The sequence below is a fragment of the Marinobacter sp. W-8 genome, assembly GCF_044342215.1.
Classification (GTDB): domain Bacteria; phylum Pseudomonadota; class Gammaproteobacteria; order Pseudomonadales; family Oleiphilaceae; genus Marinobacter; species Marinobacter nauticus.
This window is the reverse complement of record NZ_CP172297.1, coordinates 3,656,256-3,886,941: the sequence shown is the minus strand read 5'-3', so window position 1 is coordinate 3,886,941 and position 230,686 is coordinate 3,656,256. Positions and strand designations below refer to the sequence as shown.

Annotated in this window: 201 protein-coding genes, 1 pseudogene and 1 riboswitch (2 of these 203 only partly in view); of the genes and pseudogenes, 120 read left to right on the top strand and 82 right to left on the bottom strand. The window is 58.9% G+C overall.

Translation table 11 applies throughout. The annotated features are described in order from the left end of the window. Window positions 1-1,208: the 5' portion of an acyl-CoA dehydrogenase C-terminal domain-containing protein gene (locus ACF8YQ_RS18025; RefSeq protein WP_396622213.1), read on the bottom strand. 613 nt of this gene lie to the left of the window's left edge; only the first 1,208 of its 1,821 coding nucleotides appear in the window; it begins with the start codon at window positions 1,206-1,208; the stop codon falls past the left edge of the window. Window positions 1,209-1,509: 301 nt separating this feature from the next. Between ACF8YQ_RS18025 and ACF8YQ_RS18020 the strand changes: the two genes are divergently transcribed. Genes ACF8YQ_RS18020 through ACF8YQ_RS18010 form a run of 3 tightly spaced genes read left to right on the top strand, consistent with a single transcriptional unit; the run spans window position 1,510 to window position 6,299 of the window. Further along, window positions 1,510-2,031 (top strand): DUF3833 domain-containing protein, encoded by a 522-nt coding sequence (locus ACF8YQ_RS18020; protein ID WP_396623331.1) that lies wholly within the window; start codon window positions 1,510-1,512, stop codon window positions 2,029-2,031. A gap of 23 nt (window positions 2,032-2,054) precedes the next feature. Then, window positions 2,055-3,149: an efflux RND transporter periplasmic adaptor subunit gene (locus tag ACF8YQ_RS18015; protein ID WP_396622212.1), complete on the top strand. Its 1,095-nt coding sequence runs from the start codon at window positions 2,055-2,057 to the stop codon at window positions 3,147-3,149. Window positions 3,150-3,152: 3 nt separating this feature from the next. Further along, window positions 3,153-6,299 carry an efflux RND transporter permease subunit gene (locus ACF8YQ_RS18010; RefSeq protein ID WP_396622211.1) on the top strand — a complete coding sequence of 1,049 codons (3,147 nt, stop codon included), beginning with the start codon at window positions 3,153-3,155 and terminating at the stop codon, window positions 6,297-6,299. Window positions 6,300-6,322: 23 nt separating this feature from the next. On the opposite strand, the gene ACF8YQ_RS18005 is transcribed toward ACF8YQ_RS18010, so the two are convergent. Next, window positions 6,323-6,487 (bottom strand): hypothetical protein, encoded by a 165-nt coding sequence (locus ACF8YQ_RS18005; protein ID WP_226596985.1) that lies wholly within the window; start codon window positions 6,485-6,487, stop codon window positions 6,323-6,325. Window positions 6,488-6,873: 386 nt separating this feature from the next. Between ACF8YQ_RS18005 and mnmG the strand changes: the two genes are divergently transcribed. From mnmG to ACF8YQ_RS17905, 20 genes are all read left to right on the top strand, one after another. Beyond that, a complete protein-coding gene (gene mnmG, locus ACF8YQ_RS18000) occupies window positions 6,874-8,760 on the top strand; it encodes a tRNA uridine-5-carboxymethylaminomethyl(34) synthesis enzyme MnmG (protein ID WP_396622210.1) in 1,887 nt (628 codons plus the stop codon). Between the two features lies 1 nt (window position 8,761). Further along, complete coding sequence (gene rsmG, locus ACF8YQ_RS17995) at window positions 8,762-9,406, top strand: 16S rRNA (guanine(527)-N(7))-methyltransferase RsmG (RefSeq protein ID WP_153739689.1); 645 nt, start codon at window positions 8,762-8,764, stop codon at window positions 9,404-9,406. 23 nt (window positions 9,407-9,429) lie between these two features. Beyond that, the gene (locus ACF8YQ_RS17990) at window positions 9,430-10,224 is read left to right on the top strand and encodes a ParA family protein (RefSeq protein WP_396622209.1); all 795 of its coding nucleotides are present in this window, start codon (window positions 9,430-9,432) and stop codon (window positions 10,222-10,224) included. 60 nt (window positions 10,225-10,284) lie between these two features. Next, window positions 10,285-11,160, top strand: coding sequence for a ParB/RepB/Spo0J family partition protein (locus ACF8YQ_RS17985; RefSeq protein ID WP_228224553.1), 876 nt, complete (start codon window positions 10,285-10,287; stop codon window positions 11,158-11,160). Between the two features lie 217 nt (window positions 11,161-11,377). After that, entirely contained in the window at window positions 11,378-11,770 is a 393-nt protein-coding gene (locus ACF8YQ_RS17980) for an ATP synthase subunit I (RefSeq protein WP_036149719.1), read from the top strand. A 15-nt stretch (window positions 11,771-11,785) separates the two neighbouring features. Next, on the top strand, window positions 11,786-12,640 hold the full coding sequence (gene atpB / locus ACF8YQ_RS17975; protein WP_011787282.1) for a F0F1 ATP synthase subunit A: 855 nt from the start codon (window positions 11,786-11,788) through the stop codon (window positions 12,638-12,640). 54 nt (window positions 12,641-12,694) lie between these two features. Then, complete coding sequence (gene atpE / locus ACF8YQ_RS17970; RefSeq protein WP_014423137.1) at window positions 12,695-12,922, top strand: F0F1 ATP synthase subunit C; 228 nt, start codon at window positions 12,695-12,697, stop codon at window positions 12,920-12,922. 86 nt (window positions 12,923-13,008) lie between these two features. Beyond that, complete coding sequence (locus tag ACF8YQ_RS17965) at window positions 13,009-13,479, top strand: F0F1 ATP synthase subunit B (protein ID WP_011787280.1); 471 nt, start codon at window positions 13,009-13,011, stop codon at window positions 13,477-13,479. Window positions 13,480-13,491: 12 nt separating this feature from the next. Next, window positions 13,492-14,028: a F0F1 ATP synthase subunit delta gene (locus ACF8YQ_RS17960; RefSeq protein WP_011787279.1), complete on the top strand. Its 537-nt coding sequence runs from the start codon at window positions 13,492-13,494 to the stop codon at window positions 14,026-14,028. Window positions 14,029-14,056: 28 nt separating this feature from the next. Then, window positions 14,057-15,601, top strand: coding sequence for a F0F1 ATP synthase subunit alpha (atpA, locus tag ACF8YQ_RS17955; protein ID WP_011787278.1), 1,545 nt, complete (start codon window positions 14,057-14,059; stop codon window positions 15,599-15,601). A 70-nt stretch (window positions 15,602-15,671) separates the two neighbouring features. Continuing rightward, window positions 15,672-16,535 (top strand): F0F1 ATP synthase subunit gamma, encoded by an 864-nt coding sequence (atpG, locus tag ACF8YQ_RS17950; RefSeq protein ID WP_396622208.1) that lies wholly within the window; start codon window positions 15,672-15,674, stop codon window positions 16,533-16,535. 52 nt (window positions 16,536-16,587) lie between these two features. Further along, on the top strand, window positions 16,588-17,982 hold the full coding sequence (gene atpD, locus ACF8YQ_RS17945; RefSeq protein ID WP_199451954.1) for a F0F1 ATP synthase subunit beta: 1,395 nt from the start codon (window positions 16,588-16,590) through the stop codon (window positions 17,980-17,982). Window positions 17,983-18,020: 38 nt separating this feature from the next. Next, the gene (locus tag ACF8YQ_RS17940) at window positions 18,021-18,443 is read left to right on the top strand and encodes a F0F1 ATP synthase subunit epsilon (protein WP_014423136.1); all 423 of its coding nucleotides are present in this window, start codon (window positions 18,021-18,023) and stop codon (window positions 18,441-18,443) included. A 151-nt stretch (window positions 18,444-18,594) separates the two neighbouring features. Then, complete coding sequence (gene glmU, locus ACF8YQ_RS17935) at window positions 18,595-19,959, top strand: bifunctional UDP-N-acetylglucosamine diphosphorylase/glucosamine-1-phosphate N-acetyltransferase GlmU (RefSeq protein ID WP_396622207.1); 1,365 nt, start codon at window positions 18,595-18,597, stop codon at window positions 19,957-19,959. A gap of 29 nt (window positions 19,960-19,988) precedes the next feature. After that, a complete protein-coding gene (gene glmS / locus ACF8YQ_RS17930) occupies window positions 19,989-21,821 on the top strand; it encodes a glutamine--fructose-6-phosphate transaminase (isomerizing) (RefSeq protein WP_396622206.1) in 1,833 nt (610 codons plus the stop codon). A 328-nt stretch (window positions 21,822-22,149) separates the two neighbouring features. Further along, entirely contained in the window at window positions 22,150-23,655 is a 1,506-nt protein-coding gene (gene nhaB / locus ACF8YQ_RS17925; protein ID WP_396622205.1) for a sodium/proton antiporter NhaB, read from the top strand. Window positions 23,656-23,768: 113 nt separating this feature from the next. After that, window positions 23,769-24,563 carry a substrate-binding periplasmic protein gene (locus ACF8YQ_RS17920; protein ID WP_396622204.1) on the top strand — a complete coding sequence of 265 codons (795 nt, stop codon included), beginning with the start codon at window positions 23,769-23,771 and terminating at the stop codon, window positions 24,561-24,563. 265 nt (window positions 24,564-24,828) lie between these two features. Then, window positions 24,829-25,026, top strand: a riboswitch (cobalamin riboswitch). 130 nt (window positions 25,027-25,156) lie between these two features. Then, entirely contained in the window at window positions 25,157-27,919 is a 2,763-nt protein-coding gene (locus ACF8YQ_RS17915; RefSeq protein WP_396622203.1) for a ribonucleoside-diphosphate reductase subunit alpha, read from the top strand. Window positions 27,920-27,946: 27 nt separating this feature from the next. After that, window positions 27,947-29,005 carry a ribonucleotide-diphosphate reductase subunit beta gene (locus ACF8YQ_RS17910; RefSeq protein WP_022990159.1) on the top strand — a complete coding sequence of 353 codons (1,059 nt, stop codon included), beginning with the start codon at window positions 27,947-27,949 and terminating at the stop codon, window positions 29,003-29,005. A 60-nt stretch (window positions 29,006-29,065) separates the two neighbouring features. Then, a complete protein-coding gene (locus tag ACF8YQ_RS17905; protein ID WP_396622202.1) occupies window positions 29,066-29,923 on the top strand; it encodes an AraC family transcriptional regulator in 858 nt (285 codons plus the stop codon). Here the strand turns inward: ACF8YQ_RS17905 and ACF8YQ_RS17900 are convergent. Beyond that, a complete protein-coding gene (locus ACF8YQ_RS17900; protein ID WP_396622201.1) occupies window positions 29,885-30,478 on the bottom strand; it encodes a LysE family translocator in 594 nt (197 codons plus the stop codon). The two genes, ACF8YQ_RS17905 and ACF8YQ_RS17900, sit on opposite strands and share 39 nt — an antisense overlap. Window positions 30,479-30,627: 149 nt before the next feature. On the opposite strand from ACF8YQ_RS17900, the gene ACF8YQ_RS17895 reads away from it, so the two are divergent. The 8 genes from ACF8YQ_RS17895 to ACF8YQ_RS17860 all read left to right on the top strand — a co-directional run bounded on the left by ACF8YQ_RS17895 (window position 30,628) and on the right by ACF8YQ_RS17860 (window position 35,067). Next, the gene (locus ACF8YQ_RS17895) at window positions 30,628-31,638 is read left to right on the top strand and encodes a 2-hydroxyacid dehydrogenase (RefSeq protein WP_396622200.1); all 1,011 of its coding nucleotides are present in this window, start codon (window positions 30,628-30,630) and stop codon (window positions 31,636-31,638) included. A 38-nt stretch (window positions 31,639-31,676) separates the two neighbouring features. Then, the gene (locus ACF8YQ_RS17890) at window positions 31,677-32,450 is read left to right on the top strand and encodes a CLCA_X family protein (RefSeq protein WP_396622199.1); all 774 of its coding nucleotides are present in this window, start codon (window positions 31,677-31,679) and stop codon (window positions 32,448-32,450) included. Between the two features lie 50 nt (window positions 32,451-32,500). After that, window positions 32,501-32,812 (top strand): type II toxin-antitoxin system RelE/ParE family toxin, encoded by a 312-nt coding sequence (locus tag ACF8YQ_RS17885; protein ID WP_012137896.1) that lies wholly within the window; start codon window positions 32,501-32,503, stop codon window positions 32,810-32,812. Next, window positions 32,805-33,092 (top strand): DNA-binding transcriptional regulator, encoded by a 288-nt coding sequence (locus ACF8YQ_RS17880; protein WP_222198148.1) that lies wholly within the window; start codon window positions 32,805-32,807, stop codon window positions 33,090-33,092. The genes ACF8YQ_RS17885 and ACF8YQ_RS17880 overlap by 8 nt, the downstream gene beginning before the upstream one ends. 98 nt (window positions 33,093-33,190) lie before the next feature. Then, window positions 33,191-33,574: a hypothetical protein gene (locus ACF8YQ_RS17875; RefSeq protein ID WP_396622198.1), complete on the top strand. Its 384-nt coding sequence runs from the start codon at window positions 33,191-33,193 to the stop codon at window positions 33,572-33,574. Between the two features lie 172 nt (window positions 33,575-33,746). After that, entirely contained in the window at window positions 33,747-34,157 is a 411-nt protein-coding gene (locus ACF8YQ_RS17870) for a VOC family protein (RefSeq protein WP_396622197.1), read from the top strand. 93 nt (window positions 34,158-34,250) lie between these two features. Next, window positions 34,251-34,583, top strand: a complete 333-nt coding sequence (locus ACF8YQ_RS17865; protein WP_396622196.1) for a hypothetical protein — start codon at window positions 34,251-34,253, stop codon at window positions 34,581-34,583. A 112-nt stretch (window positions 34,584-34,695) separates the two neighbouring features. Beyond that, window positions 34,696-35,067 carry a hypothetical protein gene (locus tag ACF8YQ_RS17860; RefSeq protein WP_396622195.1) on the top strand — a complete coding sequence of 124 codons (372 nt, stop codon included), beginning with the start codon at window positions 34,696-34,698 and terminating at the stop codon, window positions 35,065-35,067. 121 nt (window positions 35,068-35,188) lie between these two features. Here the strand turns inward: ACF8YQ_RS17860 and ACF8YQ_RS17855 are convergent. The 4 genes and pseudogenes from ACF8YQ_RS17855 to ACF8YQ_RS17840 all read right to left on the bottom strand — a co-directional run. Then, a pseudogene (locus ACF8YQ_RS17855) lies at window positions 35,189-35,356 on the bottom strand (glyoxalase); the annotation flags it as partial. 39 nt (window positions 35,357-35,395) lie between these two features. Then, entirely contained in the window at window positions 35,396-35,845 is a 450-nt protein-coding gene (locus ACF8YQ_RS17850; protein WP_396622194.1) for a hypothetical protein, read from the bottom strand. Further along, a complete protein-coding gene (locus ACF8YQ_RS17845; RefSeq protein WP_396622193.1) occupies window positions 35,838-36,395 on the bottom strand; it encodes a hypothetical protein in 558 nt (185 codons plus the stop codon). The genes ACF8YQ_RS17850 and ACF8YQ_RS17845 overlap by 8 nt, the downstream gene beginning before the upstream one ends. A gap of 69 nt (window positions 36,396-36,464) precedes the next feature. Then, window positions 36,465-37,637, bottom strand: a complete 1,173-nt coding sequence (locus tag ACF8YQ_RS17840; RefSeq protein WP_396622192.1) for an MFS transporter — start codon at window positions 37,635-37,637, stop codon at window positions 36,465-36,467. Between the two features lie 127 nt (window positions 37,638-37,764). Here ACF8YQ_RS17840 and ACF8YQ_RS17835 point away from each other — a divergent pair, with 127 nt between their 5' ends. Next, the gene (locus tag ACF8YQ_RS17835) at window positions 37,765-38,799 is read left to right on the top strand and encodes a LysR family transcriptional regulator (RefSeq protein WP_396622191.1); all 1,035 of its coding nucleotides are present in this window, start codon (window positions 37,765-37,767) and stop codon (window positions 38,797-38,799) included. Further along, complete coding sequence (locus ACF8YQ_RS17830; RefSeq protein WP_396622190.1) at window positions 38,796-39,170, top strand: nuclear transport factor 2 family protein; 375 nt, start codon at window positions 38,796-38,798, stop codon at window positions 39,168-39,170. Before ACF8YQ_RS17835 ends, ACF8YQ_RS17830 begins: the two co-directional genes overlap by 4 nt. A 39-nt stretch (window positions 39,171-39,209) precedes the next feature. On the opposite strand, the gene ACF8YQ_RS17825 is transcribed toward ACF8YQ_RS17830, so the two are convergent. After that, on the bottom strand, window positions 39,210-40,427 hold the full coding sequence (locus ACF8YQ_RS17825) for a GGDEF domain-containing protein (protein ID WP_396622189.1): 1,218 nt from the start codon (window positions 40,425-40,427) through the stop codon (window positions 39,210-39,212). Window positions 40,428-40,587: 160 nt separating this feature from the next. On the opposite strand from ACF8YQ_RS17825, the gene ACF8YQ_RS17820 reads away from it, so the two are divergent. Then, window positions 40,588-40,995, top strand: a complete 408-nt coding sequence (locus ACF8YQ_RS17820; RefSeq protein WP_206854437.1) for a GFA family protein — start codon at window positions 40,588-40,590, stop codon at window positions 40,993-40,995. Between the two features lie 211 nt (window positions 40,996-41,206). Here ACF8YQ_RS17820 and ACF8YQ_RS17815 read toward each other — a convergent pair whose 3' ends face one another. After that, window positions 41,207-43,810: an EAL domain-containing protein gene (locus tag ACF8YQ_RS17815; RefSeq protein ID WP_396622188.1), complete on the bottom strand. Its 2,604-nt coding sequence runs from the start codon at window positions 43,808-43,810 to the stop codon at window positions 41,207-41,209. 153 nt (window positions 43,811-43,963) lie between these two features. Further along, window positions 43,964-44,773 carry an enoyl-CoA hydratase-related protein gene (locus ACF8YQ_RS17810; RefSeq protein WP_396622187.1) on the bottom strand — a complete coding sequence of 270 codons (810 nt, stop codon included), beginning with the start codon at window positions 44,771-44,773 and terminating at the stop codon, window positions 43,964-43,966. Window positions 44,774-44,969: 196 nt separating this feature from the next. On the opposite strand from ACF8YQ_RS17810, the gene betI reads away from it, so the two are divergent. From betI to ACF8YQ_RS17775, 7 genes are all read left to right on the top strand, one after another. Beyond that, on the top strand, window positions 44,970-45,563 hold the full coding sequence (gene betI, locus ACF8YQ_RS17805; protein WP_023008748.1) for a transcriptional regulator BetI: 594 nt from the start codon (window positions 44,970-44,972) through the stop codon (window positions 45,561-45,563). Between the two features lie 62 nt (window positions 45,564-45,625). Then, on the top strand, window positions 45,626-47,095 hold the full coding sequence (betB, locus tag ACF8YQ_RS17800) for a betaine-aldehyde dehydrogenase (protein WP_396622186.1): 1,470 nt from the start codon (window positions 45,626-45,628) through the stop codon (window positions 47,093-47,095). A 27-nt stretch (window positions 47,096-47,122) separates the two neighbouring features. Next, window positions 47,123-48,808: a choline dehydrogenase gene (gene betA / locus ACF8YQ_RS17795; RefSeq protein WP_396622185.1), complete on the top strand. Its 1,686-nt coding sequence runs from the start codon at window positions 47,123-47,125 to the stop codon at window positions 48,806-48,808. Window positions 48,809-48,979: 171 nt separating this feature from the next. After that, on the top strand, window positions 48,980-50,236 hold the full coding sequence (locus ACF8YQ_RS17790; RefSeq protein WP_369612520.1) for a BCCT family transporter: 1,257 nt from the start codon (window positions 48,980-48,982) through the stop codon (window positions 50,234-50,236). Between the two features lie 196 nt (window positions 50,237-50,432). Next, complete coding sequence (ahpC, locus tag ACF8YQ_RS17785) at window positions 50,433-50,996, top strand: alkyl hydroperoxide reductase subunit C (RefSeq protein WP_011787240.1); 564 nt, start codon at window positions 50,433-50,435, stop codon at window positions 50,994-50,996. Between the two features lie 222 nt (window positions 50,997-51,218). Further along, window positions 51,219-52,784 (top strand): alkyl hydroperoxide reductase subunit F, encoded by a 1,566-nt coding sequence (gene ahpF / locus ACF8YQ_RS17780; RefSeq protein ID WP_396622184.1) that lies wholly within the window; start codon window positions 51,219-51,221, stop codon window positions 52,782-52,784. A gap of 170 nt (window positions 52,785-52,954) precedes the next feature. Then, on the top strand, window positions 52,955-53,770 hold the full coding sequence (locus tag ACF8YQ_RS17775) for an alpha/beta fold hydrolase (RefSeq protein WP_396622183.1): 816 nt from the start codon (window positions 52,955-52,957) through the stop codon (window positions 53,768-53,770). Here ACF8YQ_RS17775 and ACF8YQ_RS17770 read toward each other — a convergent pair. Next, window positions 53,757-54,425: a transglutaminase family protein gene (locus ACF8YQ_RS17770; RefSeq protein ID WP_396623330.1), complete on the bottom strand. Its 669-nt coding sequence runs from the start codon at window positions 54,423-54,425 to the stop codon at window positions 53,757-53,759. The two genes, ACF8YQ_RS17775 and ACF8YQ_RS17770, sit on opposite strands and share 14 nt — an antisense overlap. A gap of 187 nt (window positions 54,426-54,612) precedes the next feature. On the opposite strand from ACF8YQ_RS17770, the gene ACF8YQ_RS17765 reads away from it, so the two are divergent. After that, on the top strand, window positions 54,613-55,779 hold the full coding sequence (locus ACF8YQ_RS17765) for an ABC transporter substrate-binding protein (protein ID WP_396622182.1): 1,167 nt from the start codon (window positions 54,613-54,615) through the stop codon (window positions 55,777-55,779). Between the two features lie 41 nt (window positions 55,780-55,820). Here ACF8YQ_RS17765 and ACF8YQ_RS17760 read toward each other — a convergent pair whose 3' ends face one another. Then, window positions 55,821-56,852, bottom strand: a complete 1,032-nt coding sequence (locus tag ACF8YQ_RS17760; protein WP_396622181.1) for a histone deacetylase family protein — start codon at window positions 56,850-56,852, stop codon at window positions 55,821-55,823. Window positions 56,853-56,966: 114 nt separating this feature from the next. Between ACF8YQ_RS17760 and ACF8YQ_RS17755 the strand changes: the two genes are divergently transcribed. Continuing rightward, on the top strand, window positions 56,967-57,515 hold the full coding sequence (locus tag ACF8YQ_RS17755) for a YgjV family protein (protein ID WP_396623329.1): 549 nt from the start codon (window positions 56,967-56,969) through the stop codon (window positions 57,513-57,515). Between the two features lie 12 nt (window positions 57,516-57,527). Here the strand turns inward: ACF8YQ_RS17755 and ACF8YQ_RS17750 are convergent, their stop codons facing one another. Next, window positions 57,528-58,397, bottom strand: coding sequence for a carbohydrate kinase family protein (locus ACF8YQ_RS17750; protein WP_396622180.1), 870 nt, complete (start codon window positions 58,395-58,397; stop codon window positions 57,528-57,530). A gap of 235 nt (window positions 58,398-58,632) precedes the next feature. Between ACF8YQ_RS17750 and ACF8YQ_RS17745 the strand changes: the two genes are divergently transcribed. Beyond that, window positions 58,633-60,159 carry a flavin-containing monooxygenase gene (locus ACF8YQ_RS17745; RefSeq protein ID WP_396622179.1) on the top strand — a complete coding sequence of 509 codons (1,527 nt, stop codon included), beginning with the start codon at window positions 58,633-58,635 and terminating at the stop codon, window positions 60,157-60,159. A gap of 1 nt (window position 60,160) precedes the next feature. On the opposite strand, the gene ACF8YQ_RS17740 is transcribed toward ACF8YQ_RS17745, so the two are convergent. Next, window positions 60,161-61,231, bottom strand: coding sequence for an SDR family oxidoreductase (locus ACF8YQ_RS17740; protein WP_396622178.1), 1,071 nt, complete (start codon window positions 61,229-61,231; stop codon window positions 60,161-60,163). Between the two features lie 79 nt (window positions 61,232-61,310). Between ACF8YQ_RS17740 and ACF8YQ_RS17735 the strand changes: the two genes are divergently transcribed. Together ACF8YQ_RS17735 and ACF8YQ_RS17730 are read left to right on the top strand one after the other, a co-directional pair. Then, window positions 61,311-61,679: a MerR family transcriptional regulator gene (locus ACF8YQ_RS17735; protein ID WP_396622177.1), complete on the top strand. Its 369-nt coding sequence runs from the start codon at window positions 61,311-61,313 to the stop codon at window positions 61,677-61,679. 95 nt (window positions 61,680-61,774) lie between these two features. Next, a complete protein-coding gene (locus ACF8YQ_RS17730; RefSeq protein ID WP_396622176.1) occupies window positions 61,775-63,079 on the top strand; it encodes a hypothetical protein in 1,305 nt (434 codons plus the stop codon). Here the strand turns inward: ACF8YQ_RS17730 and ACF8YQ_RS17725 are convergent. Further along, the gene (locus tag ACF8YQ_RS17725) at window positions 63,054-63,893 is read right to left on the bottom strand and encodes a prolipoprotein diacylglyceryl transferase family protein (protein ID WP_396622175.1); all 840 of its coding nucleotides are present in this window, start codon (window positions 63,891-63,893) and stop codon (window positions 63,054-63,056) included. The genes ACF8YQ_RS17730 and ACF8YQ_RS17725 overlap by 26 nt on opposite strands. A gap of 346 nt (window positions 63,894-64,239) precedes the next feature. Between ACF8YQ_RS17725 and ACF8YQ_RS17720 the strand changes: the two genes are divergently transcribed. Beyond that, complete coding sequence (locus ACF8YQ_RS17720) at window positions 64,240-65,571, top strand: DEAD/DEAH box helicase (protein WP_396622174.1); 1,332 nt, start codon at window positions 64,240-64,242, stop codon at window positions 65,569-65,571. 101 nt (window positions 65,572-65,672) lie between these two features. Here the strand turns inward: ACF8YQ_RS17720 and ACF8YQ_RS17715 are convergent, their stop codons facing one another. Next, complete coding sequence (locus tag ACF8YQ_RS17715; protein ID WP_396622173.1) at window positions 65,673-66,437, bottom strand: OmpW family protein; 765 nt, start codon at window positions 66,435-66,437, stop codon at window positions 65,673-65,675. A gap of 157 nt (window positions 66,438-66,594) precedes the next feature. Then, window positions 66,595-67,065: a winged helix-turn-helix transcriptional regulator gene (locus ACF8YQ_RS17710; protein ID WP_396622172.1), complete on the bottom strand. Its 471-nt coding sequence runs from the start codon at window positions 67,063-67,065 to the stop codon at window positions 66,595-66,597. Window positions 67,066-67,154: 89 nt separating this feature from the next. On the opposite strand from ACF8YQ_RS17710, the gene ACF8YQ_RS17705 reads away from it, so the two are divergent. Together ACF8YQ_RS17705 and bamE are read left to right on the top strand one after the other, a co-directional pair. Beyond that, complete coding sequence (locus ACF8YQ_RS17705) at window positions 67,155-68,267, top strand: NADH:flavin oxidoreductase (protein ID WP_396622171.1); 1,113 nt, start codon at window positions 67,155-67,157, stop codon at window positions 68,265-68,267. A 152-nt stretch (window positions 68,268-68,419) separates the two neighbouring features. Further along, window positions 68,420-68,731 carry an outer membrane protein assembly factor BamE gene (gene bamE, locus ACF8YQ_RS17700; RefSeq protein WP_396622170.1) on the top strand — a complete coding sequence of 104 codons (312 nt, stop codon included), beginning with the start codon at window positions 68,420-68,422 and terminating at the stop codon, window positions 68,729-68,731. Window positions 68,732-68,748: 17 nt separating this feature from the next. On the opposite strand, the gene ACF8YQ_RS17695 is transcribed toward bamE, so the two are convergent. Beyond that, on the bottom strand, window positions 68,749-69,387 hold the full coding sequence (locus tag ACF8YQ_RS17695; protein ID WP_396622169.1) for a TetR family transcriptional regulator: 639 nt from the start codon (window positions 69,385-69,387) through the stop codon (window positions 68,749-68,751). A gap of 169 nt (window positions 69,388-69,556) precedes the next feature. On the opposite strand from ACF8YQ_RS17695, the gene ACF8YQ_RS17690 reads away from it, so the two are divergent. The 5 genes from ACF8YQ_RS17690 to ACF8YQ_RS17670 all read left to right on the top strand — a co-directional run bounded on the left by ACF8YQ_RS17690 (window position 69,557) and on the right by ACF8YQ_RS17670 (window position 74,909). Then, window positions 69,557-71,140 (top strand): flavin-containing monooxygenase, encoded by a 1,584-nt coding sequence (locus ACF8YQ_RS17690; protein WP_396622168.1) that lies wholly within the window; start codon window positions 69,557-69,559, stop codon window positions 71,138-71,140. A gap of 203 nt (window positions 71,141-71,343) precedes the next feature. Further along, window positions 71,344-72,486, top strand: a complete 1,143-nt coding sequence (locus ACF8YQ_RS17685) for a sterol desaturase family protein (RefSeq protein ID WP_396622167.1) — start codon at window positions 71,344-71,346, stop codon at window positions 72,484-72,486. A 95-nt stretch (window positions 72,487-72,581) separates the two neighbouring features. After that, window positions 72,582-73,580 carry a 23S rRNA pseudouridine(2604) synthase RluF gene (rluF, locus tag ACF8YQ_RS17680; protein WP_396622166.1) on the top strand — a complete coding sequence of 333 codons (999 nt, stop codon included), beginning with the start codon at window positions 72,582-72,584 and terminating at the stop codon, window positions 73,578-73,580. Window positions 73,581-73,665: 85 nt separating this feature from the next. Next, window positions 73,666-74,298 carry a MarC family protein gene (locus ACF8YQ_RS17675; RefSeq protein WP_022991362.1) on the top strand — a complete coding sequence of 211 codons (633 nt, stop codon included), beginning with the start codon at window positions 73,666-73,668 and terminating at the stop codon, window positions 74,296-74,298. 35 nt (window positions 74,299-74,333) lie between these two features. Beyond that, window positions 74,334-74,909, top strand: a complete 576-nt coding sequence (locus ACF8YQ_RS17670; protein ID WP_396622165.1) for a gamma-glutamylcyclotransferase — start codon at window positions 74,334-74,336, stop codon at window positions 74,907-74,909. On the opposite strand, the gene ACF8YQ_RS17665 is transcribed toward ACF8YQ_RS17670, so the two are convergent. Further along, window positions 74,834-75,805, bottom strand: coding sequence for a DMT family transporter (locus ACF8YQ_RS17665; protein ID WP_396622164.1), 972 nt, complete (start codon window positions 75,803-75,805; stop codon window positions 74,834-74,836). The genes ACF8YQ_RS17670 and ACF8YQ_RS17665 overlap by 76 nt on opposite strands. 244 nt (window positions 75,806-76,049) lie before the next feature. Between ACF8YQ_RS17665 and ACF8YQ_RS17660 the strand changes: the two genes are divergently transcribed. Continuing rightward, complete coding sequence (locus ACF8YQ_RS17660; RefSeq protein WP_011787214.1) at window positions 76,050-76,997, top strand: LysR family transcriptional regulator; 948 nt, start codon at window positions 76,050-76,052, stop codon at window positions 76,995-76,997. Window positions 76,998-77,025: 28 nt separating this feature from the next. Here ACF8YQ_RS17660 and ACF8YQ_RS17655 read toward each other — a convergent pair whose 3' ends face one another. From ACF8YQ_RS17655 to ACF8YQ_RS17645, 3 genes are all read right to left on the bottom strand, one after another. Beyond that, the gene (locus tag ACF8YQ_RS17655; RefSeq protein ID WP_396622163.1) at window positions 77,026-79,527 is read right to left on the bottom strand and encodes an acyl-CoA dehydrogenase; all 2,502 of its coding nucleotides are present in this window, start codon (window positions 79,525-79,527) and stop codon (window positions 77,026-77,028) included. Window positions 79,528-79,681: 154 nt separating this feature from the next. Next, window positions 79,682-80,572: a prenyltransferase gene (locus tag ACF8YQ_RS17650; protein ID WP_396622162.1), complete on the bottom strand. Its 891-nt coding sequence runs from the start codon at window positions 80,570-80,572 to the stop codon at window positions 79,682-79,684. Between the two features lie 28 nt (window positions 80,573-80,600). Continuing rightward, window positions 80,601-81,488 (bottom strand): AEC family transporter, encoded by an 888-nt coding sequence (locus ACF8YQ_RS17645; protein WP_226596158.1) that lies wholly within the window; start codon window positions 81,486-81,488, stop codon window positions 80,601-80,603. 186 nt (window positions 81,489-81,674) lie between these two features. Between ACF8YQ_RS17645 and ACF8YQ_RS17640 the strand changes: the two genes are divergently transcribed. Then, complete coding sequence (locus ACF8YQ_RS17640; protein ID WP_396622161.1) at window positions 81,675-82,868, top strand: MalY/PatB family protein; 1,194 nt, start codon at window positions 81,675-81,677, stop codon at window positions 82,866-82,868. Here ACF8YQ_RS17640 and ACF8YQ_RS17635 read toward each other — a convergent pair. The 3 genes from ACF8YQ_RS17635 to ACF8YQ_RS17625 are packed head-to-tail and all read right to left on the bottom strand — an operon-like array spanning window position 82,856 to window position 85,864. Next, the gene (locus tag ACF8YQ_RS17635) at window positions 82,856-83,413 is read right to left on the bottom strand and encodes a carbohydrate-binding protein (protein ID WP_396622160.1); all 558 of its coding nucleotides are present in this window, start codon (window positions 83,411-83,413) and stop codon (window positions 82,856-82,858) included. The two genes, ACF8YQ_RS17640 and ACF8YQ_RS17635, sit on opposite strands and share 13 nt — an antisense overlap. Beyond that, a complete protein-coding gene (locus ACF8YQ_RS17630) occupies window positions 83,406-84,374 on the bottom strand; it encodes a DMT family transporter (RefSeq protein ID WP_396622159.1) in 969 nt (322 codons plus the stop codon). The genes ACF8YQ_RS17635 and ACF8YQ_RS17630 overlap by 8 nt, the downstream gene beginning before the upstream one ends. Window positions 84,375-84,418: 44 nt before the next feature. Continuing rightward, window positions 84,419-85,864, bottom strand: coding sequence for a succinylglutamate desuccinylase/aspartoacylase family protein (locus ACF8YQ_RS17625; RefSeq protein ID WP_396622158.1), 1,446 nt, complete (start codon window positions 85,862-85,864; stop codon window positions 84,419-84,421). A gap of 192 nt (window positions 85,865-86,056) precedes the next feature. Between ACF8YQ_RS17625 and ACF8YQ_RS17620 the strand changes: the two genes are divergently transcribed. Then, window positions 86,057-86,215: a YqaE/Pmp3 family membrane protein gene (locus ACF8YQ_RS17620; RefSeq protein WP_014423048.1), complete on the top strand. Its 159-nt coding sequence runs from the start codon at window positions 86,057-86,059 to the stop codon at window positions 86,213-86,215. A 2-nt stretch (window positions 86,216-86,217) separates the two neighbouring features. Here the strand turns inward: ACF8YQ_RS17620 and ACF8YQ_RS17615 are convergent, their stop codons facing one another. Continuing rightward, window positions 86,218-87,855, bottom strand: coding sequence for an MBL fold metallo-hydrolase (locus tag ACF8YQ_RS17615; protein ID WP_396622157.1), 1,638 nt, complete (start codon window positions 87,853-87,855; stop codon window positions 86,218-86,220). Window positions 87,856-88,151: 296 nt separating this feature from the next. Here ACF8YQ_RS17615 and ACF8YQ_RS17610 point away from each other — a divergent pair, with 296 nt between their 5' ends. After that, entirely contained in the window at window positions 88,152-88,577 is a 426-nt protein-coding gene (locus ACF8YQ_RS17610; protein WP_014423046.1) for a thioesterase family protein, read from the top strand. A gap of 3 nt (window positions 88,578-88,580) precedes the next feature. On the opposite strand, the gene ACF8YQ_RS17605 is transcribed toward ACF8YQ_RS17610, so the two are convergent. From ACF8YQ_RS17605 to ACF8YQ_RS17585, 5 genes are all read right to left on the bottom strand, one after another. Next, on the bottom strand, window positions 88,581-89,903 hold the full coding sequence (locus ACF8YQ_RS17605) for an MATE family efflux transporter (protein ID WP_396622156.1): 1,323 nt from the start codon (window positions 89,901-89,903) through the stop codon (window positions 88,581-88,583). A 261-nt stretch (window positions 89,904-90,164) separates the two neighbouring features. Continuing rightward, on the bottom strand, window positions 90,165-90,662 hold the full coding sequence (tpx, locus tag ACF8YQ_RS17600) for a thiol peroxidase (protein WP_011787201.1): 498 nt from the start codon (window positions 90,660-90,662) through the stop codon (window positions 90,165-90,167). Between the two features lie 120 nt (window positions 90,663-90,782). Further along, the gene (locus ACF8YQ_RS17595; protein WP_396622155.1) at window positions 90,783-92,000 is read right to left on the bottom strand and encodes a Bcr/CflA family multidrug efflux MFS transporter; all 1,218 of its coding nucleotides are present in this window, start codon (window positions 91,998-92,000) and stop codon (window positions 90,783-90,785) included. Window positions 92,001-92,116: 116 nt separating this feature from the next. Continuing rightward, window positions 92,117-93,028: a LysR family transcriptional regulator gene (locus ACF8YQ_RS17590; RefSeq protein WP_031210070.1), complete on the bottom strand. Its 912-nt coding sequence runs from the start codon at window positions 93,026-93,028 to the stop codon at window positions 92,117-92,119. 172 nt (window positions 93,029-93,200) lie between these two features. After that, window positions 93,201-94,352 (bottom strand): alpha/beta fold hydrolase, encoded by a 1,152-nt coding sequence (locus ACF8YQ_RS17585; RefSeq protein ID WP_396622154.1) that lies wholly within the window; start codon window positions 94,350-94,352, stop codon window positions 93,201-93,203. Window positions 94,353-94,531: 179 nt separating this feature from the next. Between ACF8YQ_RS17585 and ACF8YQ_RS17580 the strand changes: the two genes are divergently transcribed. Next, window positions 94,532-95,443, top strand: a complete 912-nt coding sequence (locus ACF8YQ_RS17580) for an acyltransferase (protein WP_222198124.1) — start codon at window positions 94,532-94,534, stop codon at window positions 95,441-95,443. 12 nt (window positions 95,444-95,455) lie between these two features. Here the strand turns inward: ACF8YQ_RS17580 and ACF8YQ_RS17575 are convergent, their stop codons facing one another. The 12 genes from ACF8YQ_RS17575 to folE all read right to left on the bottom strand — a co-directional run bounded on the left by ACF8YQ_RS17575 (window position 95,456) and on the right by folE (window position 109,053). After that, window positions 95,456-95,653: a hypothetical protein gene (locus ACF8YQ_RS17575; RefSeq protein ID WP_011787196.1), complete on the bottom strand. Its 198-nt coding sequence runs from the start codon at window positions 95,651-95,653 to the stop codon at window positions 95,456-95,458. A 61-nt stretch (window positions 95,654-95,714) separates the two neighbouring features. Beyond that, a complete protein-coding gene (locus ACF8YQ_RS17570) occupies window positions 95,715-97,697 on the bottom strand; it encodes a ribonuclease R family protein (RefSeq protein WP_396622153.1) in 1,983 nt (660 codons plus the stop codon). A gap of 71 nt (window positions 97,698-97,768) precedes the next feature. After that, entirely contained in the window at window positions 97,769-99,487 is a 1,719-nt protein-coding gene (locus tag ACF8YQ_RS17565) for a GGDEF domain-containing protein (RefSeq protein WP_396622152.1), read from the bottom strand. Window positions 99,488-99,623: 136 nt separating this feature from the next. Next, complete coding sequence (locus tag ACF8YQ_RS17560) at window positions 99,624-100,073, bottom strand: DUF411 domain-containing protein (RefSeq protein ID WP_014423038.1); 450 nt, start codon at window positions 100,071-100,073, stop codon at window positions 99,624-99,626. Window positions 100,074-100,190: 117 nt separating this feature from the next. After that, a complete protein-coding gene (locus tag ACF8YQ_RS17555; protein ID WP_396622151.1) occupies window positions 100,191-102,773 on the bottom strand; it encodes a heavy metal translocating P-type ATPase in 2,583 nt (860 codons plus the stop codon). 3 nt (window positions 102,774-102,776) lie between these two features. Further along, window positions 102,777-103,211: a MerR family transcriptional regulator gene (locus ACF8YQ_RS17550; RefSeq protein ID WP_011787191.1), complete on the bottom strand. Its 435-nt coding sequence runs from the start codon at window positions 103,209-103,211 to the stop codon at window positions 102,777-102,779. Window positions 103,212-103,454: 243 nt separating this feature from the next. Beyond that, window positions 103,455-103,775 carry a hypothetical protein gene (locus ACF8YQ_RS17545; protein ID WP_396622150.1) on the bottom strand — a complete coding sequence of 107 codons (321 nt, stop codon included), beginning with the start codon at window positions 103,773-103,775 and terminating at the stop codon, window positions 103,455-103,457. A 53-nt stretch (window positions 103,776-103,828) separates the two neighbouring features. Continuing rightward, window positions 103,829-106,096 (bottom strand): putative bifunctional diguanylate cyclase/phosphodiesterase, encoded by a 2,268-nt coding sequence (locus tag ACF8YQ_RS17540; RefSeq protein WP_396622149.1) that lies wholly within the window; start codon window positions 106,094-106,096, stop codon window positions 103,829-103,831. A 58-nt stretch (window positions 106,097-106,154) separates the two neighbouring features. Continuing rightward, window positions 106,155-107,465 carry an HD-GYP domain-containing protein gene (locus tag ACF8YQ_RS17535; RefSeq protein WP_396622148.1) on the bottom strand — a complete coding sequence of 437 codons (1,311 nt, stop codon included), beginning with the start codon at window positions 107,463-107,465 and terminating at the stop codon, window positions 106,155-106,157. A gap of 169 nt (window positions 107,466-107,634) precedes the next feature. Then, the gene (locus ACF8YQ_RS17530; protein ID WP_011787187.1) at window positions 107,635-108,069 is read right to left on the bottom strand and encodes a CoA-binding protein; all 435 of its coding nucleotides are present in this window, start codon (window positions 108,067-108,069) and stop codon (window positions 107,635-107,637) included. Further along, window positions 108,050-108,457, bottom strand: coding sequence for a dihydroneopterin triphosphate 2'-epimerase (gene folX, locus ACF8YQ_RS17525; protein ID WP_011787186.1), 408 nt, complete (start codon window positions 108,455-108,457; stop codon window positions 108,050-108,052). The genes ACF8YQ_RS17530 and folX overlap by 20 nt, the downstream gene beginning before the upstream one ends. Before the next feature lie 26 nt (window positions 108,458-108,483). Beyond that, complete coding sequence (gene folE, locus ACF8YQ_RS17520) at window positions 108,484-109,053, bottom strand: GTP cyclohydrolase I FolE (protein ID WP_011787185.1); 570 nt, start codon at window positions 109,051-109,053, stop codon at window positions 108,484-108,486. Window positions 109,054-109,235: 182 nt separating this feature from the next. Between folE and ACF8YQ_RS17515 the strand changes: the two genes are divergently transcribed. After that, complete coding sequence (locus ACF8YQ_RS17515; RefSeq protein WP_396622147.1) at window positions 109,236-110,150, top strand: alpha/beta fold hydrolase; 915 nt, start codon at window positions 109,236-109,238, stop codon at window positions 110,148-110,150. A gap of 5 nt (window positions 110,151-110,155) precedes the next feature. On the opposite strand, the gene ACF8YQ_RS17510 is transcribed toward ACF8YQ_RS17515, so the two are convergent. Beyond that, on the bottom strand, window positions 110,156-111,241 hold the full coding sequence (locus ACF8YQ_RS17510) for a GGDEF domain-containing protein (protein WP_153739626.1): 1,086 nt from the start codon (window positions 111,239-111,241) through the stop codon (window positions 110,156-110,158). A 227-nt stretch (window positions 111,242-111,468) separates the two neighbouring features. On the opposite strand from ACF8YQ_RS17510, the gene ACF8YQ_RS17505 reads away from it, so the two are divergent. Next, on the top strand, window positions 111,469-112,551 hold the full coding sequence (locus tag ACF8YQ_RS17505; protein WP_396622146.1) for a patatin-like phospholipase family protein: 1,083 nt from the start codon (window positions 111,469-111,471) through the stop codon (window positions 112,549-112,551). Between the two features lie 36 nt (window positions 112,552-112,587). Here the strand turns inward: ACF8YQ_RS17505 and ACF8YQ_RS17500 are convergent, their stop codons facing one another. The 12 genes from ACF8YQ_RS17500 to pilG form a co-directional block, all read right to left on the bottom strand. Continuing rightward, a complete protein-coding gene (locus ACF8YQ_RS17500) occupies window positions 112,588-113,574 on the bottom strand; it encodes a PAS domain-containing protein (protein ID WP_396622145.1) in 987 nt (328 codons plus the stop codon). Window positions 113,575-113,685: 111 nt separating this feature from the next. Next, on the bottom strand, window positions 113,686-114,498 hold the full coding sequence (gene znuB, locus ACF8YQ_RS17495; protein WP_041655189.1) for a zinc ABC transporter permease subunit ZnuB: 813 nt from the start codon (window positions 114,496-114,498) through the stop codon (window positions 113,686-113,688). Continuing rightward, window positions 114,485-115,258 (bottom strand): zinc ABC transporter ATP-binding protein ZnuC, encoded by a 774-nt coding sequence (gene znuC / locus ACF8YQ_RS17490; protein ID WP_396622144.1) that lies wholly within the window; start codon window positions 115,256-115,258, stop codon window positions 114,485-114,487. Before znuC ends, znuB begins: the two co-directional genes overlap by 14 nt. Beyond that, entirely contained in the window at window positions 115,251-115,742 is a 492-nt protein-coding gene (locus tag ACF8YQ_RS17485) for a Fur family transcriptional regulator (RefSeq protein WP_396622143.1), read from the bottom strand. The genes znuC and ACF8YQ_RS17485 overlap by 8 nt, the downstream gene beginning before the upstream one ends. Before the next feature lie 68 nt (window positions 115,743-115,810). Further along, on the bottom strand, window positions 115,811-116,272 hold the full coding sequence (locus ACF8YQ_RS17480) for a chemotaxis protein CheW (RefSeq protein WP_396622142.1): 462 nt from the start codon (window positions 116,270-116,272) through the stop codon (window positions 115,811-115,813). Window positions 116,273-116,283: 11 nt separating this feature from the next. Beyond that, entirely contained in the window at window positions 116,284-117,336 is a 1,053-nt protein-coding gene (locus ACF8YQ_RS17475; protein WP_396622141.1) for a chemotaxis protein CheB, read from the bottom strand. Further along, a complete protein-coding gene (locus tag ACF8YQ_RS17470; RefSeq protein WP_396622140.1) occupies window positions 117,336-124,955 on the bottom strand; it encodes an Hpt domain-containing protein in 7,620 nt (2,539 codons plus the stop codon). The genes ACF8YQ_RS17475 and ACF8YQ_RS17470 overlap by 1 nt, the downstream gene beginning before the upstream one ends. Before the next feature lie 11 nt (window positions 124,956-124,966). Continuing rightward, window positions 124,967-125,866 carry a protein-glutamate O-methyltransferase CheR gene (locus tag ACF8YQ_RS17465; protein WP_011787174.1) on the bottom strand — a complete coding sequence of 300 codons (900 nt, stop codon included), beginning with the start codon at window positions 125,864-125,866 and terminating at the stop codon, window positions 124,967-124,969. A gap of 27 nt (window positions 125,867-125,893) precedes the next feature. Further along, window positions 125,894-127,969, bottom strand: coding sequence for a methyl-accepting chemotaxis protein (locus ACF8YQ_RS17460; protein ID WP_011787173.1), 2,076 nt, complete (start codon window positions 127,967-127,969; stop codon window positions 125,894-125,896). Window positions 127,970-128,062: 93 nt separating this feature from the next. Next, window positions 128,063-128,608: a chemotaxis protein CheW gene (locus ACF8YQ_RS17455; RefSeq protein ID WP_224850813.1), complete on the bottom strand. Its 546-nt coding sequence runs from the start codon at window positions 128,606-128,608 to the stop codon at window positions 128,063-128,065. 20 nt (window positions 128,609-128,628) lie between these two features. Further along, the gene (gene pilH, locus ACF8YQ_RS17450) at window positions 128,629-128,991 is read right to left on the bottom strand and encodes a twitching motility response regulator PilH (RefSeq protein WP_011787171.1); all 363 of its coding nucleotides are present in this window, start codon (window positions 128,989-128,991) and stop codon (window positions 128,629-128,631) included. A gap of 33 nt (window positions 128,992-129,024) precedes the next feature. Then, window positions 129,025-129,417 carry a twitching motility response regulator PilG gene (gene pilG, locus ACF8YQ_RS17445; RefSeq protein ID WP_011787170.1) on the bottom strand — a complete coding sequence of 131 codons (393 nt, stop codon included), beginning with the start codon at window positions 129,415-129,417 and terminating at the stop codon, window positions 129,025-129,027. Between the two features lie 297 nt (window positions 129,418-129,714). On the opposite strand from pilG, the gene gshB reads away from it, so the two are divergent. The 8 genes from gshB (at window position 129,715) to ACF8YQ_RS17405 (ending at window position 136,657) form a co-directional block, all read left to right on the top strand. After that, window positions 129,715-130,668, top strand: coding sequence for a glutathione synthase (gshB, locus tag ACF8YQ_RS17440; RefSeq protein ID WP_011787169.1), 954 nt, complete (start codon window positions 129,715-129,717; stop codon window positions 130,666-130,668). Between the two features lie 46 nt (window positions 130,669-130,714). Then, window positions 130,715-131,581 carry a TonB family protein gene (locus tag ACF8YQ_RS17435; RefSeq protein WP_396622139.1) on the top strand — a complete coding sequence of 289 codons (867 nt, stop codon included), beginning with the start codon at window positions 130,715-130,717 and terminating at the stop codon, window positions 131,579-131,581. After that, window positions 131,578-132,144: a YqgE/AlgH family protein gene (locus ACF8YQ_RS17430; RefSeq protein WP_011787167.1), complete on the top strand. Its 567-nt coding sequence runs from the start codon at window positions 131,578-131,580 to the stop codon at window positions 132,142-132,144. The genes ACF8YQ_RS17435 and ACF8YQ_RS17430 overlap by 4 nt, the downstream gene beginning before the upstream one ends. Beyond that, window positions 132,137-132,568 carry a Holliday junction resolvase RuvX gene (gene ruvX / locus ACF8YQ_RS17425; protein ID WP_031210066.1) on the top strand — a complete coding sequence of 144 codons (432 nt, stop codon included), beginning with the start codon at window positions 132,137-132,139 and terminating at the stop codon, window positions 132,566-132,568. The genes ACF8YQ_RS17430 and ruvX overlap by 8 nt, the downstream gene beginning before the upstream one ends. 19 nt (window positions 132,569-132,587) lie before the next feature. After that, window positions 132,588-133,097, top strand: coding sequence for a bifunctional pyr operon transcriptional regulator/uracil phosphoribosyltransferase PyrR (gene pyrR, locus ACF8YQ_RS17420; RefSeq protein ID WP_011787165.1), 510 nt, complete (start codon window positions 132,588-132,590; stop codon window positions 133,095-133,097). A gap of 27 nt (window positions 133,098-133,124) precedes the next feature. Then, the gene (locus ACF8YQ_RS17415) at window positions 133,125-134,135 is read left to right on the top strand and encodes an aspartate carbamoyltransferase catalytic subunit (RefSeq protein WP_396622138.1); all 1,011 of its coding nucleotides are present in this window, start codon (window positions 133,125-133,127) and stop codon (window positions 134,133-134,135) included. Further along, window positions 134,132-135,445, top strand: coding sequence for a dihydroorotase family protein (locus tag ACF8YQ_RS17410; RefSeq protein ID WP_396622137.1), 1,314 nt, complete (start codon window positions 134,132-134,134; stop codon window positions 135,443-135,445). The genes ACF8YQ_RS17415 and ACF8YQ_RS17410 overlap by 4 nt, the downstream gene beginning before the upstream one ends. A gap of 192 nt (window positions 135,446-135,637) precedes the next feature. Continuing rightward, a complete protein-coding gene (locus ACF8YQ_RS17405) occupies window positions 135,638-136,657 on the top strand; it encodes a putative solute-binding protein (protein ID WP_014422989.1) in 1,020 nt (339 codons plus the stop codon). 37 nt (window positions 136,658-136,694) lie between these two features. Here ACF8YQ_RS17405 and ACF8YQ_RS17400 read toward each other — a convergent pair whose 3' ends face one another. After that, on the bottom strand, window positions 136,695-136,967 hold the full coding sequence (locus tag ACF8YQ_RS17400) for an HU family DNA-binding protein (RefSeq protein WP_014422988.1): 273 nt from the start codon (window positions 136,965-136,967) through the stop codon (window positions 136,695-136,697). Window positions 136,968-137,276: 309 nt separating this feature from the next. On the opposite strand from ACF8YQ_RS17400, the gene ACF8YQ_RS17395 reads away from it, so the two are divergent. Further along, complete coding sequence (locus tag ACF8YQ_RS17395) at window positions 137,277-138,281, top strand: hypothetical protein (protein WP_396622136.1); 1,005 nt, start codon at window positions 137,277-137,279, stop codon at window positions 138,279-138,281. A gap of 25 nt (window positions 138,282-138,306) precedes the next feature. Then, on the top strand, window positions 138,307-140,373 hold the full coding sequence (locus tag ACF8YQ_RS17390) for a TRAP transporter large permease subunit (RefSeq protein WP_396622135.1): 2,067 nt from the start codon (window positions 138,307-138,309) through the stop codon (window positions 140,371-140,373). A 116-nt stretch (window positions 140,374-140,489) separates the two neighbouring features. Here ACF8YQ_RS17390 and ACF8YQ_RS17385 read toward each other — a convergent pair whose 3' ends face one another. The 6 genes from ACF8YQ_RS17385 to mutM form a co-directional block, all read right to left on the bottom strand. After that, window positions 140,490-142,025 (bottom strand): phosphoenolpyruvate carboxykinase, encoded by a 1,536-nt coding sequence (locus ACF8YQ_RS17385; protein WP_153741724.1) that lies wholly within the window; start codon window positions 142,023-142,025, stop codon window positions 140,490-140,492. Between the two features lie 174 nt (window positions 142,026-142,199). Next, complete coding sequence (gene hslO, locus ACF8YQ_RS17380; protein WP_396622134.1) at window positions 142,200-143,054, bottom strand: Hsp33 family molecular chaperone HslO; 855 nt, start codon at window positions 143,052-143,054, stop codon at window positions 142,200-142,202. Between the two features lie 87 nt (window positions 143,055-143,141). Beyond that, window positions 143,142-143,549, bottom strand: coding sequence for a ribosome-associated heat shock protein Hsp15 (gene hslR / locus ACF8YQ_RS17375; protein ID WP_011787156.1), 408 nt, complete (start codon window positions 143,547-143,549; stop codon window positions 143,142-143,144). Between the two features lie 48 nt (window positions 143,550-143,597). Further along, entirely contained in the window at window positions 143,598-144,287 is a 690-nt protein-coding gene (gene yrfG / locus ACF8YQ_RS17370) for a GMP/IMP nucleotidase (protein ID WP_011787155.1), read from the bottom strand. Between the two features lie 86 nt (window positions 144,288-144,373). After that, window positions 144,374-144,706, bottom strand: coding sequence for a hypothetical protein (locus tag ACF8YQ_RS17365; RefSeq protein WP_011787154.1), 333 nt, complete (start codon window positions 144,704-144,706; stop codon window positions 144,374-144,376). A gap of 176 nt (window positions 144,707-144,882) precedes the next feature. Continuing rightward, the gene (mutM, locus tag ACF8YQ_RS17360) at window positions 144,883-145,695 is read right to left on the bottom strand and encodes a bifunctional DNA-formamidopyrimidine glycosylase/DNA-(apurinic or apyrimidinic site) lyase (protein ID WP_396622133.1); all 813 of its coding nucleotides are present in this window, start codon (window positions 145,693-145,695) and stop codon (window positions 144,883-144,885) included. A 187-nt stretch (window positions 145,696-145,882) separates the two neighbouring features. On the opposite strand from mutM, the gene ACF8YQ_RS17355 reads away from it, so the two are divergent. Next, entirely contained in the window at window positions 145,883-147,061 is a 1,179-nt protein-coding gene (locus ACF8YQ_RS17355) for an acyl-CoA desaturase (RefSeq protein ID WP_011787152.1), read from the top strand. 38 nt (window positions 147,062-147,099) lie between these two features. Here ACF8YQ_RS17355 and rsmD read toward each other — a convergent pair whose 3' ends face one another. Further along, window positions 147,100-147,735: a 16S rRNA (guanine(966)-N(2))-methyltransferase RsmD gene (gene rsmD / locus ACF8YQ_RS17350; protein ID WP_396622132.1), complete on the bottom strand. Its 636-nt coding sequence runs from the start codon at window positions 147,733-147,735 to the stop codon at window positions 147,100-147,102. Between the two features lie 204 nt (window positions 147,736-147,939). On the opposite strand from rsmD, the gene ftsY reads away from it, so the two are divergent. The 8 genes from ftsY to ACF8YQ_RS17310 all read left to right on the top strand — a co-directional run bounded on the left by ftsY (window position 147,940) and on the right by ACF8YQ_RS17310 (window position 156,108). Beyond that, window positions 147,940-149,157 (top strand): signal recognition particle-docking protein FtsY, encoded by a 1,218-nt coding sequence (gene ftsY / locus ACF8YQ_RS17345; protein WP_153741727.1) that lies wholly within the window; start codon window positions 147,940-147,942, stop codon window positions 149,155-149,157. 27 nt (window positions 149,158-149,184) lie between these two features. Then, complete coding sequence (gene ftsE / locus ACF8YQ_RS17340) at window positions 149,185-149,859, top strand: cell division ATP-binding protein FtsE (protein WP_014422980.1); 675 nt, start codon at window positions 149,185-149,187, stop codon at window positions 149,857-149,859. Beyond that, window positions 149,849-150,853, top strand: coding sequence for a permease-like cell division protein FtsX (gene ftsX, locus ACF8YQ_RS17335; RefSeq protein WP_396622131.1), 1,005 nt, complete (start codon window positions 149,849-149,851; stop codon window positions 150,851-150,853). Before ftsE ends, ftsX begins: the two co-directional genes overlap by 11 nt. 192 nt (window positions 150,854-151,045) lie before the next feature. Continuing rightward, window positions 151,046-151,906, top strand: coding sequence for an RNA polymerase sigma factor RpoH (gene rpoH / locus ACF8YQ_RS17330; RefSeq protein ID WP_379944809.1), 861 nt, complete (start codon window positions 151,046-151,048; stop codon window positions 151,904-151,906). A gap of 241 nt (window positions 151,907-152,147) precedes the next feature. After that, window positions 152,148-153,059 carry an NAD(P)-dependent oxidoreductase gene (locus ACF8YQ_RS17325; protein ID WP_396622130.1) on the top strand — a complete coding sequence of 304 codons (912 nt, stop codon included), beginning with the start codon at window positions 152,148-152,150 and terminating at the stop codon, window positions 153,057-153,059. Window positions 153,060-153,079: 20 nt separating this feature from the next. Further along, a complete protein-coding gene (hyi, locus tag ACF8YQ_RS17320; protein WP_396622129.1) occupies window positions 153,080-153,859 on the top strand; it encodes a hydroxypyruvate isomerase in 780 nt (259 codons plus the stop codon). A gap of 103 nt (window positions 153,860-153,962) precedes the next feature. Then, a complete protein-coding gene (locus ACF8YQ_RS17315) occupies window positions 153,963-154,643 on the top strand; it encodes a response regulator transcription factor (RefSeq protein WP_011787144.1) in 681 nt (226 codons plus the stop codon). Next, window positions 154,630-156,108 carry an ATP-binding protein gene (locus tag ACF8YQ_RS17310; protein ID WP_396622128.1) on the top strand — a complete coding sequence of 493 codons (1,479 nt, stop codon included), beginning with the start codon at window positions 154,630-154,632 and terminating at the stop codon, window positions 156,106-156,108. The genes ACF8YQ_RS17315 and ACF8YQ_RS17310 overlap by 14 nt, the downstream gene beginning before the upstream one ends. 2 nt (window positions 156,109-156,110) lie before the next feature. Here the strand turns inward: ACF8YQ_RS17310 and ACF8YQ_RS17305 are convergent, their stop codons facing one another. Continuing rightward, window positions 156,111-156,392, bottom strand: coding sequence for a hypothetical protein (locus ACF8YQ_RS17305; protein ID WP_396622127.1), 282 nt, complete (start codon window positions 156,390-156,392; stop codon window positions 156,111-156,113). 281 nt (window positions 156,393-156,673) lie between these two features. Here ACF8YQ_RS17305 and greB point away from each other — a divergent pair, with 281 nt between their 5' ends. Both greB and ACF8YQ_RS17295 read left to right on the top strand, forming a co-directional pair. Continuing rightward, window positions 156,674-157,189 carry a transcription elongation factor GreB gene (greB, locus tag ACF8YQ_RS17300; RefSeq protein WP_014422972.1) on the top strand — a complete coding sequence of 172 codons (516 nt, stop codon included), beginning with the start codon at window positions 156,674-156,676 and terminating at the stop codon, window positions 157,187-157,189. Window positions 157,190-157,305: 116 nt separating this feature from the next. Then, the gene (locus ACF8YQ_RS17295) at window positions 157,306-157,752 is read left to right on the top strand and encodes a hypothetical protein (protein ID WP_396622126.1); all 447 of its coding nucleotides are present in this window, start codon (window positions 157,306-157,308) and stop codon (window positions 157,750-157,752) included. Between the two features lie 22 nt (window positions 157,753-157,774). Here ACF8YQ_RS17295 and ACF8YQ_RS17290 read toward each other — a convergent pair whose 3' ends face one another. Further along, on the bottom strand, window positions 157,775-158,089 hold the full coding sequence (locus ACF8YQ_RS17290; protein WP_011787139.1) for a site-specific integrase: 315 nt from the start codon (window positions 158,087-158,089) through the stop codon (window positions 157,775-157,777). A 124-nt stretch (window positions 158,090-158,213) separates the two neighbouring features. Beyond that, window positions 158,214-158,474: an acyl-CoA-binding protein gene (locus ACF8YQ_RS17285; RefSeq protein ID WP_023010919.1), complete on the bottom strand. Its 261-nt coding sequence runs from the start codon at window positions 158,472-158,474 to the stop codon at window positions 158,214-158,216. Between the two features lie 268 nt (window positions 158,475-158,742). Here ACF8YQ_RS17285 and tssB point away from each other — a divergent pair, with 268 nt between their 5' ends. From tssB to ACF8YQ_RS17180, 21 genes are all read left to right on the top strand, one after another. After that, entirely contained in the window at window positions 158,743-159,240 is a 498-nt protein-coding gene (gene tssB / locus ACF8YQ_RS17280; RefSeq protein WP_011787137.1) for a type VI secretion system contractile sheath small subunit, read from the top strand. A gap of 61 nt (window positions 159,241-159,301) precedes the next feature. Then, entirely contained in the window at window positions 159,302-160,783 is a 1,482-nt protein-coding gene (tssC, locus tag ACF8YQ_RS17275; protein ID WP_011787136.1) for a type VI secretion system contractile sheath large subunit, read from the top strand. A 3-nt stretch (window positions 160,784-160,786) separates the two neighbouring features. Continuing rightward, window positions 160,787-161,224, top strand: a complete 438-nt coding sequence (gene tssE / locus ACF8YQ_RS17270; protein WP_011787135.1) for a type VI secretion system baseplate subunit TssE — start codon at window positions 160,787-160,789, stop codon at window positions 161,222-161,224. A gap of 171 nt (window positions 161,225-161,395) precedes the next feature. Then, complete coding sequence (tssF, locus tag ACF8YQ_RS17265) at window positions 161,396-163,168, top strand: type VI secretion system baseplate subunit TssF (protein WP_396622125.1); 1,773 nt, start codon at window positions 161,396-161,398, stop codon at window positions 163,166-163,168. Continuing rightward, window positions 163,132-164,148, top strand: coding sequence for a type VI secretion system baseplate subunit TssG (tssG, locus tag ACF8YQ_RS17260; protein ID WP_396622124.1), 1,017 nt, complete (start codon window positions 163,132-163,134; stop codon window positions 164,146-164,148). Before tssF ends, tssG begins: the two co-directional genes overlap by 37 nt. Before the next feature lie 17 nt (window positions 164,149-164,165). Further along, a complete protein-coding gene (gene tagH / locus ACF8YQ_RS17255) occupies window positions 164,166-165,476 on the top strand; it encodes a type VI secretion system-associated FHA domain protein TagH (RefSeq protein ID WP_396622123.1) in 1,311 nt (436 codons plus the stop codon). Continuing rightward, complete coding sequence (gene tssJ / locus ACF8YQ_RS17250) at window positions 165,473-166,006, top strand: type VI secretion system lipoprotein TssJ (RefSeq protein ID WP_222447331.1); 534 nt, start codon at window positions 165,473-165,475, stop codon at window positions 166,004-166,006. The genes tagH and tssJ overlap by 4 nt, the downstream gene beginning before the upstream one ends. Further along, the gene (tssK, locus tag ACF8YQ_RS17245) at window positions 166,006-167,340 is read left to right on the top strand and encodes a type VI secretion system baseplate subunit TssK (protein ID WP_396622122.1); all 1,335 of its coding nucleotides are present in this window, start codon (window positions 166,006-166,008) and stop codon (window positions 167,338-167,340) included. Before tssJ ends, tssK begins: the two co-directional genes overlap by 1 nt. Window positions 167,341-167,343: 3 nt before the next feature. Then, window positions 167,344-168,165, top strand: coding sequence for a type IVB secretion system protein IcmH/DotU (icmH, locus tag ACF8YQ_RS17240; protein WP_396622121.1), 822 nt, complete (start codon window positions 167,344-167,346; stop codon window positions 168,163-168,165). Then, window positions 168,131-170,818: a type VI secretion system ATPase TssH gene (gene tssH / locus ACF8YQ_RS17235; RefSeq protein ID WP_396622120.1), complete on the top strand. Its 2,688-nt coding sequence runs from the start codon at window positions 168,131-168,133 to the stop codon at window positions 170,816-170,818. The genes icmH and tssH overlap by 35 nt, the downstream gene beginning before the upstream one ends. 256 nt (window positions 170,819-171,074) lie before the next feature. Further along, window positions 171,075-172,640, top strand: coding sequence for a sigma-54 interaction domain-containing protein (locus tag ACF8YQ_RS17230; protein WP_396623328.1), 1,566 nt, complete (start codon window positions 171,075-171,077; stop codon window positions 172,638-172,640). After that, entirely contained in the window at window positions 172,637-173,272 is a 636-nt protein-coding gene (gene vasI / locus ACF8YQ_RS17225) for a type VI secretion system-associated protein VasI (protein ID WP_023010927.1), read from the top strand. Before ACF8YQ_RS17230 ends, vasI begins: the two co-directional genes overlap by 4 nt. An 11-nt stretch (window positions 173,273-173,283) precedes the next feature. Next, the gene (tssA, locus tag ACF8YQ_RS17220; RefSeq protein WP_396622119.1) at window positions 173,284-174,732 is read left to right on the top strand and encodes a type VI secretion system protein TssA; all 1,449 of its coding nucleotides are present in this window, start codon (window positions 173,284-173,286) and stop codon (window positions 174,730-174,732) included. Between the two features lie 27 nt (window positions 174,733-174,759). Further along, window positions 174,760-178,353 (top strand): type VI secretion system membrane subunit TssM, encoded by a 3,594-nt coding sequence (gene tssM / locus ACF8YQ_RS17215; RefSeq protein WP_396622118.1) that lies wholly within the window; start codon window positions 174,760-174,762, stop codon window positions 178,351-178,353. Window positions 178,354-178,456: 103 nt separating this feature from the next. Next, the gene (locus tag ACF8YQ_RS17210) at window positions 178,457-180,538 is read left to right on the top strand and encodes a type VI secretion system Vgr family protein (RefSeq protein WP_396622117.1); all 2,082 of its coding nucleotides are present in this window, start codon (window positions 178,457-178,459) and stop codon (window positions 180,536-180,538) included. Beyond that, window positions 180,538-181,404, top strand: a complete 867-nt coding sequence (locus ACF8YQ_RS17205) for a DUF4123 domain-containing protein (RefSeq protein ID WP_396623327.1) — start codon at window positions 180,538-180,540, stop codon at window positions 181,402-181,404. Before ACF8YQ_RS17210 ends, ACF8YQ_RS17205 begins: the two co-directional genes overlap by 1 nt. After that, window positions 181,397-184,264, top strand: coding sequence for a toxin VasX (locus ACF8YQ_RS17200; protein WP_396622116.1), 2,868 nt, complete (start codon window positions 181,397-181,399; stop codon window positions 184,262-184,264). Before ACF8YQ_RS17205 ends, ACF8YQ_RS17200 begins: the two co-directional genes overlap by 8 nt. Next, window positions 184,239-185,114: a hypothetical protein gene (locus tag ACF8YQ_RS17195; RefSeq protein ID WP_396622115.1), complete on the top strand. Its 876-nt coding sequence runs from the start codon at window positions 184,239-184,241 to the stop codon at window positions 185,112-185,114. Before ACF8YQ_RS17200 ends, ACF8YQ_RS17195 begins: the two co-directional genes overlap by 26 nt. Before the next feature lie 206 nt (window positions 185,115-185,320). Further along, window positions 185,321-186,601 (top strand): hypothetical protein, encoded by a 1,281-nt coding sequence (locus ACF8YQ_RS17190; RefSeq protein WP_396622114.1) that lies wholly within the window; start codon window positions 185,321-185,323, stop codon window positions 186,599-186,601. An 8-nt stretch (window positions 186,602-186,609) separates the two neighbouring features. Continuing rightward, the gene (locus tag ACF8YQ_RS17185) at window positions 186,610-187,743 is read left to right on the top strand and encodes a hypothetical protein (RefSeq protein WP_396622113.1); all 1,134 of its coding nucleotides are present in this window, start codon (window positions 186,610-186,612) and stop codon (window positions 187,741-187,743) included. Window positions 187,744-187,880: 137 nt separating this feature from the next. Continuing rightward, the gene (locus tag ACF8YQ_RS17180; RefSeq protein WP_011787113.1) at window positions 187,881-188,330 is read left to right on the top strand and encodes a DUF4124 domain-containing protein; all 450 of its coding nucleotides are present in this window, start codon (window positions 187,881-187,883) and stop codon (window positions 188,328-188,330) included. 26 nt (window positions 188,331-188,356) lie between these two features. Here the strand turns inward: ACF8YQ_RS17180 and ACF8YQ_RS17175 are convergent, their stop codons facing one another. The 4 genes from ACF8YQ_RS17175 to ACF8YQ_RS17160 all read right to left on the bottom strand — a co-directional run bounded on the left by ACF8YQ_RS17175 (window position 188,357) and on the right by ACF8YQ_RS17160 (window position 191,024). Then, complete coding sequence (locus tag ACF8YQ_RS17175) at window positions 188,357-189,451, bottom strand: rhomboid family intramembrane serine protease (RefSeq protein ID WP_396622112.1); 1,095 nt, start codon at window positions 189,449-189,451, stop codon at window positions 188,357-188,359. A 56-nt stretch (window positions 189,452-189,507) separates the two neighbouring features. Then, window positions 189,508-189,840 (bottom strand): hypothetical protein, encoded by a 333-nt coding sequence (locus ACF8YQ_RS17170; RefSeq protein WP_011787111.1) that lies wholly within the window; start codon window positions 189,838-189,840, stop codon window positions 189,508-189,510. A 66-nt stretch (window positions 189,841-189,906) separates the two neighbouring features. Further along, window positions 189,907-190,605, bottom strand: coding sequence for a PspA/IM30 family protein (locus ACF8YQ_RS17165; protein ID WP_396622111.1), 699 nt, complete (start codon window positions 190,603-190,605; stop codon window positions 189,907-189,909). A 14-nt stretch (window positions 190,606-190,619) separates the two neighbouring features. Next, window positions 190,620-191,024, bottom strand: a complete 405-nt coding sequence (locus ACF8YQ_RS17160) for a YjfI family protein (protein ID WP_396622110.1) — start codon at window positions 191,022-191,024, stop codon at window positions 190,620-190,622. Between the two features lie 205 nt (window positions 191,025-191,229). Here ACF8YQ_RS17160 and ACF8YQ_RS17155 point away from each other — a divergent pair, with 205 nt between their 5' ends. The 4 genes from ACF8YQ_RS17155 (at window position 191,230) to ACF8YQ_RS17140 (ending at window position 200,910) form a co-directional block, all read left to right on the top strand. Then, entirely contained in the window at window positions 191,230-191,856 is a 627-nt protein-coding gene (locus ACF8YQ_RS17155) for a hypothetical protein (RefSeq protein ID WP_396622109.1), read from the top strand. A gap of 43 nt (window positions 191,857-191,899) precedes the next feature. Next, window positions 191,900-193,903, top strand: coding sequence for a hypothetical protein (locus tag ACF8YQ_RS17150; RefSeq protein WP_224850408.1), 2,004 nt, complete (start codon window positions 191,900-191,902; stop codon window positions 193,901-193,903). An 87-nt stretch (window positions 193,904-193,990) separates the two neighbouring features. Continuing rightward, window positions 193,991-199,255 (top strand): DNA repair ATPase, encoded by a 5,265-nt coding sequence (locus ACF8YQ_RS17145; protein ID WP_396622108.1) that lies wholly within the window; start codon window positions 193,991-193,993, stop codon window positions 199,253-199,255. Between the two features lie 35 nt (window positions 199,256-199,290). Next, window positions 199,291-200,910, top strand: coding sequence for a hypothetical protein (locus tag ACF8YQ_RS17140; protein ID WP_396622107.1), 1,620 nt, complete (start codon window positions 199,291-199,293; stop codon window positions 200,908-200,910). A 152-nt stretch (window positions 200,911-201,062) separates the two neighbouring features. Here the strand turns inward: ACF8YQ_RS17140 and ACF8YQ_RS17135 are convergent, their stop codons facing one another. Next, on the bottom strand, window positions 201,063-202,469 hold the full coding sequence (locus tag ACF8YQ_RS17135; protein ID WP_224850411.1) for an SPFH domain-containing protein: 1,407 nt from the start codon (window positions 202,467-202,469) through the stop codon (window positions 201,063-201,065). Window positions 202,470-202,670: 201 nt separating this feature from the next. On the opposite strand from ACF8YQ_RS17135, the gene ACF8YQ_RS17130 reads away from it, so the two are divergent. The 3 genes from ACF8YQ_RS17130 (at window position 202,671) to ACF8YQ_RS17120 (ending at window position 205,455) form a co-directional block, all read left to right on the top strand. Continuing rightward, window positions 202,671-203,990: a glycerophosphodiester phosphodiesterase family protein gene (locus ACF8YQ_RS17130; protein WP_396622106.1), complete on the top strand. Its 1,320-nt coding sequence runs from the start codon at window positions 202,671-202,673 to the stop codon at window positions 203,988-203,990. Between the two features lie 88 nt (window positions 203,991-204,078). Then, window positions 204,079-204,516, top strand: a complete 438-nt coding sequence (locus tag ACF8YQ_RS17125; RefSeq protein ID WP_199452808.1) for a YtoQ family protein — start codon at window positions 204,079-204,081, stop codon at window positions 204,514-204,516. A gap of 51 nt (window positions 204,517-204,567) precedes the next feature. Then, complete coding sequence (locus tag ACF8YQ_RS17120; protein WP_224850413.1) at window positions 204,568-205,455, top strand: DNA ligase; 888 nt, start codon at window positions 204,568-204,570, stop codon at window positions 205,453-205,455. A gap of 1 nt (window position 205,456) precedes the next feature. Here ACF8YQ_RS17120 and ACF8YQ_RS17115 read toward each other — a convergent pair whose 3' ends face one another. Next, window positions 205,457-206,056 carry an ATP-dependent zinc protease gene (locus ACF8YQ_RS17115; RefSeq protein WP_226596103.1) on the bottom strand — a complete coding sequence of 200 codons (600 nt, stop codon included), beginning with the start codon at window positions 206,054-206,056 and terminating at the stop codon, window positions 205,457-205,459. A 210-nt stretch (window positions 206,057-206,266) separates the two neighbouring features. Between ACF8YQ_RS17115 and ACF8YQ_RS17110 the strand changes: the two genes are divergently transcribed. Then, window positions 206,267-206,875, top strand: a complete 609-nt coding sequence (locus tag ACF8YQ_RS17110; protein WP_226596102.1) for a hypothetical protein — start codon at window positions 206,267-206,269, stop codon at window positions 206,873-206,875. A 120-nt stretch (window positions 206,876-206,995) separates the two neighbouring features. Continuing rightward, window positions 206,996-207,574 (top strand): outer membrane beta-barrel protein, encoded by a 579-nt coding sequence (locus ACF8YQ_RS17105; RefSeq protein WP_011787098.1) that lies wholly within the window; start codon window positions 206,996-206,998, stop codon window positions 207,572-207,574. 72 nt (window positions 207,575-207,646) lie between these two features. On the opposite strand, the gene cysK is transcribed toward ACF8YQ_RS17105, so the two are convergent. Then, complete coding sequence (cysK, locus tag ACF8YQ_RS17100) at window positions 207,647-208,618, bottom strand: cysteine synthase A (protein ID WP_022993261.1); 972 nt, start codon at window positions 208,616-208,618, stop codon at window positions 207,647-207,649. Window positions 208,619-208,634: 16 nt separating this feature from the next. Continuing rightward, window positions 208,635-211,511 carry a transporter substrate-binding domain-containing protein gene (locus ACF8YQ_RS17095; protein ID WP_396622105.1) on the bottom strand — a complete coding sequence of 959 codons (2,877 nt, stop codon included), beginning with the start codon at window positions 211,509-211,511 and terminating at the stop codon, window positions 208,635-208,637. 181 nt (window positions 211,512-211,692) lie between these two features. Here ACF8YQ_RS17095 and ACF8YQ_RS17090 point away from each other — a divergent pair, with 181 nt between their 5' ends. After that, entirely contained in the window at window positions 211,693-212,472 is a 780-nt protein-coding gene (locus ACF8YQ_RS17090; RefSeq protein WP_370230197.1) for an ATP-binding protein, read from the top strand. A 4-nt stretch (window positions 212,473-212,476) separates the two neighbouring features. Here the strand turns inward: ACF8YQ_RS17090 and ACF8YQ_RS17085 are convergent, their stop codons facing one another. Genes ACF8YQ_RS17085 through pdsR form a run of 3 tightly spaced genes read right to left on the bottom strand, consistent with a single transcriptional unit; the run spans window position 212,477 to window position 216,522 of the window. Continuing rightward, on the bottom strand, window positions 212,477-213,784 hold the full coding sequence (locus ACF8YQ_RS17085) for a DUF3422 family protein (protein ID WP_396622104.1): 1,308 nt from the start codon (window positions 213,782-213,784) through the stop codon (window positions 212,477-212,479). Beyond that, on the bottom strand, window positions 213,781-215,817 hold the full coding sequence (gene pdsS / locus ACF8YQ_RS17080) for a proteobacterial dedicated sortase system histidine kinase (RefSeq protein ID WP_396622103.1): 2,037 nt from the start codon (window positions 215,815-215,817) through the stop codon (window positions 213,781-213,783). The genes ACF8YQ_RS17085 and pdsS overlap by 4 nt, the downstream gene beginning before the upstream one ends. A 3-nt stretch (window positions 215,818-215,820) precedes the next feature. Continuing rightward, window positions 215,821-216,522 carry a proteobacterial dedicated sortase system response regulator gene (gene pdsR / locus ACF8YQ_RS17075; protein ID WP_396622102.1) on the bottom strand — a complete coding sequence of 234 codons (702 nt, stop codon included), beginning with the start codon at window positions 216,520-216,522 and terminating at the stop codon, window positions 215,821-215,823. Between the two features lie 189 nt (window positions 216,523-216,711). Here pdsR and ACF8YQ_RS17070 point away from each other — a divergent pair, with 189 nt between their 5' ends. From ACF8YQ_RS17070 to ACF8YQ_RS17050, 5 genes are all read left to right on the top strand, one after another. Continuing rightward, window positions 216,712-218,850 carry a marine proteobacterial sortase target protein gene (locus ACF8YQ_RS17070; protein WP_396622101.1) on the top strand — a complete coding sequence of 713 codons (2,139 nt, stop codon included), beginning with the start codon at window positions 216,712-216,714 and terminating at the stop codon, window positions 218,848-218,850. Beyond that, on the top strand, window positions 218,847-219,434 hold the full coding sequence (locus ACF8YQ_RS17065) for a class GN sortase (protein WP_396622100.1): 588 nt from the start codon (window positions 218,847-218,849) through the stop codon (window positions 219,432-219,434). The genes ACF8YQ_RS17070 and ACF8YQ_RS17065 overlap by 4 nt, the downstream gene beginning before the upstream one ends. Before the next feature lie 49 nt (window positions 219,435-219,483). Next, on the top strand, window positions 219,484-220,203 hold the full coding sequence (locus ACF8YQ_RS17060) for a 1-acyl-sn-glycerol-3-phosphate acyltransferase (protein WP_206853807.1): 720 nt from the start codon (window positions 219,484-219,486) through the stop codon (window positions 220,201-220,203). Window positions 220,204-220,274: 71 nt separating this feature from the next. Then, complete coding sequence (locus ACF8YQ_RS17055) at window positions 220,275-220,517, top strand: GlsB/YeaQ/YmgE family stress response membrane protein (protein WP_011787088.1); 243 nt, start codon at window positions 220,275-220,277, stop codon at window positions 220,515-220,517. A 1-nt stretch (window position 220,518) separates the two neighbouring features. Next, a complete protein-coding gene (locus tag ACF8YQ_RS17050; RefSeq protein WP_199452826.1) occupies window positions 220,519-220,920 on the top strand; it encodes an MAPEG family protein in 402 nt (133 codons plus the stop codon). A 57-nt stretch (window positions 220,921-220,977) separates the two neighbouring features. Here the strand turns inward: ACF8YQ_RS17050 and ACF8YQ_RS17045 are convergent, their stop codons facing one another. Next, window positions 220,978-221,418, bottom strand: coding sequence for an OmpA family protein (locus ACF8YQ_RS17045; protein WP_199452828.1), 441 nt, complete (start codon window positions 221,416-221,418; stop codon window positions 220,978-220,980). A 225-nt stretch (window positions 221,419-221,643) separates the two neighbouring features. Between ACF8YQ_RS17045 and ACF8YQ_RS17040 the strand changes: the two genes are divergently transcribed. After that, the gene (locus ACF8YQ_RS17040; RefSeq protein WP_396622099.1) at window positions 221,644-223,095 is read left to right on the top strand and encodes a rhomboid family intramembrane serine protease; all 1,452 of its coding nucleotides are present in this window, start codon (window positions 221,644-221,646) and stop codon (window positions 223,093-223,095) included. Between the two features lie 18 nt (window positions 223,096-223,113). Here the strand turns inward: ACF8YQ_RS17040 and ACF8YQ_RS17035 are convergent, their stop codons facing one another. The 3 genes from ACF8YQ_RS17035 to ACF8YQ_RS17025 all read right to left on the bottom strand — a co-directional run bounded on the left by ACF8YQ_RS17035 (window position 223,114) and on the right by ACF8YQ_RS17025 (window position 228,568). After that, window positions 223,114-224,568, bottom strand: a complete 1,455-nt coding sequence (locus ACF8YQ_RS17035) for a hypothetical protein (protein WP_396622098.1) — start codon at window positions 224,566-224,568, stop codon at window positions 223,114-223,116. A 119-nt stretch (window positions 224,569-224,687) separates the two neighbouring features. Beyond that, entirely contained in the window at window positions 224,688-225,674 is a 987-nt protein-coding gene (locus ACF8YQ_RS17030; RefSeq protein ID WP_396622097.1) for a two-component system response regulator, read from the bottom strand. Further along, window positions 225,668-228,568 carry an MHYT domain-containing protein gene (locus ACF8YQ_RS17025; protein WP_396622096.1) on the bottom strand — a complete coding sequence of 967 codons (2,901 nt, stop codon included), beginning with the start codon at window positions 228,566-228,568 and terminating at the stop codon, window positions 225,668-225,670. The genes ACF8YQ_RS17030 and ACF8YQ_RS17025 overlap by 7 nt, the downstream gene beginning before the upstream one ends. Window positions 228,569-228,783: 215 nt before the next feature. Here ACF8YQ_RS17025 and acnA point away from each other — a divergent pair, with 215 nt between their 5' ends. Continuing rightward, on the top strand, window positions 228,784-230,686 hold the 5' portion of the coding sequence (gene acnA / locus ACF8YQ_RS17020; protein WP_396622095.1) for an aconitate hydratase AcnA. Its footprint extends 857 nt past the window's final position; 1,903 of the gene's 2,760 nt are visible here — the first part of the coding sequence; it begins with the start codon at window positions 228,784-228,786; the stop codon falls past the right edge of the window.

Here is a 230,686-nt window from a genome sequence, read left to right as displayed (position 1 = left end):
AATCCCTTAAGGATTGGCGTCAGGAAGCCGAGTTTGTCGTCATATTTCTCAACCTTGGCGGTATCGCCCGCGGTATGGGCTTCTACCATATGGTCCGCAATCTTGGCGGCGTAATAGAGCATGGAGCGGCCGCCTTCCGCGATGGCTTTCTGGGTCAGCAGCATACGCCGGACATCGGCATGGTGAATCAGGCTGTCTGCTACCTCATCAGGCTCTTTCTTGCCGGACAGCGCCCGCATGGAGCGGCGCTCCCTGGCGTAATCCAGAGCCCACTGATAGGACAGCTCGGCTGGGCCAACCCCCTGAATTGCCGTACCGATGCGGGCTGTGTTCATAAAGGTGAACATGCACTCCAGGCCCTGATTCTCCGGGCCGATCAGATAGCCGGTGGCGCCATCGAAATTCATTACACAGGTGGCTGAAGCCTTGATGCCCATTTTCTTCTCCAGCGCGCCGCAACTGACGGCGTTGCGCTCACCGACACCGCCCTGGGCATCGGGCAGGAACTTGGGCACGATAAACAGGCTGATGCCTTTGGTGCCTTTCGGGGCATCCGGCAGACGGGCCAGCACGATGTGAACGATGTTTTCGGTCAGATCGTGCTCACCTGAGGAGATGAAGATCTTGGTGCCTGTGAGTTTGTAGCTGCCGTCGGCCAGGGGTTCGGCCCGGGTTTTGACCTGGCCCAGGTCGGTGCCGCACTGGGGCTCGGTCAGGCACATGGTGCCGCCCCAGCGGCCTTCGGTCAGGGGCGTGAGATAGGTCTGTTGCTGCTGTTCATCGCCATGCAGAAAGATGGTATTCATGGCACCCAGGGACAGGCCCGGGTACATGGAAAAGGACCAGTTGGCGGTGCCCATCATTTCCTGCTTCAGCAGGCCCATGGAGGCCGGCAGGCCCTGGCCCCCGAATTCCTCCGGTGCCGACAGGCCCTGCCAGCCGCCCATCACATATTGCTCGTAGGCTTCTTTATAGCCCTTTGGCGTGGTCACTTCACCGTTTTCCAGGTGGCAACCTTCTTCGTCGCCGGACTGATACAGCGGGCTCAGAACCTCTTCGCAGAAGCGGCCGCATTCGCTCAGGATGGCGTCGACAATGTCGGGAGTGGCGTTCTCACCGGAGGCCAGTGTCTGGTAGTGCCGCGGGTAATCGAACACGTCGTTAAGCAGGAATTTCATGTCCCTCAGGGGCGCTTTATACACAGGCATAGCCAGTCCTCACATGCATTGATCATCCGGAATTGGTTGGGCCAGGAAGGCCACTGTGTGTGCAGTTGTACGGTATTCCCGGCGGGCTGCCATTGACGGAAAGCGCTGGTGCCGGTGTCAGAATGGACAATTGGCTGAAATGACGATTGTGCCCGGGGACTGATCGGGCAGGGCCATGTGACCGTAATCCAGTTAACGTTCTGTTGCCATCCGGTAGCCGCCAAGGAGTGTAAAAGTCATGCAAACGCAGCCTTTCCCCGGTCTTTTCCATGGTCTTCTAAGCGGTGGTCTTATACTGTTAATGACCCTGATGCTGGCAGGGTGTGCCGGGCCGAATCTGGAGGATTATCAGGGCCAGGCACCGGAGCTGGTGCCCTCGGAGTTTTTCCGGGGCGAACTTTCGGCCCGGGGGGTGGTCAAGGACTACGCCGGCCAGATTATCCGTACCTTCGACGCAGACATTGTGGCCAGTTGGGATGAAAACGGTGTCGGTACGCTGGATGAGGTGTTCCGTTTCAACGACGGCGAGGTCCAGACCCGGATCTGGACGCTGACACCGGACAACGGCAGCTATCACGCCAGCGCCGGCGACGTGGTGGAAGCCGGCACCATGCGCTGGCAGGGCAACGCCATACACATGAATTATGTCCTGCGGGTGGCATACGGCGATGGCACGATCGATGTCCGGATGGACGACTGGATGTACCTGGTTACTCCCGACACCCTGATCAACCAGACCACCATGAGCAAGTGGGGTGTCGATGTGGGTGAAGTGGTGTTGGTGATTCAGAAACATGAAAGCGGGGCTGTCCCGCAGAACTGAACTCGGAAAGGTTTGCGATACCCATGTGGAAGCAATGGCTGATTGCGGTGGTACTGGTTGCAGCGGGTGCCGGAAGTGCGGTGTTCTTTTTGGCGATGGATTCCTCGTCCACAGAACAGGCCGGTGAGGAGCCGAGGGCCAGCAAAGTCAGTGTAGTGGCGCCCAGATTGCAGCAGGTCAGGGATGAGATTCGTTCGGTGGCCAACCTCAAGGCACTGAATGCCGTGGAACTGACCACCGAAGTCACCGGTCGGGTGGTGCAGATCAACCTCGAACCCGGACAGAAAGTATCTCAGGGCGATGTCCTGTTACGTCTCGACGATCGTCAGGCCCGTGCCGATCTCCAGGTGATTGAAGCCCAGCTGGCCGATGCCAGGCGGCAACTGGAGCGGGCCCAGCGTTTGCGCTCCAACAATAGCGTGTCCCAGTCCCAGGTGGATGAACTGGTCACCGCCGTGAGTGTGGCTGAAGCCCAGCGACAGGCTGCCCGGGTGCGGCTGGAAAACCATCGCATTGAAGCGCCGTTCTCCGGTGTGGTGGGCCTGAGCGACATCAGCGTGGGGGCATATCTGCAAGCGGGCACCACCATTACCACGCTGGACACCACCGATCGAATGGAAATGGGTTTTGCGGTTCCGGAACGTTTTGTCGGCCAGGTTCGGGTAGGCCAATCGGTGATTGCCTCCTCGCCGGCATTCCCAGACGAGGTCTTCCGGGGAGAGCTGGTGGAACTCGCCACCCGCATCAGCGAATTGAGCCGAACCCTGTCGGTGCGAGCCATTATCGATAATCCGGACGGTCGTCTGCGGCCGGGCCAGTTCATGTCGGCGTCACTGACCCTGCAGGAACGGGAAGGGCTGGTGATTCCGGAGCAGGCAGTGATGATTCGTGGCGACGACAAGTATGTGTTTGTTGCCGAAGACGGCGTGGCACGCCGGGTATCGGTGGCGACCGGTTCGCGCATGCCCGGTCTGGTGGAAATTACCTCCGGCCTGACCCTGGACGACGCCGTAGTGGTAACCGGGCAGGATCGCCTGAGCACCGGCGACCGCATTGAAGTACAGAGTAACGACCAGGCGATTCCGGAAAACCGGTTTGCCCGGACCGTGGAGTCCTGATCCATGGTGCTGTCCGATGTCTCCATCAAACGCCCGGTGTTTGCCACCGTTCTGAGCCTGCTGATTGTCGTATTCGGCGTGGCTGCCTTGCTGGGCTTGCCGGTTCGGGAATATCCGGATATTGATCCGCCGGTGGTTTCGGTGTCCACCGATTACACCGGCGCTGCGGCAGAAGTGGTCGACACCCAGATTACCCAGGTGATTGAAGGGGCCATCAGTGGCATTGAAGGCATTCGCTCCATCGAATCCTCAACCGAACAGGGTGAATCCCGAACCTCCATAGAATTTGATACCTCCCGGGATGTAGACATTGCCGCCAACGACGTACGCGATGCGGTGTCCCGGGTTCTGAACCAGTTGCCGGATGAGGCCGATCCCCCGGTGGTTCAAAAAGCCGATTCCGATGCCCGGCCAATGATGTGGATAACTCTGATCAGTGACGTCTGGGACAGTGCCGAACTCAGTGACTTTGCCGATCGGGTTCTGGCCGACCGGTTATCGGTTCTGGACGGTGTTGCCGATGTCCGGATTGGCGGTGAACGCCGTTACGCCATCCGGGTCTGGCTCGACCGCACCCGCCTGGCGGCCCGCAACATAACCGTTGCTGAGGTGGAGCAGGCACTGCGGCAGAACAACGTGGAGTTACCGGCCGGTTCAGTGGACTCCTCCACCCGCAACTTTACCGTGCGCGCGGAAGGGCGGTTGTCCAATGTCGAGGATTTCCGCAATCTGGTGATCCGCCGGGATGGCAACGACCTGTTGCGCCTGGGCGAGGTTGCCAATGTTCAGGTCGGGGTGGAATCGGATGTTGGTCGTTTGCGGGCCAATGGCGAAACCGCTATCGGGATGGGGGTAATCCGCCAGTCCAAGGCCAACACGGTAGCGGTGTCGGATGCGGTGAAGGCGGAGCTGGTGAAGATTCGCGAGACCTTGCCGCCGGAAGTGCGTATTGCCGAGAGCTATGACGAATCGGTGTTTATCCGGGCTTCGATCAAAGAGGTTCTGACCACGCTGGCGATTGCGGTATCGCTGGTGATACTGGTTATCTTCCTGTTCCTGCGCTCCTGGCGCGCAACCCTGATTCCGGCGGTCACTATTCCGGTGGCAGTGATCGGTGCGTTTATCGGCCTGGGTTTCCTAGGCTTTTCCATCAACGTGCTGACCCTGCTGGCCATCATTCTGGCCATCGGCCTGGTGGTGGACGATGCCATTGTCATGCTGGAGAACATCCAGCGTCGCATTGATGAAGGCGAACCACCGTTGCTGGCGGCCTACCGGGGCGCCAAGCAGGTGGCTTTCGCGGTGATCGCCACCACGCTGACACTGGTGGCGGTGTTTGTGCCCATCTCGTTCATGGGCGGCAACGTGGGCCGGTTGTTTGCGGAATTCGGCTTCACTCTCGCGGCTGCCGTGGTGGTCTCCAGCCTGGTTGCCCTGACCCTGGCGCCGATGCTCTGTTCCAAGTGGCTCAGGCACAGTCCCGAAAGTGCCGAGGGGCATCGGCTCTGGGCCTTCAGTGAACGCATCCTGAATGGCCTGACGAATGGCTACCAGAGAATGCTTCGCTTCTCCCTTAACCAGCCGGGGTTGTTGCTCGGGCTCGGTATCGTCGGGCTGATCGTGGCGGTGGTGATTTTTCCCCGGTTGCCCCAGGAACTGGCCCCGACTGAAGACCGCGGCGTAATCATCATGCCCGTCAGCGCACCCCGGGGTTCGACGGTTGAATTCACCGATCACTTTGTCAAACAGGCCGAAGAGCGACTGTTGCCCTACCTGGATGACGGTATCGCCGAGCGTTTCCTGTCCATCGTCGGATTCCGGGATGAAGAAGACAATGCCTTCATGATCATGGGGTTGGTGCCCTGGGAACAGCGGGAGATCAAGCAGCAGCAGGTCACCACCGAGATTCGCGACAAGCTGTCTGACATTTCCGGGGTGCGGATCAGTGTCATTAACCCGCCGGGGCTGGGCCAGCGCGGCTTCAATCAGCCAGTGGAGTTTGTCATTGCCGGCCCCGACTACGAGTCGGTGCAGGCCTGGAGTGAGGAGATCGTTGAACGGGCAAAGGAAAACCCGAATCTGCTGAATGTCGACACAGATTTTGAGCTGACCCGGCCGGAACTGAAGGTCAACATTGACCGCGACCGGGCAGCGGATCTGGATATCACCATCGAAGACGTAGGCCTCACCCTGCAGACCATGCTCGCTTCCCGGCAGGTAACCACCTATCTGGATCGGGGCCGGGAATACGACGTCATTATCCAGGCGGACGATGCCGACCGGGCCACGCCCGGTGATATGGAGCAGATCTTCCTGCGGCCTCGGGCAGGTGGGGAACTGATTCCGCTCAAGGCTCTGGTATCTGTGGAAGAGATCGGGGCCAATCCGGATCTGCGCCGGATTGACCGGCTGCCGGCGGTGGTGGTGAGTGCGTCCCTGGCCGAGGGCTATGACCTGGGTTCAGCGCTGACCTACCTGAATAACCTGGCTGTGGATAACCTGCCGCCGGAGGCCCGGCTCAGTTACAAGGGCCTGTCCCAGGAATTCCAGGATTCCTCGGCGGCCATCTACCTGACCTTCGGGCTGGCGTTTATTATCGTGTTCCTGGTGCTGGCGGCCCAGTTCGAGAGCTGGATCCACCCGCTGATTATCATGCTGTCGGTGCCGCTGGCGGTGACCGGTGCGCTGATCGCGCTGGCCTGGTCGGGCATCAGTCTGAACATCTACAGCCAGATTGGCATCATCATGCTGCTGGGACTGATGGCCAAGAACGGAATTTTGATCGTGGAATTTGCCAACCAGCTTCGGGACAAGGGCTACGAGGTGAAAGAAGCCATTCTGGAAGGCGCTAGCCTGCGCTTCCGGCCGGTACTGATGACCACCATATCTACGGTGTTCGGGGCGGTTCCGCTGGTGATTGCCACTGGTGCCGGGGCCGAGAGCCGGGCGGCTATCGGCATGGTGATCCTGGGTGGCCTGATTTTCGCCACCACCCTGACTCTGTTCATTATCCCGGTCTTGTACAACCTTCTGGCCCGCTTTGCGAAATCCTCGAACGCGGTGGAGCAGGAGCTGGAACGCCTGGCAGCGGGCCCATCCGGCGGTAGCAGTTCGGCGGCGGTGCCACAGCGCAAGGCGGACGATTTCTGAACCCTACCGGCTGAATCCCGGCATCAAAGGGTGTCCGGGAACAGAACCTGACCGTCCAGGACCTCATTCGGGTGGATATCCACGCAGAAGATCCGGTGGCCCTGGGCCTGACGACAGCGCTGGCGAGCCTGCGTGGAAACTGGCCCTTTGTTGGTGCACTTGCGTTCAGGGGTACCGGTTTTTTGCACCGTATATAGGCATTCGGTAAAAACGCTGTGGATAATTACTGGGATAATTTGCGAATAATGCCAGAGTAATTTAATTAAATTTATATTTAACAAACAGTTACCGATGTTTTCGGCTGTAATTGAAGGCATCAATTGTGTGGATAACTTTTTGAAAACTTTTTTGAACAATGTATGACAAGGCTATGAAATCCTGAAACTTTCGGAATTTCCTTATCCTGTACGAACCCTGTCAGAGAGCCGCGTCGCACTGATATTCGGCCAAGGCCAGCCGACAGGGTTTTTATTCACCTCGTTGCTGGTTAAAATTTGCACATTCTGACTGCAATTTCCCGGGCGAGGCGTTATACTCGCCGCCCTGTTTTTTTCCCCGATTTCCGAGGTGTAGTGTGGAGTTTCCGACCCGTTTCGATGTCATTGTCATTGGTGGTGGCCATGCCGGTACTGAAGCCGCCCTGGCGGCTGCGCGCATGGGTTCGCAAACCCTGCTGCTGACTCACAACATTGAGACTCTGGGGCAGATGTCCTGTAACCCGGCCATCGGTGGCATTGGCAAGAGCCACCTGGTGAAGGAAATCGACGCCCTGGGCGGCGCCATGGCCCGGGCCACCGACCAGGCTGGCATCCAGTTCCGGGTGCTGAACAGCCGTAAAGGCCCGGCGGTGCGCGCTACCCGCGCTCAGGCGGACCGGATTCTGTACAAAGCCGCCATTCGCCATATGCTGGAAAACCAGCCTAATCTGACCCTGTTCCAGCAGGCGGCCGATGACCTGATTGTGGAAAACGACCAGGTGGTCGGCGTGGTGACCCAGACCGGCATCCGCTTTAACGCCAAGACCGTGGTCCTGACCACCGGTACCTTCCTGGGTGGGGTTATCCACATCGGTATGCAGAATCACGCCGGTGGTCGCGCCGGTGATGCGCCGGCCAATGCCCTGGCCAAGCGCCTGCGGGAACTGCCGTTCAACGTCGGCCGCCTGAAAACCGGAACACCGCCGCGCATTGATGCCCGCACCGTGGATTTCTCCGCGATGCAGCAGCAGTGGGGAGACGACCCGACCCCGGTGATGTCGTTTATCGGCAGCCGCGATGAGCACCCGGAGCAGATCTGCTGCTACGTGACCCGCACCACCGAAGAAACCCACGACATTATCCGCAGTGGTTTTGACCGCTCGCCCATGTTCGCCGGTAACATCGAAGGCGTGGGTCCGCGCTATTGCCCGTCCATCGAGGACAAGGTCAACCGTTTTGCCGATAAAGACTCGCACCAGATTTTTGTGGAGCCCGAAGGCCTGACCACCAACGAGCTGTACCCGAATGGTATTTCCACCAGCCTGCCTTTTGATATCCAGCTCAAGGCCGTGCGTTCCATTCCCGGTTTCGAGAACGCCCACATCCTGCGCCCGGGCTATGCCATCGAGTATGACTACCTGAACCCGCAGGACCTGCGCCACACCCTGGAAACCAAGTTTATCCAGGGCCTGTACTTTGCCGGCCAGATCAACGGCACCACCGGTTACGAAGAAGCCGGTGCCCAGGGCTTGCTGGCGGGCATCAACGCCTCGCTGCGGGCCCAGGACAAGGAAGAGTGGTACCCGCGCCGGGATGAGGCCTATCTGGGCGTACTGGTGGACGACCTGATCACCATGGGCACCCAGGAGCCCTACCGCATGTTCACCAGCCGTGCCGAATACCGGCTGATCCTGCGGGAAGACAACGCCGACCTGCGCCTGACCGAAACCGGCCGTAAGCTGGGCCTGGTGGACGACGAGCGCTGGCAGAAGTTCAGCGACAAGTGCGAAGGCATTGCCAAAGAGCGTAGCCGCCTGGAAAGCACCCGCATCCACCCGAACACCGAGGCCGGCGAGCGTGCCAACAGCTACCTGAAGCAGCCGATGACCCGGGACCAGTCCCTGGCTGAGCTGCTGCGTCGGCCCGAAATTGTCTACGACCACATCGCCGAGATCGGGGCCGAGCGGGCGGAGGACCCGAACGTGGCCGACCAGGTGGAAATCGAGATCAAGTACGAAGGCTACATTTCCCGCCAGGCGGATGAGATCGAGCGCCTGCGCAAGAACGAGAACACCGCATTGCCGCTGGATCTGGATTACGACGTCATCGGTGGCCTGTCCAACGAGATCAAGCAGAAGCTCAAGGACGTGCGCCCGGAAACGGTGGCTCAGGCGTCCCGTATCCAGGGTGTGACCCCGGCGGCGGTCAGCCAGATTCTGGTGCATCTGAAAAAGCGCGACCTGTTGAAAAAGCAGAGCGCCTGAGATGAGTTATCCACAGTGGCCCGGCCAGCTTCGGGACGGCCTCGCGGCCATGAACCTGTCTTTGTCCGACAGCCAGCAGCAACAGTTGCTGGCTTTTCTGGCTCTGCTGAACAAGTGGAACAAGGCCTACAACCTGACCGCCGTGCGGGATGAGCGGGTCATGGTCTCCCGCCAGTTGCTGGACAGTCTGAGCATCCTGCCCTGGGTGACCACAGACCATTTGCTGGATGTGGGCGCCGGCGGCGGCCTGCCTGGTATTCCGCTGGCCATTGTGTTCCCGGAAAAACGCTTTACCCTGCTGGACAGCAACGGCAAGAAAACCCGATTCCTGAATCAGTGTGTGCTTGAGCTCGGGCTGGACAACGTTGAAGTTATCCACGGCCGGGCGGAAGACTGCCAGCCCGATCAGCCCTTCTCCCAGATCAGCAGCCGGGCCTTTACCGCGCTGGAAAACCTGGTGACCTGGTGTGGCGGTCTGCTCGCGAATGACGGCGAGTTCCTTGCCATGAAAGGCCAGTATCCGGATGATGAAGTAGCTGCCCTTCCGGCGGACTGGCAGGTAGAATCCAGCCATTCCCTGACCGTCCCCGGAGCCGACGGTGAACGGCATTTACTGATCGTCGCCCGGGCTGAACGACACCGGTAACCCTCAACAGCAGGAGGCAAAGCATGGCGCGCGTGATTGCAGTGACCAATCAGAAAGGCGGTGTGGGCAAAACCACCACCTGCGTCAATCTTGCCGCGTCTCTGGCGGCCACCAAGCGCCGGGTGCTGCTGGTGGATATGGATCCCCAGGGCAATGCCACCATGGGCAGCGGTGTGGATAAAAATTCCCTGGAGCTGTCCGGATACGATGTGCTGACCAAACGGGCTACTCCGGCGGACGTGATCGCCCACGCCGAAGCCTCCGGTTTTGATCTGCTGCCCGCCAACGGTGACCTGACCGCCGCCGAAGTGGAGCTGATGAACGAGATTGGCCGGGAACACCGGTTACGGCTGACCCTCAACACCGTTCGGGAAAACTACGACTACATCCTGATTGATTGCCCGCCTTCGCTCAGTCTGCTGACCGTGAATGCCCTGTCCGCTGCGGATTCGGTACTGATCCCGATGCAGTGTGAGTATTATGCCCTGGAAGGGCTGGCGGCACTGATGAACACCGTCCAGCAGATTCAGGAAACGGTCAATCCCAATCTGGAGATTGAGGGTATCCTGCGCACCATGTACGACCCCCGCAACAGTCTGACTCTGGATGTCTCCGGTCAGCTCAGTGAATATTTCGGTGACAAGGTTTACCGGGCGGTGATTCCCCGTAACGTCCGGCTGGCAGAAGCGCCCAGCTACGGCATGCCGGCACTCAAGTATGATCGGGTGTCCAAAGGTGCGGTGGCTTATCTGGCGCTGGCTGGCGAGATGGTACGCCGGCACGGATCGAAAAAGACATCGCCCGCGGTTGCGGTGTAACATAGACCGCCGTCAGGCAACCATGCACCCACTATTTCAACAGGAAGAATGACAACTACCATGGCGGCGAAGAAGCGAGGCTTGGGCGAACGGGGACTGGGGGCACTGCTCCAGGGCTCGAAGGTGAATCTCAATCAGGAGACCAGTGATCACGATGGTGAACTGCGTGAGATCCCGGTCGACCTGATCCAGCGTGGTCGTTATCAGCCGCGCCGGGATATGGACCCCGCCGCTCTGCAGGAACTGGCAGACTCCATTCGTCAGCAGGGCGTGATGCAGCCGGTCGTGGTGCGTCCGGTTTCGGAAGGCCGTTATGAACTGATTGCCGGTGAGCGCCGCTGGCGTGCCACCCAGATGGCAGAACTGGACCGTATTCCTGCCATTATCCGCGATGTCCCGGATGAAGCCGCCATTGCGATGGCGCTGATCGAGAACATCCAGCGCGAAAACCTGAACCCCATTGAAGAAGCCTTCGCCCTGCAGCGCCTGCAGGACGAGTTCGGCCTGACCCAGGCCCAGGTGGCCGAGGCGGTGGGCAAGTCCCGAACGACGATCACCAACCTGTTACGGTTGATCGGCCTGACCGAAGACGTAAGGGTAATGCTGGAGCATGGTGATCTGGAAATGGGTCACGGTCGTGCCATGCTCACCCTGCCACCGGAGCAGCAGATGCAGGTGGCCCGTCAGGTGGTCGCCAAATCGCTTTCGGTACGCCAGACTGAAGCCCTGGTGCGCCGGGTTCAGCAGGAAAAACCGGAAGACAAAGACAACACCAAGCCGGCTCTTGATCCGAACATCCGGGCCTTGCAGGACGATCTGTCTGACCGGCTCGGTGCCCGGGTGGCGATCAATCATGGTAAACGCGGCAAAGGCAAGCTGGTGATTGAGTACAGTTCACTGGACGAGCTTGACGGCATTCTGGGCCACATCCGTTAGTCGGCCCGATAAAACCTGAAAATCATCCTAAAGTCCCGTCTGGTGCCGGAAACACCACATGTGGTTGTGGCGATCGATGAGCAACACAACCTGTGTAAAACTTCAGATTTCGGCGGCAAAATCTGCTCACTTTTTCGCCAATTTTTCCGTGCGGTTATGTTGAACACCTATCGGTTAACACATATAATTCCGCGCGCTTGGAATGACAGCTGGTGATATGAACCGTTCTTCGAGAGCCATCACGTACGTACCACTTGGCAAGTGGTTGATTATAGAGATGGCGGTTCTGCTGATTCTGAGCCTGTTGTGGTTGTTGGAAAGTCGTTTGGCCGGGTATTCCGCCCTCATTGGCGGTCTTATTTTTGTCATACCAAACGCGTACTTTGCTCACCGCGCTTATCGTTATCAGGGTGCCCGACAGATGCACCTGGCAGTGAGCAACATATTCAGGGCAGAGAGCATCAAGCTGGCCCTTACCGCAGTGTTTTTTGCGGCCGTTTTCACTTTAATGGAGCCAGTCCACGTACCGGCTCTGTTATTCACTTTTGCTGTGATGGTTGTGTTGGGTACGGCATTGCGCTGGCTCATCCGGCCGCGACCACAGCGATGACTGGACGAGAGCAGTATGGCAGCTGATACCCCAGTAGAGTATATAAAACACCACCTCACCAACCTTACCTATGGCAAGCTCCCGGAAGGCTATGAGCGCGCGGATGGCAGTGTCGTGCAGGAGGCCACCTGGACCTTCGCACGAACTGGTCAGGAGGCCACAGATATGGGCTTCATGGCAATCCACGTCGATACCCTCGGCTGGTCAATCGCCATGGGTATTCTGTTCCTGGGCCTGTTCCGCTTTGTGGCCAACCGGGTCACCGAAGGCACGCCGAGCGGCTTGCAGAACCTGATCGAGATGACCTTTGAATTTGTTCAGGGCATCGTGCGCGACGTCTTCCACGGCAAGAATCCGTTGATTGCGCCCCTGGCGTTGACGATTTTCGTCTGGATTCTGCTGATGAACATCCTGAAGCTGATCCCCATCGACTATATTCCGTCGATCGCTCACGCGCTGGGGCTTGAGTACTTCAAGATTGTTCCGACCACCGATCCGAATGCTACCTTCGGCATGTCGATTGGTGTGTTCCTGCTGATTCTGTTCTACAGCTTCAAGGTGAAAGGCGTCAGTGGTTTCAGTAAAGAACTGGCCTTCAACCCGTTCAATCATTGGATCATGATCCCGTTCAACCTGCTGCTGGAAATCCTGGCGCTGATCATCAAGCCAATCAGTCTGGCGCTGCGTCTGTTCGGTAACATGTACGCTGGTGAAGTTGTGTTTATCCTGATTGCGCTGTTGCCACTGTGGATTCAGTGGACGTTGAACGTTCCCTGGGCGATCTTCCACATTCTGGTTATTCCGCTTCAGGCCTTTATTTTTACGGTGCTTACTGTGGTTTACCTCAGCGCGGCACACGAAGATCACTGATTAACCCTTAAATAAACAAACCCTTAACTATCTGAAAAAACTGAGGAGTCTTCAATGGAAATGGTATTTATCGCAGCTGCGTTGATCATCGGTCTGGGCGCTCTGGGCGCTGGTATCGGTTTCGGTCTGCTGGGCGGCAAACTGCTTGAGTCCACTGCCCGTCAGCCGGAAATGGCCAACCAACTGCAAACCAAAGCCTTCATCATGGCTGGTCTGCTTGACGCGGTTCCCATGATCGGTGTTGGTATCGCGATGTACCTGATCTTCGTTGTTGCTGGTTAATTAAACCGAGAGCTGTGGGCGCCGGCTAAGGCCGCGCCCCTCCTTCCGGAAACCAGGACGCAACGAATAGCAAGAGGTATATCGCCGTGAATATAAACCTTACGTTGATAGGGCAATCGATTGCCTTCGCTATTTTCGTCTGGTTCTGCGTCAAATATGTATGGCCGCCGATTACGGCTGCCATGGAAGCGCGCCAGAAGAAAATTGCAGATGGCCTATCCGCGGCCGATCGGGCATCACTCGATCTCGAACTGGCCCAGGAAAAAGCCACCAAAGAACTGCAAAAGGCGAAAGAAGAAGCTGCAGCCCTGATTGACCAGGCCAACAAGCGTGCCGCCCAGATTGTGGAAGCCTCCAAAGAGGATGCCCGCAAAGAAGGCGAAAAGCTTATTGAGCAGGCCAGGGCGGAAATTCAACAGGAGCGTGTTCAGGCTCGCGACGCACTCAGAGCAGAAGTGGCCACCCTGGCCGTTGCCGGTGCCGAGAAGATTCTGGAAACCTCTGTAGACGCCAAAGCTCACAGCGAGATGCTGGAAAAGCTGGCCGCAGAACTCTAAACGAGGGTCATCATGGCAGAACTTACAACGTTAGCCCGACCCTACGCGAAGGCCGTTTTTGATGCCGCGCAGGACCAGAACGCCGTTGATCAATGGGATCAGGCTCTGGCTTTTGCCGCTCAGGTTGCGGCTGACCAAGAGGTAAAGAACATCCTGGCCAACCCCGGCCTGTCTGAGCAACGCAAGGCGGAACTCTTCGCAGAGTGTTTTGAAGAGCCGCTGCCTGAAGCACTCAGAAACTTCCTGTTGATTCTTGCTGAAAACAAGCGTCTGGCCCTGCTGCCGGAGATTTCTGCTTTGTTCCGTTTGTACCGTGCAGACCTTGAGAAGTCTGTGCACCTGACAATCGATACCGCATTCGACTTGTCTGCAGACGAGCAGCAGAAACTGATCGACGCACTGTCCAAAAAGCTGGAGCGCAAGGTCGAACTCGAGACCACCGTGGATCAGTCCCTGATCGGTGGCGTGATCGTACGAACAGGCGACCTGGTTATCGACGCTTCAGTCCGTGGCAAACTGGCCAGAATGGCCAGGGCTCTGGGCTCCTGATTTCAGCACAAGGTTTGAGGACAAAGGCATGCAGCAACTGAATCCATCCGAGATCAGTGACATCATCAAGAAGAGAATCGAGAAACTCGACATCTCTTCCGAAGCAAAAAACGAAGGTACGATCCTGTCTGTATCTGACGGTATCGTGCTGATCCACGGTCTGGCCGACGTTATGTACGGCGAGATGATTGAATTTGCCAACGGCACATACGGCATGGCGCTGAACCTGGAGCGTGATTCTGTTGGTGCGGTTGTTCTGGGTGACTACGAAGGTCTGGCCGAAGGCCAGAAGGTACGTTGTACTGGTCGTATCCTGGAAGTACCCGTTGGTAACGAACTGCTGGGCCGTGTGGTTGACTCCCTGGGTAACCCCATCGACGGTAAGGGCGAGCTGGGCAACAGCCTGACCTCCCCGGTCGAGAAGGTTGCACCGGGCGTTATCGCCCGTCAGTCCGTTGACGAGCCGGTACAGACTGGTCTGAAAGCCATCGATACCATGGTTCCCATCGGCCGCGGCCAGCGTGAGCTGATCATCGGCGACCGTCAGATCGGTAAGACCGCGGTTGCCATCGACGCGATCATCAACCAGAAGCACACCGGCATCAAGTGTATCTACGTTGCCGTTGGCCAGAAGCAGTCTTCCATTGCCGCCGTTGTGCGCAAGCTGGAAGAGCACGGTGCCATGGACCACACCATCGTGGTTGCTGCTGGTGCCGCCGATCCGGCCGCCATGCAGTTCCTGGCTCCGTACGCCGGTACTTCCATGGGTGAGTTCTTCCGCGACCGCGGTGAAGACGCCCTGATCGTATACGATGACCTGTCCAAACAGGCCGTTGCCTACCGTCAGATCTCCCTGCTGCTGCGTCGTCCGCCGGGACGTGAAGCATTCCCGGGTGACGTTTTCTACCTGCACTCCCGTCTGCTGGAGCGTGCGTCCCGTGTAAATGCTGACTACGTTGAGCAGTTCACCAACGGCGAAGTGAAAGGCAAGACCGGTTCCCTGACCGCGCTGCCGATCATCGAGACTCAGGCTGGTGACGTGTCTGCATTCGTACCGACCAACGTAATCTCCATTACCGATGGTCAGATCTTCCTGGAAACCAACCTGTTCAACTCCGGTATCCGTCCGGCCATGAACGCCGGTATCTCCGTATCCCGGGTAGGTGGTGCAGCCCAGACCAAGATCATGAAGAAGCTCGGCGGTAACATCCGTCTGGCTCTGGCCCAGTACCGGGAACTGGCGGCGTTTGCCCAGTTCGCTTCTGACCTCGACGAAGCAACCCGTAAGCAGCTGGAGCATGGTCAGCGCGTCACCGAGCTGATGAAGCAGAACCAGTACAGCCCGATGACCGTTGCGGAAATGGGTACCGTACTGTTCGCAGCGAACGAAGGCTTCCTGGACGATGTGGATGTCAACAAGGTTGTGAAGTTCGAAGCCCAACTGCTGGACTGGATGCGGTCCGAGCAGAAGGAACTTCTGGACAAGATCGGCCCTGAAGGTAACTTCAACGACGACATCACTGCCGGCCTCAAAGCTGCTCTGGAGAAATTCAAGACCACTCAGAGCTGGTAAATCCAAAAGGCCCGCCGTTGTGCGGGCCTGCTGGTCCATTTGAGTGTCTAACTTGAAAAGGCAGTGACATATGGCCGTCGGAAAAGAAATACGTAACCAGATCGGAAGCATCAAGAGCACGCAGAAGATCACGTCTGCCATGGAAATGGTAGCCGCGAGCAAGATGCGTAAGGCTCAGGAGCGTATGCAGGCAACCCGCCCGTACGCTGAAAAGATGCGCCAGGTAATCGGACACATTGCGAAGTCCAACAAGGATTACCGCCATCCGTTCATGCAGGAGCGCGAGGTCAAGCGGGTAGGCTACATTGTGGTCTCCTCTGATCGCGGTCTTTGCGGTGGTCTGAACACCAACGCGTTCAAGCTGCTCGTCAGAGAAATGCGTGAATGGAAACAACAAGGTATTGAGACCGATATCTGCGCTATTGGCCAGAAGGGTGCCTCCTTCTTCCGCAACTACGGCGGGAACGTGGTGGCAGCCGTGACGCACCTGGGCGATAGCCCGAGTGCAGATCAGCTGATCGGTAGCGTCAAGGTGATGCTGGATTCGTTCGTGGAAGGCAAGATCGACCGCCTGTTCCTGATCAGCAACGAATTCGTCAACACCATGACCCAGAGCCCCCAGGCGCTGCAATTGCTGCCGCTGCCGGAAGGCGATGATGAAGAAATCGGTCACCAGTGGGATTACATCTACGAGCCGGATTCCCGTCCGATCCTTGACGGGCTGATGCCACGTTATATCGAATCCCAGGTGTATCAGGGTGTGGTAGAAAATCTGGCCTGTGAGCAGGCTGCCCGGATGATTGCCATGAAGAGCGCGACAGACAACGCTGGCAGCATCATTGACGAGCTTCAACTGGCCTATAACAAGGCCCGTCAGGCAGCGATCACACAAGAGATTTCGGAGATTGTGAGCGGCGCGGCATCTGTTGGTTAACGCTCACAGACCTACTGGTTTTATTGACTATCAAGATAACGAGGAACCGAGCATGAGTAGCGGACACATCGTTCAGATCATTGGCGCGGTTATCGACGTGGAATTTCCACGTGACTCCGTTCCAAGCGTTTACGACGCACTGCTGCTTGAAGGTGGCGAAACAACTCTGGAAGTCCAGCAGCAGCTGGGTGACGGCATTGTTCGTACCATCGCCATGGGCAGCACCGAGGGCCTGAAGCGTGGCCTGAAAGCAGAAAATACCGGCAAGCCGATCTCTGTACCCGTTGGTACACAGACTCTGGGCCGGATCATGGACGTTCTGGGTCGTCCCATCGACGAGCAGGGCGACATCGGCGAAGAAGAGCGCTGGGCTATCCACCGCAAGGCACCGGGCTATGCCGATCAGGCAGCGTCTGCCGACCTGCTGGAAACCGGCATCAAGGTTATCGACCTGATCTGCCCGTTCGCCAAGGGTGGTAAGGTGGGTCTGTTCGGTGGTGCCGGCGTAGGCAAGACCGTAAACATGATGGAACTGATCAACAACATCGCGAAAGAGCACTCCGGTCTCTCCGTATTCGCAGGTGTTGGTGAGCGGACCCGGGAAGGTAACGACTTCTACTACGAAATGAAGGAGTCCAACGTTCTCGATAAGGTTGCCATGGTTTACGGCCAGATGAACGAGCCCCCTGGAAACCGTCTGCGTGTGGCCCTGACCGGTCTCACCATGGCTGAGAAGTTCCGTGACGAAGGCCGTGACGTACTGCTGTTCGTTGACAACATCTACCGTTACACCCTGGCCGGTACCGAGGTATCTGCACTGCTGGGTCGTATGCCTTCTGCGGTAGGTTACCAGCCGACCCTGGCGGAAGAGATGGGTCAGCTGCAGGAGCGGATCACCTCTACCAAGACCGGTTCCATCACTTCTATCCAGGCGGTCTACGTACCGGCGGATGACTTGACTGACCCGTCTCCGGCCACCACCTTCTCGCACCTTGACGCGACCGTGGTACTGAGCCGTGACATCGCTTCCAAGGGTATCTACCCGGCGATCGATCCGCTCGACTCCACCTCCCGTCAGCTGGATCCGCTGGTGATTGGTGAGCAGCACTACAACGTTGCCCGTGGTGTTCAGAACGTTCTGCAGCGCTACAAGGAACTGAAAGACATCATCGCGATCCTGGGTATGGACGAGCTGTCTGAAGAAGACAAGCTGATCGTATCCCGCGCCCGTAAGATCGAGCGTTTCCTGTCGCAGCCGTTCCACGTTGCTGAAGTATTTACCGGTTCTCCGGGTAAGTACGTGTCTCTGAAAGAGACCATCGCGAGCTTCGAAGGCATTCTCAACGGTGACTACGACGACATGCCGGAGCAGGCGTTCTACATGTGCGGCGGCATCGAAGAAGCGATTGAGAAAGCTAAGGCAATGAAAGAGAAGGAAGGTAAGTAAGACACCTTTTTTCCTTTCAGACCCAAGAGGCGTAAGAAATGGCTATGACCGTACATTGTGACGTCGTAAGTGCCGAGGAAAAAATCTATTCGGGCCTGGTGGAGATGCTGATCGCCACCGGTACCGAAGGTGAGCTTGGCATCCAGTATGGCCATGCTCCGCTGCTGACCGAGCTGAAGCCCGGCGCAGTGCGGATCATCAAGCAGGGTGGCAGTGAGGAAATTCTGTACGTATCCGGTGGTTACCTGGAAGTACAGCCCAATCTGGTTACTCTGATGGCCGACACCGCCGTTCGTGCAAAGGATGTGGACGAAGCAGCGGCCCTGGAAGCCCAGAAGCAAGCCGAGAAGGCACTGGCGAACAAGACAGGCGAGTTCGAGTACTCGCGTGCTGCTGCCGAGCTGGCCGAAGCGGCCGCTCAGCTGCGCACCATCCAGAAGCTGCGCAAGCACCTGCGTTAAAGCAGAGCCTGTGTCAGCGCCCGGATTGGCCTGACAGTGAACCGCATCCTCAGGTGGAGGGCCCGGTATTCCGTAAACGGAGTGTCGGAGATTCCACCGGGACGCGGTTTTTTCATTTATGGACGTTTTGAATACCGGAGCTGATTGCCCCATGAGCCCGTTACACGTTGTGATCCTGGCCGCCGGCCAGGGCTCCCGCATGAAATCCTCCCTGCCCAAGGTGCTGCATCCGGTGGCGGGTAAAGCCATGCTGCACCATGTGGTTGATACCGCAAAACAACTGGGCGCGGAGAAAATTCACACGGTGATTGGTCACGGAGCCGATCAGGTTCGGGCGTCTCTGGAAGACGACTCGGTGAACTGGGTGTTGCAGACCGAGCAACTGGGTACCGGCCATGCCGTGGCCCAGGCTCTGCCGGCACTGCCGGATGATGCCCGGGTGCTGGTGTTGTACGGTGACGTCCCTCTGACTCGCAAAGACACCCTGGAAACCATGGTCGCCGACCTGGACGAACGGAATCTGGCTTTGCTGACGGTGGATATGGTCAACCCCCACGGTTATGGCCGGATCGTTCGCAACGAACAAGGCCTGGTTCAGGCCATCGTCGAGCAGAAAGACGCGACCGCTGAACAGCAGCAGATTCAGGAAGTGAACACGGGCATTCTGGCGGTCTCAGCCAGTCACCTGAAGCAATGGCTGCCCGCTCTGTCCAACAGCAATGCCCAGGGCGAGTATTATCTGACTGACATTATCGCGATGGCGGTCGACCATGGCTTGTCAGTGACGGTTTCCCAGCCGCTGAACCCATTCGAGGTTCAGGGCGTGAACAACCGCCTGCAACTGGCGGAACTGGAGCGCTGGTACCAGCGTCAGCAAGCCGAGCGTTTGATGACCGAGGGCGCATCCCTGGCTGACCCGGCCCGCATTGATGTGCGTGGTGAGCTCACCATTGGCAACGACCTGTGGATAGACGTGAACGCCGTCTTTGAAGGCCGGGTAAGCCTGGGCAGCAACGTCGTGATCGGACCTAACTGCGTGATCAAAGACGCCACCATCGCTGACGGTGCCGAGATCAAGGCCAACAGCGTGATTGAAGGGGCCGTGGTAGGGGCCAACGCGCAGATCGGGCCGTTCGCGCGCCTGCGTCCGGGCACGGAACTGGCCGCCAACACCAAGGTTGGCAATTTTGTCGAAACCAAGAAGGCCGTGGTGGGGGAGGGCAGCAAGATCAATCACCTCAGTTACGTTGGTGATGCCTCACTGGGCCGTAATGTGAATGTGGGTGCAGGTACCATCACCTGCAATTATGATGGTGTGAACAAACACCAGACGGTATTGGGTGACGGGGTATTTGTCGGCTCCAATACCTCACTGGTCGCTCCGGTGAACGTAGCGGAACAGGCCACCATTGGTGCCGGCTCGACCATTACCCGCGATATCAGCGAAGGGGAACTGGCGGTGGCCCGTGGCAAGCAGCGCAACATCGCCGGCTGGGAACGGCCGAAAAAAGCGTAACCAACGATTAACGAACAGGTGATAACAGCATGTGTGGGATTGTAGGAGCGGTATCTGAACGGGATGTCCAGGGTATTCTGCTGGAGGGCCTGCGCCGCCTGGAATACCGGGGGTACGACTCCGCCGGCATGGCCGTCATCAATGGCCAGCACCTGGTGCAGCGAGCCCGGGAAGTCGGCAAGGTGGCGGCCCTGGCTGATGCCATTGAAGCAAACCCCCTGGCTGGTCACCTGGGTATTGCCCACACTCGCTGGGCCACCCACGGGGAGCCCTCGCAGGTGAATGCCCATCCCCATATGTCCGGCGAGCGGCTGGCCATCGTCCATAACGGCATCATCGAGAACTACCAGGAACTCCGGGATGAACTCAGGGCCGAGGGTTTTGAGTTCACCTCCCAGACCGATACCGAGGTGGTCGCGCACCTGATCGAGAAATACTTTCGTGAACAGGGCAAACTCTATGAAGCGGTAAAGGCGGCCATTCAGCGTCTGCGCGGTGCCTACGCCCTGGCCGTTGTTCATGCCGATGAGCCGGATCACCTGGTGGTCTGTCGCGAGGGCAGCCCTCTGGTAGTTGGCGTCGGTATTGGCGAGAACTTTATCGCGTCTGACCAGCTGGCCCTGTTGCCGGTGACCGACCGCTTCATGTTCCTGGAAGAGGGCGATATCGCCGATATCCGCAAGGACAGCATCCGCATCCACGATCGCAGTGGTCAGCCGGTGGAGCGGACCATTACCCGATTCGAACACGGTGCTGACTCTGCAGACAAAGGCGAATATCGCCACTACATGCTCAAGGAAATCTACGAGCAGCCGAAAGTGATCAAGGCTACCATGGAAGGCCGGATCACTGACAGCCGGGTACTGGAACAGGCCCTGGGCACCGATGCCGCCAACCTGCTGGAAAACGTGCGCCACGTTCAGATCATCGCCTGTGGTACTTCCTACCACGCCGGCATGGTGGCCCGTTACTGGATTGAAGACCTGGCCGGCATCCCTTGCTCCGTGGAAGTCGCGTCCGAGTTCCGCTATCGCAAACACGTGATCCAGCCGGATACCCTGTTCCTGTGCATTTCCCAGTCCGGCGAAACCGCCGACACTCTGGCGGCATTGCGTCAAGCCAAACAGGCGGGCTTCCGAGCGGCTCTGGCCATCTGCAACGTGCCGGGCAGTTCCCTGGTGCGGGAATCCGATCTGGTCATCATGACCCAGGCCGGTCCGGAAATTGGTGTGGCGTCGACCAAGGCGTTCACCACCCAGCTTACCGCCTTGCTGATCTTCACCCTGGCGCTGGCGCGCCACAATGGCCTGAGCGAAGACAAAGAGGCAGACATCGTCGCCGCCATTCATCAGTTGCCCAAGCAGGTGAGTGACGTCCTCGCTCTGGATGCCGACATTGAAGAGATGTCCAAGGCGTTTATGGACAAGAACCACAGCCTGTTCCTGGGCCGCGGCTCTCAGTTCCCGGTGGCGATGGAAGGGGCCCTGAAGCTCAAGGAAATTTCTTACATCCACGCCGAGGCCTATCCGGCCGGCGAGCTCAAGCATGGCCCCTTGGCACTGGTCGATAGTGAGATGCCGGTGGTTACCGTGGCTCCTAACAACGACCTGGTGGAAAAGCTGAAATCCAACCTGGAAGAGGTACGCGCCCGTGGCGGTGAGCTGTTCGTGTTTGCCGACAAGGCGGCGGATGTAAAGCCGGAAGATGGCATCCACGTGATGCAACTGCCACCCGTGCATGAGATTACCGCGCCCATCGTGTATACCGTACCGCTGCAGTTGCTGTCTTATCATGTGGCGGTATTGAAGGGCACGGACGTAGACCAGCCGCGGAACCTGGCCAAGAGTGTGACGGTGGAATAGGCCACCATTTAAAACGGGCCGGAGCCTGCCTGGATCCGGTCCTGAAAATATCAGTCCCGATATCAGGCCGTGACCGTCATTTGTTCAGAAAGTTACCTTATTAATCGAGAAATCGGTTAAAATACCGTCGCCGTTTCGGCAGTAATTAAGTAGTATTACTTAAATCTCTTGTGGTGCCCGGCTCTATCTCGCCTTCTTTTTGTTATTAAGACCAAAAGCGGACTGAAATTCGTACCTTCGGACCATACTCCGGTACGTAAATATCAAGGAAGATGCGGGTCTTCTGGCGCACAATACCAACAAACCGATTTCTCAGAAGATGTCTGTAATGCCCACGACTGTTATCTCCGGCTTCACCCATAATTTTCTTGGCAAGGCGCCCGTCTGGTACAAGCAGGTCATTCTGCTGTTTCTGGTCATCAATCCGATTGTCATGTATCTGCTTGGGCCCGGCGTGGCGGGTTGGCTGTTGATCGGTGAGTTTATTTTTACCCTGGCAATGGCGCTGAAATGCTACCCACTGCTCCCGGGGGGCTTGCTGGCGGTGGAGGCCCTGCTGATCGGGCTGACGTCCGCGGATGCGGTGTACCATGAGGTTCTGACCAACTTCCCTGTCATCCTGCTGCTGATGTTCATGGTGGCGGGTATTTACTTCATGAAAGAGCTGCTGCTGGTGACCTTCACCCAGATTCTTGTGGGGGTACGGTCCAAGTCGGCGTTGTCGCTGCTGTTCTGTAGCGCTGCGGCAGTGCTGTCCGCGTTCCTCGACGCCCTGACCGTCACCGCGGTCATTATCAGCGTCGCGGTAGGGTTCTTCTCGGTCTATCACAAGGTGGCATCCGGCAAGGGCTACCAGCAGAAAGACCACAACACCAACAGCGACGACGAAGTGATTGAGCTGCACCGGGAAGATCTGGAAAACTTCCGGGCCTTTCTGCGCAGTCTGCTGATGCATGGGGCGATCGGTACCGCCCTGGGTGGCGTGGCCACCATGGTGGGTGAGCCCCAGAACCTGTTGATTGCCAAGGTGGTGGGCTGGGATTTCGCCGGCTTTTTCCTGCACATGGCGCCGGTCAGCGTCCCGGTATTGTTTGCGGGCCTGGCCACGTGCTGGGCGCTGGAGAAACTGCGCTGGTTTGGATATGGCGGTCGACTGCCCAAGCCGGTGCGCCGGGTTCTGGAAGAGTTTGCCGACAACGAAAAAGCGCGGCGAACCAAGTCCGATCAGGCGGCGCTCTGGATTCAGGCGGTGGCCGCGGTCATTCTGGTGTTTGGCCTGGCGTTCCACATTGCCGAGGTCGGGCTGATTGGTCTGCTGGTGATTATCCTGATTACCTCCTTTACCGGCGTGACGGATGAACACCAGATTGGCAAGGCGTTCCAGGAATCCCTACCTTTTACCTCGTTGCTGGTGGTGTTCTTCGCCGTGGTAGCCGTGATTCACGAACAGCACTTGTTCAAACCGATCATTGATTACGTACTGGCGCTGCCCGAAGGCCAGCAGCCGGGCATGTTCTTCATTGCCAACGGGCTGTTGTCGATGATCAGCGACAACGTGTTTGTCGCTACCGTCTACATCAGCGAAGTGAAACAGGCGCTGGATGCCGGCAGCATCAGCTATGATCATTTCCAGACTCTGGCCGTAGCCATCAATACCGGTACCAACCTGCCGAGCGTAGCTACACCCAATGGCCAGGCGGCGTTCCTGTTCCTGCTCACGTCAGCCATTGCACCTCTGGTGCGTTTGTCCTATGGGCGCATGGTGATCATGGCTCTGCCTTACACCATCGTGATGGGAGGTGTGGGTCTGTACATGGTCACCCACGCGTTCTGAGTCAAGGTTTTGCACATTTCACCGCACAGTTTTCATAGGATCTGTTAACCTTCAGGTAAACAGATAAAAGAAAAGCGGTATACATGCGCAGTTGCCAACAATCTATTTTGTGTTTGTCCCGACTGCCCCTGGCGTTTGTGGCCCTGGTCTTCATCGGGATGAGCCTGTTCCATTCACCGTTGAGCGCCTCAGAGACGTCGGCTGAAGCATCCTCAACCGTTCGTGTTGCCTATGTTGAATTCCCGCCCATCAGCTATCGAAACGAGCAGGGAGAGCCCGCCGGCGAGTTTGTGCATATCACCCGCAAGGTGGCGGCAGAGGCGGGTTACCAACTGGAATTCATCTATCTGCCCGTCGCACGTACCTACCTCTATCTGACCAATGGCACTATCGATTTATGGATGGGGCTAACCGACATTCCTGCACTGAAAGACGATGTACTGGAGAGCTGGATCAGCCCGATTCCGGTGGAACTCAGTGCCTGGTATCTGGAGGGCGCGCCACCGGTGGATCACATGGATCGCCTGCGCAACAAAACCGTGATTCTGATCGGCGGCTATACCTATGCCGGCCTCAGAGACTGGCTGACGGCCCAACCCGATATCCGGATCACCGAAGCACCGAATCACCGCTCCGGTCTCAACATGCTCAAGCGCAAGCGCGGTGATTACCTGCTGGACTACCGGCAACCGGTGAAGGAAACCCTGAGCCGCAACTCAGATGCAGAGATTCGCGGGTCGGAAATGCGTAGCCGCAACGCAGCCTGGCTGTTTTCCCTGGCCAATCCGCGCGCGACCATTCTGCGTGAGGCCTTTGATGATGCCTATCTGCGCCTGGCCGAGCGTGGCGAGGTACCGCCGGTGCGCCGGTTCCAGAAAACCTATGTGGTGCCCGGGTTTCCGGAGTAGTACCGGTAAATCCAGTGGTTGGATTACTCCCGTAGTCAGTCCTGCAAGCGGACTATTTCACAAGGGTCAGATCACCATACCAGGCCGTGGCCTGCACCGGGCTGGCGGCGAGACCGAGCGTCAGGGTACTGGCCAAAAGCAGCGAAATTCTCACATCTATTCCTAAAATCCAGTGGTCTGGAGATGGACAGGCTCCGTTGCAAAAAGTGCCTTGTCTTGGCGTATTCGGCCCTATATAGTGACCGGGTCCTTGGTTGACTACCATATATTGTGATCAATCTCTGATCATCTTGATCACAGGGTAGTCGGGAATCCGGTGAGAACCCGGAACTGACGCGCAGCGGTATTGGGGAACGAGCGTGGCAAGATGACACTGGCGCAAGCCGGGAAGTCGCCACGTTAGGCAGAGCTGAAAGGTTCACGCCCCTGAGTCCGAAGACCTGCCAGGGATCAGAAGCCCCCCATGGGTTTCTGGACTGCACCTTCGCGATTCAAGGGTGAGCAGATTGGTCAGGCCTGCCCGTATTCGGGGCAAGGTGTGCCACTGCGTTCGCGAGGGTGAAACGGAACCAACGCGAATTCAGGAGAGCACCATGACAGCCACTGCCATTGCCGAACCCCCGGCCCCCGCGACCGATACCCAATCCCTGCAAGTTATCAAACGAAACGGCACCCTGGTGAGTTTCAACCCGGCCAAGATCAGTGTCGCGGTGACCAAAGCCTTCCTGGCGGTGGAAGGGGACCAGGCAGCCGGTTCCGCCCGCATCAACGACGCCGTGCACCGGGTTACCGAACAGGTAGTGCAGGCCATCAGCCGCCGCCTCAAGGCCGGTGGCAAGGTACACATCGAAGACATCCAGGACCAGGTGGAACTGGCCCTGATGCGGGCCGAAGAGCAGAAAGTGGCCCGGGCCTACGTGCTGTACCGTGAAGAACACGCCCGCCAGCGCGCCGTGGACGAGCCGGTGGAAGCGCACCCGCACCTGACCGTGAAAAAGAGCGACGGTAGCATCGCGCCGCTGGATCTGGGACTGATGAAACAGCAGGTGGAGCAAGCCGCCACCGGGCTGGACGGCATCAACGGCGATTCGCTGGTGGAAGACGCCCTGCGCAACCTCTACGACGGTATTGAGGGCACCGAAGTGCTGACCGCGCTGATCATGACCGCCCGGGGCCGCATTGAACGGGAACCCGACTACAGCGCCGTAACCGCCCGCCTGCTGCTGGAACAGCTCCGGCTGGAAACAGCGGAAGCCCTGGACCTGCCCCGCAGTCTTCCGCTGGCAGAGATTTATCCACAGGCTCTGACAGCGTTTATCCACGCCGGTATCCGCTACGAACTGCTGGACGAAGCCCTGGCGGCCTTTGACCTGGAACGCCTTGGCAACGCCCTGAAACCGGAACGCGATCTCCAGTTCGGCTTCCTGGGCCTGCAAACTCTGTACGACCGTTACTTCCTGCACTGGAACAAGGCCCGCCTGGAACTGCCCCAGGTGTTCTTCATGCGGGTGGCCATGGGCCTGGCACTGCGTGAGGACGACCCCAATGCCCGCGCCATCGAATTCTATGAGCTGCTGTCCAGTTTCGATTACATGGCCAGCACGCCCACCCTGTTCAACAGCGGCACCCGGCATTCCCAGCTGTCGTCCTGCTACCTGACCACGGTGGGCGACGACCTGGAGGGCATTTACGGGGCCATTCGCGATAACGCCCTGCTGTCCAAATGGGCCGGTGGTCTGGGCAACGACTGGACCCCGGTCCGTGCACTGGGTTCCCACATCAAGGGTACCAACGGCCAGAGCCAGGGTGTGGTGCCGTTCCTGAAAGTGGTCAACGACACCGCCGTGGCGGTGAACCAGGGCGGCAAGCGCAAGGGCGCGGTCTGTGCCTATCTGGAAAGCTGGCACCTGGACATCGAAGAGTTCCTGGAACTGCGCAAGAACACCGGCGATGAGCGCCGCCGTACCCACGACATGAACACCGCCAACTGGGTGCCGGATCTGCTGATCGAACGCATGCGCGAAGACCGCGACTGGACCCTGTTCTCCCCCAGCGATGTGCCAGATCTGCACGACCTGTACGGCAACGCCTTCCGCGAGCGCTACCAGCACTACGAAGCCCTGGCCGAGCAAGGCAAGATCAAGCTGTTCAAGAAAATTCCGGCCAAACAGCTGTGGCGCAAGATGCTCACCGTGCTGTTCGAGACCGGCCACCCCTGGATCACCTTCAAGGACCCGTGCAACCTGCGCTCGCCGCAGCAGCATCAGGGCGTGGTGCACAGCTCCAACCTGTGTACTGAAATCACCTTGAACACCAGTGCCGACGAGATTGCCGTGTGCAACCTGGGTTCGGTGAACCTGGCTGCCCATATCAAGGACGGCGAACTGGACGTGGCGCGCCTGGAGCGTACCGTCACCACGGCGGTGCGCATGCTGGACAACGTGATCGACATAAATTTCTATGCCGTGCCCCAGGCTCGCAACTCTAACCTGAAGCACCGCCCGGTGGGTCTTGGCCTGATGGGCTTCCAGGATGCCCTGTACCAGCTGGGCCTGCCGTACACCAGCGCCGAAGCGGTGGAGTTCGCCGATGTCGCCATGGAGCAACTCAGCTACTTCGCGTTGCGTGCCTCCGCCACGCTGGCCGGTGAGCGGGGCGCCTACGAAACCTACGAAGGCTCGCTGTGGAGCCAGGGCATCCTGCCGATCGACTCCATCCAGAAGCTGAAAGAAGCCCGCCGTGACGGCGACCTGTCGATAAACACCGAGAGCCGCCTGGACTGGACCCCGGTGCGCGAGCTGATTGCCAAAAACGGCATGCGCAACAGCAACGTAATGGCCATTGCGCCCACCGCCACCATCTCCAACATCGTAGGCGTGTCGCAATCCATCGAGCCTGCGTACCAGAACCTGTTTGTGAAATCGAACCTGTCCGGTGAGTTCACCGTGGTGAACCCCTCGCTGGTCCGCGACCTCAAGGCCGAAGGCCTCTGGGACAACGTGATGGTGAACGACCTGAAATACTTCGACGGCAGCGTGCAGCAGATCGACCGCATCCCCGCCGAACTCAAGGCCCGCTACGCCACCGCCTTTGAGATCGACGCCCGCTGGCTGGTGGAAGCCGCCTCACGCCGTCAGAAATGGCTCGACCAGGCCCAGAGCCTGAATCTGTACATGGCCGAGCCCAGCGGCAAGAAGCTGGATGCCCTGTATCAGCTGGCCTGGGAGCGTGGCCTCAAAACCACCTACTACCTGCGCTCCCTGGGCGCCACTGGCGCCGAGAAGACCGCGCCGGTGTCGGCGCCACAGCCGCAGGTGTGCAGCATAGACAATCCCGACTGCGAAGCTTGTCAGTAACCATTTACTTATTTGGGAGGCACCCACATGCTGGACTGGGACGACGAACCAAAAGCGCAAACCGCTGCCGCCGCCACCGGCGGCCCGGCGCCCGTGAATGTCGACGACAAGCGGGTGATTAACGGCGAGACCGACATCAACCAGTTGGCACCGTTCAAGTACCCCTGGGCCTGGGAGTACTTCATGAACGCCAACAAGAACCACTGGACGCCGCTGGACGTGAACATGGCGCAGGACGTTCACGACTACCACCACCGGCTGACGCCGGCGGAAAAACACGTGTACGAGAATGTGCTGGCGTACCTGACCACCTCCGACATCCTCGCCATGCGCAACATCGGCCTGGCGGTGATGGAGAAGATGAGCGCGCCGGAGCTGCAGATCTACCAGGCCCGCCAGGTATACGAGGAAGCGCTGCACACCTGGACCTATCAGCACTGCATCGAAACCCTGAACCTGGACCAGAGCGAGATCTACAACCGCTACCGCGTGGTGCCGGAGATCAACGGCAAAATCCAGCTGGCCAACCGCCGGCTGGACGCCGCCATGCGCTCCGACATGAACCTGCGCAACCCGGACGAACTGCAGGACTTCGTGATGTCCTACCTGTTCTTCGCCGCCGTGTTCGAAGGCTGCTGGTTCTACAACGGCTTCAGCCCCATCTTCGCCCTGCAGCGCCGGGGCCTGATGCGGGGCACGGGTGAACAGTTGCAGTACATCCTGCGGGACGAAGCCATGCACTTCTCCTTCGGCCTGAAAGTGGTGAACCAGATTCTCGAGGAAGAGAAAATCACCCTGGACCCGAAAGCGGTGCGCGAGATGTGGGACGAATCCGAAGCCGCGGAAATGGCTTACGCCAACTACGTGCTGCGGGACCCGATCCTGGGTTACTCGGCGGAATACCACAGCGAACAGTTCCGCTTTGTGGCCAACCGCCGGGCCCGCACCGTGGGCCTGGAAGAACCGTTCCCGGGAGCGAAGAACGTATCGCCCTGGCTGGACGAGCAGGCCACCCTGCGCAAAGAGAAAAACTTCTTTGAAACACGGGTGATCGAATATCAGACCGGTGCGCAGCTGGAGTGGTAAGTTTCTGCTAGGCTAGTGCCATACGCACTGGCCTGGCCGATTTGCTTTGAGGCAACCACCATGACCGATCCTCGCACACCCATCTTCTGGCGCGACGCCCGCATGCCCCATGTGGAACTGCGCAAAGTCGAGGATGGGCGCGAGGTCTGTTATGCCCTGCACACCCACCGGCACTGGTCGATCGGCGCCATCACTGGCGGTGAAAGCACGTTCCTGTACCGCACCGACCAGTACCACGTGAGCGCCGGCATGCTGGTGTTGATGAACCCGGAATGGCCCCACGCCTGTAATCCCATTGATAACCAGCCCTGGGCGTATCTGATGCTGTATCTGGATACCGCCTGGCTGACCCGGCTCAGATTTGAAGCGGGCCTGCTGCCCAGCGAAGACTGGCAGGACCTGGACACGGCAGTGATCACCGACCCCCGCCAGTACCAGGATTACTGCACCATGGCCGATTGCCTGCTGGACCCGGGCCGGGATTTGCTGGAAAAGCAGAGCCGGGTTGCCGAGTATCTGCTGGACCTGATGCAGAGCCTGGCGGAAGCGCCGGCCCGGGGCATTCCGCGCCCCTCTGGCACCCTGGCCGCGGTGGCTGAGTACCTGGACAGCCACTGTACCGACGAGGTATCGCTGGACGACCTGTGCCGGCTCAGTGGCTACAGCCCGGGGCATCTGGTGCGGGCGTTTCGGCAAAGCTACGGGTTAACGCCCCACGCCTACCTCATCAACCGCCGCATACAGCACGGGCAGAGCGAACTGAAACGTGGCGTGAGTATTGCCGACGCGGCCCTCAACGCCGGCTTTGCCGACCAGGCGCATTTCCAGAGAACCTTCAAACGCGTGGTGGCGGCCACCCCGAACCAGTATCGCCAGCCGTCAGTCCAGCAGCAGGAACACGCAACTTCCGGTAAGTAACAGCGCCAGAACCCGGTTGAACCCGCGCAGGATTCGCGGCTGCTGCACCAGCCGGCGAAGCCCGACCCCGACATACACCCAACTCGCCAGCGACAGCCAACAAATGGGCAGATACAGCCCTGCAAACAGCCAGAGCAGGGTGCTATCGCCGCCCTCGGTAAACGCACTGATACCCGCCACCGAAGCAAGCCAGGCCTTGGGGTTCAACCATTGCATCAGGGCGCCGGTGACAAAGCCGGGGGCCGGGCGTGCCTCATCGTCACTGAGATGGCCATCGGCGGTGGCCAGCTGGTAGCTCAAGTACAGCAGGAAGGCGACGCCAGCCCAGCTCAACCAGCGCTCGAACCCGGGCGCGTGTTCCAACAGCGAATTCAGGCCCAGGCCCACCGCCATAAACAGCGCGATAAACCCCAGAGTGGCCCCGGTGACAAACACCAGCCCTTGAGACACCGGATAGCGCGTGCCACTGCTCAGGCACACCAGATTGACCGGCCCCGGCGATACCGAAGCCACCAGGGCGAAGGCCGACATCGGCAGGATAATAGACAGACTCATAGCATCAGCACTCTGTAAACCAACGGAGGCGCCCAGTGTGCACGGCGCCTTGTAACCGGTATTGAACAAAATTGCGGTGGCTCGCCGCCGGGCATTTGATTTATGTTTGAAAGACCCCGTACCCACCCAGACCGGATGAGGCCAATCCCATGAAAGTGGCGGTTTTCAGCACCAAACCCTACGACGAACAGTTCCTGGCACAGGCGAACCAGGCCAGCCACCAGCATGAACTGGTGTTCCTGGAACCACGCCTGAATGCGGCCACTGCGGCACTGGCCAAAGGCTTCGACGCCGTATGCGTGTTCGTGAACGACCAGGTGGATGCCAACGTACTGGAACAGCTGGCCGCCGGCGGTACCCGGGCCGTGGCCCTGCGTTGCGCCGGGTTCAACAACGTCGACCTGAAAGCCGCCGAACGCCTGGGCATCGCCGTGGTGCGGGTACCGGCGTATTCTCCCTATGCGGTGGCTGAACACACCGCCGCCTTGATCCTGACCCTGAACCGGCAGATCCACCGGGCCTACCACCGCATTCGTGATGGCAACTTTGCCCTTGACGGCCTGCTGGGGTTCGATCTGCGGGGCCGCACCGTGGGTGTGGTGGGCACCGGCCAGATTGGCGTGGAAGTGGTGCGAATCATGCGTGGGTTTGGCTGCCGCGCGCTGTGTTACGACCTGCACGCCGACCCGGAGGCACAAACGCTGGGCGCGGAATATGTGAGCCTGGACGAACTGTTCCGGGAAGCCGACATTGTGACCCTGCATTGCCCGCTCACCCCGGACACCCATCACCTGATTGATGCCGCAGCCGTGGCCAAAATGAAAAAAGGCGTGATGCTGATCAACACCAGCCGGGGCGCCATGGTGGACACCGCCGCCATCATCGAAGGCCTGAAATCCGGCCAGGTGGGCTACCTGGGGCTGGATGTGTATGAGGAAGAAAGCGACCTGTTCTTCGAAGATCTCTCCAATATCGTGCTGAGAGACGACGTGTTCGCCCGTTTGCTCACATTCCCGAATGTGGTCATCACCGGCCACCAGGCGTTTTTCACCCGCAACGCCCTGGAAAGCATTGCACACACAACACTCAGCAACCTGACGGACCTGGAAACCGGCGGCGAATGCGCCAACCGGGTGCTGGCCGCCAACGGAAGCACCTGAACTGAGACAAGCCGCCCGCGCCTTCGTACAATGCCGCCATGCCCAGACCCTTCTACAGAACCGGCCCCGACCACCGCGCCGGGGCGCCGGTCAGCTTTCTAGACGTGCGCCGGCGGTTCCAGTTTCGATCCGTCGAGATTGGCCGTTGGGTGACCGAGCCTGAAAAACAGCGCAGTGCCGCCCTGTTCTACGATGCCCTGTGCGACCTGATGACCATCCTCGGCGGCACCGAAAGCCTGATTTCCCTGCGTGGCACTTTGGCTTTGCAATACGGCATTGGCGGCCGCCCGGGGGTGTCTGCCCATTACACCCCCGCCACCCGCAGCTTCGCCCTGGCCAAAAACGCCGGCCCTGGCAGCATCGCCCACGAATGGTTTCATGCCTTCGACCACTACATCGGCGACAAACTGTTCTCCAACATACCCCGGGGCCAGTTCGCCTCCCGCCAATGGCTCACCCGCCAGGACGCCATCCAGCACCCCCTGAACCAGCGCCTGCAAGCCTGCTACCAGGCCATCCTGCTGGACGACAGCGGCCAAAACCCCAGCCCCCTGTTCCGGAACTCCGCAAAAGCCGACAAAGCCGCCGGCGTGCACTACTACAGCCAGCCAGAAGAACTCTGTGCCCGAGCCTTTGAAGCCTTTATTCAGGATGCCGCAGTGAAGAACGCCTTTCTGGTGAAGGGGACCAAAGAGAGCGAAGAAGCCCGCCTGGGGCTATACCCACAGGGCGAACAGCGCGACCGGATAAACGCCGCCTTCCGAACCTACTTCCATTCCCTGGGCCGCGCACTGCAGCAAAAAACGGCATAAAACACTGATCTTGCCTTGACGACAGTACGGCATTGCCGTATATTCCGGCAATGCTATTCATCGAAACCTCAACGTTCACCAAGCTATTGCCGAACTACCTCACGGACGAGGAATACCGTGGGCTTCAAACCTACCTTCTGCAGAAGCCAGATGCTGGAGATCTGATTAAAGGCTCGGGTGGCGTTCGTAAAGTTCGATGGGCACCAGCGGGTTCGGGAAAGAGCGGTGGTATCAGAGCCATTTATTACTGGAAGAAGTCTGATCACGAGATATGGATGCTCACGCTGTACAGTAAATCAGAGCGCGCCAGTATTCCTGGCCATACGCTCAAGCAGATAGCGGAGGCAATCAAAAATGGGTGACAGGAACCTTGGGGCAGAGATTCTTGATGGCATCAATGAAATCAAGCAGTTCAAAAAGGGCAAATTGGCTCTACGAACCCAGGAGTTATCAGAGCCCTCACCGCCTAAAGTGATCAGGCTGAAGTTAAACATGTCACAATCTGCGTTTGCTGGTCTTATGGGCGTGAGTGTGAGAACCCTCCAGGATTGGGAGCAAGGTAGGCGAGAGCCGCAGGGGCCTGCGGTTGCGCTTCTGCGGATTGCTGAGCAACATCCGGAAGTTTTCAATGAGCTTCACTGACCAGAGTGAGGTGTAACCAAGCCATGCACGGGATGCCAAAACCTCCGCTTCGCTACGGTTTTGCCGCCGGTGATGGCGGGCGTTATGAGTGATTTTCTATGAATGTGACAAGGAAGCCTGTTCATATATTTTTTATCGAGCACTTGCTGTATTCGGTGTATCTGTTCATTTGGCTGATGTTGGCGGTTTTTGTCATACCAAAGTTGTTGGTCCGTTACGCCAGTGTCGTGCCGCCAGAGGTCGCAATTTGGATTTTGCCAGCGTTCACGATGATCCCAATAGTTGCAGTTCTGTATTTTTGGTTTCCTTACAGTGCGGTTCGGCTTTGGGTCGCTGCTGGTAATCACAATGATGGGATCGGGCAGTATGCGTGGCGTGTGTATGCTGCTGCTATCTTCGTAGTGTTCGGTTTTCTCGGGGTGATGACGCTGTTTTCTGCCGGCGATTTTTTTGAGCTCTTCCAGGCGCCCCACACGGGCTAAGCAGTGGGCATTCAATCATACAAGACGCTCAATGGTGACGCCGCAGGCGGCGAACATTAGCGGAGCGTTATGTGCGCAAGATGGAACTGGCAAGGCCCCACTTCAGTAGACACCTTCTGTAAATAGGGTAGCCCCTGACACGAGGGTGCTCGATGAACCACGGAGGGATTGTATGGAAATCAAGTGCATTTCAGGTTTTGCGTCCATAACCAAAGACCCTGCGGCAAGTGCGTCTCTGTATGAGGATGCGCTGGGCCTGCCGCTGGAGAAGATGGACGACTATCGTTTCATGGATAAATTCCCCGGAGCGAACCATTTCGGAGTATGGCCCCTTTCTATGGCAGCGAACTCCTGTTTTGGCCAGGAGGAATGGCCCGACCATATTCCTGAGCCTACGGCTACCATTGAATTTGAGTTGGGGGATGCAGCGGCTGTAGAGGCGGCAGTGCAAGAGATGAAGGGAAGGGGGCAGGAATTCGTTCATGAAACCCGCACTGAACCCTGGGGGCAGACAGTGGCAAGGTTTATGAGTCCCGAGGGTGTGCTGGTTGGCCTGAGTTATGCGCCATGGCTTCATGAATAAGCGCCCAACTGTAGCGTCCATGTGGAGGGATTTTCCGCTGATGCTCCAACGCCAGCCGGTTACGCCTTGCATTTAAACATTATGGAAACCCGCATGATTAATAAGGCAGTTTTAGTTCTTTTGTTTCTACTATCAGGACTAGCTCTCGCTGAGGAAAAACCGCCTGAGCTTTGGTCATGGTTTAAAGATCTGAACAAATCCAAAGAGGCTTGCGAGATACAGAGCTCGTACGCCCTGCAAGTCTTGGGGCTGGAGAATCAGGTTGAGAATGAGTACGGAATTTACGGGAACGTAAAGACGAACCGTGTTGTGGTTAAATGTATAGAAATATCGCCTAATCAAAGCAAGCTCATGGTTGCGGTTGCCGGCTACAACAGGGATTCGGTTGAGCTTGTGAGAAATAAAATTATTGATTCAATACAGTAGTATAGAGCCTTTGGCACGGCGACGCCGGCGGCATTGAGGCTTCGCCTTCATTCCTTGGGCGTGCATGCTTTCGGCGGGTTATGACCTGTGTTGCCCATGAGGATGGTGAGCTGTGAAAGAGCAATATCTCTGTGTCTCCTGTGAACGTTCCTTCCCTACAGGAGATGCTGTTGATGGCGGTGATCAGGGTTTTCAGAATGGTTTTCTCTGTCCTTTTTGCAGCGCCAATTTGAGTGAGGCAGGTGAGTCGGACGACATCCTTCATCTACGGTTCGGCCCCGTCTATTATCTGACCATGATTTTGGTGTTTTTGGTGGTCATTGGCGAGGTTGTTCAGATTTCGGTCAGTTCAAACTCCTACATCAACGATTTTTGCACTTTCATAATCCTGTCTGCGATCCCAACGGTCCCGTTTCTAATCGTGAATCGGAAATCCGTTTTTGGAACCAGGACGATCTACACTCGTACAATTGATGGCCAGTAGCGTAAAGGCGGCGCCACTGTCGCTGGCGACCCACTACGCCGTCCCCAAGCAGGCTAGGGCGGCATCCACGAAACGTCCTTAACGCCCCGCCGTATGCCGCCTCGAATGGTCTCAGCCTCTATCAGTAGGCGCCTTCACTGTATATCAGCTCGTAGCTGTGGCTGTAGATCTCTACGATGTTCCCAAACGGGTCTTCGATGTAGATCATGCGGTAGGGCTTCTCGGCCGGGTAATAGTAGCGCGGTTTTTCCATGCGCTTTTTACCACCCGCAGCCACAATCCGCTCTGCCTACGCATGCCGTAGAGGCCTTTCGGGCCCTCTCCCAATCTATTGAATCAGGGTATTGTGATGCTGGCTAGCGGGCCGGCGACAAAGGGTGTCACACCGTCTCACTCGATAGTGACCATACACCAGGCCCAGACATGCCAGCGCAGGGAAAGTCACCCCGGCAAAGTCCACAAGCAGGTATTCAGGGCCGCACATGCCCACAGCGACTTCCACGACATGGAAAACCGCATGGCCGACCAGCCAAGTGGTGGGTAGCCACCAGAGCAGCAGCCGCTGTTGGCTGTTAATGGCGCCATAGACGAAGGCCACCCCCATCAACAGGTATTGAATGCCAATGTCCCGCACAAAGTGCTGATTGAATGATCCCCGCACTGGTACGCCAGGTACGGTCCAATACCAGGATTCGGGCGCCACAAGCATGAACACGCCGTTGGCGAAGAGAGCCAGCCCGATGGCAAACGCTATCACGGTGATCAGTTGCTTAGCCATGCTGCGCCTCCGCTGATCGGGTGGGGACCAGGGTGTGGTCATTGACCTGGACACCGCTGCAGGCGTGTCCGTAGCCCAGGGTGTATTTCAGTGCCGGGTAGACCCGGGACGAACTGATGCTATAGGCGATGGCGATCAGGCCTTTGCTGCCCCACAGGGCGCGGATCTGCTCCCGCAACTCGTCAGCGTCCGGGTTATGGGACAGCACCAGCTCGGTAAAGCGAGCCACCAGGGCGGTGCTTTCCGGCAGGTTGTCCAGATCCATATCCACCAAGGCACGAACCCGATCCGGGTTCACCTTGGCTTCCAGCGCCATGTTGACCACCAGTTGCGTGCAGGGGCCGCAATCGTCCCAGATGATCGCCCTGACCCTGGCGGCAAACAGGGGTTCCGCAGGGACTTTCGCTGAATGGGCCGCCATCATCTGGAAGCCCAGGTATTTCAGGAACGCTGGTAGGTCGGTCTGCAGGATCTCCTGCAGGTAGCGAACGTCATAGTCGTATCGCCGGTGCATGGCCATCAGCATCTTGTTCAAGAGATATCGAATCATGTTGCTACCTTCTGTGACGTAGGGTGTTGATATAAGGAATGACGAATCAGGGTGTCGGGTTGTGTCCGACTATTGAGACAGCGATACGGTGCTTACCGGAGCGTCCTGGGCCTGAACGGGTCGTAACAGCAGCACAAAGCTCATGAAGAAAATGCCTGCACAGCTGTAGAGCATGACCGAAAAGCTGCCGCGCTCGAGCAGGCTGGCTGCGAGTAGGGGACCGGACGCCAGTCCGACGTAGGCGGTGAGGCCGGCCATGGTCGAGAGTCGCCCGGTGCGGTCCATGTCTGCGGTAACCGCGAGCAGGAACGATTGCACCGCGGGCCAGGCGAAGAACAACAGCGCCATCGCCGCCACAAAGAGGGTGGTGTGTTGGGCGTAGTCCAGCAGAACAGCGGCAACCATCGACATGGCTAGACCGGTGGCTACCCAGAACAGGCGGCCAAAGCGCTTGCCACTGATCACCGGTAGCATGGCACCCAACAATCCCAGCAAGCCGGTCGCGGCGATGTACTGGCTGACCGGTTCGGCCGCCATGCCCGCATCACGGCCGATCAGTCCCACGTAGGCCCAGATCCCGCTGGCCGCCACCTGATAGCCGAGGATGGCCAGCAGCAGGAGCGTCGTGTTGGCAGGCAAGGGGGGGGATGGTTCGACTGGACGGTTACCAAGTTGCAGGGTGGGCAGGAACGGCAGGAAAATCAGGCTCAGGGCAGCCAGGGTAGCCATCACGTAGAACACGGCGTGGGGGCCAAGGACGGTTTCCAGTCCCGGCAGCAGATAGATAACCACGGAGCCCAGGCTGAACTGGACGAACATCAACAGGCCGAATGCCCGGTCGGGGTCGTTCAATCGTGCCAGCACCGCAAGCCCAATGCCGACACAGAGCCCACCCAGCACGCCGGCGCTAAAGCGCCAGCCGAGCAGCAGCGGGTAGGGCTCCACCCAGGCGGTGGCCAGATCAACCATGGCCAGTAGCGCAAGGAAGGTCAGCATGGCGTATTGCCATCGCACTCGGGGTATCAGGACGATTGCAATGGCAAGGCCCAGTAAGCCGCCGTACCCGTTGATCGCGACGATCTGCCCGGCCTGGGCGTCCCTGAATCCGATGTTTTCCGCGAGCGCGTTAACGACTCCGGGAAGGAAGTTGATATAGGCAAGGCCTGCCATGGCAACAAATGCCAGCAGGCAATAGGCCAGGGTGCCGGTGGTGGCTATGGGATTTGGATCATGGTGTTTCAACGGTTTTCCCCAGACAGGTGCGTGGTTGGTTAACGAATTCTAGGCACCTGAAAAGTCGGGAAAATCCGCTTGTTATCCCAAACAGTCGTGAATATTGTTCATGATTCTTTGTTGCTATACTGGGTTGATGGACAAGTTTCGGTCACTGGAGATCTTTATTGCCACTTGTGATGGTGGCAGTTTCGCGGCGGCGGCCAGGCTGTGTGGCAGCGATCCGTCCACCGTCAGCAAGGCCATTGGCCGCCTGGAGGCCCAGTTGGGGCTGACGCTCTTCCAGCGTTCAACCCGGCAACTGCGAATTACCACCGCCGGTGAGCGTTACGCCAACACCGTACGCAAGATGATGCAGGAACTCTCCGGTTGTGAAGCGGAGCTCAAGCAGATCAACCGCTCACCCAGCGGCACCCTGCGCATCAGTTCCGCCGTCTGCTACGGCCACCTCTATCTTCGCCCCTTGTTGCGGGCGTTTTGCCTACAGTATCCGGACATCCGTCTGGAGCTCGAAATCAATGACCTGCATGTGGATATCATCGACAACGACATCGATGTGGCACTGCGAACCGGCTATGTAAAGGACAGCCGTCTGGTGGCCCGTCGCCTCAGCCCGATGGATTTTCTGGTCTGCGCGGCGCCCATGTATCTGGAGGAGTACGGTACACCCCGTTGCCGCGAAGACTTTCACTCGCACCCCTGGATTGGTTTTCGCATCAAGGAAACGCGGCAGCTCCAGCCAATCTACCTGCCCGATGAGTCAGGGGAGTACCAGCCCTATGAACTGGAACGCCGCTATCTCACGGATGATGGTGAAGCCATGGCCTACATGTGTGCCGACGGTATGGGCTTTGCCCAGTTGCCTCACTTCCTCGCCAAGGAAGGGCTGGAAAGTGGTGCTCTGGTGTCGCTTTACCCATACTTCCGCCCCCCGGATCCGGGCAGCGGTGTCTTCGCCATTTACCCCAAACGTGATTACCTGCCCGCCAAGGTTCGGGTGTTCATCGATTTTCTGAACGACGCACTGGCTGCCCGGGGCGAAAATGCCAACCATACCTGGGCGGAGAACTGGCCGCCGGTTGTGCCAGAGGGGCTTTCCAGGGCTAGGCATAGCGACGCCTGTGGCATTGAGGCTTCGCCTTCATTTCTAAAGACAAGGATCAGTCCATGAACCAGGAAGCTTTGATAAAAGTACGAGAAAACTGGTACTCAGCGTTTTTCTCGGGTGACGTTGAGCACCTTGCTCGGGTCCAGGCAGACGGTTTCACCGTCATGACCGAGCGTGGTGTCCAATCCAAGAAATCCCAGATCGACGCGATCTCCTCAGCCAAGCGTAATGGAACCTGGTTTCCCCACGGCGGACAAAAACACGATACGGAGTTAACCATCCAGGGCTCTGATGGCGGCGCCTTAGTCACTGGTCAGGGGTACACAATCTCTGGTCAATCCCAAGGGCCGGTAGTCGCGTTCTCCGAAACCTGGGAGTGGGATGGTGCTGTTTGGCGGGTTGTCAGTCTGAGCTACAGCGCAGTCAGGAACTAAAATAAACAAGGCAGGCGCAGCGGCCCATACTCTTCGGGCCTATGGCTGCGCACTCAGCATCTGCCCCGGTTGAACGTTCTGGCCTTCCGTTACCAGATAGACAACGCGGTTACGCCCCTGTTTTTTGGCGGCGTACAGCGCGTTGTCCGCACGGTGCAGCACGGCACTCCACTCGCGGTCACTGGAATCGTAGTGAGCCACTCCGAAACTGGCCGAGAGCGTCAAACAGACATCATCACCAATCGTGATCTGGGTGTCTGCCGTTTTGGCTCTGAGTTTCTCCGCCACCTCCAATCCCTGCTCGGTGTCTTTACCAGGCAACAGCAGAACAAATTCTTCGCCCCCGAAACGCGCCACCACGTCGTGCTTTCGTATGTGCTCTTTGAGCGTATTGGCAAAGCGCCTCAATACCTCATCGCCTACATGATGGCCGTACTCGTCATTCACGTTTTTGAAGTGGTCCAGGTCGCACATGATAATGGCGAAGGGCGCACCTGAACGCTGCGCTCGGCTGAACTCAATGTCACAACATTCGTCGAATGCCCGCCTGTTGTAGAGCCCCGTTAATGGATCAATCCTGGCGATTTCGGAGAGTTCATCCTGCAACTCATCGGACGCCATCCATATCGTGCAGAAGGATGACAGAATAACCAGTAGTTCTCCGGCAATGATCGTCAGGGCGCTGAGCAACCCAGCCCTCATGAAATCTTGAGGCGGTATGGCGTAGAACGACCAGAAAAAGCGGAAAATAAACAAGCTACTCATCAGCAAAAACATGGCGATGAGCATTTTGGCGACCATGCGGTTGCGGATGTCTCGGTGTTTCAGCAGTCCGCTGGCACCGATCAGGCAGATCGCTGCACAGACCATAGAGAAGGTCTGTATACGAATATTTATATCTGGAATATGAAAGGTATAGAAATACAGTAAAGCAGCAAGCAGGACCACCAGTGTGGTGCTCAGCCAGCGCTCATGGCGCAGCGTGATACCCAGGAAATGAAACAGTCCCCGGTATATCAGCACTAAGCCCATAATGATTGCGATATTGGCAATCACGATGGACAGGAAATCGTAGATTACATGGCGCAGGCCGAGCAGCACACAGCCACCGCCGATCAGAAAATAGCCTGCGCCCATGGTTCGGATTCCGGAGAACTTGGTATGTTCTCTGGAATAAGCAAACATACCAAGACCGAACACCAGGCTGAACAGCATTAATGTCAGGCTCAGGGTGCGAAAATCAAGCTGAATAGCCATGGGCTTTCCTGTAAAAAAATGGCAGCAGCGCCTGCGCTCCACTGAGGTCCATTGTAGCTGTTAAGCCTGCGCCATGCAGCCAGTTGGTGGTGCCTTTGCCGAAGCTTTGCATGCATGCGAACACCGGTTGATACCTTGAATAATGAAGGGAGGAAATGCGATGACGGATTATGTTGGCTCTTGCCTGTGTGGCGCCGTGAAGTTCGAGGTGCACGGAGACTTCGACAGCTTTTACCTGTGTCATTGCCGGTATTGCCAGAAGGACACCGGGTCTGCCCACGCGGCAAACCTGTTCTCCCAGTCGGCCCGGCTGGTCTGGCTGGCGGGCGAGGAGGCGGTGGCCTCCTTTACGCTCCCGGGCACCCGGCACCAGAAGTGTTTTTGCCGGACCTGCGGTTCGGCAGTGCCCAACACCCATATTCCGGGTTTGCTGGTAGTGCCCGCCGGGTGTCTGGACTCGGAGCTCTCCCGGGTGCCTACCGCGCATCTTTTCACGTCGAGCCGGGCAGCCTGGGATCGCGCGCTGGGCGATGTGCCGGAGTTCCCGGGTTTACCGAAGGCGACTTGACGCAGGCTATAGTGCTGAAGGACGGCGGATGATGATCACGGTTTTGCTGAAGGGCCTGGTGGTCTGGGGCGGTATTCTGGTGCTGGCCTGGCTGGTGCTCATTTCATCGAAGATCCGGACCAGTTCAGGATAAGCCGGAATACGTGCAGTCCAATTTTGTGCGCGGCTATACCCGTATGAACGTCCGGCTGGGCAAGCGGGATGCGGCTGGTTAATCCGACCAGCTCGCGTTGCGACTTTCTTCAGGCTGCCGTTGTTTTTCCAGCCAGTCGACGGTGTCTGTCAGCGATTGCGGGCGGCACAGGCAGAAGCCCTGCAACAGGTCCGCGCCCATGGCTTTCAGGCGGGCGGCGTCCTGGCCGCTCTCCACGCCTTCGGCCACTACCTGATAGCCCAGGGTGTGGCCCATGGTGATGGCGGTCTCGACAATCACCCGGGCGCTGTCACTGGCCTGGATGTCGTGTACCAGGGTGCGGTCGAGCTTGAGTTCCGAGGCGGGGATCTGCTTCAGGTACGACAATGACGAATAGCCGGCCCCGAAATCGTCGATGGAGATACGCAGGCCCAGGGCGGACAGTCTGCCCAGTGCCTCCAGCCCCTTCTCAGGGTCGTCCATGGCGGCCGTCTCGGTGAGTTCCACGGTGACATGGCCGGCCTCCAGTTGATGCCGCGCCAGGCTCTGGGCGAACTGTTCTTCCAGTCCCGCCGAGAGCAGATCCCGCGCCGAGACATTGATGGCCATCCCCAGGCCTGGCTGTATCTTCTGCAGGGTACGGAGATCGCTCAGGGCCTGGTCGATGACCCAGTGAGTGAGCTGCGTGATCACCCCGGTTTTCTCTGCCAGCGGAATGAAATCAATCGGAGGTACCCAGCCACGCTCCGGGTGCTGCCAGCGGATAAGGGCTTCAAAGCCGATGATCTGCCCGCTGCGGAGATCCATTTTGGGTTGATAGTGAAGTTCGGTGGTGCCGCTGGTAAGGGCTTCCTTGAGGTCCGACATCAGGGTAAGCCGGCGCTCATCGTAGATATCGTTGCTGCGTGAGTAAAAGCCGGTTTCAAAGGGGCCGTGGGGCGCCATTTCCATACCGACATGGGCGTTGCGGATCAGTTCACTGGCTTTGCGGCCGTGCTCGGGATAACTGGCGGCCCCAAATCGTGGGTGCGGTTCAATGGCCAGGTGGTCCAGCAGTACCGGCTCGGCCAGTTGTTTGAGGGCCTGATCCAGGGGCTGAAAATTGTCGCCCGCCCGTTCCACGTCGACCAACAGGCCAAAGCTGTCGCCGGAGAGCTGGTATACGCGTTCCACACGGCCCTGTTGGTCGACACTGGTATGCAGCAGGGTGAGCTGTTCGGCCAGTGCGGACATATGCTCGGCGATGGACCGTAACAACCGCTCACTGCGCTCCAGGCCCAGGGTGCGGTTGATGTCTTTCAGGCGGGTAATACGGGCGACGCCGACCATGTAGCGGCGCTCCGGGTGGGCCCGAAGCTCTTCATCGATCATCCATTCAAACCGGTTCCGGTTGGGCAGGCCGGTAACCGGGTCGTGGCTCATGACGTCGTTCAGGCGGTCCTGGGCTTCGCTGTGGGCTTTTTCCTGTCGCAGGCTGTCGGCCTGGGCCCGTATTTTCTGTTCCCGCTCCCGGTACAGTCGGTCGGCGAGGGCCAGCGTGAGAATGAACGCTTCCAGCCCGGAGCCAATCTGCATGGCGTATTCGGTAAAAAAGGTTTCCGGAAACAGGCCCAGCGCGCGCCCGGAGGTGGCGAGCACACCGATGGTTAATGGGGTCCAGGCGAGGGTAAAGAATATGCCGGCACGCACGCCGGCGGCCCAGGCAATCGGGCCGGCGACCAGCAGCAGGGAAAAGAACACCAGCGCAGACACCGAGGCGAGCTGGATCCCGGTGTTGTAACTCATGAAAGGAACCGACACAAAATAGCTGATTTCAAACACCAGCATGGCAATGAGCGCCTTCCGTAACCGGGGGCTGTGCTGTCGCACCTTCAGGAATTCCATGCAGAACAGAATGGAAAACATGGCCAGGAATGGCATGGACAACATCAGTACATGGGCATGCAGGTCGGGCGCGTTGGGATAGAGGTGCTGGAATGAAAACCCGCGGATGGACGCAAAAAACGCCAGGTAGCCGAAAATGGCGAGCGCATAGAACAGGTAGAGCTTTTCCCGGAGCGTCAGGAAGACCGCCAGGTTGATCAGAATGATGACGGACAGGCAGCCGTAGTAGAAAAAATGCAGCTTCTGTTCATCAGCGACCGACTCGAAAAACTCGTGTTCGCGCCAGATGGTCAGGGGCAGCACCATGGTCCCCTGGGTGGCCACCCGAATCATCAGCGTGGTGGTCTCTCCGGGTTCCAGTGCAAACCGCAACAGGTTGTTGGGGTGGTTTACATCCCTGGGGTAAAAGGGCCGGGTATCCCCGGTTTCCAGTGTCCGTGTAACGCTGCCGCCATCCAGCAGATAAAACCGGACATTGTCCAGCTGGGAGTAGCCGAGTTCTGCCACCAGGTTGAGCCGGGTGTCGGCCGCATTTTCGACAGGGATTCGGAGCCAGTATGCGGAGGAGGTAATGCCCAGGGTGGCTTTGCCATCCGGCTGGCGGCTCCAGCGGGCGTCTGGCAGTGCCAGCACGTCCTGGAGGGAGGCAGACGCATCTGGATCTTCCCAGTACTGGAACTGGCTGGCAATGGGTTGTTCGGCGCTGATGACAACGGTTGGCGAATTGGCATAGGCGGCTTGGCTGCACAGAACGAGCAGTACAACCAGGACCGTGCGACATGCGTGTTGCAGGTTCACCAAAAGCCGACCTCGCTAGCCAACTCTGACATTGTTTATTGTTATGTCTACCCCGTCAGTCTAGCAATGCTGGGCCGCGAGGGAAGCGCCACGTGCGGTTTTTAATGTAGCAAAATGTGTCATATTGCTAAGTAATTGATGCTTCTTACGGTTTTACTGCTTCTTCCGGCTGAGCGCCTCCATCATGCGGTTGACGGCTTCCAGGTGTTCCGGTTCGTTGTGGCTCATGCCCTGGAAGCAGGCGCAGATATCCAGGAAATCCCGCAGTTCCGTGCGCTGGGCCATTTTCATCAGGCGCTTGGTCAGCCGGGTGGCCTTGGCGGGCTGCTGGGCAATGCTCCGGGCAAGTGTCATGGCCGCGTCCATTAGCTGATCGGCAGGCACCACGTCCATCACGATACCAAGCTGTCTGGCTTCGTTGGCGTCGATCACGCGGCCGGTCAGGGTCAGCTCAAACGCTTTCTGGTAGCCGATCAGGCGTTGAAGGAACCAGGCCCCACCGTCACCGGGAATGATGCCCAGATTCAGGAAGGTTTCGCCAAACTTCGCGTTGTCTGCGGCCAGGCGAAGATCCGCCATGTTGGCCAGATCAAATCCTGCGCCGATGGCGGGGCCGTTCACCGCCGCAATCACTGGCACTTCCACGGCGTCCAGTGCCAGGGGAATGCGCTGGATGCCCTTTCGGTAGCGCTCGGCGCATTCCGCCGGGTCGCCTGCGAAGTCCCCGCCCCGTTCGGCCATATCGCGAATATTACCCCCGGCACTGAAGGCCGAGCCTGCACCGGTGATCACCAGCACGGATACCTCCTCGCAGCGGTTCACCCACTCGGCGGTGGCAACAATATCGTCGATCAGATGGGAGCCGGTGAGCGCGTTGCGCAGGTCGTGGCGGTTCATGGTGAGCGTGGCCACTCGGTTTTCCAGAGTCAGCAGGGCATCGGTGAGTTGGGGCAGGGTACTCATAGTGGCTCCTTGTTGTTCGCGGTTGCCCCGATTGTGTCCTGACTGGCCGGCGGTTGCCAGCAACCTTTGGTGGAAGGCGCATCCAGTGTAATGAGGGGATGTGGTGGTTTTCTGATCAAATTTGAAATCCCTGTCACGTTTCTGTAGCCTTTAATTTAATTGAACGTTCAATTAATAAAGATTGGATGGAAAGCCCATGCCGAAAGTCGGAATGAAAGACACCCGCCGCCAGCAACTGATCGACGCCACCATGGAGTCCATCGCTGAACTGGGGATGCAGAACACCACGATCGTGAGCATCAGCAAGCGGGCGGGAATGTCGTCCGGCATCATCAGCCACTATTTCGGGGGCAAGCAGGGGCTGATTGAGGCCGCCTTGCGCTACCTGCTGGACCAGTTAGGCAAGGAGCTGCGGGAGCGCATGGCGAAAACCGATCGCTCACCGGCCCAGCGGCTGGACTGCATTATCGAGTCCAACTTTTCCGAGTTCCAGCGGTCGGCGCTGGCGGCGAAAACCTGGCTCAGCTTCTGGGCCCGCTCGATGCACGAGCCGGGGCTGAAGCGTTTGCAGCAGATCAACAACGCCCGGCTGTACAGCAACCTGCGTTATTCCTTCGCGCAAGTGCTGCCGCAGGCCGAGGCGACAGCGGCGGCCCGGCAAACGGCGGCGATGATCGACGGGTTCTGGTTGCGCAGCGCCCTGAGCCTGGACCCGGCCGAGAGCTTTGAAGCCGGCGAGCGGCTGTGCAAGCAGTTTGTCCACGAGACACTGGCCCGGGCTGGCGCCTGAGCCAATTTGAATTCCACGGCCCACAAGGCCTGAAGACACCGAACAGAGGTTACCAACGCGCTATGTCTGCATCTCTTCCTGTGGTTCAGAACTTTGTCCACGGCCGGTTTCTGGCCAACAGCACCGGCGAGACCTTCCCGGTGGTGAATCCGGCCACGGGCCAGGTGATCTATGAAGTGGAAGTGGCGGATGAGTCTGTGCAACAGGCCGCCATCGAGAGCGCCCGCGCCGGTTTTGCCCAGTGGGCCGCCACACCCGCCATTGAGCGCAGCCGCATTCTGCTGAACGCGGTGGCCTTGCTCCGCGAGCGCAACGACGAGCTGGCGGCAGTGGAAGTGCGTGATACCGGTAAACCCTGGCAGGAAGCGGAAGCTGTGGATGTGGTGACCGGTGCCGATGCCATTGAGTTCTTTGCCGGCCTGGCGCCGTCCATCGAAGGTAACCAGCAGGATCTGGGGGGCGATTTCTACTACACCCGCCGGGAACCGCTGGGCATCTGCGCGGGCATTGGAGCCTGGAACTATCCGATCCAGATCGCCTGCTGGAAGTCGGCCCCGGCCCTGGCCTGCGGCAACGCCATGATCTTCAAACCATCCGAAGAAACGCCCATGGGCGCGGTGAAGCTGGCGGAAATCTTTATCGAAGCCGGTGTGCCGGCGGGCGTGTTCAACGTGGTGCAGGGCGCTGCCGAAGTGGGCCAGTGGCTGACCCATCACCCGGAGATTGCCAAGGTGTCGTTCACCGGCGAGGTGGGCACCGGCAAGAAGGTGATGGCCGCCGCCGCGTCGTCGCTGAAAGACGTGACCATGGAACTGGGTGGCAAGTCGCCGTTGATCATTTTTGACGACGCGGACCTGGAGAACGCCATCTCCGCCGCCATGGTGGGTAACTTCTACACCCAGGGCGAGATTTGCACCAACGGTACCCGGGTGTTTGTGCACGAGGATCTCTATCCGCGCTTTATCGAGCGCCTGCTGGAGCGCACCCGCAAGAACATCAAGGCCGGTGACCCGATGAACCCGGACACCAACTTCGGCGCGCTGATCTCCAAAAAGCATCAGGAACTGGTGTTGGGTTACATCAGCAAAGGGCTGGCCGAAGGCGCCACGCTCAGCCACGGCGGTCGGGCCTTTGAGCCGGAGGATTCTCAGGGCGGCTATTTCGTGGAACCGACCATTTTCACCGACTGCACCGACGACATGACCATCGTGAAGGAAGAGATCTTCGGGCCGGTGATGTCTGTGCTCACCTTCCGCGACGAAGACGAGGTGATTGCCCGTGCCAACAATACCGATACCGGACTTGCCGCGGGTGTGTTCACCAATGATATCCGCCGGGCACACCGGGTGATTCACCAGATCCAGGCCGGCATCTGCTGGATCAACAGCTACGGTGCCTCCCCGGCGGAAATGCCGGTGGGTGGCTACAAACTCTCCGGTATCGGTCGTGAGAACGGGCGCGAGACCATTGCGCACTACACCCGGATCAAGTCGGTGTATGTGGGCATGGAAGACATCGACGCCCCGTTTTAACCCCGCAGGCCACAGAGGAGAACGCGTATGAAAGAAAACCAATACGACTACATCATTGTGGGTGCGGGCTCAGCCGGTTGTGTGCTGGCTAACCGTCTGACCGAGGACAGTGAAAACCGGGTGCTGCTGCTGGAAACCGGTGGCAGTGACAAGAGCATCTTCATCCAGATGCCCACCGCGCTGTCCATTCCCATGAACACCAAAAAGTACGCCTGGCAGTTCGAGACCGAGCCGGAGCCGTATCTGGACAATCGCCGCATGCATTGCCCCCGGGGCAAGGTGCTGGGTGGTTCGTCATCCATCAATGGCATGGTGTATGTCCGTGGCCATGCCCGGGATTTCGACGAGTGGCAGTCTGAAGGTGCCGACGGCTGGAGCTACCGTAACGTGCTGCCCTATTTCAAGAAGGCAGAAACCTGGGCCTTCGGCGGCGATGCCTACCGGGGGAGTTCCGGCCCCCTGGGTGTGAACAACGGCAACAACATGCGCAACCCGCTGTATACGGCGTTCATCCGGGCCGGCGTCGATGCCGGTTATCTGGAGACCGATGATTACAACGGTGCCCGCCAGGAAGGTTTTGGTGCCATGCACATGACCGTGAAGAACGGTCGCCGCTGGTCCACCGCCAACGCCTACCTACGCCCGGCCATGGCGCGGCCGAATCTGACGGTGGTCACCCATGCCCTGGTGCATAAGGTACTTCTGGAAGGGAAAACCGCCACCGGCGTGCGTTATGAGCAGGGTGGTCAGGTGCATGAGGCCAAAGCCGCCAAGGAAGTGATTCTGTCGGCCGGATCTATTGGCTCGCCACATTTGTTGCAGCTTTCGGGTATTGGCAAACGCGAAGTGCTGGAGCAGGCCGGTATTGAGGTGAAGCATGAGCTGGCGGGCGTGGGTGAGAACCTGCAGGATCACCTGGAGTTCTACTTCCAGTTCCGCTGCCAGAAGCCGGTCTCCCTGAATGGTAAACTGGACTGGTGGAACAAGCTCAAGATCGGGGTGCGCTGGATTCTGCGCAAGGATGGCCTGGGGGCCACCAACCATTTTGAGTCCTGTGGTTTTATCCGCTCCAAGGCCGGCGTTGAATGGCCGGACCTGCAATACCATTTCCTGCCGGCGGCCATGCGCTACGACGGCCGTGAAGCCTTTGATGGCGACGGTTTCCAGCTCCACATCGGTCACAACAAGCCGAAGAGCCGGGGTTTTGTGCATGTGCAGTCTGCCGACCCCAAACAGGCCCCGCGCATCCGTTTCAACTACCTGGAACACGAGGCCGACCGCGAAGGCTTCCGCGACTGCGTGCGCCTGACCCGGGAGATCATCAACCAGCCGGCCATGGACGAGTACCGCGGTGCAGAAATCCAGCCCGGTGTGGATGTGCAGAGCGATGAGCAGATCGATGCCTTCGTGCGCCAGGCGGTGGAGAGCGCTTATCACCCGTCCTGTTCCTGCAAGATGGGCACTGATGCGCTGGCGGTGGTAGACCCGGAAACCCGCGTGCGCGGTATCCAGAATCTGCGGGTGGTGGATTCGTCCATCTTCCCGACCATACCCAATGGCAACCTGAACGCGCCCACCATCATGGTGGCCGAGCGGGCAGCCGACCTTATCCGGGGCAGGGAGCCCCTGAAACCTTCGGACGCGCCGGTCTTCATGGATGACCAATGGCAGGCGCGCCAACGTCCGGGACAAGCGAAACGGTCGCTGGCCTAGCGACCGCAGTCCCGGCCCGGGTACGCAAGGTGCCCGGGTAGCAAGCCCTCAGGATTTCCCTATCAGCGCGACGGCATCCCGCCGTTTTCGGGCGACTGATAGGCAAGTCCTGGGTTTGTGTCCGATTCGAAAGAAGCAGCGCTTACAAAGTAGAGGAGGAACACCCATGCTGTGCACTACAATGACAAGGAACAACCAGAGGGGGATCGCATGACACTCTGGTTATCCACAGGCCTGATCTTTACCTTCGCCGCCATCGCCCTGATTCTGTATCGGTGGTGGGACATGCAGTGCATCGGCGTTACGCCGGTTCGCACGCTGACCTTCATTGCCATCCTGTTCACCTCCGGTCTGGATGTGGGGCTGATCATGTTCCCGCTCACCGAGTTCGGTGGTTACGGCAATGTCTCCGAAAACCCGGAATACGCCTTTGCCAACCCGCTGGCCATTGAGTTCGGGTTCTGGGCCTTTCTGATCTGGGGCTTCTATTTCCTGACCTGCTTCTACTTTGCCATCATTGAGCCGCGGGTTAAGTTCTTCGAGATTCCGATGGTGAAGCTGGTCAACAACGTGGTGATTATCGGCACCTGCGCGTTCACCGCTTACCTGCTGCTGGTGAATCTGCCCTGGTATCTGCCGCAACTGGGCGATGGTGAAACGGTGGTGCCGGCGTTCTACCTCATCGTGTTCCTGTCCATTGCGCTGGCGGTGTATTCCAGCTCCAAGGTCAAATACATCCGCATTCTGAGTGTTGGTTCCAGTGTGCTTTTCATTACCCTGATTGCGGGTATGTGGTTCCGGGCATTTGTTCTGGGTAAAGGCTCGCCGGCAGATTTCTTTGGCACCGCCGGCATGCTCGGTGAGTACTTTGCCAACATCCATCACTTTGTCCTGCCCATCAACGACTACCACGAGTTCTACCTGTTCTGGTGGTTTGCCTGGAGCATCATGATTGGTCAGTTCACCGCGCGTTTCGTGAGTGGGATCAAAACCTGGCAGTTGCTGATTGCCATGCTGGTTGTGCCGTCCGTTGCCATTGGCGTGTGGTTCAGCGTGCTCTATTACTATCACGCGGAGGGGCTGAAGATTGCCGCCTTCACCAACATCGCCATGATCTCGGTGGGCGTGTTGATGGTCATCAACTCCCTGGATTCCCTGATCCGGCTCTACACCGATAACCTGAACCTCACGGCGCAACGCCTGGGGCGGGTGAATTATGTGCTCTTCAACCTGGTGGCCATGGTCGGGCTGACCATGTTGTTCAAGCTGGATTTCCTGCGGATTCAGTGGGTGGGTGCGCTGGTGATTGCACTCTACTTTGGTTGCTTTGGTTATATACTGCTCAGGAAACGTTCAGAGGTGGCTGCCATCCAAACGTCACCAAAAGAAAATATTCTGGACTTCCGCAAGATTGAACTTGCAGGTTAAGGCCCCATATCAATGGCAGGTGGCTGAAGGCCCGGAAGGCTTTTGGCCGCCATGTTTAGCCGAAGTTGATGGCTGTATATAGGCTATGCCTATGCTGAGATTGGAAATAATCAATTTTCACTCAGATGGTCAAACCCGTATCTTGTGCATCGTTTCCAAACCATCAGTTAAATGAACCGACAGGAGTTATTCTGAGATGGGTATCGTTAACAGCGAAATCAAACCGTTCAACGCCACCGCATTCAAGCAGGGCGAGTTCGTAGAAATTTCTGAAGCCGACGTTAAAGGCAAGTGGGCCATCTTCTTCTTCTACCCGGCCGACTTCACCTTCGTGTGCCCGACCGAGCTGGGCGACGTGGCTGACAAGTACGAAGAGCTGCAGAAGCTGGGTGTAGAAGTGTTCTCTGTATCTACTGATACTCACTTCACCCACAAAGCATGGCACGACACTTCCGAGACCATCGGCAAGATCAACTACTACATGGTTGGCGACCAGACTGGCACCATCACCAACAACTTCGGTGTTATGCGTGAAGGCCAGGGCCTGGCAGACCGCGCCACCTTCCTGATCGATCCGGACGGTATCATCCAGGCTGTTGAAATCACTGCCGAAGGCATCGGCCGTGACGCAGACGACCTGCTGCGCAAGGTTAAAGCTGCCCAGTACGTTCGCAACCATCCTGGCGAAGTTTGCCCGGCCAAGTGGAAAGAAGGCGAAGAAACTCTGGCTCCGTCTCTGGACCTGGTTGGCAAGATCTAAGTTTCCCCGATTCGGTGAAACTTATAGAAAGGCCCGCACTGCGGGCCTTTTTTGTATCTATCAATCGTTCCGACTGAGTTTTATAGGTATGGCCTATCATAAGGTTTGGGTCAATCAATTTGAGCAACGAACCGTCTGGCCGTATCTTATTCATAACTTCAGATAACGATTCATTATTGAATTCAGAAACTTAGTTTCACGACATAAAGGGGAATACCAAACATGTTGGATGCCAATATCAAAGGACAGTTGAAGGCCTATATGGAAAAGCTGCAGCAGCCGATTGAGCTGGTGGCAGCCTATGACGACAGCAAGAAGTCCGAGGAGCTCAAGCAGCTGCTGGAAGAAATCGAGCCGATGTCCGAGAAGATCAGCCTGCGGACCGAGGAATCGACGGAGGTGCGTCGTCCGTCCTTCGCCATCAACCGTGTTGGTACCGACATTGGCGTTCGCTTTGCCGGTATTCCCATGGGTCACGAGTTCACCTCGCTGGTGCTGGCCCTGCTGCAGGTGGGTGGCCACCCATCCAAGGCGTCTCAGGACGTGATTCAGCAGGTCCAGGAGCTGGAAGGCGAGTTTGAGTTTGAAACCTACTTCTCGCTGTCCTGCCAGAACTGCCCGGACGTGGTTCAGGCGTTGAACCTGATGAGCGTGCTGAACCCGAATATCAAACACACCTCCATTGACGGCGCCCTGTTCCAGGACGAAGTTGAGCAGCGTGAAGTGATGGCGGTACCCAGTGTGTACCTGAATGGCCAGCCCTGGGGCCAGGGCCGGATGACAATGGAAGAGATTGCCGCCAAGCTGGATACCAATTCGGCGGAAAAAGAAGCCCGCAAGATCAACCAGAAAGATGCGTTTGAGGTTCTGGTGATCGGTGGTGGCCCGGCAGGTTCCGCCGCTGCTATCTATGCCGCACGAAAGGGCATTTCGACCGGTATCGCGGCTGAGCGTTTTGGTGGCCAGGTGGCTGACACCATGGGCATCGAAAACCTGATTTCCGTGCCTTACACCGAAGGCCCGAAACTGGTGGCGGCCATGGAGCAGCACGTCAACGAATACGACGTCGACATCATGAACATGCAGCGTGCCGAGAAACTGATTCCGGCCGCGCAGACCGGAGGCCTGCACGAGGTGCGTCTGGCCAATGGCGGCTCTCTGAAAGCTCGCACGGTGATTCTGTCCACCGGTGCCCGCTGGCGCCAGATGGGTGTGCCGGGAGAGGAAGAGTACCGCAACAAGGGCGTGGCCTACTGCCCGCACTGCGACGGCCCGCTGTTCAAAGGCAAGCGCGTAGCGGTGATTGGCGGTGGTAACTCCGGCGTGGAAGCGGCCATCGACCTGGCAGGTATTGTCGGCCACGTGACGCTGATCGAGTTTGGCGAGCAGATGCGTGCCGATGAAGTGCTGCAGAAGAAACTGCGTAGCCTGAACAACGTGAAGATCATTACGTCTGGCCAGACCACGGAAGTGGTGGGTACCGATGGCAAGGTCAGCGGCCTGAACTACACCGACCGTACCACCGGTGAGTCGCATCACGTTGAGCTGGAAGGCGTGTTTGTTCAGATCGGCCTGGTGCCGAACACCGAGTGGCTGAAAGGCGACATCGAACTGAGCCAGCACGGCGAGATCATCGTAAATGACCGTAACGAGACTTCGATCCCGGGTGTGTTCGCGGCAGGCGATGCCACCACCGTGCCCTACAAGCAGATCGTGATCTCGATGGGTGAAGGTTCCAAGGCTGCCCTGAGCGCCTTCGACTTCCTGATCCGTAACTCTGCTGAGTAAGTTGTTCACACAGGCCTGAATTCAGGCTGACCCCTGAAACCGGCGCCCACGGGAAGTGGGCTGCCGGTTTTTTTATGTCGTCTAAGCCGGTGGATAAGCCGGGCTGAATCCGCCACACTTGAAAACATTCATCATTGATCTTTTTTCCGACCTGCATAGAAGGGCTGTGTGTGAGCGTTTTGATCAGAAACCGGGTGACCATTCGCGGGCGTGGCGACCATACTCTGGTCTTCGCCCATGGTTTTGGTTGCGACCAGATGGTCTGGGAAGATGTGCTGCCGGCGTTTGAAAACACCTATCGAGTGGTTGCGTTTGATCACCTTGGCTGTGGCCGATCCGATCGTCGAGCCTACCGCACGGATCGCCATGGCAGTTTGCGGGGCTATGCCCTGGATTTGCTGGATGTGATAGATGCTGTGTCAGATCAGCCGGTCACCCTGGTGGGCCATTCGGTCAGCGGCATGATCGGGTTCCTCGCGGCCATTCTGTTGCCCGACCGTTTCAGGCACATCATTGCCGTTGGCCCTTCGCCTCGTTACACCAACGACGGCGAACATTACGTGGGCGGTCTGGACAAAGACGCGGTGCTGGCCATGCTGGACTGGATTGAAACCGACACCGAAGCCTGGGCCAGTGATCTGGCGCCCCTGGTGATGGAAAACAGTCACCGCCCGGAGCTGACGGAACGGCTGATCCGCAGTTTTCTGGCCACAGACCCGGTGTTATTGCGCCGGTTTGCTGAAGCCACTTTCCTTTGTGACTATCGCAGTGAGCTGAGCAAGGTCTCGGTACCAGTCGATATTCTGTATACCATTTCCGATGCGGTGGTGCCTGTGTCGGTGGTCAGTTATATGGCCAAACGCCTGCCTGATGTGCATTGCACGGCGTTGCAGGCGCATGGCCATTACCCTCAGCTCAGCGCGCCGGGTGAACTGATACAAGCCATCGAGCAGTCGCTCACCAGACGGGACACTAGCGCCCGGTGATGTCCTGTTCCAGGCTGCCGTTCATGCCCGCGGGCTGTCCGTCGGCCTCAAACAGATGGCCATAGGCCCGGCGAACGCAGTCAACGATGAAATCGAAGGGCACATCGTCGAACACGCCGTGATCGTTGATGTATTCCATATGCGCCTGGCCGTCCTCCGTGAATTCCTGGAAGACCGAGTCGTTCACCCCATCAAACGGCAGGGGCTCCACCTTCATCAGCTCGCATAACTGTCGGTTGAAGGCCGGTGTGGCTTTCACCCAGCGACCATTGAGATACAGCTCGATAAAGCCGTGCATGCGGAAAATGTCGGAACGCAGCCACTCAATCAGCTTCGGGCTGGACAGATGGTTACGTACATCCGCCAGGCCCAGCCGGCTGGGAATGCCGATGGAGCGGGCTGCGGCACCCAGCAGCACGGCTTTGGGAATGCAGTAGGTTTCGCCCGATTCCAGCGCGTAACTGGCCGAGAGCGTGCGTGGCTCGGTTCTGAACACGTAGGGGTTGTACTGGATGCTGTCGCGCACCGCCAGATACAGCGCCTTGATTTGTGCCACCGGGTCGTCCGCTACGCCGGCCAGGTGCTGCTGACCCCAGGCCTCGACGGCGGGATGGTCGTAGTCGAAGAAGGGGGTGGCTCTCAGGTAGTTTTCCATTCCGGGCATCCAGAGTTTGCGCATGGTTGGCTGATGATCTCCCGATTAGCAAGCTACAGGCAATGACATTTTCCACCAATCCGGGTGACCAGAGGCACCGGGTTCGATCATCTGGGCAGAGGTCGATGCGGATACCGTATTATTCGTTATACTGACCGGCAAGATTTGCCGACGGCTAAGGAACTGCATGGTTTTACGTGTTGTACTGATGATCAGCCTGTTTCTGGGCACCGTTAGTCGGGTGGCGGATGCGGATACGCTCCCAAATCCGAGTGCGTCGGACAGGCTCCCGAATGTGGTGTTCCTGTCACCGGATACCTCCCGTTTCTGGCACATGGTTGCAGGATTCATGGAGCAGGTGGCTGCGGACCTAGAGGTTGAGTTTGACGTCCTGTTCGATGAGGGGCGGCATCGGCTCAGTTATCTGAAGCTGGTCCAGCAAGTTCTCAGTCGGGAGGATAAACCTGATTACCTGATTATCATGTGGAAGGATCAGGTAACCACTCAGATACTGGAGTACGCGCGCCAGCACAAGGTTAAGGTGTTCTCGTTCAACACCGCGGTCCCAGAGGCTGCGCGCGAGAAAGTGGGGTCCGCGCCCAGGGAAAAAGTGGAGAACTGGATTGGTCATCTGGGGGTAGATAATGTCTCCGGTGGTCAAAAACTGGCCAGGCTGCTCGAACAACGGGCACTGGAACTCACTCTGATCCAGCCCGGGCAGCCGGTGCCCATCGTTGCGCTGACAGGAACCCTGGATTCTTCTGCGGCTCGTGATCGCAGTCTCGGGCTGCTTGAGGCGACGGATGGGGCAGGCTCGGAACTGTTGCAGTCTGTTCGTGCCGACTGGAGCGAGCTGGAGGCGAGAGACAAGACATCGGTGCTGTTGCGGCGGTATCCGAATACGGCTGCAATCTGGAGCGCCAGCGATGGCATGGCGCTTGGCGCCATGGATGCTGCCAGGCGCGCGGGCTTACGTCCCGGCAATGACTTGGTAGTGGGTGGCATTGACTGGGAGCCGGAAGCGCTTGCGGCGATTCGCGCGGGCGATCTGTATGTCAGTCTTGGCCGGCATTTCATGGGTGGAGGGCTGGCGTTGTTGCTGGTGCACGACTATCACCGGGGATACGATTTTGCAGATAGCGGACAATCGGCCTCGATGCACTACCAGTTTCAGGCTGCGACTGCCGACAACGTGGACGACATCGCTCACATGCTTGCGCCGGAAAACTGGAAAGCTGTCGATTTCCGGGCTTTCAGTCGGGTGTTCAATTCACAGCTCCGCGAGGTGCCTGTGAGTGCCGAGCGATTAATGGACGGCTTTTCGGCGGCGTTGATGAAACAGGGCGGCAGATAGCGCACCGGAGGAAGGGGCTCCCTCCGGTCGGCCAGTATTACTCAGGGTTTTCCCTCAAAGCCCTGCATGACATTGACCGCATTTACGCCAATGGCGTCCACATCGTAGCCGCCTTCCATGGTAAACACGGTGGGCAAACCCAGCTGCGCCAGGCGCTGCCCCAGGCTGAGGTAGTCTTCCGACGCCAGCTTGAAGAACGAGATGGGGTCGTGCTCGAAGGTGTCCACGCCCAGCGCCACCACCAGGGCATCGGGCTTGAACACTTCAATGCGCTCGCAAGCGGTTTCCAGGCGCTGGCTCCAGGTGCTGTAGGGTGTGCCAGGCGGATAGACGATGTTCAGGTTGTAGCCTTCGCCGGTACCTTCTCCGAGCTCGTCTTCAAACCCGAGAAAGTGCGGGAACACCAGATCCGGGTCGCCGTGCAGGCTGATGGTGAGCACATCGGCCCGGTCGTAGAAAATGGCCTGGGTGCCATTGCCGTGGTGGAAGTCCACATCCAGGACAGCAACCTTGCCATAGCCCTGGTCCCGGAACGCCTGGGCCACGATGGCGGCGTTGTTGAAGAAGCAGTAGCCGCCGAACAGGTCGGCGTGGGCGTGGTGCCCTGGTGGCCGGCACAGTGCGAAAGCGGCGCGCTCCCCGTCGGCCACCAGTTTCTGGGCGGTCAGGGCCACGTTGGCGGAAGCCCGGGCGGCTTCCCAGGTGCCCTCCGAGATCGAGGTTTCGGCGGCAAAGCTGTAATAGCCCAGACGGCCATCGATGTCCTTGGGAATCCGGTGGCGCATGCCCCGGCCAGCCCACACCGCGGGAATGGCTTCGCCGGGTTTGCCCGCCGCCAGCCAGTCCTGCCAGCAGGTCTCCAGAAACGCCACGTAATCCGGTGTGTGCACGCGCTGGATCTGCGCCAGCCCGAACTCTTCCGGCTCCAGAATCTCGCCCAGGGCCTGGTCTTTCACCCTGGCCAGGATGGTCTCGGCCCTCGAAGGCTTTTCATGGGGTTCGATCAGCAGGCCGCCGTCCAGTTCGGTGCGCACGTGGCGCCTGCTGTGCAACGGGGAGAAGACGGTTTTCATAGGGCGCGAGTCCTTGATGTGAACGTGAAAGCACTCTGGCACAGCTTTGTGCGTGGCTCAAACCCGGTAAGTGTGGCAGGCTGGGGCGCAGCATCGGGAGAGGGGATTACCGCTATGACAGAGCTGTTTGCCGGGCTTACGCTCAGCCAAGGGCTGGGTCAGCTGAGTGGGTTGGTGGCCCTGGGGTTCTGTATTGCCGGTTTTGCCAACAAGAACGACGACCGGCTGATGGTGTTGCTGATCTCCGCCAACGTGGCCTTCGCCCTGATGTTCGCGTTCTTTCAGAGCTGGACGGCGGCGGCCCTGACGGTACTGGTGATCCTGCGCATCGCCCTGGCGCGCCGGTACCAGGGCAACTGGTTGATCATGGTAGCTATGCTGGTGGTCAATCTGCTGGTGGCCTGGGCAACCTGGACATCTGCTACCGATGTGTTCCCCCTCACCGCCGCCGTTCTCGGCACCGTCGGCATGTTCATGCTCCGGGGTATTCCCCTGCGTATTGTTCTGGGCCTGGCAGCGCTCGCCTGGATGCTCAATAACCTGGTGATCGGATCCGTCGGCGGCACTCTGGCGGAAGGCATGGTGCTGGTTACCAACATTATTACCATCATCCGGCTGTACCGGCTGCAGCAGAAATACCCGGATTTCAGGCCCGGAGACTGAGCATGGTCTGATTCAGCTCAGTGCCTCCGGGGTCAGCCTGTCGCTCACAAGCTCCTGGCTGGTGACGCACAAGGCGCCGGCCGTGGCTCCGGCCCGAAGGCAGTCGGTCAGTGTTCCCCCTTGCAGGTAGCAATGCAGAAATCCGCTGAAAAAGGCATCGCCGGCGCCATTGGTATCAATTACTTCAGGCACCTGGATGGCTACTTGTTCCAGCCATTGTCCGTCGTTGCTCAGCAGGGTGGCGCCGGCAGAACCGTGAGTGCAGACCACAAACGCTTTGCCGCCGCGAATCAGCTGCTCCATGGTGCGCCGGTAATCCGGGAGGTTGTCACTGGACAGAAAGATGACCTTGGCGGCGTCGATGAATGGTTGATGGTAGGGATCTGAACCATCGTAGTCATGAAGGTCTGTCCAGACCGGTCGTCCGGACGCTTTCAGCCAGCCCAGGGCAGGTTTGACGTAGGCAAGGATATTGGCCACCACCAGGTCGGCTCCGGGCAACTGTGCCTTTACCGATTGCCAATCCACGGTTTCCGGCTCTGCCGGTGGCTGAACGAACAGGGAGATGCGTTCGCCGGCGGCTGTCATCAGGTTGACGTGTTGCTCCGTTGCGATGTCGGTGGCTTCAACCAGCAAGCGGATACCGGGTTTCGCCAGTTGCTGGCGGATGATCTCGGCTTCTGCGTCCCGGCCCAACAACGTATGCAATGTTATCCGATGCCCCAGAGCCGCCAGGTTCAGGCTTTTGCCGGCGCCGGTGCTGCCCAGGCTCCGGTAGGCCTGCCGAGGCCAGATGGTCTGGGGCACCGGGGCGGGAAGCTGGTCCAGGTGAATGATGGTGTCGAGCGATGTTCCGCCAAGGATCAGAATGGAGGATGGCATGAGTGGTGCCCTGGTGAGTGAGTTCCATCCAGTTTAAGCGGCTACTTGCGGGCGTACCTCATTCCGGCCCCTCAGCCCCGGAGTCGAAGCCGAGGGGTGATTTCCTGTTTGCGACTGACTCAAACAACCATGATTCCGGACCTCGATGGCCAATTTCCGGTCGCCCCGCGCTGGGCTATCTTGATGAGACTGACGTGACCAACAATAAACGGATCCGAATCCGAGGGAGCAGGTTATGGGTAAGCAGCACTACGACGTCCTGATCATTGGCGCCGGAGTATCCGGCATCGGCATGGCCTGCCACCTGAAACGGGAATGCCCTGGCAAGCGTTTCGCCATTCTGGAGCGCCGCCAGTCCCTCGGCGGCACCTGGGACCTGTTCCGTTACCCGGGTATTCGCTCGGATTCCGATATGTTCACCTTTGGTTATAACTTCCGGCCCTGGACCGGGGGCAAGGTGCTGGCCGACGGTGCTTCGATCAAGAACTACGTGGCGGAAACCGCGAAAGAGAACGATGTCGAGCGCCACATTCGTTATGGCGTGGCCGTGAAAACTGCGGACTGGTCCAGTGCCGACAAATGCTGGACCCTGACGGCCGAGAACGAGCAGACCGGTGATCGGGAAACCTTCACCGCCAGCTTTTTGGTGGGCTGTACCGGTTACTACAATTATGATCAGGGCTACAAACCGGATTTCCTGGGCGAAGCTGACTTCAAAGGGCAGATTGTCCATCCCCAGCACTGGCCGGAGAATCTGGATTACTCGGGCAAGAAGGTGGTGGTGATTGGCAGCGGTGCCACGGCAATTACCCTGGTGCCCACCATGGCAGAGAAGGCCGCACACGTTACCATGCTGCAGCGTTCGCCCACCTATCTGATGCCGTTGCCGTCAACCGATAAAGTCACCCTGGCGCTGCAGAAAGTCCTGCCGGAAAAGACGGCCTACCGGTTAACCCGCGCCCGCAACATTTCGATTTCCCGGCTGCTCTATGAGCGTTCGCGCAAGAGCCCGAAAGCCATGCGCCGGCTCTTTCTGTCGGTGATCAAACGGCAGCTCAAGGGCAAGGCCGACATGCGCCACTTCAGCCCGGACTATAACCCCTGGGACCAGCGCCTGTGCGTGGTGAAAGATGGTGACCTGTTCGAGGCAATCAAGGCCGGTACCGCCTCCATCAAGACCGATCATATCGAGCGCTTCACCAAAACCGGTATTCGCCTGAAGTCGGGTGAGGAGCTGGAAGCCGACATCATCATTCCGGCTACCGGCCTGGACATCCAGATGCTGGGCGGCATCACGCCCCGTGTGGATGGCCAGGAGGTGGCGCTCAAGGACAAGGTGATCTACAAGAATGTGATGGTGGAAGGCGTACCCAACGCGGGCATGATCTTTGGCTACACCAACATTTCCTGGACCCTGAAAGCCGATATTGCCAGTGAGTACCTGTGCCGGCTGATCAACCACATGGATCGTAACGGCCATCAGGTGGCCGTGGCACGAGACACCGAGAACAGTAAGGGAGACGATACCATTCTCGGTTCCCTCGACGCGGGTTATATCAAGCGGGCAGAAGACCGGTTGCCGCGTCAGGGCACCCACGGCCCGTGGAAAGCCTCCCAGAACTATCTGCAGGATGTGAAGATCCTGCGCTTCGATCCCATCGAAGACGGCTATCTTGAGTTTGATGGCCAACCCAGTCGCGCGAGCGAAGGCCGTTCATCCGGTTTCCTTCGCCCGCTTCGCTCGGCGCTGTTCGGGGCCTGAGTCAGGCCCCGATCGTTACTGCTCCTCCGCCGACACCGAGACGTTGGCAGTAGTGTCGGCAGCTTGCCTCCAGGTACTGAGCGAATGGCGGTAATTGCACGTTCTGCTGCGCCAGAAACTGCTCTGTGCGGGAGGTGTCGAAACGGCAGGTCTGAATAAACGCCAGGGACTCCGGGGCCACCTTCAGCAGCCCGGGCAAGCCAGGTATGGCCAGCAGAGCTTTCATCACGCCGATAGGAAGATGCCTGCGGGGACCAGGCTTGCCCAGGAGTTGCGCCGCGGCCTGTAACAGTCCCGCCAGATTGGGCGTGTTCTGGTCAAGCGCCAACAGCGTATCGGGTACGTGAGTGGCCGTGCAGGCAGCTGCAATTAGTTGGGCCAGGCTATCCACCGGAATCAATGGCAACCAGTGCTCTGGCGACCCCGGAATCATGGCCAGTCGCCCATGGTAGAGGTTGTCGAGCAAGCTGTGCAGCGGTTGGGCCGGGTCCAGGTCCCCCGTTGATCCGTGGCCCGCCACCGTCGCCGGCTGTACTTCGACCGCATTCAGCCCGTGCCTTGCCACGAATTCCCGCAAGCGGAATGCGGATTCCAGTTTGCTCGCCTCATAGCCACCGGCCCGCCGGTACACCTGGCTCCAGTCGGTCTGCTCCGGGTGACTCAGTTGAATGCCCTGGCGTGACAGGTGTGCCTCGTTGGCGAGCATGAACCCTGTGATCAACACCAGCCGGCAGTCCAGGTGGCGGGCCAGTTCCGCCACCCGAAGACTGCCGGTAACGTTGGTGTGACGGGCCTCATGCTCGGACAGGTTCCAGGCGAACCGGGCGGCCAGATGCACGATGCATTCGATGCGGTCCGGTAAGGTGACCAGCCCCAGATCCGGCTTTTCCAGATCGCCTTCCAGGGCGGAAAACCGCTCCATGGCGACGCCCTGCTGTTCGAGAAAGCCGGTGAGCTGTGTCAGGCTGGACTTGGAGCGGGTCAGTGCCTTCACATCATGCCCCTGCTGCAACAGGGTGAGGCAAAGATATTTACCAATAAAACCGGTGGCGCCGGTGATCAGGATGGTCATGGTGCGTTCCTTGTTCATTGAGTCGAACGCAGCCTAAAGTATGGAGTATGCTCGAAGGTCAACAGGGAGAGTGCTTGGCATGAGGATATCGGAACTGGAAAGGCGCACCGGGGTGACCCGGGATACCCTGCGCTACTACGAAAAACAGGGGCTGATCCGGGAGGTGGGCCGCAGCGGAAACAACTATCGGGACTACCCGGAGCAGGCCGTCGCGCGTGTGGCGATGGTGCGGCAACTCAAGAGCCTGGGCTTTGCGCTGAACGAAATCCGTGAGTTGCTGGATGCGGTTCGCTCGGACCGGATTGATTGCCTGCAGGGTGCGGCGGTGATGGCCCGCAAGAGGGCTCTGGTGGATGCCCGGATTCGCGAACTGAAGGCCGTCAGCGCGTTATTGAAACAGGAGCAGGCCCGCCTGGAGGCCAGTGCCAGGGAGCATGGGCTGGTTTGATGGCCATCCCCATAATTGCTGATAGCGCGGTAAAGGTAGCTTCCTTAATATAGATCGTCTTTTCACGTTCCTTTGATCTGTCCGGGAAAACGGTCTTGCTGCCACTTCGCTCCGCGTTAGCCTACGTTGCCTTACTCTCTGCCATTCTGGCGATCCTGCCGGGTATGACCTATCTGGGTGCTGCCGCCGCGGGTGCGACGGTCTTGCTGGGCTGGCAGGACATGCGCAACGTGCCCCGGGCGGTGTTTGTCGTGGCCCTGGCCATGCTGGTGTTCGCCCTGGGCTATGACCCGGAGCTGATTGAGACCGCTTCTGGCAACGTGACCCGGCTGGCCGGCCTGATGCTGGCGGTGATGCTGCTGTCGAATGTGCTGGCCCGTACGGAGGATCTGCAACAGATCTCCACAAGTCTGTTTGGTGGTAAGCCACTGATCCGATATCTCAGCCTCGCCTTCGGCACCGCACTGGTGTCTGTTCCTTTGAACTTCGGTTCGGTCGCTGTGGTGGGCAGTCTGGTGGGTGAGCGTATCCTTCGCAATGGCGATTCCGAATCTACCCGCAATGCCACCCGGGCTGTTTTGCGAGGGTTCGGCGTTGCCCCCATGTTTTCGCCCCTGTCCATTTCCGTGGTGCTGACTCTGACCCTGCTGCCCCAGGTGAGTCTGCTGTCGTTACTGTCACTGGCGGTACCGTTTTCTGTGCTGATGGTGCTGGCCGGGCTACGCTGGCGAGAACCGGAGCCGTTGCAAAGCACAGAGCGGAGCGTTAACCGTGCTGGCGCGGGTAATTGGTTGCGGTTTGGCGGACTGATTCTGGCGATCTGTGTGGGTGTACTCTGGCTTAGCCACCGGTTCGGGTTGAGTTATGCCCATGCGGTGGCCCTGAGCTGTCTGGCAGCGGTGCTGTTATACAGGATTCTGGGCTGGCTGAACCGGGAAAATCCGCCTATGACCAGCATGGCCAACGTCAGCAACGAACTGGCTATTGTTGGTGGCTCGGCGTTTATCGGGGCGGTACTCAGTGGTGTGGTACTGGGCCAGATCAGCGGTCAGCCGGAATTACCGGTGTGGCTATGGGGCATACTGGCAGCCGGTGTGCCCTGGGTGTTCTTTGCCGCCGGGCTGGCGGGTATGAACCCGATTATTATTGCTACCCTCATTGGCGGTATTATGGGCTCGTTGTGGCCAACCGCAGCTCAGCTCGGCCTGGCCATCGCCATGGTAACGGGTTGGGGTATTACCGCCTTCGGCACGCCCTTTGCGGCCAATGCTTTAATTATGGAACGGCTGACCGGATACCGGACAAGGGATGCCTCGTTTCGCTGGAGCCTGGCGTTGTCGCTGTCGGGTCTTTGCGCAGCCAGTCTTCTGGGCTTCAGTCTGACCCTGTGGCTGGCCTGAAGTAAGCCGGGTCGAAGCGCTCGAGGCTTCGGGCCAGGCTGGCGCGGGACAGTTCGCCCATATGGGTATCCACCAGGTGGCCCTCGGCGTTGTAGAACAGGGTGGTGGGCAAGCCGTGGCTGCCAACTACCCGGCCAAACCGGTTCTGTCGGTCGCTGAGCACGTGGTTCAGGTTCAGGTTCTGCTCCATCAGGAACTTGCGGATGGTTGCCGGATGTTCGCCCTGATTGGCGAACACAAAGTTCACGTTCGGATAGCGTTGCTGGGCGTCTTCCAGCACCGGCATCTCGCGGATACACGGCGGGCACCAGGTGGCCCAGAGATTGACCACCGTGGGCTTGTCACCGGCCAGGCTGGCCAGGTCTACCGGGCGTTCGTTCAGATCAGTCAGGGCCACTTCCGGCAGGCCCCGGGTTTGCTGGTTGATCAGCGCAATAATGCCAGACATACCGCCCCAGATGATGAAGCCAGCCGCGACCGCCGAGCCCAGCGCCCGGCGTATGGCCGCCCGTTTCCACATCAGGTAACCGGTGAAGGCCAACGCAGCAATCAGGCCGGTCACCAGGTCGAACCCGCCGTCGCGGATGTCGATCATGCCCAGCCAGTCGCCCTGATACTCGCTGAAGTAGCGCACCACAAAACCGATGCGGGCACTGACCATGGCCACCAGAAAGATATCGGCCAGGGTACCGGCCACCGGCGTTTTCTCTTTCCGGCCGATCAGGGCGCCAACCACCAGGGCAACCACGAAGGCCAGAACGAGAAGCAGGTGTCCGATGGACAGGCTGAGGGGGCCGATGCCTACGCTGAGCATGGAATCTCCGGAAATCGGTGAGTTTTTAGTAGCATACGGCGGCTAATGACCGCCGGGCCCTGTCAGAGTTCCATTTATCACCCTGAAAATGAAGGCCGGCCAATAAAACCACCTATAGCTATTTGCCGGGTGCTCTGTTACCGTGCCTGCATCCTGCCTCTAGGGATTCCGCAGTTTCCGGCTTAAAGCCGCCTTGCGAACCATTTCATACGACCTGTCAGAGGACGTCACCCCGAACCCGGCGAGTGACCGTAGTCGTCTTTTATTCCATGACTTTCATGGCATCTGCCCGCATTCGCCGACGACGGTGTTCGTGGAGGCAGAATCAATCAAGAGTACATCGTATATGAGTTTTTCTTCTCTCGGTTTGTCCGAGCAGCTGGTCCGTGCCACCGCCGATCAGGGTTATGAAACCCCGTCTCCCATCCAGCAGCAGGCGATTCCTGCGGTGCTGTCTGGCAAAGATGTAATGGCCGCGGCCCAGACCGGCACCGGTAAAACCGCTGGTTTTACCCTGCCTTTGTTGCAGCGCCTGGCGGAAAATCCCCGCACTGGCAAAGGCCCCCGCGCCCTGATTCTCACACCCACCCGTGAGCTGGCCGCCCAGGTACACGATAGCGTGAACCTTTACAGCAAATACGTACCCACCAAGGCCGCTGTGGTTTTTGGTGGTGTAAAGATCAACCCGCAGATGATGAAGCTGCGCAAGGGCCTGGACGTACTGGTGGCCACACCGGGCCGTTTGATGGACCTGTACCAGCAGAACGCGGTGCGCTTCAACGAAGTGGAAATCCTGGTGCTGGACGAAGCCGACCGCATGCTCGACATGGGCTTTATCCGCGATATTCGCAAGATCCTGGCGTTGCTGCCGGCCAAGCGCCAGAACCTGCTGTTCTCCGCCACCTTCTCCAACGAAATCCGTACCCTGGCCCAGGGCCTGCTGGATAACCCGGTGCAGGTGGAAGTGGCGGCCCGTAACACCACCGCCGAGAAAGTGAAGCAGTCCGTATACCCGGTCGACCAGAGCCAGAAAACTGCCTTGCTGAGCAAGCTGGTGCGTGACAATGCCTGGGATCAGGTGCTGGTCTTCACCCGTACCAAGCATGGCGCCAACCGCCTGACCCAGAAGCTGGAAAAAGACGGTATTACCGCAGCTGCGATTCACGGCAACAAATCCCAGGGTGCCCGTACCCGTGCCCTGGCGGATTTCAAAGCCGGTGAAGTGCGCGTACTGGTCGCCACCGACATTGCTGCCCGTGGCCTGGATATCAAACAGCTGCCACAGGTGGTGAACTTTGAACTGCCGAACGTGCCGGAAGACTACGTGCACCGCATTGGTCGTACCGGCCGTGCCGGCGAGAGCGGGCATGCGTTGTCACTGGTGAGCGCGGATGAAGGCAAACTGCTGGCGGGTATCGAGAAGCTGATCAAGAAGCAGCTGCCGCGCAAGGAAGTGGAAGGCTTCGAGCCGAAGAACAACCTGCCGCTGAAGCCCAAGGCCAAAGCAGACCCGAGCAAGGCGCGGAATCGTCGCCCTCAGGGAGGCAATGGTAAGAGCTTTGGTCCGAAGCCGGCTGGTCGTAGCGGCGGTCGTGGCCGTGGTGGTCAGGGCGAAGGACAAGGCCGTGGCCAGGGGCAGGGTAGAAGTGGTCGCCCGGCTCAGCGCCAGAGCGCCTGAAAACCATTTCTCCTGACATAAAAAAGGCGGGGCCGAAGCCCCGCGCAGGAGAACGCACCATCCGGTAGCCGACAGACCGTGGGAGCTACCGGGAGTGCGGATCAGAACTTGTAGGTGAAACCTACCATGTAGACCATGGGGTCGATTTCGACATCGGTTTTTACTTCAGCTGCTTTCACATCACCGGCATAGGCGGTAATGGTGGCTTCAGTATCAATATCTGCCCACCAGATAGCGGCGTTCAGACCGAAGTTCTCGCTCAGCATGTAGTCCATACCTAGCTCAACTGCTACTCCAATGCTGTCGTCAAGCTCAAGCTCCGAGCTGGAGACGGCGCCTGCCAGTGCACCATTAGACAGACTTCCTGCTACGGTGTTCAGAACGCCGTTCAGGTTGTCGCTGGTTTTCTCTTCAAAGAAAGTGGTGTAGTTAACACCCACACCTGCATAAGGCTGGAATTTGGAACTGCTGTGCAGTGGGAAGTACTGCAGGGTCAGAGTCGGCGGCAGATGCTTGGTTTCACCCAGTTTGCCTACGCCGGACAGGTCGCCCTTACCTTCGATGTTGTGCTTGAACGGCGTTGCGCCCAGTACACCAATACCCAGATTGCTAGTGACCATATAAGTCGCACGCAGGCCCAGCTGAGAATTACCATCTACGCCTACTTTGGCGCCGTCCAGCGTTACATTCGCACCGTCAATCGGGCCAACAAAACCGGTCACATTCAGTGAATCACTAGAATCATCCGGCGCGACATGCACAGCACCCGCGCGTACAACAAAATCACCCGCTTCAAAAGCCTGAGCTGCAGGAGCCACTGCCATTACGGCCGCAGCCAGAACACTGAGTTTAAAACCACGAGACATAGCCATCTCCTTATCCATGAAAGATCGATGGCTTCAATTTAATGACATCGGGATAGGCAATCTTGATTTAGCGCAAGAAATGGCGGAAGCCAGGGAGACTGGCCAATAAGTCTTGATTCAACTCAAGAAAACGTGGAAATGCGGCTATTGCGGATGGTCAGGCCTGGGCTTCGTCGAGGGTGTTGTCTTCATCGCTGGGCACAAACACATCCCGAATAGACAAGGGCCGCCCCTGGGAATTCTGCACGGTGACTGGCTGTATTGGCTGGCCGCTATCGCGGTCCCGAAGATCCAGGGGCTGACCGTCTGGCGCGGGATTCCACTTGTCGCCCCACTGGCGCAGAGCCACCACCACCGGAAACAGGTCGCGGCCTTTCTCCGTGAGCCGGTACTCAAAGCGTGAGCCGTGCTCGCCCACGTCCACTTTGCGCAAGACCTCGTTGTCGACCAGTTTGGCCAGTCGGTCGCACAGAATGTTCTTGGCAATCCCCAATTGCTGCTGAAAATCCACAAACCGGCGGGTGCCGTACATGGCGTGCAGCACAATCAGCAGCGACCACCAGTCCCCCACTTCATTCAGGGCGCGGGCGACGGAGCAGTTGGAGTCATCAAAACGTTTTCTGGCCATGTAGGGGAGTGTACCGAATAGGGTTGCATTTTGAAACCGGATTTAATAGGGTTGCTTTACGAAACCAAATTGATGAGGTTGCACATCACATGAGTATGAATCTTGGTCCTTTGTTTGAGCCGTTTGAACTTCACAACCTCAAGCTGCGCAACCGCGTAGCCATGGCGCCGATGACCCGCAATTTCTCGCCCAAGGGTGTACCCGGTCAGGATGTGGTGGACTACTATCGCCGCCGCGCCGAGGCCGGTGTTGGCCTGATCATTACCGAAGGCACGATAGTGAATCACGCGGCTGCCAACGGTTACCCGAACGTACCGGCCTTCTACGGCGACGAAGCCCTGGCGGGCTGGAAGAAAGTGGTGGATGCCGTGCACGAAGCCGGCGGCGCCATTTTCCCGCAACTGTGGCACGTGGGCGCGGTACGCAAGGAAGGTATTGAACCGGATCCCTCTGTTCCCGGTTACAGCCCTTCAGGCCTGTTTGCGCCTGGCAAGCCCAACGGCAAGGCCATGACCAGAGAAGACATTCAGGACGTGATCAAGGCCTTCGGTGATGCCGCCCAGGACGCCAAGGCTCTGGGCTTCGACGGTGTGGAAATCCACGGCGCACACGGCTACCTGCTGGATCAATTCCTGTGGGAAGGCACCAACCAGCGCGACGATGAATACGGCGGCAGCCTGGAAAACCGCCTGCGCTTTGTGGTGGAAATTGTCGAGGAAGTGCGCCACCGCGTGGGCCCGGATTACCCGATCATGCTGCGCTTCTCTCAGTGGAAGCAGCAGGACTACGAAGCGAAACTGGTTAACAGCCCCGAAGAACTGGAGCGCTTCCTGAAGCCTCTGGTGGAGGCTGGTGTCGACATCTTCCACGCTTCCACTCGCCGTTTCTGGGAACCGGAGTTCGAAGGTTCCAATCTGAACCTGGCTGGCTGGACCCAGAAGATCACCGGCAAACCGACCATGTCGGTTGGCAGTGTGGGTCTGACCGAAGACTTCATCAGCGGTACCTTCGCCAGTAAGAAAGAGTCGGTGGAGCAGTCTGGCATCGATGAGCTGGTTGAGCGCATGAACAACGGTGAATTCGATCTGATCGCCGTTGGCCGCGCCCTGCTGCAAGACCCAGAGTGGCTGGTGAAAGTGAAAGAAGGCCGCCTGAACGAAGTGGAAGCCTTCGCCAGGAAGTCCCTGGCAAAACTCTACTGATCGAACCTACCCCTTCGATCGTGCCTGCCGCGCGCCCTCGGGCCCGCGGCTTTTTTTTGTGTCTGAAATCTGTCCGGTTCGTAATCGCAGCAATCGCCAGAAACGCTATGCTGTAGGCAGATTGTTGCTATTCATCAGACAAGGAGTTGGGTATGGCTTTCATGCGTCATTTCAAACTGGCTGGGCTGGCTGCGGTGTTGATCACCCTGGTGGGTTGCGCCAGCGTAGGCCGGGATTTTGCGACTCATAATGTCGACCAGATAACGATCGGTGAGACGACCCGCGCCGAGATACAGGAGATGTTCGGTGAGCCCTGGCGCACCGGTATTGAAGACGGCAAGCGCACCTGGACCTACGGCAAGTATCGCTGGTCTGCCTTCGGCGACGATGAAACCACGGATCTGGTGGTCCGTTTCAATAACGACGGCACGGTATCGTCTTACGTGTACAACACCACCGAATAACGGCGTGGGCGCCGGCTTCAATCAGTGGCCGGCGCCTGTTTCAGCGCCAGAATCTGCCCGGAATCCAGTTCCTCGATTAATGCCCCCCGGAACTGCCGGTTGATGAACCGCTCCGTTTCCACCTGAATCCGCTCCCGCTGCTCGGGCTTCTCGATATAGTCCATGGCCCGGAACAGGATGTAGCGGATGGTCATGTTGGAAATCTCCTGTACCACCACCTCATCGACACCGGGCACCAGCCCGCGTTCCAGAATATCCTCGGCCATTTCCCGGGCGCTGGCGTCCAGCTGTGCTTCGAGAGCCCGGCGTAACACGGGCGACGGGCCGTGCAGTTCCCTGACAGCCACCGTGGTTGCCGCGGGGTTGGCCAGAAAGTAGTGGTACACAAAAGTGACGGTGTCGTGGGAGGCCTGTTCCGAGGAATCCGCCATCTGCCGCAACTGCCGCACGCCGGCCTTCATGTCCTCAGCGATATACCCCAGCACCTGCAAACCGAATTCGTCCAGATTGCGGAAGTGCCGGTAAAAGGTGTTCGGGTTTAACCCCGCCTCCCGGGCCAGTTCCCGCAGGCCCAGGGAGGTCAGGCTGCGGCTTTGGGTAATCAGCCTTAGAGCGGCCTGGACCAGTTTCAGTTTTCCGCCGGCAAGTCGTTGCATCGAGTCGTGTTTCCTTTGGGCGTTGGGCCAACAACCTGTCACTCAGGGCCATTCCTGTGCGAGTGGGTATACAGGTGTCTACCTTGACCGGTATACATGTGTCTACTGGTCATGATGACCACACCGACAACAACAGGCAAGGCCCTTTAGGCCACACAGGAGTGCAGCAATGAAACAAACCGCCAAGATCGCCATTATCGGCACCGGATTTTCCGGCCTGGGCATGGCCATCAAGTTGAAAGAGGCCGGCTTTGACGACTTCGTGATTCTGGAGCAGAGCGACAATGTCGGGGGCACCTGGCACGATAACCACTACCCGGGTTGCGCCTGCGATGTTCAATCTGCGCTGTATTCCTTCTCTTTTGAGCAGAATCCGAACTGGACCCGCATGTTTGCTCCCCAGCCGGAGATTCAGGCGTACCTGCGGCATTGCGCCGAGAAATACGGCCTGATGGATCACATTCGTTTCAATACCCACGTGGTGGGTGCCCGTTGGGATGAGGCCACCTCGGGCTGGGTTGTGGAAACCTGCAACAGTGCAAAACTCTGGGACTACATGGAAAAGAAAGGTTTGAAGCCCGGGGATGAACTGGATCGCAGCGACAAGGCCCGGCCGCCAATCCGCAAGCTGCGAGGTGGGATTCTGGTGTCCGGCATGGGCGGCCTGAGCACCCCCGCGTATCCGGAGATCAAGGGCATAGACACGTTCACAGGGGCCAGTTTCCATTCCCAGAACTGGGACCATGACTACGATTTTCGTGGCAAGCGGGTGGCGGTTATCGGCACCGGTGCCTCGGCCATCCAGTTCGTGCCGGAAATTGCCAAAGACGCCGCCCATCTGGACCTTTACCAGCGTACGCCGCCCTGGATCATGCCCAAGCCTGACCGGGAAATCCGGCCATTGGAGCGGGCCATGTTCCGCCGGTTCCCGCAAACCCTGAATGCGTTCCGCCAGAGTATTTACTGGATGCTGGAAGCCCGGGTGCTTGGCTTCGTGGGTAACCCGCGCATTCTGAAAGTCGGTGAGTTGCAGGCCCGTCGCCATATCCGTAACCAGATTAAGGACAAGGAGCTGCGCAAGAAAGTAACGCCGGATTTCCACTTTGGCTGCAAGCGGGTGCTGATCTCCAACAACTACTACCCGGCCCTGGACCAGGAACACGTGGATGTGCTCACCGATGGCATCCGTGAAGTGAAAGGTAACACCATTGTGGATAACAACGGCACTGAACGTGAGGTTGACTGCATCGTGTACGGCACCGGCTTCAAGGCCCAGGAACCCATCCCCCGGGGCATGATCTTCGGCCGTGGTGGCCAGGATCTGCTCGACGCCTGGCGCGAGGGCGCGGAAGCCTACAAAGGCACCACCGTGGCCGGTTTTCCCAACTTCTTCATGCTGATGGGGCCCAACACCGGGCTGGGCCACAGCTCCATGGTGTACATGATCGAGTCCCAGGTGCAGTACGTGCTGGACGCCATCAAGAAGATGGACCACCGAGGCTGGAAGAGCGTGGAAGTAAAAGAGGATGCCTACAGCCATTACAACGCCTCTATACACGCCAAACTCGGCGACTCCGTGTGGCAGACCGGCTGCAAGAGCTGGTATGTGAACGAGAATGGCAAGAACACCACCTTGTGGCCGGGCTTCACCTGGCAGTTCCGGCAGCAGACCCGGCGGTTTGATGCCGAGCAGTATGTGTGTGAATCGGCGGAGGTGATGGAGCAGGGTGCGGAGCCGGCGTTGGCTGGTTAAAACGGTAGATAATGATGCGCCCGAGGCAGGATGCTTCGGGCGCTATGAATATGATGTAAGCCACACCACCCCAACGAGTGGTTGGTAGTTTTCGCGTTCCTGAAATACCATAAGCACCCCGATCCACTGGAACACGGATCATGAACTGGCGCCCTTGGTTATTCGGCGCTTGTTGCTAAGCCTGAAATTTCAGCAGGGAACGCATGAATACGGAACAGGATACCGATTACCAGTACCGCGAGCGGGTGGTAGTGCCCCGCCCGGAAAAAGAACTTCGCTTTCGGAATGGACGAATCCCCGGGTATTTTTCGATATTTCTCGGTGGCTTGAGCCTGGCGGCGGTGCTCGCCTACCTGTTCCCTTCCTATCTGACCACCACTGATCTTCGTGCCGCGTATGATGCCGAGGCGCTTCAGGATGTCCTGAAGTACGGTATGTGGTTCTCCCTGTTTTTCGGCATTACCACCTTCATTCTTGATCGGCGCAAACGGCTTGGCGCTGCAGGTATTGCAATGACGCTGATCGCGTTTGCCCTGGGTGGCTACAACGTGCCGGTCGGGCCGGTGGAGCCGAAACCTCTGTCTCTTGGCGTGGACTGGTTGATTCTGGCCTTTCTGGGTTCCACCATTGTCTTTACCAGCCTGGAGAAGCTCTTTCCGAAGTATCGGGAGCAGGTCATCTTGCGGGATCAGTGGGGGCTGGATTTCTTTTACTTCTGCCTCAATCACCTGCTGATCTCGGCGGTTCTGTTGTTTGGCAACTTCCTGGTAACACACTTTGAATGGGTGGCCAGCGACAGTCTTCAGGCGGCTATCCAGAGCACGCCGCTATGGCTGCAGGTGGTTCTGCTGATTCTGGTGGCCGACTTCGTGCTGTATTGGGAGCATCGGGTATTCCATGAAGTCCGGCGGCTGTGGCTGTTTCATGCGGTTCACCATTCGGTGGAAACCATGGACTGGCTGGCCGGTTCCCGCGCGCATGTGGTTCAGATTTTTATTGAGCGTGGGTTGGTTATGCTGGCCCTGTATCTGCTCGGCGCCAGCAAGGAAGCGCTGGATATCTACGTCACGTTTGCCGCGTTGCAGGCCATCATCATTCACAGCAATCTCAATGTGCCCTGGGGGCCGCTCAAGTACCTGTTGGTAACGCCGCAGTTCCACCACTGGCACCACAGCTCAGAGAAGCCGGCCATCGATACCAATTATTCAGCACACACGGTGCTCTTTGACCGACTGTTCGGCACCTATCATTTCCCGAAAGCACACTGGCCAGCGGAGTATGGCACAACCCAGAAACTGCCGGGTTCCTATCTGGGGCAGCTGTTCTACCCGTTCCGCAGGCGGTGACCGGCAGTTGCTGTCACGGTGATGCAATGGGATGATGCGCGGGTTGCGTGCTGCCCGGCACGCATTCAACCATCATCTGAAACCGGCAGGATGTCATGGCCAACCGAACCTCAACCCGACTGAACAAATACATCAGCGAGAGCGGCATGTGCTCCCGTCGGGATGCCGACCGGTATATCGAGCAGGGCAACGTGCACATCAACGGCCGCCGGGCCCAGGTGGGCGATCAGGTATTGCCCGGAGATGTGGTGAAGGTCAACGGTCAGGTAGTGGAGCCGAGAGACGAAGAAGATCTGGTGTTCATTGCTCTGAATAAACCGGTGGGTATTGTCAGCACCACCGACAGCGCGGAGAAAGACAACATCCAGCGTTTTGTCGGCCACAGTGAACGGATTTTTCCCATTGGCCGGCTCGACAAGGATTCCCAGGGGCTGATTTTCCTGACCAGCAATGGCGACCTGGTGAACAAGATCTTGCGCGCCGGCAATAATCACGAGAAGGAATATCTGGTCACGGTCGACAAGCCGGTCACCCGGGAATTCGTAGATGGAATGAGTAACGGTGTGCCGATTCTGGGTACCATGACCAAGCGCTGCAAGGTCGAAAAGGTGTCCCGGTTTGTGTTCCGCATTACCCTGGTTCAGGGTCTGAATCGCCAGATTCGCCGTATGGCGGAGTACTTTGGCTACGAGGTGAACAGGCTGGAGCGGGTGCGCATCATGAATGTCAGTCTGCAGGGATTGCCCGTGGGCGCTTGGCGGGATCTGACCGAGAAGGAGCTGGCGGTACTGTTCGATGCCATCCGGGATTCCTCGTCTGAGGCGGCGGAGCCTGCTGGCAGCAAACCCCGGAAGAAGCCTGCGGGTGCGAGGGGCGCTCGCCCGGGGCCCGGAGGCAAACCGGCGCGGGGTGGTGCAAAAGCTGGCGGGAAGTCACCGGCTGGTAAAGGGCGAAAAGGCCCCGGTTCCGGGCCCGGTAAACGGCCCTCTGGTAAACCCGGTGGCGGCCCAAAGCCGGGTGGTCGTGGTCCGGGATCCAAGGGTAAGCCATCGAAACCGGGCAAGCCCCGCAAGCCGTCCATCAAGAAACGTTGAGTACCCATAGGTTCTCTTCCTTACGGCAAAAAAGCCTTTCGGACGCTATGCTTACCGGCTTTAACCCTGTGCCGGATTTGCCCGAATGTTTGAAACGTTTTTCTCTACCTATCTCAGCAGCACCATCCGATTCCTGTTCCTGCTGGCGCCATTTTTTGTGGTCACCATGTTCCTGGCCCTCACCCGGGGGCTCTCGATGGCGGAGAAAACCTCCATCATTCGTCGGGCCTGTGTCTCGGCCTTTATTCTGGGTGTGATCCTGTTCTTCGCCGGCCCGCTGTTGTTCAACGCCATTGGCATCACCCTGAACTCCTTCCGCATCGGTGCCGGCAGCCTGCTGTTCCTCACCGCCATCAGTCTGGTGAACAGTGGCACCCGTAACCACGCCACCGGGTTGCCCGAAGAGGATCGGGATGACATCGCGGTGGTGCCACTGGCCATTCCTGTCATGATTGGCCCGGCGACCATTGGTGCCATCATGGTTTACGGCGCCGAGCTTAAAGCGGTGCCGGAAGTGGCCGGTGGTCTGCTGGGCCTGGTGTCGGGTTTGCTGATTCTGGCGGGATTGCTGCGCTTGTCCGGTTATCTGGAAAAAGCGTTGGGCAAGACCGGCCTGAACATTATGTCGAAGATCAGTGGCCTGATTCTTTCCGCCATGGCGGCGGAAATCGTGCTGACCGGCATTGCCGGCTTTATTGCCAGTACCTCGGGCGCCTGAGACAATCCGGTCGTTATTTCTGGATGGGATGAGTCATGCCCGCAAACTCCATTGAGGATAATCGCAGCCGGTTCAATTTTGATGGCATCGAGGCCATCTGGCTCGTTGGCTATGGTTCGCTGATCTACAAAGTGGATTTCCCGTTCCTGGAGCAACGCCCGGCAGCCATTCGCGGTTGGGCTCGGCGGTTCTGGCAGGGTTCCCATGATCACCGTGGCACCCCCGAAGCGCCCGGGCGGGTGGTCACGCTGATTGAGCAGCCCGATGCCGTATGCAAGGGCGTAGCCTATCGCGTGTCACCCAACGTCTTCGAGTATCTGGATGTGCGGGAAAAGAACGGCTATCTGCGCTTCAGTACCACCATGACCTTTGACGACGGCAGCCATGCCGAGGGGCTGGTGTACATCGCTACGGAAGACAATGAGGCCTTTCTGGGCGAGGCACCGGAAGCGGACATTGCGCGGCAGATTGCCCTCGCCACGGGGCCTAGCGGCCCCAATTCGGAGTATTTGCTCAGGCTGGCGGATTCGCTGCGTCAGCTGGGTGATGATTGTTCACACACCTTTGCCATCGAGGCCTGTCTTCGGGCGGAAGAACGGCTACCCTGTTGATCTGTCTCCCCGGCGGTCTCCCGCTCCGCCGGGTTGAATCCCCGGGCGGGTGACCGCTTCCTGTGCCGCAGGCCAATCAGTACCAGCGGCACCACAATCATCAGGCTGCCCGCCAGGAACCACAGGTCAGGTACCTCACCAAACCAGATCCAGCCAATGGCGACCGCCCAGATCAGCCCGGTGTATTCGGCGCTGGTGACCTGGTTGGCATCTACCTGCCGGTAGGCCAGCAACACGGTGATGTTGTAGCCCAGAATGAACAGGGCGGAACCGGCGGCGCTGATCAGGATTTGCGGGTTCCAGGGCGCGCCTTCCCAGAGTGCCAGGGCGGCGGCTGCCGGGACGATCAGCAGGTAGTTCAGAAACAGTTTGTGGACGGTGGTTTGTTCCTTGGGCAACTGGCGCACCATGACGGCGTTGATGGCCAGGGCGAAGGCAGAGCCGAGGGCGGCGATGACGGCCCAGTTGAAGTCCACCGGTCGCAGGATGACGATGATGCCGGCAAAGCCGCTGAACACAGCAGTCACACTGAGCGGAGTCAGTTTTTCGCTGAAGAATACGGCGGACAGTACCATCACCAGGATGGGCGCGGCGTAGAACAGGGCGTTGGCGGTGGCCAGTGGCAGGTTGGTCAGTGCCACCACCATGCAGACGATACCGACCAGATGGATGTGGGCGCGGATGGCGTGGATTTTCAGGCCGCCGAAGAGGTTGTTGCGGTCGAGTTTGCGGGCGAGCGGGAGCAGGAACGCCAGGGTGAGGACGCAGCGCAGGAAGGCGAACTGGAAGACGGGGGCGCCGGGGTCCAGGAGTTTGATGAAGACGTCTGAGAGTATGGCCATGGCGTTGCCGATGACCAGCAGCAGAATGGCGCTGTTGACGGTTTTGCCTGACACTGTGGTGCTCCTTTTCCTGAAATCCGCTAACTTGAGTGCACGGGTATGTCGGCGGACTTGCTTCCGAAAACCGCTGCTAGTACATCCGTGTACGCTTGTCTCCGCCATCCATGGCTACGAACATTTTCGGAAGCAAGTCCGCCGACACACCCCCTGACCTTGGATGTGGATTCTAGGCGTGCTTAATTATCCGATAAAATGATCAATATTTCCCATTCATTAGAAAATTAGATAACAAGCAACGATGAGACTCCCACCTCTAAAAGCTCTGCCAGTATTTGAAGCTGCCGCCCGGCTGAACAGTTTTTCAGCGGCCTCGGAAGAACTGGCCATCACCCAGAGCGCGGTCAGCCACCAGATCAAACAGCTGGAAACCTATCTGGGCGAGCGGTTGTTCTGGCGCTCCGGTCGTCGCGTGACGTTGACCGATGAGGGGCGGCAGTATTTCGATGCCATTGGTTCGGCTCTGCTTCAGATTGAGCGGGCCAGTGAGCAGTTGCTGGGGCATGAGGAGAGTCGGTTGCGGTTGTCGGTGTTCAGTTCGTTCGCCGTGCGCTGGCTGGTGCCCCGGTTGCCGGATTTGCAGCGGCTGCATCCGCAGATTGATCTGGCGCTGGAGATGAGTAGCGAGAACCCGGTGCTTTCGGATCGGGTAGCGGATTGTTTCATCACCATTCACCGGGATTCCCGGGCCTACAGTTACGATTTGCTGTATGAGGAGCGGCTGTTTCCGGTCTGTAGTCAGGACTACTGGCAACGTATGCGCCGGGAGCTGGGCCGGGATGTGGAGCCGGAGCGGCGGGATGAGCAACCGGTGTCGCCGGGTGAGATGGCGGGGTTTCCGCTGTTATCCACTCACAGCATTTTCGACCGGCCGGCCGGAGACTGGGAAGCCTGGTACAGCGCGGCAGGAGAATTGATGCCCACGGGCACTCGCGTGCAGCACTTCAGCCATATGCTGTTGGCGCTTGAGGCGGCGCGGTTTCATCAGGGCATTGCCCTGACCAATGACTACATGCTGAGTACCCGGAAGGATTCCGAAGATTTCGTGCGGTTGCCCACGCATTCGGTGGTAACCGGCGACAAATTCTACTTTGCCTGGAAGACCAGTCGCCGGCGGGAACGCGGGATTCAGACGCTGCGCCGGTGGTTGGTGGATGAGGCAATTCGGGGTGGCTTGAGGGGCGAGTGACCGCCCCTCAATGAGAGGGTGGCGAAGCTCAGCCTTTGGACGGCCGCTCCACCACTTTGCGCTTGCCTTTGGCGCTTTTGGCGAGGGATTTCAGTCCATCGGCATCAAAGGCATCCACCCGGATGACGTCGTACAGTGCCGTCAGGGCTTCTTCCAGTTTCGGGCACTCCTCCGCTTTGACAATGCCCTGGGCACAGGCCCAGTCCACCAGTTCCTTGCGTTGGTGGCCCATCAGCAGGGCGATGCCATCCACTTCGTCTTCGTCCCGGCTGCGGATCGCTTCGTGCAGTTTGTGGCGGGATTCCTCGGTTTCGTTTGCCAGTCGATAGGCGTTGAGTACACGTCCGAGCGAATCGCTGGGATCGGCATTGATGTAGGTGCCCCGGCTGATGCGCTGGCGCACAGGCGTGTCGTTCACGATGGTAGCGGCCACTTTGGCACCGAGCTTGTCATCCGGGCCGTTCAGGCCGGTGGCGCCGAGCGGGAAGACCATCAGCCGCAGCGGCCAGCGCAGGGCGGGTACCGGGAAGTTTATGATGGCTTCACGCATGGAGTCCTGCAGGTCGTGCAGGCAGGTTTGCAGGCACCATTCCACCAGGTCCCGTTGGTCGTCCGGATAGCCTTCCTCATGCCATTGCTTGATCACAGCGGTGGCGTAGTAAAGCTGTACCAGGCAGTCGGCCATGCGGCCAGACAGCCGCTGGCGGGCTTTCAGGCCGCCGCCGACGGTGAGCAGGGTCACGTCGGTCATCAGTGCAAAGGCCGCCGAGAAACGGCCCAGCTGGCGGTAGTATTTCTGGATGTCACCCTGGCGGGGTGCGCTTTCCAGCCAGCCTTTACTCAGGCCCAGAACGAATGCACGCAGGGCATTGCGGGTGGTGTGGGCCAGGTGGCGGTAGAAGATGCCGTCGAACTTCTTCGCGGCTTGATCCTGGTCCTCCATGCCCGCCGCTTCGATTTCCTCAACAATAAAGGGGTGGCAGCGGATGGCGCCCTGGCCGAAGACCATCAGGCTGCGGGTCAGGATGTTGGCGCCTTCCACGGTAATGCCGATAGGCACGGCCTGGTAAGCCCGTGCCAGGAAGTTGCGGGGGCCGGTGATCACACCCCGGCCGGCGACCACGTCCATGGCGTGGTTGATCACTTCCCGCATCAGGTCTGTGTTGCGGTATTTCAGCACCGCGGAAGGTACCGACGGGCGAACGCCCCGGTCCAGCATACCGGCGGTCAGCAGGCGCGCTGCGTCCATCATGTAGGTGTAGCCGGCAATGGGTTCCAGGGCTTCCTGTACGCCTTCAAACTGGCTGATGGAGCGGCCGAACTGCTCCCGGGTGTAGGCGTAGGAACCGGTCGCCAGGCTGGCCAGCTTGCCGGCGCCGGTGCCCAGAGCGGGCAGGGAGATGGAGCGGCCGATGGACAGGCATTCCAACAACATTTTCCAGCCCTTGCCGAGCATGTCCTGGCCGCCAATTACCTGTTCCATGGGGATGAAAACTTCGGTGCCCCAGGTTGGGCCGTTCATGAAGACCGTGTTCATGGGCAGGTGGCGGGCACCGGCATTTACGCCGTCGGTATCCCGCGGCACCATCACACAGGTGACACCGATTTCGTCCTGCTCGCCAATCAGGTGCTCGGGGTCGTAGACCTTGATGGCCAGGCCAATCAGGGTCGCTACCGGGGCAAGTGTGATGTAGCGCTTGTTCCAGGTCACTTTCAGGCCCAGCACTTCCTTGCCGTTCCATTCGCCCTTGCAGACGATGCCTTTGTCCGGAATGGCGCCGGCATCGGAGCCTGCGACCGGGGAGGTCAGGGCAAAGCAGGGGATTTCGTCACCCCCGGCCAGGCGAGGCAGGTAGTGCTGTTTCTGCTCGTCGGTACCATAGTGCATCAGCAGCTCGCCGGGGCCGAGGGAGTTGGGCACCATCACGGTCACCGCCGCAGACACGCTGCGGGTGGAGATCTTCATGACGATTTCGGAATGGGCGGTGTTGGAAAAACCCAGGCCGCCGTCTTCTTTGGGAATCACCAGTCCAAAGAAGCCCTTGCTACGAATGAACTTCCACACTTTGTCCGGCAGATCGTAGTGTTCGTGGGTGATCTGCCAGTCGTCCAGCATCTTGCACAGCTCTTCCACCGGGCCATCCAGAAACGCCTGTTCTTCACTGGTCAGGTGAGCGGGCGCGGCATCCAGCAGCTTGTTCCACTCAGGTTGGCCGGAAAACAGTTCGCCGTCCCAGTCAACGGAGCCGGAATTGAGGGCTTCCTGTTCGGTGGGAGACAGTTTTGGTAAGCGACTGCGAACCCAGCCCAGCAGTGGCCGGCTGAGTTTATCCAGGCGCAGGTCGCCAGGGAGGGTTACGATCAGTGCCAAAGCCAGCAGGATGCCGCCGATCAGAAAACTCAGAATGTGCCAGTCGTCCTGAGCGACACCAATCAGGGTAGCGACGGACATGATGAGGGCGGCAGTTTTACCACCGATACTGAAGTAAATCAGTACCAGGGCACTGAGAACGAGGAGCAGAACGCTCATGGGCAGACCTCCATATCATGAATGAAATCAGACAGATTTGATTCTTACCATCGGTCAAAGTTCAGTCAGTTGCAAGCGGTTAGCGAGGTAAAAGCCCGTGGGAGAATCGAATTCTTGATTTACAGATTCTTTACGGAGCCCCAGCGGTTCCGGCTCAGAGGCTGAGCCCGGTTACCAGCAGCGCCAGGGTGGACAGCAGTACCGCCACGTTGGCGCCCAGCACCCGGTTGAGCTGATCTGGCGTCGCCAGTACCCGAGGCAGTCGAAGGCTGATCCAGACGGCTGCCGGTAAGGTCGCCAGAGCGATGAGGGCGGTCATCGCCAGATGGCCACTGACCACACCGGCAACGATGACGCCATAGCTGGCAAGCAACAGGCCAGCCACCAGATGGGCGGCTTTTTCGGGGCCAAGGGTAATCACCAGATGGCGCCGGCCAATCGCTCGATCGGCCTCGGCATCCGGTATCTGGTTGATCAGCAACAGCTCACTGACCATCAAGAGCGCCACCAGAGACGCCAGCAGGGCGGTGGTATCGATGCTTGCCCCAAGCGCGATAACGGTGCCCAGCACCATGATGGGACCAAACCCCATGCCCGGTGCCAGCAGGCACAGCAGCGGCGAGCGGGTAATCCAGCGGGTATAGGTGAGCACCAGCACCACACCGGCCGCTCCGAGCACCAGCAGCGGCAGGCCCCGCAGCCAGAGAAAATACAGACCGATGGTCACCACCATCGCGAGTGTGCCCAGACCTGCCCAGAGCACGCGCCGGGCAGCAGTCGGCACCTCGGGCAGGGCGCCGCTGCCACCGGAGAACGGGGTGCGCTCGGTGATCATGTCCAGACCGGAGCGAAAATCGTCGTATTCGTTCAGCAGATTCACCGCCGCATGGGCAAGTACGGCGCCAAGGAAAACCAGAAAGGTGTGTAAAAGTTCGGGCGCCTGGCCCTGTTGCCAGGCGACGGCCAGGCCCAGGCCGGCACACAACGGGGCAAGCAGTAAAAAGTTCGGGCGGGCCGCGCGGACCACCGCAAGGGTTTCTGACATTGATCAACTCTCCGGATTGCGGAGAAGCTTACACGTAGCCCGCCGCGAATACCAAGCCCAGCACAATGGGCATTACCACCAGACTGCCCAGGTTGCTCAGCAGCACCAGGGAGGCCACCGCGTGGGGTTCCTGCTGATACTGTTCGGCCACCATGTAATTCAGTACGGCCGGTGGCAGGGCGGCAAAGACCCAAAGGCTGGCAACCTGCAGCCCCGGCAGATCCAGCAGGGCGATCATCGGCCAGGCCAGGATCAGCCCCGAGAGCGGGCAGGCGATGGCGCCGATCAGCCCCAGCTTCCAGTCGCTGAAGTCCACATCCAGCATGCGGACGCCCAGGGCAAACAGCATCAGTGGAATGCACACACCGCCAAGCATGTTCAGGGTTTCCAGCAGCCAACCGGGCAGGGAAACACCGCTGAGATTCACCGCCAGGCCGGCGATGCTGGCGAACACAATGGGCAGCCGCAGCCTACGGATGATGGAGGTGTGGGGGTCCAGCATGTACAGACCGACCGAGAAGTGCAGCAGCATTTCGACAATGAACAGCACGATGGCTGCAGGCAGCGCTGCATCCCCGAATGCCAGTACCAGAATCGGAATGCCCATGTTGCCGGAGTTGTTGAACATCATCGGTGGCAGGAAGGTTTTAAGGTTCAGCTTGAGCAGCTTTGCCACCGGATACAGAATTACGCCGGAACCCAGAACCACCACCGTGGCGGCCAGTGCCAGCCAGCCGTAATCCTGCAAGGGTGCCTGCTGGTCGGCCAGTACCGCAAACACCAGCATGGGCACGAACAGCTCCATGTTGAGCAAGTTCAGGCCCTGAATATCCGGTGTCCGGTAGCGCCCGTACAAGGCGCCGCAGCCGGCAATCAGGAATACCGGCAGCATGGTGGAAAGAATCTGGCCAATCATGGAAGGGCTCCGATTATTGTTTTTGGTCAACGTAGGTGACGAATCCGTTAGGTTCGCAAGCATCGGGTGGATTGGGCAAGCGAAATTCATGGCTCTTCGACCAAAGCCGGAGCCAAAGCGTCGGTTGCGACGGCGGCACCGGGCCACCACAATAGCGTTTTCACGGAGACAGCAAGCGGAGCCCCCATGAATGGCAGCGTTTTCGATCAGCCCATCGCCAGAGAGCACACCTGTTCGGTCAAGTTCGACGCCCGCAAGGCAGTATTCGGCCGTGACGATGTGATACCTGCGTGGGTCGCCGATATGGACTTCCCGGCCCCGGAAGCGGTCACCCGTGCTCTGACCGAGCGGGCGCAGCATCCGGTATATGGCTATACCCTTTTCCCGGAAAGCCTTTATGAGGCCATGATCCAGTGGTTTGAAAGCCGTCATGGCTGGGGCATCCAGCGAGACTGGATTGTCATGGCACCCGGGGTGGTGCCGTCCCTCAACGCGGCCTGCCTGGCCTTTGCCCAACCCGGAGAGGGCGTGATTATACAGCCGCCGGTGTACCCGCCGTTTTTCAGCTCGGTCAGGGATACCGGCCGGACCGTGATTGAAAATCCGCTGGTGGCAGACGAAACCGGTGACTACCGCATGGATCTGGAGCATTTGGAGCAATGCGCCGCCCGGCCGGAGGCTAAAGTGTTGCTGCTGTGTTCACCCCATAATCCGGTGGGACGGGTCTGGCGCGAGGCGGAGCTGGTTCAGGTACTGGCCATCGCGCGTCGCCATGGCCTGGTGGTGCTGTCGGACGAGATTCACTGCGATCTTACCTATCCCGACAAGCCCGCTCATCGGGTGTTGGCGACCCTGGCCGAAGGGGATGATGCGCTGATAACGGCGGTTGCGCCGAGCAAAACCTTCAATATGCCGGGTCTGGGCCTGTCCGCCCTGGTGATTCCGGATCCGGAGCGCCGCAAAGCTATGAAATCGGTGTTCGAAAGGCTGCACCTGCCCCAGTGCAACCCGTTCAGCATCGCCGGGTTCGAGGCAGGCTATCGCTATGGCGGTCCCTGGCGGGATGATCTGATGGCCTATCTGCAGGGCAATCGCGATTTCGTGGTGCAGGAAATTAACCGCCGGCTGCCGGGCATCCGCACCTCGGCGCCGGAGGGCACCTACCTGATCTGGCTAGACTGCCGGGGCCTGAAGCTGGACGATACCGCCCTGAAACGCTTTTTCGTGCAACAGGCGGGCGTCGGCCTCAACCCGGGGCTCAGCTTTGGTAGCCAGGGCAGTGGCTTCATGCGGCTGAACATTGGTTGCCCGAGGGCGGTACTGGCGCAGATTCTCGACCGTATTGAGGCGGCCCTTCAGCCGCCCGATCAGGGCAGCTGAGATTCCAGGGCGCAGTGATCTTCAACCAGCTGCCAGCGCGGCGGCGTATTCATCCCGGGCATATCGCCGCTGGTCGGACGGATCGCCTTCCAGATCTTGCCACCATGGCTGGCTTCGCTGCCCACGGTGTAGCTCTCTGAAAACAGCCACTGGTCGGGCTGCTCACACAGTTCGTTGTCACTGGACGATTCCGGGGCTGATGAATCCGGGCTTTCAGTGACAGTACCTGCCTGAGCAGATTGCCCGGTTTTTGCGTCGGACTTGTCGATCGGAGCCGGGGGCGCTGCTTCGCCGGAGCATTCCGGTGCGGAATCCAGCTGTTTCCAGTCAAAAGTAATGCCTGGCTCCAGGCCCTGGTGTAGCTCCCGGGACTGGTACCACTCGCCGTCATGGTGAACCACGGCTCCGGCCGGGTAATAGCGGGAGGGCACCCATTTGGATTCGTCCGGGTCGCAGGGGGCTGCCGCAACGTTCAGGGAAAGAGCGGCCAGCATCAGGGCAATGATGGCCGGCCAGGAATGCGCAGAAGTGGTCTGCCTAGTCATTCGGCTCTCCTTTATCCAGTTTAGTGACAGGCGGGCGGTGCAGGCGCCTGCCGGTTCGGGTCGCCAGTATCAGGCCTCCGAGTATCAGCAGTCCACCCGCCAGATGAAACAGGCTGAGGCTTTCCCCGAGGAAAACCACCGCAAGCACAGAGGCATAGACCGGCGTAAGGTACATGAAAATGGCAGCCCGGGCAGGGCCAATGCTGTGTACGCCATGATTCCAGAAGGCGTAGGCGAGAATGCCCGGAAAAATCGCGAAATAGATCAGAGGCAGGGCGGTGCCTTTTGACAGGGCAAAGCCGCCGCTGAAAAACAGAAAGTCCAGCAGGTAAACCGGCGCGAGAATCAGGGTGCCCAGCAGGATCTGCGTGGTGAGGAAGGTCAGTGCCGGCAGTGGCACCGCCTGCCGGCGCAGCAGTACCGAGAACAGGCCCCAGCTGAACACCGCCGCCACCATTACCAGGTCTCCGGGCTGGGCCTGCAGACCAGTCAGCACCGACACATCTCCCCGGGCAATCACGCACAGAATGCCGGCCAGGGCCATGGCAATGCCCAGTATCTGAATCGGGCGGGTCCGGTCACCCAACAACAGCCAGGCCAGCAGCGCGACAAAAATCGGGATAGTGGCGTTGATCAGCGCGATGTTGGTGGCTGTCGTGGTCATGGCCGCGACATAGAGCAGGGAATTGAAGGCGGCAACGCTGAAGGTGGCCAGTGCAATCATGGACCCGAGGCGCTGACGAATCACCTGCCGGTGGCGCCAGATACCGGGTAAACCGAACGGCAGGATAATGGCCAGGGCCAGTACCCAGCGCCAGAACGACATGGACAAAGGCGGAATATGCTCGACTGTGCCCCGGGCTACCACGGCGTTGCCAGCCCAGAACAGCGGTGTCAGCACCAGACCGACGTAAGCCAGGGTTTGGCGGGAGGGTTGAGTTGTGGCGTTTGCGTCAGACACTCCGTCTCCTGCGGGTTCCGGGTCTATGGAAAACGCCTAGCATACTACTCTCCGGGTACTTGTGCCTCCGTACCTATGTGGTAGGCGGCAAACCCTGCCATCACCACCTGATCCACCGCCATGCCGATCACCCGGCCGTCTGAGGTGGCGCGAATCGGATGCTGTTCGTTGGTGATTGGATCGGCGACATAACCCAGTACCTCGCCCTCGGACACCGTGGCCCCCAGCTTGATCTCGCTGAACAGAATGCCGCCGTGCTGGGCCCGGATCCAGGTGGAGTCGTAATACACCGGCTCCGGATCGCCCCAGACAAACATGCGGGAAATCATGCCGTGTTTTTCCATCAGGCTGTTGAGACTGTTCACGCCCGCTTCGATCTGGTGCTCCTGGATGCGCAGGGATTCCCCGGCCTCCAGTGTAACGGTGCGGATTCCAGCCTCGGTGGCAGCAGTGCGCAGCATGCCGGGTGAGCCGGAGCTATGAACCACGGCCATCCGGTCAAAGCCCCGGGTGAATTCGGCGACAGCCGGATTGTTCATGTCAGCCCGGAGTTGAGGCAGGTTGGTGCGCTTGAGTGACCCGGTGTGGATATCCACCAGCATGTCGCAGTGCCGGATAACGTTGTTAAACAGGGAATGGGCAACGCGGTCGGCCAGTGTGCCGTCCGGGCTGCCGGGGAAATGCCGGTTCAGGTCGCGACGATCCGGCAGATAGCGGCTGCCCTGCTGAAAGCCGGTGAGGTTCACGATGGGCACACCGATAACCCTGCCACTGAGTTTTTCCGGGTTCAGGTCGTACATGCTGCGACGGACAATCTCGATGCCATTGAGCTCGTCACCATGAACCGCGCCGGTCAGGCACAGGGTCGGGCCCCGGTTAACGCCATTGACCACCAGCACCGGGGTAATCTGGGACAACCCGGCAATCTGTATACCGGGCGACCAGGCTAACCGGGTGGCGGTACCGGGTAGAATTTCCTTACCCAGCAGTGTGAAACTCTCCGCCGGCACAGGTGCTGCCGGTTCCGGCTCCTTCTCAGCAATATCGTCCGGGGAAGCCGGGGTGTTGCTACCGGTCGCATCGACCGTCTCAGGTTGTGTTTCTGCCTGAGGTTCCGGTTGCGCGGCAGAACCCCCGGTATCACTCACTTCGGGCTCTGGTTCGGGTAGCGGAGCCACTTCTTTCAGGTCGATATTGGGTGCGATTTCACGGGGCTTGTTGGCTGCCTCCGGTGTCTCTACCGGGGGTTCCTGCGGGCTGCCCTGTTCGCTGGTTGCCTCAGCCTGGGCGCGGGCCTGGGCAGAGCCCCGGCGTGGTTCCGAGTGCTCAACATCCTCAACGTTTTCATCCTCCGCCAGATCGGCCACCAACAGGGCGGTGGCGTCTGCCTTGGAACTGACTGCCTCGGCCAGCACGGCGGGCGTCGCCAAAACCAGGAGTGATGATGTGAGTGCGCTAGTGATGGAATATCTGAGCCTTGCTCTCAGCATAAGTCCTCAATTACCTGACGATGTGGCCCCAAGGATAGGGGCGTGTCTCAATCATGAATACGGCTGTGACAGAGGTTTAATGCCTCTTTCATGAAACCGGGCCGAATTTACACGGTTCGATATGGTGAAATGTCATATCACTGCTATCTTGCAGTGATATGACTGTTTTACGCCCGTCAAGGAGAGAACTGAATGGATCTTTTGCGAATTCTGGTTGCAATTCTGTTACCGCCGTTAGGCGTCTTTTTACAGGTTGGTATCGGCAAGCATTTCTGGATCAACATCCTGCTGACCATCCTGGGTTACATTCCGGGCATCGTGCACGCGGTGTGGGTGATCGCCAAGAAGTAGACTCAGTCTGGCGCGACCACGTGCCAGAGCCCGTCGTCGGCAAACGCCCGGTGCTCGGCTTCCAGCTTCAGCAGGTGCGCCAGCGCTGAGCGGGCGGCCAGGCCGTGAATGGCGGCCGGGACATCGTCATAGGCCCGGGCGGTCAGGTCTTTCAGGCTGACCGGTGCCAGCGCCTCCAGAGCCCGCCACACTTTGTGTTCCCGGGACAGCCGGTGGGTGATCAGGTAATCCATCACCGCCGCAGGCTGGCCCATCAGAAAACCATGGGCCGGTGCGATAAAGCGCACAGGCTCGGCCAGCAGATCGTACATGGAATCAATGTAGGCCTTCATATCACCGTCCGGTGGGTTAATCACCACGGTCGATCCCTGCATGATGTGATCCCCGGAAAACAGTAATTCCTGATCCAGCAACAGATAACACAGGTGGTTCGAAGCGTGGCCCGGGGTATGCAAAACCTTCAGGATGCCCGCTTCGGTCACAATCAGGTCTTCATGCCCGGGTTGATCATCCGGTGTGAAGCTCGAATCCTGCCCCGCGCCCTCAGGCGCTGGCCAGCCAAATACCCGGCAACCGGTGCGGGCCTTGAGTTGGGCCACGGCTGGCGAGTGGTCCATATGGGTGTGGGTAACCACCACCTGATCCACCACACCACCGGTGAGCTCCAGAATCCGCTCGATATGCGCATCGTTCGCCGGGCCGGGGTCCAGCACCGTAAAACGTTCATGGCCAAGGATATAGGTGTTGGTGCCCGGGCCGGTCATCATCCCGGGGTTCGGCGCGGTCAGCCGTATAACCCCGGCGGCCACCTCCACCGGTTCCCCGGGAACAATCTCCGCACGGGTTGACCCTTCACCTTCCGGGTCCAGCTTGACGGCCTCGTCATAGGCCGGAGCGTTGGGTTCCAGCATCACCGGCTTGCCCTTGCGCACCGCCGGCCAGGGCTGATCCGGAAACGCCTCCGGGGGATTGGCGTGGGCATAACGCATCAGCTCGCCGGTCGTGCCAAACTCACTCAACACCCGCAACGTCCGGATCGTCGGTAATCCCAGCAGCCGGACACCGGCCCGATGTTCCTCAAGCGCCTGAGCCGGCGCAATCCAGATGTGATCAATGGTTTCGGTACCATCATGGCTCGCCACCTGGCCCTCCGGCGCCACGGCCACAAAAAACCGGGTATCAAACCGGCGCGGCGGCCCCGGTGGCGTCACCCAGTGGCTCAGATACGCCAACCGGTCCAGCGGCACCGTCAAACCATGCTTCGCACACAACTGCGCCAGCGAAATCTCCTCCTGAAACAACGCCATTCGCTCACTGTGAACCCCGTGGTCGGCGCCAATCAACTGACCGGACGCATCCTGAGCCAGCAGAATCCCCGCCTCTTCAAAACACTCCCGAACCGCCGCCAGCATGTAATCCGCCCCGCCTTCATCCAGACTCATGGTCTGACTGATGTCGGCATCCTCCACACCCACCACATGAGCCCGCCCCTCCGGCTCCTGCGCATTCACCGCACCCCCCGGGAACACGTAATAACCGGGCAGAAACACCGCATCCCAGGTGCGTTGCAGAAGCAGGACTTCAATACCGTTATCGGTATCACGGGTCAGAACCAGGGTGGCGGCGGGGCGGATGTTCATAAGGCTCTCTGTCTTTTTGCTGTTTTTATGGTGCGCGTACAAGGCCAGGATGAGGGCGTAGGGATAAGCTTTCCAAAACCTTGCGGAGCCATGGATGGCGGAGCAGAGCGTACAGGGATGTATACACAGCGTGTTTTGGAAAGCTTATCCCTACGGCCGACCGAACCAGCATTCGCGGCGCTACGACGTTTACAGCAAGATACCCGAACAACCCACAGGATGAGAAGCGACAAAGGTCGGAGTATGATGCACCCCCATTACTCAATCGCACCAAGCGCACCCCAGGGGACCCCCAAGTGGCCAGAATCAAACTCGACTTTCCCGATACCGCCTTCACCTTCGAGACCCGCCTGCCGGTCCGCATTACCGACATCAACGGCGCCAACCACCTGGGCAACGACGCGCTGATCTCCATGCTGTCTGAAGCGCGCGCCCAATTCCTGGTGGAGCACGGCATTGAAGAGGCGGGCCACGATGGTGTGGGCATCATCGTCACGGATCTTGCGACCATGTACCAGGGCGAGTCCTTCTACCCGGACCTGCTGCGCTTTGAAGTGGGGCTGATGGATTTCAACAAATACGGCGGCGACTTTGTATTCCGGGTCACCAAGGCCGACAGCGGGCAGCCAGTGGCGCTGGCCAAGTACGGTTTTGTGTTCTTTAACTACCAGAGCCGGGAAGTAACCCCCATGCCCGAGAGCTTCCGCGCCCGATTTGCCTGAGTGCTAAACCTGCTGGCGTAACCGGCTCATACCCTGGCGATACAGGCTATAGGCCATGGTCCCGGCCAGCAGGTTGCCCACCAGGGCGCCGGACATCAGCCCGGTCAGCCCGGCCAGTTGCCCGCCAACCCAGAGCAGGGGCAGATAGCAGGCGAATAACCGCAGAGTCGAAATCAGCAACGCGCGTATGGGCATGCCCAGCGCGTTGTTGACCGACACCATCAGAATACACACGCCAAGCCCGCTGTAGCTCAGCGGCACTCGCAGCAGATAGCTCACCAGAATATCTTGTACCCCGGCATCGCGGCTGAACAGGCCAGAGACGAAACCGGATGCGGCGAGCCAGATCAGCCCGATGGCCAGTTGCCAGATCACGATAAAGCGCACCGCAATGCGAACCAGCTTGCGGATCTTCTCGACTTCTCCTGCCCCCAGCATTCGGCCGATCATCGGCGGCATGGACATGGTCAGGGCCAGCACTACCACAATGGAGAAGAACTCCAGGCGGGTGCCCAGGCCCCAGGCGGCCACCGCAGCAGAGCCGAACCCTGCCACCAGTGCCGTGGCCAGCATGGCTGAGATAGGTGGCATCAGTTGGCTAACCATGGCCGGCGCCATGATGCCGCCGAGCTGGCGTACAGCCTGAGCCAGTTGCAATTGGAGCAGGTCGAATCTTAGCCACTGGCGTTTGAGCAGGGTCGGGTAGACGATCAGCGCGCCAATGCCGAAGGCGGTGATGGTGGCCCAGGCGGCGCCGGGCAGACCCCAGCCGAACACGAAGATGTACAGCGGGTCCAGGGCGATGTTGAGCAGGCTGGTGATGATCATCATGTAGCCCGGCAGGCGGGTGTCGCCATTGGCGCGGCACACAGCGTAGCTGAAGTAGACCATGGCGCCGGTCCAGGCGGAGAGTAGCCAGGGTGCCCAGTATTCCCTGATGACTGGCCGCAGGGCCTGTTCGGCGCCGAGCAGGTCCAGGATCAGGTTTTGCAGGAGCCAGACCGACAGGCATAGAAGGAAAGCCAGGCCGGCCCCAATGGCGACCACCAGGCCGCCCAGGCGTTGGGCGCGCATGTCGTCGCCCTGGCCCAGTGTGCGGGAGATGATGGCGGTGGTGGCGATGCCCAGCCCTACGTACATGCCGCTGACCAGTTGTTGCATGGGCACGGTAAAGCCCAGCGCTGCCAGCGGGTCGCGGCCGAGTTGGCCGACGAAGGCGCTGTCGGTGAGCTGGAAGGTCATCAGCGAGAGCACGCCGAAGAGCATGGGCCAGGTCATGTGGTAGAGCTGGCGGCCCAGGGAGGCGTTTTGCAGGTGGTTTTGCACGTTAGCTTGAGGGCCTTGGTATTGAGTGTGGCGAGGATTCTAGCAGTTCTTGTGTCGGGTGCATGCACTCGGCTCAGATGCAAGCGACCGAGCGGGGTGGGCTTTCCAAAAAACGCTCCTTCGGCACATCCATGTGGCGCTTCTGCTCCGCCATCCCTGGCTCCGCAAATTTTTGGAAAGCCCACCCCACCCGGTCACCCGGACCGTGGTGCAATACCCTGTAGTCTATCGATCAACAGGGGTTTGGAGGTTCAATGAGTATCAGAGCACACTCAAAGCCGCATCGTAATCCGGCTCGTTCTTGATCTCGTTGACCAGTTCGCTGTGGATTACTTTGTTGTTCTCGTCCAGCACCACCACCGCGCGGGCGCAGAGGCCGGCGAGGGGGCCGTTCTGGATGGCGACGCCATAGTCCTGCTGGAAGCTGTAGTTACGGAAGGTGGACAGGGTTTCCACGTTTTTCAGGCCTTCGGCGCCACAGAAACGGGAAGCGGCGAAGGGCAGGTCCGCGGAGATAACCAATACTACGGTGTTGTCGAGGCTGCCGGCCTTTTCGTTGAACTTGCGGGTGCTGGCGGCGCATACACCGGTGTCGATGCTGGGGATGATGTTGAGGATTTTGCGTTTACCGGCCCAGTTGTCGAGTTTGACTTCTTCCAGTCCGCTGCTGGTCAGAGTGAAGGGCGGTACGTTGTCGCCCGGCTGGGGGAATTTTCCGCTCAGTTCAATGGGGTTGCCGTCGAGGGTGACGTTGCTCATATGCTGCTCCTGAGTTTGTTGAGAGTTCCTTGGCTTTATGTTCTGCAACTTACTCTGTGTAGCTTACTTTGGATGACTTTTCATCCCCGGCTTTAGCTAAGTCATGTCCATGCAAAGCTCTCAGGCGCTGGCTTTTCCGGTTTCAAAGGCTTTCGCCGGGTGGCGCTGTACCAGCAGCAAGTAGCCGATCATGGCCAGGCCGGCGCAGGCGGCGATGACGGTGGCCATCACCATGGGGGTGCCGTTGTGCAGGGCTCCGACGATGGCACCGGCAATGGCGGCGGCGCTCATCTGGATAAAGCCAAAAAGCGCGGAGGCGGAGCCGGCCATGGTGGGGAAGTTGGCCAGGGCGCCGGCCATGCACTGGGGCAGTACCAGGCCGGTACCGGCCATGAAGATGGCCTGGGGAATCATCACCGCCCACGGGCTGTAAACCTGTTGGTAGGCCAGGAGCGCCATGATGGCGCCGCCGGCCAGAGCGGTGATCAGACCGTAGAACAGGATCTGATCCGGCCCCAGGTAACGCGCCAGTCGGATGGAGCCCAGATTACCAGCGATGTAGCCCACGACGATGGCGGCGAAGTAGAAGCCGAAGTGCTCCGGCTGAACCCCCAGTACGTCAATCAGCACGAAGGACGCGCCAGATAGGAAGGCAAACAGCCCGCCGTAGATGGCGGCGTTGGTCAGGGTGTAGCCAATGAAGCTGGCGTCGGTGCTGATGCGCCGGTAGTTGGCGAACAGGTGGCACAGGCGCAGGGGCTGGCGATACTCCGGTTTCAGTGGCTCAGGGATGCCAAAAGCGGTGACCGCCGCCATGACCAGGGCGTAGCCGCCCATGGCGATGAAGATCCAGTGCCAGCTGAGACCGCCGACCATCAAGCCGCCCAGGGTAGGGGCCACCGCCGGTGCCAGGGCCATGATGCTGGCCAGCAGGGCGAGGATTTTGGCGGCTTCCCGGGGGGTATAGATGTCGCGGATGATGGCGCGACCCAACACAGGGCCAGCGGAGCCGCCCAGGGCTTGCAGGAACCGGAACAGCTGCAGGGTTTCGATATTGTTGGCCAGGGCGCAGCCGATGCTCGCAACAGTAAATAGCAGGAAGCCACCGATCATGATGGGTTTGCGGCCGAAGCGGTCGGCCAGCGGCCCGCAGATGAGTTGTGCGATGGCGAAGCCGGCCAGGTAGACGCTCAGGGTCAGCTGGACCTGATCGGTGCCGGCATGGAAGTCGGCGCCGATCTGGGGCAACGCTGGCAGGTACATGTCTACGGCCAGTGGCCCGAGGGCGACGGCGGCGGCCAGCAGTATGGTTGTCCAGATGCTTGTGAGTGCTAACACTATTAGTCCTGACTTTAGAGTTGCGCTAGGTCGACGATTGACGTGAAGTCTAGGGTTTATGGTGCGTTTAGATAACGGCTGGTAGCCTCATGCAATACATGAACAAAACTGATTGATTAATCGTTCAGCCCGTTCATGGTCGCTGCAACCGAATTGACCTGGTTGCGCACCCAGCGGTGGGCCGGGTCATTCTGGTGTCGCCGGTGCCATAGCATCAGCAGGGTAAAGGGCTTGTAGTCGAAGGGAAGCGGAACCCAGGCGAAGTCCCGCATCAGTTGTGCGCTCATGCGTTCCGGGGCGGTGGCCAGCATGTCGGTGCCGCGGAGGAATTCGGGCAGGCCGGAGAAGTTGGAGACGGTGACCACGTTGCGGCGGTCCAGGCCCTTGGCGTGCAGGGTGTTTTCAAAGCCGGGTCGTTCGCCGGTGGCGAACATCAGGGCGATGTGATCGGCTTTCAGGTATTCGGCCAGATCTGTCGGCGCGTTGCGTTGGTTTGGGTCATAGAACACTACCATGCGGTCCGCCATCAGGCCCCGTTGCATGATGTCCGTGGTTTCCGGTGCGTGCGGGCTGATGATCAGGTCGCAGGCTTCTTTGCGCAGCATGTCGGCGTTGGGGATGCCGGAGGGAATCACCTGTAGCCGGATGCCCGGGGCCTGCTGCCGCAGGATTCGCAGCAGCCCGGGCAGAAGCAGATCCCGCTGGTAATCGTTGGCGGCAATGGTGAAGGTGAATTCCGCCGACGCCGGTTCGAAGGGTGGCCCGGACGGCAGGGTACGCAGATCGTCCAGCAGCTGGCGGATGTGGGGGCCGGTACGCAGGGCGTAGTCGGTGGGCACAATGCCGCGCCCGGATTTCACAAACAGGGGGTCGCCGAAGGCCTGTCTGAGGCGCTCGAGGGTGTGGCTCACTGCCGATTGGGTAACGCCCAGGCGAACCGCCGCCCGGGACACGCTGCCCTCATCCAGAACCGCCACAAACGTTGCCAGGGATCGCAGATCCAGGCTCAACATATCAACAGGTTTCATGGGTGGCAGTTTAAAGCAGGGAAGACGGAAAGTCAGCGGTGGGCAGGTGGCAGGGAGGGCTTTCCAAAAACCGCTCCTTCGGCACATCCATGTGGCGCTTCTGCTCCGCCATCCCTGGCTCCGCAAATTTTTGGAAAGCCCTCCCTGCCACCTGCCGCCTGTGAAAGCAGTATCAGTCAGACCTTGCAGCCAACCAGTCCGCCAGCTCAAGCCAGGACGCCCGGGGCGCTTTGCTTCCGGCCAGTATCCCCATGTGCCCGCCGGGGGCCACCCGGAAGGTCTTATCCGTGGAGCTGACGTGGTCCATCACTCGCTTGGCGGCGCCGGGTGTAGCCAGGGTGTCCTCCTGGCCGGCGATGGCCAGTAAGTTGGCGTTTACGTTCTCCAGTCGCGCGAAGTCGTCGCCAATCTGGATCTGGCCTTTGGCCAACTGGTTATCAATCCAGACCCGGACCACGGTGTCCTGGATGACGCCACCGGGGTAGGCCACCATCCGGTCCAGAAAGGCCGAGGTGGTGGCATGGTTGGTGACGAATTCGCGGTCGCCCAGGCGCACGATCAACTCCCAGTAGCCCATCACACTGCCAACCGGGTTGGTTAACTTGAAGCCGATGGTGTTGGCCCAGCCCGGCGTGTGGAACCAGTGCGGTTTCATGTCGTGGAGCCGGAAGCCGGTGCGCTTGCGCACCAGTTCGGCAACGTCTGCAATTCGTTGATACATCCAGCCAATCAGGCCGGAAGCATGGCTGTCGATGGGCAGGCCCAGGACGATGGCGTTGCGGATGTGCTGGTCCTTGCTGAGGGCAGAGTAGAACAGCGTGAACATGCCGCCCATGCTCCAGCCATGCAGTGACAGTTCCTGTTCCCCACTTTGTTCCCGGACTCGATTCAGATACTCCGGCAGGAATTCGGCAACATAGGTATGCATGTTGTAGTGGGTGTGTTCCCGGCCCGGCATACCCCAGTCGATCAGATAGACCTCAAATCCTCTGGCTCGAAGGAAACGTACCAGACTTCGCTGGGGAAACAGATCATAGATCAGCATATTCACGGCCAGAGGAGGAATGATGACGATCGGCGTGCGGTGGGTCTTGCGTTCTACCGGGATCACCATGCCATCCAGTTCGATGAAATCCTCCTCCAGCGGCGGATAGTATCGCAGGCTCACCAGCCCATTGCTGTGTAGGGTTTCGAACGGGGTCTGGCCTGCCTGTACCAGGCTGGCCGCCCGGAAAATCCGGTCGAAGGCATTACCAGCGTAAAGTGCGCTCTGGCGAGCGAGGCCGGAGGAGGTCTTGATGGCGGACTTCAGGGGGTTGCGCATAGGGTATCCGGTGTGGCTGCGGTGCGTGTGGAGTCAGATAATAGAGTGGATTCATTCCCCCAGCCATGGCAAGACTGTCACATATGGTCGGCGTTTTGGTCACTTCGGGCCACTGCCCAAGCGGCTGCCAGGTTGCTATGATTGCGGGCTTCGGAAACAACAACCACAACAGGATGCCCATGCTCAGTTTCCTGCCTGCCCCCGTTATTGGCGTGCTTAATTCCCTGCTACTAGGCCTGAACACCGTGTTCTGGTGCCTGCTGCTCTATATTCCCGCGGTGCTCAAGCTGGTGATTCCGCATAAGGGTTTCCGGGTGTTGTGCACCCGCGTGATCATCTGGATTTCGGAGTCGTGGGTGGCCTGCAATACAGGCTGGATGAAGCTCACCCACAATACCCGCTGGCACGTGGAAGGCGCCGACAAGCTCAAGCGCGAGAGCTGGTATCTGGTGCTCAGTAATCATCAGAGCTGGGTGGATATCCTCGCCATGCAGCGGGTGTTCAATCGCCAGGCGCCGTTTCTGAAGTTCTTCCTGAAACAACAGCTGATCTGGGTGCCGGTGATCGGCCTGGCCTGGTGGGGGCTGGATTTCCCGTTTATGAAACGCTACACCCGGGAGTATCTGATCAAGCACCCGGAAAAACGGGGCGATGACCTGAAGGCGACCCGCAAGGCCTGTGAGAAATTCCGCTACACGCCGGTGAGCGTGATGAACTTTGTGGAAGGCACCCGTTTTACCCCGGCCAAGCACGACCGGCAGAAGTCACCGTACCAGCATTTGCTGGTGCCCAAGGCCGGTGGAGTGGCTTTTGTGCTGGATGCCATGGGGGATTCCATTGATACCCTGGTGGATGTCACGATTGCCTATCCCGATGGCGCGCCCACGTTCTGGGATTTTATCTGTGGGCGGGTGCCGGAGATCCGGATGACCATTGATACCCAGGCCATTCCGGAACACCTCAAGGGCAGGGATTACTCTGAGGACGCCGAGCACCGCCGCAACGTCAAGGACTGGTTGGGCGATCTGTGGCGTGCCAAAGACGAGCGGCTGGGACGAATGCTGGCCCGGCAGGACCAGAACCCTAGCTGATGCCGTCCCGGGTCAGTCGTCGTCTTCGACCTGATCTGGGTGTTCCTTCTTGAACCTTTCCCACTCTTCCCAGTCATGGGGAGTGCCGGCATGGGGGCGTTTCAAATGCCTGGCATGCTCCATGGCATTGTGGCGCAGGCTGTGGTCGGGCTCTTCCTCTTCCTTGTCGAAGCCGTACTTTCGCAGAAATTCCTGAGGACTGATGGGCATAACACACCTCCTGAAAACAGAAGACCTCTGAACAGATACGGTGTGTCTGCCCGGCTGGTTTTCAACCCTTGTCGTCGGTTCCGGGATTAATGTCCTTGGCCTCGAGCAGTTTGAAGTTGATCTGCCGACGCTCTTCGTCCACACCGGAAAAACTCACGGTTACCCGCTGGTCCAGCTGGAAGATCCGGCCGTTCTTGTTGTGAACCAGGCGCAGCGTAACCGGATCAAAGCTGAACTTGCCCTCCAGATCCTTGCAACTGACAAAGCCTTCCAGGCCGTTGCAATCCAGGCGCACGAAAAACCCCGACGGCATGGTGCGGGTAATGGTGCCTTCCATCGGATCTGCCGGCAGGCCTTTGGCGTAATCGCTCTTGAGCCAGGCCTCCAGGGTGTTGGCAGCCATGCGGGCGCGGAACTGGGTGGTTTGAAGACTCTCCAGCTGCTGCGGGTTCAGGGCCTTGATGGGTTGATCCCAGAGTGCGGCCTTGATCAGGCGGTGCACGTAGAAATCCGAGAATTTGCGCAGCGGTGAAGTAAAGGTGGTGTAGGCCGCCAGTCCCATACCCTGATGCGGAGCAGGCTCGAAGCCCAGTTCGGCCCGGGCCAGTTGGCGCGAGAGAATGGACTTGACCGGCACATCGGCCTGCAGGCCATCGGTGTGTTTCATCAACGCCTTGAAGCCTTCGGCACTGGTGGCATCCAGTTCGGCCAGATGTGGGGCGTAGCCCTCCAGCAGTTTACGGATATTGTCGGCGCGGTCGTCCCGCAGCCCCGGATGCTGAATGAACAGGCCTTGCCCCTGCTTTTCCAGGAAATCGGCCGCACAGCGATTGGCCGCGACCATGCATTCTTCCACCAGGCGGTGGGCCTCGTTCTGCACCGCCGGTTCTATCACCCGGATGCGTTTGTTCTCGTCCAGGCGCAGCCGGAATTCGGGGCGATCATTGCTCAGTAACGCGTGCTCCGAGCGCCATTTGCGCAGGGCAGTGGCGGCCTGATGCAGCTGGTCCAGGCTGTTGGCGACTGCTTCGGGCAAGGCCTTGATGTCATCGTCTTCCCGACCTTCAATCAGGTGTGACACCAGCTCATAGCTCAGCTTGCCCTGGGAGCGGATGACGGCCTGGCGAAAGCTGTAGTCGCCCAGGCTGCCATCGTTGTTCACCTGCAGGTCGCACACCAGGGCCAACCGGGGTACCTCTGGCATCAGCGAGCACAGGCGGGTGCTGATGGCGTCCGGTAACATCGGCAGTGGCTCACCCGGGAAATAGATGGCGGTGGCGCGGTTAAAGGCTTCTTCTTCGGCCGGGCTGCCCGGCTCGATCATCGCGGTCGGGTCGGCGATGGCGATGGACAGGGTCCAGCCAGTGGCATTCGGGGTTGCCATCAGGGCATCGTCCATATCCTGGGTGCCCGGACTGTCGATGGTCACATAGGGCTGCTCGGTGCGGTCTTCCCGGCCCTCGCGGTGGGAGGCAACGGACTCTTCAGTAAGGGTGTCGGCCTGCTTCTGCACTTCTTCCGGCCAGGCATCGGCCAAGTCGAAGTTGGCCAGGGTGAAGGCCCGTTCGATGCCCGGCTCACCGGCCTTGCCGATCACCCGAAGTACCTTCGCCTGGCCTTTGCCGTCCTTGATTGGATGGCGGTGAATCTGGCAGTAGATGAAGTCATCCGGCTGGGCGTCCTTGCGTTCTTTCGGCGGAATAAAAATCCAGCGGTTGATGCCCGGGGTTTCCGGTGCCACAAAGTGGCCTTTGCCCTTGATCAGGTAGCGGCCCACGAAGGTGGTCAGGTGCGATTCCAGCAGCTCGTCGACGACGCCCTGGGTTTTGCCTTTTTCCACTTCGTGTTCGGTGACATTGACCCGATCACCGGGCAGGACTTTCTGCATTTCCTCGGGAGGCAGAAACACATCCCGCCCTTCATCCAGGGCCACAAAGCCGAAACGACCGTTGGTGGACTTGACGGTACCGGGGAAGACCACCTTGTTCTGTTTGATGTCGGTTTTCAGCTGGCGCAACTGATTGAGAGCGTCGGCGTTGAGCATGAAGAGATAACCTGAATAAAAAAGTGTGTTGCAGCGGAGTATAACGGTTCTGCCAGTGCGAGTCAGATCTGTCAGGCCGGATGAATGGCCTCGCCGGTACCCGTGCGGATGCAGACCCGATTCCGGCCGTTTCGCTTGGCCTCGTACAGAGCCTGGTCTGCGTTGCGCAGCAGGACATCGGGATCTTCACCGGGCTGGCAAAAATAGCCGCCAACACTGATGGTTACTGGTGTTCCGGTGCGCTGGCTTTCCTGCTCGACACTGGCGCGAATACGACAGGCAATCTGCTCCAGCGTGGCGGCATCGCAGGGTGAGAGCAGGACTACAAACTCGTCGCCACCCCAGCGACCGGGGTGGTCGTAGGGCCGAACCGCCGCTTTCAGCCAGAGCGCAACCCGGCACAGAATCTCGTCTCCGGCCTGATGGCCCTGGCTGTCGTTGATGGCTTTGAAGTGGTCTATGTCCAGCCACAGAAGCCCGAAGCCCTTCTGCTCCCTTTCCGCGCGCTGAATTTCCTCATTCATCACCTCGTCCAGGCCCCTCCGGTTCTTCAGGCCGGTCAGGGCATCGACCCGGGCCATACGCTGCAGTTCTTCGGTGCGGTGGGCCACCTTCTGTTCCAGCTCGCGGGTGGTATCTTGCAGGGAGTGGGACATTTTTTCGAAATGATCCACCAGGCGGCCGATCTCGTTGTCCGGTTTGGGCAGGTAGGGAAGATCAAAGCGACCGTCCCGTAACCGGTGCACGGCTTCCTCGAGGCTGATGACCGGGCGCAGAATGCGGGACTGTATGATCTGGTGGAACAGCACCAGGGTGACCAGCAGGCTGACCAGAAACACCGCTACCAGAGGCCAGAGATAGCTCCGGGGGATCAGTGTGTTCAGGTCCAGCAGGGTAATCTCAAACCAGCCAATGGCGGGCAGAAAGGCCACGCCGGCCAGATGCTTGCGGCCATCCACCGACACAAACCCGCTTTCCACCGCGCCATCTTCGCCATTACGCTGTTTGAGCATCTGCAGCATGCCCAGAATCTGCTGTTTGTCCTGGGGATCGTCGAACAGTAGATCTACGGTGTTTTTCTGGCCTTCGGGTTTGATGATGGTGGCAAAATCGATGTAGTTGCGATCGCGATACAGCTGGATGGCGCCGTTATAGTCCACGAACAGGGTGGTAATGCCGTCCTGGCCGATGTCGACAATGTCCTGCAGAAAGTCGTCCAGATTCAGGCCGGTACCCACCATGCCGACGATGTTGTTGTCGGCATCGCGCATGAGCACGTCTATCCACAGCTTGGTAACGCCAAGTTCGGTATCGGGATTGACGTTCAGGTGAAAATCGCGGCCTTCCTCAATGAGTTGAAAGAACCAGGCATCGTCGGGTTTGTCCGGGCTCAGCACATAGCGGAACTGGTCGCCGGCGTAATCGTTGGAGGCGTTGTTGTAGTAGTAATGACCATTGGAGCGGAGGGCCACAAAATAGCTGTTATCCCGGAAGTTGCTGCGGAAACTCTCCATCTGGCGGATGGCCTGGTTTTCCAGCGCGGGGTCTTCCGGTGACTGGGCCCACTGAATCAGTGTGGAGGAGCGGGCCATTTGCCGGGCCAGCCCGATTTCCCGCTCCAGGGACTGCAACAGTCGGGCGCTGTCATAGCGTACCTGGATCTCGGCGACCTGCTGGCCCCAGCGTTCAATAATATCTTCCGATAATGCCCGATAGGCCAGCCAGGAAGCGGTTCCTGCCGCTATGATCAACAGCGCGGCCAGCCCGAGAATGCGGGTTTTGAGGCTCAAAATGTGTCCTTGCCAATCGTGTTCTGAATCTATACTCCATCATAGAACAGAGCGGGGCTATCGTGTAGAAAAAATAGGCAGACTTTGGGCGCAGACTTGCAATCTGCGCCCCAGCCCAGCCTCGCAGGCACAACCATCAGTTGTGTTGGTTGAACACCCGCGTCTGGCCCTGGTCGTTGAACAGAATAACCTTGTAGTGATCTTTCCGGTCGCCCATCTCCATACCCGGAGAGCCCGCCGGCATACCCGGTACGCTCAGGCCGGTGGCCTTGGGGGCTTCCGCCAGCAGGCGCTTGATGTCGTCTGCCGGCACATGGCCTTCAATCACATAACCGTCGACAAAGGCGGTATGGCAACTGCCCAGACCCGGAATCAGCCCGGCTTCGGCTTTGATCCTGCCCATGTCGTCGCTGTTGGTGGCGGTGACATCAAAACCATTTTCTTCCAGATGGTCGATCCAGTCGCCGCAGCAGCCGCACGTGGGGGATTTGTACACATGAATGCTTTGGGCCGCACCGCCGGCAAGGGCGGTGGTGCTGAATCCCAGGGCCGCCATCAGGCCGAGGGCAAGGGTGTGTTTTCTCATGGTGATTACCTCAGTGATGTTGATCGGAGTTGTCCGAGTTAGAGCCGGAGAGCCAGAACCACCAGACAATGGCAGCCATCAGGGCGAGACCACCGGCATTGACCAGAAATGTTGTCATCAGTTCCGCTCCTCTGCTGATACTTTGGTATGGCTGGTCTTGAACAGCCGTAGCCGGTTGGCGTTCGAAACCACCGTCACTGAAGACAGCGACATGGCGGCGCCGGCCAGGATCGGACTCATCAGGATGCCCCACACAGGGTAGAGCAGGCCGGCGGCCACCGGAATACCCAGGGAGTTATAGATAAAGGCTCCGAACAGGTTCTGGTGAATGTTCTTCACCGTTGCCCGGGAGATCTCGATGGCGTCCGGCACCCCGTGCAGGGAACCTCGCATCAGGGTGATGGACGCACTTTCAATGGCCACGTCGGTGCCGGTACCGATGGCAAAGCCCACGTCCGCCGCCGCCAGCGCCGGGGCATCGTTGATGCCATCCCCCACCATGGCCACCGTGTGGCCTTTACCTCGCATTTCGCTGACCACTTCGGCTTTGTCCTCCGGCAACACCTCGGCCCGGTAGTCATCGATGCCGGCCTTGGCCGCAATGGCCTTGGCGGTGGCATCGACATCGCCGGTGACCATCATCACCTTGATGCCAGCGTCGTGCAGGCGCCGGATGGCAGCCTCGGAATCCGGTTTGATCGCATCGGCCACGCCGATGACACCCAGCACTTGCTGGCCCACCGCCAGGAACAGCGGCGTGCCGGCCTCCCGGGTGATGGTTGCGGCGGCATCATCCAGAGCCTCGACAGACAGCCCTTCGGCTTCCAGCCAGCGCCGGTTGCCCAGCCGTACCGGTTCGCCACCCAGCGTGCCTTGCACGCCCTTGCCATTGAGCGCTTCGAAGCCGGAGACCGGTTCTGGCTCAATATCGTTCTCGCGGGCCCTGTCCAGAATGGCTTCTGCCAGCGGATGCTCGGAATGCTGCTCCAGCCCGGCGGCTAATGCCAGCAGGCGCGTCTCATCGCCGTTTGTCGCGTGCACCCGGGTTACCGCGGGATGGCCCTCGGTAATGGTGCCGGTTTTATCCAGAATCACCAGATCGATTTTTCCGGCAGTCTGCAAGGCATCGCCCTGGCGAATCAGCGCACCGTACTCTGCTGCCTTGCCGACACCCACCATCACCGACATGGGCGTGGCCAGCCCCAACGCGCAGGGGCAGGCAATGATCAGTACCGTGGTGGCGGCCACCATCATGTGCACCACCGCCGGCTCCGGCCCGACGTTGTACCACACCAGCGCCGACACCACGGCAATCAGCATCACCGTGGGCACGAACACCGAAGAAATCTTGTCTGCCAGCCGGCCAATGGCGGGTTTCGAGCCCTGGGCCTTCTTCACCAGCCTGATGATCTGGGCCAGCGCGGTCTCGCTGCCCACCCGGGTAGCTTCATAAATAATCGAGCCGTGGGTGTTCAGAGTACCGGCCGAGACCTCATCGCCTTCGCTCTTGCCCACCGGCATGGGCTCACCGGTCAGCATGCTTTCATCAATGCGGGTGGAGCCTTCGGTAATCACCCCGTCCACCGGCAGCTTCTCGCCCGGGCGCACCCGGATGCGGTCGCCTTTCTGAACCTCTTCAACGGGAATATCATGTTCCTGGCCATCGCGGATCACCCGGGCCGTTTTCGCCCGCAAATCCAGCAGCCGGCGCACCGCTTCCGAGGTCTTGCCCTTGGCCCGCAACTCCAGGGCCTGGCCCAGATTGATCAGGCCAATGATCATCGCCGAAGCCTCGAAATACACATGGCGCGCCATCTCTGGCAGCGCCTCCGGCGCACTGGCTACCACGATCGAATACAGCCAGGCGGTGCCGGTACCCAGAGCAATCAGCGTGTCCATATTGGCGTTATGATGTTTGAACGCCTTCCAGGCCCCGGTGTAGAAATGCCCGCCGGTGGCAATCATCACCCCCAGAGTGAGAATGCCCAGATTGATCCAGGTAAGCTGATTGGCCTCGGTCACCATCATCGACCCGAAGCCCATGCCCCAGATCATCAACCCAAGGCCCAGCCCCAGACTGATGGCCATCTTCACCAGCAGCACCTTGTACTGCTTCTTGTCCTCTTCCTGCTTGCGGTCGTCGGCGGCATCCGCGTCTTCAATCACCCGGGCACCATAACCCGCACTCTCCACCGCCTGCACCAGCGCCTGCGGATCGGCATCACCGCTGGCGGTCGCGGTGCTGTCCGCCAGATTCATATGAGCGTGAGTGACACCGGGGACCGACATCAACGCCTTCTCAATAGTATTCACACAGGATGCACAGGTGGCCCCGCTGACCGCCAGCGCGATCTGCCCGTCGCCGGCATCCGGTGGCTCGACGTCGGTCGAGGCGGCCGGTGTATCCGGGTCCGGCGCCTTAGCAGCGGCGGACTTGCCTTTTTTGGATGCGCAGCAACTGCCGGAGGGTTCGCTATGAACCAAAGGCTCCGCCGGGTAGCCAGCCTCTGTCACAATCCGTGCCGCCTCGGCGCTATCCACGTCCTCTGGAAGGGCCACGGTCTGTTCTTCAAGATTCACCTCCACCCGCTCGGTGCTCCCGGTCAGCGGTTCCAGAGCATGACGAATCTTCTTCGCACAACCCTGACAAGAGGCGCCGGAAATACTCAGCGCTGTTTTCAGAACCGATGCTTCACTCATCACTCAAGACTCCTCACAGCAGGATGATGACGAAGGATCATCCCAATGTTCGATTAACCGACAAATCGTATGTCCATCCGGCGTTCCATCGGGCATCTCCTGCCAGGTGGACAAGGCCGACACCATCCGCGCCCGCAACTTCTGCAACTCCGAAATTTCCCGCTCAACCTCCGCCAGCCGCTGCTGGAACACATCCCGAACCATCGGACAGGGCGAATGATGATCGTCCGCCTGCTCCAGAATCTGCCGTATCTCCGGCAGAGAAAACCCCAGCTGTCGTGCCTTGCGGGCAAACCGCAACCGACGCAGATCTTCGGCATCGTATTGCTGATAGTTGTTGTCCGGATTCCGGGTAGGGCGCAACAATCCCTCCCGGGTGTAAAACCGGACGGTATCCGGGTTAACCCCGGCGGCGGTGGCGATTTCTTTGACTTTCATGGTGTCGAATCCCCCAACGAGCATGTGGGTGGATGGGAGGCTTGTTCAGATGTTTCGGAGTGTTGGTGTGGGTGGCGCTTCCGAAAATGTTCGTAGCCATGGATGGCGGAGACAAGCGTACATGGAAGTACTTGCAGCGGTTTTCGGAAGCGCCACCCACACCGACACGGCATTCTCCCAAATCCACAGAACAAGACTAAAACCTGTGACCAACTCACAGGTCAAAGGTTTTCGGAGAGAAACTCAGGAAGAAGAGTTTTTCGAACGCAGAAACACACCGCATGATTTGCACTGATCCGGCGCCATCAGCTTCGCCTGCCAGCCAATTTTCACGCCACAGGCAGGGCACCTCAGCCGCAACTGCAGAACCACAATCGGCGCCACCAGCAACGCCAGCAACAGCCCCAGCGACCCCCAGTCATCGCCGGACGACAGCCCCAACTGACTGCTGAACACCAGCACCACAATCAACGCCACAAACGCAAACACAAAATAATTCCGGTTCCACCGCTCCCAGCGGCGAAGCTGTGCATCCTGCTCCGAAGTCAGATATCTGGCCGACATAATGCTCTCGTGACAAACCGTTGAAAGTGAAGTGTGGAGTTCTGGCCCGGTAATTACAAACCGGAATCCACGGGCAGGCCCGGGATCAGAATACCCTCGGCCAGTGCGCGCTCAAGATCGGCCGCCGGAATCGGCCGGCTGATCAGGTAGCCCTGGGCCAGATTGCATCGGTGCGCTTTCAGGAAGTTCAGTTGCTCCTCCGTCTCGACGCCTTCAGCCACTACCTGAATGCCCAGGTTGTGGGCCAGATTGATCACCGCCCGGGTAATCACTGCATCATCGTGGCGCTCAGTGACATCGGTAATGAACGACCGGTCAATCTTCAACAGGTCGACCGGGAAATCCCTCAGATAACCCAGCGACGAGTAACCAACCCCGAAGTCATCAATCGCCAGATGCACACCCAACTGGTGCAGCTGGGATAACTGATTGAGGTTGTGCTCGATGTTCTGGATAAAGATTTCCTCAGTCAGTTCCACCTCCAGCCGGGACGGATCCACCGCCTCCGATGCCAGGGTTGAACGGATATGGTCAATCAGGGAATCATCATCCAGTTCGCGGCCGGACAGATTCACCGCGACTCTCAGGTGCTCACAGGGCGTGCCTTTCCAGCGCGCCAGTTGACGGCAGGCGGCCAGTACCACCCAGCGGCCAATCTCGGTAATCCGGCCGCTTTCCTCAGCCAGCGGAATAAACTCCACCGGAGGCAGGAGCCCGCGAACTGGGTGTTGCCAGCGAATCAGCGCCTCGACACTGTTGATCTCGCCGGTGTCGAGATTGAGCTGGGGCTGGAAGTAGAGCACGAATTCATCATTGGCAAGCGCCTGGCTCAGGTCACGGTCCAGCTCAAGACGCAGCACTTCGCGGTCCTGCATGCCCTCGGTATAGAACTGGTAGGTATTACGGCCCTGCTCCTTGGCCCGGTACAGGGCAATATCGGCATTGCGTAACAGCGTATCCGCGTCCAGACCACTTTGGGGGTAAACCGCCACACCCATGGTCGCGGTAATACTGTGAGCCTCGCCCTGCACCTCGAACGGCGCGGCGAAACACTGCTTGATCTGGCCCAGCAGGTGAATCACATCGTCAATGTCATCGACCTGCTGCTGACACACCATAAACTCGTCACCACCGGAGTAGGCGACCAGTACCCGCTCATTGCTCAGCCCGTTCAGTCGCTCAGACACCTTGATCAGAAGCTCATCCCCGAACTGATGCCCGAGGGAATCGTTAAGCATCTGGAAGCGGTCAAGATCCAGCATCACCAGGGCGATCTGGCGCAGCTGTCGATCGGCAATGTTGATGGTATGCGCGAGGTCTTCCATGAAGAAGCGGCGATTGGCCAGACCCGTGAGGGTGTCGGTCGACTCCAGCCGTTCCAGGTCCACCTGCATGGCTACTCGCTGATCGATTTCCTGTTCCAGCTCTTTACGGGTTTTGAGCAGAGCCTGGTTGCGCTTCAGGATGAGTTGCACCAGCAGGGTAGTAAGGCTGGTGAGCAGGCCCATCAGCAGCAGGCTGGTAAAGGTCATGGTAGGCCAGCTGCTGCGCTGGCCTTCGACCCATTGTCTCGAAGGTGTGAGTGTCAGTGACCAGTCCAGCGAAGGCAGGTTGATCGGTACGGTGTGGTTCAGCGAGTTATCAAGGTCGGACGAGGTGTTCAGCAGATAACTGGTCTGGTCACTCTGGGTGATGGTGACCTGGAACTGTTCAAGGACCCGCTGGGTCAACATTTGCTCTGCCAGCGTATTCATTCTGAAAACGCCAGCCATGAAACCGTTATTGGCATCACCCCGCCCGACAGGATGATAGATCACCAGACCCTCTCCGCCCTGTCGAAGGTCAATGATGCCGGAAATATCGTACTGTCCGGAGGCTGCAGCCCGCGATAGCGCCGCTCGCCGCTGTTCATTGAAGGCGACATTGAAACCGATGACATCGTTGTTGCCGCTCAGGGGTTCCAGCCAGCGGATGATGTAGTTGCGGTCAATCCATTCAATGGCCTGGTAAACCCCGAAGTCTCTCAGATAATTGCGTGCATCCTCACGCCAGAGCGCCTCGGTCTGGGATGGATTGGCCTGCATGCGCATGGCCATACGCCCGATGGCATCGAGGTGCACCATGAATTCGCGCTCAAGGTTGTTGGCGAGCGCTCTGGCTTCATTGCTGAGATTGGTCTGGATCTGGTGGGTATTCTGTTGGATCAGGCCAACCCGGAGCCCGGAGGCAATACCCAGAAACACCAGGAAGATCAGAACCGGGAAAACCGGGCTCATCAGCGCACGAACGACCAGTCTGATGGATGTCTCGGGTTTCTCCACATCTTGCTCCGGAGTGAGTGGGTTCGGGATACCTGGGTTAACGGCAGGCTCGCGCTGATTATGAATGATTTGCAACGCTCTTTGCCATTAGCTGTTCGATCCGACCCCTAAGGGATATCCCGAAAGCGCCGTCAGGTAAAGCCCTGGCGATTTCCCGAGTGGTGTGCTCAAGCCCCATCTGCTCACCGAGATCCACGACTCGCGGCGTGACCGGCTTTTTCGAGGGATCCAGCAGTATCTCAACCCTCGGTTTGAGTTTGCGTCCGGGGTGCGTACTTACTACCAACGCGACTTCTCCTGTGCTCAGTTCGACCAGGCTGCCCGGGGGATAGATACCCATCATTTTGATAAAGGCTTCGACCATATCGGCGTCGAATTGCTGCCCCCGGTTCTTGAACAGAATCCTTACGGCGTCGGCCGGTGACATGCCGTCGCGGTAACACCGGTCGCTGGTCATGGCATCGTAGGCGTCGACGATGGCAATCAGGCGGGCAAACCGGCTGATCTGCCACTCGGGCAATTGTTGTGGGTAACCCCGGCCGTCGATACGTTCATGGTGATGCAGGGTCACATCGCTGATGATCGGGTCCAGGCTCGGATCCTGTTTCAGGAGTTCATGGCCCAGGGTGGTGTGTTTCCGCATCACCTCATATTCCCGGGGGGATAATGGCCCGGGTTTGTTGAGGATCTCGTCCGGTACCCTTAACTTGCCGATATCGTGTAAGAGCCCGCACATGCCGGCCACTTCCAGGTCATCCTCGGGCAGGCCCAGGAAACGGGCAAAGGCCACGGTAAGAATGGCGACGCGTAAACAGTGTTCGGCGGTGTAGGCGTCCCGGTGCTTGATCCGTGCCATCCAGAACATGGCACTGGCGTTGGCTTTGACACTGTCCACGCAGGACCGGATCAGTGGTCGGGCAGAGGTCAGCTCCAGATCGTTGTTCTGCTCGATGTCCCGGATCACCTTCTCCACGAATTGCTGGGTTCGGCTCCAGGTGTCAGCAGCCCGGGGCAGTTCCTGTTCGAGCGTGCGGGTTTCCTGCAGGGGTTCGGTGGTGCGTTGCTTCAGGTTGGGAATCTGATCCAGAACCGGGGCCAGCCTTTCAGCCTCATCTTCGACCACCACCCAGGCGCAATACTGGCGCAGTACCCGGGCTTCGGCCTCGGTCTGCAGAGTGAAGCCCTGGAACAGGACCGGCACTTCGGTCCAGGGCCGGTCAAGCTTGACCACTTTCATGCCGGGCTGAAGCAGGTCCACGGGCAGACGCACCCGTTCCAGTACAACGTCTGTAGACGTCTTGGGAGTGCTCTGAACATCGCGGCCTTTAGCGGCGGCTCTGGACTTGCCTGGTTTACTTCGGAACCACATGGTCCTGCCAGTCTTCGAATTATTGTTCAGAGAGTATGTCAGACTGTCGCAATTGGTAACAGTTACGATCTGAAACTGTGATCTGGCTCTTGATCCAGCTCAGCTCCGGTAGCCGGTTCTCAGGCCAGCTACCGCAATGCAGGCAATCGGCAGGGGCGGGAAAGGGCGTTCAGCGATTGGCCGGGGTGCGCAGGCCGTGCCGAGGGATTTCCTGCTTGGGGCAGCGATCCATCACCACCTGCAGGCCGGCGGTTTCGGCGCGCCGGGCGCCTGTTTCATTGATCACTCCGATCTGCAGCCAGAGCACCGGAACCTTCTGCTCAATGGCTTGGTCGATCACCGCATCGGTACGCTCGGGGGCCAGGAACAATTCCACCATATCCACTGGCTCCGGCAGCGAGGCGAGATCCGCGTAGACAGTTTCGCCCAGAACCTGCTGGCCGGCCAGGCGGGGGTTGACCGGAATCACCCGGTAGCCCTGGTGTTGGAGATATTCCATCACTTCATGGGACGGCCGGTTGGTCTTTTCGCTGGCACCCACCAGGGCAATGGTATTTACCGATTCCAGAATGTCCCGGATCTGTTCAGGGCTGTTGCTGGGCATATTGCAGATTCTCCTGGTCGCGGCTGGCTTCCAGGGTCACGGAAACCGATTCTGCATAACGTAGCGCATGGGGCTTGTCGATTTCTACCTCGGCCCAACGCACGGCGCCATGTTCCATGACGATGGTCAATACTTCGTGGGTCAGGCGCTCCAGCAAGGCGAACCGCTGGCCGTCTACATGGGCGATAATCTGCTTGGTAATGGTGCGGTAGTTGAGCGCAGCAGAGATTTCATTGCGCTCGATAGCCTCCGAGGCATCGTAGGTCAGGCAAACGTTAATCACCACGTCCTGCTGGTTGTTGATCTCTTCTTCCTTGATGCCGATATAGGCACGCAGCAGAAGATTCTTGATCTGGACACGGGCCAGTGGTTTCTGGGCGTTTGCCATAACAACTCCCTGGAGTCAGTCGGATATCAGCGGTTACTGGAAATCAGGTTCAGGAATTCGGTCCGGGTTGCCTGGGATTTGCGGAACTGCCCGAGCATCATGGAGGTTTTCATACGCGAGTTCTGCTTCTCCACGCCGCGCATCATCATGCACATGTGCTGGGCTTCAATGACCACCGCGACGCCCTTGGCCTGGGTAACGCTCTCGATGGCTTCGGCGATCTGACGGGTGAGGTTTTCCTGGATCTGTAACCGGCGAGCATACATGTCGACGATGCGGGCAAACTTGGACAAGCCCAGCACCTTGCCCTGGGGCAAATAGGCGATGTGGCACTTGCCAATGAAGGGCAGCATATGGTGTTCGCACATGCTGTACAGTTCGATGTCCTGAATCACCACCATTTCGTCCATGGCGGATTCAAACACGGCGTTATTGACCAGCTCTTCAAGGTCCTGCTGGTAGCCGCGAGTGAGGAACTGCATGGCCTTGGCTGCACGCATGGGCGTATTCTGGAGGCCTTCTCGATCCGGGTCTTCGCCCAGGCCCTGGATAATGGTGCGGTAGTGATCGGCCAGATCATCAAGGGGTAGAGACATAATCGATTCCGGTTTGGGGTGTCTGAAAAAGGCCAAAGCTTAAGGCAATTCGCCGGGTATCTCCATGGTTTACGTCTGTGGCGTAGAAAAGGACCACCGCACAGGCCGCCAAAGGCGATATGGCCCCGGCCGCAGCTTTGCACTAAAGTGTGGGGAGTTTCGGGTACGGTCATGGATTGCACATGGAACAGGTGATACCGGGTTCAGAAGTGGCGGCATCTGGTCGCCAGGACACATTTACGCTGGAAGCCTGGCAACAGGCTGGCAAATGGTTCAGTTACGAGGGGCATGCCATCTTCAGCCGCATGGGTGGGCAGGGTGAGCCGCTCGTTCTGCTGCACGGTTTCCCGACCGCGAGCTGGGACTGGAGCCGAATCTGGCCCATGCTGGTGCGCGAGCATAACCTGCTGACTCTGGACATGCTCGGTTTCGGCTTTTCCGACAAGCCGCTGCATTATTCCTACAGCATCGAAGATCAGGCTGATCTGATTCAGGGCTGGATTGAGGGGCTGGGTCTGGAGCGGGTGCACCTGTTCGGACATGACTACGGCACCACGGTCGTACAGGAATTGCTGGCCCGGGAGCAGGAGGGCGAGCTGTCGTTTGCCATCAGCAGTGTCTGCCTGCTAAACGGTAGTCTGTTTCCGGAAGTTCACCATCCCCTGTTTATACAGAAGATTCTGCGCAGCCCCCTGGGTAGCCTCATTGGCCGGGGGCTCAGCCGATCGCTCTTCGAACGCAACTTCCGCCGGCTGTTCGGGTCACGTAATCCGCCGGGCAGGCAGGACATGGACGACTTCTGGCATTTGCTGAACTACAACAACGGCCGGGGCGTGTTGCACCGCCTGATCCAGTTCATGGAGGAGCGTCGTTGTCACCGCAACCGCTGGGTCGGAGCGTTGCAAAAGGCGGAGCAGCCCATGCGACTGATTTCCGGCGGTGCCGACCCGGTGTCCGGCGCCGCCATGGTCCGGCGTTATCGGGAGCTGATCCCTCAGGCCGATGTGGTGATGTTGCGCAATGTCGGGCATTACCCCCACTTTGAGCAACCCTGGGATGTCTACAGCGCCTACAGGGAGTTTCGCAAGGCGCGCTAGCCAGTTCAGGCCGGTGTGGTGCCGCCGGTGGCCGGGTCTGCCAGTGGTGCCGGATCCAGGATGTCCTCCTGGCTCGCGAGCCTGGGAGCGTTCACCACCTGATTCCGGCCACGGGATTTCGCTTCGTACAGAGCCTGGTCTGCCCGGTTGAGCCATACTGACCAGGTCTCGCCCTGGGTGACTTCCGCCACGCTGGCACTCGCGGTAACCCGGATGTCATCCAGAAACGGCCGGGCGCTGATGCTGGTCAGCAACTGGTGCGCCAGGGTGTCGGCGTCTTTCTGCCTGGTTTCCGGGAGTACGACCATGAATTCTTCGCCGCCGATACGGAACAGCTGATCGCTTTCCCGCAACCGCTTGCGTACCCGCAGCGCCATTTCCTTGAGCACCTTGTCACCGGCCAGGTGGCCCCAGCGGTCATTGATGGTCTTGAAATAATCCAGATCAATCAGTACCAGGCTGGACACCCGTTCATAGCGTTCCCGCATCTGAATCTGGCTGTTCAGGATATCCGCCAGTTGGGAGCGATTCAGGCAGCCGGTCAGTGGATCGGTTGTCGCCAGGCGGGTAAGCTCGGCCTGCAGGCGCCCCACCAGCCAGGCAAAGATCATGGCAAAAAGGCAGCTGAGACCGAGGGAAAAAGTGATACGCCAGAAGTCGGCTTCGGGAAATTTGAAGAAGGACACTACCGCCATGACCGACACAAACACGATATTGCAGAAAATGGCTTCACGCAGGGGCAGCAGGAAAAACAGGGCAATGGCGGCGGGATAGGCCCAGTAGAGCCCGGCATGACCATTGATGAGGGTGGAATAGGCTGCGCATACCACGGCCAGTATGGGGAACAGCCGGCCCTTGAAAAAATAGGTACTGCGAAAACGCAGGAACGCGATCACCAGGGCAGCGTTCACGCAGAACAGAATCAGCAGGGATGACAGCAGAACGTTGCCATGCTGCCACTGCACCATGACCAGGGGAGCGACCGCAATAAACGCCCAGATGTGCAGATGATAGACCAGTTGCCGCTTGAACCCGAGAACAGCCAGGGTCGGGTTGGTTGCCAGGGTATTTGGCGAGGCAATTAGATTCACAGCCTACTCCCGCTGTTCATAACCGGCATGTTTCCGTTTGTAATCGATGGCTCAAGTCTAGCACGGAGTCCCGCGAGCGAAAGCAAAAACCACGGATTGACGGTATTCGCAAAAACTATTCTGGAGACATCTGTTATTCAGAATATACATGGCCGTCATGAATTCTGTTCAGTTGGCCACCTCCGGTCGGTCGGATACACTCGCCGGACATTTCAGGGGAGAAAGGAATGACTGCCATTCACAGTCGGAAGCCGGCACTGACCATCCGAGCAGGTCGCCGGGCTTTGCAGCGCTTGCAACAGAAACCGCTGGGGCCGGAAGATGTCCACGTGATTCCGGGGGCAGCCGGTGGCCCGAAGGCGCTGGGAATCAGTGGCCTGGACAAGGCCATTTTTGGTGACTGGTTGCCGCAGGCTCCCCAGGAAAGGGCTCTGATCGGATCTTCCATCGGCAGCTGGCGGTTTGCCGCCATTGCCTCTTCAGATGATCCCAAGGCCCAGTTGGCCCGCCTGGCCGAGCTGTACACCAGTCAGCGATTTGCCAAAGGCGTCAGCGCTGCGGAAATCTCCCGCAAAAGCATACTGTTTCTGGAGGAGCTGCTGGGGGGCCGGGAAGACTTTCTGCTCAGCCATCCCTGGTACCGGTTGAGCATTGTAGTAGTGCGCAGTCTTGGCCTGTTGCAGCACGATACCCGCGGCCGGCTAAGCCTCGGGTTGATGCGGGCCATCAGCGCCAACATGGTCAGCCGCCGGTATCTGGGCCGTTTTATGGAGCGTGGCCTTGTGCACGATGCCCGGGGCCGCGCGCCGGTCTCCAGCTTGGTGGATTTTCCCAGTCATGAAGTGCCCCTGAGCCGGGACAACCTGTTGCCGGCCTTGCTCGCGTCCGCCTCCATTCCCCTGGTGATGTCTGGAGTCCGCAATATTCCGGGCGCGCCAGAGGGTGTATACCGGGATGGCGGACTGCTCGATTATCACCTTGACCTGCCTTACCAGCAGCCTGGCATTATCCTCCATCCGCATTTTACGGATCGTGTGGTTCCCGGCTGGTTCGATAAAACCTTGCCCTGGCGTCGGGGCGATGCCAGTCGACTGCAGGATGTCGTGCTGGTATCGCCGTCACCGGATTACCTGGCAACCCTGCCGGATCGCAAATTGCCGGACCGCAAGGATTTCGAGAAATACGCCGGCGATGATGCCGGTCGCGAACGAGCCTGGCGTCGAGCGATTGCAGAGAGTGACCGTTTGGGTGACGAGTTTCTGGAACTGGTTGAGAGCGGGCGTCTGCTGGACCGGATTCAGCCCTTGTGAGTCTCTGGTAGATCGCACAGGCCGTCTATTCTGATCCTAGTCCGGGGTAGCACTGAGTCGAAAGCCGGTAATGCCGTGGACCGGATCCTTGATGGTTTTCAGGCGCAGGCATACTTGCACTGGCAGGGAGTCGTCGGCTCCGATCAGTGCCAGATCGGTTCGGGTCAGGTCTTCCTCGCTGCGGGCGCTGTCCAGGCTTTCCCGGAACCGGCTGCGGTCTTGTTCGGCTACCAGTTGTTCAAACGGCTGATCGGTCAGGTCGGAGGGCGCGCGACCGAGCACGTCGGCAATCTGGGCGGACACAAATCCGATGCGCCCCTGGTGATCCAGTTCGGCGATTACCGCTCCGCCCAGCCGGACCAGATCCCGGCTTCTTGCTTCGCTGTCGTTCAGCGCATGCCGGAGCACAGACTTCTCCACCTGCAGATTGGTAATCTGTTGTTGATCGCGATCGAGTTGTGCCTGTTGCTGCCGGATTCTGGCATTGCGGATGGCCAGTAGACGGCAGGCGACCAGCATCAGTAAGGCTGCGAGTACCGAGATACCGGCGCCTGCAGTAAGAATCTGCCAGCGCGCCTGGTTCGAGGCCCGGTCTATCCACCCTGTGCTGGGCGTGGTGGTGACCATCCAGTGCCTGCCGGGCAGTGTCAGCTCGGTACGCAGGGCCTCGGAATCCCGGGGCTCATCCACGTTGCCGAGCTCCAGCACAGCCTGTTTGGTGTGTCTGGCGAGCGTATCGATTCGAAGCTGCAGGCCCTCGGGCAGATCTGTCGCCAAAGCTGAGGTCAGCGATGCGGGCAGATGGTGCCCCGGCGTTTGTTGTAGTCGGGCTGCGATCGTCGCAACCAGAGCCTGATGCCTGGCATGGTAGGCCTCAAGACCAAGATCAGCGATGGTGCGCGCCAGGGTGTTGGCCAGTACCACTGACACCAGTATGCCGGTACCCAGGATAACCCCGGGCATCCAGAGGCCCGGCCAGAGCCGGAATCGGGTGCCGGGTGTGTTACGAAGGTCGCTGTCCATGCTGGTGTGCTCCCGCGAGGCCTTTGCTGCTCGGATACCGCCTAACTTTAGACCAGCAATACCGGCCCGGCAATTCGGGCGCCGCCCTGTGCTGACTGGTGGCGCGGACGGTCAGTGCCGGCTCTGGCGGGCACCTGCATACACCATCAGGAACACCAGAAATGCAGTGACCACCACCGATGGTCCGGCCGGCGTGTCCAGGTACCAGGACAGGGTCAGTCCGCCGGACACCGCCACCACCCCGAAGACCACTGCCAGGGCGGTCATGTGTTCGGGATTGTGGGCCAGTCGGCGTGCGGTTGCGGCCGGAATAATCAGCAGGGCGGTAATCAGCAGGACGCCGACAATCTTCATGGCCACCGCAATCACCAGCGAAAACATCAGCATCAACGCCAGCCGCAGGCGTTCCACCGGAATCCCTTCTACCCGTGCCAGTTCCTCATGAATGGTGCTCATCAGCAGGCCGCGCCAGAGCAGCGCCAGCAAAGACAGGACAAAGGCGGCGCCACCGTAGATCCAGACCAGATCCTGTCGGGTCATGGCCAGCAGATCGCCAAACAGCAGGCCGGTCAGGTCCACCCTGACATCCGGCATGAAGCTCAGGGTGACCAGGCCAATGGCCAGCGCGCTGTGCGCCAGGATGCCGAGCAGGGTATCGGTAGCCAGGGTGCGGGTCCGGGATAGCAGCACCAGGGCCAGCGCAATGAGCACACAGGTGATCACTACACCCAGATTCAAAGGCACGCTGATCAGAAAACTAAGCGCGATGCCCAGCAGGGCCGAATGGGCCAGCGTATCTCCAAAATAGGCCATGCGACGCCAGACTACGAAGCAGCCAAGGGGACCGGCCACCAAAGCCACGCCCAGGCCGCCGAGCAGCGCCCGCCAGAAGAAGTCGCCCAGCACCGCATCAATGATGGTCATGGCTGCAACCTTCGTGGGCGTCCGTGGAAGAGACCACATCGCCATGGAGGTTATGGCGATGGTTGTGATGGTGGTGATAGACCGCCAGAGACTCGGCAACCTGATGACCGAAGGTTTCCACAAAAGCCGGGTCCTGGGAAATATCCTCCGGATATCCGCTGCAACATACGTGCTGATTAAGGCAGATAACCCGGTCTGTGGCCGCCATCACCAGATGCAGATCATGGGAGATCATGATGATACCGCAGTGCAGCTCATCCCGAAGCTGGCGAATCAGATCGTAGAGTGTGGCCTGGCCATTGATATCGACCCCCTGGGCGGGTTCGTCCAGCACCAGAAGATCGGGTTTCCGGGCCAGTGCCCGGGCCAGCAGCAGCCGTTGTTTTTCGCCGCCGGACAGGTGGTGGACGGACGCATCCAGCAGGTGCGCGACCCCGGTCCTTTCCAGCGCTGCCTTGCAGTCTGCCAGTGCACGCCTGCTGAGCAGCATGAAGCGCCGGACACTCAGTGGCAGAGTAGGCTCCAGAGTCAGGTGTTGGGGTACGTAACCGATCACCATGCCGGGCGCCACCGATAATTGACCGCTGGTCGCCCGCTGAATCCCCAGTACGGTTTTGATCAGCGTGGTTTTGCCGGCACCGTTCGGGCCGATGATAGTGACGATGTCGCCCCGGCTCACGGTCAGGTTGACCCGATCAACCACCGGCCGGTCGTCAAATGCCACCGTGACCTGTTCTAGCCGGACCAGGGGCTCAGTCATTCGTTTGCTCCCCCTGACAGCGGGGGCAGAGGCCAGCCACTTCCAGGGTAACGTCGTCAGGAAGGAAGGCTTCCGCGCGCGCCGCGGATTCGATGGCCTGATTGAGTTCCGGCATGGCCAGTTCCAGGACCGTGCCGCACTGTCGGCAGATCAGAAAAGTACCGCGATGATGTTCACCGGCATGGGCACAGCCGACGAAGGCGTTGAGCGAGGCAATCCGGTGAACCAGTCCATGTTGAAGCAGAAAGTCCAGGGCCCGGTAGACCGTGGGGGGGGCGGCGTTGTGTCCATCCGAGGACAGTTTGGCCAGAATATCGTAGGCGCCCAGCGGCTTGTGGGATTGCCAGATAAGCTCCAGTACCCGTTCCCGGATCGGCGTCAGACGGGCGTTTTCATCGCGGCAAATCGTGCGGGCATCGGACAGTGCCTGGGCGACACAGGCCTGATGGTTATGGGGACGGTAGGGAAGTGCGCGTTCCGGCATGGCGTGGATCCTGCAAAGTTTGCAACATTATAACATTTGCTGGCGGCCACGCCATGCCGACCGGAGGCTCAGTGATGTGCGTCGACGGCCAGGGATTCCAGGTATTCCAGATTCGGGATCCAGGCTGGCTCGCCGTCTACTTCCACCTGCATCAGATCCGCAGGGCCGGGGTCGCCGTCCAGTTGTCGGATCTGTTCTTCCATCAGGCGCGCCTGGCTGGGAATGCCCTGGGTGACCAGGGCCATGAACGGGGTGCTCTGGTGATTCGGGCCGATGGTATTGAGGATAATGATGCGGCCACGGTTGTCACCAGGGATGGTGAGCTTGTTGCCGTTGGCGGCATCGTAGGAAATGACCGGCAGTGTGAGCCCGCGCCAGTCCAGGAACCCGGCCAGCCAGTCCGGTGTATTGGCGCCGGCATCGTTGCTGTTGAAATCCACCACCTCAGCAATGGAGACGTTGGGCAGCAGGAGCTGGCGGTCCAAGACCGGTATCATGACGCAGGACAGGGATTGGCTGTTTTCACTCATTGCTTGTTACCTCAGGCGGAATCCCGTTTTTGCCGGCCCTTGAGCAGGCAGTTGTTCTCAATGACTTTTACCAGTTCCCTGGCCAGTTGCTCCGGAGTGCCACAGAAACTGGTGCAGCCGGTGGCGGCCACCGAATCGGGCATGGAGCTATTACCACAACTGGTGCTTTCCTGAACCCAGATGCGGCTGCCATAGGCCTTGAGCATGGGTGCAGCGATAGCGCCGTCGTTGCCCATGCCGGAAAACAGGATGGCATGACAGTGTTTGCCATAGTGATCCGCCACGTTCAGCAACACCTGATCTATCGATGGGCCATAAGGGCCCGGCCAGGGATTATTCAGTTCCGTCAGCTGGCCCTGGCGATCAAAGGACCACTCTCTTTCAACCGGCATCAGCACCACATCGCCGTTGCGTACCCGATAGCCCTCCTCGGCCCGTTTCAGCGAATAATGGGCGTGCCGGCCCAGAACCCGGGTGAGGACTTCGGTAAAATTGCCATCAATATGTTGGGCATAGATAAACCCGACCGGTAGCCTTGGCGGCAGGTGATCGAGAAAGGTCTTCACCGCTGCAGGACCGCCCAGCGAGGCTCCGAGAATCCAGATTTCCTCAGCCACCGAACCCGGCGCCGCCGGAGTTATCCAGTGTGGCAGCGTAGGCGCGTCCACCGCATCTGGCGTGGTCTCGGCCAGCTCTTCAATGTCGTTGGCGGTATCCAGCTGCTCCAGATGCCCGAGCTGCTTTTCCAGCTTGTCGAGCAGTCGGCGTTCCCAACGGAAGTATTCCGTGGTGCCGGGCTTGGGAGCCTGGTCCAGGCCGAACAGCACCGGCGCTTCTGTGTTCTCCAGCAGATGCTCGAACAGTGCCGGGTGATCCGCTTCGTCTTCCAGGGTCACCAGCCAGAGGGCTGCGTCCGGAAACGCCGGGTAGTCCATCAGCCGCTCCGGGTCTCCGGAGAACCTGACGTCCAGGCCAAATTTTCCGGTCGCCGCCTGCAGCCGATGCCGTTGCAGCACCACATCGGACACAATCCCGACGCCAGGCCGGCCGTTAGGGCCGGCCATCACCGGTTCCCGGTCAGCCGCTTGATAGTGTCAAGCAGCTCGGTTTCCTGGAACGGCTTGCCAAGGTACTCGTTGACCCCGATGGCCAGCGCACGTTCCCGGTGCTTCTCGCCTGTCCGCGAGGTGATCATGCAGATCGGCGTATCTTTCAGGTTGTCGTCGTGGCGCACAAAGCTGGCCACTTCAAAACCATCCATGCGGGGCATTTCGATATCGAGCAGGATGATGTCCGGCCGATGATCCTGAAGCTGGGCAACGGCGTCGAGACCATCTTTGGCGGTCACCACTTCCATGCCATTGCGCTCCAGCAGACGGGACGTCACCTTGCGCACCGTAACGGAGTCGTCCACCACCATAACCGTCGTGGCTTTTTCCTCGTAGCGGGCGCTGTCCCGAGCCTTTTCCAGGTTCGCCAGACGCTGACGTTCGGACAGGATGTCGGAGCGGATCATCGCCGGCAAGTCGAGAATCACGACCACGTTGCCGTCACCGAGAATGGTGGCACCGGAAACGCCCCGGACGGAACTGAACTGCGGCCCGAGGGATTTAACCACGATTTCACGGCTACCCATCAACTGGTCCACCTGCAGAGCCATGGGCTGCTCGGCGCCGCGCACCAGAATGACCGGCAGCGGCAGGGCCTGGCCCTGAAGCTTGGGCTGGTGGTCACTGTTGAGCAGGCTGCCCAGGTACTGCAGGCGATACTGCTGGCCGGCATACTCGTACATGGGGGCATCTGGCTTGTAGTACTCTTCCAGCTCGTAGGTGCTGACCCGGACAATACCTTCGATGGTGTTGAGCGGGATGGCGTAGAAGTCTTCCCCGGTGGACACCATCAATGCACGGTTGACCGACACGGTGAACGGCAGGCGTACGGTGAAGGTGGTGCCACGGCCCAGGGCGGAATCGATGTCTAGGCTGCCGCCGAGCTGTTTGATTTCGCTGGCAACCACGTCCATGCCCACACCACGACCGGAAATCTGGGTAACCTGCTGGGCGGTGGAGAAGCCCGGCTGCAGAATGAACTGCAGGATTTCCCTTTCCGAGAGGTCTTCGTCGGCGCGCATCAGGCCCTGGCGAACGGCCTTGTCGCGGATAACGTCGGACGGAATGCCTTTACCGTCGTCCATCATCCTCAACACCACATCACCGCCTTCCCGGGTCAGGGACAGAACCACTTCACCTGTGGCCGGTTTTCCTGCCTTGGTGCGGTCTTCCGGCGTTTCGATGCCGTGGTCCAGTGCGTTGCGGAGCATGTGCTCCAGCGGCGCGACCATCCGCTCCAGAATGTTCCGGTCCATTTCCCCTTCAGCATTGCGCACGTCGAAATCGACTTTCTTGCCGAGTTCGCCACTGATCTGGCGCACGATGCGGCGCAGACGGGGCACCATGGAGGAGAACGGAATCATCCGGGTCTTCATCAGACCTTCCTGGAGTTCCGTATTGATCCGTGATTGCTGAACCAGCAGGGTTTCGGTGTCCCGAACCCGCTCGGACAGGGTTTCACGCAAATCAGCAAGGTCCGAAGTGGATTCGCTCAGGGCCCGTGACAGCTGCTGGATGGAGGAGTAGCGGTCCATTTCCAGCGGATCGAAATCGTCGCCGTAATCCGGCCCATGCTCCTGCTCGGCCCGGAACAGGATCTGCGCTTCGGTTTCGATATCCATGCGCCGCAGCTGCTCACGCAGACGTTCGATGGTGGCGGCCATTTCGTCCAGGGTGTAACTGAAATCACTGCTCTGCTGTTCCAGGCGACCCCGGGTAATACTGGTTTCACCGGCCAGGTTAACCAGCTCATCCAGCAGCGGTGCCGATACCCGAATGGTTTCCTGGGCGGCTCTTTGTGCATCGGCCGCTTTTTTGCGTGCCTGGGCCGCGGATTTCTCCGGTTTCGCAGGTGCCGGAACCGGTTTGGTCGGGGCTGGCTCCGCAGTGGTGGCCTTTGGCACCGGCGCGGGTTCTTCGCGAACCGGTTCGGGTGCTTTTTCCGGCTGCGCGGCAGGTGCCGGTGCGCCGGATTCAAAGCGTTTGCGGATATCCGCCACCAGCGCGATGATGGCATCGTGATCGCCGGTGATGGCCTGCCATTGCTCCTCGGTTGGCGCGTTACCGCCCAGATCAATCAGGCGGGTCTCGAAAGCATGAGCTTTGTCGCCAAGCTCGGAGAGCTGGGACAGACGGGCGCCGCCTTTGAGGGTATGCAATGCCCGTTGTGCTTCCCGGTTGAAGTGCTCATTGGCAGGCTCACGACGCCAGTCATCCAGTAGCTGCTCCAGCTGGTCCATGATTTCGCCAGCTTCTTCCAGGAAGATTTCGAGCACTTCCGGATCCACGGAGTCCGCTTCAGCCGTTTCTGGCTGTGGCGATTCTGTTCCGGATGTGTCCTCCGCTGGTGCGGTAGTGCGCAACGCGTCGATCAGGGCCGCATCGGCATCGGGCTTGCGACTGTCTTCCAGCGCATCAAGCATGGATTTCAGGCTGGCCGCGGCGCGGTCACTCAGGCCAAGCATGGCCGACTGGTCCCGGTCGCCGGCAATCAGCTGGTCCAGGGCGTCGGCCCAGGCTTCGGCCAGATCCGCAATCGGGTCGACATCCGACAGTCGCGCGCCGCCCTTCAGGGTGTGCAGTTCCTGTTGCAGGCGGGTAATGCCCGCCAGCTCCTCCGGCTCCTCGCGCCACTGGTCGAGGCATTCGGTAATGGCCTCGTGGATTTCCAGGCCTTCGTCCAGGAAGATGCCAACCAGATCGTCGTCGGTGGCGTCCTCCAGGCTCTCGTTGAGGCTGGACGCGGATTCTTCGGATTCCGCCGCCGGCTGTTCACTGATTTCCAGTTCTTCCAGTTCGCTAACGTCGGGCTCACCCGGCTCTGACTGCGGCGGTTCCTCCGAAGGCAGGGATTCGCCGCGCAGAATGGCCTGAACCTGATGCACCAGTTCTTCGGCTGGCGGGCACGGCTTCTGGGTCGCCACCTGCTCTACCATCTGGGCCAGGCGGTCGTGGCAGGCAAACAGCAAGTCGGTCATCTGACCGCTGGCTTCAAGCTGGCCTTCGGCCACTTTTTCGAACAGATCCTCAAGCACGTGAGTGAGATCGCCGATGGCCTCGACTCCGGCCATGCGGGCGCCACCCTTGAGGGTATGCACATCACGCTGCAGTTCGGCAGCAACCTCCCGGTTCGAGGGGTCTTCGCTCCAGGTATGCAGGGCACTGCCGGTTGAGTTGATCAGGTCGTAGGCTTCTTCCAGGAAAATGCCCACCAGTTCCGGGTCCAGATGGGACAGATCGGTGGCCTGGAGCTCTTCCTCCTCTGCACCTGCAGTTTCTTCGGTGCTTTCCTCGAGCTCCGGCTCCGGCAGGGTCAGCTCTTCGTCTTCCGGTTCTGCCGAGTCGTCGGTGTGTACATCGGTTACCGGGCGAGTGCCACGGGCGCCATCGATGTAGGCATGAATCTCGGTGATCAGATCCGGCGCGTGCCTCGGCGGCTCACTGGCTTCAAGTGCCTCGACCATGCCGGCAAGCCGGTCATGGCAGCGGAACAACAGGTCAGACAGAGTGTCATTGATCGAGAATTTCTGCTCGGTCAGTCCTTCAAACAGGTTTTCCAGTTCGTGGGACAGATCACCCACGGCCGGAATGTCGGCCAGTCGGGCGCCACCCTTGAGGGTGTGCAGGTCACGCTGGAGCAACCGCAGGAGGTCCAGGTTTGATGTGTCCTCGCTCCAGCTGTGCAGGGCTTCCGCGGTGCTGTCAATCAGGTCGCGGGCTTCCTCCAGGAAGATTGCTGCCAGCTCGTCGTCCATGGCCTGATCGTCTTCAGACGTTTCAGGCAGTGGCGGCGTTTCTGTCAGCTCAGGTTCTTCTGTTGCCTGCTCCAGTTCATCCATTTCCAGGCTGAGGTCGATCTCTTCCAGGTCGTCGGTGAACTGCTGCTCGAACTCATCCGGTTCTGCGGGCTCGGCTGCGGTTGCCTGTGCCAGCGCCTCGAGTTCCTGAATCAGTTCCTGGCTGGGTTCAGTAGCCAGCCCGGCCGCCACCTGATCCATCATGTTAATCAACTGCTCATGGCCGGCGCGCAGGGTCTGGAATACATCATCGCCCGGCGGCAGGCCCTGCTCTGAAATGGCGGTGTAGGTGCGGGTCAAAGCGGCGGCCAGTTCGGCAACATCGGGCAGATTGGCGTCCGTCGCACCCTGGGTCAGTTGCTCCAGTTCGGCACGGAGGGTTGCCAGTGCCTCGTCCTGCTGCGGGTTTTCAGACCAGCGATCGAGAATGCTTTCGGCATCCAGAACGATATCCAGGCCTTCACCCAGGAACAGCTGTACCAGCTGTGACGATGACTTCCTGGCGGGTTGTTCGTCGTCTGTCTGGGCATGGCTGGTGAGTGTCTGCTCACACACCTGGTGCAGGCGCTCAAGGTACTCGTCGGTGCCTGCCAGCGGTGCCTGGGGATTCTCCCGAATCTGGGCAAGCCCTTGAGTCAGGAAGCCCGCCGCATCACTGATCAGCGCCAGTACGTCGCGGTCTGCCCGTTTGTTCTGGGCCCGGGATTCTTTGATAAAGCGCTCAAGCGGCGTAATGACTTCCGCAATTGGCGCGATACCGGCGGTGTTGGCACTGCCCTTCAGGGTATGCAACGCCCGAGAGAGATCGTCCGTGTAGGCGGCGGTAGCTTTGTCGCCCGCAGACTCCAGGTACTCCTTGATGGTCTGCAGATGGGTTTCGGTTTCGTTCTCGAAGATATCCAGCAGCACCGGATCCACTTCGTCTTCTCCGGGCAGGGCATCATACTCAATGCTGTCTTCCGGAGTGACGGTACCCGCCGTTGTTTCCTCTGCAGACTCTGTGTCGGTGTCCACCAGCGGCATGGCTGTGGCATCGGGAATTTCGCCATTGGCCAGGGCATTGGCCCGCGCCTCCATGGCAGAGGTGTTCAGGCTCGGCGCCTGGCGTTTCTCAAAATCGGTGACCAGCGCCGGCACCGAATCGGTGACATCCTGAAGCAGCTGGGCAATATCATCATTCATGAACACGCTGCCGTCGATCACCCGGTTCAGCATGTTCTCGACCGACCACGCCAGCTCCCCGATCACGGTAGCGCCAACCATCCGGCCACTGCCTTTCAGGGTATGGAAGGCCCGCCGAACTTCTGCCAGGGCACTGCGGTCATCGTGCTGACGTAGCAGCATAGGCAGGTATTCGCGAATGGTGTCGAGTACCTCGCCAGCTTCCTCAATAAAGATCTCGAGGATTTCGTCATCAATGAGATCGTCACTGTCGTCCGCTTCCTCAACTTCGCTCGTTGGCGCGGTAGCGGGTGTTTCGGGAATTTCGATTTCGTGCTCGGCGGCGGCCTCGTCTGCAGTTTCTGCTTCGCCTGTGGTCTCTTCGGCAGCCGGTCCGGTTTCTGCGCGTCGGGTAGTTGCCAGCGCTTCAGCCTGTTCAATCAGCTCGTTGACGTCGCCACTGGTCTCGCCGTTCCGGAAGTCCTCAATCAGGGAAGGAATACGGGCGTTGACCTGGTCCACCAGGGTGAACATGTCATCGGTCGGTTTGATGGTCTGATCGATGACCCGATTGAGCAGATTTTCCACCGACCACGCCAGTTCGCCAATGCTGGTGGCGCCGACCAGGCGGCCACTGCCTTTAAGGGTATGGAAAGCCCGGCGAACTTCAGTCAGAGCTTCGCGATCGTCGTGATCCTGGCGCAACCTCGGATAGAACTCGTGGATGGTCTGCAGAACTTCTTCCGCTTCCTCAACAAAAATGCCGAGGATTTCATCATCCAGCAGTTCGGCATCAGAGGTTTTGGCCTCTGGTGCACTGGTCTCTTCGGCGCTGGTCTCAGGTTCTTCAGCCACGGTTACTTCAGCCGGGGCCTCTTCGGTTTCTTCCGTCAGGCTCCAGGTGGGCTCCTGTCCGACCGGGAAGCCGAGACTGGCGAGGCTGTCTTCGGCCACGCGCAGGATAGCGTCGTTATCGCTGATGCCATCTGCCAGTCTCTCCAGGTAATACTCGATACTGGTAACGGCATCGGCCAGGGTGTCGAGCTGTTTCCAGTCCGGAACCTGTTTGTTGCTGAGCAATACGTCGGTGACGTAACGCTCGGCTGAGGCGAGCATATCGGCAACGCGATCCAGTGGCACCAGGCTCAGACCGCCACGGATACTGTGCAGGAGTCCGGGTACGTGTTCGATTTCACGGGCATCCCACTGGGAGGCAATGAAATTAACGATGGCGGATTTAACCTGCTCCAGGGTATTCCGGGATTCGCGGATCAGTGCTTCGCTGGCCTCTCCGAGTTCACGGGAGCCCATGTTGATGGCGGAGGCTTCCTCGGCCGAGCCGGACGACTGTTCCGGGCGTCGCTCGCTGTCGAGACCAGCCAGACTGGCCTCTACGTAAAGCAGGGCACCGGCAATGTCCATCAGGGTGCCGTCGTCGACCACTTCGGCCTGTTGGCAGAGTTTTTCTACCAGTTCAATCTGTTCGGTGACGACCTTCCGGGGAATGCCAAGACCAAGAACGGCCAGGGTGTTGGCAACCTGACGCAGGCCGGGCAGTAACTCGTCCAGTTCGCTGTTCTGACGAAATTCGGCCCGCACAAACAGGTCAAGCTGATCTTTCAGTCGAGCCAGTTCTTCGTTGAGGGCACTGACCACGGAGTGGATGGCGTCCCGGCCTGGACCGGATACCCGGTTGCGGGCGGCATCCACGTCGTCTTCCGAGGGCAGGGCGCTATCCAGCTGATAGGCCTGACGCAGCGCCTGAACCTGAGGGCGATCGAGATCCCGGGCGCGGGCGACGTAATACAACAGGTGTTTGAACAGCGCTTCCGGAACCGGCTGCTGAAGGATATCCGCATGTTCGTCGGTGAGCCGGCGGATCTCGGAATCCAGTTCCCTGAGCAGGGATTTGACGGCGGTGTTCACCGGGTTGACCCGGGCTTGCAGAGTGTCGACAAAGGCGCTGGCCGCTTTCCAGAGTTCGCCCCGGGGCGTTTTCTGGCACAGGCGCACCAACCGCTGGATTACCTTCTGCATGTAATCGAAATGGGCGTCGAGGTCCGCCTCGCGAACCACGCCGGCCAGGGCAAACTGGTACATCTGGCGCAGCTTGCGCAGGTGGCCCAGGACTTTGGGATCGTGCAGGCGTTCAGACACCTTGCCGCTGACCTTCATCTGTGAGGCAGAGAGATCCGGCTTGAACAGGGAGGTGTCGGACAACAGGGATTCGCCCCGTGCGGCCCGGAGATCGTTGAGCAGCGGCAGCAGAACCATGGGAAAGTCATCACTGCTGCTGCCAATGTGTTCCAGATACTGTGGCAGCTGCAGGATGGCCTGCATCAGCACGTTGACGGCATCGTCAACACTGGTCACGGTTTCGTTGAGAATGGCCTGGGTCAGTTTTTCCATCTCTTCGGTGAGCAGTGCCGCACCGTAGAGTTCCACCATTTGCAGGGTACCGTGTACCTGGTGGAGGTAATTCAGGCAGAAGCGCAGGCGCGCAGTGTCGTCGCGATTCTCGACATACGCCTCAAGTGCATGCTGGCCCTGGGTCAGCGTGTCCTGTATCTCTCCCCGAACCCAGTCGAGGGCGATGCTGTCATGGTGATTGCCCATAACCACTCCGGTTATTCTTCGTCGGACTGGCGCTTGATCCACGCCAGTACATGTTCCGAGGGAACCCTCTGCAGGCCCGGTGGCTGCCAGTCGGTCAGTTCACCCTGGCCAAGCACCAGTAACCCCCCCGGTGCCAGACGCTCTGCGAGCCGTTTGACGATCTCCCGTCGGCGCCAGCGACGGAAGTAGATCAGCAGGTTCTGGCAGAAGATAATGTTCATCCCGTGCATGGGGGCTTTATCCAGATCCAGAACATTGAGCCTGGTAAAGCACACCCGGTCACGGATGCTGTTCACAATTTCTACGGTATTCCGCTCCGAGGGCCGGAAATACCTGGCTTTCAGGTCTTCTTCCATTCCCAGCAACTTGCGGGCATTAAACCGGCCCTGGCGCGCTTTTTCGATGGCCGGCTGACTGATGTCCGAGCCGGTTACGCCGAAGAGCGGTTGCACGCCCAACTGAGCCATGCCCTCGTTCAGGATCATCGCGAGTGTGTAAGGCTCCTCGCCGGTGGAGCAGCCAACACTCCAGGCCTCCAGGGCCCGCTTCCTGAACTGTTCACGGGGACGGGTAAGCACATAATCCGCCACCAGCCGGAAGGCGTCCGGGTCCCGGAAAAACCGGGTTTCCTGAACAGTGAGCCGGTCTACCAGTGTGGCCCACTCCCTGACAGCATCCGGGCCGGATACGATTTTCTCGTAATAGGCCTGGTAGCTGCTGCAACCGATTTCGCGCATCCGGATGCCAAGATTGGTTTCCAGAAATGAGCGCCGTTCGGTGGTCAGGGTTATGCCGGTGCGGTGCTCCAGCAAAGTCTGCCACTGGCTGAACTGCGCGTCGTCCATATCCGGAAGACGGCGCAGTGACCAGATGCCTTCGGCGGGTGACAGTTGGTTATGCGTATGCGCCATAGACCGTCATCTGCCCCGGGCCGGTGATCAGCTGACCACCGGTACGTCGCTGTTTTCCTCTTCTTCCTGATTGGCCATTTCCTCATCCGGCAGGGTGAAGCCGGCAACGGAGGACCGCAGCTCGGAGGCCATTTCTGCCAGGTTACCGATAGACTTCGCGGTAGCGTTGGTACCTGAGGAAGTCTGGGAGGTGATTTCCTGGATAACGTTCATGGTGTTGGAAATGTGCGCCGCAGAGGATGACTGCTGACGGGCGGCGTTGGAGATGTTCTGGATCAACTCCGCCAGGGACATGGATACGTTCTCGATTTCCTCGAGGGCGATACCCGCGTCCTGGGCCAGTCGGGCACCACGGACCACCTCGGCGGTGGTGTGTTCCATGGAGATAACCGCTTCGTTGGTATCAGACTGGATCGTCTTAACCAGGGCTTCGATCTGCTTGGTTGCTGCAGAGGAACGTTCCGCCAGGCGCTGAACTTCGTCCGCAACGACCGCGAAGCCCCGGCCCGCGTCACCGGCCATGGAGGCCTGGATTGCCGCGTTCAGGGACAGGATGTTGGTCTGGTCGGCAATGTCGTTGATCAGGGATACGATGTCACCGATTTCCTGGGAGGATTCACCCAGACGCTTGATCCGCTTGGACGTTTCCTGGATCTGCTCCCGGATGTTGTCCATGCCGCGAATGGTGTTCTGTACCACTTCCGCGCCTTTCTTCGCGATCGCAACCGACCGCTCCGCAACCGCGGAGGATTCGGCAGCGTTCGAGGATACCTGGTCGATGGACACGGCCATCTCGTTAACCGCAGCGGAGGCGCCGGCAATTTCCTGGGCCTGGTGCTCGGATGCATCGGCCAGGTGCATGGCCGTGGCCTGTGTTTCCTGGGCGGCGGAAGCTACTCGTACCGCAGTACCACGAATCGCCTGTACCAGGCCGCGCATCTGGTCGATCGCGTAGTTGATGGAGTCGGCGATGGCACCGGTGAAGTCCTCGGTTACCGTGGCCTCTGTGGTCAGGTCACCATCGGCCAGGTCGGCCAGTTCGTCCAGCAGTCGCAGGATCGCGTTCTGGTTCTGTTCGTTCTGCTCCTGGGTGGTGGCCAGACGCTCCTGGGCGTCGCGGTACAGGGCAAGACCGATAAAGACAACAATCGCAACCATGGCGGCCAGGATCGCGAAGGCCAGGGTCGGGCTGATCAGACGGGAACTGGACTGGGTAGCGAAGTTGTCGGCCAGAGTCGACAGTTCGGCCAGCAGGTTCTCGGAGTTCTGGAAGATGTCACTTGCGGCGGTACGAACCTTGAAGAGGTCGGGAGAGGCTTCAAGGATCGCGTCTACGTTCTGGGAAACGAACTGGAACAGCTCGTCAACCGCTTCCAGACCATAGATGGCGTCTTCGTCCGCTACGCGGGAGATGCCCATGGCGGGATTGCCGTTGAGCTGGCCGTCAAGAACCCGGCCGAACAGGCTGGCATCGCGGCCGAAACGGTCGGCCGCGATAACGGCGTCTTCGTCACCGGACAGTACGTTGTTAACGGAGCGGACAATACGCTCTGCCAGCAGCGACTGACGCTGGGCCAGCGAGATCTGTTCGGCAGGGGCACCGTTATCCAGCAGAATCTGAACGATGTCGTCGTATTCCACCTGCAACTGGGGAATGGTTTCGTTCAGGGTGCGTGCTACTTCGTGCAGGCCGAGTACCGCATCACGGGTAGAGAGGATGCTGTCGGCGTTTTCACGAACGGTGTTCCAATGTTCCTGTACGCCACTTTGCTGGGCCAGTTCACTGGGCGGGAGGCCGGTTTCCGGGTTGCCCTCGGTCACGTTGGTCCAGAGCTGCTGGAACTCATCCCGCGAACGACGGAGTTGGTCGAAGGCCTCGGCGGTACCACCTGCGGCCTCGGTCGCGTTCTTCGCGATCTCCTGGGAGAGTACCCGCATTTCCGCGGTGTTGGCGATGTACTGCTGGTCGTGCTGACTGTCCTGGTTAATGATGAACAGTACCACAACGAGCAGGACGGTAAGTGCAATCAGCGCTGCGATCAGGCCGGCAACCAGTTTGTTGCCTCCCTGTCCCATACTGAGTCTTCCGGCTCTGTTTTTCATTTTCTGGCTCCCGGCCTCTTTCTTCTGGAAATGGCAAGTATGTGTAGCGGGTTTCAGACGGTCAGGGTGATGTTCCTGCCAGTACCATCACCCTTACCACTGTGCAACATCAAGAAAGCGTTCGTCTTCCACCAGATCGGCGGCTGAGAACACTTTCCAGACCTCCTCATTACGCTCGTAACCGCCGCTCACAAACGGACGAACGCTGTCGGGCACCCCGTCGGGGGTGGCCCTGAAACTGTCTTTGGCGAAGTACTGCATGCCCAGTACGCTGTCGACGACCAGGCCACTGAATACGTCGCCCTGCTCAACCACCAGAACCCGCCGTTCACGCAGGCTGCGGGAAGAGCGGGGTACATCGAAAAAGGTGGCGAGATCGACCAGGGGTAACAGGCGGCCGCGAACATTGGCCGCTCCCATCAGGAACGACCGAACCCCCGGAACATGGGTGAACCGGGGTACATGCAGGATTTCGGTAACTTCGCCCATGGGGGCAACGTAGCGCTCGCCCGAGAGAATAAAACCGATGCCGTTCCAGAGTTCAACGGCTTCCTGTTGTTCCGGCAGACCGGCGGCCATGGACCGGCTGCGCTGGGCGATATCCGTCAGAACGGCAAAAGGGGCGGCCTGGGCGGACATGCGTACTCCAAGGTTGGGGATCAGGCAATCAGGCTGTTGATTGTTTTGATCAGGTCGTCTTCGTTAACTGGCTTGACCAGATAACCCTTGGCACCCTGGCGGGTTCCCCACACCCGGTCAGTTTCCTGATCCTTGGTGGTTACGATCACAACCGGGATGGAAGCGGTTTCCGGCGCACGGGTCAGCTGGCGGGTCGCCTGAAAGCCGTTCAGGCCGGGCATGACAACATCCATCAGCACCAGATCCGGAGTTTCCGCGCGGGCCTTGGCCACACCATCGGCGCCATTATCTGCGGTCAGCACTTCGTGCTTGTGTTTTTCCAGAATGGTGGAAATTTTCTTAACTTCAGTTGGCGAGTCGTCAACAATCAGAATGCGGGCCATGGTTTCCTCGATGGTTCTGTGTGTCAGCAGGGGTTACTGTTCCGCCTGAGGCATGTATTGGCGGATGGTGTTAAGCAGCTCATCCTTGCTGAACGGTTTGGTCAGATACTGGTCCGAGCCTACGATTCGGCCTTTTGCCTTGTCGAACAGGCCGTCCTTGCTCGAAAGCATGATAACCGGCGTCTTTTTAAAAGAGGAATTGTTCTTGATCAGTGCGCAGGTCTGGTAGCCGTCCAGGCGGGGCATCATGATATCGACAAAAATGATGTCCGGCTGGGAGTCGGCAATCTTGGCCAGAGCGTCAAAGCCGTCTGTGGCAGTGATAACCTCACAGCCAACCTTTTTAAGAAGGGTTTCCGCGGTGCGACGAATGGTCTTGCTGTCGTCAATCACCATGATCTTCAGGTTCTCGAAGTTGTCATCCATTGTCCAACTGCCTTGCGCTCTAGCGACTGTCGTTATTTTCGAACGGGGGTTTTAACACAAACGTTAAGGTTGTTCTATAAACCCCGCTCATTTATAGAGTATCCATGGCTGGATAAAAAGTATTAGTTTGTGACCAAATGTACTTCTGCCGCTGCCATCACGGATTTATCTGCGGATTTCTCCGGATGCATTCACGGCTCGGGTACAATACCATCTGACCTCTCAGCATAGCACTTAATAACCGGTTCGCTCTGCTGACCGGTTCGTGTTTTCTTACCGACAGTTCCAGGAGACGCTATGACAATCCGGCTGGGGATCGTGATGGATCCCATTCAGGATATTCACTTCAAGAAAGACAGTTCTCTGGCCATGCTGCATGCCGCCCAGAAACGCGGCTGGGAAATCGAGTACATGGAACTGCCGGATCTCTATCTTGCAGGTGGTCAGGCCCGGGCTCATACCCGTGGGCTGACGGTGCACATGGACCCGGACAACTGGTACAGCTTCGGTGCCAGCCAGGATCGTGCGCTCGGTGATCTGGACGTCATTCTGATGCGGCAGGACCCACCGGTGGACCGGGAGTTCCTGATGGCCACCTATATACTGGAATCGGCGGAGCAGCAGGGCGCTCTGGTGGTCAATCCGGCGGCCACCCTGCGGGACTGCAACGAAAAACTGTTTGCCACCCAGTTTGAAGACCTGACACCGCCGCTCATCGTGACCCGCTCTGCCCAGCGTTTCCGGGAATTCTATGCCGAACATGGTGACATCATCATGAAACCAGTGGACGGCATGGGTGGCCGCTCGATATTCCGGGTCAAGGAAAACGATGCCAATCTCGGGGTCATCATCGAAACCCTCACCAATTACGGCAGCCATCAGGCCATGGCCCAGAAATTCATCCCCGAAATCACCGAAGGTGACAAGCGTATTCTGCTGATTGAGGGCGAGCCGGTACCCTATGCCCTTGCACGCATTCCGTCACACGGTGAGAATCGCGGCAACCTGGCCGCCGGAGGTCGTGGTGAGGGCCGGGAGCTGACCGAGCGTGACCGTCAGATCTGTGCCCGGGTAGCGCCGGTGATCAAGGAAAAGGGCCTGATGTTCGTGGGGCTTGATGTCATTGGTGACTATCTCACGGAAATCAACGTCACCAGCCCCACCTGCATTCGTGAGCTGGATGCGGCGTTTGGCATCGACATTGCCGGCATGCTGATGGACGCCATCGAGCGACGTCTGGCCAGAGACTGAAGACCGATCACAGCTTTTGAGCGCACAAGGAGACTCAGGAACCGTCATGGCAACCCAGGTTAGCGATTTCGATCGGTTTTCCTTCACCCTGTTTATGGCATTGGCCGTTCATGCCATGTTGGTGTTGGGGATTACCTTTGCCCCGGAATCGCCCCGGTCTTCGGCTCAGACCATGGAAATTACCCTGTCCCAGTTCGACGATGAGGAAGCCCCGGAGAAGGCCGATTTTCTGGCCCAGACCAGTCAACAGGGCAGTGGCACGGAAGAGCAGGCCATGGAAATGACCTCGCCCAATCCGTCCGAGATCAGTCAGCCGGATCTGGCCCAGGTGCAACCCGAGCCACAGACCACCACCCGGCCCCAGCCTCAACAGGAACGGGCCGTCGTTCAGACCGAGACTCGCACCGAACGCCAGGCGTCAAGGCCCGAGGAGCGAACCGAGCCCCAGGAAGAGCCCTTGCCCCAGAGCGAGAAAAAGAGCCTGATGGAGCGCAGCCTGGAGATTGCCAGCCTGGAGGCGCGGTTTGACGCACAGCAGCGGGCCTATGCCCGCAAACCCCGGGTGATGCGGGTAACGGCAGCCTCGACCCTGAAGTCCAGCAACGCCTGGTATGTGCAGAACTGGGTCAGCAAGGTGACCCGGGTGGGTAACATCAACTATCCCACCGAAGCCAGGCAGGCAGGCATCTATGGCACCCTGCGCATGCTGGTTTCCCTGAAGAAAGATGGCACAATCAAGGAAGTGGCAATCCTCCAGTCCTCCGGCAGCACGGTGCTGGATGATGCCGCAATCCGAATTGTGCGTATGGCCGCTCCGTTTGCGCCTTTCCCGGAGGAAATGCGTCAGGACGTGGACGAACTGGAAATCATACGCACCTGGTCATTTCAGAGACGGGGGCTTACATCAGGATGACGGCCGAACACGACACCACAGGCAGTCTCAGGCACCACTTCCTGGTGGCTTCGCCCTGGTTGGCTGATCCCCGCTTTCACGGTGGGGTGATCTACCTTTGCGAACACTCGGAAGAGGGCGCGCTGGGGCTGATGATCAATCAGCCGCTGGATATCCACCTGGGTGAGATCCTCGAGCAGCTCGACATGCACGGCGGGGAGCTGGACCTGCCGGTATACACCGGCGGGCCGGTTCAGCCAGAGCGCGGCTTTGTTCTGCACTCGCCGGGCCGGCAGTGGCAGAATACCGCGCGAGTCACCGACGAAGTGCTGTTGACCACCTCCCGGGATATTCTGGAAAGCATTGGCCGGGATGAGGGGCCGGAATCGTTTCTGGTGGCACTGGGTTACTCTGGCTGGGGCGAGGGTCAGCTGGAGGAAGAGCTGGGCAGCAATGCCTGGTTGACCTGCCCGGCCAGCACCGACATTCTGTTCCGCACGCCGGCAGACCAACGTTACCAGGCGGTACTCCGCCTGATGGGCATTGATCTGAACCAGCTCAGTGATTCGGTGGGTCATGCCTGATCCCGGTAACCGTCGACTACTGGCCTTTGATTTCGGCACCCGGCGTATCGGGGTGGCGTCAGGGCAGGAAATGCTCGGAACCGGCCAGCCCCTGGCCATGCTTCCGGCCAGGGACGGGATTCCCGACTGGCAGCAGATCGAGGCGCTGCTGGCGGAATGGCAGCCGGATATTGTCCTGGTTGGCCTGCCTCTGAATATGGATGACACCGAAAATGACATGTGCGCGCGGGCCCGCAAGTTCGGCAAGCGTTTGCACGGTCGCTACCATGTCACGGTCGAAATGGTGGATGAACGACTCACCAGCTACGAAGCCAAGGGCGAGGTGATGGCCGGTGGTGGCAGCCGCGATTTCGGCCGCCACGGCGTCGATGACCGTGCCGCCGTGCTGATACTGGAAACCTGGTGCCGGGAGCAGGCCGGCTGATCTGATAAACGAGGCTGTAATGACCGCATTGCTTGATATAGACCAGCTGCTCGACACCTTGGAATCCGGCCTGCGTCAGATTCTCCAGGCGCGTGGCGTGGATGACCCGGTGCTGATCGGAATCAGGACCGGCGGTGTCTGGCTGGCGGATGTGTTGGGGAAGCGCCTGGGTATTGCCCAGCCTTTCGGAGAGCTGGACATCTCGTTCTACCGGGATGACTTCAGCCGCATTGGTCTGAACCCCCGGGTGATGCCGTCCAGTCTGCCGTTTGATACCGAAGGCCGGGACATCATCCTGATCGACGACGTGATCATGAGTGGCCGGACGATCCGGGCTGCCATGAACGAAATATTCGACTACGGCCGTCCGGCCAGTATCATACTGGCCACGCTGATCGATATGGGCGCCAGGGAGCTACCAATCCAGCCGGATGTGGTGGGACGGGCTCTGACGCTGGAAGCCCATCAACGAGTGAAACTGCGTGGCCCCGAGCCATTGCGCATTGAAGTACAGGAATCCGGGCAGTAAACCTTCCCAACTGATAACAGGCGAGCCATGACCGCGAACGACCCTTCCCCGAACCACTTGCAGCTGACCCGGGATGGTCAGTTGCGGCATTTCCTGACGCTGGATGGCCTGGGCCAGCCACTGCTCACGGATATTCTCGACACCGCCGACTCCTTTATTGAGGTGGGAGAGAGAAGTATCAAGAAAGTGCCCCTTCTCAGAGGCCGCACCGTAGTCAACCTGTTCTTTGAATCCAGTACCCGGACCAGGAGTACGTTCGAACTCGCGGCCAAGCGCCTGTCTGCCGACGTCCTGAACCTGGACATCTCTACCTCGGCCACCTCCAAAGGTGAATCCCTGTCCGATACCCTGCTGAATCTGGAGGCCATGGCCTCGGACATGTTCGTGGTGCGCCATTCCCAGAGTGGTGCGCCGCACTTCATTGCCGAGAGTGTGACCCCGGGGGTTGCCATCATCAATGCTGGCGACGGCCGCCACGCCCATCCCACCCAGGCGATGCTGGACATGCTGACCATCCGTCAGCACAAGGGCCGGTTTGAAGGCCTGAAAGTTGCCATTGTCGGGGATGTGTTGCACTCCCGGGTGGCGCGCTCGCAGATTCGCGCTTTGAATGTGCTGGGCGCGGAAGAGGTGCGGGTGATTGCTCCCGGCACGCTGCTGCCCAGGGATGTCGAGGATATTGGCTGTACCGTGGAATACGATATGGCCCGGGGCATGAAAGACCTGGATGTGGTGATCATGCTGAGGCTTCAGAAGGAGCGCATGGAAGGTGCCCTGCTACCCAGTGAACGTGAGTTTTACCGTCTGTACGGGCTGAATCAGGAAAAGCTGGGGCTGGCAAAGCCCGATTGCATCGTTATGCATCCGGGCCCGATCAACCGCGGGGTCGAGATTGAGTCAGCGGTGGCCGATGGGCCCCAGTCGGTCATTCTTAACCAGGTCACCAATGGTATTGCTATCCGGATGGCGGTGATGTCCATGGCCATGGGTGGTCAGATGGCGGAGCGTCAGCAAAGACAGCAGGAGGGTCGGGCATGACAGCGTCAGCGAACTGGAATGAGGGCGGCCTGAAACTGACCGGCGGGCAGTTGTTTGAGCCGGGCAAGGGGTTGATCAGTAACCCGGGCTTGTTGGTGCGCAATGGTCGCATAGAGGCGGTTGGAGCGCAGGCTCAGGCAGCCGAGGGCGCGGCAACACTGGACGCCGCCGGGCAGGTGATCGCGCCCGGTTTTATCGACTTGTGCTGTAATCTCCGGGAGCCGGGCAATGGCCAGAAGGGCAATATTGCCTCGGAAACACGGGCCGCCGCCCATGGTGGTTTCACCACGGTCTGTGCCTCGCCGGATACCTCGCCGGTCAATGATTCCGGTGCCGTAACCAATCTGATTCTCGACAGCGTGGCCTCCCGAGGTGTGGTTCGGGTGCTGCCGATCGGTGCCATCACCCGTGGCCTTGATGGCGATATGCTCAGTGATATGGCAGGACTGAAAGCAGCCGGTTGCGTGGCGGTCGGCAATGGTTCCCGGGGCGTGCGCAATGCCCGCATTCTGCGCCGGTGTATGGCCTATGCCCAGACCTTCGGACTGACCGTGATGTTCAGCCCGGAAAATACGGCACTGGCGGCCGATGGCTACGCCCATGATGGTCAGGTCACCACGCGTCTGGGGCTGCTGGGTATCCCCGAGGTGGCCGAAACGGCCGCGGTTATGGAAATGCTACTGCTGGCAGAAGAGACCGGGGTGCGCCTGCACCTGAGCCAGCTGTCCTGCGCCCGCAGCGTCGAGATGCTGGCCCAGGCCCGGGATCGCGGCGTGAAGGTTACCGCCGATGTTGCCATGCACCAGTTGGTCTTCACCGAGTCGGCCCTGGCCGGCTTCGACAGTCGTTTTCATGTCCGGCCTCCCCTGCGCGGAGAATCCGACCGTCAGGCGCTGGTGGCCGGTGTGCGGGACGGCGTTATCGATGCAATTGTGAGTCAGCATCAGCCCCATGATTCCGCGGCCAAGCAGGCCCCGCTGCCCGCGACCGAGCCCGGGCTGTCAAGCATCGAGAGCGTGCTGTCCCTGGGTCTGGAGCTGGTACAGAATCATGAGTTGGAGCTGCCGGATTTGCTGCGGGCACTGACCGCCGGGCCGGCGGCTGTGCTGGGCCGGGAAGTGGCTCTGACGGCCGGCTCTGCCGCTGATCTTTGCCTGTTTGACCCGGATGGCCACTGGCAGCCTTCCGCAGCAACGCTGCTGTCGGCTGGGCGGCACGCTCCGGTTCTGGAACGAGCCCTGCCAGGGGAGGTGAAACTCACCCTGGTGGCAGGTCGCACCGCCTGGCAGGCTCCCGGTACCCCACTTTGAAAAATGAGGCAGAGGTGGCTCCGCCTCTGTCGACATCATCACAGAACTCGCCGGTTTTGCTGAAAAACCCTTGATGGCAGGCACCTGAGCCAACGTATTCTATGACCTGACCCTCTACGGTCAGGTCATAGAATACGAGAGCCAGTCACCCGGATGTGACCGGCCCGACAATAAAAACTCAGGAGTCATCCCGTGAAATCAATCCGCTTTTCCCGCCGGCTCGCCATGGCGGCCGTCCTGTGTGCCAGCGTGGTGGCACCCTCCCTGGTTCAGGCCCAGGATGAAATCCTTGAGCGCAGTTTCTGTGTGTTTGACCCGGTTGGTGCCAATGGCCCGCTGTTTGCCATTACCAAGGAGTTCCAGCCGGTGGCCCTCAAGCGAGGCATCAAGCTGGAACTGCGTGCCTACACCGATGAAAAAGTAGCGGCCGAAGACTTCAAGGCCGGTCAGTGCGATGCCGTGTTGCTGACCGGCACCCGTGCCCGGGAATTCAACAAGTTTACCGGCAGTCTCGAAGCCATGGGGGCCGTGCCGGGTGAAGAAGAAATGCGCCTGTTGTACAACACCCTGAGCCAGCCCAAGGCCCGGCCGTTCCTGGTTGACGGTCCCTATGAGGTTGCCGGTGTCTTTCCTGCCGGGGCCATTTACCTGTATACCCGCGACCGGGCCATTGATTCGGTCGAGAAACTCCAGGGCAAACGCATCGCAACGCTGGATTACGACTCGGCCTCCGTGCGCATGGTCCGTCATGTCGGAGCATCGGTGGTTGGCTCCAACTCCGCCAACTTTGCCGGCAAGTTCAATAATGGCAGTGTCGACCTGGCCTATGCACCAGCCGTGGCCTATCAGCCTCTGGAACTCTATAAGGGCGTTAATTCCAAGGGTGGGGTGTTCAAGTATGCCCTGGCGTACATGAACTTCCAGGTCATTATTCATCGGGACCGTTTCCCGGAAGACGCCGGCCAGATGGTTCGGGATGAGTCCATCAAGCGGATTGATCAGGCCTACGAGATCATTGCAGAAGCGGAGTCCGGGATTCCTGCCGACGTCTGGATGCACCCGCCCCGGGAAGACGTGGCCGAGTACGACAAGATGCTGCGCCAGGTTCGTCTCTCACTGTTGGAGGACGGGGTCTACGACGAGCGCGCCATCAAGTTGATGAAGGCGATTCGCTGTCGGGTGGATGGCTCCCGTTCGGAGTGCGCCTCCTGAGGCACTGAGCGGCCCGCATACAGCGGGCCGCAGGTGATCAGCGGATGGCGTCTTTCAGGGCCTTGCCGGCCTTGAAACCCACGGTCTTGCTGGCAGGGATCTGGATGCTTGCGCCGGTTTGCGGATTGCGTCCGCTGCGGGCTTCCCGGCTGCGGATGTTGAAGGTACCGAAACCGATCAGTGTCACGTCTTCTCCCCGCGCGGCAGCCGCCGATACCTGGTCGGTAAAGGCGTTGATTACCTCTCCGGCCTTTTCCCGGGTAAGCCCGGTTTTGTCGGCAATGGCAGCAGCAAGTTCAGGTTTGCGCATCGGATACTCCTGATTATTCGTTCTGATTGTTGTTGGTTATTGCCTCGGCCAGGCCGGAGGCTGAAGCAATCTATAGTGGCTTTGGGCTGAATCTGCAAACCTTCTTCGGTAACGATATGTTCCCGGAGGCGTCATTTGCGGGATCGGTCTCATAAACCCGGGGCGGAGTTCGTCATAATGAACGCCGGTTACAGACTGTAACAAACGGTGCAGTCCGCCCCCATCTTCTGGACAAAACACAAGAACAAAAGGTTGAAAGGTATGAAGGGTTTCCGGAGATCCCCGACAACATCATCTGGGCTTCGCGGCATGATGGCGGCATTGACTGCCGGTCTCCTGCTGAGCGGCTGCGGGGCGGTCAATAACATGATCTACAAGACCACGGGGGATGTCATGAAGGGCTTCTCCCGCAACCATACCGTCCCCTACCTCATGGAGTCGGACGATCTGGCCATGGGCTGTTCCATGAGCGAGGCTACCGCGCCGCTGTTGATGTCGTTTGGTCGGGTAACCAGTGAGCCGGATCAACTGGCAGTCATGCTCTACCTGTCTTCGGGCAGCTGTGCGGAAGAGCAGGCCAGGGAGCATGAGCTGGCAGGGTTGGCCGCCATGTACGCCATGGACGCGACCGCCGCGGAAGACGCCTTTATTCGCCAGAAGCGTGCTCATACCCTGGCCGCTCGCCGCTATCTGAAAAGCTGGCAGCATCACAATAGCCACTATGGCAACCCGGATGAAACCGAGTGCCCGGATTTCGACGATGACATGGACGAGTTCATGTACATGGCCGGTTTGCTGTCCGGGCTGCAGGCGCTTAACGCCCAGATCCAGGCCACTTCCTCGGTGGGCGTTCCGTTCAATACCGGCTCCGTGGTGGGCCGTGCTACCCAGTGTCTGGATAACAAGAAATGGTGGGGCGCCCCCATGGGCCTGCGTGCCACGGTCTGGGCCATGATCCCGGGAACCCAGCCCCAGGGTGAAGATGCCTTCGAGCGCCTGGCCATTGCCGCGGAGCAGGGCGAGGAAGCTGGCGTCCGACTGGGCCATGTGTTCCAGGCCATTGCGGCCATGAACAAGAATGATGAAGCCCTGGTGAAGTCGGTTATCCGGGACCATGCTGAATCCCTTGAGGCCAATCCGGCCAGCGAAGAGTGGCGGTTTGTGGATGCCATGGCGACCAACATGCTGGTGGCGATTTCGGATCGGTTGTGGGTGGAAAACACCGGCCACCGAACCCCCATCGGGCAGTTCGGTGCCTTCTGGGACGACCAGCGTGAACCGGTCGAGACCATGGATCTGGATGACCTGTTGTAACCATCATTAAGCCGAGTAAGCCGTTATGCCCCAGGGTGGTTTTCGTCGTAGTGGTCTGGAGTGGTTTTCATCTCTGCCGGCCTGTCTGTTGTTGCTGGCCGTGGTTCTGTTCTCCACCAGCAGTGATATTCATAATCAGATGTTGCGCGCTGGTGAGCAGCTCTGGAGCGGTTATTACAAGCTGCGCATGGACCCGGTACAACCGGAGTGCGACCTCAACCGGGATATTGAGGCAGAGGTCGCCCGGGAGCTGGCTGAGCAAGCGCCGGCAGACGACCCGATGGCAGCACTGCTTGGCGCCCATGAAAAAGACCCCCGGGAAGTCCGTCTTGCCATAGAGCGCTCGGTGGCGGATTGCCGGGCCGCTCACGCCAGTCACGAAGACCTGCAGGACAAACTGACTCCCGGTGTGAAAGCCTATCGGGCGGTAGAGCTTTTTGTAGCCGACCTGATCGCGTTCGGGCTCACAGCCCAACGCTATGTTCTGGTGATTCTGGTGATGCTGTGTGCGGTGACCGCCACACTCACCCGCCATCACATTGCCATGCGAGCCATGGAGACCCGGCTGGACTACACCGTCTCCCACACTCTGCAAACCATTGCCAACGCCATGTTGCTGGGCTCGTCGGTGATCTTCCGGCAATCCAGCCTGGCCAGCAGCACCGCCGTATCCGGTGAGGAGCTGCTGCTACACAATTTCTGGATTGTCGGCTTTGCCTGTCTGACGCTGGCGAGCCTCTATCGCCTGTTCCGCGTGCCCGACAATCTGGCGCCGGGGGGCAATCTGAATCAGGCGTTTCTGTCGGTTCCGCTCTATACCGTGATGTGTCTGATTTCAGGTACTTACTTCGCGCTGATCGGTCATTCCTCCGGTATCGGGATCTATCTGGGCAAGATGATGGAGCTGGCCGACATGTTCCTGAATGTGGGGCTGTACGTGTGGGTGGGCATGATGCTGAAGCAGACGCGCCTGGCGACACTGGTTTTCAATATTTTCCGGCCCTGGCGTATGCCGCCGGAGATGCTGGCGGTGGTGGCTGTTCTGGTGGCGGCGGTGCCTACCGCCTATACCGGTGCTTCCGGTATTTTTGTGATTGCTGCCGGTGCTGTTATCTACAGTGAGCTCCGAGCGGCGGGCGCGCGCAGACATCTGGCCCTGGCGGCCACGGCCATGTCGGGCTCCCTGGGTGTGGTATTGCGGCCGTGTCTGCTGGTGGTGGTGATTGCCTACCTGAACCGCGAAGTGACGACCGATGAGTTGTTTGGCTGGGGCATCTGGGTATTCGTACTGACCGCCACCATGTTTGCGATGGTGGCTCTCACGGTGAACCGGCAGAGCCAGTTTGACCTTGCCCCGGCGGCCGATGCCTTTCCGGCGTCCATTCAGGCTTTGCGGCCATTGATTCCCTATGTGATCGTGATCGCTGCCGTAGTGCTGTTCTACCGGCTTGCCCTGGATGTGAAGATGGACGAATTTTCGGCGCCCCGGTTGCTGCCGGTGATCATGCTGGCCATTCTGGTATATGAGCATATCAGCCTGAAAAATGGCCGGGGCCGGGCGTCCGGTGAGATCAATCACCAGGGGCTGGAGCGCAGCGTTCGTGGCGCGACCAACGATACCACCGCTGAGATTGGCGCCCTTTTGTTGCTGCTGGGGCTGTCGGTGAGCATTGGTGGTGTGATCGAGCGCTCCCACATCATGGAAACTTTCCCGCAGGCGTTCGACAGTCCCTGGTCTGCCATGCTGCTGATGGTAGTGATCCTGGTGATTCTGGGGATGATCATGGACGCCTTCGGGGCGGTGATTCTGGTAACCGCAACCGTGGCGACCATTGCCTACTCCAGTGGTATTCACCCCGTCCATTTCTGGATGGTGACGCTGGTAGCCTTCGAGCTCGGCTACCTGAGCCCGCCTGTGGCCCTGAACCATCTACTCACCCGCCAGGTGGTGGGCGAGGCCGAGGTGCTGGCGGCCCAGCAGGAAGGTGGAACCTTCTACCAGCGCCATGAGCGCATCATCATGCCGCTGATTGCCATGGGTATTTCGCTGATACTGGTGGCGTTTGTGCCGTTGCTGTTCTACGCCAACTGATCTCTCTGGCCAAGGCCGCTTTGGCGGCCTGTCTGGTCTGTGATTACAAATCAGAGGCACAAAAAAAGCGCCGAGCTTTCGCAAGGCGCTTTTTTTATGGCAGTGGGAAAGCGGATTTAGCCGGCTTTCGGGCCCGCCTCAACAATGGCATCGGCCACGTCGAACTTCTTGAAGTTCTCCACGAACTGGGCAATCAGCTCCTGGGCCTTGCCATCGTAGTAGTCCGGACTGACCCAGGTGTTGCGCGGGTTCAGCAGCTCGGTGTCTACGCCCGGGACATGCTTGGGCACGTCCAGGTTCAGGGCATCCAGGTGCTCGGTTTCCACGTCGTCCAGGTCGCCGTTCTGGATGGCGGCAATGATGGCGCGGGTGGTCGGGATGCTGAAGCGCTTGCCTTCACCGTAGGGGCCACCGGTCCAGCCGGTGTTGACCAGAAATACCTTGCTGCCGAATTCGTCGATACGCTTCATCAGCAGCTCGGCATAGACGCCAGCCGGGCGCGGGAAGAACGGCGCACCAAAGCAGGTCGAGAAAGTGGACTTCAGCTTGGAGGACGAGCCCATTTCGGTGGAGCCCACCAGCGCGGTGTAGCCACTCAGGAAATGGTACGCAGCCGCTTCACGACTCAGGATGGATACCGGAGGCAGAACGCCGGTCATGTCGCAGGTCAGGAAGATGATGTGCGAGGGCTCACCGGCACGGTTCTCGATCACGCGCTTTTCGACGTGCTCGAGCGGATAGGCGCAGCGGGAGTTTTCGGTCAGTGAAACGTCGTTGTAGTCCGGCTCGCGGGTCTCCGGATCAATCATCACGTTCTCAACGATGGCGCCGAAACGGATGGCGTCCCAGATGATCGGTTCGTTCTTCTGGCTCAGGTCGATGCACTTGGCGTAGCAACCGCCTTCAATATTAAATACGGTGCCCGGGCCCCAGCCGTGCTCGTCGTCACCGATCAGGAACCGGTGCGGGTCTGCAGACAGGGTGGTTTTGCCGGTGCCGGACAGGCCGAAGAACAGGCATGTCTCGCCGGTTTCACTGACGTTGGCTGAGCAGTGCATGGGTAACACGTCTTTCTCGGGCAGAAGGAAGTTCTGAACCGAGAACATGGCTTTTTTCATTTCGCCTGCGTAGTGCATGCCGGCCAGCAACACCTTGCGCTTGGCGAAGTTGATGATGACGCAGCCGTTGGAGTTGGTGCCATCACGCTCCGGTACACACTCGAAATTAGCGGCGTTGAGAATCTGCCATTCCTGCTTGTCGGCCGGATTGAAGCTATCCGGGCGAATGAACAGGTTGCGGCCGAACAGGTTCTGCCACGCGGTTTCCGTGGTCATTTTTACCGGCAGGTAGTGTTCCGGGTCGGAACCAACGTGAACGTGAGAGACGAAGCGGTCTTTTTCAGCGATGTAGGCTTCAACGCGATCCCACAGGGCATCGAACTTTTCAGCATCGAACGGGCGGTTGATCGGACCCCAGTGAATGTCGTCGGCGGTGCTGGGCTCCTCGACGATAAAGCGGTCCATAGGAGACCGGCCGGTACGCTCACCGGTGGTGACCACCAGAGAACCGTTGGATGCCAGCTGGCCTTCGTTCCTTGCTAATGCCAGCTCGACCAGTCGTGCTGTACTCAGATCATTATAAGTGTTGCTCACTTCGACCTCGCCCTCGGGATGTCTTCGTGATTGCCCAGGCCGTCCCCCCGAAAATTGACGGAAAACTGAACAATCGGGTCAATTCAGGCGCGCTATTATGCCAGAGACGCCTGCAAAAAACGACTGCCCTGAAAGCCGCGCCAGAGGCGGCTTCCGGGCAAGTTCAGTGACTGCTTAGTGTAACGTATGGCCGGTGAAAAGGTGATCAATGTCATTTCTATTAAAGCGATAGTTTGCGTGACAGAACTGGCAGTCCATGTTGATGCTGCCCTGTTCGTCGAGGATGCTGTAGCACTCGTCCTTGCCGATGGCCTCCAGAGCGGCCAGGGTGCGCTCCCGGGAGCAGCTGCAGCGGAAAGAAACCGGATCAGGCTCGAACAGGCGCACGGTTTCTTCGTGGAACAGCCGGTGCAGCAGGGTTTCACTGTCCAGGGTGAGCAGCTCCTCGGCTTCGATCGTCGCGGCAAGGTGGTTCACCCGGTTCCACAGGTCATCGTCGTCATCGGTATGGCCGGGCAGGCGCTGGAGTAACAGGCCGGCAGCGGTATCCTCGTTGGCAAACAGGAACAGGCTGGTGGCGATCTGCTCGGAGCGCTCGAAGTACTCTTCCAGGCAGCCGGCCAGGGTTTCTGATTCCCGTGGCACCACGCCCTGGTAGCGCTGGCCCTGGTCCGGGGTGATGGTGATGGCCATGCGGCTTTGCCCGAGCAACTCGTGCAGGGTTTCGCCGCTGACCGCATCGGCATCAAAGCGGGCCAGGCCGCGGATGTGGCGGTCATGGCTGCATTCGGCCATCAGCGTGCTCAGGGCACCTTCACCCGCTGCCTGCAGCGAGAGAGTGCCTTTGAACTTCAGGGTGCTGCTCATCAGCACGCTGGCTACCAGGGATTCTCCCAGTAGCTCGCGGACCGAATCAGGGTAGGGGGCCTGGCCGGTGATTTCCTTGAAACTCTCGCCCAGCTGTACCCAGGCACCCCGCACCTGGCTGTGTTCAAAGAGAAAGCGTTGGAACTGGTCGCGGGATGCCATGGTGTCTCCTGGAGCTGATGTATGGATTTACTGGGAGTTACTGAAACGGGGTTGTATACGGGTTGTCAGATACGTGGGATTAAATGATTAGAGACCGTTCTGTTCCCGGAAGCGCTGGATATCCCGGCGATCTTTCTTGCTCGGCCTTCGAGCCGGGGGCAGCTGTGCAGCCTGCATGGTCTTGCGTTGCCAGGCCAGGTCTTCCCGCCGTTTCACGCTGTCGTCGGTTTCGTGATAGAGCTTCTGGGCTTCCGGGGCGCCCCGGCGTCGGTCGCTGATATCGTCGACGATCACGATCTTTTCCTGCCAGCCCAGGCGCAGGGTCACTTTGGCGCCGGTCTCAACGATCTTGCCGGGCTTGGTGCGCTGGCTGTTGTAGTGCACCTTACCGCCTTCAATGGCCTCTTTGGCGAGCGAGCGGGTTTTATAGAATCGCGCTGCCCACAGCCATTTATCGAGCCGGACTTTCTGATCGTCTGCGTTCGCCGCCGTCATATCTCCTCACCTGTCGGGCACATGCCGCAATAACCCATTATAACCCCCTCATGGGGTGGATGGCACTGCTGTATGTGAGCGCAAGGCTGGCAGCACTTCATCGAAGTGATGAATGCCGGGAATGTCCGGGTGGTGGTCTTTGGATGGCTGCTGGCTGTCGGGCGCCAGAATCGCCAGGCACTGGCCAATACCGGCGGCCCGGGCACTCTCAAGCACCGGGAAACTGTCGTCGACCATCAGGGTAGATTGGTGGCGATAGGGGGAGCGGCTGGCAAGGTCCTGCCAGAACACCGGGTCCTCTTTGGGCTTGCCCAGTTCGTGGCTGGAGACGATGCCATCAACATGCTGATCCAGCCCGGTCCGTTGAAGTTTCAGGGCCAGAGGATCCGGATGGCAGTTGGTGACGATGACCGAGCGCAGTCCGGCCTGGCGCAGTGCGGCCAGGAAGTCGGTTACATGGGGGCGGTAGCCAATGCGGTCGCCAACTTCCGCCTTAAGGCCGGTGATGTCCAGGGCAAGGCGTTCGCTCCAGTAATCGGTGCAGTACCAGTTCAGTGAGCCCCGCTCGGCCATAATCATCGGAATCAGGTAGTCCCGGGCCTCGGTTGGGTGCAGGTCAAAGTGTTCGGCATAGCGCCTTGGCAGGTGCTCCAGCCAGAAGTGGTTGTCGAAATGCAGATCCAGCAGTGTCCCGTCCATATCGAGGAACACGGTATCGAGGGTTGACCAGTCCACCATAAACAAAACAGCCTGAAGAATTTTCTTCAGGCTGCCTTAGATCCCGGCCAGTGGCAAGCCGGGATTTTACGGATCGGTAAGCCAAATCAGTTGTCGGACTGCTCCACCGTTTCTGACTTACGACCGGTGCGGGTGCAGCCCAGGCAGCGCACGAAGGTGGCCTTGGCCGGGCCAACCACCAGCACTTCACCGGCTTCACCGGCATTGCCGCCAAGCGCCGAGAATGGCAGGGATACCAGATACACAGCACTACCAATAATGGTTGTGGCCAGCAGCGCCGGGCGCAGCAACACCGCATCGGCGGTCATGGCCAGCGCAGACGGGCTTTCGTCCACGGCACGGGCATGGCCGAGCGATGAGAATGCCAGCAGGCAGGCTGCGACGGTGGCTACCAGGGTGCGGGAAATCTTGCGGGTCATGTCATTCTCTCCTGAACGTATCAGCCCGGTTGGTCAGGGCTCGCCTGTCTCTGTATTGCGAGCCAGCATGTTCGCGCTGCGTGCGGCGACCGGGTACTAGCACTCCATTAACTATGAATCATATTGCCTCAATTTCAAACGGTTTTTCGTTGAAAAGTGTGAGCCGTTGCGGAATCTCAGCGCTGGCATCGGGGGCAGTAAACCGTCGATCGGTTGTTCATGCGGATCTCTTTCAGCGGGGTGTTGCATTCGGTGCAGGGCGCTCCCGCCTTGCCATAAACCAGTAGCGACTGGGCGAAATACCCTGGTTTGCCGTCGCTGTTGACGAAGTCCCGCAGAGTGGTGCCGCCCATCAGTATGGCGGCGCTGAGGGTTTCCCGGATGGCCTCGGCCAGCTTGTGATAGCGGTCCAGGCTGATGCGACCGGCTTTCCGTTTCGGGTGAATGCTGGCCTTGAACAGGGCTTCGTTGGCGTAGATATTGCCCACGCCCACCACCACATGATTGTCCATAATGAAGGATTTGACCGGCGTCTGTTTCTGCCGGGACAGGCGAAAAAGCCAAGCGCCGTTGAAATCTTCGGATAAGGGTTCCGGCCCGAGCGCGCTGATCAGTGGATGCCGGTTCCAGTCGGTAGTCCACAGCCAACAGCCGAAGCGTCGCGGGTCATTGAAGCGCAGGCGGCGATGATTGCCGAGGACAAGCTCGACGTGATCGTGAGTCATGGCGGGGCTGTCGTCGGTGATCACTCTGAGACTGCCCGACATGCCCAGATGGACAATCACGGAACCAGTCTCCAGGTGCAGGAACAGGTATTTCGCCCTGCGCTCCACGGCACGGATGGTCTTGCCCTCCAGGTGCTCGGCCAGATCCGCCGGCACCGGCCAGCGCAGGCTGGGGTTGCGGACAATTACCCGCTGGATGGTCTGGCCTTCGCAGTGAGGCGCGATGCCCTGACGGGTGGTTTCAACTTCAGGTAATTCCGGCACAGAGCCTCCACCAACAGACAGATTTTGAGACGAAACAGTGTAATCGGTAACAAAAAAGCCGCCAAACCTGGTTGTCCAGGCTTACACCTGTACGCTAGAGTGGGCCTAACGATCACCCCCTTCGAGTGCCAGCGACATCCCTCAGCAGTATCGCCTTTCGAAGTTAATCGAGTTTCGAGGATTATCTATGTGGTTTAACGGTCTTCTGGACCTTTCTGTGTGGCAGCTGATCGCGGTCACTCTGGTGATGACACACATCACCATCGTCAGCGTTACCCTTTATCTGCATCGTCATTCGGCCCATAACGCGCTGGATCTGCATCCCGTCCTCAAGCACTTTTTCCGCTTCTGGCTCTGGCTGACCACGGCCCAGAACACCAAAGAGTGGACGGCCATCCACCGTAAACACCATGCCAAGTGCGAAACCGAGGAAGATCCTCACAGCCCGGTGGTGCTGGGTATTCGCAAGGTGCTGTTTGAGGGCGCCGAGTTATACGCAGCTTCTGCCACCCCTGAAACCCTTGAGCGCTATGGCCAGCGCACCCCGGAAGACTGGGTCGAGCGCAACCTCTACAGCCGGTACAAGACCCTGGGTATTGCCTTGATGGCGGTGATCAACCTGGCGCTGTTCGGGGTGCACGGTATCTGGATCTGGGCGGTCCAGATGATGTGGATTCCGGTATGGGCTGCCGGCGTGGTCAATGGTATCGGCCATTACCTGGGCTATCGGAATTTCGAATGCGCCGATAACGCCCGCAACATCTCGCCGCTGGGTATCCTGATTGGTGGTGAGGAGCTGCACAATAATCACCACACCTATCCGAATTCGGCCAAGCTGTCTCGTCGCTGGTACGAAGTGGACATCGGTTGGGGTTACATTCGTCTGTTCCAGCTGTTTGGTCTGGCGACGCCGAAAGGCTATCGGCCTATTGCTCATTATGTTCCGGGCAAGCAGGCGGTGGACGTGGAAACCGTTCAGGCTATCGCCAATAACCGCTTTGTGATCATGCGCCAGTATCGCAAGCGAGTAATGGAGCCGGTGCTGCGACAGCAGAAAGCGTTGATGGACGACGAAATTCGTCCCCGTTATCGCAAGCTCAAGCAATTGCTGTCTCGCGAAATCAGCCTGATCAAGCCTCGGGAAAAAGAACATCTCGACACGGTGCTGGAGCGCAACGAAGTGCTCAGGCTGATCTACGAGAAGAGTCATGAACTCCAGGCACTCTGGCGCCAGCGCGGGCTCAAGCCCCAGGACAAGCTGCAGGCGTTGATGGAGTGGTGTCGTGACGCCGAAGCCAGTGGTGTTCGTTACCTGGAAGAGTTTGCCGCGCACCTGCGAGCGTATTCCTTGCGCCCCGCTTCCTGAGACAGGCCTGCCTGTAGGATACGCCGGAAGCCCCCCCGTTACTGGGCTTCCGGTTCCTCACCCCGTTCAACCCGGAAAAGACAGTAGCTGACCTGGCCTGCTGATTTCTGTCGGTGCAGGTGCCAGCTGGCCGGAACCGCCGGCAAGGCTCTTTCACTCTCGTGTTCGACATAGATCCAGCCACCCGGCTTCACCCATTGCTGGGTGTCCAGCAGCGGTATCAACCGTTCAAGCCAGCCTTGCCGGAATGGCGGGTCCATAAACACGATGTCGTAGCCCCGGCCGTCACCCTTTGCCAGAAACTGTTCCACATCCTGGCAGGCGACATCCCCTTTGTTGGTTCCCAGCAGCCGGAGGTTGTCCCGGAGCGCTTTGGCCAGGGCGGGGGTGTGGTCCACCAGCGTTGCCTGCGCTGCTCCACGGGACAGTGCTTCCAGTCCCAGAGCCCCGGAACCGGCGAACAGATCCAGGCACCGGCTGCCTGCCAGGTGGAAGTTCAGCCAGTTGAACAGGGTTTCCCGGGTGCGGGCCGGGCTGGGCCGCACGCCGCCGGCGTCCGGAAAGCGCAGTTTCCGGCTGCGCCAGTCGCCGCCGATGATTCTCAGTTCGCCGGTGCGGGAGCCTTTGCCTGGTGAGACGACGGGTTTTTTGCGGGCTGGGGGACGTCGTGCCATAGGGGCGAGGCTCCGGGGAAATCATGGATGGCTGATGTTTGCGGCTATGGTACCGGAATCCACGAGACCGGTTAATCCTGCCCCATCACTTGTGCCGGCCAGTCTGTTAGAATACTCCACTTATTTTGGCGAGCTGGGGTTCTTGTGTCCTCTTCGCGAACCTGCGGCCTGTGCCCGCCCTTTTTTCAGACAGATGGATAGATTATGACGGCAGAGTGGATTTCAGTCGGCCTGTTGGCCCTTCTTGTTCTGTTTTTTGTGCTGGATATCGCCGGCAATCGCAAGCGTGCGCCCCGGCCCAAGCCGGTACCTCAGCGTAAGCCGGAGGTGGCCAGGGGGCCGGCTCCTGTGCCAGCGGAACCGGAGGCCGAAACTGAAGTGCCGCCTGAACCCGCGGTAGAAGCCGCTGAGCCGGAAGCGGCTCAACCGGCTGTTGAGCCGGCTCCCGCGCCGGAACCCGTTCCGGCGGCGGAGCCTGAGGTTGAGCGCGAACCGGAAACCCGAGTCAGTGTCTTCGAACGCATCAAGCAGGGTCTGGGGAAAACCCGGGCCAGCCTGACCGGTGGTCTGGCCGATCTGTTCTCGGTGGGCAAGAAGATTGACGAAGATCTGCTGGAAGAAATCGAAACCACGTTGCTGATGGCCGATGTGGGTGTGACCGCCACCTCTGAGATCATCGACGCCCTGACCGAGAAACTCGAACGCAATCAGCTGAAAGATGGCGAAGCCCTGCGCAAGGCGCTACGGGATGAGTTGCATGGCCTTCTCAAGGACGTGACCCGGCCGCTGGAGATCGATGCTGGTAAACAGCCATACGTTATCCTGATGGTTGGCGTGAACGGTGTCGGCAAAACCACTACCATCGGCAAGCTCACCAAGAAATTCCAGAGCGAGGGTAAGTCGGTCATGCTGGCCGCTGGAGACACCTTCCGGGCGGCGGCGGTTGAGCAATTGCAGGTCTGGGGCGAGCGCAACAACGTTCCGGTGGTGGCCCAGCATACCGGCGCAGACAGTGCATCGGTAATTTTCGACGCCATCCAGTCGGCTCAATCCCGGGGTGTGGATGTGGTGATTGCAGACACCGCCGGTCGCCTGCAGAACAAGGACAACCTGATGAACGAGTTGTCCAAGGTCGTTCGGGTGATGAAGAAGCTGGATGAATCTGCGCCTCATGAGGTGATGTTGGTGCTGGATGCCGGCACTGGTCAGAATGCCCTGAGCCAGGCCCAGGTATTCCAGCAGGCAGTAGGTGTCTCCGGCATTACGCTCACGAAACTGGACGGCACGGCCAAAGGCGGTATTGTGTTTGCGATCGCCCGTCAGCTGCAGTTGCCAATCCGCTATATCGGAGTGGGAGAACAGGCCGAAGACCTGCGCAGCTTCGATGCCGAAACTTTTGTGGATGCGTTGTTCGAAGACTGACGCCGTAAAGACGGAGTAGCTGCCCCGATGATCGAGTTCCGCCAGGTAACCAAACGCTACGACAGTGATCACACCGCGCTCAGGGCTGTGAACTTTCACCTGGACCGTGGTGAGCTGGCGTTTCTGACCGGACATTCCGGCGCGGGCAAGAGTACCCTTCTGAAACTGATCATGGTGATGGAGCGCCCGACAGCGGGTGAGGTGATCGTGGGCGGCCAGAAGCTGAATAGCCTGCCCCGCCGCCAGATTCCTTACATCCGGCGTCATATCGGTGTGGTGTTCCAGAATCACCAGCTGTTGTTTGACCGCACGGTGTTCGACAACGTGGCCATGCCATTGGAAGTGATGGGGGCCTCGCCGGAAGACACCGGCCGGCGCGTGCGGGCGGCACTGGACAAGGTTGGTTTGCTGAAAAAGGAAAAGATGAACCCCATGCAGTTGTCCGGGGGTGAGCAGCAGCGGGTCGGTATTGCCCGTGCGGTGGTAAACAAACCACCCGTACTGCTGGCGGATGAGCCGACCGGTAACCTGGATCCCGAATTGTCTGCAGACATCATGCGGTTGTTTACCCAGTTTAGTCAGGTTGGGGTAACGGTACTTGTGGCAACCCACGATATTGCTCTGATTAATGAAATGAATCGACGTACGCTGACTCTGAATCAGGGCCAACTGGTGGCTGGCGGAGGTGTGAGTGGCCACTGACTCTCGCCAGAAGCCGGATAATCGCCGGGGCGCTGACCGTTCGCGATCACTGTTGAGTGATCAGGCCCGGAGTTATCTGGGCCACCACCGGAAAGTAGCCCGGGATTCTATCCAGAGAATGTGGAAAACCCCGGTAGCCAGCGCCATGACCTGGACAGTGATGGGGGTAGCTCTGGCCTTGCCGGTTGCCCTGCTGTTGCTGTTGACCAGCCTGCAGGGTGTGAGTGCAGGCTGGGAGAGCACGGCCAGGATTACCGCCTATCTGGCGATGGAACTGCCGGCGGAGGAAGCCCGGGGTATGGCCGCGGACATTGAAAGCGATGGGCGAGTGGTATCGGTTCAGCTGGTCGAACGTGACCAGGCCTTGGCCGACTTTCGTGCCAGTTCGGGGCTGGACGAGGCGCTGGATTTCCTGGAAGAGAATCCTTTGCCGCATACGCTGCTGATTACACCCGAAGACAGCGCTCGCTCGGCAGAAGGCGTTCAGGCACTGGTGACGTTTGTCGAGAATATGAACGGTATCGATCAGGTCCAGGTCGACCTGGGCTGGCTGCAACGCCTGAACGCAATGACCGACATCCTTGCCCGCGCCGTCTGGGCGCTGGCTTTGTTGCTGGGGGCCGCGGTTATCCTGGTGATTGGTAACACGGTGCGTTTGGCCATCGAGAACCGGCGGGATGAAATCCTCGTGGCGAAACTGGTGGGCGGAACCGATGCTTTCGTTCGTCGTCCGTTTCTTTACACCGGCGCCTGGTTCGGGCTCGGGGGTGGCCTGGTGGCGTGGTTACTGATTCAGGTGTCGCTCTGGTGGTTAAGCGGCCCGATCGAGCGTCTGGCCGGGCTGTATCGCAGTGAGTTTACCTTGCAGGGGCCGGGGTTCGATGGCGCGCTGGCATTGATAATCGTAGCGATGCTGTTAGGCTGGCTGGGCGCCTGGGTTGCGGTGAGGCGTCATCTGGATGACATAGAGCCGGGCGATATTGCTGGAGGCTGATCCGGATCGCGGGAAAACCGTATTGAAAAAAGAGCCTTTTCTGACGTAGTTTGGTTTGTAGAAAAGCAAAGGCGATCTTTCCAGATGTATGATTTTTAACGTTTTACTGGGGAGTTCGGGAACTAATTGAGTTCTTGGCGGTCTCATATTGAGTTGCTATATTTAAAGGCTGTCAGGTTCGGAGGTTAATGCATGGGTACGAGTTTACAGCTGGTTGACAGACTGGTTCCGGGTGCGAATCTCGAGTCGTATATCCAGGCGGCGAGTCGCATTCCTGTTCTCTCCGTTGATGAAGAGCGGGAACTGGCAGAACGGCTGCACTACCATGGCGATGTTGAGGCCGCGCGTCAGTTGGTGCTGTCGCACCTGCGCTTTGTGATTCACATTGCTCGCAGCTATTCTGGCTACGGCCTGGCCCAGGCCGACTTGATCCAGGAAGGCAACGTTGGCCTGATGAAGGCCGTCAAGCGGTTTAATCCTGAGTATGGCGTGCGTCTGGTGTCGTTTGCCGTGCACTGGATCAAGGCGGAGATTCACGAATTCATTCTGCGTAACTGGCGTATTGTGAAAGTGGCCACCACCAAGGCCCAGCGCAAGCTGTTCTTCAATCTGCGCAGCCAGAAGAAGAAGCTGGCATGGCTGAATCACGATGAGCTGAAAGCGGTCGCCAATGATCTGGGTGTCGAGCCGCACGTGGTGCGGGAAATGGAAGGTCGCCTGGCTTCCCAGGACACCGCCTTTGACGGCCCGATGGATGATGACGAAGACAACGCCTACCAGGCGCCGGCTTATTACCTGGAAGATCGCCGTAGCGATCCGGCGGTTCAGCTGGAAAACGCTGACTGGTCTGAGGACTCCAACGGCCGGCTGATGCAGGCGCTGGAGCAGCTGGACGAGCGCAGTCAGGATATTCTGCGTGAACGCTGGTTGTCGGAGAGCAAGTCGACGTTGCATGAGCTGGCCGACAAGTACGGGGTGTCCGCTGAGCGGATCCGCCAGCTTGAGAAAAACGCCATGAAGAAGATCCGGTTGCAGATGGCCGAGGTCGCTTGAGGTTTTATTGCCAGCCCGGAAGCTGAAAACGCCACCACCGTTCGCGGTTGGTGGCGTTTTTGTTTGTATAATCCTCGCACGACTTAATTTCTAACATTGGTGAGGAAGCAAGTGGGTAGGGCTTTCCAAAACACGCTGTGAATACATCCCTGTACGCTCCGCTCCGCCATCCATGGCTCCGCAGGGTTTTGGAAAGCCCTACCCACTTGCTTCTGCAAACGTTGTACGTGAAGGCCAAACCATGACATCTAATAATCCCAAGATTGCTTTTCTCGGCATCGGCCTGATGGGCACGCCGATGACCCGTAACCTGCTGGACGCCGGTTTTTCCATGACGCTCTGGAACCGCACCGCCAGCAAATGCGAGCCCTTTGCCAGCGAGGCGAGCATCGCCGCGGAGCCCGCTGAGGCGGTGACGGAGGCCGATATCGTGATCACCATGCTGGAAAATGGCCAGGTGGTGGATGATGTGCTGGTGAAGCAGGGTGCTATGGCTGCGGTGAAGCCGGGTGCGCTGGTGATCGATATGAGTTCGGTGCAGCCTTCGCTGGCGCGGGAACATGCCGAGCTGGCCGCAGAGCAGGGGGCCGGTTATGTCGATGCACCGGTATCTGGCGGCACGGTGGGTGCGGCCGAGGCTCGTTTGAGTATTATGGCGGGCGGTTCGGAAGCCGATATCGAGCGGGCTCTGCCGGTGTTCAATGCGCTGGGGAAATGTACCCGCATCGGGCCGGTAGGCGCCGGTCAGCTGGCGAAGCTGGCAAATCAGGCGATTGTGGGTATTACCATCGGGGCTGTGTCGGAGGCGCTGTTGCTGGCAGCCAAAGGTGGCGCGGATCCGGCCGCCGTGCGGGAAGCGCTGATGGGCGGGTTTGCCGGCAGCCGGATTCTGGAACTGCATGGCCAGCGGATGATTGACCGGGACTTCGCGCCGGGCGCTCCGGCCCGCATCCAGCTCAAGGATATGCGTATGATTCTGGATGAGGCCCGCTCGGAAAATCTGACCCTGCCGCTGGCCCAGCAGGTGCATAATGAATACCTTGCCCTGGTCGCCAATGGCCACAGCGATGTCGATCACAGCGGCCTGTTGCTGGAGCTGGAGCATCTGAACGGTACCCTGATGGGTTCCCTGGGCCGAGGCCCCAAGCACTGAATTAACCGGAGAAATTTGTCATGCCCCGTTTTGCTGCCAACCTGAGCATGCTGTTTACCGAAGTGCCGTTTCTGGAACGTTTCGCCAAGGCCCGAAGCGCCGGGTTCCGTGGTGTGGAGTATCTGTTTCCCTATGAGTGGCCGGCGGAACAGCTGGCGGAGCGGCTTCAGAGCAACGGGCTGGAACAGGTACTGTTCAACCTGCCGCCCGGCGACTGGGCAGCAGGGGAGCGAGGCATTGCCTGTCTGCCGGATCGCATTGAGGAGTTTCGCGCCGGTGTCGAGCAGGGCATTCACTACGCCCGGATGCTGGACTGCAAGCAGCTGAACTGCCTGGCAGGTTCGAAGCCCGAATCCGTTGCCGAGGAAGACGCCTGGCAGACCCTGGTGGCGAATGTGCAGTACGCAGCCGACCGCTTCGCCGAAGCAGGTTTGACCCTGTGCCTGGAAGCCATCAATTCGCGGGTGGATATGCCGGGCTTCATGCTCGATACCAGTGGCAAGGTGATGGCGCTGATTGAGGCGGTGGAGGCAGACAACGTGCGCCTGCAATACGATCTCTATCACATGCAGATCATGGAAGGGGATCTGATTCGTGGCATCGAATGCCTGCTGCCCTGGATTGGCCACATCCAGTTCGCCGACAACCCGGGCCGGCATCAGCCGGGAACCGGGGAGATTAACTTTTCGAATGTTTTCTCGGCGATAGACAGACTGGGTTATGGCGGCTGGGTGAGTGCAGAGTACAGGCCCACCGGGGCGACAGAGCCGTCTCTGGGCTGGTTTTCTGAGGCAAACTGACCGTCGCCATAGGCGACACCCTCTTACAAGATCGTAACTGGCCGGTTCCCGGAGTTCTTCGTACCCTTGTTGTTAATGTTTTCCGCTATCAGGAGGAGCACCGGTGAAAGCGCTGGTAATCGAAGACGATCGGGATGTAGCAAATTATCTGCTAAAGGGACTGAGGGAATCCGACTTCGTGGTGGATCATGCGGCCGACGGCAAGGAAGGCATGATGATGGCGGCCAGTGAAGAATACGACATCATGATTGTCGACCGGATGTTGCCGGGTATGGATGGCCTTTCCATTATCAAGACGGTAAGGGCCACGGGCAACCAGACGCCGGTGCTGATTCTCAGTGCCCTGGGCGATGTCGATGACCGTGTCGAAGGGCTGCGTGGCGGTGGCGATGACTACCTGACCAAGCCGTTCTCTTTCACCGAGCTGTTGGCGCGCATCGAGTCATTGATCCGGCGCAACCGTCAGGCCGCCGAGACCGAGACCGTACTGAAAGTGGCGGATCTGGAAATGGACCTGCTGGCCCGCACCGTGAAACGCGCTGGCCAGAATATTGATGTCCAGCCCCGGGAGTTCCGGCTGCTGGAGTATCTGATGCGTAATGCCGGGCAGGTGGTTACCCGTACCATGCTGCTGGAGAAAGTGTGGGACTATCACTTTGACCCCCAGACCAACGTGATCGACGTGCACATCAGCCGTCTGCGCGCCAAGATTGACAAGGAATTTGATACACCCCTGCTGCAGACAGTGCGGGGGGCGGGATACATGTTACGTGAAACTGCTTAGTCAGCTCAGAACATCGTCTTTCCAGCTTGCCCTGCTGTATATGGTGGTGTTTGCCACCTCGGTGTTTCTGCTGTTGGCATTTATCTACTGGCGTACAGCCGGGTTCATGACTGCCCAGACCGACGAGACCATTGAAGCGGAAATCGCCGGCCTGGCGGAGCAGTATCGCAGTCGTGGTGTAAATGGTCTGATCACCATCATCCGGGAACGGGTGGCCAGGGATCCGAATGCCAAGTCCATTTACCTGTTGACCACAGACGACTTTCTGAAACTGGCCGGGAATATTGAAACCTGGCCAGAGGGCAGCCGCTCGTCTGACAGCGGCTGGATCAATTTCACCCTGAATCCCTCCGTTGGCTGGCAGGGCCCCGAGCGCCTGGCCCGGGCCCGGATCTTTGAGGTCCAGGGTGGTTTGCGCTTGCTGGTGGGGCGCGATGTGGATGACCTCACCAACCTCAAGCGGGTGATTGAAACTGCCATCAACTGGGGTATGGGAATCACCCTTGCCCTGGCGCTCCTGGGTGGCTTCCTGATGAGCCGAAGCACCACTCGACGCATTGAAGTGATCAACAACACCTCCCGCCGGATCATGAATGGGCACCTGTCCCTCCGAATTCCGACCCGTGGGACCGACGACGATTTTGATCAACTGGCCGAAAACCTGAACCAGATGCTGGACCGGATCGTGTATCTGATGGAAGGCATACGCCATGTTTCCGACAGCATCGCCCATGATCTTCGCACTCCACTGACGCGACTGCGTAACCAGCTCGAAAACACGCTGATTACGGTCGACAATGACGAGGCGCGCGAGCATGTCGGGCAGGCTGTGGCGGAGGCTGACCAGCTGCTGGCCACCTTCAATGCCTTGCTGCGCATCGCCCGGCTGGAGACTCGGGGCAACTCGGCCGATATGAAGGTGGTGGCTCTGGATGAACTGGTCAGCGATGCCTGTGAGCTCTACGAGGCCCTGTCTGAGGACAAGGATCAGAGTTTCTCTCAGGAACTTGAGCAAAATGTCCAGATTGAGGGAGACCGGGATCTCCTGTTCCAGATGATCAGTAACCTGATCGACAACGCCATCAAATACACGCCGGAGCATGGTGCCATCAAGGTGGTCGTTCGCCGGGACGGCGGCGGAGCGGTGTTTGAGGTTCAGGATTCCGGTATCGGTATTCCGGATGATGAGAAAGACCAGGTTTTCCAGCGCTTCTACCGGGTTGGCAAGAGCCGCTCGTTACCCGGCAACGGTCTGGGTCTCAGCCTGGTGTCGGCGGTGGCGGAGATTCATCAGGGCCAGATTCTTCTGAGTGATACCCATCCTGGTGACGACATGCCGGGCTTGACCGTCACGGTCCGGATGCCAGCGTACACCGCCGTAAAAAAGCGGATCAAGGCCACACAGTCTGAGAATGGTGGTTCAACGGAGGAGGGTCGCTCCTCCGCCGAACCCGGCACGGCCTGAGATTACTGGCTGGCGCGAAAGCGGTTGATACGGCTCAGGACAGGGCCAAGTACCGCGTCGGCCCGTGACTCGACCTGCTGGCTGATATGATCAAACTGCGAGCGACGGCGATCCACCTTGGCCTGAATACTGTCCCACTCGCCTTCCAGGTGCTTCTGTTCGGCCATCAGAAAGGCCGCAATATTGTGGCGATTGACGCGGCTGGTGATGCCCAGCTGGTCCAGCCGGAAACCCAGGCTATCCACCCCTTCAAGTGCCAGATTCATCAATCTCTTGGTATCCATTAGCGTGTCTCCATGCAGAAAAGATCAGGTGTCATTGTCGGCCACGCTAATCCTCGGCGCTAGAGTGTTCAACCTAAATTGAGGAAGGCGTGCCTTGCCAAAAGGTAATCGCATGGCCACAGGCAGGTAATGGTCAATGTGCAGAATAGAGGGTGTAGATGCGGAAGCGGGCGGATGATCTGCTTGCTTCCCCCTCCAGCACAGCGCTAGCCTTATACCCCGTGATTCACGGGGTTTTTTTTGCCCTTCCGAAATGCATTGTTTCTTGAACCAGGACACCCATGGCCAACCAGACGCCTTCAGGCAACAACCGGCCGCGCTATATCACCCCCGAAGGTGAGCAGGCGCTCCGGGATGAGCTGCAATTCCTATGGAAAGTAAAGAGACCAGAGGTTACCCAGGCAGTACGTGAAGCGGCTGCCCTGGGAGACCGGTCCGAGAATGCCGAGTACATCTATGGCAAAAAGCAGCTTCGGGAAATCGACCGTCGCGTACGCTTCCTCAGCAAGCGGCTGGATGAGGTCTCGGTGGTGGATCGCCTGCCAGAGGACCGGAGCCGGGTATTCTTTGGTGCCTGGGTGACCATCGAGGATGAGGACGGCAGTGAGCAGGAGTATCGAATCGTGGGTGCCGATGAATTCGATCTCGAAAAAGGCTATCTCAGTATCAATTCTCCGCTGGCCCGGGCGCTCATTGGCAAGCATCTGGATGACGAGGTATCGGTGAGAACCCCTGAGGGCTGGAAGCAGGTGGTGATTACCGATATCCGCTACCAAATGGCCTCGAACGACAAGTGAGTGCTGTCACAAAACTGGCTTTTGCCTGGGCAAAGGGTCATTTTTGGCGATAGACTGATCAAATATTGTCACCCGTCAGGGAAAATGGAAGATCGGCTAGGGTTGGGATGAACGCCATGAATGCCAGGAAACAGACAGAGGGAAAACGAGCCGGGGCAGCGTTGCTGGCGTTGCCGTTGATGCTGTTGATGGCCTTGCCTGCCTATGCCCAGAGTGACGATGACGCCGCGTTTGAGTACGAAGAGCGTTCCACAATCGACACGATTCCGTTTCGCTCAGTCGCGGAAGAGGAGCTGGCCAATACTGTGATTGAGGGTGGGCTGGCAGCGCCGGCGGCCGGGGTACCGGTGCAGCAGGCAACGGATGACGATTTCTATCTGGACCCGCTGGCCCTGCAGCCGAGAGACCCGCGAACCGATCTGGGCCGTTCCGAGATTCCCGTCGAGATCCGTTTCAGTAACCCCAAAGTGATACCGGGCCAGAGCCACGGCAACAATTACGTGATCCGGCCACCCGAGAACCGTACCTACGATACTCTGAATACCAATCTCACCGGTCGTTAAACATCGGCCCCGCTGCCCGGGCTCAGGCAGCGGCTGAATCCGCTGCAGCAGCGGGCCTGCCGAGCACATCTTCGTAGAAAAAGCTCAGAGCCTGACTGGCCTGATTCAGTCGGGCCCGGGATACCCGGATCTTTTCACTCAGATAGGTCAGGAACAGCTTCTGATCCTCTTCGGCCAGATTGTCCGGATCCTTCAGATCATGAAACAGCACAAATCGGCTGATCCAGTGCAGATAGGTTTGCTCGGCGCGTTGATTCAGTTCGCGTTTGCGGATGGCGGCCTGTACCTGGCCAATCATGCCTGGGCGCGATTGCTCCAGGGCCTCAGTAATGTCCATGGTGTTTACTCGTTCAAAAGCTTGTTTTTGTTATGTTGCGCGCATCATATGACAAACGTTTGAACGGCGCAAAATTCTGGCGGGTGCGGTGCCCCGCAGCCGGTGTGGCGGCGGGGCAGGGGCGTTACTTCAGGGATTCAAGTTTGTCGATGTACTGCTGCATGGCGTCATCGCTGGACATGCCCTTGAGTTTCTCCCAGGCGTCGTACTTGGCCCGGCCAACAAAATCCATCATGCCCGGGCGCTTGCCGCTGACATCCCCTTCGGTGGCCTGCTTGTAAAGGGCATAGAATTCCAGTTTCATTTCGTTGGAAGGTTTGAAGTCGCCTTCCGCCGTCTGGATGTAGTTTACCGCTTCTTCGAACTTCGCTTTCAGGTCACTCATGTTGTGTCTCCGTGGTGTTGGTGGTTTTTTTCCGTTCAAGTCGGCAGTATAGCGACGGGGCTGGTTGGCGTCATTGACCGAAACAGCGGTTTTCCGGTCGCCCTGGCAATCTGGCAAAAGTTTGCCCAAGCACACATTTTGAGCCATCGCTGGCCAATTTTTGCTTGAGAACCCTGGGTGACCTGTGTACAGTTTTACGCGTTGTCTGCCAGGAGGGCAGGCACCAAGGATCGATACAATTGCAAATGACTTGCACAGGGAGCACGCCATGTCTGCCAAAGACGGTTCCGTTGCGCCGAAAGAGCGCATCAATATCAAGTATGTCCCCGCCACAGGCGATCAGCAGGCCGAAACCGAACTGCCACTGAAGATGTTCGTGGTTGGCGATTTCAAGGGTCACGCTGAAGAAACCCCCATTGAAGACCGTAAGGCCATTTCCGTCGACAAGAACAACTTCCGTTCTGTCATGAAGGAAGCGGGTCTGACGCTTTCCACCAGTGTTTCCAACAAGCTCGAAGACGGTGCCGACGACCTCCCCGTGAATCTCGAATTCCAGGGGCTCGAAGACTTCTCTCCGGACAGCATTGCCCGCCAGGTCCCTGAGCTCAAGAAGCTGATTGAGCTGCGTGAAGCCCTGGTTGCCCTCAAGGGCCCGCTGGGCAACGTGCCTTCGTTCCGTTCCAAGCTGCAGGAGCTGCTGGACAACGACGACGCCCGGGAAAAGCTGCTGGCTGAACTTGAGCTGGCCACCGACGGCGGCGAGTAATCGCAACACCGGAACCCGGTAACCTACACCGATTATCAATCACGTACTGAAGGGATGTGGTATGTCTGATACTGCTGTGCAGCAATCTGCTGCCTCCGAATCCGTAGCAGAAGGCTCTCTGCTTGACCAGGTCATGGCCAACAGCCGTATGGCGCCGGCCGATGAAGGCTACGATGTTGCCCGTAAAGGGGTGGCCACGTTTATTGCCAACCTGCTGAAGAGCGATGAAAAAGGCCAGCCGGTCAACAAGGCGCTGGTCGACCAGATGGTGGTCGAGCTGGATCGCAAAATCAGCGCCCAGATGGATGAGATTCTGCACGCGCCCAAGCTGCAGGAACTGGAATCGTCCTGGCGTGGCCTGAAACTGATGGTGGATCGCACCGATTTCCGCGAGAACATCAAGGTGGATATCCTCCATGCCACCAAGACCGAACTGCTGGAAGACTTCGAATTTGCTCCGGACGTGACCCAGACCGGCTTCTACAAGCACATCTATGCCGCCGAGTATGGTCAGTTCGGTGGTGAGCCGGTGGGCGCGATTGTCGGCAACTACGCCTTCAGCCCGTCAACACCGGACATGAAGCTGCTGCAGTACGTGTCGTCGGTTGGCGCCATGTCCCACGCGCCCTTCCTGTCCTCGGTTGCACCGTCGTTCTTCGGCGTTGACAGCTACCAGGAACTGCCGGCTATCAAAGAGCTGAGCGCCGTTTTCGAAGGCCCGAAATACGCCAAGTGGCGCTCTCTGCGGGAATCTGAGGATGCCCGTTACCTGGGCCTGACCGCACCGCGCTTCCTGCTGCGGGTGCCTTACGATCCGACTGAAAACCCGGTGCGCAGCTTCAACTACAAGGAAGATGTCTCCGGTGACCACGAGCATTACCTGTGGGGCAATACCTCCTACCTGCTGGCCACACGCCTGACGGAGAGCTTCGCCAAGTACCGTTGGTGCCCGAACATCATTGGCCCCCAGAGTGGCGGTGCGGTGGAAGATCTGCCGGTGCACACCTTCGAGTCCTTCGGTCAGCTGGAAGCCAAGATTCCGACTGAGGTGCTGATTACCGACCGTCGCGAATACGAGCTGGCGGAAGAAGGTTTCATCGCCCTGACCATGCGCAAGGGCAGCGATAACGCCGCGTTCTTCTCCGCCAACTCGGTGCAGAAGCCCAAGCAGTTCCCGAACACCAAGGAAGGCAAGGAAGCAGAAACCAACTACAAGTTGGGTACCCAGTTGCCGTACATGATGATCGTGAACCGCCTGGCCCACTACATCAAGGTACTGCAGCGAGAGCAGATCGGCTCCTGGAAAGAGCGCCAGGATCTGGAGCGGGAACTGAACACCTGGATTCGCCAGTACGTGGCCGACCAGGAAAACCCGCCTGCAGACGTCCGCAGTCGCCGCCCCTTGCGTGCCGCGAAAGTGGAAGTCTCCGATGTAGAAGGCGATCCGGGCTGGTACCAGGTCTCCCTGGCAGTGCGTCCGCACTTCAAATACATGGGCGCCAACTTTGAACTCTCGCTGGTTGGCCGACTGGACAAGGATTAATCCGTGTTCGGCGGCACCGGTACTGACGGCGTTCGCAACACCGGCAGCCTGTTTGAACGGCTTGAACAGGCTGCCGCTCCCGCGGGCCAGAGCATGGGCGAGTTCACCCATGTGGTGGAATCCATCAAGCGCCACCTGGTGCGACTGCTGAACGCCCACCCAGGCAACAGCAGCAGCGCACCGGATCTTGGCTTGCTGGATTTCAACGACGCCACGCTGGGCACTCATGACCTGAGCATCCAGATTCGCGGGGCCATCCGCCAGTGCATTGAGAAGTTTGAGCCGCGGGTTAAGCGGGTGGATGTGGTGGCTATGCCACCGGGCCCGGACCCGTTGCAGTTGAAGTTCCAGGTGACGGTCTACCTGAACGTTGCAGGAAGCGATGATCGGACGACCATAGACCTGGTATTGGATGATAAGCGGTACTACCGGGTTGTTTAGACTTGGTGGCTGGAGGAGATGGGGACACTTTTCTTCTGGGAAAAAATAACTCGCTTTGCTCACACATCTTTTTTCCCGCCAGAAAAGCATCCCCATCCCCTCCGGCAAATCTGAGTGGAATGCGGTCCGGATCATTCGGAGCCAGAAAGGAAGCAGGCAAGGTGCAGTAACATGAAGTTAAACAGGTTCTACAGGGATGAGTTGAGCTTTCTGCGGTTGCAAGGCAGGGAATTTGCCGAAGCCCACCCGCAGCTCACCCGCTTTCTATCCGAACAGAGCACCGACCCGGACGTAGAGCGGCTGCTGGAAGGCTTCGCCTTCCTGACCGGCAAGCTGCGGGAAAAAGTTGAGGACGAGTTTCCGGAGCTGACCCATTCGCTGCTGAACATGCTCTGGCCCAATTATCTGCGGCCAGTGCCCAGCTGCACCATCATGCGCTTTGATCCACAGCTGCATGCCATCAGTGAACGTCAGGTTGTGGATCGTCATACCGAGATCAAGAGCCGCCCCCTGGGCGACGCCAGCCGCCAGACCCAATGCCGGTTCCGCACCTGCCGGTCGGTGGATATTTTTCCGATCAGTGTGGCCGAGACTAATGCCGAGCACTCACGGGAAGTATCCTCCGTGACCGTAGACCTGGCGCTGCATACGGACCAGCCACTGAATGGCATTGGCCTGGAAAATCTGCGCTTTTACCTGGGCGGCGACAACCACACGGCAGAGACTCTGTATCTGTGGCTGAACCATTACCTCAGCCGTATGGAACTGGTGGTGGGCGACCGTGTGGTCAGCCTGCCTTCATCCCTGTTGCAGCCGGTTGGCTTTGCGGCAGACGAGGCGATCCTGCCTTATCCCAAGAATGCTTATGCCGGCTACCGGATTATCCAGGAGTACCTGAGTTTTCCGGAGGCCTTCCGGTTTGTTGATATCACCGGCCTGAAATCCCGGTTGCCAGCGGTGCAGGCTGATGAGATCAGTCTGCGTTTCCACTTCAGCCGGATTTTGCCCCCGGACACCCGGGTAACCCGCGACTCCATGCAGTTGTACTGCACCCCCGCGGTTAATCTGTTCAGCCACGAAGGCGAGCCGGTAGACCTGAACGGTCGCCAGACTGAATACCGTATTTCACCCTCCAGCCGCTGCCCGGAACACTACGAGGTGTTCAGTATCGAGCAGGTTGAGGGCTGGCTGGAAGGTCGTTCCGGTAGAGGCGAGCCGCGCATCTACACGGCGTTTGAGAGTTTCCAGCATGAAGTGGAGCGGGATCGGGGCCGCACCGCCCTGTACTACCGGGTACGTACCCGGGAGAGCGTGCGTGGGGATGGTTTTGATCACTACATTTCCTTTGTTCGTGGTGATGAAACCGAATGTCTGAATCGTCAGGAAGCGGTCTCGCTCACGCTCACCTGCACCAATCGCCAGTTGCCACAACAACTGGCGGTCGGGGAAGTGTGCATGGCCACCGAGAGCACACCGGCCTTTGCCGCGTTCAGCAATATCACGCGCCCGACGGCGACCCTGCGGCCGACCCTGGACGGCAGCCTGTTGTGGACGCTGATCTCCAACCTGTCATTGAACTACCTTTCGATGCTGGATGTGGATGCCCTGCGCACCGTGCTGCGGGTGTATGACTTCCGGGCCCTCGTCGACCGACAGGCTGAGCGGGTGTCCCAGAAGCGGCTGGCGGGTATCACGGGCATCACCACCAAGCCGGTTGACCGCATGATTCGCGGGCTGCCGGTGCGCGGTATCCGCTCAGAGCTGCAGCTGGATCAGCATGGGTTTGCCAGTGAAGGTGACCTCTACCTGTTCGGCACGGTGTTGAGTCAGTTTTTTGCGCTTTACGCGAGTATCAATGCGTTTCACCAACTGGAAGTGGTGAATACAGACAATCAGGAACGGTACACATGGACGTTACAGCAAGGTCAGCAGCCGCTGATGTAGCCGGGCTGGAACCCGTTCTCGGCAACGCGCGGCGATACAGTTTTTTTCAGCTGGTGGATCTGATTCACCGGCACCATGGAGACGACCTGGAGCGTGGCGGTCACGATGAGCCCCGCCAGGAACGCATCCGGTTCTCGGCCTCGGCCGGCCTGGGGTTTCCCGGCAGTGATGTGGTGTCGGCGCTGTCGCCGGAGCATGAGCACGCTCCCTATCAGATGGAAGTCAGCTTCCTGGGGCTTCACGGCTCCCAGTCGCCACTGCCCGGTTATTACCTGGAAGATCTGGCCTGGGAAGCGGGGCAGAATCTCGGTGTTCGTCGGCATTTTCTGGATTTCTTCAATCACCGGCTGGTGACCCTGTTCCATCGGGCCTGGCGCAAATACCGCTACTACATCCGGTTCCAGCCCGGGGCCAGCGACGGTTTTTCGGAGCTGGTGTTTGCCCTGACCGGTTTGGGCGACAGTCGGCTGCGGGAAGCGACACCGGTGAACTGGTCCAAGATGCTGGCCTATGCCGGCTTGATGGCGGGCCGGAGCCGGTCACCGGAAGTGGTCAGCGGCATCATCGGCCACTGTTTTGACCTGGACGACGTTAGCATCGAACAGTGGGTACTGCGCAAAGTGGACATCGCTCGGGATCAGCAAACCTCGCTGGGCAGGGCCAACGCCACCCTGGGCGAAGACACGCTGGTAGGTTCGCGCATCCGGGATCGCAGCGGCAAGTTCATTCTCCGGCTGCGCAATCTGACCCGGCAGCGGTTTGCGGACTTTCTGCCCAACGGCCGGGACCACGAGCGCCTGGTCAAGCTGGTGGAGTTCGCTACCCGGGAGCAGCTGGCCTATGACCTGGAGCTGCAAATGCGGCCCAAGGATATTCGCCCCATACAATTGGGCGAGGATGTTCGCCTGGGCTGGAATTCCTTCGTAACACCGGACCGGGCCCGTGAGCGTCCGGCGGTGCGAATACAGATCAGACGTTAGGGCAGGGAGCCGGAGACGTGGCACAACAAGCAGCAGAACTGACATTAGTGATCACCAACCCGACGGAAACCGGTGGTGGCGCCAGCATTGAACACAGCTTCGGAACCCGTGGCGGTTCCATCGGCACCGCGGCCAGCGACAGCTGGCAGCTTTCGCCTCACCGTACCGGCGCTGTTGCCGGCCATGCCGAGGTGCGTTACCTGGACGGTGGCTTCTGCCTGATTGATCGCAGTGGCCGGACCTACATCAACAGCAGCAGTCAGCCTGTGGGGCGGGGCCGTCGTGCCCGACTGAGCCACGGCGACACCGTGACCATTGGCCGCTACCAGATACGGGCCGAGCTCTCCGGCGCACCGGCGGCTGTCAGTGAAACCGAACACGACGCACGCGAAGATCATGGTCTGGTGGATGCGCCCGAGAGTGGTTTACGGCATGCCGCTAACGAACAGAGCCGGCCTGAAGGTCGCGAGCCTCTGGAGGGCTTGCAGCCGGCAGCCGGCGATCCGGTCAGCTGTGATCCGCTGGCGCCCTGGCAGCAAAAACCGGCGCGCCCGGATGAGGATGCCCCCGAGCTGCTGGCCAGCGACCAAGCCTGGTTTGCCCGTTCGGCTGAAGTTACCGATGAGTACCGGGAGAACCGGGATGTGGCCATGGGCCTGCCGGTCACCCCACAACGCGAGCATAAGGAACGACAGGGAATGTCCGAAACGACACGAAACACGCGGGAGGTCAGCCGCCAGCACATCAGTGGTGCACCACTGCTCCGGGGGCTGGATGCGGATATTGATTTTGCCGACAGCGACGAAATGCGGCTGTTTCTGGAGGAAGCCGGGCAGACCCTGAAGGCAACGGTGGAAGGATTGCTGGCGCTGCATCAGGGCGAAGACAGCCGTCACCAGGCGCTGCGGACCCGCTTGCAGCCCATCGAGGACAACCCGCTGCGGCTGGCCAACGACTATCCGGACACCATTCAGACTCTGTTTGCCGCCCAGCGCAGCCCGGTGCATCTGTCGGCCCCCGCTGCTGTCCGTGAGAGTCTGGAAAGCCTGAATCACCACCAGCAGGCCACCCGTGAAGCCATTCGCGAGGCGCTGGAAGCCATTCTGCACGCCTTCTCACCGGAAGCCTTGTTGCGCCGGTTTCACGGCTATCGCCGTGGTTTGCAGGACAACGAAGACGAGGGCCGCTGGGCCTGGGATATGTACCAACACTATTACCGTGAACTGAAATCCAGTCGTCAGCAGGGTTTCGAACGCCTGTTCCAGGAAGTGTTCGACCAGGCTTATGACCAACACTTGCGCCAATTACAGAGGGAGAAACTGTTGTGAAGTACTGCAAATGGAGCTTGCTGGTTGTTGCTTTGATTCTGGCGGGGTGTAGCACCCCTTACAACGCGGTGACCAAGACCGCCAAGGTGCTCTGGGATCCTGATATTCCTGTTGGCTACCCGGAAGATCTGCCCAGCCGGGTGGATCTGACCATGCTGGCGGAACCGAACGTGAACCCGAACGAATCCCTGGCGCCCACACCCATTGCGTTTCAGGTGATCGAACTGCGGGACAGCTCGCTGCTGATGGCGGGCGATTTCGACCAGCTGTTGAACGACCTGGAGGACTCTCTGGGCCAGAACTACGTGGACCATAGCGATTACAGTCTGGTGCCTGGTCAGTTCAAGTTTGTCGAGCCGTTTGAGGTCAGCGAAGACACCCGCTACATCGCCGTGATCGCCTTTTACGCCTACCCGAACCTGTCCCAGTGGAAAAAAGTGGTGAAGGTCGACCCGATTGGCGGACGGTATCACCTGCTGGTGAACCTGCGCGAACGTGAAGTGCAACTCAGACGGTCGGATGAAAGCTAATGGCAGTCACGAATCGAGTGGTCTGGAGTGATGGGCTGTTCATCAAACCCCAGCACTTCCAGCAACAGCAACGCTATCTGGAACACCAGATTAACGAACGGGCTCTGGCCGTCTCGGACTACCTGTTCGGGTTCAGTGATCTGGAGCTCAATGCCGAATACCTGAGCTTTGGTCGGGTCGGACTGGTGCGGGCCTCTGGACTGTTTCCGGACGGAACCCGGTTCAACCTGCCCCAGGACGATGTGATGCCGGAGCCGCTGGAGATCACGGATGCCTCGGTGGCCAACCAGGTGGTCTATCTGGCTTTACCTCTGGGCAGCGATAGCCTGGCCGAAGTCGAATGGCCGGAAGCACCCGTGGCCGGCCGGTTCCAGGCGCAGCCGGTGGAAGTGCGGGATCTGCATTCCATTGACGGCGATGCTCACACCATCGATGTGGGGCGGGTGGCTCCGCGCCTGATGCTGGAGCGGGAAGACCGCAGTGCCTATGCAGCACTGGCCATTGGCCGGATTCTGGAAAAGCGCCCCGATGGCAGCCTGGTAATGGACCCGAACTTCCTGCCGACCATGCTCAGCGTGCGCTCGGCGCCAAGGCTTCAGCGCTTTGTCGGTGAGATGGCGGGTTTGATGCAGGAACGGGCCCGTAACATTGCCGAACGGGTGGGCGCGCCCGGGCAGGGTGGTGTCGCCGATGTCTCGGATTTCATGCTGCTGCAAATGCTGAACCGGGCGCACCCGCGTTTCATGCACCTGGCACGGCTGCGTCAGCTGCACCCGGAGCGTCTGTACGAAGCGCTTCTGGAGCTGTGTGGCGAGCTGGTCACCTTTACCGATGAGAGCCGTTTGCCGAGGGAATTCACCCCTTACGATCACGATCTGCCGGAAGGCTGTTTCAGCCCGCTGATGCAGATTCTGCGGCAGGCGTTGAGCACGGTCCTGGAACCCCGGGCGCTGTCGATTGCCCTGCAGCAACGCCAGTACGGACTCACCGTCGCACCGGTTCAGGATGGCCAGCTGATGAACGATGCCGAGTTCATTCTGGCGGTCAAAGCCGATATGCCACTGGACGACCTGCGCAAACAATTCGTTCTGCAGTGCAAGGTGGCCTCCGTGGAGAAGATTCGGGACCTCATCAGCCTCCAGTTACCGGGCATCCCACTGTCGGCACTTCCGGTGGCCCCGCGTCAGTTACCTTATCACGCCGGCTTTGTGTATTTCCGATTGGACGATCAAAGCCAGGCCTGGCAGATGCTGGACAACGCCAGTGGATTTGCCTTCCACGTGGCGGGCAGCTTCCCGGGGCTGGAGATGCAATTCTGGGCAATCAGGAGCTAAATCATGGCAGATGCACCGGTAATGGACAGACCAGACAACACCAGGGATTCAGGTGATCGTGCATTCAGCGACCTTTTGTTTGCCGATAGCGGCGCCGGCCAGTCGCCGGTTGAATCCGATGACCGCAGCTTCCAGCTTCGTGGCCTGGAAGACAACCGGCTGATTGACGCCGCCACCCCGCTGCTGGGACTGGTTATTCGGGTGCGGCGACTGGCGGATTTCCGCGAGGTGGAAAGCCTGTACCAGCAGGTAGTGGACGAAGTCGCCGCCGTTGACCGGGAACTGGTCGAGCAGGGCTATGAGCGCCCCACGGTGGTGGCCTACCGCTACGTGCTTTGCGCCTTCATCGACGAGGCTGTGCTGGGTACCGACTGGGGCGCCCACAGCGTCTGGTCTCAGCATTCGCTGCTCAGCCGATTCCATAACGAAACCTGGGGTGGCGAAAAGGTGTTTGCCATCCTGGCCCGCATGGAAAAAGAGCCGACCCGCTACCGGGACATGCTTGAGTTCATCTATCTGTGCCTGTGTCTGGGTTTTGAGGGTCGCTACAAGGTCATGGAAAACGGTCGGGACGAATACGAACAGGTGGTTCGTGGCCTCTATGACCAGCTTCGCGAACTGCGTGGCGACCGCGACAGCCGGCCGCTGGCCGATGCCACGGAAAACCTGATGCCGGCCCGCAACCGCCTGCGCAGCGGCTTGCCCTTGTGGGGTATTGGAGGCCTGTTTGTGGCGGCCATGGCCGGGATCTATTCGCTCTATAACATGGCGCTGAACGAACGCATCAGGGATGTGCTCAGCGTTCTGGAACAACTACCGAAATAAGGACATCACTGTGATTCGGGTAGAACTGCCGGCGCTGATCGGGCGCCTCAACGACATTTCACGCCAGGCTCTGGAAGCTTCCGCGGCCCTGTGCATCAGCCGTCAGGGCGCCGAGATTACCCCGGCGCACCTGCTGTTCAAACTGCTGGAAACGCCGTTCTCGGATGTGCGCCAGATTCTGGAACACACCGGCATCAACCACCAGCAACTGCAACCCGTGGTGGGTGACAGCCTGAACGGCGAACCTCAGACCGCCGAACCGTATCCGTCGTTCTCGCCGCTGCTGGTGGAGCTGCTGCAGGATGCCTGGTTGATGGCCTCCACCGAACTGGGCCACACCGAACTGCGCTCCGGTGCCGTGTTCCTGGCCCTGCTGATGAACGCCGACCGCTACCTGATCCCCCGGGTGGCCCAGGCCCTGGTGGACATAAACCGGGAACAGCTGCGTAAGCAGTTTGACCGGGTAACCGAAGGCTCCGTTGAGCGCCCGCAACTGACCGAAAACGGCGCGGCCAGGCCTGTGGCGGATGCCGACATGGACCCGCTCAAGCGTTATGCCACCGACTTCACCAAGCTGGCCCGGGAAGACAAACTGGACCCCGTGGTGTGTCGCGATGCCGAGATCGATCAGATGATCGATATCCTCTGCCGTCGCCGCAAGAACAACCCCATCGTGGTGGGCGACGCTGGCGTGGGCAAAAGCGCCGTGGTGGAGGGCCTGGCCCTGCGCATCGTCAACGGTGACGTACCGGACCGACTGAAAACCGTTGAACTCTGGACCCTGGACATGGGTGCCCTGCAGGCCGGTGCCTCGGTGAAGGGCGAGTTTGAAAAACGCCTGAAGGGCGTGATCGAAGCCGTGAAAGGTTCGGCGACCCCGATCATCCTGTTCATCGACGAAGCTCACACCCTGATCGGTGCGGGTAACAGCGAAGGTGGCTCCGACGCAGCCAACCTGCTGAAGCCAGCCCTGGCCCGTGGCGAACTGCGCACCATCGCTGCCACCACCTGGCGCGAGTACAAGAAATACTTCGAAAAAGACCCGGCTCTCAGCCGCCGGTTCCAACCGGTGGCCCTGGACGAGCCAACGCCGGGCGAAGCCGTCCACATCCTCCGTGGCCTGCGCACGGTCTACGAAAAAGCCCATCAGGTACTGATCGCCGACAGCGCTCTTAAAGCCGCCGCAGAAATGTCCGCCCGTTACCTGGCCGGTCGCCAGCTGCCGGACAAGGCCATCGATGTTCTCGATACCGCCTGCGCCCGGGTCAGCCTGAACCTGAGTACACCGCCACGCCGTCTCAGTCACGTGCGCAGTGAACTGCACCAACTGGCTATGGAGCAGGAGCTTCTGAGCCGGGAACACACGCTTGGCCAGAACGTGGATGCCGAGCGCGAACAGGCCCTGGAACAGAAGATTGCGGACCTGACCGCCGAATCCGGAGCGCTGGAACAAAGCTGGAATGACCAGAGGGAGCTTGTTGCCCGGCTGGTCGAGATTCGTGAGCAGCTGTTGGCGGGGGATGTCGAGCGCGAAACCGCCGATGATGTTGCTGTTGAGTTGGCCGAGAGCGATCACGAAGAACGCCCGGACCTGAAAAGCGAAGCCGCCGCCATCGAACAGGAACTGGCTGAACTCCAGGCCGACGAACCGTTGGTACATGCCCGGGTGGATGCCCGCCAGGTGGCCGAAGTCATCGCCGACTGGACCGGCATTCCGGTTAATCGCATGACCACCGACGAGCTGGAAAAAATCACCCATCTGCCGGCGTACCTGCAGGCCCATATCAAAGGCCAGGACACCGCCATCGACTGCCTGCACCAGCACCTGCTCACCGCCCGCGCCGACCTGCGCCGGCCGGGTCGCCCCATGGGCGCCTTCTTGCTGGTAGGCCCCAGCGGCGTCGGCAAAACCGAAACCGTGGTGCAACTGGCTGAACTGCTCTACGGCGGCCGCCAGTTCCTCACCACCATCAACATGTCCGAATACCAGGAGAAACACACCGTCTCCCGCCTGATCGGCTCTCCCCCAGGCTACGTCGGATTCGGCGAAGGCGGCATCCTCACCGAAGCCATCCGCCAGAAGCCTTATTCCGTGGTGCTGCTCGACGAAGTCGAAAAAGCCCACCCGGAAGTGCTTAACCTGTTCTACCAGGCTTTCGACAAAGGCGAACTGGCCGACGGTGAAGGCCGGTTGATCGACTGCAAGAACGTGGTCTTCTTCCTGACCTCCAACCTCGGCTTCCAGACCATCGTCAACCACGCGGAAGAGCCGGAGAAGATCGAAGAAGCCCTGTACCCGGAACTGGCCAACTTCTTCAAGCCAGCATTGCTGGCGCGGATGGAAGTGGTGCCCTACCTGCCGCTGGGTGAAGACACTCTTAACCGCATCGTTGAGGACAAACTCCAGCGTCTGGCTGACCAGATTCAAGCTCGTTACCACACCGAAGTGGAACTGGAAGACGGTCTGGTCGAAGCCATTCGCAGCCGCGCCACCAGAAGTGAAAACGGCGCGCGGATGCTGGAGTCGATCATCGAAGGCGAACTGCTGCCACCGGTGTCGTTGGCGCTGCTGGAAAAACTGGCGGCCAGGGAGCCGGTGACGAAGGTGAAACTGGGTGTGGAAGAAAACAGATTTACAGGAACCGTCGCTTAGCCTGGAGGCCTCCTGAATCGTAGTGCACCGTGGGGTTGAGCTTTCCAAAACCCTGCGGAGCCATGGATGGCGGAGCGGAGCCTACAGGGATGTATTCACGGCGTGTTTTGGAAAGCTCAACCCCACGGTGTGCGGGCGGCGAGCGATGAGGGAGCGTACAAGGATGTATTCACAGCGTGTTTTGGAAAGCCACCCCGCAGGATGCGCGGGCGACGATCTCCTAAGTAATTATTCTGGGAATGAAAGCATGGGAAGGATGCAGAAGGAACTGCACACCGGCATCGATCTGGCGGTGGCACTGATCAAACAGGACACATTGCCAGCGCTGTTGAACACCGCCACCCGCCAACTCGAAAGCGCCTTCGGGCTCAGCAAGTGCTGGGCGCTGGAACTCGACCTCAGCGGCCGGACCCTGCACTGCAGCAAACTGGACGAAGCGGGCGAGTTTGATTGTAACGACTTCAGCCACCCCTTTGCCCACGTGCTGCAGACAGGCCAGCCGCGGGAACTCACCCGTGCTGCCAGCTATCGCCTGGATCATGCCGGCTTCCAGACGCTCCTGGAACTCAGTGGCCGCCCAAGAAGCTTCTGGCTGGAGCCACTAAAAGGCGAAGATGGCCGCACCCTCGGTATGCTCGTGTTGTGCGGCGACCACCCGGACTGGCAGGGCATCGTCACGCAGCCACTTTACAGCGGCCTGAAGCAACTGCTGGTGCATCAATGGATCAGCCAGCTGCAAACCCGTGACCAGGTGTGGCAACGGCGGCTGCTCAAGCGCTCCCTGGACCACCTGCACGATGCCGAAAGCCTGCGCCAGCGCTGCAGCCAGTTGGCCTATACCCTGGTTGGCAATTCCGAAGCCATGACCCACCTCCGGGCCCAGGTGGTGCGAGCGGCTGGCAGCCAGCTGTCAGTGCTGATTCAGGGCGAAACCGGTTGTGGCAAAGATGTAGTGGCCCGGGGCATCCACGATATGTCCGACCGTGCCAGTGGGCCTCTGGTGGTGGTCAACTGTGCCGCCATCCCGGACACCTTGCTGGAGAGTGAACTGTTTGGTCACACCAGGGGCGCCTTCTCCGGTGCCGACCAGGCCAAAGAAGGCCTGCTGGCCCAGGCCAACGGCGGCACCCTGTTTCTGGATGAAATCGGCGATATGCCCATGGCACTGCAATCCAAATTGTTGCGGGTGCTGGAAAGCCGACAGTTCCGGCCATTGGGTGCCCGGGAAGAGCAACATTCGGATTTCCGCCTGGTGGCAGCCACCCATCAGCCGCTTCAGGAGGGCATTGAGGATGGCCGGTTCAGGCGGGACCTGTTCTACCGCCTCAGCCAGTTTCCCCTGCGCGTTCTGCCACTGCGGGAACGCAGTGAAGATCTGGAAGCGCTCAGCCGTCACTTCATCCGGCTCTACACCGAGCGCGAGGGCAGTGGCCCGCTGGGCATCAGCAGCCATGCCCTGAGCGCGCTGGCCGACTACAACTTCCCGGGCAATGTCCGGGAACTGCGCAACATCATCGAACTGGCCTGTCTGCAGACCCCGGCCGGTGACGACATTCAGCCGGAGGTCCTGCGCCTGGACGATCTGTTTGCCGACTCCTCGGAGTCGACCATGGCCTTCGTGGAAGCCAAAACCATTCCGGGCGTACCTCCGGCCGATGATATCCGCGATCTGAAAGCCGCCGCCCAGGCCTTTGAGGCCGCCATCATCCGCGAACGTCTGCGCCAGTATGGCGGCAATCGCGCCCAGGCCGCGGAAAGCCTGGGCCTGCCAAAACGCACACTGGCCCATAAATGTCTGAAGTATCAGGTAACCGACGTATGACCCTGAAAGACCTGCACCGATTGCCCTTGATGGTCCTGTTGCTGGTGAGTGCCAGCAGTTGGGCCGATACCCGCCTGGCGGAAGCCGGGGCCTGCACTGAACAACCGAACCGGCTGGAACGTCTGGCCTGTTTTGATGAGGTGTTCGGTACGCCGTTGGCGCAGTACGAGGCCGGCCAGCATCCGGCATTGGTGAACCAGTCTGAGCGCTGGCGCCGGGTGTTTGCACAGGCCAGCGGGAACGATGCCGGCGGGGTGGTCTATCGCGACACCGGCAGCGCCGCGGGTCATCTGGTGACGGTGACCGCGCTCGGGGTAAAACCTCCACGCCCGGTGCTGTCGCTGCAGTGCCACAACAACATCACCGAGTTGGCCATCATGCTGCCGGAGCCACTGGATCGCGAGCGAGTGGACGTAACTCTGGGGCCCCATCGGGCACACTGGCGGGTTCGGGATGAAGGTTTGGTGGTCAGCGCGGGTCGCGGCCTGCCCGCTATCCGCACCGTACTGGATGTGGTCAACCAGCCGGATGTGCGCCTTCAGGCGGGGGTTCGGGAGCTTGATGGCCTGCTGTTTGATCTCAACGGCTTTGCTGAGGCGATCAAGCCTTTGCGCCAGGCCTGTGGCTGGTAAGGAGTGATGGCATGCAGGTGATTGAACAGCATCCTTACGTGGATCAGGTACTGAACCCGATCCCGGGAGACACCGGGGTAGGCGAAAGCCTGGCTGAAGACAGCACGCTGGAGTTTCTCGAAGACGAGATCATGAAAGTGGGCTCGCTGGCCCACAACGACATCGACTGGCACAAGGTTGAAAGCGAAGCACTGAAACTGCTGGCGGATCGCAGCAAGGACATCAAGGTGCTGGGTTTTGTCATGCTCAGTCTGCAACGTGGCGGCGATGGTGAACGGTTTGCCCTGTCGCTGTACCTGCTGCATCGGGTGCTGGACGACTGGTGGGAAAACGCGTGGCCCTATCCCGGTGCCAAGGGGCAGCGGGCTCGCAAGATGCTGTTTACGCAGATGCTGCAGCGGGCCCTTAAAGCGGTTGAGAGCCTGAACTTTGATGCCAGTGTAGGAGATGGTCGTCAGTTCTGTCTGGATCTGGTTGAGAAACTGGACACCCAGGCGAAAGACCGGGATTTACCTGACGACGCCCTGTTCGACCTGAAGCGGGCTGTGGAAAAGCTGCCCAAGCCGGACCAGGCCACCGCGCCCCGGACGGCGTCTGAAAACACCCCGACAAACAAACAGGAGAGCACGGCCAGCTCATCGCCCTCCAGCTCGGCCAGTTCCAACACTACGGCCGCGTCGCTGGGCAATCTGACACTGGACCCGAGTAACGAGCGTGCGACCCGGCAGAGTCTGCTCAAGGTCGCCGAACTGCTGACCAGCAGCGAACCGGACAACGCCCTGGGCTACCGGATGCGTCGGTACGCCATCTGGCAAAGTATCACCAGCCTGCCGCCAACCCGGGATGGCAAGCGCACAGATCTGGCCGCCGTCAGCGCAGACCGGGTGGCCGAGTACAAGGAAGCTCTGGAGAAAACACCGGACCTTGAACTGTGGCAGCGCATTGAACAAAGCCTGTCGGTCAGCCCGTTCTGGCTCGATGGCCACTGGCTCAGCGCCCGGGCGGCCATGGCCCTTGGCAATACCGATTGCGCGGAGGCCATCCGGGAAGCCCTGAAAGCGTTTGTCGACCGCCTGCCGCAACTGGCCGAGCTCACCTTCAACGATGGCACACCGTTTCTCAGTGACGATGGTGCTGATTGGTTGCACACAGCCCCCGCGGCTGGCAAAGGAACGGGCGCAGGTGCCAACCCCTGGGAGCAGGCATTCGACGGTGCGCTTGAGCTGGTGCGGCAGAACAAACTGGCGCCGGCCATGGAACTGCTGGAGCAGGGTCTGGCCGATGCCCGGGAGCCGCGCGAGCGCTTCTACTGGCGCCTGGCCACGGCCCGGCTGCTCAAGGAAACCGGCCTGAAAGCCCTGGCCGCCGAACAGATTCAGGATCTGAAAAACCAGATCCAGGGGCGGGTTCTCGAAGACTGGGAACCGGCTCTTATAAAACAACTGGAACGACTGGCGTAACGCCCGCAAGACGCAACGAACGCAGGAATGGAAACCATGTGGAGAAAAGCATTACTCATTGGTCGTTGGCTTCTGCCCTACATCCGCAGCGCCGCCCCCGTCACCCTGGCTCTGGGGGTAATTGCCCTGCTGGTAGCCACGTGGTGGCTGGGGCCACGCCTGGAAATCAACGGCGACTACCCGTTGATGGCCTGGCAGATGCGTGCTCTGGTCACCCTCGGGGTGGTCCTGATGGTGGTGATGGTCTGGGGTACCATGCTGGCCCGTCGCCTGGGCAAAGTGAACAAAGCCAAGGCCGAGGAGCAGCGGGAGCAGGAAGACCCGATTCTGCCCATGGAGCGTCGCCAACAGCGGCTGCTGGACCGCCAGCTGCAGGCGTTGAAAAGCAATCTGCCGGGTCGCAAGGGCCTGTACCGTCTGCCCTGGTATCTGGTGATGGGCCTGGAAGATGCCGGTAAGACCAGCCTGATTCAGCGTGCCGGGCAAACCTATACCCTGACCAACGTCACCCGTAACAACCGGGGCGACCGTAACCCGTTCAGTTTTGACTGGTGGATTGGCGACAACGGTGTCCTGATCGACCCGGATGGCGAACTGCTGAGCCAGAACCAGGGCGAGGGTGCCACCGGTGAAATCCAGAGCCGGCTGTGGAACCACTTTATCGCCTGGCTGGAACGCAGTCGGCCCCAGCGGCCGCTCAATGGCGTTATCCTGGCTGTGGATCTTGCGCGCCTGAGCGCCGCCAACGAACAGCAGCGTGAAGCCCACGCCATTCTGCTGCGCACCCGCCTGCGGGAGCTGATGGAACAGCTTGGGTCCCGGCTGCCGGTGTATGTGACCTTCACCAAGATGGATCTGATGTACGGATTTGCGCCGTTTGTCCGTACTCTCAGCAAGGCGGAGAAGGATAAGGCCCTGGGGTTTACCTTCAGGCTGGACGGCCAGCAGGATCAGGACCAGTGGCTGGAACAGTTTGCCGAGCGTTACGCCGATATGGTGGATGAGCTCACCGAACGCCTGCCGGACGTGCTGGCCAACACCCGTGATAACGAAGAACGGGCGGCGGCTTATTCGTTCACCCGCCAGTTGGCGGGCCTGAAGCCGGCCATGGAGCAGTTCCTGACGGATTTGCTGTCGGCGGATGCCTTCTCCACACCGGCACTGGTACGCGGCACCTACTTCACCTCGGTGTTGCAGGAAGGTGTGCCCGAGGACGCCTTTGTCTCCGCTGCTGCCCGGAACTACCAGATGTCCGACCCGATTCAGCCGGCCCAGCGTGGTGGCCAGTCTGCGAGCCTGTTCACCAAGGGGCTGTTCCCCGAAATCATCTATCCGGAGGCGGGCCTGGCCGGGGATAACCGGCGGGTGGTGCGCCAGCGTCATCGACGGGTGGCGGTAGCCGCTGTGGTGGCCCTGGCCGCCGGTGCGGGCATGACCGCGGGCTGGCAGCATTATTTTCTACAGAATGCCGAAGCGGCCGCCCAGGTGGAAAACCGGGTGAAAAGCTATCTGAACGACTGGCAGCCGGTTGGCTACGAGCCGGACACCACCGGCCGTAATCTGCTGCAACCGCTGGATGAGCTGCGGGATGCCACTCTGGCCTTCGGCGATTACCGTAAGGAGTGGCCGCTCGTGACGGACATGGGGCTGTACCAGGGGCACAAGGTGGGCCCGGAAGTGGATAAGGCCTACCTGAACATGTTGGCCTATCAATACCTGCCTGCGCTGATGTTTGGCGTGATGGAGGAAATGGGCCAGGCCCCGGATAACAGCACTGAGCGGCTCGAACACCTGCGCGTGCTGCGGATGCTTTACGATGCCAGCGGCCGCCGTACCGACATCGTCTCCGGTTACATGCGTGAATACTGGCAGGCCCGTTTCCCCGGCCAGCGCGATGTGCAGAATCGCCTGTATGGGCACCTGCAATACGCCATGGCCCACACCGACCTGTCGGACCTGGCAGCCAACGGCGACCCAACCGCCACTATGGCTCTGGCGCCCTTCCGCAGCAGTGTTGAATGGGCACAGCACGAGCTTGGCCGTATCAGCACCTCGGATCGCGTGTACCGCGAGCTGGAGAACGAGGCCAGCCGTGATTTCCCGACACCACTGGAACTGGCCCGCAGCTCCGGCCCGGCGTTCTCGACCGTGTTCACACGCCTGGACAGTTACGGCGAACCGCTTGCCGAGGATGTGCCGTCTGCTGAGGATCCACTCTCGATCCCGGCGTTGTTGACCCGGGAGGGCCTGGAAAAATGGTTCCTTCGGGAATCCGGATCGGTCACCGAACTGGCCTTGATTGACGCCTGGGTGCTGGGCCGTCGGGATGATGTTGATTTCAGCAAGGCTGATGAAGCCGAACTGCTGGCCAGCCTGCAAACGCTGTACGCCGAGCACTATGCCGAGGCCTGGCGCACAGCGCTGAGCCGGCTGGATATCCATCGGTTTGAGGATCTCAACCACGGCGTTCGTATTCTCGACAGCCTGACCAGCGGCCATCAGCCACTGGCCCGATTGCTGGCGCAGGTGCGGGAAAACACCCGCCTGATTCCGGTAGGTGAAGGCGAAGCGGAAGCCGCACGCAAGTTGCTTGAGCAATCTCCCCATTACCGCATGCTGCAGGACATAGAGCGCCAGTTCAGCGACCTGAACCAGCTTACCCGCAAACAGGGTGAGGAGCCGTCCGGGCTGGAGGAAGTCATGCTGGTGGTGGCGGAGCTGCATGAATACATGCGTAACATCCAGGAATCCCCGGATACTGGCAAAGCCGCCCTCAGTGCCGCCCGTGCCCGCATGGGCCTGCAGGGCGCAGACCCTATCTTCACGCTGCAACGCATGGCCGGTCATCAGCCGGAACCCCTGAACCGGATACTGAACCGCCTGGCCACCGAAAGCTGGCGGGTGGTTCTGGACAGTGCGGTAGCCCAGTTGGAGCGTGACTGGTATCGCGAGGTTTATCAGCCATTCCAGCAGAACCTGGCCCGGCATTATCCGTTTACCCAGGGGGCAGGGCGTGATGCCGCGCTGCAGGACTTCGAGCGGTTCTTCGCGCCGGACGGTATTCTGGAAACCTTCTACAACGACAACCTGAAGCTGTTCCTGGAAGACCACCCGGAACATGTGGGTGATGCCCGCCGGGCCAGCCTGGTGCGCCGGGATGTGGTTGCTGCGCTGGACCGTGCCCGGCAGATTCGCCAGGCGTTCTTCACCCGCAGCGGTACGCTGGATGTGGAATTCGCGCTGGAACCCCTGAACCTCAGCAACAATAAACGTCGCTCGGTGGTGAACATCGATGGCCAGCTGGTGGAGTTCTCCCATGGCCCCAGCCAGAGCATTCCGCTGGTATGGCCGAACACCCTGCGGGACACCGTGGAGAGCCGGGTAACACTGGTGCCGATTCAGGTTAACCGCTCGCCCCGGAGCATTTCCGAGAGCGGTCCCTGGGCACTGTTCCGGTTGTTGGGTAAGGCGGACATCACCGGTGTCAGCAGCAATGCGGTGGACGTGAAGTTCACGGTGGATGACGGGGAAATGCGTTATCGCCTGCACGCGGCCAGCAATACCAACCCGTTCACAGAGCAATTGCTCTCAGGGTACCGCATACCCCGCAGCTTGTATTAAACTGTGTTCCGTCGCCCGGGTATGTGTGCCCGGGTTGGCGGGAGCCGGCACCCGGATGGCGCAGGCTGAAAACGGATACATTCAATCTTCAGGGATCGAAGTCATGCCCCAGGCAAGCGGATTGCAGTTCACCGCCCGTGTAGGCGAATTCCCCTCGGACCACTTTGTCGTTGTCGGCTTCGCGCTGACCGAACGGCTGTCTGATCTGTTTCATGGCCGGTTGCAACTGGCCAGCACCGACCCGGATGTGGCCGCCGCCGATGTACTGGAACAGCCGGTAGACCTGGTGGTGTGGCAGGATGGCCAGCCCCTGCGCCGGTTCACCGGCGTGGTGAACGAATTTATGCGGGGCGACACCGGCCACCGCCGCACCCGCTACGAAGTCGTCATCCAGCCGCCCCTGTGGCGCCTGGGCCTGATGCACAACAGCCGCATCTTCCAGACCCAGACCACCGACGCCATCGTGCGCACCCTGCTCGAAGAGCGGGGCATTGTGGATTCCATCTTTGACTTCAAACGCCCACCGGAAGAACGGGAATACTGCGTCCAGCACCGGGAAACCGACCTGCAGTTCCTGGAGCGACTGGCCGCCGAAGAAGGCTGGCACTACCGCTACCAGCACGGCAGCGTGGATGGTGAAGAACAACCGGCGTTAATCCTTGCTGACCACCACGGCGACGCCCCGAAACTGGACCCGGTTACCTGCAACACCAAAGCCGGTGGCAGCACAAAGCAGGCCTGCGTGTTCCAGTTCGCCTACGAAGAACGGGTCAAAGCCGCCTCCGTGGCCATGAAGGACTACACCTTCAAGAACCCCGCCTACGCCCTGATGCACGAACAAAGTGCCGGCGGTGTTAACCACCGGGAAGACTACCAGCACTACGACTACCCCGGCCGCTACAAAGCCGACGCCAGCGGCCAGCCGTTCACCCAGAGCAGACTGGATGCGCTTAGAAACGACGCATCCATGGCCAACGGCAAAAGCAACCGCCCGGATTTCACCCCCGGCGCCAAAGTGGAACTGCAGGACCACGACAGCCAGACCCTGAACCGGGAATGGCTGCTCACCGCCATCACCCATACCGGCAAACAGCCCCAGGCCCTGGAAGAAGAGGGTGGCAGCGAGCCCACCAGCTACCACAATACCTTCAGCGCCATCCCGGCCGACAAAACCTGGCGCCCGCTGTGTAACCACAAACCCGTGATGGACGGCCCCCAGATGGCTCTGGTCACCGGCCCCGAGGGTGAAGAAATCCACTGCGACCAGTATGGCCGGGTGAAAGTAAGATTCCCTTGGGACCGCTATTCCAAGAACGACGAACACAGCAGCGCCTGGCTGCGCGTGGCCCAGGGCTGGGCCGGCGGCCAATACGGCTTCATGGCCTTGCCAAGAATCGGCCACGAGGTCATCGTCAGCTTCCTGGACGGCGACCCGGATCAGCCCATCATCACCGGAAGGACTTACCACGCCACCAACACACCGCCGTACGCGCTGCCGGAGCACAAAACCCGGACCACCCTGAAGACCAAAACCCACAAGGGCGAGGGCAGCAACGAACTGCGCTTTGAAGACGAAGCCGGCGAAGAACAGATCTACGTGCACGCCCAGAAAGACCTGGACCTGATGACGGAAAACAACCGTACCGAAGTTATCAAGAATGACAGCCACCTGACAGTGGAAAACAACCGCTTCAGCCACAGCAAAGGCAACAGCCATCACACCGTAGACGGCGAAAAGCGCGAACAAACCGGTAAAGACCATAGCTTCAACGTAACCGGCACCCTTCATCTCAAAGCCGGCACCGCGTGGCTCAGTGATTCGGGTACCGAGCTGCATATCAAAGCCGGCCAGAAAGCCGTCATTGAGGCCGGCGCCGAAATCACCCTGAAAGCCGGCGGCAGCTTCGTAAAGATCGATCCCAGTGGCGTGGCCATGGGGGGCGCGAGTATCAAGATGAACGCCGGTGGTGCTGCAGGGAAAGGCAGTGGGCAGAAGGTGCAGGTGCCGGAGATGCCGGGGTTGGTGGATAAGGCTGGTATTCAAAGCCCCGCTCCAGAGCCTTTGCCTGAACTGCCGGTCCGTCCGATTGCGAAAGCGGACCAAATCAGAGCCATCAAAAACGCTGCGATTCAAGGCAAAGGGATCTGCCAGGTGTGCGAGCTTAAAAAGGAAGGGGGTGCTTGATGTTACTGCCCAGAGGCTTCTTTGATTCTGGTCGGACATTCCTTCTCATCGATGGCGCTAAGGTCGAGAACCTGTCAGAAATCATCTACAAAGAGATTCCCGACGCATCCTGTGATTCACTTTATCGAGGGACTGAGCTGGCGGATATGTCCGAGATTTCCCCTTGGCTGGTTCAGGCCGATCCGGAGAGCTCATTGTTTTCGAAGTGCTTTGATGACTGGATGAATCGAGGCGTCGCTATTGCCTTACAGGCGGACGCTGCCTTCGATGAGCTTGTAACTCACTTTCGAGGGTTGGTAATTGGAACATTGGCCTCCGGTGATGAAGTGGTTTTTCGGTTCTATGATCCGGAAATTGTCCGACAACTGCTCTCTCCGGACGCTCAAAACGAGAACGCAAAGCGCCTTTTGGGCCCCTGCCATGCTGTTGCTGTTCAGGATCGCCGGAGGGGAGACTGGGAGTGCTTCAGGAATAACGAGCCGTCCCACGAGCCAAGTAGAGAACCCTTCGCTATTCATGAAGAGCACTTGGTCGCAATGGAACAGGCTGCGCGTCAGACTGCACTCAGGACGCTTGAGCTGCATACGGCGCAGTACTTTCCTCAGTTGCTGCATTCGTCAGGCACAGGAGAAGCTAACTGGTCCAGGGTTGCCGATCTCATGTCCGAGGCTAAGCAATACGGACTCTTCAGTACGCGTGAGATTGCTCTCTATATCAATACAATCGGTTGGCTAGGTTCCAATGCGTTTGACCAAGAGTGGGTCCGACAGCTCTGGCAGAGTCGGGAAAGTCAGCCGGAAAGAGCGATTATGCGCATCGCAGAATATGCGGAGAAACATTCCAGGGAGGAACAGATAAATGGGTAGCGCGAACAGCTCGGCTTTTCTACACGGGACCGCTGATATCGACTCTGCAGCGCAGATGTGTCCGCTTCCGCAGAAGACGGTTGCTCTCTATCCAGTGCGCTGGGCAATCAGCCAGGAAGATAACGAACTGCCGGCCAATTTTCGCCCACCAGGTGTTTCGTTGGAAAAAACACAGTACTGCCTGCGGACGCTCACAGCGGGCTGGGTCTATATGTACTCAGAGTGGTACGGAACACTCCATGAATATCGCGTTGATGAACATGGTGTCATCAGCGAAGTCCGGCCCGGGGCAAATTCTGTCTTACTTCCGGAGGCAGATGCTGAGAGTGCTTTACCCTGTATTCACCATCCCGAAGCAGGCACGGTATTTCTCAAATTTGTACCACATCGCTGGACTGTTCGTCTCCAGGAGCTCGCCCGAACAGATGCTGAAGTGCGAAGCCGATATATGGAGGCGTTTGCCCTCGATGGATTGGTTTCGAAATGCCATGACCAAAACATTGCACCAACTGAAACCGTCAACCAGTTCGTCGAAGAATTTCGCGATCGGTCGGCGGACTTTGCGTGGAGCCAAACCGGGTTCACTCGTAGTTTGTCAGAACAGGACTTGTTGGGTCTGAGTAAAAAAGTGACGGAGTTTTCCTACTGCGTAGCCCTGAACGATGAGATTGGAATCACGTCTGAGCTTGGGCAGCTGCATGCGCTTTACGTCAACGTAATCATGAATCATGCGGAAGAGAATGCCTATCCCTATACCACGGCAAATCTGGTCGACGCCTTGATTGAACTTGAGGTCAGTAAAAAGGCTGATGCAGATGATAAGGAAGACATCAGGAAGGAATTGACGGACCGCGTTCGTATTGCAGACAAAGAAGCCTTTGTCGCCCAGTACCATCAGAAGATTGAAGAATATGACAGAGAGCGTAGCCGCGTTTTCGATGATTGGAAACGCTGGATCGATTCTGATCTTCTGGCCAGGAAGCTCGAGTTTAATGACATGTGCATGGCTGTAGGCTTTGAGGCTGCAGAGAAAGAATTGGCCGAAATTCTGGATGGCTATGTGTCGGCCGAAAAGGGGCGGGAAGATGCGAAGAAATGGATGGCTGCGGAGGAGGGGCAGGGAGGTATTGTTGCCGATACCGTTAAAACCGTTCTGTTCCTTGCCACTGCAACAAGCAAGATCACTGAGAAGCTGAAAGAACTTCCGGGTTTTGACTATGGCAGCCTGAATATTGTCGAGAGCATGTATGACCTACCGGCATTTGTGAAGGTAAGCACCGCAACGGACACATTGATGCTGGAGTTCGCAACACCAGCTGCGGAAATGGGCGAATGGGCGAAAAACCGTCAGACTCGGTATCAGTGGAAAAAATGGATCGATGATGTAAGCCATCGCTATGGGATAAAAGTGTACGAACGAGCCATGACGCTGGATACAGCGACTGATTTACTCTTCAAGGCTCACCAAAACGCGTTGATCGCCTCCTCAGGCTACGACTTTTCGGGGGCAACTTTATCACCAGTCGCCGCAGGTTTGCTGGAAGTCGAAATTCGGAATCGGTTGCGAAGAAGTATGATCGATGCGTTCCATCTGACTCCTGACCTCAAGGACAATCCGTATGGTTGGTTACACACCCGTCTCGACCCTGTGGTCGAGGCCATCAAAGATAGTCGCGGAAAGTTCATTGGTGCGGTGACATTTTTTCATGCAGTTAACATGGTTAGCTTGATGTCTTCTCTTAAGGAAACCCAGAAGGACGTGATGCTGGGCGACCAAAATGTCCTTGATAAGTGGATACCTTTTGTTGATAGCCTCTGGAGCTTGGCAGAAGGCGTGGTTAACTTCAGTGGGCTCTTGATCCAGTCAGAATATGCAAAGGCTTTTGCAGCGAACTTCTCATTGGTTGGCAACAGAGTGTCCATTGTTTTCAAGGGGACCAGTATTGTTGAAGTGCTTTCAAAAGGCACCAGAGTTATTTCAAAACGTACTGTGAAATATCTTCCCTTTGTTGGCCCTGTTCTCGCATTGATCTTGGAAGGCAGAACGGTTTGGCGAACGTGGCACACAGGGCATGATGCGGCATTCGCTATGGCTGGTATCCAGATAGGATTGACTCTGGGCATTGGTTACCTGACCTATCTGGCCGTGGCTGGTGCCTTTACCGGCATCGGAGCGGGTGTAGTACTTATCGGTGCGGTTTTATTGGCAATTTCCGTCGTAATATCTGCGATTCAGGTATACATTGCCCGTTCGAGGATTGAGGATTTCCTTTCGACCTCCTTTTGGGGGGACGCCCGAACCCTTCGCTACTGGGATGATCGGCTTCGTCCAACTTCTGACGAATTATTGGATATAAGTAAGTCAATATCATCAGCAGAAGAGGGTTCTCAAGTTCGGAGGTATTTTGAAGCTGAGCTGGATGCTTTTTACTATTTATTATTTTCTCCGAGAATATTAGTTACAGAATATGTGACTAGGCAGCCTGCAATTACTCGTCAGGGAGAATATAAAGTTCTCCCGGAGTACACGAGCTTTGTTGTTTTTTTTCCGGGTTTTGATCAGGCATCTTGTTCCGCTTCTGTTAGGCTTTTTGAAGTGAGTCGAAGTTTTTTGTTAGATGATGAGTTTAAAGAGATTACCGATGTTTTTGATCGAAATAAGAAAGAGGCATACGAGAAAGGTAGGGCGTCTAATAAGTTTACTCATTTCAACCACAATAACCGAGATCAACTTGAGTTGTTAGTTGAGTATGTAAAGGACGGCAGGAAAGTTACGGGAGACAATGGGCTGCGCATCATAATTGATGGGAATGATGTAGAGGAGTTAGGAGTTAATGAGCGACTCACCTTTGAGCTGTGATTTTCCGGAGACGGATATCGAGCAACAATTGGAAAAGCGCTTCTATCGCACTCACGATGAGCGTTTAGCAAGCCCCCCTGCGAGAATGGTGGATGGTGTCTCTGACTCTTCACATGAATTGAGTTATGCCATTGCTTTTATAAATGATCGCTTTGTGGATATAAGAACGGCGTTTCTTGAGTTTAGGCGGTTTCAGCTTGTGCCCGTAAATATCTTTATGATCGTTGTCTTGGCTATTATGTGGTTTGTAGGTCAGTTTTTTCATGGGGCGTTTTCTGCAACAGCCGCGTTGTTGCTTCCGTTATGGGGGACAATTTATCTTTTTGAGATTCTTTTCCCGCTTACGCTGCCTGTTAGAATTGATCGTCAAGAAAAATATGTTTATGTGGGGCATAGAGGAACTTTTTATCGAATTCCATGGGACGAGTTGGAGGTGAGCTTCTCTCAAAGCCTTCAATATTTGGGGTCCGGTGTCGTGTGGGAAACTCAGTATTTTGCTCATATTTACATGCGTGAAAAGCATTATTTTTGCGGAAAACGTCCCAAAAGATCCTTGCAAAGGAAGAAAATTTTTTCTGGATTCAATCAGGATGATATGTATAAGAAATGGAATTTTCTGGTTAGGTATGTTTGTGAAGGATTGGTTGATGAAGATAGTGAGCACTTGTCAAAAATAAATTATGATTCATACCGGAATAAAGTTGGTATAAAATCTTTTCGGGTTTTTATTATAGATCATTTTTTTTATATCCTTTTCATTCCCGGTTTTATATGGTGGAAGTATACCCCATTTAAGTATCGCTGGCCCAAAGAGATTGAGTTTATTTTTGGTAAGTCCAATTTTTACTGATAATGATATGTTGTATAGCTCCTCGTGCTTTAGCTATATGGAATGATATTTAATTCGGTAGTTAGGGTGGCGCTTGATTAATATAAAGGATTTAGTTATCGGTTTTTTTGGGGATGCAGTACATCAGGTACCTGTGTTCCGGTCCGTGAGCGTAGGGCGCCTTGGAGATGTGTCAGGTCAGCGAAGGTCGAAAGTGCGTGCAGATTATGTCTGATTCCAGCTGGGAAGCCGGCGCACGCCGGACAACCAAGGACGGCCGCTTACTGGCCCTCAGTCCTGAGCCGGTGATGACAGGGGAACGGGAGGTAGACGTCAACACTTGGATTAGGCGAAAAACCGATGGCTGGCTGGATTTACAGCATGGCAACTTGTTGTTCGGCGCTGAGTTTTCCCTAATGTTCTTTAGCTTGAGTTTGTTATCCATTGGTTTCTTAGGGTTTGGTCTTATGTTCGCAGTGGGGCCGGACCATTTGGGCAACTGGGATTGGGAGGCGCCACTGTTCGTGCTTGTCGGAAACCTCCTGATCTCTCTGCCGTGGGGACTGTACATGCATTTCCTGGGTAACAAAGCCGTGAAAGATACGCCTCCGGTGAGAGTGAACCGGCAGCGCCGGGAGGTTGCCATAGCACGTTTGACCGGAGGAGAAGTCTACAAGCCGCTTTTTTGGAGTATAAATACGGGCTTGATCGCGTACATTGTGGTAATTCTCACCATCGGTTTTCTATTTTCTGCTGTAACTCAGGAAAACGCGTCTGATGAATATCGGAGCATGTTGGTAACTTGGGGGCTGAGTATTTTAGGCGTGGAGACTCTCCTGATTGGCACCTATTTTTTCTTCGCTCTCCGCCTGAAGAAAAAACACGACCCCAAAATCGTCTACGAAATTTACCCGTGGGAGAAACTGGTCGCCTACATCGAAACCCGCCAGGACATCGGCCCCAGCCTGATGGCTACCCACACGGTTCTCACCCTGGCGATTCCGAAACCAGACGACCCGGAATCGGCCCTGGCCGCTGCCAGCATCAACGTTGGCCATGAAACAGCCGGCCTGGCCCAATGGGAGTGTATTCGCCAGTTTATGGAAAACGGTTCCGAGGCCTGCCCGGATCCGAAAGAGGACGAAACCCTGGCCCACTACAAAGCCAAGTGCAGACAAGCCCGTAAAGAGATGTCCCTGTTGCCCTGGCTGAGCAAGAAGGTGGGCGACTGGTTCTTCCAGCGTTACCTGGCTCACATCATCACCGAACGCCGCATCAAGACCCTGGCCCTGAAGAGCCTGCCTGAGGAGCTGAAAGCCTGGTCCGCGCCTTTGCCAAAAGAGCAATGGGCCAAACCGTCTGAGGCACTTCAGAACCTGAATCAACAACTCGCACGCGCTTATGAACGTGGCCTGAAGTTTACCCAGATGGGGCCAATCTCTGAATGGCAAGCGGGTCGTGAGGAGAAGCAACAACGAAAGCGAGGGAGAGGTCGTTTCCGAGCCTGAACACCATTTTGAGCAAGAAGAATCATATGGATATGAGCCCACACGCACCCCTGGATGGGGTTAATGTCTCTGAAGCCGGATTCAAGGGCCGTAGCAAACTAGCAGGTTCTACATCGCCGAGTTATTACGGCTCCCATGCTTATCGCGCTGACGCGATTCCCGAGCAAATCAATCAAACTCAGGAATTGAACCGAACCGGATTAGATCGCTCAGCCAGCTTACGATTACCGTGGGGTAATACCCGTGAAGTGATGCCGCCCACCTTCATGTCAAGTAACCCACCTAAGAAGTTACGGCGACTGGAGAAAAAAGAGGATGTGGCAGCGCAGTACGGACTTCTCATTGAGAATAACCACGAATGCTATCGGCATGCACCATTGGCTTTTCGGGCGCGCTTCTTCGATATGATGAGTGTTATAGGTAAATTTTGGACTTACATTATCTCCCCTGGGTACATGATAACCTTGATTCTTATGTCGCCTTTGTTTACGCCATCTGGTAGAAACTATTCCGAGTATCTGCAAAGTCTTGGTTTGCCAGAATTTATCATGCTTGGAGGCGGCTGGATTCTCATTTTGATCGCAGATCTGGCCTTCCGCCTCTTCCCGAAATGGCTTTTACGGAATGGCCGAGGCCCTGAATGGGAATTCAACCGTCGCACCGGCATGATCAAGGTCTGGCAATACCCGAAAAAGTTTCCTTTTCTCCCCGGAAAGCCGCCGGTGGTGGTTGAAAAGCCTTTCTACGAATTCGATGCCTGGTGCTGCGCGCGGGTTGATCGCTTCGGCACCTTGTTTGACCTGGTGCTCTCCCACCGTTACAGCAAGCTGGACGTTACCGTTGGCGATCTTCTCGGGGCACACGGTAGCCCCACCATGTGTTACGCCTATTGGGATTTCATTCAGAACTATATGGATGTCACAAAGCCGTTGCCGGAGATGCCCATGCTGGAGCAGTATCGACACCTTGACCCAACCACCGCAAAGCACGACCAGGCGATGGGGCGTCCGTCGCGTTACTGGCGGGATATGGATGACAAAACGTTCAAGAAAAAAGTGGACGACATGTTTACCGATGTCTCCATCATCGATACAACACGCAGGCCAGACCTGATGGCGGAAAAGTTGAGTTATGCGTCCTGACTTGTGAACTGGGGGCTTCCATTGCCAACCAGGTAGGACGGCTCTTGTGACTACCCGGTCAAAGTTCCCAAACCCATCATCGGGTAGACTACTCCTTCGAAAGTTGTCCAAAGCATTATTCGAAAAGGAATTCAGTTATGACACGCAAGCTTCTCATCTCTTTATTTCTGCTATCCCTTGGTCCGTTTTCTCACGCTGCCGTTTACCAGTGGACAGATGCCAACGGTCAGACCCATTTCGGCGATCGCCCCCCGGCGAAGGCCAGTTCCAAGGAGGTGCGCGTCAATGCAGCGCCGGCCCAGGCTGATGCCACAGCCCGTGACCGGCAGCAGAAAATGACGGAGTTCCTGGAACAGCAACAGAAGGAGCGGGAGGAGCGTCAGGCCAAAGAAGCGAAAGCCCGGCAACAGGCCGAAAAGCAGGAGGAGCTATGCAGGAATCTCCAGGCCCGTCTCAAGCACCTGGAGAGTGTTTCAACCTTCTACGATATCAATGAGAAGGGTGAGCGGGAGTACGTGTCTGAGGAAGAAAATCAGCAGATTCGGGACCGTTTCCGCGCCAAGGTTAAAGAAACCTGCGGCGAGTAGGTACCTATTGCGATTAACCGGCAAAGCTACCGGTTAATCGCAGCCTCCGGCTGATTCAGCATCGCAATCAGCGGATTCTTCCGCAGCACATAATCCCGCAACAGGTAGCCCAGCAGTGACCCCAAGCCAAAGCCACCCAGATGCGCGGCCCACGCCACACCGCCCTGGGCGGTGAACATCCCGAACAGGTTTATCAGGCTCCAGATCAGGAAGTACCAGTGAGGTGCGAGTTTCTTCTGGTAAACAATGATCATGAAGGTAAGGCTGGCGTGCCGGAACCACATCAGGTAGAGGCCGAACAGGGCAGCGATGGAGCCGCTGGCCCCGACCAGCAGCAGGGGGCCCTGGCTTGCATCGAACAACAGCAGTTCCGCAAGGGCCGCCATAATGCCGGCAAACAGGTAGAGTGCCAGGAAGGCACCATGCCCCAGCGCATCTTCCAGGTTGTCGCCGATGATCCACAGAAAGTACATGTTCCCGACCAGGTGCATCAGGCCACCGTGGACAAACTGATAGCTCAGCAACTGAAGCACAAAATGTGACGGGCTTTGGGTGTCGGAGTTCAATCCCAGGTTTACGAAGATCCATTCATTAGCCTCAGGGGACAGCGCTCCAACACCAAACACCAGGGCACAGAGGAACACCAGGGTTCGGGTAACCCAGGGGGTGCGGTGGGGTTTTACGTTGTATTCCACCGGCATGGCGGTCAGGAACTGGAACAGCCAGGATTTCCAGCTCACTTTCTGGTTCAGGTCTTTAAGGGCCTGCTTCAGTTGCGGCGACTGCATTACCTGATCGACTTCGTGTTTGTCGAGCCAGACGCCGTCACAGCCGGGGCAGCAGTCAATTTCCGTGGTGTAGTGAGCCAGCAATTGGTAGTGGGTCATGGGCACGCGGCACCGCCGGCAAAGCCGGTCGCTGGTGCGAAGCGCGGGGCCGAGGTGCTGCTCGTGATCGTACTGGTCTACGCCGTCATGATGCTCGGCAATCGCCTGATTTAACGCGCCATCTTCAAACCATAGCCCGTGGCACAGGCGGCAGTCGAATATGGAGGGATGGCTGGAAGAGTCCAGGCTTGCGGTATTGCAGGCCGGGCATTGTCGATAGCGGTTTCTGGGCATGACGTCCTTTTCCTGGTAAAGCGGTTTCTGAAGCACCTGGCTTCAAGCCTGCTCGATTACTGATCCGAGGCAGTCAGATACTGTCTGGCAAATCCCTGCAACTCCTCCGCCACGCGCTGGCGAATAGCGGCACGATCCTGCGGATCCAGTTCGTACTTGCGTGCCAGCAGTTCGAAGTCCTCGTCTTTGAGGGTTACCGTCAGCCGCGGGCGGGCACGGCCTTTACGGTAGGGCAGGTGGAGCACCTTGCGCACCATGTCGGCGGTCGTCATATCCTGCATGGCCGCCGACACGCGAAACGCGCGCTGGATATCGTTGGACAGGTCGAAGGCCATCTGTACCGCCTGAACGGCCTGTTCTTCTCGGGACCAGTCCTGTTTCTTCGCCATGGGGTTGCCTGTGAGAGCGCCTTCGAGGTGCTTGAGTGAGCGCCCCGATTTCGGGGCGCTCAGGGTTTACGGGTTTGCGTTGCCGCCCTTGAGGCGTGCCAACACATCGTTGACGGGATCCTGTTCGCCGTCAATGCCGGCGGCTTTCAGTTTTTCGTCCAGATCTGCGCCGGTCAGCTCTTTTTCCAGGGCCGCGCTGGCGGTCTGGCGGTCTTCTTCCCGGGCCTGGCGCTCGCGAATCCGTTCCAACGTCTCTTTCGCTGTGCTCAGGGAGGATTGCTGGCTGTTGATGTTGGTGTCGATCTGCGCGGTGGTGCGCAGCACCCGCTCGTTGGTCTTCACCACTTGCAGTTCCCGGCGGTAGTCGGCCAGCTGTTTCTCGGCTTTCTGTACTCGCTCTTTCAGGCCCACAATGCGCTGTTGCAGCAATTCCCGGGTTTGGGTCAGCTCCGAAGCGCGGCGTTCATGGCCAACAATTCGCTCGGCCACTTCCCGGGCCAGGTCTTCCTGGCCAGCCGCGATGGCTTTGCGGGCATCGTCTTCACGCTTGGCGGCGCTGTCCTGCTCGGTACGGATCTGTCGGGCCAGGGAGGCCGCTTCGGCCATCAGTGACGCCAGCTCCTGCTTGGCCTGTTTCAGCTCATGCTCGGAATCGCGCAGTTCCTGTTCCAGAATCCGGTTGCCCTGTCCATCGACAACGGCTTCACCCAGTTCGTTCACACCCCCGCGCATGGCGGTCAGGATTTTTTTAAGTACGGTTCTCATGTCTCAGCCCTCACTCAAGCCAGGTAGTCTTCAAAAGTCTGTAACAGGTCGATGGCATTCTCGGCGAGGGTTACCAGTTCCTGCATGATCTCGCTGGTGCCGGACGTGGGGCTCAGTGCGCCATAGACCACATAGTGCTGGCCGGTTTTGCCAAGAGAGCTTAAGGGCATGGGAACACTGATGCGCAGCATGTTTTCATGCAGCTCGTTCAGACGTTCCGAGGCCAGTTCCTGTTCGTCAAAAAGGTACGCAAGGCACAGAATCTGGGTGTCGGTTACGGTAATGTACACCGGTGTTTCTTCGGCACCGGAAACAATCACCTGCAACACCGGTTCTTCGCCGGCAATAGGCATGACATCGAAGGTTCGGCCAGCATGGGTGGCGTCACCCAGGGCCAGGGTGAGAGATTGGGTATCCACGAATAGCTCCTTCCTGTGGCGTTGAATCGGTTCGGCCGATCCGGACGAACCTTGTCCTGTCGCTTGACATTTTATGTCAATCATCCGAGTCTATACTTCGCAATTAAACATTTGCAAGAAATAGTTTGTTTACGTTATAAACAACCCGCCAGTCTGACACGGACTGTCGCCCAGTGGATTTACCAGAACGGATATCTGGTCGCGTATGGATACATTCTTCGCAATTGCGTTTTCCTTCCCCACGGTCATTTTTACCGTATTGCTGTGCGTGGCTATTGTTTACTGGCTGATTTCCCTGGTGGGTCTGGGCGACATCGAGGCCGATGGCGATATTGATGCTTCCGGCGACTTCTCCGGCCTGATGGTGACCCTGGGGCTACAGGGTGTCCCGCTGCCACTCGTGCTTACTCTGTTGTTCCTGATTGCCTGGTTGGCGAGTTATTTTGCGGAGCTGCTGCTTGGTGCACTGGTGCCTGGTGGCTTGTTGCATGCACTGTTCGGCCTGGCAGTCATTGCCGGCGCTCTGGTGGTGAGTGTTCTGGTGACCGCTGTTGTTATCCGCCCGCTGCGGCCGTTGTTCCGCCGGGCTTACCTGCCCCCCCTGCAAAAACGCATTATTGGTACCGCCTGTGTCGTGACCTCAGCAACGGTTACGGAAACCAAAGGCCGGGCTGAAGCGATCCTGGATGGTGCCCACTTGGTACTGCAGGTTCGCAGTCATACACCGCTGTCGCATCGTGAGCGCGCGGTGCTGATCGAACATATTCCGGACAAGAACGCCTGGTGGGTGGTGCCGGAAGCTGAATTCCTCGCCGGCGAATCGGCCGGTTAATCCCCGCACTTACTTCCTTCAATCAGCGCAGGAGAATGACTAAATGGATTTATCTTGGATGATGCCAGCAATCATGACCGTCGGGGTCCTGGTTCTGCTGATACTGGGCATACTGGCCCTGTTCAAGGCGTTTTACCGCAAGGTGGACCAGGGCCAGGCCCTGATCGTGAACGACCTGTCGCCCACGCCCAAGGTGTATTTCACCGGCGCCATGGTGCTGCCGGTTATCCACCGCGCCGAGACCATGAAAATCTCGGTCATTACCCTGGAGCTGAACCGTACCGGCAAGGAAGGGCTGATCTGTAAGGACAACCTGCGGGCCGACATTACCGTGGCCTTCTACCTGCGGGTGAATGAAACCCAGGAAGACGTACTGCGCGTGGCCAAGTCGGTTGGTGTGGGCCGTGCCTCAGACCGGGACGCTGTGAACGAGCTGTTCAACGCCAAGTTCAGTGAAGCGTTGAAGACCGTTGGTAAGAAACTCGAGTTCATGCAGCTGTTTGAGGAGCGTCAGCGCTTCCGCGATTCCATCGTCGAGACCATCGGGGAAGACCTGAACGGTTACGTGCTGGAAGACGTGGCCATCGACTACCTGGAGCAAACGCCGAAGACCTCGCTGGACCCGAACAACATCCTGGATTCCGAGGGCATCAAGCGGATTACCGAAATTACCGCGCTCCACAATGTGGAAACCAACCGTCTGGAGCGGGACCAGGAGCTGGAAATCCAGCGCAAGAATGTGTCGGCCCGGGAAGCGTCGCTGGAACTGGAACGCAGCCAGGCCGAAGCCGAAGCGCGCCAGCGCCGTGAAATTGAAACCCTGCAGGCCCGTGAGACTTCGGAAACCGAGCAGGTGCGTGAGCAGGAGCGGGCCCGTGCCGAAGCCGCTCGCATCAAGACGGATGAAGAACTGGCGATTGCGGACGAAAACAAGCAACGCCAGATTGAAATGGCCATGAAAGCCCGAGAGCGTGCGGTGCAGATTGAAGAAGTGCGTATTCGCCAGGCCCGAGAGCTTGAGGATGTTAACCGCGAGCGGGCGGTGGAAATTGAACGCATTGGCATGGAAAAGGCGCTGGAAGAAGAGCGCAAGGAAATTGCCGATATCACCAGCCAGCGTATTGCTGTTGAGCGCAATGTGGCGGAAGAGGAAGAGAACATCAAGGATGTTCGCAACCGCTCCGAAGCAGACCGCCTGAAGGTGAAGAAAGTGGTGGCGGCTGAAGCCGATGCCGAAGAACTGAAGCTGAAAGATGTGAAAGCGGCCGAGGCCGCGTTTGAGCGCTCCAAGCTGGAAGCCGAGCAGATTCGCGTCACCGCCCAGGCGGAAATGGACGCAGCCGAGAAGAAATCGGTGGCTGACGAGAAACTGGCCCGTGGTCGCCAGGCTATGGCCGCTGCCGATGGCCTTGCGGAAGCGCAGGTCAAGGAAGCCCAGGCGTCTGCCATCCGGGCCGATGGTCTGGCCCGTGCCGAGGTTAAATCGGTTACTGCCAAGGCCGATGAAGAAGCTGGTATGGCTGAAGTCCGGGTGCTTGAACAGCGTCTGGAAACTGAAGCCATGGGTGAAGAGAAGCTGGGTGTTGCCAAGGCAGATGCCCGCAAGGCCATGGTTCTGGCCGAGGCCGAAGGTGAGCAGCGTATGGGCCACGCCAAAGCCGAAGCCCGCGAAGCCATGGCCAAGGCCGAAGCGGCTGGCCTGGTTGAGAAGCTCAAGGCCTACGATGGCATGTCTGAGGAATCCCGTCACTTTGAAGAGTTCCGCATGAACCTGGAAGTTCATGAGAAGGAAGTGATGGCCCAGATCGATGCCCAGAAGGCTGGCATGCTGGAGAATGGCCGGGTTATGGCCGCTGCCCTGAAAGACGCCAAATTCGAGATGATCGGCGGCGATGGCGGCATTTTCGAGAAATTTGCCCAGGGTCTTGGCTACGGAAAGAGTGTTCAGGGCGTGCTGGACAAGTCCCCCTCTCTGCAGGCAGCGCTCTCGAACATCGCAGGCCGGGTGGCGGGCGAGAAGCCCAGCCGCAGCTCCGAGACAGCCTGAGAAGGCTGATGACCACCAGCGCCTGATTTCCGGTGCTGGTGGTTGCTTCCGCTAATCGCACTTCCCTTTGGTTCAGGATGATTTGGTATGTCGACGGATCGCACCGAGCTCGAAAGCATTGTTCAGGAAGGTTCTGCCTTTGAAACCATCAAGCGCCGGCTGAAAGAGCAGGGCGGGCAACTGCGTGAGCAGGTGTCCGGGCTGAACCAGGCCCGGGAAGAGATCTTTGGCAGTGCCGGCATGAACGTGCTGGGCCGGGCCCGGGTGCGAACCGAAAACAACGCCATCGCCCGGGATGTGGTGCGTCTGGGCGACAAGCTGTTGTTCGGTTTCAACCTCCAGCTGGGCTTGCGCAAGACGCTGGTGATTGAGGATGTGTTCCGGCTGTACCACCTGAACGACGGCGACAGCGGCTTCGAGATGACCGAAGCGGCCATTGAGGGTTCGTTTCTCAAGGATGAACGCTTCGCCACTGATTTCCGGGAACTGCAGCAGTACTACAACACCGCCACGCTGTCGCAGCTGGTGATTCTCAACGGCATGTTGCTGATGGCGTTTCGCATCGGTGACAAACTCGATGATCTTCGGGTGTTTCGCTGGGAGCTGAAGCCCGATGGTGAGGTCAGCCGCTACATTGATAATCGCGGCGAGCGCGATCTGTCTTTCCCGGAACGTTTCAGTTTTCCCTGGAAAACCGTGGGCCGCGACAGCCAGGTTCAGGGCCGCTCTCCGCACCTGAACATCGCCGACACCCTGTTTGTGGATAACCTGCGGGGCAACATTACTTTCAAGGTGGAGAACAACACCTCCACCGGCGAAGGCATCTACTCGGACCCGGTGGAGTCCGATTCCCAGTCACTGGACGACGCCAGCTTCGATTTTGCCGATCTGGGCGAGATTCTGCTGGTGCGGATTCTGCCGTTTAACGAAGAACACTGGCGCTACTACCTGTTCAACCGCACCGAGCGCAAGATCGAGCGGGTTGACGCCATGGCCGGTTCCGTCGCGTCGCTGCCGGACAATCACGGCCTGATTTTTCCGTCGGGTTACTACCTGAGTACCGGCGAGCTGAAAACCTTCCAGATTCCCGATGGGGATTTCCGGCTCAAGCGTACCTTGCGGGCCCCCAACGGCGAAGACATGCTGTATGTCTTCTTCGAACAGCGCACCGGTCAGGTGATCCTGTTCCGCTACAACCTGATTCGCAAACAGGCGGATGTGCCCCTGATTGGCCACGGTTACGCCCTGTTCGAAAACGGGCATCTGGTGATTTTCAATGCCGACAAGGAACCTACGCTGGTGCATCCGCTGCAGGTGTGGGAAACGCCGTTCACCTCCGAAAGTTTCCACGCTGCGGCGAACGTCGCCAACGATTCTGAGCTGGCGCGCATTGGCAATCCGGAGCTGGTCCGGGGGATTGCCGAGCTGAATACGGTGGTCACCCTGGTGGAGGGCGCCAGCGCCAGTGAGCGGCATTTCACCAACCTGATTCGTACCGTGGACCGTATTCTGGACCAGTTCTTCTGGCTGTCAGCGCGTCAGGAAGAAGCCTTATTTGCCGAGTTAAATCAACAGCTCAGCACCATCCGAAGCACCGCCGAGCTGGTGCTGGATGAGTATGAGAAAGTCCAGAGCATTCGCGCCCAGACCGAAGCTGCCATTACCGAGGTCGCGCAGGACCAGGGCGCGTTGATGCGGGACCTGAAACCGGATAGCTGGAAAGCACCGGATCAGTTTGTCAGTTACCTGGCGCGTTTGCGGGACCATCGCGGCCGGGTGCGAACCCTCAATGATCGGCGCTATGCCGACAAAGCCCGCCTCGATAGCCTCGAGCAGGAGCTGGCGGAGGCTGAAGACCGGCTGACCGACCGCACCTTCCGTTTCCTGGCCTCGCCGGAGGCGCTGGATGGCTACCGCCAGACGCTGACCGAGTTGCAGGCCGCGCTGGCCGAGGCAGACAGCCGGGATGCCCTGAAGAAGATTGTCGATCGCTATCGGGAACTGACCGAAGGCCTGGACATGATCCAGGGCATGCTGGCGTCGATGGGCGGTGACGATGCCGCGCTGGAAACGGCGATCACCGATAACATCTCCGGCATCTACGCCACCATCAACCAGCAGCGCTCCGAAGCGGAAATCCGGCTGAAAGAGCAGGGCAGTGCGGAAGCCCGGGCGCAGTTTGCGGCTCGTATCCGGCTGTTTGAGCAGAGCCTGGCGAACGGCGTCAGCGCGCTGTCGGATGTGCGCGAATGCGATGGTCTGATGACCCGGATGCTGGATCAGCTGCAGGAGCTGGAAAGCCAGTTTGGCGAATACGACGAGTTCCTGGCGGCCATTCTGGAGCAGCGTGAGAACGCCCACGAGAGCATTGAGGCACGGCGCCAACAACTTCAAGACCAGCAACAGCGCCGGGTGACCACGCTCACCGATGCCGCCGCCCGTATCCTCAAGAATCTGGGCCGCCGTACCGAACGTTTCAGCAGCCCGGAAGAGCTGCACGCCTTCTTCGCCTCTGATGCCATGGTTAGCCGGTTGCGCAGCATGGCCGGAGAATTGCGGGAGCTGGGCGCAGCCATGGAGGCGGACGATTGCCTGGGCCAGCTCAAAGCGGCTCAGGACACCGCCCTGCGCAGCGTTCGGGACAAAGCCGATATATTCGAGGACGGCGGGGCCGTTATCCGGCTGGGCAAGCACAAGTTCAGCGTTAACCAGCGGGAGCTGGATCTGACCCTGATTCCCCGGGACGATCATGTCCTGCTGCACCTGACCGGGACCCAGTATTACGAACGCCTGGAGGAGCCCGAGCTGGATCGCCTCCGGGGCTACTGGAACATGAGCCAGCCTTCGGAATCCGACCGGGTGTACCGGGCGGAGTATCTGTCGGCACTGGTAATCGATGAGTTCCGCAAGGTCGGAGACCTGCCGGTTAACGTCGCGGATCTGGAGGAACTGACCGGTTACATTCGAAAGTTCGCCTCGCCCCGATACCGGGAGGGCTACGAAAAAGGCATCCATGATCACGACGCAGCGCTGATAGTCAGTACGCTGTGGCCGGCGATTCAGAACGCCGGGTTGCTCCGTTTCAGCCCCAGGGCGCGGGCACTGGCCATGCTGTTCTGGGCAGGTTTGAGCCAGCAACAGAGCGGGGGCCAGCAACTGCGTTCCCGGTGCCTGTCTGCCGGCATCCTCAGCCGCATGATGCAATCGGATGAGCTGCTGGAATCCCTGCAACAGGAACTGGAACCGCAGCTCGCAAATTTTGTGGAAGAACAGCAATTGAGCCTGGCCGGGCCGGGCAGCGATGGTCGCAGCCTGGTGCATTCCGCAGCCCAGTACCTGGTGCGGCAGCTGGCGGAAGAATCCGAAGCCTTCGATATCACTCGCTATGCCGGGGATCTGGCGACCGGCTTTGTCGAGGCACTGAAACGGGATAACCAGTTTGCCCAGTATCAGCAGGCACTGGATGTGGTGGCCGATCAGCCGGCTGCTCGCTGGAGCATCACCAGCCACTGGTTGAAAGCCTGGATGGCCAAGACGGATCAGCAGCATCTGCTGCACTATCTTCCGGAGGCCGTGGTCGTGCTGAACGTAGGCGAAACGGTGAAAACCTCGGTCCGCAGTGTGGAACTGGCGTTCCAGATTGAGGGTCTGCTGGGCCAACACCCTCGCATTGAAGAGCGCACGTTCAGCCTGCAACTGGATGAATTTGACGAGCGTCTGCGATATCACCAGCAGGAGATCATTCCTGGCTGGCAGCAGCTGCAGGAGGTGCGGCAGCAGGTACTGGAGAAATGGCGTGGCCAGTTACGGCTGGATGAGTTCCGGCCCCGCCCGCTGTCGTCCTTTGTACGTAACAAGCTGATCAGCGAGAGCTACCTGCCGATCATTGGCGATAACCTGGCCAAGCAGATGGGCACGGCCGGTGAAGACCGCCGCACCGACCAGTCCGGGCTGCTGATGATGATCTCGCCGCCTGGCTACGGTAAAACGACGCTGATGGAATACGTGGCCAACCGTCTGGGCCTGATCTTCATGAAGATCAACTGCCCGAGCCTGGGCCACGACGTAATGTCGCTGGATCCCGAAAAGGCACCCCATTCCACCGCCGAAGCGGAGCTGATCAAGCTCAACCTGGCGTTGGAAATGGGTAACAACGTGATGTTGTATCTGGACGATATCCAGCACACTCACCCCGAATTCCTGCAGAAATTTATCTCCCTGTGTGACGGCACGCGCCGCATAGAAGGGGTGTGGCGCGGCAAGACCCGCACCTACGACATGCGCGGCAAGCGTTTCTGTGTGGTGATGGCCGGGAACCCGTATACCGAAAGCGGCGAAGTCTTCAAGGTCCCCGACATGCTCGCCAACCGGGCCGACATCTACAACCTGGGTGACGTGCTCTCGGGCATGGAGCATGCCTTTGCGCTGTCCTACATCGAGAACAGCCTGAGCTCCAACCGGGTGCTGGCACCGCTGGCCACCCGGGGCATGGCGGACTTTTACCGGTTCGCCGATCTGGCCGAAGGCAAAACGGTGGCGGATTCGGACTTTGAATACGACTACAGTGCCGCCGAGCGCGATGAAATCGTTGCCCTGCTGAAGAAAATGATCCGGGTGCGGGAAACCGTGTTGCGGGTCAATCAGGCTTACATTGCCTCCAGCGCCCAGGCAGAAGCATACCGTACCGAGCCCACCTTCAAGCTGCAGGGCAGCTACCGGAACATGAACAAACTGGCGGAGAAGCTGTCGCCGGTGATGAGTGACCAGGAGCTGGAAGCCCTGATTGATGACCACTACCAGGGCGAGGCTCAGCTGCTGACCTACGGTGCCGAAGAAAACCTGCTCAAGCTCAAGCAGATGCGCGGCACCATGAACGATGAAGAAGCGGTACGCTGGCAGGCCATCTGTGAAGAATACCGCCGCCGTCAGCAAGCCGGTGGCGACGAGGAAACCGGGGTGAAAGTGGTTCGCCAGCTTGGCCTGATCTCGGAACATTTGCAGCAACTGGGGCAACAACTGGTTGCCGGACTGGACAGCGGAAAACACCCGGAACCCGATCTGGATAAAGCCCTGAGCCAGCTGTCCCGTTCCCTCGAAACCGGCCTCACCGAAGGCCTGCAATCGGTACAGCTGAACCCCGCAGTTACCGTCAATCTGGACAGCCCGCCCCAGGTAGGCGATGCCTTGATGGCGTTTGCCCGGATTTTTGAAGAATCCATTGTGCCGCTGGTGAAAACCATGGATGGCAAGCTGGATCTGGATTTGAAAACCCAGCAGGAAATGAGTCGTGTGTTGAGAGTGATCCGTGACTTGCAGGATAGATTGCTCACTCAGGATGGAGCTCAGAGCTAAATCGTAAACAAGGCAAGAAAAGGATGTTGCCCATTATGATCAAGGAAGATGTGCCTGTGCCGGCCGCCACTGAGTTTATGGAAGCACTCAATAGTGGTAACCACCTGAAGCTCATTCGGGAATGGGGTGACGTCCTGTTTCACACCGTGTTCATTAGAGAACACCCGGGGCTCGAATTACCAATGCTGTACAGTGTTGATGATCACCACAGTTTTTTGGCAAGCCCGGATGCAAATGAAGTGCAAGAAGCCCTCCTGGAGCGCCTTGTCTTGGCGGAAGACGCCGATGTTTTCGTCAGGGCCGTACCGTTACGGGAGTTGGCCAGAAACGCCCACATGCTGGGAGCCTGGCTGAACTGGTTTGATGCCAAGATCATCATGGACAGTTCACTCATGGAACTGTTGGGGATGAAAGCCTTGGTGACGCTGGATGATGGGCAAGAGAGACTTTATCAAGCGAAGGTTTATGCCTCCCCTGCAGTGAATAAGAGCGGCACCTCGGCTAACGTAAGCGCCCAGATCTGGAAAGTCAGTGATATTGAGGGTGGGGCCGGCCTTCAGCGGACCCGTGAGTTCTTTGTTTATGATGACAGCAAATCTTTTGCGTTCGCAGAAAACGAAGGCTCAATCCTTTCTTCATGCAAGCTCAGCCAGTTAAGGGCCAAGGAGGCGATGCTCTTTGGCACCTGGGCGTCGCCTGTCTATAACTTTGAGGCTGTAACCAAGGATGCAGTTAGGGAAGCGGATCACCTTGTTGAGGACACCTATGTTCCTCACCCATCATTGCTGGATGAGGCGTTACTGGACTCATTTCGTGAACTTGAGCGGGCTATAAACAATGAGATCATGCCCGATGCACGCCGGCTTCATCTGGACGTTAGCAAAGGTCAGGTTTTCGCCGAACTGGAAGAGCCCGGAGATGACGAGCTGGATAGAGTCGAGGGCCGTAAATTCTGCATTGTTTTTGATGATCACCCAGAGTGGTGCCTGTGGCTGGGCGGCGATGGCTTGGCAGTGACGGACTATTCGGACGAGGTCTGGTTGCCAGAATCGCCCGGACGTCATGAAGTTCCGGAATCTCTGCGTTTGAAAATAGTTCGGGCCATCGCCTGGACGTTATTCTGGAAGGGGCGAGAGCCTGGTTCGCGAGTGTCGCTGATTCCCGGGCAGTTTGCGGGGCTAAGGCCTTTTCGCCCGGATAATCTGGACCGGATCTTTCATCCTCCCCTGGACGATACCCGGTTCCCGGCACTGGCTTCTATGCCTTGCGGCGAACAACCGTTGCCTGTGCTGGTGCATGGTGAGCTACCCGAAGGTTATGTGGTTGAAGCACTGGAAGACCTGCAAGTGTCAGCGGCAGAGCTGCCCAGGGGAACACTGCGCCGAGACAGTCTGCTGTTGAATGGAGTCGTTCATTTTGGCTCGATGTGCGGGCCCATTGTGGTGCCGCAGACGGCCATCGAGTTCCCTGACGAGTGGTACACAGGTATTCGAACCTCTAACACGCAACTCATTTCCGATTTGAAGGCGTTTCTGTGGGACCAGTCCAGGGTTGTGCCTGCACCTGAAAAAGATCCGGATGATCCCGGTGCGGTGATTGGCATCTGTCTTGGGATTATGGCTTTCCTGTTGGTGCTCGTTCTTGTGCTGGGCTGAGATACGCGGCGTGGCAATGGATGGCTTGTCATAACAGCGCCTTAAGTGCAGGTCATTCGTTGAATAACAGGAAATGGTTTTGTCCTTGGTTTTTTGACAAGAGCGTTCGCAGGGTGTGACCAGAAGAGGTCACACCCCACGTCGTAGAGTGTTTATGGCGCTGTCGTAGTGTTCGCCCTCCGCAACTGCTCCATAGCACCAAGACTGGTAAATACTTCCAGGCTACTGACCGGGCTGGTGCCTGCGTCGGCCCCGACATAGTAGTCCGGCATATCGATGGTTACGTCCTTCAGGGCCGGGTACATTACCTGGGCGATATCGCGCTGGATTTCGGCCATGTAGATATCCCGGGCGGCCTGTTTGGCCAGCAGGTGTGCCTTGGCGACTTCGGCTTCCGCCAGGCCTTGCTCACGAATGGCTTTTGCAGCGTAGGTGGCGGCTTCGGCATTGGCTTTCTGGATGTCTCTCTCAGCAACCGAGATTTCCAGCTGCTTCTGTTTCTCCAGCACGGCTACGGCCTTTTCTTTCTCTTTGCGGACGGTTTCCAGTTCTGCCTGCTGACGCTCCATTTCCACTTCTTTCTGCTTGGAAATAATGGCCAGTTCTTTGCTGCGCTGGGCGTCCTGGATGGCCCGGGCCTTCTCGATCTCTTTTTCCAGCTGCGCGGTTTTGGCTTCGGCGCGGGCGGTTTCCTGGGCCTGGATCGCGGTAATCCGCTTGGCGACCAGGTCCTTCTTTTTCACCAGCAGCTCATCCAGTCGCTTCTCGGGCAGCGGACGGCCAATGGTCACCTGGCGTACCTGAATGCCATAAGCATCCAGCGGGTTGGCAATGCGCTTGGCTTGGCCGGCGCTGTCCTGGAGGATGATGTTTTTCCAGACCAGCTGCACTTTCCGCTCCAGCCGGTCGCCGTCGTCGTTGGTTGAAGATACGGCAGCCAGGTCGGTCTGTTCCACTTCCACCTGCTGTCGCTCGGTTTCGTAAAGGCCATTCTGCAACTGGTCTTCCAGTTGAACCTTGAACTTGTTCAGACCACCCTGGAAGAACTCTTCGCCGGTGTACTGGGTGGCGGTCACTACGGTCACGTTCTTGGCGTTCTTGATCAGCAGGGAATCGATCAGGTTGTCGTAGCTGCGGAACTCACGATGCATAGCCACAATCTTTTCCGGATCTGCTGACAGTCGGAACCGGAAAGTGGCCGGAATCCGGGCGGTGTAGGTGTCAGCGAATTGCACTTCCACTTCGCCCAGCTGGCGGGTGGATTTGATCTTTTCACCGCTCTCCTGGTTACCGAAACTCAGGGTCATGGCCTGATTGTAGGTATAAACGTTTGAGAAGAACGGCACTTTGAAGTGCAGGCCGGGCTCGGTGAACACGCGGATGGTGCCAAACAGGGTGTCCTGAACCACATAGGTGTAGCCCAGCTCCGTGGTAAAAAAGGATGACATGGCCAGGAAGACCGCGAACAGCGAGCTTGCGATGGCCAACAGATATTTTTTCAGATTATTCAGAACAGCAGAGAGCATTTTCTCTGTCCGTGAGGTTACCGGGGCGTCCATTCGATACTCCAGATGGGTTCTTGGGGCGGCCGAATGTACCGGAATGTCGTAAATAGTGTGTAGGAAGATCAGTCAGATTTTTGTAGGAAAAGTCTGCATGTGAGACGAAGTTGATGGGCTGGTCAAAAAAACGTCATGCGGTGGTCATGGCTCTTGTGAACACTGGCGCTGCAGTATCATTCATTTCACAAGGAGCAGGTTATGAAGTTACGCGTTATCACAAGTGTGGTGTTGAGTACTCTGATGGCCGGAGCCGCCAGTGCCACACCGGGCTGGCATCATGAACGTCAGTGGATGCCGCCTGGGCTGGAAACGGCATGGCACGATCACCGGGGGCATAAAGGTTGGCACAAGTATCAGGGCAAGCCATCGGTTCAGGTGGGCGCGAGGCCGTACTGGTTGGTTGAGGATATGGATGACGGCCCGCTCAAGGAACGTCTCAAGAGCTGTGACGTGCGCAACTTCCAGGCTACGGACTTCTCGATTGGCCACCGGGGAGCGCCCTTGCAGTTCCCGGAACATACCCGGGAGTCCTACATCGCCGCCGCCAGGATGGGCGCTGGCATTCTGGAGTGTGATGTTGCTTTCACCAAGGATCGCGAGCTGGTGTGTCGCCACGCCCAGAATGATCTGCACACCACCACCAACATTGTCACCATTCCGGAATTGAACGCGAAGTGTACCCAGCCGTTCGTCCCTGCTGATCCGGCATCCGGCACTCCGGCCAAGGCTGAATGCCGGACCAGTGACATCACCCTGGCGGAGTTCAAGACCCTCGAGGGTAAGATGGACGCCTACGATCCGATGGCGACCACACCGGAAGAGTATGTCGGCGGCACTGCTGACTGGCGTACCGATCTGTATGCCAGCCGGGGCACGTTGATGACCCACCGCGAGAGTATAGAGCTGTTCAAGTCACTGGGCGCCAAGTTCACACCGGAGCTTAAAACGCCAGTGGTCGATATGCCGTTTGAGGGCGAGTACAGCCAGCGGGACTACGCCCGTCAGATGATTCAGGATTACATCGACGCTGGCATTAACCCGAAAGATGTGTGGCCACAATCGTTTAATCTGGACGACGTACTCTTCTGGGTGAATGAAATGCCGCGCTTTGGTGAACAGGCAGTGTTTCTGGATCAGTCGCCGATCACGCCGGAGACAGAGTCTCTGGCGCACATGGAAAGCCTGAAGTCCCGGGGCGTGAACATTCTGGCGCCAGCGCTCTGGAAAATGCTGGCGCTGGATAGTTATGGCGAGATTGAACCGTCTGAGTATGCCCGCAATGCCCGCATGGCTGGTCTTGATCTGATCGCCTGGACCGTGGAGCGTAGTGGTCCCCTGGCAAATGGCGGTGGCTGGTATTACCAGACAGTTTCGGATGCCATCAATAACGACGGCGATGTCATGAATGTGATTGATGTGCTGGCTCGGGAGGTGGGCGTCATTGGTGTATTCTCGGACTGGCCGGCCACGACCACCTATTACGCCAACTGCATGATGAACCCGAACGGGCGCCGTTAGCGGGAGCTGTAACACCTGTCTGATGCCTACATTAAAGCCGGCCTGTAGGTTAGACTGGCCGGCTTTAAACTGGCGTAAGGAGCCCAACATGATCTGGACCGTATACCTTTCTGGCGAAATCCACACCGACTGGCGCGAGCAGATTGCTGCGGGTGCCGAGGCGGCCGGCCTGCCGGTAGAGTTCACGTTTGCCAATACCGATCACGAATCCAGTGATGCCGCAGGTGACTTCCTGGGCAAGCCGGAAAACAATTTCTGGCGTGACCACCAGTCGTCCAAGGTAAACGCCATCCGCACCAAAACCCTGCTTGAGCAGTGTGATCTGGCGGTGATCCGCTTTGGTGACAAGTACAAGCAGTGGAACGCGGCCTTCGACGCCGGTTATTGTGCGGCGATGGGTACGCCATACATTACCCTGCATGACGAAGACATTGTGCATCCGCTCAAGGAAGTGGACGCCGCCGCCATGGCATGGGCTCAAACGCCGGAACAGGTGGTAGAGCTGCTGAAGTATGTAACGGCTTAAGGGCCGCAATATCGGAATTCTGTAAACAGGGACGTAACAGGGCAAAGGACTATGCCACTCTGCAATACCACCCGTGTCAGGGCGATGCCTCTGGCATTCAGTTTTATTGTTGTATCAATCTTCCTTTCAGCGTTTGGGCATGCCAGTGCCCGGCCGCCGGCTCTTCCGCTCGCCAATGTCTACCATCCCGGGGTCAACCTGGAAGACTACTGGGTCAGTGAAAAGCTGGACGGTGTCCGGGCATTCTGGGATGGCGAGACGCTCTGGTCTCGGGGCGGGTACAGGTATAGCGCACCGGCCTGGTTTACCCGTCAGTTTCCCGCTCAACCCCTGGATGGTGAACTCTGGAGCGGTCGTGGCCGTTTTGCGGAACTGTCTGGCGTAGTCCGCAAAGTTCAGCCAGTAGATCAGGAATGGCGTCAGGTGCGCTTCCATGTCTTTGACTTGCCCGAGGCGGATGTGCCTTTCGAGCAGCGCTATAGACGGTTGCAGAAACTCTTGGCAGCGGCGGATTCCCGTTATCTGGTGCTGGTGGAGCAGCGGGTAGTTGCCAGCCACGATGAGCTGATGGCCCGGCTTGAACAAACGGTCGCGGCCGGTGGTGAGGGGCTGATGCTGAAACGCCGGAAAAGTCTGTATCAGGCGGGCCGTTCAGATGACCTGCTCAAGGTGAAAAGCCATCAGGATGCGGAAGCCAGGGTGGTTGCTCATCTTCCCGGTCAGGGCAAGTATGAGGGATTATTGGGGGCACTGGAGGTGGAGCTGGAGAGTGGCCGCCGGTTCCGGCTTGGTACCGGGTTCACCGATGAGGAGCGGCGTAATCCTCCGGCTATTGGTGCCCGGGTCACATTCCGCTATCGCGGCTACACGGCAACAGGTTTACCCCGGTTCGCCAGTTTTCTGAGAATTCGAAATGACGAACCGGAGAGAGTCGAGTAGTTCAGCCTGCCAGTGCTTTCTCGCTTTTGGCGAGTTCCTCTAGCGTGCTGTATTCGCATTCGTTTTCAACGATAAAGCTGCGGCCGGAGTCGATCAGGATATTGTCATCGCGCATGAAACGACGGCCCAGCAGCACCGGATAAGAGAACTTGCCCCGGTCCGTCAATGAAAACTGGGTTTCATGGGTTTTACCGCCAATACAGAAGTCCATTTTTATCACGTATCGGCGTTGTGACGGCGCGCCCTTGCGCTTGATCAGTACGGTCCGGTATACCGGCCGTTCGAATTCGAGAATCACTTCTTCGTGATCAATATCCCCTTCACTGGGCTGGTCTTTGTGGTCGCCCAGTGGAAGTTGGAACCGGACCCACTCTTCATTGTCCTTCTCGAACGGTTCAACATTGACCGCATGCAGTGAGGAGGTCTTGGCACCGGTGTCGAGACGGGCTTTCAGGCGTATGCCGGTTTCGCCCATTACCACCCATTCCACAAACCCCATAACCTCGGGTTCCGGTGTGGCCTCTTCTGTGCTTTCGGCCGATGCCGGAAGCGCGGAAAAAATCAGGCTTGTCAGGGTGAGTAAGAGAACAGCAGATCGCATTGGATGCTTCCTTGTATTTTCCCGGTTAAACGACAAATACGGTTCGAAAGCGTATCAGGATTCCCGCTCTGTCGCCCTTGCCGGCAGATTAAACTTATTTGAGCCGAAGGGTTGATCCGCATTCGCCTGCACGCCGCACTCTGACCCAATTATCGCCATAGCCATTGCGCCTGATAGGCGTACACTGGGGCTATCAACAGGAGAATGATGATGGCATCTCAGATCTCGGCGGGGCGAATCCAGCAACAGTTATCGGCCATCGCCAGTGGCTTTCTCGGCGACTGGCTGGAACATCGTGGCAATGGTCTTGCCGTCCCTATGTCCGTATTTGCCGGAGATAAAGAGCTGCGGGTGGAGAAACCGGAACCCGAGGCGCCCGGCCGTACCTTGTGCCTGTCGATCCACGGCCTCATGGAACTGGAGTCGGTATGGGATTTTCCCTCGCGACCGGGTTACCACTATGGCAGCTACCTTGCGGAACAGCTTGGCGATGTCAGCGCCCTGAAACTGCGTTTCAGCACTGGCAGGCCGATCTATCGCAACGGCCAGGAGCTGGCGGCCCTGGTAGATCTTCTCTCTCACGGAGTGCAACACGGCGCCGTGAACCTGCAGCGGGTTCATTTTTCGGTGGCCGAAGAAAGCTTTCGGATACTGGAATCTGTGCCGGTTACCCGGCCCGGAGCGCGAGTGGTTCGGGTATGGCACCACAGCATTTCCCGGCTGAGTTACGGCAGTGTGGCGATGGCGGGGCAGCTGGTCACCACGCTCACAAGCCGCCAATTGCGGGAACGACATGACAGAAAGGTGAATAATTCTTAGTCCGGTTTTAACCCTAAAGCTGGCCAATCCTCGGTAGGGTGTCATTACGCAATCGGGAAACAAGGATTCCGGTTGATCGTTTCGACGAATGGAAAACCCAACCACAGAGGAAAACGCGTTATGAGCTACAAAGCTGGATTTGCGTGTGCAACTGTTCTGACTGCTGCCGTCTTCACTGCCCCTGCTGTCTGGGCTCAGGATAATGTCAGCCGCGACAAGTCAGGACCGTACATCAGTGGTAGTTACGGGGGATACAAGGCCCACGGTGGCGAATTCGAGGACGAGAACGATCTGCTTGGCGCGGCTCTGGGCTATCAGTTCAACGAATTCTTTGCCCTTGAAGCCGAATACATCGATTTTGGCAATTTCGGCGATGATGACGTGGAAGGTAAGCTTAAAGGCGCGGGCCTGAGTGCCATCGGTCGCCTGCCACTGACCGACAGCTTTGGCGTTTATGCCAAGGCCGGTGCGTTTGCTTCCGCGTTTGATGTTGAAGCCTTCGATGAGGACGAAACCTACGATGAGGTGAATCCTTTTGTCGGTGCCGGTGTCGACTTCCGGGTAACCGAACAGCTGACGGCGTTTGCTGAGTACAACCGCTACAATGTGGACATCGATGAAGACGACTTCAACGGCCAGGTAACCAACGACGGTCCGGATTTCGATACCGGTCGGGTTGGTCTGAAATTCCAGTTCTGACACTGACGTCAGTCGTTAAAAAAAGCGCAGCCCTTAGAGGCTGCGCTTTTTTGTTTTCAGGCACGGTGAGAATTACTGCTGGTTCTCAAGCTCGCCAAAGGTATCGGCAAACAGGGCCGACGAGAGGTAACGCTCGGCCGAATCCGGCAATACCACCACAATGTTTTTGCCCTGGTGTTCCGGCTGTTTGCTGACCCGAATCGCGGCCACCACCGCAGCGCCGCAGGAAATGCCGCACAGAATGCCTTCTTCCCGCATCAGGCGATGGGCCATGGCCATGGCGTCCTCGTTGGACACGGCCTCTACCTGATCGACCAGGTCAAGGTCGAGGTTCTTGGGTACAAAGCCGGCCCCGAGACCCTGAATCTTGTGGGGGGAGGGTTTAATCTCGTCGCCCCGCAGTGTCTGGGCAATGACCGGTGAATCCGCCGGCTCCACCGCCACGGTGGTAATCGCTTTGCCCCGGGTTTGCTTGATGTATCGGGATACGCCGGTCAGCGTGCCGCCGGTACCAACGCCGGCAACAAAGATATCCACTTCACCGTCGGTATCGTCCCAGATTTCCGGGCCGGTGGTGTCCTCGTGAATCTTCGGGTTAGCGGGATTCTGGAATTGCTGCGGCAGGAAGTGGTTGTCCGGGTCGGAGGCAAAAATCTCCTCGGCCTTGGCGATGGCGCCCGGCATACCCTTGGCGGGTTCGGTGAGTACCAGTTCGGCTCCCAGGGCCTTGAGAACCTTACGCCGCTCCAGGCTCATGGAGGCCGGCATGGTAAGAATCAGCTTGTAACCGCGGGCAGCGGCAACATAGGCCAGGGCAATGCCAGTGTTACCACTGGTGGGCTCGACAATAGTCATGCCGGGTTTCAGGGTACCGCGTTTTTCGGCATCCCAGATCATGGCGGAACCAATCCGGCATTTGACCGAGTAGGCCGGGTTCCGGCCTTCGATCTTGGCCCAGATCGTTGCGCCATCGTTTACCCGGTTCAGCTTCACCAGCGGTGTGTTGCCGATGGAAAGGGAATTGTCGTTATAGATACGTGCCATGTTCTGCTCCTGTTCCTTATGTCTTGCGTCCGGTCTGTCTTGCTTCCAGGCGGTTTCGACCATTGCCCTTGGCGGCGTAGAGCGCCTGATCGGCCTGCCTCAGATACTCTGCCGGTGAGCCGGTCGGCTCGGGCACGCCATAGGCGAGGCCAATACTGACCGTCAGCTCGATCGGGCTACCCTGGCAGGTATCGCACTGCCGGTTGGCAACCGCTGTCCGGAAACGTTCCAGTCGGTCCATGATATCGGATGCGTCTTCGTAACTGGTGAAAATTATGAATTCTTCACCACCAAAACGCGACAACCGGTCGGTTTCCCGGCGGAAGTGCTCCCGCATCACATCAGCCAGTGCCTGAAGGCACTGGTCTCCGGCTTCATGGCCCCAGGTGTCGTTGATTCTCTTGAAGTGGTCGGCATCCACCATGGCCACGGCGAATCCGGTTTTGTGGCGCTGGCACCATTGGAAGCTGTGGGGAAACTCGCGGTCGAAATAGCTGCGATTGCCCAGTTGGGTGAGATTATCTGTCACGCTCAGGCGCGACAATGCCTCGTTGGCGTCGGCCAGCTCCCGGTTCAGCCGGCCGAGCTTGCGATTCCAGTACACCAGCAAAGCGGTAATCAAGAGGCCGGCGATCAGAATCTGCCAGAACCGGGTGTAATCAACCCGTTCCTCAATCCGGAGATTGCGCCAGGTGCTCTCCAGATTCTCTCTTTCCTCCGGAGTGAGGCTGGAAACCAGCCGCTGCATGATGTTGTGCAATATGGGTTCGTCATTTCGGGTGGCAATGGCCAGGGACCAGTCTGCAGGGACCCGGCCGATCACTTTCAGGTCGGCCAGGCCGAGGGATTGCATGTAATAGCTGGCGGTGGCCAGGGTGGTGATGTAGCCGGCCAGCGTGCCATTCTGTAATTGCCGCAACCCATCTTCCTCCGAGCCAACCGGAACCAGCTGCAGCGTGGGGTAGCGTTGCTTGAGCAGTTCGGCAAACGCGTAGCCGTCGACCACGCCAACGGGCCTGTCGCCCATGTCACTCAGCCGTTCGATAAACGGTGCCTCAATACGCCCCATGATCACGTTAGGCACTTCAAGGTAGGGTGTGGTGAAGTTCATGTAGCTGGTGCGTTCCAGAGTTTCCATGGCCAGAGGAAACATGTCACAGCGGCGGTCACGGGCGGCGTCAATAGATTCCCGCCAGCTGTCGGTTGGCACCAGCTCGAAATTGAGGTCGCCCCGATCCCGGAACAGCTCCAGTACCTGAGCTGAGAGTCCAACATGCTGGCCATTCTCGACGGCTTCCAGTGGGCTCCAGTCCGGATCGACACAAATGCGGACTTTGCGATTGTGCTGTTGCAGCCAGTCGGCTTCCGTTTCGTTCCACTCAATTCGGCCACCTGACTGGTCAGCCCGGCGGGCCGTGGCGCCGAGCCAGCGGGTTTCGATGGTTCTCTGTTCGGTGGGCGAGATCGACGCCAGAGCCTGGTTCAGGATATCTGCAAGGGGCGACAGGGTCGGCCGGATGCCGAAGCGCAGGTCCTCTCCGGTGAAACCGGGAAGTACCAGTTCGCCGGCAATACGTACGCCGCTGATGCCAAGTTCATGTATCCAGTAATTGCCCGAATGCAGAGCATTGATCACCACATCCACGTCGCCCTTGGCCAACGCGTGGAACATAGGCTCCTGGGTGCTGAAGGTGAGCAGATTTTTTGTGCCCAGAATCTCTTTGACGGCTTCTTCGTAATAGATGCCGGCACCGATGGCCAGGCGGTAGTTTCTCAGGTCTTCCAGCCGGGTGTAGTTCAGGCTGTCACTGCGGGTAAATATGACATTGGGGATAGTGTGATAGGGCTCGGTGAAACGGGCAAAGGCTTCCCGTTCCGGGCGATAGGACATGTTTGCCATGATATCGATATCGCCGTTCTGCAGCATTGGAATCAGCTCGTCCCACTGGCCGCGTACCGGAATAATCTGCAGGCCGGTGAGATCGGCCAGACGGTTCATAACGTCCACGCTCAGGCCCAGGGTTCGGCCACCGTCAGTAAAGCTGAAGGGGGCATAATCATCCATGAAACCGACTCGAACCGGTCCGAGGGTGGCCAGGAACTGCAGTTGTTCCGAACTTAACGGTAGCTTGGCGGACCGTTCTGTGGAAACGCCACCGAATTCCTGCCAGCGCTCACGCAGGTTGCTCAGGTAGCTTGCCGGAATGGCACTTAGCCCTGCCTGCAATCGGTCGAGCAGAGCCTGATCGCCAACTCTGACGCCAATTCGAAAGTCCTCCCGTGATAACTGGTTCAAGGGTGCAGGGCCGACCATTTCCAGAAATCGGAAGCCGGCCCGGTTAGCCAGGTACTCCATAGTCAGTCGTGGGCCAACGGCCACATCCACCCAGCCAAAAGCCAGGGCGCGCACCAGGCTGGGCAGGGTGTCGTAGGTCTGTATGGTGAGGTCTTCTTCCTGCAGCCGATCCAGGTAGTATATGTTCTCCACCACCCCGATCTCCAGGCTTGCCAGGTCCTTCAGATTCTGGATTGGTGGCAGGTAACGAGCGCTGTCGCGCATCAGGTAGACTTCGCGAAAATGGTAGGGTTCGGTAAACAGGATCTTTTCAGCCCGCTCCGGGCGCCAGGAAATACCATCAATGGCGTCCAGATCGCCCCGCAGGAATGCCGCGTAAATGTCTGGCCAGCTGCCGGCCCGGAAATCGAAGGTCAGGTTGGCGTTACGAGCGACTTCTCGCAGGACGTCAATGGAAAATCCCGTTGGGGTGCGTCCCTCGAAAAAACTGTATGGTTCGTTATCGGCGACTACGCCGATGGTAATCACCGGAGGCCTGTCCACAGGGGACTCTGCCCGGGCGAGCCCGGCAACAACCAACAACAATAGCAGAGCCATGAAAGATAGCCGGGAGACGACTAAGATCGGGCGCTGTAGCGTTGAAAACGTGGGGAATGTCAAAATGAACCTTCTATGTTGCTTACCGCTACAGTGTAGTTGCAAATCGTAACCTCTGACAGTCATAACTGGCCAGAATTCATACAGACTTTGTGAAATCTTCAACGAGGAACCGCAGCCCATGGCAGAACAGGCGTTTGATTGGCAACACACACCAGCCGCCGTCTGGCGGAGGCATCGTTCAGGCTTGCGGGCCATTCGCCGGCTGGACCCGGTGCAGTGGCCGGCGCTGACCGGCATCGACTACCAGAAGCAGGCGTTGGCAAGGAACACCGAACGTTTTCTGGCGGGTGAGCCCTCCAATAATGCGCTGCTCTGGGGATCGCGGGGGACGGGCAAATCTTCGCTGATCAAGGCCCTTCTGAACCGCTATTGCGATCAGGGCTTGCGCATGATCGAGGTGGACAAGGACGACCTGGTCAATCTGCCTGAAATTGTCGACGACATCTGCGATCTGCCGTTCCGGTTTGTGATCTATTGCGATGACCTGTCGTTCGATGTGGGGGAATCCGGGTACAAGGCACTGAAAAGCGTGCTGGAAGGCTCACTGGAGCTGCCGCCGGAGAATGTGCGGGTGTATGCCACGTCTAATCGGCGCCACTTGATGCCGGAATTCATGAGCGACAACCTCAAAAGCGAAGTCCGGGATGGCGAACTGCATCCGGCCGAGGCTATTGAGGAGCAGGTGTCGCTGGCCGACAGGTTCGGTCTTCAGTTGTCGTTCTACCCGTTTTCGCAGGATGTCTATCTGCAGGCGGTGGATCTGCTGTTTCCCCAGGTACAGGACCGTGAAGCTCTGCACCTGGAGGCGGTGCGCTTTGCCACCGGCAAGGGCGTGCGCAATGGCCGCACTGCCCAGCAGTTCTATCGCCAGTTCGCCGGGGATCCGCGCTTCTGCTGAACCGCTACTGCCGGCGTGCCATGCGGATGAAACGATGGTGGATGATGCGGATGCCGATGAACACCAGCACCATCACCACCGGTATGGCCAGGGCTGTCACCAGTGATTCGTTGATCGGTAGCCCGGTACCCTTCAGGGCGTCCAGCCCAAGTTTCAACAGGCCAATCAGGTAATAGGAGATGGCCACCACAGAGAAGCCTTCCACGGTATGCTGCATCATCAGCTGGATGTGGGAACGGCGGTCCATGGAACTGAGCAGTTGCTGGTTCTGGCTCTGGATGGCCAGCTCAACCCGGGTGCGCATCATTTCAGAGGCCCGGTCGACCCGGCGTGACAGATCTTCCAGGCGTTCGTTGACGGCTTCGCAGGTTTTTACCGCCGGGGTCAGGCGCCGGGTCATGAATTCAGTGATGGTCAGGTGGCCGGAGACTTCATCTTCCCGCAGTTCCTCCAGCCGGGTCAGCACCAGCCGGTGATAGGCCCGGGTCGCCGAGAACCGGAAGGTGGTATGGGCACGGTAGGCTTCGATTCGGGCTGCGATGTTGGTCAGTTCGGCCAGAATCTGCTGTTCATCCAGGCTCTCGTTGTCCGCCAGGGACTGAGTGATGCGGGCAAGCTGCTGGTCCATGTCGTTCAGGGAAGGGGTGATTTCCCGGGCCACGGGTAAGGCCAGCAACGACATCAGTCGATAGGTCTCGATTTCCATCAAACGCTGAACCAGACGACCAAGCTGGCTGTTGGACATATGGTGGTTCAGCACCATGAACCGCCCGAAATTGTCGCTGTGCAACTGGAATGAGCCGAGAACCCGGGCTGCCCCTTCCTGCGGGCTGCTACCCACCAGGCGCATACCTTCAAAATGTTTGCGCATAAAGGCCAGCTCGCTGCGTGCGTCCTCTGAGGAGGGGCGCACCTCAACGTGAAAGGCCCCCACCACGGTACCCTCCAGCTGCGCCAGCCAGCCGTCCGGCAACAGGCTCAAGCCGGTATCCGCAAACGGATCCGCGTCTGAATCGGCCAGATTGATGAAGGTGTAGGAGGTAAACTCCATATGCACTTCACGCCGGATCCGAAGCTTCCCGAAGCTCTGTTCGTAGCAGCTTACCTCGTGTTCCGGCCAGGGTTCACCCAGCAGCCGGTGCAGTTTCTGGAGATGTTCAAACTGCCGGGTTCGCTGTTCCGGTGTGGTGATCACCGCAATCTGAGTGACCCGGGCATGGGGCGGAATAATCTGGAACGGTCGGGAATGCAGTTCCTGGTACAGATCCGCCCGGAGCGGGTGAAAATCCAGACTGCTGGTGTCGGCACTCACGGTAATGTCCTTGCTTTGGCCTCGGTAGCGGGGATGATAACCCGGAAGCAGACCCCGTCAATGCCACTCTGGTGCTGGTTTCTGGCCTCTACCCGGCCACCATGGTAGTCGGCAATCAGTCGCACGATCAGCAAGCCCTGGCCAAGATGCCCGTCGTGGGCACCGCTGCGTTGCGAGACGAACGCGCCGAAAATATCGACGCCGTCATGGTCAGGCAGTCGGGAGCCTTCGTTAAACACCTCGATCAGGTAATGGCCATCGCGAGTGTGCAGGCAAACATCAATGCCGCCGCCTTCTGGCGTGAAGTCCCGGGCGTTGTCCACCAGCTTGTCGAGCATCTGTACCAGCATTTCCGGTGAGCCGTTCATCACACAATCAGAGGCCGGGCCCGAATAAACGATACGGTGCCGGGTATCCAGCTGCTGGTACGCGGAGGTGGCTTCGGCCAGCACCCGGACCAGATCGAACTGCTCTTTTTCGGTGTCCTCAAAGCTCTGCTCCAGCCGGGCGGCTTCGCTCATGCTGTGCAGGATACGTCGCAGGCGCTCGGTGGCGGTGGCTGCGCGCTCAAGGTATTGTTCCCGATCTTTCTCGGCGACTCCCTGGGCCAGGTTCTCAAGGGAGGAACGCACCACCGCGACCGGGGTTTTCAGCTCGTGGGAGAGGCGTCTGGAAAAGCTCTCCAGATACTGATTGTAGTTTTGCAGGCGGGCTACCATCTGGGAAAAGTGCTGCTGCAGTTGCCCGAGTTCGTCCCGGCTTCGGGGTGAGGGAATGGCGGCCAGAATGCGACCATCGTCATCGACACTGGCCTCAACCAGTGCCTGCAGCCGCGTAATGCGCCAGGAGAGCCAGCTGGCATAACCCAGCAGCACCAGCATCAATGCCAGAATGATCAACAGGCTCCGGGCCAGAACGCTCCCCAGGGTTGAACCGGACAGGGTCAGTAACTGATCCAAGGACTGCTCCAGTAACAGGATTCGGCCGCCGAACAACTCATGCCGCGTGGCCAGCCAGACCGAGCCATCGTCGTGTCGAACCAGACCGTTGTCGGGCAACCGCGTCATCTCAAGCCGATTGTTTTCCTTCGGCAAGTGCATCGGTTCCGGCTGATACAAGCGAATCAGCCCACTCAGTGCGTTTAGGCTGATCTGTTCCAGAATCTGCCCGGGGGACAAGTCATCAAACACTGAGGCTGGGGCTGGCGCAGCGACCCGACTGTGGGCCAGTATCCAGGACCCCGGTTCCAGTACTGTGGCCTGCTGTCCGGGACTGATCTGACTCTTCAGCAGGTGCTCCAGACGGTTGTCCTGTTGCACCAGCAGCGGTGGTGGCGCCAGTGTTGTGCCCGTGTTGTTGTTTGGCTGACCTTCCCTGGTGGCCTGAAAGCCAAGCCGGCTGCCTGGTGATGGCAAGGGGAGTTTAAGTTCAAGTTCCCAGCTTGCGCCTTTGTCCTGCCAACTGGCCTGTAGCCGGTGATCTCTGGCTTGTGCCGGCTCAGCCCGGTACACCGGTACGTCACCAGGGGCCACCGCACGGATAAACCAGCGTTGCCCCTGGTTGTGGGTGCCCAGTTCCCGGGCCGGGGCTTGAAGCCATAATTCGAGGCGTTCATGGGCCTGGTCTGGTCGGGCGGGATTATAGAGCGCCAGGCCCTGATCCAGTCGCTGGATCAGCAAATACAGGAACTGGTCATCGTGACTGGCCTGCCAGCGTAACGGGGACGTTGTGCCGGCTGTTTGCCAGGGGGCAGGCTGGTCACCCTCGTCGAATCCGGGCCACTCATGGCCATAGCCGTCAATGGTGATGGTCTGGTCGGTGCTGCCCGCGTAGATGGCGCCCTGGTCGGTGGCGACCGGGGTATCCAGCAGCCGGTCGCCGGCCACGTCTGCCAGACGGGCGCCCTGGGCCTGAAGCTGCTGCAGGGCCTGTTGGCGCAGGGCACTGTCCAGTTCCAGCACAAAGCGTAGCCCTGCCCAGGGAACCAGCAGCATCAGCAAACTGGCCAGCAGCAACTGCCGTTTCAGGCTCAAGACTCAGACCTCACGGGCATTCCAGCGGTAGCCCATGCCATAGGCGGTCTGAATGCCGTCGAACTGGTCATCGAGCTGGCTGAACTTGCGGCGGATACGCTTGATGTGGGACGTCACGGTATTGTCATCGAGCACGGTGCTGGCGGCTTCCATCAGCTGCTCGCGGCTGCGTACATGGCCCGGGTGCTGAACCAGGGCATGCAACATCCAGAATTCAGTTACGGTCAGGTCCACAGGCTGGCCCTGCCAGACCACCGTCATCCGGTCCACATTCAGGGTCAGCTTGCCCCGCGTGAGGATGTCATCGGGTTTCTGCAGTGCTTCGGCCCAGGCTTCCGCGCGCCGAAGCAGGGCGGTGATGCGCGCCAGCAGGTGCTCCAGGCTCATGTCTTTGGTGACGTAATCGTCGGCGCCCAGCCTCAGGCCATGCACGGAGTCGATGTCGCTGTCGCGTGCAGTCAGGAAGATAATCGGCAAGGTGGCAGACAGGCTGCGCAGATCCTGGCACAGGGTAAAGCCCCCCTCGGCTTCCTCGCCCAGCCCGACATCGATAATGGCCAGATCTGGCAGGCTCTGGCGCAGCACCTGCCAGGCCGCCGGCCGGTCGCCGTAGGTGGATACCCGGTAGCCCCGGCGTTCGAAGGCCGCGCGATAGTTGTTGCGGATGCCGGCTTCATCCTCAATCAGGACGATGTGCTTCTTCATGGTCGGTTCAGTCTGCCTTGTTGACGAAATCGCAGTGCCATTAAATCACGCTGACCATGGCATACAAGCGATGTCGAAGCCATTGCCATAATTCATCATTTTTCATCGTCAGCGTGCCGGATTCTGCCATCGGGTTGCCCTGTGGCCGAGCTGAAATAGTGGCATCACCATCAAGACAAGGAAAATCCAATGATGCTGCTATCGCTGCTTGCTAACCCGGTCGTTCGGCCGGAATGCCACCATCCGTCCTTAAAACCGGTGCTCTCGACCCGGGCCAGACGAAAAATGATCCGCTGTGCCGAGGGCATCAGTCTCTGGCTGGCCATGGTGCTGATGTTGTTTGTACATCCGTTGTATGCCGAGGCCCGCGCCATGGAACCTGAACAGCCTGGGCAGCTGTATCTGGTTGATCGCAACAGTGCGTGGCAGGAACCGGCCCTGGTCCTGGACAGCCGGTTTGACGTGCAGGTGACCGGCTTGCTGGCGCAGACGCACCTGACCCGGACCTTTCGCAACACCAGCGATGTCTGGCAGGAAGGCCTGTTTGTGTTCCCGTTGCCGGAGCAGGCCAGTGTCTATGGTCTCACCATGACCGTTGGCGAGCGGCGGATTGTGGGCCAGCTACAACCCCGGGCCCAGGCCCGCCAGAACTATGAAAAGGCAAAGCAGGCTGGCCAGAAAGCGGCGACCGTGGAGCAGAACCGGCCGAACCTGTTCACCAGCCGGATTGCCAACATCGCACCGGGCGAGGAAGTGACCGTGGAAGTGCAATATCAGCAACCGGTAGACTATCGTCATGGCGAATTCGAGTTGCGTTTGCCTACCACGCTTACACCCCGATACATGCCTGGCGCACCTGTTTCTGCGCCCGCCAGTGCCTGGCAATCCGGCTGGTCATTACCCACCACGCAAGTTGCCGATGCCGATGAAATCAGTCCGTTTACGGTGCTTCCTGACGATGTAAACGCCGGCAGTCACCGCGCCACCATTGCCCTGGAGATCGAAGCCGGGTTACCCGTAGATGAGGTGACCAGCCCCAGCCATCCGCTGCAGGTAGAGCTGGAGGGTAGCCGCGCAAAAGTGGCGCCGGAACAGGGGCCGGTATTGATGGACCGGGATGTGATAGTACGCTGGCGGCCCGCCGGCAACCAGGCGCCGACGGCGGCGTTGTTCCATCAGCAATGGCAAGGCGAGGATTTTCTGATGGCCATGGTCATGCCGCCGGCGACCACCGGCCAGGTTCTTCGCCGAGAGCTGCTGTTTGTTATCGACACCTCCGGCTCCATGGCCGGGGAGTCCATCCGGCAGGCCCGCTCGGCCTTGTTGCGCGGGCTCGATACTCTGCGCCCCGGAGACCGGTTCAATGTTATCCAGTTCAACAGCCAGGCCCATGCCCTTTATCCGCAACCGGTGACCGCCAATGGCCACTATCTGGCACGGGCGCGTCGTTATGTGCAGGATCTGGACGCCGATGGCGGTACCGAAATGGCGGGTGCGCTGTCACTGGCGATGGGTATGGACAGCTCGGAATCCACTGGCCATGTACAGCAGATGGTGTTCATGACCGACGGCGCCGTCGGCAATGAGTCGGCCCTGTTCGATCAGATCCGCACCGGGCTTGGAAACCGCCGGCTGTTTACCGTCGCCATTGGTTCTGCACCGAACATGCATTTTCTCCGGGAAGCCGCGCGCTGGGGCCGGGGCCAGTACACCGCCGTACACAGCGCAGCGGAAGTGGATAAAGCCCTGGGCAAACTGTTTGCCGCTATGGAAGCGCCGGTGATGACCGATGTCGAAGTACAATGGCCGGGCAACGCCGCGCAACCTGTGCCGGCCAAGCCGGGGGATCTGTTCCATGGTCAGCCTCTGGTGCAGGTGGTTCGTGGTGCACCGGCCGAAGGGGAAGTGACGGTCTCTGGCCGTTTGCCCGGCGGCCGGCCGTGGCGTACCAGCCTGGATCTTGCCAGTGCTGCGCCGGGCAAGGGCCTGGACCGACAGTGGGCCCGGGGGCGCATTGATGCGGTGATGGACAGCGCGCGCCTGGCGGGCACTGAGCCTGATGAGGCGGCCATCGTCGAGTTATCGCTGAGCCATGGTGTGATGTCGCCGTTCACCAGCTTCGTTGCCATTGAGGAGCGTGTATCTCGGCCAGAGGCAGAATCCCTCAATCAGGAGGCCGTGCCCACCTTGCTGCCGGCCGGCAGCCAGCCCGGAATGCTGCGTTACCCGCAAACTGCCACCTTCGGCCCGTTGCTGACCGCCCTGGGGCTGGTAGGGCTGATGTTCTCGCTGGCCATTGTCATGCTCAGCCGGAGGCAGACACTATGAACCGGGCGTTGTTATTGCTGGTGGGTTGTTCCGCCACCCTGCTGGTTTTTGGTTTGTGGATTCCCTTCAAGGCACTGGTGGCCCAGGAAATGCTGGAGCTGGCCTGGGCCGAAAGCCAGGCCAGGCAGAGCGAGGCTCGGCCCTGGCCCTGGGCCGATACCTGGCCCGTGGCGAAGCTGGATATACCGGCACAGGGTGTGTCCATGATCGTGCTGGAGGGCGTGCATGGTGAAAGTCTGGCCTTTGGTCCCGGGCGAGTGCCAGGCAGTGAAGGTCCCGGTGCGCCGGTGGTGCTTGCTGGCCACCGCGACACCCACTTTCGCCATCTGCAGCACCTGGAGCCGGGCGATGCGGTCAGGCTGCAGGGCATGGATCGGCAGTGGCGACGTTATCAGGTGACGGCCACCCGGGTGGTGGACAGTTCCCGGGAGTCTCTGGATACCCGGTCGCTGGCCCAGGGTACTCTGGTAATGATCACCTGTTACCCGTTTGACAGCCTGGACGCCTCCGGACCCTTGCGTTATGTGGTGGAGGCAAAGCCGGCTTACGGTATGGAACAAATTGATACTGTTGCCGCTCTGTGATGTTGGCGTACACTTGTGCGCCAAAATGCAGTGGATCGGATCAAACAGAATGTCACTAGTTCGAAAAATCCTGGCCTGGCTCAGTGTTCCTGTCGTATGCCTGGTCATGATGGTGCTCTACCTCTTACGCCCTTTCAACCCCGACAATAACCGCATTCTGGGCTGGGTCGTGGCCAGAATCGGCCGATGTATCCTGGGTATGAAACGTCCCCTCTATGGCGCTGAAAACATGCCCAAGGATCGGCCGACCGTGATTATCGCCAATCACCAGCAGAACGATGACCTGTTTGTGATGGGTGATTTGCTACCGCCTCGTGGTGTGGCGGTTGGTAAATCTTCACTGGTGTGGGTGCCATTCTTCGGGCAGGTATTCTGGCTGGGAGGCAATATCATCCTGAATCGCGGCCGTTCCACCAAAGCGGTGGCCACCATGCAAGCTACCAGCGACGCCATCAACCGGGAGCGCAAGAGCATCTGGGTGTTTCCGGAGGGAACCCGCAGTCGTGGCCGTGGCCTGGGTAGCTTCAAGAAAGGGGCGTTTCACATGGCCGTTGCCGCTGGTGCACCCATTACCATGGTGTGTGCCGGTGAATACCATGGCAAATCCAGAGGCTGGACCGGACGACGGGAGCCTGTCCCTTTGCGGATCCTGCCACCCGTCGAAACACAGGGCATGACCAGTTCAGACATTCCTGAACTGATGCACCGTTGTCGCCAGCAAATGGAAGAGGCCATTGCTGACCTCGCACTTACCCACGGAACTGCTTGAACAGCCAGTGAAAACAGGGCAGTCTTTCGGACGAAACTGACGCTGATTCTGGACATCTGGGGAGTGACATAATGAACCTGATCTGGTTTCTGATCATTGGTGGTCTGGCCGGCTGGCTGGCCGGACTGATCATGAAGGGCAAGGGCTTTGGCGTGCTGGCCAACATTGGTATCGGGATTGTCGGCTCGTTTATCGGCGGCTTCCTGTTTGGCCTGTTGCAGCTGTCGGCCCACGGCGCCATTGGCCGTCTGGTCACCGCAACGGTAGGCGCCGTATTGCTGCTGGCCATCGTCAACAAGATCAAGAAGGGCTGACATGATCGTACCTGTCACTGCTGTTTTTGCGGCTGTCACCGGCCTGTTGTTGCTGGTGTTGTCGGCTCAGGTGGTCAAGTACCGGTTGAAATACCGCAAGGGCCTTGGGGTTAATGATGACCCGGAATTCGAGGCTGCCGTGCGCGCCCACGCCAATCTTGTGGAATACGCACCGCTGGGGTTGATCATGCTCGCCATTGCCGAGCTCAATGGCGTTTCCAGTTCGCTGATTTACTGGACCGGAATGGCGCTGGTGGTGGGCCGCATTCTCCACGCCTGGGGCATGATCAATGGCAAGGGCGGGCCACACAAAGCGCGCATGATCGGTATCCTGCTGACCTGGCTGGCGATTCTGGTTGCGGCCTTGCTGCTGTTCTGGAACGTCTGGCAGGTTTATGGCTGAGACGGTGTCCAGCCATTGGAGAACGGGGCCGCGAGGCCCCGTTTGTGTTTCTGGCGATTACAGTGCCTGGGCGATATCCAGACTCAGATATTCCAGTTCCACCCGCCGGTTGGCAGCGTGATCTTCCGGCCGGGTCAGCGGGCGATCGGAGCCCCAGGTGGCCAGCAGGATGGCCGATTGCGACACGCCTTCCTGAATCAGTAGCCGGGCCACAGCATTGGCCCTGAGCCGGGCCAGAAAACGGTTGTATTCGGCAGAGCCAAAATTGTCGGCGTGGCCGTGAATCCGGACCCGCATGCCGGGGTGCCCTTTGATATAAGCCGCGTGCCGCTTGAGCATGTCGATATCCTGGGCATCCAGGGTGTGTTTGTTGAAACCGTAGTGGAATCGGGTACGGTGGGGACGGTCGGCGTCAGCCGACAGTTGCCCGTTGGCGCCGGCGAAGGCCAGGGCGGCCTTGGCCAGCATATCGGGGTTGTCCAGAACAAGTACGGTCATTTGCTGCTTCCTCGAGTCGAGTGCCCGGCGTTTTTTGTTATGTCCCCTTCACTATTGATGTCAGAGGCCATAACGGCAATTGGCGAATGGTCGATAGCCGCCCGGGTTCTATAGCTACCGATTGAATGGCATTTGTGTGACTGTGTGATTACACCGGGAAAAGAAGGCCCCGCTGTGGTAAAAAGCAGCTTTTCAGGGACAGATTATGATGAATTGTGACCGCCCATGCTGATTATTCCTGCCGAGAATGCCGTAAACTGGAAACGCCCACCCTGGGTAACCCTGGGCCTGATCATGGCCTGCCTGCTCGTCTTTCTGTTCTACCAGGGCGGAGACGACCGCAAGTTCGAAGCCGCACTGGAAGACTATCTGGAGAGCGATCTGCTGGCCCTAGAGGCCCCCGCTTACGAGGATTACCTGCAGCGGGAAATCCAGTTCGAAGGCAGCCAGCAGCGGGTTCTGGAGTTGCAGGAATTCCAGCAACTTCAGGAAAATGAGGAAGCACTCTGGCAGGCGGTGACGTTGCTGCTGGATCGTGAGTTTTACCAGTATCTGCAGCAGAACCGGGATCTGATCTGGGCCCCGGCACAGCGCAACCTTTGGCTGGAGCAGCGCTCGGCGATCGAGCAACAGTGGATCAGCCGGATGAGTGCTTATCAGTTGGGACTGGTGCCGGCAGAGCTCTCGCTGTACACGCTCATTACCTACCAGTTCCTGCACGGCGGCTGGGGCCACATTATTGGTAACCTGCTGTTCCTGTTCCTGCTGGGTTTTACCGTGGAAAAAGCGCTGGGCCCGGGGCGCTTTCTGGTGGCTTATCTGGTGTGCGGTGCCTTGTCCGGCCTGGTATTTACCGCCTTTTCCATGGGTAGTCAGGTACCTCTGGTGGGCGCGTCCGGCTCCATTTCCGGGTTGATGGGCATGTATGTGGCTATTTACGGGCTGCAGCGCATCCGCTTCTTCTACTTCCTGGGGGTTTACTTCAACTATTTCCGGGCACCGGCCATCGCCATGCTGCCGGTCTGGCTGGGCAAGGAAATCTATGACTACTGGTTTGCCGGTGCCACCGGTATTGCCTATATGGCCCACGCCGGTGGCCTGGCGGCCGGTGCAGGGTTGGTTTGGCTGCTGGGCCAGAGCTGGCTGCAGGTGAAAGACGAGTTCTTCGAGCCGGAGCAGGAAGAACAGGACGAACAGTTCACCAAAGCCTATGGCCAGGCCATGACCAGCCTTGGCCGCATGGAGTTCGACCTGGCCCGGCGCCAGTTCGAGGCGTTGCGGGAGCGTTATCCGGAACGGCCCGTGCTGCTCGAGCACCTGTATCAACTGGCTAAGTTAAGGCCGGACCTGGACAGCTACCGGCTGCTCGCCGAGGAAATGATGGCCGACGCCATCGCCCGGCGGCAGCCGGAACAGATGGTGGATGTCTGGCAGGAGTACCTGAGCAAGGGTGAGGCCTATCATCCGTTGGCACCGGAGGCGCACAACCGTGTGCTGTTCGCCAGCCTGAAGCGCCATGATTTCAAAGCTGCGGAGAAGGCGTTTGAGCGCATGCGAGCCAAGGCCGAACCGGACATGGTGAACGAAGCCTGCCGGCTTCTGGTGGCAGAGTTCGAGAAACTGCAAATGGAGCCGAAAGCGCGCCATTACCGGCAGCTGTTGCAGCTGCACGGCTGAGGCGTGGCAGGCAAGCCCTCAGTCTGATACCTGAAAGCTTGCTTTCGGACCTTTCAACGGTTGCTGGTTCGCCGCCTGCTCCAGCCAGACATCAATGTGCTCGTGGGCCGGATGGTTCACGCAGCGCTTCTTGATGAACGACAGGAAAGCACCGGCTTTTTCCCATTGCTGCAGGCCATTGGCGAGGGCCTGTGCGACAATCAGGTAGGCCGGTGCCAGCTGATCGCTGTCCGGGAAGCGTTTGTGGAAATCCTGCAGTAAACGGATAGCTGCTTTATGGTGGCCCCGATGGTACAGGGTGCCCGCACACTGCACTGCCAGTTCCGGGTCGTCCAGCTGGAACCTCGGCTCCACCACCTGCAACGTCTGTAACAGTTGATTCAACCCGTCTCCATCATGCCGTTGGGCCAGCCAGGCCATAATCCTGGGGTGGTAGCGGTACAGCTCTTCGGCATCATTGCGGGCGGTCAGCAACTGGTAGAGCTGGCCGATGCGGGTAGGGTTGGTCCGGTCCCGTTTGAGGGCTTCCTTGAGCATGCTCTGCACGCGGTCGTAGTTGCCGTCTTTCAGGTTCATGTCCAGATCGGCATCAAACCGGCTGCTTCGATCCCGCTGGTGTTGGTCGGTTTCCGAAATCTCGTCCTGAATGTCCGAGGCAAAACCGAGTTCTTCCTGATACTGGAACAGCAGGTAACCCAGCATGTGAAACAGGATCAGGGTAAAGGTGCTGTTCAGGAAACCGGCCAGGGGTTGGGCCACCCACATGGGAAAATGGTTCACGGCAAAATCCTGCGCCGCGCCGGAAGCCAGGGTGAGCAAAATCAGGTATCCGTAAAGCAGGAAGTAGGGCGTGCCGATGCGCGAGATCAGCACCGCCAGGTTCATGGGGTTTACAGCTGCGCCCACCGAGCGTTCCATGGCCAGCACCATGATGCTGGCCGGCAGTGCCAGCACTACAAACGCCACCGCAAGCATCATCAGTATCGGCCCGCCCAGCATGGCGGCGGCGCCTACCAGGCCGCCCATCAGCACAAACACCAGCAGTTGCAGCACCACAATGTCAAAGCCGCTGCCGGTAAACGCCACCGACACCGCTGGCGGTTTCAGATGGCCTTCCGCGGTGTGATTGATCACCGCATAGGTGTACTTGAACAGCGCCAGCGCCAGTACCAGCCAGATGATCAGGCCAATAATATTGGCTGGCGCCACCACAGGAACCAACGTGCAGATGGCGATGACAATCAGCGGATCGGTGTGGAAGGGGTAACGGAAAAAGGCCCCTACCCGCTGCCAGAAGGGCACCACTTCGGTGGCGGCGCCCAGATAACGCATGGCTTTACTGCAGCGGGGACAAAGCCCCCGACGCTGGCGGGTATCGGCATCCGGCATACAACGGCTGCAGTAGTGCATCTGGCATTCGCCACAATGCCACTTGGCAGGGTCGCCCGGATGGTAATGACAATCGTGCTTCACGTGAGACAGTTCCTGATCCGTCAGAAATCAGCCGCCAATCATGACAGAACTCGACCCGAGCCGCACCCGCTGTGTTCACAGTTGAGAGGCGGACATGGCCGAGCTCGCCTTTGACGCGATCAGGATTCCTGCCAACGCTGGCGCACCTCAAGTATCGCCGGCAGGCAGCGGAAGAAGGCTCCGACCAGTTCCGGGTCGAAATGCTTGCCGCTTTGCTCGCGAATCAAATCCGTTGCCTGTTCTATCGACCATGCTTTCTTGTAAGGGCGCTCGCTGGTGAGAGCGTCGAAGACATCAGCCAGGGCCACGATCCGGGCAGAGATGGGAATGGTGCTTCCTTTCAGGCCTTTCGGGTAGCCGCTACCGTCCCATTTCTCGTGGTGGTTCTGTGCCACTTCCCGCGCCATGTTGAGCAGATCTGAGCCGTCTTCACCGATGATCTCCGCCCCGATTTCCGCGTGGCGTTGCATGATGGCCCATTCATCCGGCTCCAGCTTGCCAGGTTTCTGGAGAATGGCGTCCGGAATGCCGATCTTGCCGATATCGTGCATCGGGGCGGCATTGAGCAGGGTGTCGGACCAGGCTTCGCCGAGCCCCGCTTCCAGTGCAATCAACCGTGAAAAATGGCTCATGCGGATAACGTGCAGGCCGGTTTCGTTGTCCTTGTATTCTGCCGCTCGCCCAAGCCGCTGAACAACGGCCAGCCGGGTCTCTATCAGCTCGTCCATACGCACCAGAGACAGATGATTTTTCACTCTGGCCCGGACTATCGCCGCATTCACGGGTTTGGTTATATAGTCCACCGCGCCCAGTTCAAAGCCCCGGGCCTCGTCATTTGCGTCCGACAATGCAGTAACGAAGATAACCGGAATAGTGCGGATATCCGGGTCTGCTTTCAGGGTTTTGCACACCTCGTAACCGGACAGGCCCGGCATCATCACATCAAGCAGGACAAGATCCGGTTTCTCTCTGCGTGCCAGTTCCAGCGCCCGCTCGCCATCTTTGGCAAACAGTAACCGGTAGTGGTCCGAAAGTATGTTGCGCAGCACCTGAAGGTTGGCTGGCTCGTCGTCCACCAGCAGCAGGGTCTTGGTGTCGGTCAGCATTGCGAGGCCTCCAGGGTATCGCGAAAAGTGATCAGAAGTTCGGCCGCTTTCTCTGGTTCGAAGTCGTCGAGAGCCTCGTTCATCGCATCGGCGATCTCCGTGGGCAGTCCTGGCTTCAGTTGTTCGATAGCACGCTCCGGAATCTCGCCCTGGCTCAGGCGTTCGATCACTTGTGCCAGCGTTTTCGAGTCTATGGCATCAGGTTCTGTCCCGCTTTCGGAGGACATCTCAGAATCCGCAGGCTGTTCGGTCAGCCACTGCTGTGCCCGATCAAAATCAGCCTGGAGTTCCTGCCACAGTGCATCCGGCACCGGTTTGTCCGATTTCAGCCGGGTTTCCAGATTGGCGAGGGTTGCCGCCAGCTGTCGGAACCCCAGATTACCGGCAATGCCGCGAACCCGGTGGGCGTCTGCCGCAGGGTTGTCGGAGCTGAGACGGATGGCGCGGGGCTGGTTCTCGGGTGCCTGCAACAGGCGTTTGGCTGCCAGTTGGTGTTTTCGGGCGTCCGGCCAGAGCTGCCTGAGCGTGACGGTATCTATCGTACAGTCGTCGACATCATGACCTGCATTGCTCGGTGCCGAAGCCTCTATGCCCAGGACTCTGGCCATCTCGGCAGTGAGTTCCGGCAGATTGAGTGGTTTGATGGCGAAGCCGTCCATGCCCGCCTCCAGGGCCTGCCTGCGGTCGTCTTCCAGCACACTGGCGGTCAGGGCGATCACGGGTGTGTAGCTGCGTTGGGCGGCGGCTTCATGTTGCCGAATGGCCCGGGTGGCGTCGTGACCGTTCATGCCGGGCATCTGCACGTCCATCAGAATCAGATCGAAGGCCTGGTTGCGGTAGAGGTCCACCGCTTCCTGGCCGTTGGCGGCCGTGGTGACGTCATGTTTGCGGTGAAGCAGCAAAGTTCTCAGTAGTTCCAGGTTTTGTGGCACATCATCGGCAACCAGAATGCGCAAAGGGGGAAGCGCGATTTCCTGGTCTGCCAGCGTATCCTCGTCCACGGCCTGGCCGGTGGGCAGGGGCAGTTCTACCTGGAACACCGAGCCTTCGCCCGGGCTGCTGGTTACGCTGATGGTGCCACCCATCAGTTCCACCAGTTGGCGGGCAATGGTCGTGCCCAGGCCGGTGCCACCGAAGCGACGGGTCATGCTGGAATCAGCCTGGGTAAACGGTTCGAAAATCCTGTCGATGCGATCGGCGGAAATACCAATGCCGGTATCCTCAACCCGGATAACCACTTTGCCCGCGGCGGGCTCCTGCACCTGCAGGGTGACGCCACCCGTCTGGGTAAACTTGACCGCGTTGCTTAACAGATTCAGTACCACCTGCTGAACGCGCAGGGGATCGCCCTGGTAGTAATCGCCGGCCTGATAATCCAGTGTCAGATACAGCCCTTTGCGCGCCGCGTTCAGGGATTGCGTGGCAATCACCTGGTCACAGAGCCGGCGCAGGTTAAAATCGTGCAGTTCGAGTTCGGTATGACCACCGTCCAGTTTGGCGGTGTCCAGTATATCGTTGAGCAGGTTAAGCAGAGACCGGGCCGAGGTTTTCACCACGCCAAGATGCCGTGCCTGGGTTTCATCCAGCGGTGTGTCCAGTACCAGGTCTGTGAAGCCGATAATGGCGTTCATCGGGGTGCGGATTTCGTGGCTCATGTTGGCCAGAAACGCACTTTTGGCGGCGGCAGCCTGTTCTGCGTCCTCTTTTGCCTGGCGCAGATCGGTTTCCATGCGATGGCGCTCGGAAATATCAGTGATGAAGCCTACAAAGGTGCTGATGCCACCCAGCCGGGATTCACCAATGCCCAGGCGCACCGGTATCTGGTGGCCATCCTTATGCAGCGCCCAGACTTCGCGGCCTGAACCGATGATTTTACGTTCCCCGGTGCGTAGGTAGTTTTTCAGATAGCCGTCGTGGGCGTCCCGATGGGGGTTGGGCATCAGCATGTTGATATTCTTGCCCACGATTTCATCGGCGTTGTAACCGAAGATGCGTTCTGCCGACTCGTTAAAGGACAGTACGATCCCCCGATCCGAGATCTTGATAATACCGTCCACGGCGGCATCAACGATGGTGCGCAGTTCGCTGGCGGTTTCCTGGCTGCGCCTCATCAGGGCGCGATAGCGGGCCACCGCGTTCACCCCGGATGCGAGCAGGCTGAGGGTTACCGTTACGAATGCAATGGTCAGTGCCAGAACGGTGTGGCTGTTGCTCCCGGGCAGAAAATCCGGGGCGGGCTGGCCGATAAACCGGGCGGCTTCCATCGCAGTGTAATGCATGCCGGCGATGGCCAGCCCCATCACGGTACCGGCGAGTAAACGGCGCTTGTACCCACGCAGGCGAGTTCTATGGCGCAGCCCGAAGCTGATCCACAGCGCCAGGGTGCCCAGCATCACCGCCACCACAATCGACAGTGCGAATAACGTTGGGTCGTAGCGAAGTGCCGGCCCGATCTCCATAGCGGTCATGCCGAGATAGTGCATGGCACCGATGCCGGCCCCGACCACCACGCCACCACCGATCAGTCGCGGCCCGGTCAGTTCGTGCCGGGCCAAAAGGCTGAGTGCCATCCATGAAGCAAACAGACTTGGGACGGCGGATAGTGCGGTAATCCAGGGGTGAAAATGCACATGGGTAGGCATTTCAAAGGCTAGCATGCCAATAAAATGCATGGACCAGATGCCAATGCCCAAAGCGGTTAAACCGCTGAACAGGTGCAGGCGCTGCATGTAAAGGGTGTTGCTGCGGCGCGCAGCGGCAACCAGGGTTAGCCCCAGGTAGGAAGCGCCCACAGAGATCAGCAGAGACAACATCACCAGGCCATAGTCGTATTGGCCCGACACCAGCTTGTCGGTCTCTGGATTAAGAACAAAGAAGTGATCAAGCGCCAGCAAGCGAGATTCCTGTAAAAGCTGAAGAGATTTGAGGTATGTACGGTATCAGTACGGGATTGGCTTAAGTATCGTCCTTTTGTTTAATTTGTATACGCCAGGTCACGGATGATACTGACAGTATTCACCGGGGTAATGCAGAACATTCACAGGACTACAGTTGAACTCTCGTCATTCGATGCAATAGTTAAAGGAGATTTCCGAAGAGGAGGCATCGCATGTCGAGTTCATCCCTGAGTAAAGACAGCCTGAATACCCTCTCCACCCTTAGCGCGGGTGGCAAGACCTACCACTACTACAGCCTGCCCAAGGCAGCAGACACCCTGGGCGATCTCAGCCGCCTGCCGTTCTCCCTGAAAGTGTTGCTGGAGAACCTGCTGCGTAACGAAGACGACACCACGGTCGACCGCTCTCACATTGATGCCATGGTGCAATGGTTGAAAGACCGGGGCTCGGATACCGAAATCCAGTTCCGTCCGGCCCGGGTTCTGATGCAGGATTTCACCGGGGTGCCCGGGGTAGTGGACCTGGCGGCCATGCGCGAGGCCGTGAAGAACGCTGGTAAAGATCCCGCCCTGATCAACCCGTTATCGCCGGTGGATCTGGTGATCGACCATTCGGTGATGGTGGACAAGTACGGCAATCCGTCGGCCTTCAAAGACAACGTGGCCATCGAGATGGAGCGCAACCAGGAGCGTTACGAGTTCCTGCGTTGGGGCCAGCAGGCCTTTGACAACTTCCGGGTGGTGCCGCCGGGCACCGGCATCTGCCATCAGGTGAATCTGGAATATCTGGGCAAAACGGTGTGGCAGAAGGAGGTGGACGGTAAAACCATCGCCTACCCGGACACGTTGGTGGGCACCGATTCCCACACCACCATGATCAACGGTCTGGGCATACTCGGCTGGGGCGTGGGCGGTATCGAAGCGGAAGCCGCCATGCTTGGCCAGCCGGTCTCCATGCTGATTCCGGAAGTGATCGGTTTCAAGATCACCGGCAAGCTGAGGGAGGGCATCACGGCGACCGACCTGGTGCTGACCGTCACGGAAATGCTGCGCAAGAAAGGCGTGGTGGGCAAGTTTGTGGAGTTCTACGGCGACGGCCTCAAAGACATGCCGGTGGCCGACCGTGCCACCATTGCCAATATGGCGCCGGAATACGGTGCTACCTGTGGTTTCTTCCCGGTGGATGAACAAACCATCAACTACATGCGCCTGACCGGGCGGGATGAAGCACTGCTGGAACTGGTTGAAAACTACGCCAAAGCCCAGGGATTGTGGCGGGAACCCGGTCATGAGCCGGTATACACCGACACCCTGGAGCTGGACATGGGTGAGGTGGAAGCCAGCCTTGCCGGCCCGAAACGGCCCCAGGACCGGGTTGCCCTCACCAACATGAAAGCGTCGTTTGAATTGCTGATGGAAACGTCGGAAGGCCCGGCGAAAACCCAGGAAGGCAAGCTGGAATCAGAAGGCGGCCAGACCGCAGTGGGGGTGGATAACAGCTACGAACACCCGGCCAGTCAGCCGCTGGAAATGAACGGCGAAAAGTGCCGGCTGGATCCGGGTGCCGTGGTGATTGCTGCCATTACCTCCTGCACCAATACCTCCAACCCGAGCGTGATGATGGCCGCCGGCCTGATCGCCCGGAAGGCGGTGGAGAAGGGCCTGAGCACCAAGCCCTGGGTGAAAACTTCTCTGGCGCCGGGCTCAAAGGTGGTCACCGACTACCTGAAAGTGGCCGGCTTGCAGGACGACCTGGACAAGCTCGGTTTCAACCTGGTGGGTTACGGCTGCACCACCTGCATCGGTAACTCCGGCCCATTGCCGGATGCCGTGGAAAAGGCCATTACCGATGGTGACATTACTGTAGCCTCGGTGCTGTCCGGCAACCGTAACTTTGAAGGCCGGGTGCATCCGCTGGTGAAAACCAACTGGCTGGCTTCGCCGCCCCTGGTGGTGGCCTATGCCCTGGCGGGCAACGTAAGGCTGGATCTGACCAAAGACCCGCTGGGTACCGACAAAGACGGCAACCCGGTGTACCTGAACGACCTCTGGCCCAGCCAGGCCGAAATTGCCGAAGCGGTCGAGAAGGTGAAAACCGACATGTTCCGCAAGGAAT

What these genes read in the sequence shown, in the direction of transcription:
- ACF8YQ_RS18020 (WP_396623331.1), top strand. Translation starts at nt 1,510, where the DNA reads ATGACCCTGATGCTGGCAGGGTGTGCCGGGCCGAATCTGGAGGATTAT.
- ACF8YQ_RS18015 (WP_396622212.1), top strand. Translation starts at nt 2,055, where the DNA reads ATGTGGAAGCAATGGCTGATTGCGGTGGTACTGGTTGCAGCGGGTGCC.
- ACF8YQ_RS18010 (WP_396622211.1), top strand. Translation starts at nt 3,153, where the DNA reads ATGGTGCTGTCCGATGTCTCCATCAAACGCCCGGTGTTTGCCACCGTT.
- rsmG (WP_153739689.1), top strand. Translation starts at nt 8,762, where the DNA reads ATGAGTTATCCACAGTGGCCCGGCCAGCTTCGGGACGGCCTCGCGGCC.
- ACF8YQ_RS17990 (WP_396622209.1), top strand. Translation starts at nt 9,430, where the DNA reads ATGGCGCGCGTGATTGCAGTGACCAATCAGAAAGGCGGTGTGGGCAAA.
- ACF8YQ_RS17985 (WP_228224553.1), top strand. Translation starts at nt 10,285, where the DNA reads ATGGCGGCGAAGAAGCGAGGCTTGGGCGAACGGGGACTGGGGGCACTG.
- ACF8YQ_RS17980 (WP_036149719.1), top strand. Translation starts at nt 11,378, where the DNA reads ATGAACCGTTCTTCGAGAGCCATCACGTACGTACCACTTGGCAAGTGG.
- atpB (WP_011787282.1), top strand. Translation starts at nt 11,786, where the DNA reads ATGGCAGCTGATACCCCAGTAGAGTATATAAAACACCACCTCACCAAC.
- atpE (WP_014423137.1), top strand. Translation starts at nt 12,695, where the DNA reads ATGGAAATGGTATTTATCGCAGCTGCGTTGATCATCGGTCTGGGCGCT.
- ACF8YQ_RS17960 (WP_011787279.1), top strand. Translation starts at nt 13,492, where the DNA reads ATGGCAGAACTTACAACGTTAGCCCGACCCTACGCGAAGGCCGTTTTT.
- atpA (WP_011787278.1), top strand. Translation starts at nt 14,057, where the DNA reads ATGCAGCAACTGAATCCATCCGAGATCAGTGACATCATCAAGAAGAGA.
- atpG (WP_396622208.1), top strand. Translation starts at nt 15,672, where the DNA reads ATGGCCGTCGGAAAAGAAATACGTAACCAGATCGGAAGCATCAAGAGC.
- atpD (WP_199451954.1), top strand. Translation starts at nt 16,588, where the DNA reads ATGAGTAGCGGACACATCGTTCAGATCATTGGCGCGGTTATCGACGTG.
- ACF8YQ_RS17940 (WP_014423136.1), top strand. Translation starts at nt 18,021, where the DNA reads ATGGCTATGACCGTACATTGTGACGTCGTAAGTGCCGAGGAAAAAATC.
- glmU (WP_396622207.1), top strand. Translation starts at nt 18,595, where the DNA reads ATGAGCCCGTTACACGTTGTGATCCTGGCCGCCGGCCAGGGCTCCCGC.
- glmS (WP_396622206.1), top strand. Translation starts at nt 19,989, where the DNA reads ATGTGTGGGATTGTAGGAGCGGTATCTGAACGGGATGTCCAGGGTATT.
- nhaB (WP_396622205.1), top strand. Translation starts at nt 22,150, where the DNA reads ATGCCCACGACTGTTATCTCCGGCTTCACCCATAATTTTCTTGGCAAG.
- ACF8YQ_RS17915 (WP_396622203.1), top strand. Translation starts at nt 25,157, where the DNA reads ATGACAGCCACTGCCATTGCCGAACCCCCGGCCCCCGCGACCGATACC.
- ACF8YQ_RS17910 (WP_022990159.1), top strand. Translation starts at nt 27,947, where the DNA reads ATGCTGGACTGGGACGACGAACCAAAAGCGCAAACCGCTGCCGCCGCC.
- ACF8YQ_RS17905 (WP_396622202.1), top strand. Translation starts at nt 29,066, where the DNA reads ATGACCGATCCTCGCACACCCATCTTCTGGCGCGACGCCCGCATGCCC.
- ACF8YQ_RS17900 (WP_396622201.1), bottom strand. Translation starts at nt 30,478, where the DNA reads ATGAGTCTGTCTATTATCCTGCCGATGTCGGCCTTCGCCCTGGTGGCT.
- ACF8YQ_RS17895 (WP_396622200.1), top strand. Translation starts at nt 30,628, where the DNA reads ATGAAAGTGGCGGTTTTCAGCACCAAACCCTACGACGAACAGTTCCTG.
- ACF8YQ_RS17890 (WP_396622199.1), top strand. Translation starts at nt 31,677, where the DNA reads ATGCCCAGACCCTTCTACAGAACCGGCCCCGACCACCGCGCCGGGGCG.
- ACF8YQ_RS17885 (WP_012137896.1), top strand. Translation starts at nt 32,501, where the DNA reads ATGCTATTCATCGAAACCTCAACGTTCACCAAGCTATTGCCGAACTAC.
- ACF8YQ_RS17880 (WP_222198148.1), top strand. Translation starts at nt 32,805, where the DNA reads ATGGGTGACAGGAACCTTGGGGCAGAGATTCTTGATGGCATCAATGAA.
- ACF8YQ_RS17875 (WP_396622198.1), top strand. Translation starts at nt 33,191, where the DNA reads ATGAATGTGACAAGGAAGCCTGTTCATATATTTTTTATCGAGCACTTG.
- ACF8YQ_RS17870 (WP_396622197.1), top strand. Translation starts at nt 33,747, where the DNA reads ATGGAAATCAAGTGCATTTCAGGTTTTGCGTCCATAACCAAAGACCCT.
- ACF8YQ_RS17865 (WP_396622196.1), top strand. Translation starts at nt 34,251, where the DNA reads ATGATTAATAAGGCAGTTTTAGTTCTTTTGTTTCTACTATCAGGACTA.
- ACF8YQ_RS17850 (WP_396622194.1), bottom strand. Translation starts at nt 35,845, where the DNA reads ATGGCTAAGCAACTGATCACCGTGATAGCGTTTGCCATCGGGCTGGCT.
- ACF8YQ_RS17845 (WP_396622193.1), bottom strand. Translation starts at nt 36,395, where the DNA reads ATGATTCGATATCTCTTGAACAAGATGCTGATGGCCATGCACCGGCGA.
- ACF8YQ_RS17835 (WP_396622191.1), top strand. Translation starts at nt 37,765, where the DNA reads ATGGACAAGTTTCGGTCACTGGAGATCTTTATTGCCACTTGTGATGGT.
- ACF8YQ_RS17830 (WP_396622190.1), top strand. Translation starts at nt 38,796, where the DNA reads ATGAACCAGGAAGCTTTGATAAAAGTACGAGAAAACTGGTACTCAGCG.
- ACF8YQ_RS17825 (WP_396622189.1), bottom strand. Translation starts at nt 40,427, where the DNA reads ATGGCTATTCAGCTTGATTTTCGCACCCTGAGCCTGACATTAATGCTG.
- ACF8YQ_RS17820 (WP_206854437.1), top strand. Translation starts at nt 40,588, where the DNA reads ATGACGGATTATGTTGGCTCTTGCCTGTGTGGCGCCGTGAAGTTCGAG.
- ACF8YQ_RS17810 (WP_396622187.1), bottom strand. Translation starts at nt 44,773, where the DNA reads ATGAGTACCCTGCCCCAACTCACCGATGCCCTGCTGACTCTGGAAAAC.
- betI (WP_023008748.1), top strand. Translation starts at nt 44,970, where the DNA reads ATGCCGAAAGTCGGAATGAAAGACACCCGCCGCCAGCAACTGATCGAC.
- betB (WP_396622186.1), top strand. Translation starts at nt 45,626, where the DNA reads ATGTCTGCATCTCTTCCTGTGGTTCAGAACTTTGTCCACGGCCGGTTT.
- betA (WP_396622185.1), top strand. Translation starts at nt 47,123, where the DNA reads ATGAAAGAAAACCAATACGACTACATCATTGTGGGTGCGGGCTCAGCC.
- ahpC (WP_011787240.1), top strand. Translation starts at nt 50,433, where the DNA reads ATGGGTATCGTTAACAGCGAAATCAAACCGTTCAACGCCACCGCATTC.
- ahpF (WP_396622184.1), top strand. Translation starts at nt 51,219, where the DNA reads ATGTTGGATGCCAATATCAAAGGACAGTTGAAGGCCTATATGGAAAAG.
- ACF8YQ_RS17770 (WP_396623330.1), bottom strand. Translation starts at nt 54,425, where the DNA reads ATGGAAAACTACCTGAGAGCCACCCCCTTCTTCGACTACGACCATCCC.
- ACF8YQ_RS17765 (WP_396622182.1), top strand. Translation starts at nt 54,613, where the DNA reads ATGGTTTTACGTGTTGTACTGATGATCAGCCTGTTTCTGGGCACCGTT.
- ACF8YQ_RS17760 (WP_396622181.1), bottom strand. Translation starts at nt 56,852, where the DNA reads ATGAAAACCGTCTTCTCCCCGTTGCACAGCAGGCGCCACGTGCGCACC.
- ACF8YQ_RS17755 (WP_396623329.1), top strand. Translation starts at nt 56,967, where the DNA reads ATGACAGAGCTGTTTGCCGGGCTTACGCTCAGCCAAGGGCTGGGTCAG.
- ACF8YQ_RS17750 (WP_396622180.1), bottom strand. Translation starts at nt 58,397, where the DNA reads ATGCCATCCTCCATTCTGATCCTTGGCGGAACATCGCTCGACACCATC.
- ACF8YQ_RS17745 (WP_396622179.1), top strand. Translation starts at nt 58,633, where the DNA reads ATGGGTAAGCAGCACTACGACGTCCTGATCATTGGCGCCGGAGTATCC.
- ACF8YQ_RS17740 (WP_396622178.1), bottom strand. Translation starts at nt 61,231, where the DNA reads ATGACCATCCTGATCACCGGCGCCACCGGTTTTATTGGTAAATATCTT.
- ACF8YQ_RS17735 (WP_396622177.1), top strand. Translation starts at nt 61,311, where the DNA reads ATGAGGATATCGGAACTGGAAAGGCGCACCGGGGTGACCCGGGATACC.
- ACF8YQ_RS17725 (WP_396622175.1), bottom strand. Translation starts at nt 63,893, where the DNA reads ATGCTCAGCGTAGGCATCGGCCCCCTCAGCCTGTCCATCGGACACCTG.
- ACF8YQ_RS17720 (WP_396622174.1), top strand. Translation starts at nt 64,240, where the DNA reads ATGAGTTTTTCTTCTCTCGGTTTGTCCGAGCAGCTGGTCCGTGCCACC.
- ACF8YQ_RS17715 (WP_396622173.1), bottom strand. Translation starts at nt 66,437, where the DNA reads ATGTCTCGTGGTTTTAAACTCAGTGTTCTGGCTGCGGCCGTAATGGCA.
- ACF8YQ_RS17710 (WP_396622172.1), bottom strand. Translation starts at nt 67,065, where the DNA reads ATGGCCAGAAAACGTTTTGATGACTCCAACTGCTCCGTCGCCCGCGCC.
- ACF8YQ_RS17705 (WP_396622171.1), top strand. Translation starts at nt 67,155, where the DNA reads ATGAGTATGAATCTTGGTCCTTTGTTTGAGCCGTTTGAACTTCACAAC.
- bamE (WP_396622170.1), top strand. Translation starts at nt 68,420, where the DNA reads ATGGCTTTCATGCGTCATTTCAAACTGGCTGGGCTGGCTGCGGTGTTG.
- ACF8YQ_RS17695 (WP_396622169.1), bottom strand. Translation starts at nt 69,387, where the DNA reads ATGCAACGACTTGCCGGCGGAAAACTGAAACTGGTCCAGGCCGCTCTA.
- ACF8YQ_RS17690 (WP_396622168.1), top strand. Translation starts at nt 69,557, where the DNA reads ATGAAACAAACCGCCAAGATCGCCATTATCGGCACCGGATTTTCCGGC.
- ACF8YQ_RS17685 (WP_396622167.1), top strand. Translation starts at nt 71,344, where the DNA reads ATGAATACGGAACAGGATACCGATTACCAGTACCGCGAGCGGGTGGTA.
- rluF (WP_396622166.1), top strand. Translation starts at nt 72,582, where the DNA reads ATGGCCAACCGAACCTCAACCCGACTGAACAAATACATCAGCGAGAGC.
- ACF8YQ_RS17675 (WP_022991362.1), top strand. Translation starts at nt 73,666, where the DNA reads ATGTTTGAAACGTTTTTCTCTACCTATCTCAGCAGCACCATCCGATTC.
- ACF8YQ_RS17670 (WP_396622165.1), top strand. Translation starts at nt 74,334, where the DNA reads ATGCCCGCAAACTCCATTGAGGATAATCGCAGCCGGTTCAATTTTGAT.
- ACF8YQ_RS17660 (WP_011787214.1), top strand. Translation starts at nt 76,050, where the DNA reads ATGAGACTCCCACCTCTAAAAGCTCTGCCAGTATTTGAAGCTGCCGCC.
- ACF8YQ_RS17655 (WP_396622163.1), bottom strand. Translation starts at nt 79,527, where the DNA reads ATGAGCGTTCTGCTCCTCGTTCTCAGTGCCCTGGTACTGATTTACTTC.
- ACF8YQ_RS17650 (WP_396622162.1), bottom strand. Translation starts at nt 80,572, where the DNA reads ATGTCAGAAACCCTTGCGGTGGTCCGCGCGGCCCGCCCGAACTTTTTA.
- ACF8YQ_RS17645 (WP_226596158.1), bottom strand. Translation starts at nt 81,488, where the DNA reads ATGATTGGCCAGATTCTTTCCACCATGCTGCCGGTATTCCTGATTGCC.
- ACF8YQ_RS17640 (WP_396622161.1), top strand. Translation starts at nt 81,675, where the DNA reads ATGAATGGCAGCGTTTTCGATCAGCCCATCGCCAGAGAGCACACCTGT.
- ACF8YQ_RS17635 (WP_396622160.1), bottom strand. Translation starts at nt 83,413, where the DNA reads ATGACTAGGCAGACCACTTCTGCGCATTCCTGGCCGGCCATCATTGCC.
- ACF8YQ_RS17625 (WP_396622158.1), bottom strand. Translation starts at nt 85,864, where the DNA reads ATGCTGAGAGCAAGGCTCAGATATTCCATCACTAGCGCACTCACATCA.
- ACF8YQ_RS17620 (WP_014423048.1), top strand. Translation starts at nt 86,057, where the DNA reads ATGGATCTTTTGCGAATTCTGGTTGCAATTCTGTTACCGCCGTTAGGC.
- ACF8YQ_RS17615 (WP_396622157.1), bottom strand. Translation starts at nt 87,855, where the DNA reads ATGAACATCCGCCCCGCCGCCACCCTGGTTCTGACCCGTGATACCGAT.
- tpx (WP_011787201.1), bottom strand. Translation starts at nt 90,662, where the DNA reads ATGAGCAACGTCACCCTCGACGGCAACCCCATTGAACTGAGCGGAAAA.
- ACF8YQ_RS17590 (WP_031210070.1), bottom strand. Translation starts at nt 93,028, where the DNA reads ATGAAACCTGTTGATATGTTGAGCCTGGATCTGCGATCCCTGGCAACG.
- ACF8YQ_RS17585 (WP_396622154.1), bottom strand. Translation starts at nt 94,352, where the DNA reads ATGCGCAACCCCCTGAAGTCCGCCATCAAGACCTCCTCCGGCCTCGCT.
- ACF8YQ_RS17580 (WP_222198124.1), top strand. Translation starts at nt 94,532, where the DNA reads ATGCTCAGTTTCCTGCCTGCCCCCGTTATTGGCGTGCTTAATTCCCTG.
- ACF8YQ_RS17575 (WP_011787196.1), bottom strand. Translation starts at nt 95,653, where the DNA reads ATGCCCATCAGTCCTCAGGAATTTCTGCGAAAGTACGGCTTCGACAAG.
- ACF8YQ_RS17570 (WP_396622153.1), bottom strand. Translation starts at nt 97,697, where the DNA reads ATGCTCAACGCCGACGCTCTCAATCAGTTGCGCCAGCTGAAAACCGAC.
- ACF8YQ_RS17560 (WP_014423038.1), bottom strand. Translation starts at nt 100,073, where the DNA reads ATGAGAAAACACACCCTTGCCCTCGGCCTGATGGCGGCCCTGGGATTC.
- ACF8YQ_RS17555 (WP_396622151.1), bottom strand. Translation starts at nt 102,773, where the DNA reads ATGAGTGAAGCATCGGTTCTGAAAACAGCGCTGAGTATTTCCGGCGCC.
- ACF8YQ_RS17550 (WP_011787191.1), bottom strand. Translation starts at nt 103,211, where the DNA reads ATGAAAGTCAAAGAAATCGCCACCGCCGCCGGGGTTAACCCGGATACC.
- ACF8YQ_RS17545 (WP_396622150.1), bottom strand. Translation starts at nt 103,775, where the DNA reads ATGTCGGCCAGATATCTGACTTCGGAGCAGGATGCACAGCTTCGCCGC.
- ACF8YQ_RS17535 (WP_396622148.1), bottom strand. Translation starts at nt 107,465, where the DNA reads ATGTGGTTCCGAAGTAAACCAGGCAAGTCCAGAGCCGCCGCTAAAGGC.
- ACF8YQ_RS17530 (WP_011787187.1), bottom strand. Translation starts at nt 108,069, where the DNA reads ATGCCCAGCAACAGCCCTGAACAGATCCGGGACATTCTGGAATCGGTA.
- folX (WP_011787186.1), bottom strand. Translation starts at nt 108,457, where the DNA reads ATGGCAAACGCCCAGAAACCACTGGCCCGTGTCCAGATCAAGAATCTT.
- folE (WP_011787185.1), bottom strand. Translation starts at nt 109,053, where the DNA reads ATGTCTCTACCCCTTGATGATCTGGCCGATCACTACCGCACCATTATC.
- ACF8YQ_RS17515 (WP_396622147.1), top strand. Translation starts at nt 109,236, where the DNA reads ATGGAACAGGTGATACCGGGTTCAGAAGTGGCGGCATCTGGTCGCCAG.
- ACF8YQ_RS17505 (WP_396622146.1), top strand. Translation starts at nt 111,469, where the DNA reads ATGACTGCCATTCACAGTCGGAAGCCGGCACTGACCATCCGAGCAGGT.
- ACF8YQ_RS17500 (WP_396622145.1), bottom strand. Translation starts at nt 113,574, where the DNA reads ATGGACAGCGACCTTCGTAACACACCCGGCACCCGATTCCGGCTCTGG.
- znuB (WP_041655189.1), bottom strand. Translation starts at nt 114,498, where the DNA reads ATGACCATCATTGATGCGGTGCTGGGCGACTTCTTCTGGCGGGCGCTG.
- znuC (WP_396622144.1), bottom strand. Translation starts at nt 115,258, where the DNA reads ATGACTGAGCCCCTGGTCCGGCTAGAACAGGTCACGGTGGCATTTGAC.
- ACF8YQ_RS17485 (WP_396622143.1), bottom strand. Translation starts at nt 115,742, where the DNA reads ATGCCGGAACGCGCACTTCCCTACCGTCCCCATAACCATCAGGCCTGT.
- ACF8YQ_RS17480 (WP_396622142.1), bottom strand. Translation starts at nt 116,272, where the DNA reads ATGAGTGAAAACAGCCAATCCCTGTCCTGCGTCATGATACCGGTCTTG.
- ACF8YQ_RS17475 (WP_396622141.1), bottom strand. Translation starts at nt 117,336, where the DNA reads ATGGCCGGCCCTAACGGCCGGCCTGGCGTCGGGATTGTGTCCGATGTG.
- ACF8YQ_RS17470 (WP_396622140.1), bottom strand. Translation starts at nt 124,955, where the DNA reads ATGGGCAATCACCATGACAGCATCGCCCTCGACTGGGTTCGGGGAGAG.
- ACF8YQ_RS17465 (WP_011787174.1), bottom strand. Translation starts at nt 125,866, where the DNA reads ATGGCGCATACGCATAACCAACTGTCACCCGCCGAAGGCATCTGGTCA.
- ACF8YQ_RS17460 (WP_011787173.1), bottom strand. Translation starts at nt 127,969, where the DNA reads ATGAAAAACAGAGCCGGAAGACTCAGTATGGGACAGGGAGGCAACAAA.
- ACF8YQ_RS17455 (WP_224850813.1), bottom strand. Translation starts at nt 128,608, where the DNA reads ATGTCCGCCCAGGCCGCCCCTTTTGCCGTTCTGACGGATATCGCCCAG.
- pilH (WP_011787171.1), bottom strand. Translation starts at nt 128,991, where the DNA reads ATGGCCCGCATTCTGATTGTTGACGACTCGCCAACTGAAGTTAAGAAA.
- pilG (WP_011787170.1), bottom strand. Translation starts at nt 129,417, where the DNA reads ATGGATGACAACTTCGAGAACCTGAAGATCATGGTGATTGACGACAGC.
- gshB (WP_011787169.1), top strand. Translation starts at nt 129,715, where the DNA reads ATGACAATCCGGCTGGGGATCGTGATGGATCCCATTCAGGATATTCAC.
- ACF8YQ_RS17435 (WP_396622139.1), top strand. Translation starts at nt 130,715, where the DNA reads ATGGCAACCCAGGTTAGCGATTTCGATCGGTTTTCCTTCACCCTGTTT.
- ACF8YQ_RS17430 (WP_011787167.1), top strand. Translation starts at nt 131,578, where the DNA reads ATGACGGCCGAACACGACACCACAGGCAGTCTCAGGCACCACTTCCTG.
- ruvX (WP_031210066.1), top strand. Translation starts at nt 132,137, where the DNA reads ATGCCTGATCCCGGTAACCGTCGACTACTGGCCTTTGATTTCGGCACC.
- pyrR (WP_011787165.1), top strand. Translation starts at nt 132,588, where the DNA reads ATGACCGCATTGCTTGATATAGACCAGCTGCTCGACACCTTGGAATCC.
- ACF8YQ_RS17415 (WP_396622138.1), top strand. Translation starts at nt 133,125, where the DNA reads ATGACCGCGAACGACCCTTCCCCGAACCACTTGCAGCTGACCCGGGAT.
- ACF8YQ_RS17410 (WP_396622137.1), top strand. Translation starts at nt 134,132, where the DNA reads ATGACAGCGTCAGCGAACTGGAATGAGGGCGGCCTGAAACTGACCGGC.
- ACF8YQ_RS17400 (WP_014422988.1), bottom strand. Translation starts at nt 136,967, where the DNA reads ATGCGCAAACCTGAACTTGCTGCTGCCATTGCCGACAAAACCGGGCTT.
- ACF8YQ_RS17395 (WP_396622136.1), top strand. Translation starts at nt 137,277, where the DNA reads ATGATGGCGGCATTGACTGCCGGTCTCCTGCTGAGCGGCTGCGGGGCG.
- ACF8YQ_RS17390 (WP_396622135.1), top strand. Translation starts at nt 138,307, where the DNA reads ATGCCCCAGGGTGGTTTTCGTCGTAGTGGTCTGGAGTGGTTTTCATCT.
- hslO (WP_396622134.1), bottom strand. Translation starts at nt 143,054, where the DNA reads ATGGCATCCCGCGACCAGTTCCAACGCTTTCTCTTTGAACACAGCCAG.
- hslR (WP_011787156.1), bottom strand. Translation starts at nt 143,549, where the DNA reads ATGACGGCGGCGAACGCAGACGATCAGAAAGTCCGGCTCGATAAATGG.
- yrfG (WP_011787155.1), bottom strand. Translation starts at nt 144,287, where the DNA reads ATGGTGGACTGGTCAACCCTCGATACCGTGTTCCTCGATATGGACGGG.
- ACF8YQ_RS17365 (WP_011787154.1), bottom strand. Translation starts at nt 144,706, where the DNA reads ATGACCCGCAAGATTTCCCGCACCCTGGTAGCCACCGTCGCAGCCTGC.
- ACF8YQ_RS17355 (WP_011787152.1), top strand. Translation starts at nt 145,883, where the DNA reads ATGTGGTTTAACGGTCTTCTGGACCTTTCTGTGTGGCAGCTGATCGCG.
- rsmD (WP_396622132.1), bottom strand. Translation starts at nt 147,735, where the DNA reads ATGGCACGACGTCCCCCAGCCCGCAAAAAACCCGTCGTCTCACCAGGC.
- ftsY (WP_153741727.1), top strand. Translation starts at nt 147,940, where the DNA reads ATGACGGCAGAGTGGATTTCAGTCGGCCTGTTGGCCCTTCTTGTTCTG.
- ftsE (WP_014422980.1), top strand. Translation starts at nt 149,185, where the DNA reads ATGATCGAGTTCCGCCAGGTAACCAAACGCTACGACAGTGATCACACC.
- rpoH (WP_379944809.1), top strand. Translation starts at nt 151,046, where the DNA reads ATGGGTACGAGTTTACAGCTGGTTGACAGACTGGTTCCGGGTGCGAAT.
- ACF8YQ_RS17325 (WP_396622130.1), top strand. Translation starts at nt 152,148, where the DNA reads ATGACATCTAATAATCCCAAGATTGCTTTTCTCGGCATCGGCCTGATG.
- hyi (WP_396622129.1), top strand. Translation starts at nt 153,080, where the DNA reads ATGCCCCGTTTTGCTGCCAACCTGAGCATGCTGTTTACCGAAGTGCCG.
- ACF8YQ_RS17305 (WP_396622127.1), bottom strand. Translation starts at nt 156,392, where the DNA reads ATGGATACCAAGAGATTGATGAATCTGGCACTTGAAGGGGTGGATAGC.
- greB (WP_014422972.1), top strand. Translation starts at nt 156,674, where the DNA reads ATGGCCAACCAGACGCCTTCAGGCAACAACCGGCCGCGCTATATCACC.
- ACF8YQ_RS17295 (WP_396622126.1), top strand. Translation starts at nt 157,306, where the DNA reads ATGAATGCCAGGAAACAGACAGAGGGAAAACGAGCCGGGGCAGCGTTG.
- ACF8YQ_RS17290 (WP_011787139.1), bottom strand. Translation starts at nt 158,089, where the DNA reads ATGGACATTACTGAGGCCCTGGAGCAATCGCGCCCAGGCATGATTGGC.
- ACF8YQ_RS17285 (WP_023010919.1), bottom strand. Translation starts at nt 158,474, where the DNA reads ATGAGTGACCTGAAAGCGAAGTTCGAAGAAGCGGTAAACTACATCCAG.
- tssB (WP_011787137.1), top strand. Translation starts at nt 158,743, where the DNA reads ATGTCTGCCAAAGACGGTTCCGTTGCGCCGAAAGAGCGCATCAATATC.
- tssC (WP_011787136.1), top strand. Translation starts at nt 159,302, where the DNA reads ATGTCTGATACTGCTGTGCAGCAATCTGCTGCCTCCGAATCCGTAGCA.
- tssF (WP_396622125.1), top strand. Translation starts at nt 161,396, where the DNA reads ATGAAGTTAAACAGGTTCTACAGGGATGAGTTGAGCTTTCTGCGGTTG.
- tssG (WP_396622124.1), top strand. Translation starts at nt 163,132, where the DNA reads ATGGACGTTACAGCAAGGTCAGCAGCCGCTGATGTAGCCGGGCTGGAA.
- tssK (WP_396622122.1), top strand. Translation starts at nt 166,006, where the DNA reads ATGGCAGTCACGAATCGAGTGGTCTGGAGTGATGGGCTGTTCATCAAA.
- icmH (WP_396622121.1), top strand. Translation starts at nt 167,344, where the DNA reads ATGGCAGATGCACCGGTAATGGACAGACCAGACAACACCAGGGATTCA.
- tssH (WP_396622120.1), top strand. Translation starts at nt 168,131, where the DNA reads ATGTGCTCAGCGTTCTGGAACAACTACCGAAATAAGGACATCACTGTG.
- ACF8YQ_RS17230 (WP_396623328.1), top strand. Translation starts at nt 171,075, where the DNA reads ATGCAGAAGGAACTGCACACCGGCATCGATCTGGCGGTGGCACTGATC.
- vasI (WP_023010927.1), top strand. Translation starts at nt 172,637, where the DNA reads ATGACCCTGAAAGACCTGCACCGATTGCCCTTGATGGTCCTGTTGCTG.
- tssA (WP_396622119.1), top strand. Translation starts at nt 173,284, where the DNA reads ATGCAGGTGATTGAACAGCATCCTTACGTGGATCAGGTACTGAACCCG.
- tssM (WP_396622118.1), top strand. Translation starts at nt 174,760, where the DNA reads ATGGAAACCATGTGGAGAAAAGCATTACTCATTGGTCGTTGGCTTCTG.
- ACF8YQ_RS17210 (WP_396622117.1), top strand. Translation starts at nt 178,457, where the DNA reads ATGCCCCAGGCAAGCGGATTGCAGTTCACCGCCCGTGTAGGCGAATTC.
- ACF8YQ_RS17205 (WP_396623327.1), top strand. Translation starts at nt 180,538, where the DNA reads ATGTTACTGCCCAGAGGCTTCTTTGATTCTGGTCGGACATTCCTTCTC.
- ACF8YQ_RS17200 (WP_396622116.1), top strand. Translation starts at nt 181,397, where the DNA reads ATGGGTAGCGCGAACAGCTCGGCTTTTCTACACGGGACCGCTGATATC.
- ACF8YQ_RS17195 (WP_396622115.1), top strand. Translation starts at nt 184,239, where the DNA reads ATGAGCGACTCACCTTTGAGCTGTGATTTTCCGGAGACGGATATCGAG.
- ACF8YQ_RS17190 (WP_396622114.1), top strand. Translation starts at nt 185,321, where the DNA reads ATGTCTGATTCCAGCTGGGAAGCCGGCGCACGCCGGACAACCAAGGAC.
- ACF8YQ_RS17180 (WP_011787113.1), top strand. Translation starts at nt 187,881, where the DNA reads ATGACACGCAAGCTTCTCATCTCTTTATTTCTGCTATCCCTTGGTCCG.
- ACF8YQ_RS17175 (WP_396622112.1), bottom strand. Translation starts at nt 189,451, where the DNA reads ATGCCCAGAAACCGCTATCGACAATGCCCGGCCTGCAATACCGCAAGC.
- ACF8YQ_RS17170 (WP_011787111.1), bottom strand. Translation starts at nt 189,840, where the DNA reads ATGGCGAAGAAACAGGACTGGTCCCGAGAAGAACAGGCCGTTCAGGCG.
- ACF8YQ_RS17165 (WP_396622111.1), bottom strand. Translation starts at nt 190,605, where the DNA reads ATGAGAACCGTACTTAAAAAAATCCTGACCGCCATGCGCGGGGGTGTG.
- ACF8YQ_RS17155 (WP_396622109.1), top strand. Translation starts at nt 191,230, where the DNA reads ATGGATACATTCTTCGCAATTGCGTTTTCCTTCCCCACGGTCATTTTT.
- ACF8YQ_RS17150 (WP_224850408.1), top strand. Translation starts at nt 191,900, where the DNA reads ATGGATTTATCTTGGATGATGCCAGCAATCATGACCGTCGGGGTCCTG.
- ACF8YQ_RS17145 (WP_396622108.1), top strand. Translation starts at nt 193,991, where the DNA reads ATGTCGACGGATCGCACCGAGCTCGAAAGCATTGTTCAGGAAGGTTCT.
- ACF8YQ_RS17140 (WP_396622107.1), top strand. Translation starts at nt 199,291, where the DNA reads ATGATCAAGGAAGATGTGCCTGTGCCGGCCGCCACTGAGTTTATGGAA.
- ACF8YQ_RS17135 (WP_224850411.1), bottom strand. Translation starts at nt 202,469, where the DNA reads ATGGACGCCCCGGTAACCTCACGGACAGAGAAAATGCTCTCTGCTGTT.
- ACF8YQ_RS17130 (WP_396622106.1), top strand. Translation starts at nt 202,671, where the DNA reads ATGAAGTTACGCGTTATCACAAGTGTGGTGTTGAGTACTCTGATGGCC.
- ACF8YQ_RS17125 (WP_199452808.1), top strand. Translation starts at nt 204,079, where the DNA reads ATGATCTGGACCGTATACCTTTCTGGCGAAATCCACACCGACTGGCGC.
- ACF8YQ_RS17120 (WP_224850413.1), top strand. Translation starts at nt 204,568, where the DNA reads ATGCCACTCTGCAATACCACCCGTGTCAGGGCGATGCCTCTGGCATTC.
- ACF8YQ_RS17115 (WP_226596103.1), bottom strand. Translation starts at nt 206,056, where the DNA reads ATGCGATCTGCTGTTCTCTTACTCACCCTGACAAGCCTGATTTTTTCC.
- ACF8YQ_RS17110 (WP_226596102.1), top strand. Translation starts at nt 206,267, where the DNA reads ATGGCATCTCAGATCTCGGCGGGGCGAATCCAGCAACAGTTATCGGCC.
- ACF8YQ_RS17105 (WP_011787098.1), top strand. Translation starts at nt 206,996, where the DNA reads ATGAGCTACAAAGCTGGATTTGCGTGTGCAACTGTTCTGACTGCTGCC.
- cysK (WP_022993261.1), bottom strand. Translation starts at nt 208,618, where the DNA reads ATGGCACGTATCTATAACGACAATTCCCTTTCCATCGGCAACACACCG.
- ACF8YQ_RS17095 (WP_396622105.1), bottom strand. Translation starts at nt 211,511, where the DNA reads ATGGCTCTGCTATTGTTGTTGGTTGTTGCCGGGCTCGCCCGGGCAGAG.
- ACF8YQ_RS17090 (WP_370230197.1), top strand. Translation starts at nt 211,693, where the DNA reads ATGGCAGAACAGGCGTTTGATTGGCAACACACACCAGCCGCCGTCTGG.
- pdsR (WP_396622102.1), bottom strand. Translation starts at nt 216,522, where the DNA reads ATGAAGAAGCACATCGTCCTGATTGAGGATGAAGCCGGCATCCGCAAC.
- ACF8YQ_RS17070 (WP_396622101.1), top strand. Translation starts at nt 216,712, where the DNA reads ATGATGCTGCTATCGCTGCTTGCTAACCCGGTCGTTCGGCCGGAATGC.
- ACF8YQ_RS17065 (WP_396622100.1), top strand. Translation starts at nt 218,847, where the DNA reads ATGAACCGGGCGTTGTTATTGCTGGTGGGTTGTTCCGCCACCCTGCTG.
- ACF8YQ_RS17060 (WP_206853807.1), top strand. Translation starts at nt 219,484, where the DNA reads ATGTCACTAGTTCGAAAAATCCTGGCCTGGCTCAGTGTTCCTGTCGTA.
- ACF8YQ_RS17055 (WP_011787088.1), top strand. Translation starts at nt 220,275, where the DNA reads ATGAACCTGATCTGGTTTCTGATCATTGGTGGTCTGGCCGGCTGGCTG.
- ACF8YQ_RS17050 (WP_199452826.1), top strand. Translation starts at nt 220,519, where the DNA reads ATGATCGTACCTGTCACTGCTGTTTTTGCGGCTGTCACCGGCCTGTTG.
- ACF8YQ_RS17045 (WP_199452828.1), bottom strand. Translation starts at nt 221,418, where the DNA reads ATGACCGTACTTGTTCTGGACAACCCCGATATGCTGGCCAAGGCCGCC.
- ACF8YQ_RS17040 (WP_396622099.1), top strand. Translation starts at nt 221,644, where the DNA reads ATGCTGATTATTCCTGCCGAGAATGCCGTAAACTGGAAACGCCCACCC.
- ACF8YQ_RS17030 (WP_396622097.1), bottom strand. Translation starts at nt 225,674, where the DNA reads ATGCTGACCGACACCAAGACCCTGCTGCTGGTGGACGACGAGCCAGCC.